This is a genomic window from Nonlabens xiamenensis, from assembly GCF_003865345.1.
Lineage (GTDB): Bacteria > Bacteroidota > Bacteroidia > Flavobacteriales > Flavobacteriaceae > Nonlabens > Nonlabens xiamenensis.
On sequence record NZ_RMVE01000005.1, the window covers coordinates 1 to 230,686 of the forward strand.

Genomic DNA, 230,686 nt, shown 5'->3' on the forward strand with positions numbered 1-230,686 from the left:
TGTGGCTTCACCAATCGCTCCTTCATTATCCACAGCTACCGCACGAAGGGTGTGGGTTCCTGCTGAAAGCGTTTGTAAGGCAGGATCATTCTGACCAGGTGCGTTCCATAAATAGGGAGCTCCATTTTCTTGTCGAATAGAGGTTGTACTTCCATCCAAGTATAGATTGACATTGGAAATGCTGCCATCGCTGTCTGTGGCTGTTACATCGACTGTACCTATATTGTCTCCTTCTGTGAACGTTGCCCCGTCTACTGGGGTAGCAAAACTCACCGTTGGATTCTCATTTTCGCCAATGATAGTGATCGTAATCTCTGCTTCACCAGTCGCTCCTTCGTTATCCACAGCTACCGCACGAAGGGTGTGGGTTCCTGCTGAAAGCGTTTGTAAGGCAGGATCATTCTGACCAGGAGCGTTCCATTCGTAAGGAAATCCATTCTCTTGTCGAATAGAAGTTGCACTTCCATCCAAATATAGATTGACATTGGCGATGTTGCCATCAGGATCAATTGCAGAGACTACTACCGTTCCTATGTTAGCACCTTCGGTAAAAGTTGCTCCTTCTGCTGGGGCTGTGAAACTCACTCTTGGAGGGAGAGTATTTCCGGTTATATTAATATAAAAATCATAACTTGATTCACAGTTGTCTGAAGAAATATCTGTAACCGTATAGGTGCCTATATCAGCTGGCTGCACATTTGTAAATGTTATTTCTCTAGTGTTAGCGGTAAATCCATTCGGACCTGTCCAACTCCAGTTTCCTCCTGAGGAACCATCTACAGTTGACTGAGGGCCAAAACTTACATCATCACCGGCATCTACTGTAATAATACCATTCGTTTGCCAATCGATATTGTTGCTACTTGAATAAGGTACGATAGCGCAAGTTGTAGTTGCTCTGAAATCCCTGACGCGATGGAAGGTAAGCATGTTGGCATCGTGCCAGCGTACTGCTTGTCCTTTTTCATTTTCCCATGCAGTCCTTGAAACAAAAATGATGTCATCTCCTTCAATTTGCATGGAAGGATAGTTAAAACCATGAAAGGCGGGAGCCACTCCATGAAGCACTTCTCTCTCTCGTGTCCATGATTTTAAATCTGTTGAGCTATAAAGGGTAATCCCTGGCCTGCGCCCTTCTCCATCGTAAAAATCAGCTTTACTGGTTAGTGCCCAAAACTTATCAGATACAGGATCATAAATACACGAGTATTTCGAACCGCTCATGGGCAAATTAAACTCGCTTGATTCGAACATCCTTTGCGTAGCAGAAAGACCTACGGCCTTTATAGGCGGACCAGCTTTTGGCATAATCACAGGCCAGCCATCTCTATCTAACAGCATGTCCGGTTCATCTCTCGACTCGACACCATCAGGGTTGGCCGTTGTGGTCCAACTGTTAGGATCCATTAGGTCGTCTGATAAATCAGCAGACACGAAGAACAACGCGGGTGGTTGTGCTGAGAGCCATACTCTTCCCTGAGACTTTTCAACCCGACAGGGGGAATTACGTAAGTAGAAATTTAGGAATACGCGAGAAGACCAGGTGTCACCTCCATCGGTTGATTTGATGATGGCTCCTAAATTATCAGCATCTCCAATAATATAGAGATCACCATTATGTTCAAATGTAGAGGAGTGTCTTACGTCATAACTCCTGACTATTTCCGTCCAGGTTAGTCCTTTATCAGTAGATTTAAACCTACGGTTATTCTGCCCTGCTATATAGTCACCATTTGGCAATATGGTGAGATGAGGATCGACAATAAATCCATCCCTGTTGTAATAAGCCCCGGTTTCACGTATTAAAACACCTTCGGCTAAATCAGAAAGGGGTAACGGATTATCAAAAAATACATGCTGCTTTTCACCAAAAATGATGGTAGGACTATCCCTGTCAAAATAAGGGAAATCTACCCAACCTTCACTAGCATCGTAATCATATGAATAAACATGATAAGTAGTAATTGAAGTAAAAAAATTGGTAGATGTTCTGGTCCAACCCGGTGCGTTCATATTGCTTAAGGGAACAGCAATATAAATCGTAGTAGATTGATCTACACTAAAAGACTCCATATCTGCAGAATTGTGATCGTCATCAATACTGCCATATACAGGAGTAGTTGCATAGTCTTTATCCGTGATCAAAGCTGGGCGCTGACCTACCCACACGTGTGCGTTACCATCACCGCTAAACCTAGGCCACGTTTCCCAATCTTTCTTTATACCTTTTCGATGGATCATCTGTCGGTCGGTACCTCTACCATTAACGTTCCAGATATCAATACCGACGCCCCGGACACGTATGTTGGGCTGTGCAAGGGAGGTGAAGCCCAATAGCAGCATGAATGCTACTAAAAATTTTGTTACATTTTTCATGGGAAAATAATTTTGTAAATGATGAGAATTTAGTTAGTTAATAAATAAAGTTGGGTAATCACCGACTTAAAAGCAGTTGAAGAATCAATTAAGAATTACATACGTAGGGGTTGAGAGTTGTAATGAATTTTTTTTATTCATTTCACTTAGGGGGTATGTTTCAAAATTTACCGTCACGTTGGCCAGAAATACTCAAGTTTTGTCATCAGCCTTGACTTTCTTGTTAGATAAGTAAGTCATACCGCATATTTTTAACTTGTCCACTTCTGGTTTTTTAAGCGGTTAGGGGTATCTGTTCTTTAATAATATAGTTTTTTATTATTAATAATTAAATCTTTTATTGATTTTATTTATAAATGGATTCAGATTTTGATCATGGGCATTCCTCTCAATTGCAATACCTGTTCTGAATATTGATCAAGAGAATCTCCTAGAAAATCACCAGCTTTTGGGTCAGTACTACGCCTTTTTCTGACATACTTTTGACAATGTAAATTCCTGTTTTCAGCGTTTCCCTGGTGTTTATAGACATAGTACCACCAGTATACTTTTCTTGCCATATCAATTGACCACCTATATCCAGGATAGAGATCTCAGCATTGCTTATACCTTTTAGCTCAATGTAGAGCGTATCGGATGTTGGATTGGGGTACATCACCAGTTGGTTCACCAAATCTCCTTTGTTGATGTCAATAACATTGGAAGCCGCTTTAAAACTTGAATCACCAGATGGAATAAGCTCCCAATGTGCGGTTGCATCATTTCCATCAGCTGAATTAATAGCGTTTCCACCAATAGCAGCAATGTAACCGCGACCAGCATCTCTGCACTCCAATTTATATATGTTACCACTAACCCATATAGGCAGCCATTCCCGATTGAGATAGGCATTGCCAAGAAAACGTTCAGCCAGCCACACCAATGGATTACCCGTGGTGGTGGCGGTCTTGATGGGACCACGTTGTGGGTTGGCATTATCCAACATGACATAACCATCAGAAGTTGGAATAAAATTCCATTGATGATCTTCTGAAGTAGAAGGGGCATATAATCCAATAGCTCCATTGTCATCAGACTTCAGCATTTCTCCTGAGGCTAGATTTTGTAGGAAGAATGCACCTGTGGGATTCCCGTTATCAACAGTTATGTCAATTGAGGCCTCAGAGGTTTCACCATCATTATCTGTTGCCACCGCTTTTAGCGTATAGGTTCCGGCCGCAAGATCAGCCAGTAAAGGATCCTGTACATTTTGTCCCCAGTCATAGGTTGCGTAATTTTCCTGACGTACAAGTAAATTATTGATAAATAATTGAACATTGTCAATCGAACCGTTGCTATCGGTCGCATCTACGGTAACAACTAGATCATGTCCTGCGGTAAAAGCGGTTCCATCTATGGGAGTGACAAAATTGACCAGCGGAGCAGTGGTTGATGTCTGATTGTACACCCGATCCAGGACTATATCAGCATAACGCTGCCCTAAGGTCAAGTAACTTTCGCGGCTAAAATGAAGACCATCGCCGTTGTCTGTCAGGCCATCTGACAATACACATGCCGTATTGTCGATAAAGGTTGGAACGGTCGTTATCATCGCATTGAAGTTGGCATGTGATGACTTAAATTGACCGATCTGCCCTGCTACAAAGAGCAAATTAGGATCTCCTAAGTCCTCCCGCAAATTGGCTACTAAACTCTGCAACCGCTCAGGGTATTGTTCTACGCCCAGCGTGCCAGAGTTAGATTCGCCCTGATGCCACAAAATGGCTTTGTATGTTCCCCATTTTTGTGCTTCAAGAGCTCTTACAATGGTTTGGGCATATAGGTCATCTGTTTTATCATTCCAGGAATTTATACTTGAACCGCCTCGTGCGTTGACTACCAATCCGATTTTGTTATTGATCGAAGAAGCAACCTCTTTGGAAAATGAAAATGAAGGGCTTACTCCCTGACCGTTAAATGAAGTGGAACCGATGTTAGTATAGCCGTTGAACGGATTGACTGCATCAATAAAGCCATCATTAGCCAACAAATAAGCATTATCAACAGGAATGAAATCACCCAACGCAGCATTCATATCATCCCTTCCTGCCATATTAGACTGTCCAATACAGAGAAAAAGATCTAGTTGTTCAAAAACTATGCTTTGCGCAATGGGACCTACACCAGGGAAACTGGTATTTAAAGGTATTTCCACCGATTCGTTTGCGGTAACCGTTTTCTGATAAATTGCTAAAGAGGTAGAAGCTCCATCAGAATAATTGAATGCCGTATTAGGCACCAGTGACCAACCAGTTACACCACTTGAAGGACCAATCAGATAAATGGTACCTGAAGCAGAGGGTATGATAAAACCTTGATCTGCCACTTTACCATCACTGGCAAGAAATTCGAATCCAGCGAACTCTGACGGAATGTTTTGTAATACATAGTTTCTGTTGGTAAAAATCTCGGCGCCGTTGGCAAAGTTTCGGTTTTCAAAAGCTCCTTGTGGCGATATCACCGATATGGGCATGGTATCAGCTGCCAGTGTAAGGTAGCTACATAGTAGTAAACAAAGTAAAAGTAAGGGTTTGAAGAAGTGGTTCATAATGAAATAGTTTAAGGGGATTTTTTAATCAAGAGTTATTTTGGTTAATAGGTGCATGGGCCAAGATCAGCTTATCAGGAAATCTGTACGGTTCGTACCTAATCATCACTTACCACCTTTTGCGATGGTAATAAATAATCATTGACATACAGATCCTTTGATAGGACCGATCCGAATGTCAATTGATCAAGACATCCACGAGAACACTCAAGTAATGACATGGCTATCAATAGCCATAGAGTAGAGTAGTAGCCTGGCAATTGACTAAGATGAAAGTGGGCTTGGCGCCGCTCTAAACACGGGTATTTTCCTCTTAGCTAAATTGGTTCGGCGCTTCTGATGCTATTTTGATCAAGTGACTACGACTGTTGTATAGGTCGTTGTATCGGCCAGTTATAGTTAATATGTCAATGCCTACTGCCTATATGTTGAAGTCGCTGGGCAAAAAGAAAGCATGTCGGATAACGGTGGTCTGGCTGTTGAAGATGGTAGTAAATTTTTCATGGGAAAATAATTTTGGAAATGATGATACTTTAATTGATCAGTATTTTTGATTAGACGCAATAAGAGTAAGGCATCAAAATTGACCCTAGGGAGGGCAAGAAATAAACAATCAGTTGTCTAAGCATCAGTGCGCCTACTTTCGCAGGTGTTTTTTAGCTCAAGGGTTTCTTGCTTATTTCAAATTTTTGAGCAGTCCTCAAAACTTTATCTTTCCTGTAAAGATACTTTTTTTAATCAGGAAACAGCTTGCTTTGAGGATTTTAACTATTTTGAATTGGTTTGGGTGTTCAAGAAAAACCCTGCATCACCCATGAAGACTAAAGGTTCACCCTTTCTATTCTAGTTAAAATATTTGGTGATACCTATAAAATGTATTTGGTATTTGAGATTTTCTTTGAAGGATCCTGATTCGAGTATGCTGGACCTCCAGCTTCAGTAAATTCATTATGTAAAGTTCCCAAGGGATCCCATTTTTATTAGTGATACCTCCAGTTTTATAGCCAAAACTCATGATTTTTAAGGATCAATGATATAATTTGCAGAGCCGATAGGGGGTGTTCTTTTGTATCAACTCGCGTTCTCAAATCAATCAACTTGAAAGCAAGTAAAGGATTTCAGCGTATACGAGGCTAGATCTGCTGTTTTGAAATTATTCACTCAGGTTGAGGTTTGTCCGCTTTCGCGAAAGCGTTATCGACTGGAAGATTTCATTTTATCTCAGTCCTTTTGTAATTCAATCACTCGATTATTGCCTATCTGTAGTACCTACTTTATTTTTTGGTTTTGATTTCATTCTCCAAATCGATGATCAAGCTATAATATTCTGATTCTAAGTCTTTACCTCTGGTGATGACCTCACTCATTTTGCTGAGAAGCAATATGTACATGTTCTTTACTTCTTGCGAATTGAAATTCTTATTGTAAGAAGCTTTGTCCTTCTTTTCTTCTTCATTTGTTCGCTCTCTAAGTTGGGCCAACACCTCCGGATGAATGCTGTAATTTTCAATGAAATATTTTTCTAAATGCTCTTTGGTATATTCTGTTACTTCATCTTCAATTTCTTGATAATCTTTAACGGTGTCATAAAGTTTTGATATTCGGATTTTTATAGAGTCGTTTGATATTAATTCTATTTTTCCTGAATTGATCATCGAATTGTAAATTCCCATGGATGGATCGAAGGTATAGTTCTTTACATTCTTTTTGATCAAGGAATCAAGATGCACAAGATTCTGATTTGAAATCGTTCCAAAGAGAAATTCATTCAAGCTATTGTTTCTTGTGATTTGAGCACCAAAAATTTGGTCGAACTCTGCAATGTTTATTCTAATCGACTCGTGTAAACTTTTCAATGTTTTAAGTTCCTCCTTTTTGAGTTGATTGTTTTGATTCCAATTGTTTATCTGTAAAGCAATCAGAATTCCAACTACGACCAACACTATTTCTCCAATAGCATATTTCAAGTATTTTCCAGTTTTGCCTTCTGAGAGTAGATTTTGTCGAAACTTTCTAAAGAATTTGATCATCAGAGGTTGCTTTTTCTAAAGATAAGATTTTAATTGATTGAAGTTCCAAAAATTTGACTGACAACGGTTTCGGTTAGGATATAGCTGCATTTTCGGCCACACAAAGAGCAAATATCCGAATAGAAGATCAGCCTCCCGATAGCTATTGGGATTCAGAAATAGGTGAGGGCTAGTAACTACTTATAGCCACTACATTGCATAGTCTGTTTTGGTTTTCAGTTATTGTCTATTCTTTCCTTTTTCTCCTTAAACTCGTCTAGACAATGGTCTAACAGATTCCCTTTGGCATGAACACATTCACAAAATTCATTTCCAATTGTTTCATATTTTGTCTGATGATACTGTTTCTTGCAGTCAGACATTGAATTTCGCGGCATAATATCAAATCCCTTCTGGGATATTAGAACTGTAACTCCAAAAGTTAGTCCCACCCCAATAAAAAATAGGAAAGGAAACTTATTATTATATTTTTCAGGTTTTTTTACAATACCATAATCAGCTATCTTCTTAAATGGCATTATGTACTTTAATCTATCGTAGTTCCATACAAGTATGTATAAATTTGCTAACACCATTAGTGGTGAGGTGACCAACGAGCCTTCAAATCTCACTGCTAAAGACAGAATACATATATTGACAATTATTGGAAAATAAAGAAGCGCACCTAAGGTTACTGTTCTGGGTATTAATAGTAGAATTGCGGCAAGAATTTGGGCAATCCCGATAAATGGATAGTAGTAACCTGTATGGTGCAAAGCAGTCAAATAGGCTCCCATTGGATGAATTTCGGAAAGACCGCTTGCGAATTTTTCGTCCATAATCTTCACTATTCCCGCAACAACAAAAGCATAAGCTAGAATTACACGACAAAAAATAGAGAAATACCAATACCATCTATTGTGTTTGACTTTTAAATAAAATTGATCAAATTTAGTTAGTCTATTCATGAGTGTCTTTGATAACGGTAACTTTTAAGCTTCTGTGAGATAAAATTACCAGAGTACTGTTGGTCGATCCAAGCAATTTAGCAAAATGAGTTGAATTTCAGAAGAGGTATTTCAGCTGCTATTACGTTTAAAGGTTGTAGTTGTACCTTGTTTTTTGTTTTTATAAAGTTCGATCGCTTTTAAATAATTTAGTCCGCTGCTTTTGGTTTGTTCGTTCAGAAATCCATTCAATTCCGGTTGGTGATCAGCAATCCAACGGACCAGTTCATCCCTATTCTTGACAAATTCCTCGACGTCAAACAAAGTGGAAGTCCTTTTGATATTATTTATTTTGTTTCCCTCAAATTCTAAGACTTCGTCGGTAATTATAGGTCCGCGATGAAGAAAGGAAATACGTTTATCGATTTTTGAAATTTTGGCTTTTACAACTCCATCTTCTTTTTCAATTTTGAGTATGTCGTAAGTGGGTTGAAACACAGCGTCCCATTTTACCCATTCAGCATATTCACTGCCGTTATATTTCTGTTCAAATCCGTCATCAACGGTTGTAAATCTCTTAGTAATTAACTCCTTTGTTTTTGAAGGATTTGAGTTGTTAATTGCCCTATAGTATTTTTTAGCAATTCCCAATTTATCTGCTTCTTTTTCATGTGTTTTGCAGGAGGTAATTCCAATGGTCAATAGAAATAATATCGCTATGGCTTTTTTCATTCGTTTTCCATAGTACATAAGGTGTTTAAGCTTTCGCGAAAGCGAACCAACCAGCTCCTCAACAGTAATCTTTACGTCAGAGTGGCTGATGGTAATTGTAAGTAGGGTAGAGTTAGTAATCAATCAAATTAGATTGAGGTGACTTGTTACTTTTGATAAGATAATTGTTCATTATTTTTTCAGTTGTAATAGTGCCAACAATAATTCCAATAGCTCCAAAAAAACTAATTCCAGTTGAACTACGGATCAAGTTTCCTAAAAAGAAGCCCATTAAAATTCCAAGAATTAAAACTCCATGGTATTTAAACACTTTCTTTTTTGCTGATTTTATTTCTTTGTTATTTTTCTCTTCATATTCTTCCTGTAATCTAACAAACCTTTCAAGATTAGATAAGAATTTTGTAAAGAAAGGTTTCTCTCTGCATTTCTAAATTATTCTTACGACGTTCCTGTAAACTAATGATATTATCGAGTTTTTATGCCTAACCCATGGACTTGGTCATGAATAGTTGTGTGTTTAAGCACCTAATTTGGTAAATAAACAACCCTGGACACAATCCGCCGACCGATAGCTATTGAGGATCCAAAAAAGGCAATGACAGCGTTATTACGTATCAGCTTAATTTTAAACTGGTTTTTATTGAATAGTTCCATTGAAAGTTTTAGATTCACTGTATACTGTAATTCCAAAAAGATTCCATTTCAAAATCCCTGTAGCTGAAAATTCTGCTTTTCCGTTGGGATTCATATTTTTTGTATCAATTGATTTGAATTCCCAAACATAACCGCTCACAAGTCCAGTTAAAAAACTGTCACTTTCAATTGGAATATATTCATTTTCCTCAATAGAATATTTAACAAGCATGTTTATATCAAAAGTCCAATTGTCTTCCAATTTCACTTGTTTTATTTCAGAGTAGTTATTTCTGTTGTAATCTTTAGTTATTGAAATTTGGTTTGAAGTTTCCTCAAAATTAGATGCTGTGATGATTTGACCAGTCCCGATTACCAGTATAACGATAGAAACAATCTTAAACTGGGGTTTGAATATTTTCTTACCTTTTGCAATAAATCCTATAATTAGGTACAAAAAGTAAATTACCATTAAACCGTTTATTATCGACCAGATTAAATGTATCATGATTTTCGTTTTCGAGTTTGTTTATAGCGTCTAGGTTATGGTAGGTTTTGGAACTAAAATTAATGAACTTTCGGTTCAGTGCCAAAACCCGCATTTAATGTAGGTATTTTTGTGCTTTTGGCTTGATATGATTTAGACAGCCATTGCTATAATGTGAGCAAATGGAAGTAGGATCATTTGAGCTAAAATCGCTCCAAGCGCTCTTGCCAAAACCATATAGCTGATAGTGCGTTTAAATTTGCTGTACATAAATTTACCTTCTGCGACTTCATCCGTCAAAAGCTATATTTATTATGCTAGCAGGAGGTTGTCGACTGTCTTCATTAACTATTCCTGCATGCTATTTGCCTGTTTAAATGGCACCGCGACTTGTTTTCCGTATTTGTATTTGCTTAAGAACTTATTTGGTAAAAGTATAATAGGGGAGAGATCTTTGTTATATCTATCGGGATTACAATCGGTATAATAGTCTAAAGGCTTTTCAGGAGTTTTGGCAATCGCTTAATTGATGATATAATGGTTTGGTTATAGGGGGTTTCCCGCAGGGCATACGTTACGCCTGTCGTTTAGCGTTTTTATATTTTCTTTTTTGTCTTACACTGAATATTATTCCAAATATCAATCCAATGAAGCCACCTAGATAGCTGAAATTGTGCATAGAACCAACCAGTATAAAGTTCCCTCGTTCAATCAGGTTGTCGGGTAAAAACCAATTTGGAGGATCTTCCACTAGGAATATTTTTCCATACAGAAGTCCGATTAAACCAGTCAAGAATGCTATTCCTGTTGTCAAGATTATTGATTTTAATGTGGCTTTGAACATTTCTTTTCCATTTCGATGAATTAATCCGATTAACCCGAGGAAAATTCCAATGATCAAACCGACCCACCAAGTCCCCAAAATTCCAACAATTGCAGTTCCGAATCTAGGGTTGTTTAAGATGATTTCAGGAGCTGTTGCCGTTCCAATGTTTTGTCCTAGTCCCCAGTGTTCAAGTCCAAATTGTATGAATTTAAACTTTGTATAATACTCTTCTGATATTGAATATGTTAATTGGTCGTGAGCAATTCCATAAATCCCGCCAAGAATTGGTGCAATTATCAATATTAAAATTAACGCTACTATTTTATTCATTCGTTTTTTTCAATGTCGTGCAACAGGTTTGTATATGATTTCGTTCCGTGTTTCAGCAAATAATTTAGCAAATACAAACTGAATAGAAAATCCGTGTTCCCGATAGCTATCGGGACTAGTAAGTAAGCTAAAGCTATCCATTAATTATATACGGCTTGAGAAAAATCTTTTCTATTTTTTAATTCTTTTCTCTTTTTGCCAAACCTTTGTTCTTCATTTTTGTTATTTAAATTATTCAGAACAAATCTATCAATGTTTATATGATTTGGTTGCGTCGTCCATAAATCATCTCTGTCGAGTATCAATTCAAGTAGTTTTTTACTTTAGTTACTCATCATTCCAAATCAATTTTCTTGAGATTTGAGCATTAAAGACAAATTGTTCTTCCTTTGAAGAAATTGACGTTTTACGCTCTCGTTTAATTTCATTTAGAAATGCGAGATCATCTTTGATTATATATTTGTACGTTAAAACATCAAATAAAACTTTACTTAAATATCTTGACTTCTTACCATTTGTGAAGTGAAGTTTTGTTTTTCTTAAATCATTATAATATATAGTACAGTTAGTAATGAGAAAACTTTCATTGTATTCAATAAACCCTTTTACCTTAAATTTTTTGGAGGTAAACTCGAGTTTTCCATTCTTTTTCTTAAAAACAAATTTCTTTGGTTTATCCAATAGTTTTTTGATTACATCATTGTATATCATTGAATTACCGAAACCTGAATAAAGCAAATTACCTTTGGAATGTAAAATTCCGTTTGAAGATAATATATTCATTGATATCGTATTGTTCTGTGAATGAAAAATTAATGGTTTATGAATTTTACTGATAATTGTATCTTGAACAAAACCAAAATTTTCACTAACGTACTGGGTGTAAACTATATTTAAAATCTCTTGATTATCGCTGACTATGTTCACAGCATGATGATCATTAGTGTTTTCAAGATAAGAGTCTTCATAGAAGTAAAATCTTAGACTATCTAAAACATCTTCAACTGAATAGTTCGAAATTATGATAGTTTTTAGTTGTTCCAACTTTTTTCTAAGTCTAACCTCATATAACTCTTTCTTCTTATCAATTGTTATGTTTTCGGAAATATATCCCGAAGAAAAAATTGTCAAATCGGTAACTTCTTCAGAATTTTTATGTAAGAATTGTCCCGTGTCATCAGTTTTACCGATTACAATTCCTTCATAAATGATGTAAGCATCTTCTATAGGTAGACCCTTATCGTTTGTAACTGATATTACAGTTTGAGCCAAAACACTATGAGAGAACAAAAGCCATAAGGTTACCAACAGTACCCTTAATTGCATTTTCAGCTGTTTACCTCTAATACCATTCGTAATCATCCCCATGATCTTCTTTAAAATTTTTGGCTCTTACTTCTCCAGTGAGTTGAGTGTGATATGTTACAGTAATAATTCCTCTGGGCGATTCTCTCACAAATCCTGGATTAAAGCTCAAGCCTTCTGGGCAACTTCTTTTATATTCAATTGGTTTACTGCCATACACCACCGCCTGATTAAGCAATTGAAACAATTGTTTCGAGTGTGAAGAGCCATGTAATTTCGAGATTACATATTTTTTCATTTTATATTGTTGATGCCACTTTATTCATAAACGACAAGTTAAATTTAAGCTCTTTCGATCAACGAAAAATGCCTTTTAATACTCTATTTTTTTTCAATGGTTTTTCGCTTTCATGTACTCCGTCGCATTTTAAGATATCAGCCCAAATGTCTGATCATAAGCGCAGACATTTATCTCAGATAGGGCATAACGGTTTTGTATAAACGTCAGTTAAGGATTAAAGTTAATGGAATTTCGGTTTAGTACAGACGTTAGAAATTCCGATTGGATTAGGACATCGTAGAATCGGCCGTAATTGCGATTATATATTGTTGAGTGTAGTTTTTATGGACGATAATATACAGTCCTTTCTTTTGGTTCTTTCGTTCCCCATAGTATTTCAACTTCGCTTTCAGTTAAATTTATTAGTCGACCTTGTGCCACTTTGTTGTTAAAATAAATAAATATACTGTCTTTCTTCAATTTGTACGGGACATATCTATTATCGCTATAGCGTACGTAAAAATTTTCCAGGAAAATTACAAATTTAGTTTTGTCAAATCTTGAATGAGTAAGCCATCTTCCTTTTAATCGATTCAAATCAAATTCTTGATTAGTAAATTCTATTTCAGTATTTTTTTTCTGATTGTGATGATTAGTATTATTACTTCCACAAGAATAGCAGAAGAATATTACCATAAAAATTAATAGAGGTTTTTTCAACATAATTTTGTTTTCAAAATACACACAACAGGTTGTATAAGATGAGTGGCGTGTTTAAGCACTTAATGTAGCAAATATAAAAACCAGATTGAAAATCCGCGTCCCGATAGCCATCGGGATTCGTGAGTAGTGGTTACTAGCAATGAACTATACACGGTGTTGGAACTAGTTTTTTATTCGTTAATTTCCTTTACGTCATATACTTCTTTCCCTAAAGTTAAGTAACTAATTCTGTCGAGTTTTCCACTGTCATTATATTCAAACCTTTTGTAGAAAAAATCATTATAAGAATCGTTTTGCCCACTTATTATTTTCAAATCAGGTTCGATTCGGTTATTTATTTTATTTAAGTTCAGAGTATAGTCAAATGTGTACCAATTATTTGTTGAAAAGTGTCCAAATTCATAAATCTTTTTGTCTTTATAATACAATTCAAATAGACGATGTCCGTAATTATTATCTATTCCTTTTAGATTTTTTCCGCTTGCAAAAATTGTCTTTCCGCTATTTTGATTCACAACTTTAAAATCAGAAAGGTTCAGGTTTGAGTCCACTTTTAATTCAAAAGTATTAAAGTCAAAAAGTTTGGAAGAAATACTGGTAGTAATACTATGTTCATCTTTTACTTTTTCCGCGTAATTCTTTAAACCATAGAAACATAAAATTACCGCTATTAGAATTAAAAATAATTTCCGATTTCTATTCAATTTCATTGGGTTTATTAAATTGGTTACACGCTCTCTTATAATCGTCAGTTACGGGTTGATATGCGTTGATTTTCGGTTTGGCACTGACGTTATCAATTCCCAGAGAGCTTGGTTGTAGTCGAATCGGCCGTAATTGCGGTTATACATTGATACATGCTGGCCTTTATTCATTTTTATAGTATTCCTTTTTGATTTTTTTCTGGCGATAATATGCAGCAAATATCAATGATAATGGGAAAACAATATTATCAAAATCCATTTAAAAATGTTTAAAATCAAATTCATTATCCAAGTATTGAACAAATAAAAATCAGATTTACGATTAAGGTTAATCCGATTGTTGCAATCATTGCCTTTTTGGTAATCTTAAATTTATCTCGGATTCCATTTTTACAGTTTAGAAATAAATATCCTCCAAAAAACAATAAAGTTGCTATATAAACCAAAGGGGAAACTGGTGGGGAAAGATTTTCAATTTCAGAAATTCCAGAAGGCTCTCTCCCCAAATTCGCAAAGAAAAGAACTATTGCACTAAGTGCAGAATAGGTCAGAAATATTGATAGCAAAATCCAACCAATTTTGTTTCTTTTCCAATATAGAATTACTGTTATTGGTAATATGATTGTTGGAAAAAAGTATTCTACTATACTTAAATCCCAATCTGAAATTCCTTCGTGAAATATTATTTCGAACATTCCCAACTGTTGGTATAATCTATAAATTGCCAAACAACCAAAAATCAGAGTTGTCAGTCTGATAACTTTTTCGGGTGTTTGAATTCCGTTTTGAATTGGATTTATGGTATCAAGTAGAGTAGAAGCACTTTTTTTTATTCTTTCCTCACACTGTTTTCTTTTCTCAATATCAATTTTTTTAGCATTCTCCTTTTCAGTTATTTCTGATTTAGCTTGATTCAATTCTTGTTCGGAAAGCTGTCGGCTTTCAATTTCAGTTTTTGCTGTCTCTACTGCAATCGGGTTATATTTTTCCGATTCTGCAATAATTTTCAAAAGTTCGATATTTGACAACTTTTGGTATAATTCAGTAAATTCAGTCATTTAGTACGAATGTTTTTCTTGGCTTGCTTGTAACGGTAAAGGCTATACGTCAGTTGCGTTTATTCTCCTTGCCTTCCCAAACATACCCAAACATCAGAAAATTTCTCAGAAATTTTCTGATAAGCGTTGACCGAGCAATTGCGTATAGCTAGAGTTGCCAGTAGTTTTATTCCACTTCGAATGTTTTTCTGAAAGGAATATCGATTTGGCCATCTCTATCATAAAATCTCAATGCACCCTTAACGACATAAGTACCATTTTGCAGATTTGGAAATTCGATATCCGCAAAGGAATAATTACTCTTAAGTTTATATTCAACATTTTTTAGCTGTCCGTTAAATTCAATCGAATTAATGACTACGTGCCTGTTATCATCGATTGATTGACCAAACTCTGAAGTTAAAGTCAATTTAATTCCATCTTGAGTTTTCTGACTAAGAATGCCCTCGACCTCAACTTTATTGAAACCATCAGCCCAAGCTGTTTTTCTAGTTGCGTATTCAAAAGCATAAGCCATCGAGATTACAAGTCGATTTTTCAAAAACCTCAATTTCAAATCAGTCGAAATATCACTTGTTCTAAGTTTATTGGTTATTAGATAATCTTGTCTATTATCAACTAAAAATGGCAATTCTTTATAAAGCTTGGCTGTTCTCGATATTATCTCATCGATACCGCTTGATCCATTTAAAATCGTCTCATCAATCTCCAATATAAGTGTGTCATATATACTGTCAAGTTTATTTAACCTATTCACTTTTCTCGATGGCTGTTCATCAATTAATTGATAATATTCTGCTTTATAATTGTTGAGAATTCTATTATTAAACTCGAAATTTTCATTAAGAAAAGTACTCATTTCATTTTCTTTTTCTGAATTATCGCAAGAAAGTATGATAGTGCTAAAAATAAGAATTATAAATATTTGATTCCGCATAATGATTGTCGTGAAAATTACTGGCAACGTATTTATTTATGATTAGTGGAGTGTTTAACAACCTAATTTAGCAAAAAAAGCTGAATAGAAAATCCGGGTCCCGATAGCTATCGGTATTCGTAAGTAGGCGAGAACTAGCCATATATTTTATACTGTGTTGGCACACGTTATTTTCCTTTCTGTATTTCAATTATTTGATTATATACTTTTCTGACATTTGGTATAAAATCAAGTTGCGGATTGGCCTTCATTCCTGGCCACCAATTCATTCCATTTCCCCAAATCATCATTGGATTTTTTGGTCCGATAGAAATTGTTCCACTTCTGTCATTTTTCTCGCTGTACTCGATCTCAGATAAAGTTCTAATGTTTATTGACTTCACACTTTTAGAAAACACTCCGCTTTTTATGATTATTCTGTCTTCTGTCAATCCATAATAGGTGTTTTCTCTTTGTTTCGCGTCAATTATAAATCTCCCGAATACAAATATCAGCCCTATGATTACAAAAGGAATTCCGAATAAAGCAAAAATTCCAGAACCTTGTGAAGCCATAAACATCCAAAATATGACAAATCCACACCACAATAGACTGAATGGTATTAGGAAAATATCCGCAGTTCTAAATACAATTCCTTTTTTCGGTTGTCCTGTCCAAAGTAATGTTTCATTATTTTCTAAATGCTGTCTTAATTCTGATTGTATTTCTATTATCATTGGTTTTTGCTAATGAGTGGTAACGGTCCAGGTTATGATTTCATTGCGAAGAAAATCCGCTTGGAGTTTCGCTCATCACCAAGCCTTTGCTGGCAAGATAGGAATTTTCGGCAGAAAATTCTGCAACAATGAATCATAGGCCTTGTTACCATTTGTAACGCTCGCACTGACATTCAGGACGTCTTTTTGGGCGCCGCGTGATCTTCACATGAGTTGACAGATTCGCCGGCAACTTCAAAGTCCGCAGATGCATAAACATTGGAGATATGTTGGCTACAAACTTTTAATATTTTGTCTTGGCTCGATTTTTTCGCTAGTGGATTATCGGGTCCACAAATTGCGTTGCAACTGTTTTCCGCTACTCAATCTGCTAAAGAGTTGATTTGGCGAAGAGTGGGAAAGGAGAGAGTACTAAAGGGATCTTTCAAGCTTAAAGTCGGCGTAAAAATCTAAAGATCTGAAGCAATAGGGTTATGGATGGTAACGTCGCATATAAGAAACGTAAGTAATTACGAAGCTCTTAACTGTCAAGTTCCACTGAGCCACTTATGTTTTTACCTCAGTTCTTTGTTGTGCGGTGGTTGTTTTATTTTTTCTTTGCTATTATAATCAAATCAGTTAAAAAAGTTCCATCAGGTTCAGGATAATCTTTTCTTTCTAATTCAGCGATTTCAAATCCGTTTTGAGTTAAGCAATCTGATAAATATTCTTCCTGATGATAATAAATATAAACTCTATCTTGTCCAGAAAAGCTCGTTGTTTCAAATCCAGACTTGTTATAATCATCCTCCATTGTGCTGAAATATAACAATCCATTTCTCGATAAAAGTTCAGAAGAATCAGCTATCAGTTTGGCGCATTCTTCTTTTGATAAATATGGCATACAGAATCCACACATAATGGCGTCAAATTTTCTATCAAGCTTGTCAATATCTTTGCAATTCATCACATTGAATTCTGAATCAGGATTGTTTTTCTTAGCTAATTCAATCATATTTGGAGCCAAGTCAATTCCGAATATTTTGAAATCAGGTCTTTTCAAATTTAAATATTTCGTCACATTTCCAGGCCCAGTTGCAATTTCAAATATCTCGGCATTTTCTTTTTGAATTAAACAGCAAAATTTGTCAAACGTATCATTGTACAAATCCATTTGCATGAATTTGTTTTGATATTGTTCAGCTGCATTATTATATGTATTAATTGTTTCGTTTAATTTTAATTCTGTACTCATATTATTTTACTATAGATTAATTGCTTGCAGGTCGTTTTCATTAATGGGGCGCAACGTGTTTCTGTACAGCGAGTTGAGGAAAATTCGCGAGAATTTTCCGCCGTAACCGAAAGATAGCAAATTGCAATGATTTTCGATTAGGAATTGAGCTGCAATGAACTATACCCGTTATTAACTGCTGGCTTTTATTCTTTTTTTCAGTTCAGATTTGGCTTGGTTCAAATCAATTGACTTTTCCTTTTCAATATTTTGTATTAATAGTTTTCCGTATTGCCACAAAAATTTGTCAATTTCGTAATTAGAGTAGATTTCCAAGTCCAAATCCTTTTTAAATTTTTCAAATGTTGAGTAAAATTCTTTATAATCGGTCGGGTTTTTAAAAGAAATCTTCTCATTATTTTTTTGACCTAAATATCCTTTTAATACAATCCAAATATAACTGTCATAAATAGGTGTTTTAAAGCCACTTAAAAAGTGTACGTATTTTGAGGAAAAAGATAAATTGTTTCGCTCAAAGCTTTTTCCTTTGTCGTTTGTCCAACTTACCTTGGATATTTTATCCACAAAATCCACATATTCAGTTATTTTTTTTGGTTTTAGGCTGGAATTAAAAGTCTTAATAATTTGTTCAACCACAGGATTTATGTTCGTGATTGCCGTGGAATAAATTTTGTTCAATGCTGCTACTTTTATGAGAACATCAAACTTGTTTTTGTCATTGTCAAATGTTTGAAATAATTTTAAAAGAGTTTTGTTCAGTTCATTTCCTTCTTCATTAGCATAATTTTCAAGAATTTCAGAAATAAACGATTCTGTCGGGTTTTGTAAAGTCATTTTTTCAGCTTGCAGGCACCGGTCCAGGCTATGATTTCGTTTCGGTGAAAATCCGCTAGGATTTTCGCTTATCACCGAGCCGTTGCTGGCAAGATAGGAATTTTCGGCAGAAAATTAGGCCGCAATGAATCATAGCCCTTGTTACCATCTGTAACGCCGGCAATGACATTCAGAACGTCATTTGAGCGACGCGTAATCTTCACATGAGTTGACAGATTCGCCGGCAACTTCAAAGTCCGCAGATGCTTTAATACTGTAGTTACATTCGCCAGTAGGGTTTAATTGGTTGATCTGGCTTGTTCTATCCGTGTATTGACTCCTTGGTTCGTGAATGGCGTTGCAAATGTTTTCCGCTACTCAATCTGCTCAAGAGTAGATTTAACGAAGAGTGGGGAAGGAGAGAGTACTTAAGGAATCTTTTAAGCTTGAAACCGGCGTAAAAGTTTAAGGATCTGAAGTAATAGGGTTATGGATGGTAACGGTTTTGTGTATGAAAAGTAGCGTATAAATAAACGCTAACTTTTCGTATTTAGCACGAGCCGATTTTTTTATTTTATGTTTGATTTTCTTTTATAAATATAACCAAATTAAAATTTTGGCGTACTTTTTAAATAAGCAAAAACTCTCGGAAAGCCTATAATAGCTATATTTTATGCACGTTGTTACCTGCTGGCTTTTCTTTCCGCAAACTTGCTAGCGTTGGCAGAAGACATACTTTTTGTCAAGTTTGGGCTTTAGCGCTTGGCTTTTGAGCGACTTGGCAATGTGTATGGCTTTGAGCGTTGGCTTATTCCGATTCTCCGTTTATCGTTTCCATTATTTCTCTAAAACTATTCAGTCCAGATTCTATGTTTTCAATGATTTCATTCGCTAAAATGTCTGGGTCTGGTAGATTATCTAAATCAGTCAAACTTTGGTCTTTTAACCAAAAAATGTCCAAACTTGTTTTGTCTCTCGCAATGATTTCATCATAGTTATATTTTCTCCATCGTCCTTCTTCATTTTCTTCGCTCCAGGTAGCTTTACGCTTATCAATGTTTTGACCATTGTACAAGTCGATAAACTCTTTTAAATGCTCTTGGCGCATTGGGTTTTTCTTTGGGGTATGATGCACATTAGTGCGGTAGTCATAAAACCAAACCTCTTTTGTCCAAGGGTCTTTACTTGCAGGTTTATTGGTGAAAAATAAAACATTTGCTTTTACGCCCTGAGCATAAAATATACCTGTTGGTAACCGTAATATGGTATGTAAGTTAGCAGTTTTCATTAATTGCTTTCTTACTTCCTCGCCAGCTCCGCCTTCAAACAAAACATTATCAGGAAGTACTACTGCGGCTTCTCCATTTATTTTAAGCTGTGTTTTTATATGTTGTAAGAAGTTTAATTGTTTGTTGGAAGTTGTTTCCCAAAAGTCCTGACGATTGTAACTTAAATCTTCTTTTACGATTTCACCTTGCTCATTGGTAAAGGTCATGCTGCTCTTTTTACCAAAAGGAGGATTAGCTAACACGTAATCATAGCGTTCTCCATCATCTGAAATTAAAGCATCATTTGGATTAATAAACGATTCTCCGTCAATTTCTCCAATGTTGTGCAAGTACATATTCATTAAGCACATTCTACGTGTATTGGCAACAATTTCGTTACCATAAAAGGTTTTGTTCTTTAAAAACTCTTTTTCCTCTCTGTCTAATTTGTTGTTATCTACAATCCAATCATAAGCAGCTAAAAAGAAACCTCCAGTACCACAGGCTGGGTCAACAATAGTTTTCATTGGTTGTGGCTGTATACAAGCCACCATTGTTTTTATCAATGCTCTTGGTGTAAAATACTGTCCTGCACCACTTTTGGTATCTTCTGCATTTTTCTCCAGGAGTCCTTCATAGATCTTTCCTTTTATGTCTGCGCCCATCATTGACCAATCTTCTTTATCAATTAGGTTGATGACTTTTAGCAATTTGGCTGGGTCTTGTATTTTATTCTGACTTTTGGTAAAAATTTGACCTAGCGTTCCTTTTTCAGTGCTTAGCGTACGCAGCAATTGGCTATAAAAGGACTCTAATTCTGCACCTCGCTTACTGGATAAGGTCTCCCAATTTGCTATATCTGCATCTGGAACTTCATTTCCTTCTACATCTTTTAGTTTTGGAAAAACTAATCCTTTATTATAAGGTGGTTTATTTAACTCATCTGCCATTTTTAAGAATAGCAAATAGGTAATCTGTTCTAGATAATCTCCATAACCTACACCGTCATCACGTAAAACGTTAGCAAGGTTCCATATTTTAGATATTATTGATGCGTCTGTCATTTATGGTTTATATATTTTAAATTTATTATTCAATGAAATACATTCATTTGAGGCGAAAGTCCAATACTCAAGGTTGGAATCTATGATTTCATTCAATATTTGTAAATATTCTAGATCTCTTTTCTTTGGTTTTGCAGGACCCACGATTATCATTTTTTCAATATTCCAATTGTGTTTATAAAATGAATATTCAAACAATTGTCCTAAAGCTTCTCTCATATTTCCTTTAGCAGTAGTTCTAGTTTTTACCTCAAAAATAGTGTGTTTATTATTCCGAAAAATCATAGCATCAATCAAACCTCCATCTAATCTGGTTTTTTCAATTGACAAGTTCGTATTTAAATCTAATTTCCATTCTTGAATTAAATAATCTCTCAAATAGTCTGTTATCTCAGAGTGAAAATTCACTACATCTTTTGAAGACGCCTTTGTTTCGCGCTTATGACCTTTTGATGTTCTACCTTCTCCAGGAATAAATCCATCATTTATATCTTTTTGCTCATCTGTATCTTTTAATTCTGAATGATTTTCAGTCTTATATGCATTAAATCTGGTGAACTTGAGACCATCCAAATTATTAGCCTCAAAATTATCTTCATATAACAATAAATTTTCAGTTCTAAATCTAACATTTGGTATAAATCCCTCGGTATCAAAATATTTGTAATCAACTCCTATTTCCTTTAATTCATTAATCATTGTCTTTTTCCATCTGTGAAAAAGTGGATGAATTTCTTTTTGAACTAATGAATTATTAGTGATTATTTCTACATCATCTGCTTTAGCAATTAAAAATCTTTTTTTTGATTTGGGTTCAATCGTGAAAAGAGTTAATTCCTTGATGAAATCCTGTGTTTTTTTCATCATATTAATCCCTTGTATAAAACCATACTGATATCCATTTAATTGATATCTTGGGTTAAAGAGCCATTCTTCATGACCATACCCATATTTTTCCTCATGTAGTTTTTTAGGATTGTTTTGATGCTTTTTATCCCAATCGTGGTAAATAGGTTGATGCCACTTATTGGTGTTCCAGGTTAATCTTGCATATCTTTCATCTATTGAAAAGGGTTCTTTAAGTTGAACATGTTTGTAGAGAGGATATAATTTTTCTAATGTATCTACTATTACCTCTATGTCATCCTCATCTATTTCAGAACTTGTTTTATTTATCCATTTACCTATGAATATAAACTTTCCTTCCCTTATCTCACTTCTTCTAATTTGTCTTACGTCAAATGCATCAGTTCTACCCTTTCCTGTGGTAAAAATCCACATCTTATAACCAGAAAAAAAGCTTTTATTATTTTTTACAAAATCATTAAACTTTAGGATTTCAGGGACTCTATCTACAGTAGGATTAGGTGTGTTAATACTTGTTTGCAAAGAGAATGCAAGACCATATCTAAAAATATATTGCTCGCCAAGCAAACCTTCATCACTGATATTAAACTGAAATTCATTGCTGCCTCCAAAATGATATGTATAATGCTCGTCAAATACAAAAGACTTATTATCATTAAATAGTTTATACGCGCTTACGCGTCTATTGTATTTTTTTGCTCTTGTTAATTGGAAATTTCTAATTTCATATTTTTCAGAATTTGCCTTTGTGTTAATTTTTTGAATTACCTCCCTAAACATAGTACATTGGTTATTTTCCCTTTTCTGCTTTTATCTTTTCCAACAAAACACTCGCAGGCTCGTAATCTTTATCTGCTTTACATTTAGCAATTTCTTCTTCGCTTAACAATGTACCCTCAAATGCTTTTTTAAGAATGCTTTGGCGTAGGGTTTGAGCTTTTTCTAAACTATCTGCTAGGTCTTTTTCTACTTTATCACAAACCGATAAACGGCTTTCTATTTCTTGGACGATTTGGTGTTGTTCTTTTAATGATGGAAAGGCAACAGGTGCTTGTCTGATAGTACCCATAGACAAAGATGGTTGTGCCACTGCTTTAACAGCTGACATCATTAAGCTCTTACCAAATGCAGATTGAAGAAATAATTCTAAATATTTTGAGTTCAAATCAAAATAAGGTCTTGCCATTCCAATATTTGGACCTAGAAAGTATCGTTGATTGAAAGGTACCATTGCAACGTTACCTGTTCCTGCTCCAACAAACACAATTAATAATTCACCACCGAAAATTTGGGAACGCTTAAGCATTTTAACGCTTTCGGATTTTACTCTAGAAAAATCAGTTTTCTTAAAACCATTTGTGCCAGCATTTTCTGCTTTTAATACAGGTAAATCACCATCGATATCATAATTTACATAATCAGTATATTCAAAACCTGCTAACTTTGTAACAAAGCATAAACTTCCTATTTGAGTCCAAACCCAAACGCTTGGTATGTCCCATTTTCTTTCGTTATGTCCGTTATTTGGTGCATCTGGGATAGTTAAAGGTCTTGGCTTTTTAGGTTTTTTTCCGACCTCTCCTTGTTCTTTCCAGTTTTTAAGTTCTATTTCCCATTCTTCAATTTGACTATTATAAAAAACCTGTCTTGCAGTTTCGATTTGCTCCAACAATTCATCAGCAGAAGGTAAATTGGTTTGTTTCTCTCTCCATTCTTTAGTTAATTCCCCTTCAAAAGCCTTTTTTAAAACCGCTTGCCTATAAATAACCAATTGGTCTTGTGCTTTTTTAAGGTCGGCAATACCGCTATCTAAACTGCTAAATAATTCTTCTATTTTTTTGACTATTGCTTTTTGTTCTGGTAGAGATACTAAAGGGAAATCTTCTTTTTCAATATGTTGATAGTGTCTTGCATATCCATTATCCTTGATTTTGAATACTAGAACCTCTGTTACATAGGAGAGGTATCTCGGTAATATGCCTTTTTTAGGTTGTAAAACTTTCGTCCCATCTGCTCCAGGTGCAAATGGAAAATTTATAAGCTTTACATTTTTCGTATGGTCTCCAAAAACAACAACTGGTAATTCGCAATCAAGTAGTTTTTCTTTATCATTAGTAAAACCACCAATAGTACTTTGACCTTGGTCAATTACAGGGATTTCGCCATTTTGTAAATACTCTTTCTGTTTTAACTTTTGTTTTGTAGTCGATATTTTAAAAACAGCATCCTTGTAATTTATTTCGCAATCTTCTCTCATTATGCTGCAAGTACTTCATTGAGTTCATTAATTATCGTGTTCATCTCTTTACCAAACAGTTGGTACATTTTCCCTTTGCCGCCTTTTGCATCAAAAGGTGTGTAGTCTAAATCGTCTATTTCTATATGGTAACTGCTCACTACGTGGTCTTTTATCATTCGTAGCCAGTCTAATTGTTCTTTTGTAAAGCGATTGTGTTGTCCTGCGTTTTGCTTAAAAATCCACGTTTTAAAATTGTTTTCAATAGTTTTATCGTAGGCTTTTAATTCGCTGTCTATTCCACAAGCTCTTCTAATTAAAGAAACCAACGCAGTTAATTCGTCTTTAGGTTGTTTGCTTTTTACGTCTTCTAAAGTTGAATATGCATCCCAAACATAATCAGGTGCTAATAATGGTTTTTCTAATTGCAGTGTTGACATCACTTCTTTTATCATTTTAAACGTGATGTCTCTACGGTTATACGGTTGATTGTAAAAAATACTCAAAGCCTTAATTTCGTCTTTGTTGGCTTCTAAATATTCAGTAAAGTCTTTTACAATTTCCGTTGCGTTGTCTACCGATGTGGTTTCCCATTCGCTTTTGGTTACCGTATCTATGTTTATGCTATCAATAATTTGCTCGTGTTGTTTGCGCACGTTGTCCAGATAGTCGTTTAATTCTCCATTGAAAGTTTTACTGGCCTCGAGGATCAATTCTTGTTGCGCTTTCGCGAAAGCGGACTCTTTTAAAGCAGGTGTCACGTCCTGCACAGGAATTTTATCTATCTCAATTTGTGCTTTGGTTTCAATGGCATCTTGGTCGTAAGCAGTAATTAACTCCTTGGTAATTTGTTTTAAGTTTTTACCACCAGAAAATTCCAACAATCTATCCTTTTCTTTTTCGGTGATTTGTTTTTCCAAACGAATGAGTCGGTTGGCCAAAGACAAAAACAAATCCTCGTCTGCAACGCCCATTGTTACTGCTCCCAATAAATCTTTCATTGGTACCGACTTTTTGCGTTCCAGAGGTCTACTATCTGTCTTTTTAGATTTGGTTGCACCCACAGCATCTACAATGACGAAATGCGTTTTGGTTTTTGCGGTTTTAGATACGAGTTGTAAAGAATCACTATTAATCGTTCGTGTACCACGACCTTTCATTTGCTCAAAATAGTTGATGCTTTTTACATCTCGCATAAACAATACAACCTCTAAAGGTTTTACGTCTGTTCCTGTTGCAATCATATCAACGGTAACTGCAATTCGTGGATAATACGAATTTCTAAAACGGTTCAATACCGATTTTGGGTCTTCCTCAATTTTATAAGTTACTTTTTTGCAAAAATCGTTGCCTTCATCAAATTCCTCACGTATGATTTTAATAATATCATCTGCGTGACTATCTGTTTTTGCAAACACTAGTGTTTTTGGCACTTCGTATTCTCCGCTTTCATCAATACGATTGGGATAAATAGTCGTTTTTAAAGCCTTTTTATATTCTCGAATGATGTTTCTAATTTGACTAGGATTGACAACTTTTTTATCTAAATCGTTGCGTTTATATTCGGTATCCTCATCTTCTTGTTGCCAGCGTTTCTTTCGCGTAAGCTTATCTCTTCTATCTACAAACCAACCTGCTTTTATGGTTTCTCCTTTTTGAGAAATTTCTGTTTCTATAGTGTACACATCATACGGCACATTAACACCATCAGTAACCGATTCTTCATAGGTATATTGGCTCACTACATTTTCATTAAAAAAACCAAAGGTTCTTTTATCAGGTGTTGCCGTTAAACCAATTAAAAAGGCATCAAAATAATCTAATACTTGTTTCCATAAATTATAAATGGAACGGTGTGCTTCATCAATGACTATAAAATCAAATTGTTCAATGGGTACTTTTGGGGTGTACTCCACAGGAACAGCCTTATTTTTTGCCATTTTGTTTTGCAACCACGAATTCTCATTTGGATTGTCGAGTTCGGCGCTTTCGTCTAGCTCTTCTCCTTTTAATATAGAGTAGATGCGTTGAATGGTGGAAATACAAACCTGACTATCTGAAGCTATGTAGCTAGAAGACAAGCGCTGTACATTGTATAGTTCTGTAAACTTTCGGTTATCATCGTTGGGTTGAAAGGTCATAAATTCTTGTTCTGCCTGTTCACCCAAGTTTTTGGTGTCCACTAAGAACAAAATACGTTTAGCGTTGGCATGTTTTAGTAAACGGTATACAAAAGTTGCAGCCGTAAAAGTTTTACCAGCACCAGTAGCCATTTGAATTAAGGCTTTTGGTCGGTTCTTTTTGAAAGAATGTTCTAGATTATTAACTGCTACAATTTGAGCAGGACGAAGTCCTGTTTCATCTAGTGCAGGAATTGATAAAAGTCTTTCTCGAAGACTTTTTCCTTTTTTTAACCATTCTGTAATTGTTTCTGGTTTGTGAAAACTAAAAACATTTCTTCCTCTCGGTTTCGGGTCTCGATAATCTGTAAATCTTGTTATGGTTCCTGTGCTATCATAGACGAAAGGCAAAGGGTCGTTATTTAAGTATTTTAATTTAGCATTTGCGTAGTTTGAAGATTGTTCCTCAACGACTGTGAGTCTGTGTCCTTCGTCTTCACGTTTCGCTTCTATAATTCCGACAGGTTTTCGGTCTACAAACAGCACATAATCAGCAGGTCCAACATCAGTTTGATATTCACGTACTGCAACTCCTTTTCCAGCAGATAAGTCAACTTTCTTTTTAGACTGAACTAACCATCCAGCTTCACTTAGCATTTCGTCTATTTTATCACGAGCTATTTGTTCAGGATTTTGGTTAATATTTTTAGTCATTCACTAGTTTAATTTTTATTTTGTTTTTCGGTTGTCAATTTACATTTTTTTTCGGCTAACGGAATGTAGAGCGTTGGCTAAAAATAGCTATTTTGTTTTTTAAGTTTTGGCTTGTGTATCGGCAAAACCAAATGTTCTATTTGTGCTGCTGGCTTTTTTAGCTTGCAGGTAACGGTCTCATATAACCGCCAGTTAGGGTTAATATGCGTTGATTTTCGGTTTAGCAATGAGGTTAGCAATTCCTAGTGGATTCGGAATCAGTCGAATTCGCCGTAATTGCGATTATATATTGTTGTGGTTAATGTTTTTTATTTATTTACTTAATTTTAATATTCTAAATGCTCCTTGAATTACTAAAACAAAAACGATTGTTCCGATAATCAAATCAGGTTTACTTGAACTCAACCAATTTACCAAAAGTCCAGCGATTATAACTCCTACATTAATTATCACATCATTTGAAGTAAAAATCATACTCGCTTTCATATGAGCTTCTTCTTTAGTCTTTGACTTTTGTAAAATATAAAGACAAACTCCATTTGCGATAAGTGCGAAAATCGAAACGATAATCATTGTTGAAAAATCGGGAAGTTTCTCGTCTCCCAAAAATCTCCTTAAAACTTCCACAAATCCAATAATGGCAAGTATTATTTGAAAATATCCAGCAAGTTTGGCAATCCGTTTTTTTCTTGTCAGTGTTCCGCCAACCGCAAGCAAGCTAATTCCGTAAACAAAACTGTCCGCAAGCATATCTAAACTGTCTGCAACTAATCCCATTGATTTTGAGATTATTCCAGTTGTTATTTCGATTAGGAAAAAGGCAAAGTTTATTGCTAATACTGTCCGGAGCAGTTTTTTCTGGTCTGCATTTTCTTTAAATTCAGTTTGGTCGGTTTGTTCAGTCGAGATTTTCTTTCCGCCTAAATTCAGTTCGAGAACGGACTTTTCGACTTGGTCAATTTGTCCGCTGTGAAAAACGGTCAGTTTTCGGTTAGGAATGTCAAAGTCCAGATTCGCAATGCTTGAAATTCCATCCAATTTCATTCGGATTAAATTTTCCTCTGAAGGACAATCCATTTTGGTAATCTCAAATATCGTTTTGTTCATTCAATTTCTTGGGTTTTGGACATTAACCACAACGCCCACCTGTATGTGTTCGTGGCGTTTAGATTGTAATATAGTTTCATTTGACCACAAAGGCAATCCTGCGGATTGACGTACTTCTAAATACCCGCTAGCCCGAACTCATACACCACTTTAGCAGCCATCACATATACAGCGTGTTAGGCATTACTTTTAGATGCTCCAGCAGTTCTGTTTTGCGATTAAATCGGGATAGATAGTTGTGATGCTAGGCTTATCTTCATTAACCAATATTTTTATTAAATCTCCTTTTTTATAATCTCCCAAAATAGAGAAATCGGTCGTTTTACAGTTTGATGTTTGTTTTTTCAGTTCAGTCCATTGATAATGTATTGTTATCGATTGGCCAATATTTGTTATAGGTAGACCTGAATTAGGCACTATTGCCAGTATAGTTGCTGTTTTAACTGTCCCTTCTTTATATAATCTGATTTCCGCTCTAACTTTCTTGATTGCATAAATCAAAAATGGGATTCCGATTGCAGCAAAGACGAAAGGTATAAAGATAAAAATTCCCCATGGGAATTCGAAAGGCTTACTATCGACTATAATAGACTTTCCATTCAGATGTTTTATATCAATGGTATCATTAATTGACCAGTTATTGACCTTATGTGAATCCAGTATTTTAACCTTGTCTTCATAGGTGCTTTTATCAGCATTATATACATAGCTAATAATTGCTGGGTGTTCTCCGTTGATCGTGGTATTGGTGATTATTTCGATATCTGATATGGTTGCTGTCGAGGTAATTCCATTATTCGAAATTGAGTCGTAATCTACTTTAGGGGTATCATTACTTTGGGAAATGAGAATTAATGAAATAGGTATAAAAATGAGCAACGGAAAAAAGGTGAACATTCCTCCAATAAAGATCTGTATTGGATATTTTTTATAAAGGCTTAATTTATTCGAAAATGTTATTTGACGATTTTTCATGTTTAAAAATTATTGTGCCTAACGTTCCAGGCTATGATTTCATTGCAGTGAAAATCCGCTAGGATTTTCGCCTATCACCAAGCCGTTGCTGGCAAGATAGAAATTTTCGGTAGAAAATTCCGCAGCAATGAATCATAGCCCTTGTTACCATCTGTAACGCCCGCCATGATATTCAGGACGTCTTTTTGAGCGTCAGTTAATCATGACATGAGTTGATGACAGATTCGCCGCCAACTTCAAAGTCCGCGGTTTCATATACCCTGGAATAATGTTCGATACTAACTTTTAATGCTATGTCTCGGCTCGTTCCGTTCGCTTGCTGATTACCGTGTCCATAAATAGTGCTGTGACTGTTTTCCGACACTCAATCTGCTCAAGAGATGATTTGGCGAAGAGTGGGGTAGGAGAGAGTACTTCAGGGATCTTTCAAGCTTTAAATCGGAGTAAAAGTTTAAAAAAGCTCTGAAGTAATAGGGTTATGGATGGTAACGGTTTAGGCTATGCGTCTGTTGTGTGTCTCAGTGTCTTCGCTATCCAATTATACCCAAACCGAAGAAAATTCCTCGGGAATTTTCGGATAAGCAATTACCGGGCAATTGCGTATAGCCAATGGTCTACATCGTATTTATTCGATTAGCTTGTATTTGTAATTGTTAAGAACAAATACCTTATCGGTTTCGTTTTCTCTTAAAATATCAGCAGTTATAATCGGCTCTATGAGTACGGAAAGACAAGGTGTTTCTATAGGTTCGCCGCCATAATCAATATTTAACAAATGAACTTGGATATTGCTGTTCGCGTAAGGCTTATATTTAAAAATTGATTTTCCAGAGCCTACTTTATTGGATATTTCTACTTCATAAACTTTACTTGGTTCTTTAATTTTTACTTTTCCATCGAAATCAGTTTCCAACCTTTCAAGCGTTTTTAATTCTGCATCGCGAAGTATTACTTGGGCATCGAATTCCGGAAAATCATCGAAACTATTTATTACTGTGATTTCTGGAATTTCGTTTTGGTTAACACTAGAAATAACTTTGATATTTTTGGTTGCATGGCTAAACGGAAGCTTCAAGCTTTTCCTAAAGTTGAAGACAATCGATGTATCCGTTGCAGAGAAAGTTCCAGCAGATCTGAATGACTCAGCGTTGCTCTCCTCAACATACGTAAATCTTGAATTTTTTAAAATGAACTGTGATTTTCGTTTACCGTCGTCAAACTCATATATTTTCCTACTACAACCTATAAGTAGAAGAGCTGTACATAATAAAATTGCTTTCGTGATTTTGGCCATCTGATGTAGAACGGATTTGTATAAGATTAGTTGCGTGGTTTAAGCACCTAATTTAGCAAATACAAACCGAATAGAAAATCCGCGTCCCGATAGCTATCGGGATTCGTAAGTAAGCTTGCACTAGCCATTAATTTTATACCGTGTCGTGTGGCATTTTTCTTTCAGAATTGGCTTGTATTCATTCAATTCGTGCCATTCTTCAATAATTCTTATTTTTCTAAATCTTTTACTTATTAATAACTTCAAAAAATTATTATCATCCGTTGATTCTATTTTTACCCAAAGAGGAATTTCATTTTTGTGGGTAACTAAACTTTCACAGACGTCATTCAAATTTAATTGGTTTCCAATCACATTTGGTAAGGACTATAATCTCATAATATCATCTGAATTTGTTTTGGATTCTTGTTTTTCAGTTGAGTCATATTCGATAGTATATTCCATTTTCTCAAAATTTTCCATAATGAAGTTTTCTACTTCATTCTCTGATAGAAATTTTTCTAATTGAATTTTTAAGAATTTAGAATTTGTTTTTTGCATTAGACATTTTAGTTTTTCTGATATTCCGATAAAAATGTTTTTAAATCAGTTAATTTATCTGGTTTTAAGCTCATTTCTCGATAAAAATAAACACTTGGATTTTCACTTCCGTCTATCTTAAAATACCAAAACATATATCCTTGGTGCATCATAAAAACAAAGTCATTGTCAGTCAGAAAGTTTTCAGCATTATCTTCTTCTAACAATTCTAAAGCCCATTCTTTTAGCTCATTTTTATTGTGAAATAAGTCAGTTCCAACCATACCTTTTGGAATAGATTTTTGACATTCCAAATAGAATTTTTTATATACCATTGGAAAAGTCAGGTTGAGTTTTTTTTCTATTTCATTCAGGTCTTCCATATTTTTTTTAAATGACACACAACAGTCTTGTATATGAAAAGTAGTGGATTTGACACACTAATATTTCAGTTTGACAATGATCTCTAATTTATTAATCTTCATTCGTTTAAACGACTAAACCGCTATTTTTTATAAACATCTCAAGTTAGCAATGGATTACATTTAAAGATATTAATCATAAAGAATCAGAGCTTAGACTAAGGTTAAGATATATGTAGAAACCGGGATTTCGTCAACATTGACAATCCCTACGCTCTTCTACTCGGAATTCGTTCAGTTCTGTGAGACCTCAATCTCGATTTTAAGTTGTTGAATCTGCAGTAGAGTGGCGCTTTACAATCTTCTTTTGTTAGGAATAAAGATAATCAGATTTATGGTGTAGATATCAGCAGGGATTCTACGATGTATGCACACCATCAGGCGAGTTATACCAGTTTGAAAACAGTGTGGTGGGTTTTAATGCTTTCGCGAAAGCGTTACCTGAAAATGCTATCTGTGTTTTGGAAGCTACAGGGTATTATCATTTACAGCTGGCATATTTTTTAAAGGGCAAGGGCATAGCTGTATCAGTAATTGTGCTAACGAATAATTTTAGTCGTTTTGAACCCTATAAAGAACTTTGCAGTTAACTGGCATCACGCCTATGATACGTGAATCTGGAAGCAGTGTAAAAGGGCGTCCTAGAATCAGTAAAATGGGGAACGCAAAGCTGAGAAATCTTCTGTTTATGTGCAGTTTTAATGCTAGTAAGTTTAACGCACCCTGTAAGGCTTCATATGAACGACTGGTGGCTTATAAAGGCTAGAGTAAGAAACTGGCCCTAATAAGCCGTGTGTAACAAGCTGTTAAAACAGGCATTTTTCATAGTTAAATCTGGATTGCCCTATGATCTTGGTTACAGAGGTGTAATGCATTAATAAAATACTAAAAAGAGATTTTTTTACCTCAGTTCTTTGTTGTGGTTAGTTTATATTCTAAAATGTTTGTTTCTTTTCGATTTCAGGGATTTTTTCATCAATTCTTTTAGCTAACTCAGGAAGCTTGATTGTGGGAACTGCCGGAAACAAGTGGTGCTCAAGATGATAAAACATGCTAAACGTAAGCTTATTTTTCCATCCACTTCTTTGTGTTCTGGCTAGCTCAGGTGTTTCATGCGTGTCATGATGTACTGTCCAAACAGCAAAAAATGCCATCAAAAATTCGCCTACAACCATGACTATGATATGGTAGATGAGCCAATGAATATTAAAATACATTACTGCTGAGATAAACAATGCAATAGAAACAAGTTCTATAACCATGTTTTTTCTATACTTTTTATTTCCGAATTTCCATGTTATCTGGTGAATCTTGAAAATGTGAATTGGACCGTATAAAATTGCTCCAAACCAAGTCATATGAGCTGCCTTTCCTTCTTGGTCTTTTTCAGATAAGCAATATTTATGATGTCTTAGATGATTGAATTTGACCGCATGAATTGAAACAATCATTAGAATACTATTTAAGTAGAGGGATAGCCAAGTCAGGAATTTGTTAGTTCCGAGTGAATTATGAAATCCATTATGTACCTGTCTTAACCCTGTCAGGAAGAAAAAGGCAGAGCAGGGAAGAGCTATCCAATAATATTCGAAATAAGCAAGAATCCAAGAAGACAATGCCCATGGGATTGTCAAATTATTCTCGATGAGCATTTCTCGAATTGTCAAATTCTTCAGGTCTTTCCATTCAACCTTTCTCAAGATTTCTTGATGTGTCATATTTTGAGTTTTTAATTAACCAAAACGGTTTTGTGTATGATTAGTGGCGTGTTTAAGCATTGAATTTAACAAATAAAAACGAATAGAAAATCCGTGAGGATTGTCGTAAGTAGGCGATAACAAAGCCATTAATTATACACAGTGTTGTAACACGTTTTTTTTTACTACTGATTTATATAGTTTTATAATTCCGATTATTATATAGCGTAAAAGCACAAATAATCCTCCATAGAATAAAACAGCAAGTGAATTCCTGTAACTAAAATTTTCTGAATCTGAAAATATGTCAATCATTACAGCTAAATAAATTCCATTTGTAAAACACTTTATTTTTTGACTTTAAAATACTAAAAAGTAGAAATACAAACATTACAAAATATGTAATGTATAAGGTCGAAAATTCGCTGTCGGCAGGAAACATTTTATTCGTTCTTGTCTTTTAAGTATTTCAATAAATTCACAAGATGTTGTTCAGAATGATGTTTCATTAAAAACTCAAATTGGTAAATTCCATCTTTTTCGCTGTTATTCTCAAATCTCCATTGAACCTCAAGTAAGTCTTTTATTATATCCGTCAAATCATCTATTGAATCTTCTGTAACTAAATCCGGCTCTTCATTAATCTTATGACTTTCCCAAGCAGAATGATACCAACCAAAATCTGGAAAATGTTCAGTTACTACACTTCTTATTCCCTCATAATCTACACGTAAGGGTTCTTTATAATCAGTTTCGTCAAATTCCGTTTCTACATTAAGATATTCAGCGTAAATTCCAACTAACAGTCTTTGAATTTCAAGCGTTTTATTTTCGGACACAAGTTTTTCATTTGTCCCGAACTCAATAATTCTGTCTATTAATTCCTTTAATTTACTCAATGTTTCTTGGTTTGGTCAAATGTGTTATAACGTTCAGGCGATGGGTAGTTACGTGGTTTAGCGATTTACTTAGAAAGTACACACCAAACTGAAAATTCGCGTCCCGATAGCTATCGGGATTCAGAATTAGGGATAACAAGCAATTACTTATAGGCATTATTGTGCACTGGCTTTTTCCGTTCAACTTGGTTTTCAGCGTTGGCAAAGACATACGCTTTTGTGATTTTTGGCTTGTGCTGTGGCTTTTGCGAATTGCAAATGTGTATGGCTTTATGAGTTGGCTTCATTCATTTCAGATTTTATCAATTCTCTGGCAAAGTCAATGAATAGTTTATAAGCCTTCGTAAATGAATATTTATCATCAGAATGTTGTATTGCTATGTTTCTTTTTACCATAGTCGAACCAACTAATCTTTTGATGCTTTCGCCATCATTTAATTGCTTGTTCGCTTTTACAACATCTATCCAAGTACTGTTTTTTATGTATTCTACTATCTCGTCAATATGGAAGTCTGAAAAACCTAGTTCATCCATAAAGTTTTTCCCATCCTTGTCTAATTCGTAGCATAGAATCGAGAAGAAGATGCTAATATCACGAGAAGTGTTCTCCTTTGTTTCATCTGAAATCAGATAATAAAATTCTTGCGTGTTTTTAAGTTCAAATCCAAATGATTTGTCAAAAAACTCAACATAGAAATCTTGATTTATCTTTAGAATATCAAAATAAGATTCATCAATTGTGATAAATCTGCCATCCATTAAAGATGTCACTATTTGCTTATGTTTATTCGGATACATTCTCTTTTTTGCTGATTTTTAGTTTGGGAATAACAAATTCACCTTGTTTAGTTTTCAAAGTAATTTTCTCCCTTTTCTTATCTTGTTCAATATCGTATTCTTCTTCAAATATTAGACTTGTTACCATAAAATAGTTGTCAATGTCAAAATCTTTCTTTTCATTTTCAATTGCGTTCTTACACCAGGAGAAGAAATCAGTTACAGGAAGCTTTGAGTTTAATTTGGATTTGTACTCATTTTTATTGAATATCCATTGCTCAATATCGTTGGCTTCTTCTTCAACAAAAACATCTTCTTCATTTTTAAATTGCTCAAAATACTCTTTTGTGTTTTCGTAGATATACTTATTGTATTGATTATCTCTGGATGTACTGAATATTTTTGGTGGCTTTATTCCTTTGTAACAATTCATATTTGTCAGATACAAATGAAACCCTAGTAAATATTCACTTTCTGTTCTAATTCTGTCCAATAATGGCAAAAGCTCATTACTTAAAATTATCGATTGTAGGCTGATGTCCTTAACAACTTGTCTCAATAGATTGTAGAGTTTTTCAAATTGTCTTCTGATACTTTCGTCTGAATAATCAAATCGTTTGTTGTTAGAAAATTGAGAAATTGCAAGAAGTTCGTTATAAATCGATTGCGAGTGATTAATATCCAAAATTGTATTCAAGGGAATAATATAGTAATCAATTAAATATCTGGCGGTTTGAACTTTTTCTTGGTATTCAATCTTTCGGGTATTGGCTTTTAACTCTCTTGATTCATTTAGAAGGCTAATTGTATTGTTAGTTACGGCAGTTCTGAATTTTTTGATTTCATTCGATAAAGCTTCAATTCTGTCCAACAAAATGTTTTTGTCTTGATTGATACCTTCTTTAATATTCAAAAACAAGGTTCTTATAGATTGACCAAATTTGTCAATTTCTTCAGGAAGCAAAGGTTTAAATTGTTGCAGGACAAACTCAAATAAAACAAAATAGGGTTCGTTAATCACAAAGTCATCATTCTGTTCAACGAGTATTTTGTGTTCAAAAAGGTGGGATTCTATATCTCTTCCAAATTCATCAAGTGTTTCAGCCACTTGACTTTTCAAGATGATTTCATTCTTAAGTTGAATGTCAAAGAGTTGCCGTAGCAAGTCAAAATGAGTTGCTAAAAATTGTACTATGCTCTTTGGTTCAGACTTAAACATTGATGAGAGTTTCTTGTTCTAAAAATCTATTAGTTCGTGCAACTTGTTCCCTGATTTTTACGACTGTTGAGTCATCTGATGTCTTAACAGCCTTACTCATTTTAGCTTTGTTTCCTTTTAAAGATGCCGAATGCGTTTTAAAGAGTTCATTGTAATTATTTGGCAGATACAATTCTGCATTTCCGAACACATCTTTGATTCTCAAATATTCGTCAAGCCCGTTAAAGTCATAGTCAACAAAAACCAAAACCTCCTTTGCTTTAATCATTGAAATAGATTCTTTGCCTATTCGTCCGTATTTGTGGACAAATAGAAATTCTTTGCCCAATAATTTTTCCGCATTCAAAAAGGTTTCCAAATTCTCGACAAAACATATTTTATCAGCTATGACAGAAATTGGGATTACAGAAAACAATCCAAAATCACGAGTTTGTTTTTCTAAATCAATTATCTGCTCATTGATTTGATAAGCAGAAAATCCCCTAAACAAAAAAATTGGACTGCTATCAATCTTTGTCGCCTTTGAATTTCTGTATTTCTTGATGTTTCCTGATTTGGTTTTGGATACGTTTTGCTCCGGAAATGATGAGTTTAAGAACTTTTCAAATTCAATTTTTTTGGAAACTTCAACCTTAAACCCTCTGCCAAGCTTTGAAAATTTCAGAATTTCGGCTTGAAGCAAATTTTGAAATGTGTCAGATTGCAAAACACTTTTCGGAATAACTGATTTTGAAATACTTTTATTTAAAAGCAACAATTGATATGTTTTGAAATCGACTTCTTTCATTACGCCTCAACAGGTTTTCTCAAAATAACATTTCCATTTTTTTCACTCACCACTATTTTCCCTTTGCTTCTCCTCACCAAATAGTATTTGTCAAAACCGTCATAAGGATGTAATGGTGCTGCTGAAATGGGGATAAAGTTATGTTCCTTGCAAAAGTTTAAAATCTCTATTCTATTTGCTTCATCAATGGTTCCGATTTCATCAACAAATATTACAATCTTGTTTTCATCATCTTTCACAACGATTTGATTGATGATTGACATAATCAGAACCAAACGTATCATTTTGTCTGTTCCGTCCGATTCGATTTGGTTTTTCAGGTCAACGACTTTGTGCTGTCCTTTTTTATGTAGATGAAGTTTAATGTCAAACAAATCATTGAACGAAATTGTGGTTTGACTATCTAAATATTTGTTGAGCGTATTTAGGTTTTCAGATTGGTCGTCAAAAATCAGTTCAGAAGTTAAATCCCTGATTTGTATGATTTTGTTTAAATCCTTGATGAGTTTGTCATTCTCAATGATTTCTATCTTCAACGTATCAATATCCGATATCTTTATCTTCCGAATTTTAGAATTAAACTGATTGATAATAAAGGAATTAAATTCTTCAAACCTTGAGTATAGCGTGCGACAAGGATTTGCAAATTGGGTAGAAATATTTTTTAATAAGCCATCAATTGCTTTTTGTTTATCGTCTAAAGTAACCAATTCCGAATCAACGTGTTTTATAAAATCGGTTTCGCTAGCAAAAGAAGTTTCTGTTTTAGATTTCAGCTTTTCAAAGAGACTATCCTTTTTATATTTAATGTCTTTCCTTTCCTCAAAGTTTCGTTTAAGGTTTTTATAGATATTGTCCAAAGAATCGGTTGATTGATATTCATTGGGTTTGATTCCGAGTTGTTCAAGTTCCACTTTCCAATTTTGGATTTCCTCAATTCTCTTTTCTTTCTGAAAAATATCTTTGTTTGCTCTGTCAATTGTTTCTGAAAGCTTCCTAATTTCTTCTTCAATTATCTTAATGCCTTTGGCAGATTGCTTTTTTTGTTTAAGTAAACTTTCAAATTCTAATTTTATAGACTCAAGCTCCTTCTCAAGGTTTGGAAGTTGCTTTAGCTTCTCAATTTTATCGTTTACACCCTTTATTTTCTTTTTGATTTCTTCTAAATCCTTTTGATGTTTCTCTAAATCCTTGGCTATAGGAAGTAGCTTATCATTAAAGCTTTTTTCTTTTTTAAATTCCTTGATTTGTTTTTTCAACTCTTCAATGGATTCTATTGGTTTTCCTTTCAAGTCATTTGGTAACTTAATAACTCCGTCAAAGAGTTTCATCAAGTTTTCCGTTCGCTTGATTTTCGTAGAAATGTTTTCAAAGGGCAGACTTGAAATATCAGTTGACAGAATCCTGTTCAGTAATTCCTTGTTATCTTGATTATCTGAAATTTGATGAATCAATTGATTGGAATAGGTGTCAACTTGACTCGTGATTTTTCTGATTTGAGATTCGGCTTTTTCAATCTTGCTTTCAATTGCTTTGCTGTTTAGATTTTGATTTTCAATTTGAGTTAGTTGGCTCTCAATTGTTTTCCTTTCGGCATCTAAATTTTGAAAGGATTGCTCTAAAAACTGTAAACTTTCATAAGACTTGATTTTTTTTACCAATTCATCTTTTTGGTCTATGTCTTTCTGTTTTTGTTCCAACAGGGTTTCTATTTTACCAAATTCTTGGTTTAGTCTGTCTTTTTTTGGATTGAGTGTTTCGTTTAAATGGGTTCTATTTTTATTTCTTTCTGTTTTCATTTTTGAAACAGAAGTTCCCAATTCTGAATAAACCGATGAATATTGATGGTCAAAAGCAAATATCAACTCTGAAAGTATCGTACTTTTTCCTGCATACTGATTGACCAACTCTTTGAAGTCATTAAAGCTACGCTGGATACTTTTGATAACTTTTATATCCCGATTGTGCTTCAATAATGTTTGTATGTCCTTTTGGTTCTTCTTTGAGAAAGAAACGCTTTCGTTTTCTTTATTATCTGCAATTATCAATGACTCTTTTAGCGAGTTGTTGTTTATAAGCTGTGAGTTTATCAGGTACTTGTAGATTTTGGAAAAATTGTTGCTAATTCCCCGTCCGTCTTGGTTTACATTTTGGTTTAGCCAAACAACCGCATTGTTTCGTTTCCCTTTCTGATATACAAAGTTGAAAACTTCCCTACGGTTTGGAAATTTGCTGTGTTCAATTCCATTTGTGGCAAATTCGGAAAGTAATGAATCAAACTTTTTTAGTTTTTGACCGATCGTTGTGTTGGTAAAGTAATGTTCTTCTTTATATTCACTGTCGATTTTATAATAGTCAAGGTTGCCTTCGGCATTTCTTTTGACCAAAATAGAGTAGTAGCGATTTTTGAAAATCTCAAAGACGATAAAACTTGAATTTATAGAAGGAAAATAGTGGTTAAATGTTGTTTTGTCTCCCGTTCTGTTTCCACTGAACGTCATTTCTCGCCCGTCAATTATAAACAAGAAATTAAGTGCGTAAATCAGTGTACTTTTCCCGATATTGTTTGGTCCGACAATTTGAAGCGAATTGCAGTTGTCAAGCTCAACATCAGCTTTCGAGTAAATGTCAGAATTCAGTATTATTAGTCTTTTCAGCATTCAGTTTACATTCAATTTTTGTTCTATCATTCTGTCGAGCGTTGGCTTTTCAGAGCTTAGGTACAACGGTTAGTATATGAAAAGTAGGCGATTTTGACGCACCAATCTTTCGGTTAAGCAAGAGGTTTGATAAAAGACCAAAGTCTTTGTTTCAGTACAGTTTCGCCTATTTTTTATGTACATTGTTATCTGTAGTTATTTCTTAATCACCTTAACAGTTTTCGAAATGCTTTTTCCATTAAAAATTTGAATTAAATACATTCCGCTTTTCAAATTTTCTAAATTTAGTTTTTCCGTTCCATTGTGATTTATTTGATTGTTTTCAAACACCTTATTTCCATTTATGTCTATGATGTTTAGTGATATATTCACTGAATTTTTAGGTGATTTGTATTCAATAGTTAATTCATTTTCAAATGGATTTGGATATGTTTTGGTTATAGCCAATTCTTTCTTTTTTCTATTGTAAACTATAAAACTTCCAATACCTAATAATAATATTCCAAGACCTCCAAAAATTAATTTATTTCTTTCAGAAGATATTCGTTCCTCTTCTTTTACCTTTAAATAAGAAATAGTTTCTTCTGCCAGAGAATAGATAGCAGAATTATTAGAAAATTCAAGTGTGTCATTGACAAATGAAAATCGAATATATCTTTCGTCTTCCAAATAATCTAGATTGTTTGAAGTATAATCAACTTGATATATGGACTTTATTTGTTCCTTAATATTTAGATATATTTCTTTTAGCTTTTTCGGGTCGTTAGTGTAATAGTAAAACCCATCTGTTTTTTTAGATACTTGTTCTAGTAATGTACTGTTGACATTGCCAAGTCCAATTGTGTAAATAGATATCTCTTTTTCATTTGCTAAATCAATGACTTCTTGTGAAGTGTGTTTTGATTCATTGTCTTGTCCGTCTGTAAGAGCCACAATAACAGTTTTACTTGAACCTTTAGAAAGATTCTCAATAGTCAAGAATAATGCGTCATAGAATGAAGTTTTTCCTTCAGGTAAAACGTTTTCCACAAATGATTTAATTCCTGATACATCATTTGTTAAAGGATATATTTTATCAACTGTTGTTGAGAATCCTACAAATGAAATTGAATCGTTAGATGGTTTTGATTCTTCTAAAAAACCGAGAACTCCTTCTTTAGCGTAATCAATTGCCATAACATAATCTTTTGGCATCTCTAAGCCATAAAAATAGTAGTCCTGCATAGTTTCTACATCTTTTGGCATTTGAGCTGGATTGTCAACCATAGAACCTGAATGGTCGAATACTAACCCAATGTTTATTGGCTTATCTTTAGATATGTTCCGCAATCTAAGTACTTCACAATTTTGATAGTTTTCTTTTACTTGTATTTCAGATTTATCTAAAGTCCATAATGGCTTTCCAAATTTATTTTTAGCTTGAAAGACAACAGAAACATTAGGAAATGAATCAGGATAAACCTTAATAATCGATAAATCAAAAATGTTTTCGGACTTAATCTCTGTTTGGATATTTTCAGTTTGACCAAAACAACTAAGTGTGTTGATGAATAAGATTATTATAATTATGTTCCTCATTCTTTTTAATTACGGACAACGGTCCAGGCTATGATTTCGTTGCGATGAAAATCCGCTAGGATTTTCGCTCATCACCAAGCCTTTGCTGGCAAGATAGGAATTTTCGACAGAAAATTCCGCAGCAATGAATCATAGCCCTTTTTACCATCTGTAAAGACCGCAATGACATTAGGGAAGTCTTTTGAACGTCGCGTAATCTTCATATGAGTCGACAGATTCGCTCCCAATTTCAAAGTCCGCAGTTGCATAAACACTGGAGTTATGTTTGCTAGTAACATTTAATTATTTGTCTTGGCTCGTTTTGTTCGCTTGCTGAATAGCGGGTCCACAAATGACGCTTCGACTGGTTTCCGCTATTCAATCTGCTCAAGAGTTAATTTGGCAAAGAGTGGGGTAGGAGAGTGTACTTAAGGTATCTTTCAAGCTTAAAATCGGCATAAAAGTTTAAAGCTATGAATTAATAGGGTTATGGGTTGTAATGGTAAATATAACAAACGTTGCTGTCCCGAAGGGCAACTATATTACGTTATATAGTGTTAGATTGTTTTTTATATTCCTCAATAATTTCATCATTCGAGCGATATGAATTTAGTCCAACTGAGTCAAATTCATCTTTTCCATCGTGTTTATGAATTCCAATTATTTTTAAGGTGTCGTTTATTGAGTTATGCACAACAGTTACTCCTTTCGGTATTTTTGGATTATCTATATTATCATATGAAATAAGCGGACCGATTGTTTTCTTCCCACTTTCCCATACCTCAGAAATCTGACAACCTGATCCTCCAAAATAATCAGTTTCTACATATGCACATCTTCCCTTAAAAGACAATTCTTTTAAAACTTTTCGAGTTTCTTTAGTCAACTCTTCATACGGGTCAAGAGTTTTTTCATAGTAATTTCTTCCGTATTTATTATTGAATGGTATAAAATGATAATTACCTACTAGAATAATATTTGGAAGCTCTCCAGCATATTTAAAGCTTGTTATAATTCCATTTATATTATGAGCCATATTAATTCAATCTAACGTCTCGTATATGGAAGTAGCGCTGAAAATAAGCGATAACTTTTCGATTAAACACAAGCCGATTTTTTTAAATTTTACTATTAATTTTATTTTTCGGAAATCGTCAAAATTAAAAATTTGGCCATTTTCCAAAAATGCCCAAGCCATTGATTCAGCAACGATTTGCGCTATTTTTTATATGTATTGTTACCTGCTGGCTTTTTCCTCAACAGTATTCAATTCCGCTATCATCTTCTTTCCGCAATCTAATAATTTACTAATCAATGTTGAATCCGTTTCAGTTGATAAGACTATGTCCAAATAAGATTTTTTGAACTCCACATTCGGTTCAATTTTAATTTCATAAATAGTATCAGCAAAGGTTACTTTTGCTGGGTCGAAATCATATTTATCCAAAGGGTATTGTTTTTTGTATTTTTCCATTTCAGGAAAATGTTCCAGATAAATGATTTTAGAAAAACCCGATTTATTCAAATACATTTTTTTTCTCGTGTAGCTTAATTCTCCGCTGTAAGTTGCGTCTATAAAAACGAGTTGATTTTCATAATAATAACCACTTAAACTTCCACCACAAGCTGACATATTCGGATACATTTTTTCTGTTAGCATTCCGTTTTGCAAGAGTGAGTCAATTTCGTCATTATTTAAATTTAGATATTCAGCTTTGGATTCCGTTTCGACTATTAAGTTCTCTGTATTTTCAAAATCTCGTTTATTTTCTTCTTTGCAAGAAAGTAATAACATCAAGGTTAGTATTAAAATCGAAATTCTCATTGTTCTTTTTATAGCTTGCTGGTAACTTTCCGTATTAGCGGTCGTTTTAATGTCGCTTAAACATTGTTATGTAGATTTTTCAGTAGTAAACTCTTGTGTAATTTCGCCTTGTTCGTTGAAATGTCTACTCCTAATACATTTGCCGTTAGCATAATAGGCTTCATATTCAATTTTGCCATTTCGATAATACCAAACACTGCTTTTACCGTCAGCGTTCAAACCATTTTTGTAGGTCGTTTTAGAACTTATTTTACCATCAGGATGATACCCTATATAGTCTCCATTAAGATAATCTTTATCCATTAAAAATTCTGATTCTAATCTACCATTAGGGTGCCAGGATTTTAAAATTCTTATTTGTCTGCCATTATCATAATACTGTTTGGATTTCTTGGCACCATTCTCATAAAAAAAAACGATTACGCCATTCGCCTTGTGTAAATCGTAATGTCCCTTGCTTTTCAATTCTCCATTAGGCCAGAATTCCTCGATATACCCATTTTTAATAAACTTTTTAAAAGGGTTATCGACGTCATTATATATTTCTTGAATCAACTCTGTGGAAGTAGCAAGTCCCTTTTCAAATATATGTTCTAATTGCCAGTCAAATAATTTTCCTGAGATAGCGGATGAAAAATTACTTAAACTGAATTCCATACCAATATCATCCAGGGAAATTTGGGTCACCTCTAAGATACGAGGTGAAATCTTCAAGTTCTGGTAGGCTTTCAGTTTGTGATGACCGTCTAGAACATAGTTATTATTATTCTCGAATTCGCAATTATATATTAAGACAATCGGTCTCTTTCCAGAACTAATTAAGGTTTCATAATTTTTTATTGTCTCATGGTCTAGGCTACTTTCTAATTGAGTAAAAATTAGATTATCGTAAGAAACATCATAAAACCCAGAAGTAGTGTAGTCAATTAAATCTCTATGCGCATATCCTTGGTCTTTAACCATTTCTGAAAATGTAATTGTCCAATTTTCCAGTTCTATTTGTTGCCTACTCTTGTCAATAAACAAAGGGGTTATGTACTCGAAATCATTAAACTTTTCTATTTCTCCTTGGTCATGGTTTTCTTGATAAAGATTAAAAATCAAATCGCCTTTAGGGAAAATCCTGCTGAAGAGTTCTAAATCATTTGTGAGTTCAGACCAATCAATTTCATTCCCCAGATTTAACTTTTCTCTCAAAGAGTCTAATAATTTAGATTTTAATTCTTCAGGAGCCTGAATGTGTGCAATATACTTTCCAGCCGAACCTCTGCAGTCATACCATGTTATAATACTGCAACCATTGGAAAATAGGTATTCACCTATCTGAAAAGCCTTGATACAGACTAAGCCTTGGCCATATATATTTCCGAATTTATGTGACGCCTTAAGTTTCATTTATTCTACATAACGATCCAAGCTATAATTCCGTTGCGATGAAAATCCGCTAGGATTATCGCTCATCACCAAGCCGTTGCTGGCAAGATAGGAATTTTCGGTAGAAAATTCCGCAGCAATGAATCATAGCCCTTGGTACCATCTGTAACGCCCGCAATGACATTCAGGATGTCTTTTTGAGCGCCACGTAATTTTCAAATGAGTTGACAGATTCGCTGCCAACTTCAAAGTCCGCAGTTGCATAAACACTGGAGTTATGTTCTCTACTAACTTTTAAATATTTGTTTCGACTCGTTCTGTTCGCTTGCTGATTAACGGGTCCACAAATGACGCTGCGACTGTTTTCCGCTACTCAATCTGCTCAAGAGTTGATTTGGAGAATAGTGGAATAGAAAGGAGTTTGTATTGGATTTTTCAGCCTGAAAATCGGCGTAAAAGTTTGAAGCTCTGAAGTAATAGGGTTATGGATGGTAACGTGTTTGTGTATGATTTCGTTGCGTGTTTCAGCAACTAAATTAGCAAATACAAACCGAATAGAAAATCCGCGTCCCGATAGCTATCGGGATTCGTAAGTAGGCGAGTACTAGCAATGAATTATACAAGGTGTTACCTACTGGCATTTAATTCAGTTCTATGTTTATTGTTTTATTATCAATATCAATTTCAATCCATTCATCTTGAGATTCCAAATCAGGAATGCACTCTGTCAAATCCATTTCCTTAGCATATTTACTCAATGCCTTTTTTCCAAAATTAATTATTGCTCTAAATTCCGTTTGTCCAGTTTTTCCAATCCACGCTTTAGTTTCTATCTTCCGCTTGTCATTTACCTGTTTTTTGGTCAACTGATTTTCAGTTGGAAGCCACGAAATTCCATCGCACCAAAATCCTTTTAGTTCTGGGTCAGTCGATTTTTCCAATTCGTAACAAATTCTGTATTCTAATTTAGTACAGAATTTTTCATTAAAAGGTGATTCCGTTTTTTGTTCCAATTTTTTCATTCAGTTACCTCTTTGACTTGTTTTTCCAAGTCCTCAATTCCGATAAACTTTTTAAAATTCAAATCTTTTCCTAATGATTTTAATTCAGCTGTTAAGTCCATTATTAATTCTAATGGTTCAGCTTCAAATCCAAACAGGTTTTGGTCAAACTGCGTTCCGATTAAAAGTCCGTCATTTGCCATTCCGATACACCAGTTTTCAATAAATTCAGATAGCGAAATTTCAGCCACTTTATATTTTCTCCATTCGTGTTTCGCACAGGATTTAGCTCTTACTTTTTCTGCCCAAAAACATATCATTCCAATCGGATTTCCATTGTCGTCCTCATATTGAGTTGAACTTGATGTTGCAAATCCGTTTTTACTATTTAGTCCGTAAACTATTCCGTTTTCAGAAACTGTTTTTATGAATTTTTGATGTCTATTTTTCAGTGTGATTGAATCTTGGAACATAGTTTTTTCAGCTAGCAGGTAACGGTCTAGTGTAAGAATAGTAGCGGTTTTAAGACCACACACTTTTCAACTTAGACCAAAGTTTGGTTTTATTACTGTTGTTCCTTTTGGCAGAAACTCCGCCATTATTTTTATACGTTGTTGCCATCAGTTTTTCATCATTTTCAGAGTTCAATAATCGGTTAATTTCTCCTTCTTCCCAAGTCCATAAATGACTACTTTTCTCGTCTGCCCAAAAACCTTCAAAATTTGATTCAATTGATTTTTTTGAAAACACTTTCTCGTTTATTGCAATGAAATAGAAGAAATAGTCCCAACTAATTGCAAATAGTATCGATTTGTTCTTATCGTAAATATAATAATCTTTAAAATCAATTTTCTCACAGAAATCGCTCTTGTTGGAACTTGTCAGGTCAATAATTGTCTTGTTTTCATAAAATTCGTCTTCTATAAGAACTTCTTCAATTCCGTTTAGTGTCAATAATTCGAAAATTGAAGATTTACTGAAGAAATCAAATGTACCTTCCGTTGGATGCCAAATATTGTTCTTGTCCGAATATTGGTTTAAAACCTTCGATAGGTCTTGTCTTTCCAATTTCTTTTTATAAGCACCAATTGAAGTCATTAAGGCTTTATTCAGTTCCTTGTAGTCATTCAGTTTCGTGTTTTGAATTACTTCTTTCCAAGTTACTTTCTTTCCGTGTTGGGTTATTTCTTCATCGGTTGGATAACATTCGCTGGATGAAAAAATAGTCATATTTGGGTAGTTCTCAATTTTTTCGAATATCCCATCCTTTTTTCGAGCTTCTTCGAGTGAGATTACTTTTTTAGAACTATTCGCGTCGCAATGTTCTTTGTCAAGTTTGAAAAAAGGCAGAAGTCCAACGTAAACACTATCAAATTCAGAGTAGTGTTTCAACACAGGCGTTTCTTCATATGGATATAGGTTTTTATTTTCTATTTCGCTCATTTTTAAAATGGGTGGCCACGTTCTCGGCTATGAGTAGTTGCGTGGTTTATCACTTAACTTTACAAGTACACACCAAACTGAAAATCCGCGTCCCGATAGCTATCGGGATTCAGAAGTAGGCGAGAACATGCAATTACTTATAGCGATTGTAGTAGCCAGTTATTTTTTTAATTCAATTTTTCCTATTTCAAATGTCTCTGGTAAATTCTGAATATCTTTTTCTGAAATTATATATCCACCACTAAAGCTATCATCAAATTTAATCTTATACTTTTTGATTGAATATGAAAAGCCAAGATCAAAAAGGTCAGCTCCTTCTGGTCTTAGAGTATTTGACGAAGAACTATAATTGCTTAACTCTATTCCTTCAGTCAATTCTTCTTTCAGTTCCGCAAATTCTTTTCCTTCTGGTTTGACTCCACCAATTGTATGGGAATAGCCTCCATTTACATTATCGATTTTGTTTGATTCGTTGCTAATTAACTGTTCAAGAATGAGATATTGTTGACCATCAAATTCTGCTATTCTTAGCCAAAGTCCATTTTCCATTCGTAATTTTGGAAGAACATTTACTTCAATGGTTTCCGTGGTATATTTTTTGCTATTAAATTCGAAATCAAAAGGCCCTATTTCATATTTTTTTGCTTTTTTGAAAATAATTACTCTTTCAAAATCATCTGATTGCAATCCGAAAATTGAGGGTGAGCGAGTAAATTCTATATTTTTTCCTAATTCTTTTTTGAAGTAATCAGTCAAAAAGTCAACGTTAATTGAAAATGTAACACTTTGTCCAACTCTCGGTTCTGGATTATCGATTTCGATTTCCAGTTTTTTTTGCCCAATTGCATTTGAGGAACAAAAGATTAATAGTAATAATGTGATTCTTTTCATATGATTTTATCTAATTGGCTACAACGGCTCGGCTATGATTTCGTTGCGGTGAAAATCCGCTAGGATTTTCGCTCATCACCAAGCCTTTGCTGGCAAGATAGGAATTTTCGGTAGAAAATTCCGCAGCAATGAATCATAGCCCTTGTTACCATCTGTAACGCCCGCAATGACATTCAGGACTCCTTTTTGAGTGCCGCGTAATCTTCACCTGAGTTGACAGATTCGCCGCCAACTTCAAAGTCCGCAGACGCATAAATATTGGAGTTATATTCGCCACTAACTTATAATTGTTTGTCTCGACTCGTTCTGTTCACCTGCTGATTGCCGGGTCCACAAATGGCGCTGCAACTGTGTTCCGCTACTCAACCTGCTCAAAAATTGATTTGACGAAGAGTAGGGTAGGAGAGAGTGCTTAAGAGATGTTTCAAGCTATAATCAGCGTAAAATTTTAAAGCTCTGAAGTAATAGGGTTATGGATGGTAACGGTTTTGTGTATGATTAGTGGCGTGGTTAAGCACCTAATTTAGCAAATAAAAACCGAATAGAAAATCCGCTAGGATTTTCGTTAGTAGGCTCGAACTAGCCATTAATTATACACGGTGTTGTGCCTAGTTTTTCATTTGATAATTTACTTTTATCTCTTTACTTATAAGTTTTCCTTGCGAATCATATATCTTTTGAATCCAATTCTTTTTTCTGTAAATATTTTTTAAGTATTTAATTAGATTTCCATTTTGGTCATAGTATTCCCATTTATACCATCTGTCTAATTTATCATAATGATATTTGATATATGAACCATCTCTTTGATATTCCGAGTTCCAAATTGGCTTTCCGTTTTTAAATTTTCCTTCGAATCTGATTTTCCCATTTTTGAAATAATCTACTTCATAATTATCACAGACGTTTTGGCAATTGTAATATTTTGGTTCAATTTCATTCTTGTACTGAAAGTCATCATTTAGTTTTTCAGAAACGTATTGAATTCTCGGGATAGAGATTGTGTCTTTTACTTTCAAAACGTTTTTGAATTCGACAATTTCTTCAAAACTTCTTTCAATATTACTATCATTTATGGTAACAAATAATTCATACTTACCAGAACTGGGTATTTTGACTTTTAGATTTTCGGAATAATAGGATTCCATTGTTTCTAAATTTTGCAATTCGAATGAAATACTATCTTTACTTATGAGCGATTCACATTGGTTTTCAAAATAGTATTCAACCTCTATTACGTTCTGGGAAATCAGAAAGTTTGAATAAAGTAATATGATTAATAGGTGTTTCATTAAATTAGGCACAACGGTCTCGGCTATGAGTAGTTGCGTGTGCAAGCAACTAACTTACTAAAAATGTAAAGAACCAGAGGAAAATCCGTAGGATTTTCCGAGTAGGCTAGAACTAAGCAATTATTTTTACACGGTGTTGTAAAACGTTTTTTATTCAGGATTTCTGTTTTTCAGCGCTTCCCAACTTATAGTTTTTATTTTTTCAGCTTCCTTTTTAATAGATTCAATTCCGATTTCGCTCAGCCAGATTTCAATTCGCTCGTCAAGGTCTAAAAATTCAGGTATTTTTTCCAAATCTTTAGGATTATCCGAGTAAAGTCCGATTACAGGATATGGTTCTCCAAATGGATTTCCTAAAGGTATGAGTTCGTATTTTATACTTTTCGGAAATTCCGTAAACAATTCAGGTAATTTAATTCGGATAATTTCAAGACACGAAACAATATAATCCATATTCCAATTTAATTCCTCGTAAATTGCTGGTTCTATAATTCCGTAACCTCGTGGTTTTTTTTCTTTCGTATTCAATTTAGTAAATGTTTTACAACGGTAAAGGCTATGCGTCAGTTGCGTGGCATAAGCCTTGTTTTTCCAAATATACCTAAACCATAGAAAATTTCGCAGAAATTTTCGGAGGAGCAAGAACCGAGCAATTGCGTATAGCCCATGTTGTGCAACGTTTTCTTACTTGGTTTCGAACGTCTTTAGCAGATTCTCTAATTCGCAGAGCTTCTTTTTTCCGTAGTCGTTTTTGGAAACAGATAAATTCAAGGTGTAGAACAGATTTTCTGTTGGGTGTTCTGTGGTGACGTATAGCGTTAGCATTGGTATTGAGTCAATTTCTTCATCTACCAAATTCCATACGATTCTATACCATTAATTGAGGTAAGTCCAGATTCTACGACATTGTATTTAGATTCAATTTCCTTTTGTTGTTGTTTATGGTTCTGCCAATCATCTGCCTTAGTCAATTCGATAACCCCAAATAACTTGACACTTTCATTTGAAAATACACCACCGACAATTCCGTCGCCTAATTCATTGTTGTGAGCATATGGTTGCCATTCCTCATTCGGAAATTTGACAGAATACCTCCCAGTATTATCAATTACTTCAATTCCGTCATCAAATTTCAATTTTTTGCATTCACAATTTGCTAAATAGTCAGATTCGACTTTGCAAGCTGAAAAGGCAAGAGCTAAAAGGATGTAATTTAATTTTCGGATGTTCATTTCAAATGTTGCACAACAGTCTAGTATAATAATAGTAGCATCTTTTGAAACGTGAACTTTTCGGTTTGGCACTGACCTTTGTTTCATTTTTATACTATATTTTTGTCACTTAGACCGCTATTATTTTTATACAATGTTAGCAGCTTTTATTTGTTTTCTAATTCAGCCATTAGCTCGTCTAGAATTCCTATAATATTCTTTTGGTCTGCTTTAGAAATTTGCCATAATGGGTCTTCAATCCATTTTAATTTTTTTTGTTTTAAAATTTCATTTTCCGAATATATTTGGATTGCAAACTCTTTATTATTTGGGTCAATCCATATTCCATATTTATAATAAGACCCTTTTACATTTCCGAATCGATTTAAAGCGTACGACTTTTCAATTCCGTATTTTTCTTTCAAAGAGTTTGATTGACTTTTTTTAGAATCAATTTGAGACTTTAAATCTTCACTCTCTTTTTCCATCCTTAACTCGCAAGCCTTTTCAGCTTTTTTTATTAAATCATCATCTAAGTTTACCTGTTCATATGGTAATTTTTTGGAATAAGAGACTACTAATTTCCCAATAGGCTGATTATTAACTAAATCAAAAGAATTGAAAGCATATGTTTCTTCCGATTTTGTTGAAATCAGCAAAAGATATTTCCCAAAATTCGGTTCAGATTTTCTATCCTTAACAATATATACTTTACCTAAGTCATTTTCGGAGAACTCATTTTTGGATAAAATTGAGTTTCCAATTTGTGGTTCCGATTGCTTTTTCCCTTTTGAATCACACCCAAATAAACTCAGTATTCCCATTATTATTAAAATTATATTTCTCATTTTGTCCTAATTGCTGCTAACGGTCTCATATAACCGTCAGTTACGGGTTAATATGCGTTAATTTTCGGTTTAGCACTGACGTTAGCAATTCCGAGTGGATTCGGATGTAGTTAAATCCACCGTAGTTGCGGTTATGCATTGTTGGCAAATCGTTTTTATTTCCATTTTTTATAATTCCGTCATTTAGTAATTTTTAATTTCATTTTTATTCAGTTTCTCTGTTTTGAATTCAGGCCAATTATTGATAAATCTACAATTCTTGTTTTTGACTAAATAATTGCGGTTTTCTAATATAAGAAGCGAATATTGTTGCCATTAAAATTAAAATTGTTACTTCATAAGGTTTTCCTTTGTACATATGAATAAACACTATAAAAGTCATATATAGAGCTAAAAGAGCAGTTCCGATTAGTATAGTCTTATTATACAAGAACAATGCTGTTGATATTAAGAGAAATGTTCCTGTAACAATCATTATAGTGCTATTAGCTACAATTTTGTCCGTTTGATTTGAGTTAAGTATTTTGTCTAAAGCATTTGGGATAAAAAACAATGTTATTATTACAGATGGTAACCAAATTGAAAGTGTTTTTAAAATCTTATTCATTGTCATTTAATTCTAATTGTTTGTTTTCAGTTCGCTTTAAATGTTTGCCAACGTTTCGTGTATGGTGCGTATCCCGAAGGGTATGCATTATACACCTTGTTGTGCTTTCGTTATTTATTTTCGGTTTTTGCCATTAAAGTTTGCATCAATACTGCCGAAGCATTCAGCAATCCACCGCCAATGGGATCCTGTCCCATTACGTTCATAGGAGCTTCTCCAAAATGAAGTCCTTTGGAGGTAAGAAGGTTTAGTCTTACAATTCCTTTTTTAACAGGTTTTGGACGAGCGTTTTCCCAAGGTCCTATGTTTTTCATTACTTCTTCTCCAAGTTCTAAAACTGTCATTAATTCTTTATCAATGGAACTGTCAGGGTGTTCCCAGACAATCCCTGCTCCAGTGAAATTATAATATCTTGCTGATAAGTCCCGATAAGCAGCGAGTAAATCATATTCATTTTTCTTCATTCCCACTTCTACTACAACACCGAAAAGTTGAGTTGGATTTTCTTCAATATGTCCCAATTGCTTTAAGGTGTTGAATGCTTGGGCGTAATGTCTGGATTCCAAACCTTCTTGATTCGTTATTCCCTTTAAAATTTCAATTGCACTCTCTTTTTCATTCGACTCAATTTTTGCTTTCGCTGCTGCGAACGAAGTCCAAGGTTCGTCATTGGTATTATCTCCTGTCCATAGTTCCAATGGCATATCACCAAATAGAGTTTCTCTTATCTCATCATTTGGCGAGGTTTTATTCTTTTTTATCCAGAACATTCAGTTTTGTTTTAATGAAGCACAACGGTCTTGTATATTAAAAGTAGCGGATTTTTAAGCACTAACTTTTCGAATTATAACTGACCATTAATTTATTCATTTTGTTGAGATTAAGCGATTAAACCGTTATTTTTTATATACGTTGTTAGCAAAAGTTATTTTCCCACTTCGTAAATTCCTAAATCATTATTCCACCTTAATTTTTCGTGGTTTTCAGTCCAAAAATCCAACCACCATTTTGAATCTTTCTTTTCGTCAATTTTTTCATCACCGAACAACATACCTAAATATCCGAAAGTATATGTGTCAGGATTGCAATAACTTGCTGACGAGCCTTTTTCTTTTGGCATTTCGTCCAACTTGTAAACGTTCTTTAAGCAATTTTTAGTTATTGCATCTTTTTTCGAATTGTCTTGTAGTGAGATGATTAAAGCTTCAACCGCATTTAGACTGCTGACTTCTGGAATTTTCGCATTAGGATATTCTATTGGATTAAATTCTTGAACATCTTTGTCAGATAAGTAATTAATCCACCTTTCTTGAAGTTTGGTTAGTTCTTCTTCGGTTGAGTTTATGTTTACAAATCCAAAATTCTTATTTGTTAAGTTTTGCAACAGTTGATTTGCTCTTCCACCAACTTTGAATAAGTCATTGGATATAACCAAACCTTTTCCCTCAAAAGTAATATCGCCAGTTATTATTCTATCCCAAATGATTAAGCGACTTGTTCCCTTAAGTTTAGTTTCTTCAATGTTTGTAATTTGTTTTGCAAGTTCAATTAAATACTCTTTGTTTTCTTTATAATTATTGACAGATGCATTTAAAGTCAAAAAAACTGAACTCCAACTATCATCATTTATGTTTTTAGCGAGAAGTTCAGTCGTTGTGAGCTTCTGTGCGTTATCGTACATTTCTCTTGTGTAATTCTCAATATCATGCTGACTCCACGAAGTCAGTAGTTTTTGAGAATATAATTCGTGACCGAATGTGATTAGAATAAGTAATAATATTAATTTCTTCATCGATGTTTTTTCTAATTTTTGCTAACGGTCCAGGCTATGATTTCGGTGCGGTGAAAATCCGCTAGGATTTTCGCTCATCACCAAGCCTTTGCTGGCAAGATAGGAATTTTCGGTAGAAAATTCCGCAGCAATGAATCATAGCCCTTGTTACCATCTGTAACGCCCGCAATGACATTCAGGACTCCTTTTTGAGTGCCGCGTAATCTTCACCTGAGTTGACAGATTCGCCGCCAACTTCAAAGTCCGCAGATGAATAAACACTGGAGTTGTATTCGCTATTAACGTTTATTTGCTTGTCTTGCCTCAATCTGTTCGCTTGCTGAATACCGGGTCCACAAATGGAGTTGCAACTGTTTTCCGCTACTCAATCTGCTCAAGAGTTGAATTGGCGAAGAGTGGGGTGGGAGAGAGTACTTAAGGGATCTTTCAAGCTCAATTCGGCGTAAAAGTTTAAAGCTCTGAAGTACTAGGGTTATGGATGGTAACGGAATTGTGTATGATTTCGTTGAGGGATTCAAGTTACAGATTTTTCAGTTTCGAGTAGTTTTGTTTTTCTATGGGAATTTGAATTCACTTATTCGGCTAGCAATGAATTATACACGGTGTTCTACGCAGTTTTTTGCTTTTTTATTTTATCTCTAATTTTTATCATTAAATCTCTATATTCTTCATTACTCTGTTTATTATGAATTCCGTCGTAAGCATCTAAATCACTTGGTAATTTATTAATGATTGAAGTTTTTTTTGTAATTAAAAACTTGCCCTTAAAAAATCTACTAATTTCTCTGTAGTTTTCATCATAGTCTTTATCCTTATGATAATTTCCGTATTCGTCCACAAAAATTATTTCCTCAAACTCATTAACCTTTTCATTAAAAAGAGGTTCGATTTCCTCACATTCTAGAATAAAGTAGCTGAAGTCTAAATCATTGATAGATTCAAAATGAAGAGCTTTTGGTTTAAGTAGGATATAATTTTCTATAAGTAAAAAGTCATTTTTTATTTTAATGTTGTTAAAATCATTTCCTCCACTTTTGGGATAAAAACAATGATTTAAAGTATCATAAGCCTCGAAAATTATTTTTAGAATATTATAAATATCTTTTAAGTTTTGCCAAGTCGAACTAACTGATATTGAGATTGGAAAAATTCTGTTCAAAGCATCTTCCCATTCGTAAGGATTCCTTTCAAAATAATCTTCGTTACTCGAATACCAGTATCTAAATTGTTTATTAAATTCGGATGCATCTGGTCTTTTTTTTGGGTCATTATCTGTTGATTGAGCTAGAAGTCTATTTAAGAGTACAATGGAGAAATATTCCCAATTTCCAATCGTATGACCTTTGTTAATGTTCATTTTGACAAAATTGTCAATAGAAATGTTGCTGTTTGGAATATACTGTCCATCAAAACCTAGCCATTGTTGAGTGAGCATCATCCAAACTGTCTTTGCGAAAGAATAAATATCTGCTCTTTTAAATTCAGCTACAGATGAAATTCTTTTCATTTCAGGTGCTATTGTCCATCTTGGACCAATAGATTCGTTTAATGCAGAAACTTTCTTCTTTTTAGGGAAATTTGCAAGTCCAAAATCAGAAAAAACCGGACTGTCATTAACAACTAATATATTATCGGGTTTAATATCTCTATGTGTAATGCCTTGTGAATGCAGATATTCTAACGCATCGCATAATTCGAATATAAGTTCAAATATTCTTTCTCTAGTAGCAGTTTTTATATATTCCTTAAAAGGTATGCCTATTGGCATAATATAGTAAGGGAAATCTGTATTACTTATCTTGGTAGGAAAATGATGTTCAACTATTTCAATTATTCCTTTTTTCTTTTTTAAATTATTTAAAACTTCTATTTCACTTTTAAATCTTTCATAATTTTTTTTCCTTTTTATATTTTTCAATACTTTTTTAGCAAAGAAGTTTCCTTTGTCATCTACAACTTTATAAACAATTCCATTTCCACCTTTTCCAAGTGTTTTCTTAATTGTATATTTTTTCTTTTTTGTCAAGATTTTTATTGGTTTTGTCAAATTGCGTAGAACGGCTCGCATAAAAAGCGTTGCTGTCCCGCAGGGCAGCTATGATTTTTTATGCATTGTTGTGTGCAGGCCTTTTTAATTTTTCTTTTGTCTTATCGATATATTCCGTTATCAAATGTGTGTCTTTGTCAAGTTCATATGCCTTTTCAAAATGCTCTAATGCTTTTGCAAAGTCTCCTTTGTCATAATGGTAAATACCAAGGTTTCTGTAAGCGTATGAGTTTTTGTCGTCTAAGTCCATTGAGGTTTTAATGTCTCTTAGCCCTTCATCCACTTGGCCCAATTTGATTTTTGCAAGTCCTCTGTTGTTAAAGGAGTACGCAAATTTTGGCTCGATTTGAATTGCTTTGTTGAAGTCGGCTATGGCTTGATCATATAGCTCAAGTAAGTTATAAGTGTAGCCTCTGTTATTCAAAGCATACTTGTTTTTTGGATTTACATCGAGTGATTTTTGGTAGTCATGCATTCCATCATAATAACTTCCAAGTTGGGATTTTATCAGGCCGGAATTTGCGTAGTCGTCCGAATTTAGGTTGCAATATTTCTCAAACTCTTCGTGAAGAGTCAGGGCAGTCTTATAGTCTTTGAATTGTAAATAGGCAGAGATTGCAAGTCGGTAAACCATGTCGTTTCTTAGTCCATTGTCAATGATGTTGTGAAATGCCTTGGCAGCGATTTCATACTCTTGCTTGTTGTAGTGGTCAGCCCCAACAGTGTATTTAGAATCTAAGGTCTTGTACTTAAAAAGCTGTCTTAGCTGCTGTCCGTCATTGTGCACAATTGAACCGTCAAAGAGTTCGATAGGCTCGTCTCTTGGTACAATGTTTATGAAAAAGTCAAAGGCAGAGGAACCAAGAAGCACAACACTAATTAGCTTAATACTACCATGGAAGTCCCCCGCAAAGGCAGTGTAGCAGCCTACTGCTCCAAGAAACAGAGAAGTAACTGGGCCAAAAACAGTAATAAATATCTGTCGGTTTATGGTCACCTCTTTGCTGTGCGGAATACAAAGACCAAGTTTCCAAAGGAATGGATTGTACTTGAAGAAAAACTCAAGGCGACCAATTCTAAATGTCAAACTGTGTTTGGGATCACCATAGGAACCGATATATAAAGTCACCTTGTCTTTAGTCAATAAAAGAGCAGGTATGCCATGTCCCAATTCATGAAATATAACAGTGAATGGTCGTGTTATAACTACCAGCAAAATGAGGGTCAAAAGTATTAAAGGTACTGTCATCTGTTATTTTTCGGCTTGCTCACAACGTTTAGTATATGGCAAGTAGGGTAGTAGAAAGCGATGAACTTTCAAGTTTGCACTGAGCCACATTTTTATATTTTGTTTTTAACTTATTCATTTTAAAAGCCAAATTAAAAATTTGGCGGTGTTCGTAAATAGCACTGAACTTTCGTAAACCACTAATCGCCCTATTTGCTATATACCTTGTTACCCACTATTTTTATCTATAACATTCAAGTTTTATCCTTTCTTCATTAACATCAAGTGAGAATTGGCCTATCCGATTTAATAATTCGATTACGTCATTCAAATTTTGTTCCTTTAGAACGTTTTTATCAACCGTTTTTGGAAAGATCAGATACTCTATTTCTCTATAGGTTATATGTGCACTTCCTTCATATAACCCTGTAGCGTAATAGTCTGAACCATAAGAATCTCTCTTATCTAAAAACAGCTCACATATCTTATCATTTTGAACGTTTTTATATTCAATCTTTTTAATTGTTTCAAGATTATCAATTATTGCCTTGATAAGACGAACCCATTTTGAGTTTGACATTAGATGCTCCGAAAAGTGAGCAATAGATTTTTCAATCTCTCGCTTGATTCGTTCGTCACACCTTTTTGTTTTTTTTGTAATCATTTTAATTGTGGGTAACGGTCCAGGCTATGATTTCGTTGCGGTGAAAATCCGCTAGGATTTTCGCTCATCACCAAGCCGTTGCTGGCAAGATAGGAATTTTCGGCAGAAAATTCCATAGCAATGAATCATAGCCCTTGTTACCATCTGTAACGCCCGCAATGACATTCAGGACGTCTTTTGAGCGCCGCGTAATCTTCACATGAGTTGACAGATTCGCTGCCAACTTCAAAGTCCGCAGATGCATAAACACTGGAGTTGTATTCGCTATTAACGTTTAATTGTTTGTCTTGGCTCGTTTTGTTCGCTTGCTGATTAGCGGGTCCACAAATGGCGCTGCAACTGTTTTCCGCTACTCAATCTGCTCAAAAGTTGATTTGGAGAATAATGGAATAGAAAGGAGTTTGTATTGGATTTTTTAGCCTGAAAATCGGCGTAAAAGTTTAAAGCTCTGAAGTACTAGGGTTATGGATGGTAACGGTGAGTATAACAAGCGTAGCCTGCCGATAGGCGGCTATGATTTGTTATACAGTGTTGTAGTGTCGTTATTCATTCTTTTATTAAATAATCAGCCATCCTTTCATTTTCACCAAGATTTTCTCGTTGATAATAATATACTGTATCGGTATTAAATTCGATTTCCTTCGCAGCAATATAGATATCATTCTTGTAGTCCTCAGTCCTGATAATAAAAATTTGATATCCTTGTTCAATTTCAAATTTGAGGTTTAATTCTCTATTTAACTCGGGGTTGGGAATTTCAATTACAGGTTTGTTGGTATCTGAGTGCCATCCTTCAAAAAAAGTTGATGCGAAAAATATGTCTGTAAATATTATTTCAAGTTTATGATAGTAAGTCAAATCAATACTTCCTGAAATGATGAGTTTTCTGCCATCATACCTCCATAAATGAAAATCGAACCAATCATTTTTACGGATGTATTCGTCAATCTGCTTTACTATGGATTTATTTTTATCGTTCATCTTTTCTTAATGCACTACAACGGTATAGTATAACCGTCAGTTACGGGATTTAACTGACTGTTTTTCGGATTAACACTGGCGTTAGCAATTCGGAGTGGATTCGCATACAGTCGAATCCGCCGTAATTGCGGTTATACATTGTTAGCAAACGTTTTTTATTTGATCGCAACAACTCTAATTCTCTTATAATCCGCAAACCACTTTCCGTCAATTAGACACTTGTCCTTTGTTTTTTCCTGTACTTCGTCTTTTATTTCTTCTTTGTGATTTTCTGTAACTCCAATAAAAAAACTTTCGGCGAACATAGAAATCCAATCTTTTATTCCGGAATTTTCATCGGCAAGTTTAGTAGGTCTGTCATAATGTTCGGCAAAAAGAACTCTAAATCCAGCTGATTCGAGTTCAGTCGAATATTCTCCAATTGTCGGAAAATACCATAGGTCTAATTCGGATTGCTTTCCATAACCTCTCATCTTCAATGAGCTTCTCAGTTCATTGACTATTGTTTGTACGTTTCCTTTTCCTCCAAACTCAAGAACAATTTTTCCATTTGAATTCAAATTTTCGTACATACATTTTATTGCACCTTTGAAGTCCTTTACCCAATGTAATGTTGCATTTGAAAAAATCGAATCAAATTTTTCGTTAAATCTGAAATTACTGGCATCCGCAACTTGAAACTCAATGTTAGGAAACTTTGATTTAGCATCCATAATCATTTCGGCAGATTTGTCAATTCCAATAGTCTTTTTAGCAAATTTATTTATTTTAGAAGTCAATTGTCCAGACCCACAACCTAAATCCAAAATTCTTTGATTCTCTTTTGGGTCAAGCAGTTTTATTAAACCCTCTCCGTATTGATAAACAAAAGAATGTTTTTCATTATAAAGTTCAGGTTTCCATTTCGTTGTAGTATCGTTCATTTCGTTTCTCTAATGTTTGCTAACGGTTTGTGTAAGCGTCAGTAACGGGAAAGTACGCGAGTACTTTCCGCTGACGCACCTAATTTAGCAAAACGAGTTGAACTTCCGATTAGGAAATTCAGCCGTTATTGCGCTTACAAGTTGTTGTACGCTGGCTTTTATTTATTCAGGTCCAATTGAGTTCAGCAATTTGAATTCCAATTGTCCGTTATTATTTAATTCGTATTTATAAATTCCTCTACCTTGAACGTGTCCATCGTCAAAGTCGGCTATTAACCATTGACTACTAAAAGCTGGATATTTCCAAAATGCATTGTTCCTCCTAAAACTGCTTTTAAAGGTATCAGTTCAGTTTTTTCTCGAAGACTCTGTTCAATAAATTCCACAGGATTTGGAATTCCACTATCAATTAGTTTTTCTCCGTCATATTCTGCATCAAACCAATAATTTGATTTCGGTTTTTTTTTAGCTAATATTTTGGTTAGGGAATCATTTTTCATTTTTAAGTTTTCAACTTCGGCAAGTAGGTTTTCAGTGCGATTAATTTCCGTACAACTTAAAATGTATAGTGATGTTAGAATTATTAAGGTCAGTTTTTTCATTTTTTCAGCTTGCGTACAACGTGTTTGTGTATGGCTCGTTGCGGAAAATCAGCTATGATTTTCCGCCGTAACCGAAAGATAGCAAATTGCAATGAATTCCGATTAAGGAATTCAGCCGCAATGAGCTATACACGGTGTTATCATACGTTTTTATTCAGTTTTTTATTCAGTCAGATTTTCATTCCGCACGACAATTGTGTTTCCCCAAATGTCTCCCAATCTTTGATTTTTATCTGTGTTTTTTATCGTTACTATTCCAATTAGTCCAAAAAAGAACATATCTATTGGGTCAAGCAGATGTCTTTTAAAAGATTCGCCAAAAGTCAATTTTCGGTTAGTTCCTTTTTTAGGAATTGCTTTCAGTCCTGCGAGTGAATTTCCGAGTGTTGCTCCGAGTCCGATTTCAAGTCCAACAGTCATAATTCCCCAAAAGATTATTGGCACAAGTGCTGGCAATCCATTTACAGAATATTCACCTTCCGCATTTGGTTCTCCAAATGCGTAGATATAAATGAAAAAGAAGACATAAATTATTAGATAATCTATGAATCCAGCTAAAATTCTTTTTCCAATATTCGGTTCAGTTTTTAATTCAGTGAATTCGTTAAATTCGCTCATAGTCAGTTTCGGTCAAAATGTATGGTAACGGTTAGTATAAGAGCAGTAGCGGATTAAAATACACTTGCTTCCAGATACAAGATACTGAATTAAATACAAAAAACGGTTAGAGTTTGCACCCGAACCGCTATTGCTTTTATACATTGTTGGTGGTAGTATTTATTCTTTATTCCACCTTAAACTGTACCAAATGATGAACAGCATGGCAATTGTTTCAATTGATGCAAAGAATATGTAGGACAAAGGACTCTTTCCGCCACTCATTACTATTGAGGGGACAATAACCCAAAGGATAGAAACAGGAGCAGCGATAAAATTTAAAATTCGGTTACATTTTCTATTCAGAATTCTTGAAAGTAGAATCATTGCAATTGACACCTCCATTAAAAAAGCAAAAAGCAATACTGTTTTGCCTGAAATATTATTACCCACATATTCAATCTCTTGTAAGTATCCAGGCTTCAAGGTGTTTAGTATATCTGCATAAATCATATTCATCAATACAAAAACCCAAAGTGTAGATAATACTACCTTTTCATTGATGATTAAATCTTTCACGATAACTCAGTTTTTACTTCTTCTTTCCACTTAAAGCTTGTTGTGACGATAGATATTAATGCTAAAATCTCTATTGTGAGATGTAAATAATCGTCCATATCTGTTGGAGGGGAGGTTAGTAGAATTAGAGGCATGATGCTACCTGCTATCATATTGATTTTTCTATTTACACGTCGCTTAGTGAATAGAGAAACCAATAACATGCTGATTGGGATGTTAACAACCAAAGCTCCAAATAGCATAATTGCTTCTGTAACTTCCATTCCATTGTAATAACCCGTTAACAGCATTTCAAGGTGCGATTTTAAAGTCATTTGATGAATGTCTCTAAAAATTATATTGAAAAGGATGAAAAGCCATAGGGCGAAAAGTTTCAATCTTTCATTTTTCCAACTGAGCGTGATTTGTTCCATAATCTGAATTTTGAATTGTTTATGAAACAAAATTCTTGAAATATCATGCGAGACTCTTGATGTGGATAGTCAATTACTTGACTAAAAAGTTCAACCTATACTGGGATGGTGAAACACCGTATTGTTTTTTAAAAGAGCGACTTAGGTGTTCTGGAGACTCAAATCCACAAGTATAACCGATATCGCTTATTGAGTCGTCACTTGTTTTCAGTAGCTCTGATACTTTTTTCAATTTCAGTTCGAGTCGATACTTGGCAGGAGAAGTATTGAATATGTTCTTAAATTTTCTTTGAAAAGTAGAAATAGAACAATTAGTAGCCATTGCAAGATTTTCAATGGAGTCCGTATTCTCTATATGAGCCTCTACTAATTCTTTGAATGAAAATTTCCTTTCTGAGAATAGACTTTTTATAATATTTCTAACATAGTTCGAGTTATCAGTTTGAAGTAGAAAAAGTATGATCTCCTTTAGTTTAATTTTTAGTATTGACTCGGTAATTGCTTCTTTATTTTCAAAGAATTTAATAATTGTATCAAAGTAATACTTGACCATTTCGGAAGCGGCAGATTGAACGACAAATTGAGTTACTGGTTTTTCCAATTCCTGCCACAGTTCTGGTTTTTCCCCTTCAAAAACTCTATTCAAAACATCTCTGTTGAAATGAACAACAATTGAATTTATATTACCATTTGGTTGATTTGAGAGCATACCTCCTAACGTAAGTCCGCATAAAGAGACAATGGTGTGATTCGTTTTTGCAATTATTTTTTCTGATTCAGAAAATACTTGTTCATCTCCTTCAATGATATAAGCCACACAGGCATCTGAAGGTAAATCCAAATTTTCTTCAGAAGGTGTTTCCAAATTCACAATGGTGAACAATGGATAATCAAATAGTGATATGCTTTCTTTTCTGTGTATCATGTTATATTACCACCAACGTTTAGTATATGGCAAGTAGGGCAGTAGAAAGCGATAAACTTTCAACTTGGCACTGAGCCGAAGCGTTGTATTTTGTTTTTAATTTATTCATTCTTAAAAGCCAAATCTACGATTTGGCGATGTTTGTAAATAGCACGGTACTTTCATAAACCACTGAACGCCCTATTTGCTATATACCGTGTTGGCAGTAGGTTTTCAATTTTTTATCCATTACAACAATATTTCTACTTTCAATTTGAAGTCTTTCAATTTTCATCCACCCAAGTCTTTCATAAAGTCTTTCTGCTGTGTCTGTGTATAAATGAAGTTGTTCAAGTCCTAAATCTCGTGAATGGTTTTGAATGAAATCACAGATTAGTGCTCCGTATCCTTTTTTCCTTTGCTCTGGAATTGTATAAATTAGTGCTAACCAATTCTTGTAAATTTTAAATCTGGGTTGTTTATCAAGTAATCCTACGTGATTATAAATTCCGCCTGTGGTAATTGGCAACCCGTTAAGTGTCATTAAAGCTTGAAATTGGGATTTATCATTCGTGATTTTCTTGAGCTTCTCTATTGTTTTGGATACCGGTATTTTCCATTCATCCAAGTACCATTTAGCAATTAGTTCAAAATGTTCTGTATCGTTCGGTTTAAGTATGTCAAATTTTGTTTCCGACATTTCTGATTCTTATTTGGTTTTTAACTTACTGCCAACGGTTTCGTATAACCGTCAGTTACGGGTTAAATTAGCGAATATTTTCGGTTTGGCACAGACTTTAGCAATTCCGAGTGGATTCGGACGTAGTCGAATCCGCCGTAATTGCGGTTATACATTGTTAGCAATAGTTATTTCATACAATATAATACTCTTTAGCTATTTTCTTTCTTATTGATTTAAAAAATTTCGACTCCAATTCCAACTTGCTCAATTCCGTTTCTGTTAGTAACTTTTTGAATGTTTGCTTTTCATTAAATTTAGGATACAATTCTCCGCAATAATCAAATGATTTTACAAATAACTTTATTCCTTTTTTTATATCATCATAATTCTCTAAATCAAAGTCTTGATAAAAATCTCCGACAACATTTTCAATGAATAATTCTCCAGTACTACCATTGATGATCTTATAAAATTCATCTTTTGATTTAGTTAAGAATAGTAATAGTTTTTGTCCTTTTTCAGCTGGTATAATTCTTTTGTCACAAGTCCATTCAGGAAACATTAAAACTGTTATTATTTTTTCAGATTTATTTTTCAGAAAGTCAGTAACCTTGAATTCATAAAATTCACCATTAACACTAATTATTTCTCCCTCAACAACCAAATCAGCACTTCCAATAATAATTTCATAAGGCAAAAATCTTTTTTTAGCCTCAGTTTTTGAAAAAATGCTCAATGTCAAAAGTAATGTAATGAGTGTTTTCATAATTATTGCTAACGGTCCAGGCTATGATTTCGTTGCGGTGAAAATCCGCTAGGATTTTCGCTCATCACCAAGCTCTTGCTGGCAAGATAGGAATTTTCGGTAGAAAATTCCGCAGCAATGAATCATAGCCCTTGTTACCATCTGTAACGCCCGCAATTACATTCAGAACGTCTTTTTGAGCGCCGGGTAATCTTCACATGAGTTGACAGATTCGCCGCCAACTTCAAAGTCTGCAGATGAATAAACACTGGAGTTGTATTCGCTATTAACGTTTATTTGTTTGTCTTGCCTCAATCTGTTCACTTGCTGATTAACGGGTCCACAAATGGCCCTGCAATTGTTTTCCGCTATTCAACCTGCTCAAGAGTTGATTTGGAGAATAGCGGAATAGAAAGGAGTTTGTATCGGATTTTTCAGCCTGAAAATCGGTGTAAAAGTTTAAAGCTCTGAAGTAATAGGGTTATGGATGGTAACGGTCTCGGCTATGATTACGTTGCGTGAAAATCCGCTAGAATTATCGCTCATCACCAAGCCGTTGCTGGCAAGATAGGAATTTTCGGTAGAAAATTCTGCAGCAATGAATCATAGCCCTTGTTACTATCTGTAACGCCCGCAATGACATTCAGGACTCCTTTTTGAGTGCCGCGTAATCTTCACATGAGTTGACAGATTCGCTGCCAACTTCAAAGTCCGCAGATGAATAAACACTGGAGTTGTATTCGCTATTAATTTTCAATTTTTTGTCTAGACTCGTTTTGTTCGCTTGCTGATTAACGAGTCCACAAATGGCGCTGCAACTGTTTTCCGCTATTCAACCTGCTCAAAAGTTGATTTGGAGAATAGTGGAATAGAAAGGAGTTTGTATTGGATTTTTCAGCCTGAAAATCGGTGTAAAAGTTTGAAGCTCTGAAGTAATAGGGGTATGGATGGTAACTGTCTCGTATAAGAATAGTAGCGGATTTAAATTCACTTACTTTTCGGATATATACAGACCTCTTTTGTTATTACTTCATTTCGTTTTAGCAATTAAACCGCTATTATTTTTATACAATGTTAGCACCAGTTTTTATTTTATCCATCCTTTCAGAGAGTTGATAAATTTATCCTGCTGGTCAATGAAAACATTATGTGAGCAATTTTTAAAATATTTCAAATTATTATTTCCAATAATCGACTTTAAATCAGTTACTTGTTTTTCAGAAAACAACCCATCATCCTGTCCGTAAAGTGCGTAAACTTTGATTTCATCCCGTTTTAATTCTTTCAAATTATCATTTAGGTCAAGTGTTGTATAGTTTTCATTTTTCCAAAAACCTTGAGGTGCTTGATAAGTCATTTGTGTTGAGTATTTTACCAATAGAGTATCTGTTTTGAATTTGGCGTAAATCTCAGTTGCTTTTTCGGAAATATTTTTTGGTGTATAAAATCCATTTTGCATTGCGTGCATAAAACTGTAAGAGCTATATTCAATAGAACTTGTATCCATTTTTTCAAGCATTGAAATATAATTCAGATTGATACTGTCATTTTTAGATTTGTAAATATCTTTTGAGGTTGATATTATAGTCTTGTATGTTTCCTGTAAAGAAATTGGGGCTCCTACAAGAATTATAGACTGGATTTTATCAGGGTACTTCTCTGCAAATAACGTGGCAACTACACCACCGAAACTATGTCCGATTAAACTCGATTTTGAAATTTCGTATTTTTGATAAACTGCATTTAAGTCTTCAAAAGTTTCATCAAAAGTGAATTTTGCATTAGGGTCTTTACTACGTCCCTCTCCACGTCTGTCATAAACAATTACATAAAAACCACTGTCTGCAAGTAGTTTTGCCGTGGTCGCTTCAAAATTCACACAGTTATAACCAGGACCACCATGAAGAAATATTATAGCTTTGTCTTGTGGATTTCCATAGGCTTTCGAATAGATATCTTGAGCGTTTACATAACAAATGCTTAATACTGTAAAAATTGTACTAATTAATATTTTCATTTCAGTTTGTTTTCAATTGGTGCTAACGGTTTTATGTATGGCTCGTTGCGGGAAATCAGCTATGATTTTCCGCAGTAACCGAAAAATAGCAAATTGCAATGAATTCCGATTGGGAATTCAGCCGTAATGAGCTATACACGGTGTTGTGCATAGTGTTCTTTATTCAGCTTTAATTTCATACGGTTCTTCTGGAAATCCGAACAATATTGCTTTATGCTCATCTATTTCCTTAATTCCGACTAGTTTTTCTCGTTCATCGTTGTCAAAAATTGATGCAAAGTAAGTTCCATGTAAATTTTCCAAAACAAATTTGCGTCCACTTCTTTTCATTCTCTTGTTTATTTCTTGGATAACTGTACTGTCCAATATTTCGTTGAATTTTAAAAGTATTTTTTCATTATTCCACTCTGCTTTGAATTCTAGCGTTTCAATCTTTTCAGGTTTAAGTTCCGTTTTGGTAGGTTCAATTCTTTCATAGTCAGTTGCAAATTCAGTATCCTCTGTTTTAGATTCAGTTTCGCTCAACACAGTATGAGTTTTTCCTATTCTAAATATTCTTAAACGATTGTCATTTATAAACTCATATTTAGATTCAGAAAGTTCTTCATTCCATCCAATTCGGACTTTTGATAATTCATTTCCGCTTTTTAATTCAAGTTCGTAATGGATGATTTGGTCGTTACTAAATTCAATAAATTCAGGTCGGCAGTAGTCGGCTCCTGTTTTAATTTTTAACCAAGTTCCATTCAGGTTTTTCATTGATTTCTGCGGTTTTGGGACATTATGCACAACGTTTTAGCTATGAGCGGTAGCGTCCCGTAGGGCGCTATTGCTTATAGGTTTTGTTGGCTACCGTTTTTTATTTAAACAGCTGGATTTGATTTTGTACTGACCATGTTTCTAAATTCTTGTATAAATCTGTCGCTTTAAAATCATCATAATCAAAAGCAAGTGTTAAACTATCTTCTACAGCATTATGGTCATATAGCATATTGTTTTTACTACCTAATACTTTTTTCATTAATATGAATAGCACATTACTTAAATCATGTCCGTTTACTAATTGAGACACATCATAATCGTCCTTTTTTATATCTAATAATCTTTGATTTATAACCTCTTTACTTTCTGTTTTTACTTTACGGTTTATAGAATAGTTGAATACTGTTTCGATTAACTTTTCATCTCCTAAGTATTCCAACGTTTTGTCAGAAATGAAATTTTTATACTTTAATTGATTTCCTTCAGGGTTCTTAGGTTTGAAAACTAGACCAAGGTCATAGGTCTTACTAGCTAATTTAAGATACCCAATTTCAGTTCCTAGCTCTAACAGTTTTTCTCTAATCGTTTTACCGTTTTTTTTCTCGAATGATTCAATTTTCGCTTTTGAACAAAAGACTCTGACAACGGACTCTAAAGCTTTTGTTTTAATTACCATTATTTCAATATCATGATCATCTGTTAGGAATAGACCGTCCAGTTCTATTAAATCACCTGTAATTTTTCGGAAGTCAGAATCAATTACTCCAATTTTTCTATCAAATCCTCTTTCTTCCAAAAGTTCCAAAACATTTTGAACCCTTTGATTTCCAAAAGCTTCTTTTATCGCAATGTTTTTATCATCTACAAACTTTCCGTACAAATTGGAATCTTTTGGACCTTCCACAATAAGGTAATAACCATTGAATGAAGTATTAAGCATAATGGCATTGGCAATCCTTTCTACAGTTATGTGCTCAACCATTATTCTAGACCTTTTAATTCAACTTTCAAATCCCAATTGTTTGCAATTATATCAGGAGAGTGAGTTGCAATAAGAACTTCAAGATTATTTAATTCTGCTATTTCTTTTAGGTCTTCAATGAAACAGTTCTGCCATGAAATGTGAAGAGAAACTTCCGGTTCATCAATTAGGATAAAAGAGTTAGGTGAGGATTTGAATAATAACTCATAAAAAAGAACTAGTTCATTCTGTTCTCCCGAAGAAAGCTTGGTTACAGGTATTTTTTGGAATTCACCATGAGCATCTTTTATAATTGTTGACCTAAAAACAAAACCTGATTCTTTTTCAACATAGAATCTCTTGTGCTTAAAGCGTTTATTTATTATTTCAAGTAGTAAGCCTATTTTACGGGCAATTGTATCGAATATCTCAATTTTTTTAAAGCTGTCTTCAACGTATAGCATTAGCACATCTTTAATAACTTCTTGAGGGTTTTCAATCTCTAATAAATTCGAATCTTTTTCAATTTCTATTAAGCCTACAGCATCTAGTGTCTCTCTTTTTTTCTCAAGTCTTGCTAATTCGGTATTTAGTACTTTATCCGAAACATTTGAAGAAGTCTTCAGTCGTTCGATTAACCTATTTGGGTACGTTCGGTCTAATTTTGAAGACAATTCGGTCGATTCAGTTAAGGAAGATTTTATTATTCTGCTTAACTGACTAGAGTACTTTTCAACGGTTTTTTCATGCGATTTTTCTTCCCTGTCTTGGAGAGAAATTAATCTTTGAGTTTCAATTAAGCTTACATTAATTTGATCATGTTTATCTGTGAACCATTTTGGTTTCTCTTTGTCATCTAGGCGCACGCCAAAAGGCAAATAATCTCCAAATCGGTATACTAATTCGTCAGCATGGAAAATTTCACCTGTCCTTCTGTCTTCCCACATTCTGGGGCCTACCATTCGAATGTGTGGTATATGTCTTGAAATCCTTCTAGCAAGAGAGATTAAATCATCAGGTTGGTAGTTTAACAACCTATAAGGTTTGTAGGAAGAGCCATTTTTATTAATCTGTTTAAGACTAATGATTGGAAAATCATCTTTTTGTTCTTCTTTGTTTAACTCCCATTTGACACCGTCAGTGAATTCAAGAATTAATTTTTCAAACGCTATTGAGTTAAAGTAGAAGTATTTACCTGTAAATAGCGCTTCAACCATTTCAAGAACAATAGTTTTACCTAATCCATTTTCCCCAATAATTATTGTTATTCCACCTTTCTTGTTAATTGGAATGTCATGGTCAAATACTCCAAAAAGTTTTCTTACGCTTATTTTTTTAATTTTCATTATTCTCGTTTTTCAAATGGTAGCCAACGTGTTTGTATAAGATTAGTGGCGTGTTTAAGCACCTAATTTAGCAAATAAAGACCGAATAGAAGATCCGCGAGGATTTTCGTAGGTAGGCGAGAACTAGCCATTAATTTTATACGGTTTTGTGTGTAGTTATTTTTCCATTATTAAACTTTGTTCAGATTCCAATTCCATAAAACTTATTTCTCCACCTAAATAATAGGAAGGTAAATTCCCTTTAATTCCCAACCTGTAAATTCCGATTCCCGAAAGTCGTTTTTCCTCACGTCCGTCAGGAATTAATCTAAATCGCGAAAAGTATGGTTTTTCTGATTTCACGTATTTGCTTTGTATTCTAAAACATTCAATCATCAAATTTTTTCCTGAAAAATGACCGTCTTTATTTTCCAGCAAAGTTGATTTCTTATTTGATAATTGTTGGCTAGTCGGAAATATTGCAACTTTTGGAATTTCGAGACCTTTTAATTCTTGTTGGTCTATATTCGCTGAATTAAGAAACTCTTTAAATTCGGATTCGTTTTCGAAGGATTTATTTGTCCAAAATAGGCCAGAAAAACAATTTAACCTCAAAGGTAAATTCGGTTTATGTATTTCGGTTTCCTTTTCTGTAAAGGCTAAATGCTTAATAAATTCAGAATTATTCTCGAAATATTCTTTTGGCGTTCTATAATAACTTAATGTTCGATTTTTAGCATAAACCAATGTATCATCCTCCATAACTGTTTGATAAAATACTTCTTTACTATCAAACATCATTATTCGAATCCGATTGTTTGTGAAGTGAAATAAGTCTCCAATTTTCATAGTCTTCTGTCGGTTTCGTTTTAATTACACACAACGGTTTGGCTATGGTTTCGTTGCGTGAAAATCCGCGAGGATTTTCCGCCGTAAACCGAAGATAGCAAAATTGCGAGGACTTTCCGAGAGGAAAGTCAGAAGCAATGAACTATAGCCGGTGTTGTAAAACGTTTTTATTCAGTAACTCTTTTTCAATGCTTGTCCGAAATCCAATATAAGTTATTTCGGCGATTTTTATTTTTTCATTTCCAATCCATTCAGCATCTTCACTCATTAATTTCAATTCCGCTTCGTTTTTCGTAAGACTTTTAATTTGTCCGACAAAGTATGAATCATTGTCATTTTCTGTAAATATTGCAATCAACTCTTCGTTTTTTAATACCGTCAAACATTCGAACATATTATTCATTTTTTCGAGTGGTAGTTTTCCAATAAATTCCGAGATGTTATTATTCTTTATTTCGTTTAATTCTTCCTCGTCCCATTCTCGATATTTTTCAATTACAAAATTTCGGATAATTGCGTAACCATCAAACTCTTTTGTTTCCTCATTAAAACAGACAAATAGAAAGATATTTTCATTTGATTTCAAGCAAATTCCAGAATAAACTTCGTCTATATTTGGTGCTAAATCAACGTGAATTGGAATTCTACTTTTGATAGTTTCTTTCATTTTCTCAAATGTTTTACAACGGCTCGGCTATGATTTCGTTGCGATGAAAATCCGCTAGGATTTTCGCTCATTACTAAGCCTTTGCTGGCAAGATAGGAATTTTCGGTAGAAAATTCCGCAGCAATGAATCATAGCCCTTGTTACCATCTGTAACGCCCGCAATGACATTCAGGACTCCTTTTTGAGTGCTGCGTAATCTTCACATGAGTTGACACATTCGCTGCCAACTTCAAAGTTCGCAGATGCATAAACACTGCCCTTATGTTAGCTACTAACTTTCAATTTTTTGTCTAGGCTCGTTTTGTTCGCTTGCTGATTAACGGGTCTACAAATGGAGCTGCAACTGTTTTCCGCTATTCAACCTGCTCAAGAGTTGATTTGGAGATTAGTGGAATAGAAAGGAGTTTGTATTGGATTTTTCAGCCTGAAAATCGGCGTAAAAGTTTAAAGCTCTGAAGTAATAGGGTTATGGATGGTAACGGTCTTGTATATGGCTCGTAGCGTGCAAATTAGAAATTATTTTCGGATGAAGCACTAGCCAGATTTTTTAATTTTATTATTATCTTTTTTTCTCAATAAGCCAAATTAAAAAATTTGGCGGACTTGCAAATATGCCATAACTTCGTTTTATAAAATGTCTAGCTATGAGCTATATACGTTGTTCTACACCGTTTTTTATTCGAACATATTCTTATTCTCAGTCCAATATTTCGCTATAAAATCATATTTTCCTTTCCAATATCCTTGTTCTCTTTTTATATACTTCAATAGTTTTTCGTCGTCTCCATTTACTTTGTAGATGTAGATTCCGTTTGTATCATTTTCTAAACAACCGAAACCGTTTATTTTTCCTAACAAGGTAATATTTGTTTCAGTTAATTCATATAATTCGCTTCCCCAATCATTGTCAGCACATCCACTTGCGTGATAGGTATAATAAAGATTAGATTCTCCGATTTTTTTCGCGTTAGGATAGTTATAAAAAGATTCTACTTTGATAAAAATTTCCTTGTCTTTATCATAAATTAATAAATCTTGATGACCAGGTGAATTTGTCGCATAATTCATAACTACATCTATATATCCATCTTCATTAAAATCGTTAAACTCGAAATCAAATGGGTTTTCTTCTTGACTAAACACTACTTCTTCTTTCGAATTCTTGATTGTAAATATTCCCGGACGCTTTATACAAGCTTCGTATTCAATTCCATTTATTAATTTCTTTTTACAATCGAAGTAAAATTGTTCTTCGACATCAATTTCAGTTTGTTCCACCAGACTTTTTTTTGGTTCATTTTTTACTTCTTTGCAAGAATTGAACGAAATCAGAATAAATATAAATGCTATGACGTATGTTTGTTTCAAATGGTGTAGAACAATTTTATATGCGTACAAGTTACTATATTTCTCTTTTGTGCAAACTAGTCCAATGGATATTTTATTTCCTTGAATCTATGGGTAGCCACATGCGTGTAGATTTCTGTGGTTTTACTTGAGCTATGACCTAGGAGTACCTGTATCTGTCTTAGGTCCACACCAGACTCGAGCAAGTGAGTCGCAAAACTATGTCTTAAAACATGTGGGTTCTTCAACATTGGCACCCTAGTTGATTGGGCTTCTTACTATCCTAAATGCGTCACTTGACGAAAAACTGGCCTTAAATCCATGCTTTTCTCGCCAAGGCCGATCAAAAAAGAAGGATTATAATTAAGTTTAACCAAATTTTAAGATATGAAAAAATCTTTACCTATTTTACTGATCATTTGTTGGCTCTTCAGCGCTTGTGGTGTGAAAAATACCCAGCGAGCTATTGACGATGGTAATTATGATCAAGCCATCAATCGCGCTATTGACAATTTAAGAGGCAACAAAACCACCAAACGTAAACGAGATTATGTATTGCTGTTACAACACGCTTATCTCAAAGCCGTAGAGGAAGACGAACGTCAACTGGACCGCAGTCGCGCAGATACTAATCCCAACGTCTTGCAAGCCAGATACGATTTATTGGTGAACCTGCGGGATAGGCAAGATCGCATCAGGCCGTTATTGCCACTGACAGATGTGAAAAATGGTAAAAAGCTCTCCTTTCCCATGAAAGATTATACCCGAGAGCTGTTGGGCGCCAGAAATCAATTGTCCAATCACTATGTGAACCAAGCCAGGCTGCAACTTCCTACTGCCGATAAATTTGCCGCCAGGGAGATCCACCAGGATTTGAAATATGTGGATCAGATCAATCCAGGATATCAAGATGTAAATAGTTTGATGGAAGAGGCGCAACGTATAGGAACTACGTTTATCAAGGCGCGTATCAGTAACCATTCTGGACAGGTTATCCCGCAGGAATTGGAGCAATTCATGCTCAATTTTTCTGACTACGGACTGAATGATCCCTGGAAACAATTCTACACCGATTCTCTTCCTGGTATTTCTCCGGATTATTTATTGGACCTGGACTTTACAGATATCGCCCTGAGCCCTGAACGTTTCAGCGAACGCGAAATTTACAAGGAAAAGAATATTGTAGTCGGTAAAGAAAACCTTAAGGATAAGAATGGCAATGTGGTCAAGGACAGTTTGGGCAACCCCATCAAGGTGGATAAAACTAAATTGGTTCGTGCCAGAATTTATGAAAATATACAAACCAAAGAAGCCCAAGTGACGGCTTCAGTCAATATGTGGAATACGCAAACCAACCAGGTATTGGAACGTTTTCCCTTACAAAACCTATTTGTATTTGAACATATTTACGGTACGATAGAAGGGGATCGTCGGGCGATTGACGATGGCTATATTCGGACATTTGGTCCTGCAGCCGTCCCGTATCCTACAGACGATCAAATGATTTACGACTGTGCCGAAGAACTCAAAGCAGACCTCAAACGTATTCTCAACCGATTAAAGGTGTAGCGGTTGGATTTCCCTTGATGGAATTTTAACCCCATCATGGTGATCATATGTTGTTTTTTTCGGTGTACGCTTTCGCGAAAGCGAACATACGGACAATTTCACCAAACGAAAAAAAGCCTTTTTCAATTAAGAAAGAGGCTTTTCTGTCGTGCAGTTTTTACACCGCTATTTTGGTACTCTATACTTAATTACTAGTGCCGCATTGACCAATTCTTCTCCAGCCAGTCGGTTCTCTCTCCCAAAGGTAGCCAAAGTAGGTTACTCGATCACCTACATTGTATCTGCGTCGCTGGTATTCAGCCACACCATCACAAATGTCTACTGGGTCAGGCACTGTTATCGTATCATCGATAGGCGGGTAAGCTACATTGGTTCCCGCCACATCAAGCGCAGTCAATTCTCCTTGTGAACCGGCTACTGGCTGTCCGTTATCATTTCTCACCATGGTTGGTCCATTTCCATTGCCAAAAGTGTTGGACGTATACATCATGATGGATTCATAATCCAGGGTAGAAGTCAGCGGTATGGAGCCACTTGACACCTCGTACTGACCCAACGCGTTACTCAAAATATTTTGGGGAAGAATCGTGATATAATTATCGCGATCCGCTCGATTCTGTTCGTGGGTATAACCCAGTGTGTGACCTATTTCGTGAGTAATTACACTTGCACTGGAATTGGAACCTAATTCGATGGTACCGATAAATCCGTTAAAATTAACTACACCCAAGTAGGCTGAACCACAATTACAGGTAGCCCCATTGGATATAATACGCACGTAGTCACCTTCATTGGTGCGCTCTTTAAACCTGATATCAGTCTTGCTGCTCCACTCATCCATGGCAGCTTGTATATTGTCTAATAAGTTTTGGGAAAAATTACTTTCAATGGAATAAACAATCGTATTGTTGTTCCATTTCCTGATACGATCAGCTTGATTTAGCTTAGCGAAATCAGTATCTGGTGCATCATACGGGCTGATAACAGCATCCAGCGGAAGAAATTGATTTTCGGTGATGCGCATGTCGCCCAATTGATAAATTCCGCCTCCCAAATCTTCTACCTCCAGGATGGTACCGTTGAAGTTTTTGGAAACAAAATTCTTTTCTGGGAGTTCAGGGGACTCTACCAGTTCGTCGTTGTCACAAGACCAGAAAGCCACTAGGGCAATCAAGGCCAGCCATTTTTTTGTGTTGTACATGTTTGTTTGTTTAAGAGTTGTTTATATAACGTTGTAGGAAAAACCTTTATTTTGTTTTTTAACACAGGAAGTGAAAAAATCTTTCTTTTACCATATGATTACTTAATTTTAGCAAAATTCATTGATTTTATGGCCGATTACACCGCTCATTTTTGCGGATTTTCAGCCGCTTTTCTTTTGAATTGGGCGTTGATTTTGAGAAGAAGCCCTGTTTTTAGCGCAATTTTTGTAGGAAAGCATCTAGAATTCACATTCATCAGAAAATATGATCATTCATTAGGAATGACTTATGTTGTTTCTCGCGGTGATTGATCTATGGATCGTCACTAGTATATTTAGGATAATAATCACCTAGCATTAGATTTACAGGTGTTGAAATTTTTGTCAATGCGTCTTTCTTTATGTGTAAAGCCATCGTATTCAGGGCTATTTTTGGTAAATTGCAGACAAGCAAAAAACTTATGCAGAGCGACCTCCACCATCTCAGAAAATCCTATGACAAGGATGCTTTATTGGAAGAAAACCTGGATGATGATCCATACGTTCTATTTGATCACTGGTTCGAGATGGCCAAAAATCATCCAGATATTGAAGAGGCCAATGCCATGGGACTAGCCACACTGGGTGCCGACGGATTTCCAAAAAACCGAATTGTGCTATTGAAAGCCATTGATGAGAAAGAATTCTTGTTTTATACCAATTACACCTCTGAAAAAGGGGAGGCGATTCAACAACACCCCAAAGTAAGTCTTCACTTTTTCTGGCCAGCACTGGAAAGGCAGGTGACCATCAAAGGAAAGGTCACTCAATTATCCAAAGAAAAGTCGGCTGCTTACTTCCATTCCAGACCTAGAGGTAGCCAGATTGGCGCCTGGTCCAGTGAGCAGAGCAGCGAGATCGTTTCCAGACAGGCTTTGGAAGAACGACTTACTTATTATGAGCAAAAATTTGAAGGCCAGGAAATACCTCTGCCGGATTTCTGGGGCGGTTACGGAGTCCAGCCTGTAAGTTTTGAATTTTGGCAAGGGCGCCCCAATCGCATGCATGACCGGATCCTTTATGAACAAGAGCAAGGAGGCTGGAAATTTAAAAGACTACAACCTTAATGAAAAGACTTATTGTAATACGACATGGTAAATCCTCCTGGGAACTGGATGTGCGTGATCACGATCGGGTGCTGGCGCAGCGAGGCATCGACGACGGACATCTCATTGGTGAGCACTTATCAACCATGGGATTGGTGCCCGATTTGATTTGGTCGAGCACGGCAGCCAGGGCGCTGCAAACCGCTACACTGGTGACTGAATATTTGGACTATCAACTGAGTAAGCTGAGATTGAACAGGTCCTTGTACACTTTTGATGCCCATAGTCTGGCTTCTGTGGTACGCAGTTGTGATGATGATGTGAACACCTTAATGATTTTCTCCCACAACCATGGAATTACAGAGATGGTGAACGCCATGGGCTCTGAACGCTTTGACAATGTACCTACTACTGGCGTGGTTGTACTGGAGTTTTCGGTAGATCAATGGTCGGCGGTTGAACGCGGCACCACTCAATTCCATGTATTTCCTAAAGAAATTAGATGACAAACAAATATTACAACAGGGAACTCAGCTGGCTGAAGTTCAATGCCCGTGTATTACAGGAAGCCAGCGATAAAAGCGTTCCTCTGATTGAACGCCTCAGGTTTTTGGGGATTTTTTCCAACAACCTGGACGAATTTTTTAAAGTTCGCTACGCTACGATCCAGCGTATTCAACGGGCAGGGAAGAATGCTACTAAATCCCTGGGCGGTGTAAGTGCCGAGGAGTTGATGGAAGAAATCAACAATGAGGTGATCAAGGATCAGGCACTGAGTTTCCAGGTCCTGGCCGAACTAGAAGAGGAGCTCAAGGAAAAGCAAATCATGATTGTGGACGAGACTGAGGTTCTAAAGGAACACGAGGCATTCATCCGCAATTATTTCAATGAAAAGATCAGTCCGGCCCTGGCCACCATAATGATTGACAAAGAGGCAGAATTCCCTCACCTGCGGGACGGATATGGCTATCTGGCGGTGCGCATGTTGATGAAAGATGGGAGTGTAAATTATGCCTTGATAGAAAAACCAAAATACCTCAACAGATTTGTCGTACTTCCACAACCTGAAAATGACGACAAGCAATACATCATATTGATTGATGATTTGATCAGGCATCGGATGCATTACATTTTCAATATTTTTGATTATCAGAGCATTGAAGTTCATATGATCAAGGTAACGCTGGATGCCGAACTGGATATGGAACTGGACCTGAAGAAGAGCTTGTTGGAGAAAATACGACGCAGTGTTCACGACCGCAAGGATGGTGATCCGGTGCGTTTTGTTTATGACAAGGATATTCATCCAGAAACTTTATCCTTTATCATGGAAAAGTTACAAATCGATTACACGGATTCCGTTATTCCAGGTGGTCGTTATCATAACCGCCGAGACTATTTAAAATTCCCCAGCCTGGGCAGACAAGATTTGATGTATGAAAAGCAAGTACCTCTACCCATAAAAGAAGTGGAGATACGTGGGTCGTTGATTCAAAAGATTGCGCAGAAAGATATTCTTCAATATACGCCTTACCACACCTTTGCCAATACCATCAAATTTATGCGTGAGGCCGCACTGGATCCAGCCGTACGCACCATCAAGATCACGATTTACCGGCTGGCTGAAATATCCCAAATCGCAGCTTCTCTGATCAATGCGGTCAAAAATGGAAAGGAAGTTACCGTTTCCATTGAGCTGCAGGCCAGATTTGACGAACAAGCCAATATCAATTACGCCGAACTGATGCAGGAAGAAGGCGTGAACATGATCTTTGGGGTCACTGGGCTTAAAGTGCATTGTAAGGCCTGTTGTATCACTAGGGAAGAGGATGGTAAGATTGCCAGATACGGCTTTATCTCTACCGGAAACTTTAACGAGTCCACCGCAGGGATTTATACAGACTACACCTTATTTACGGCCAATAAAAAGATCCTCAAGGAAGTTGAACGCGTGTTTGAATTTTTTGAGGTAAATTATAAGCAACACCGCTACAAGCATTTGTTGGTTTCTCCACATTATTTGCGCAGGGACCTTGAAAAGCTAGTGAGACGAGAGATCGCTTTCGCGAAAGCGGGCAAAAAAGCACACATCAGAGTAAAGATCAACTCCATTTCTGACTTTAAAATGATTGATCTGTTCTATGAGGCTTCTAATGCTGGGGTCAATATAGAATTGATTGTTAGAGGGATTTGTTGTCTTGTCCCTGGCGTACCTGGTATGAGTGAAAATATTACAGTGCGCAGTGTGGTAGATCGTTACCTCGAGCACCCCAGGGTTTACTATTTCCATAACAACGGAGAACGTGATCTTTATATCTCCAGTGCTGATTTTATGACACGTAATTTGGATCAAAGGGTGGAAATAGCTTGTCCCATCTATGATGAAGATGTCAAAAATGAGATTTTAGAGACCTTGGATATTTGCTGGAGAGATAATGTTAAAGCCCGAATCATTTGCGAGCACCAATTGAACAAATATTACAGAGATGAGCACCCGCCGCTGCGTTCTCAATATGCCACTTACGAATATTATCAAAATAAATAGCTGATTGATGTCCTTCAATATTACTAAATACGCCGCTATAGATATAGGTTCCAACGCCATAAGACTACTTATTGCCACGGCCACCCTGTTCAAGGATGAGCCACCGGTATTTAAAAAAATTAGCCTGGTGCGGGTTCCTATACGATTGGGACAGGATGTATTTACCAAAAAGAAAATATCTAAAACCAATATCAACCGTATGTTAAGCAGTATGCAATCCTATCAGTTATTGATGGATGTGCATAAAGTAAAAAAATACAAAGCTTATGCGACCAGTGCGATGCGGGAAGCACAAAATGGGCATGAGGTGGCCGCAGAGATTTTGGAAAAGACAGGTATCAAAATCGAAATTATAGACGGAAGTCACGAAGCCGCCATTATCGCCATGACCGACTTACATGCCATTATTGAGGAGGGTAAAACTTATCTTTATGTGGACGTGGGAGGTGGAAGTACGGAATTCACTCTTTTTTCGGACGGGAAAGAAAAGGCGTCAAAATCCTTTAAGATTGGAACAGTAAGGCTGCTGAACGACATGGTGGATAAAGATTTGTGGGATGAAGCTCAATCCTGGATTGAAGCAGTATGCGAGCCCTATGAAAAAGTAGAACTTATCGGAAGTGGTGGAAACATCAACAATATCTTTAAGAATAGCGGTAAGTCGATTGGTAAGCCGTTGAGTTATTTCTACCTGGCCAGTTATTACGAAAAGCTACAAAGCTACAGCTATGAGGAACGCATATATAAATTAGGGTTGAACCATGATCGCGCAGATGTGATTATTCCGGCCTGTAGAATCTATTTGCGGGCAATGAAGTGGAGTAGGGCCAAGAATATTTACGTTCCCAAAATCGGTTTGACAGATGGTATCATTAAATCGATTTTTAACGCCGATCAACGATAAGTTCTCATTCTATTTTAAATTGAGGGATTTAAGTCTGCCTTATTATTAACTTTGATATACTTAAATCCCCAGTCATGAAAAAAGTATTACTTTATACCTTTGCGCTTATTTGTTCTACCGCCGTTTGGGCACAACGATCTGGAGGAGTGGATTACGGATTTAGATTGGGTCTCAATTACTCTAATTTAAGCGTTGATGGAGATGAGGATTTAGATGGAAGGTTTGGTTTGCATGCTAATTTCCTGGCTGAAATTTCTTTGAGTGATTCCTTCTCTTTACAACCTGAAATTGGTGTTTCTGCATTGGGTGTGAATGAAAACGCCATCGCTCTGGAGAATGGGGATCGGGTAGACTTAAAAACCAATTGGCTTCAAGTAACTGTCCTCGCCAATATCGATTTGAGCAATAAGTTATACGTATTGGTGGGACCGCAGGCTGGTGTGAATGTCACTGAAAACGATAACAACGACTATTACAATTACGATTTTCTGGGCGTTGCCGGATTAGGGTATATGTTTGACGAGAATTGGTCCATTGACTTGAGGTATGGATTTGGATTATCCAACATATTTGATCGAGACTTTGGAGAGGACAACGATGCCAGCAATCGTTATTTTCAAGCTGGAATTTCTTATAGACTATAATCCGTATAATTCCTTTAGGTCGGTAACTGGATCCGGTTGGGTTTTAGAAGTCTAAATCAAAGGTACGTCTTAACAAGTCGACGGCTGGATTTTTTTCTACCAGTTTACTGTATTTGTCCTGATCGGTATAGACATATTTTTTGGTGACCGTCTGGTCTACCAGGATGTCAAATTCAATGCTGTAGTTACGCAACTCTCTTTTGATGTATTCCATCACCTGACCCTGTGATTGTTCCAGAGTCACCTTCATGGATTCATTAGGGAATTTTAGACATAACTTACGACCTTTTAACTGAGGTTGATCCGCATTCAGTATACTTGCTAGAATTAATTCGCCACGCGCTTTCAGGTGTTCGATATATTGTTGCCACACCTCATGCAGTCTTTCTTGGGTAAAATCTTCTTCTGGTAGTTTATCCTGATGTAGTTGTTGATCTTGTCGCAGGGCAACATGATTCTTTTGTACTTCTATACCTTGAATAGAAAGACCACTTACCTTGCGTCGGCTTTTTTGAAGCAATGCCTTTCTGGCTTCTTCCAGGGATTTATTGGGTGTAGTGGAAGGGGTTTCGGTTGCTGTATCTTCACCAGGCATCGTTGCAACTTGTTGATCTTTTGAAGGTTGTGTAGGTTTTGGCTTTGTTGCTGATGGTTCAGCTTTTATCTGTTCAGGGGTTGAAGCGACCGGTGTATTGACTTGGTTATCGTTATCAGCTACTGTCGGTTTTGTTTCAGTTGAAATCGTTGTGTCCTGAGGGTAGGAGGTTATAGATTGATCTTTGAAATAGGTAGCCGGAAGAATCTGCTTTAGGTCATTTTTTTTTTCTCCATCAAGGTTGATGGAGGCCAGTTGCATTAAGGTCAGTTCAACCAGCAGTCTTTGGTTTCTGCTGGCGCGGTAATTGAAATCGGCATCGTTGGCAATTTCAATGCCTTTTCTCAAAAAAGCCAGGTCCACTTTTTTTGATTGTTCGAGGTATTTGGCTTTGGTTTGTTCGCCGAGTTCGAGCAGGGGAATAGTACGCTCATCTTTACAGACCATCAAGTCCCTGAAGTGCGATGCCAGCCCACTGATGAAGTGTTGGCCATCAAAACCTTTGGACATGATCTCATTATAGTCCACCAATAATTGGGGAATATTGTTTTCTAAGAGTAATTCTGTCACTTGAAAATAAGTTTCCCGATCCAGGACATTTAAATTTTCAGTAACGGCTTGAACGTTCAGATGTTTACCTGAAAAGCTCACCACACGGTCAAAAATAGACAAGGAGTCCCTCAGGGCGCCATCTGCCTTTTGAGCTATGATTTGTAATGCTTCCTCTTCGGCTTCAATGCCTTCTTTGGAGGCGATACGCTTAAGATGTTCACGCATATCGCTAACGGTGATACGTTTAAAGTCAAATATCTGACAACGGGAAAGTATGGTAGGTATGATCTTATGCTTTTCTGTAGTTGCCAGGATAAAAATGGCATGTGCAGGTGGTTCTTCCAGGGTCTTTAAAAAAGCATTAAAGGCTGCGTTGGAAAGCATATGCACCTCGTCAATGATATAGACCTTATACGTTCCGACCTGTGGAGGAATACGCACCTGATCGACAATACTTCTGATCTGATCGACACCATTATTAGAAGCCGCATCCAGCTCAAAAATATTAAAGGCAAAATCCTCATCAGGGTCATGGTGACCACTTTCCTGGTTGATTTTCTTGGCCAGGATTCGGGCACAAGTCGTTTTTCCAACTCCTCTAGGACCTGTAAATAGTAAAGCCTGGGCCAAGTGATTGTTTTGAATAGCGTTCTCCAGGGTTTTGGTAATGGCACCCTGGCCCACAACATCCTCAAAGCTCTCTGGGCGATATTTTCTGGCCGATACTATAAATGGTTCCATGGTTCAAAGATAAGCTTGTCGGGGCATTGGAGTCTAAAAACAGAGCTTTTGATTTATACAAATTATCAACAGAATATAATGTAGCTTTGCGCAGAGCAGGCCGCCTTATCGATCCTCTGTAAGGAGGGTAGGAAAGTCCGGACACCATAGGATGACATAGCGGTTAACGGCCGCCATTTCGATTTTTATCGGAATAGGACCAGTGCAACAGAAAGAATGTACAGATCATGCTGTAGTGAAATCAGGTAAACTCTATGTGGTGCAATGTCGCGTATATCAGAGCTTGAGTGCGATCCGCGCGATTCTGAAGGGTAGACAGCTAGAGGTTCCGGGTAACCGTAACCCCAGATAAATGATAAGGGTTCATCTTTTTCCTTTGGGAAGCAGCGAACACAGAATCCGGCTTATAGGCCTGCTTTTTTATGGTATAGCTTTCATTCTTTTGACGATTTCTTGTACCTCTTGGATATCGTTAGATCCAAAAAATTGTACTCGGCCGCCTTCGATAGCTTGTTGAGCCATTGGAGCGCTAATGACCTTGCCATCAATGACTAAAAATAAAGGCTCTCTTGCACGCGAGGCCTCTAGGGTAGCTTGATACAATCGCTTTGCGCCTTCAGGATATAATACAATATCGATGACAGGTCGCCCTTGAGCCATCTCTATTTCAATAAACTTATAGTCCATAGGTACAGTTACAGGTCGATAGGCGACAGCATAAACTTTATCACTTCCTGGATCCATATAACTCAATGAGGTTGTAGTCTCACTGACTGGATAGATGCCATCTAAGAATCTGTCACTAGATACATTAAAGGCCTCAGATTGTTGGAGGTTTTTACCGCCCAGTGACAAAGGTTTTTTGGTCAACTGCTGGCAGTTGCCCAGCGACAAACAGGTGATTATGGCTATGGCAAACCAAGATATCTTTACCCGATATGTCTGCATTTTACTCCTCTTCTTCTGGGCCGTTGAAAAAACTAAATACCGTTCCGCCATACCTTCTGGAATTATCTAAATGAGGGTGCTCTTCCATATTCGTATGTTTGGAGTGCTCCATGATAAATATACCACCCGGCGCCAATAATTCAGCCTCCATCACCAGATCAGCCAATTGATGAAATTCTGCCTGCTCGAGTCCGTAAGGCGGATCTGCAAAAATCAAATCATAGGTTCCGCGATGTTTGGTTAAAAAACTGAATACATCTGCCTTAATGGTATCGATCGGAAATTCTAGGGTTTCGGCAGTTTTTTTAATGAAAGATATGCAAGGATAATGTTGATCTACGGCGGTGATCGCTGCTGCACCTCTGCTGGCAAATTCATAAGACATATTTCCGCTGCCGGCAAAAAGTTCTAAGACCTTGGTCCCAGGAATATGAATTTGGTGCCTGAGAATGTTGAATAAGGCCTCTTTGGCCATATCGGTTGTAGGGCGCACAGGAAGGTTTTTTGGTGCCATGATTCTACGACCTTTATGAGTGCCAGAAATTATACGCATAGGAATTGATTTTTGTAGGTTGGATAATCCTGCTGGTATTCTACGTGTCTGACATACGTGTACAGTAGGTCGTAGAGTTCCTGATCGTGGTTTTCTGAAATAATCCGCAGTTTAAAGGTTTCAGGGTCTGCCTCACAATGATGAGTGGTGTACATGGTATAATACAAGATATCTTCTATAGCTTCAAAAGGGAATAGGTTGTGGGCGTGCAACTTTCCGTTTTTAAAGATGCTGAGATAAAAATCTGACACCATCACTTCGAGGCTCACGTCGAAATGCAAACTCTTGGCGTCCTGACTGCGCAACTCGAGAAGCCTGCTGCCGTAATGATAATAGTCAAAACTACCGTAGCGCTCAAAGAAATAATTATTGATATTGGCATAGGCGATATAGACGGTATGGATGTTTAACTCACCAGATAGTTCGTCAGTGCTGATGTGGTCTGTTTCGAGGATACGAGCGTTATACTTTAAATAATCCACGGCCTGCTTCTCATTGAAGATTTCGCCAGGAACACAGGTAAAAATATTATGGTGGTAGAATAGGGTCGCTTTCGCGAAAGCGTAATCCAAAAACTCTTGCTGTTGGTAAATTTCCTCGATGCGTTTTAAAAGCTCAATCGGATTAGCCGGATGCTTGAATCGCTCGTGATAAGCATCCAATATTTGCCCATCCTGATAGGCATAAAAAGAAAGTCCATCCTGATGAATCAAGACGGACAGTTTCTTTAATATGGGTGTATCCTTAGTTTTCGGCATATTGTCTGGGCCAATTCCCGCTGGTGGTTACCTCATCAAGGCTACCTACCACAATGGCATCTCCATCAATGGCTTCTACACTGCGTATCTCCAACTCATCTTTCAGCAGTCGTTCTGGTTGGTCCCATAAGATATCTTTCTTCATGGCACGTGCTCTGAAGATGGGGATACGGTTGTCCTTGTCGATATAAACATCTGTTTTGAGCTCAATGCTTCCTGGAGCTCCTTCAAACGGGTATTCCAATAGTTGAGCGATTTTCACGTCGGTAAACAAAGAATCTTTAACCGATCTAAAGCCCAAGGTATCTATCAAAGTAATTTCTTTCTTATATCCGTTGGGATCATCAGGACTCAATCTAAACTTGATGTTACGCTCTCGATCGATTACTGTACTGTCTCGCTTCTGGGTTAATGCAAATTCGGCAGTGTCTACAAATTTGGCTAACGCATCAATATTGTCTGAATAAGTTCCAGTGATGGTCTTATAAGCATTTTGTGCCTCACGCAGATGGATCAATTGCCCGATGACCTGCTTATATCGCTCTTCCTTTACAGCTTCAAATTTAACTGGCTCTTCTATAGTCTTGTATAGCTTATATCCAAAAAATCCGCTGATTCCTAAAAGAATGATGATCACTATCGGGTGCAGCTTTTTTGGTATTTTGTTGATAAAGATCGCAAGCAATACCAGTACGATAAGGCCTAAAACGACAGATATAATTAAATTTGACATGAATTATTTGGTTTATGCTTTATTTCAAAGCTAACAAATCTACAATATTTTTTAAATCGCCCTAGTTTCCAGTTTAAAATTTGGGTTAAGTTTATCCCTAGTTGTCCACAATCCTACATGAATTCAGAAGATTTCTACAAAAATTTGCTTACCGAGTTCCCTTTCCGACCCACGCAGGAACAGGATAGAGCCCTGGAAGCACTGTCTGATTTTGTGCTGGATCAAGAAAAGGATCGTGTTTTTTTACTCAAAGGTTATGCTGGAACCGGAAAGACGACGATCATCAGTAGCCTGGTAAAGAGCATCTGGAAAGTGAGACAACATACGGTGCTGCTTGCACCCACCGGAAGGGCCGCCAAAGTGATCAGTAACTATTCCAATAAGCCTGCTGCCACAATCCATAGGGAAATCTATTATCCTAAATCTCAAGGCAACAATGTGCAATTCACCCTCAAGCAAAATAAGCACCGCAAAGCTATCTTCGTGGTAGATGAGTCTTCCATGATTCCTGATGTAGCTGCAGAAAACAAGATGTTTGGTGGAAACGGATCTTTGTTGGACGACTTGATAGAATACGTTTATAGTGGGGTGCAGTGCAAACTCCTGATCATTGGAGATACCGCGCAGTTACCACCAGTCCGACTAGAAGTTTCTCCAGCGTTGGAAGCTCAAGTCCTGGAGCAACGTTACCTGAAGTCCGTTACCGAAATCGAGCTTGACGAGGTAAAAAGACAAAGTGAAGGTTCAGGAATATTATTCAATGCCACACAAATCAGGAACCATATACTTAACGAAGAATTCGATTTTAAATTTGATGTGCAGGAGTTCACGGATATCAATCGGCTGATCGACGGTTACGAAATTATGGATGCGATACAGAGTGCCTATGATTTTCACGGTCATGAAGAAACCGCCATTATTGTGAGATCTAACAAAAGAGCCAATCTCTACAACCAGCAAATTCGCTCCAGAATTCTATTTAATGAGAATGAATTATCGGCTGGAGACTTCTTGATGGTGGTCAAAAATAACTACCATTGGTTACAACCCAACAGTGATGCAGGTTTTATTGCCAATGGAGATATTATTGAAGTGCTTGAGATCTTTTCCATCAAACACATCTACGGTTTCCAATTTGCCGAGGTGAAGGTGCGTATGGTAGACTATCCCAAAATGAAAGATTTTGAAACCGTTCTACTCTTGGATACCTTAAGTTCAGAAAGTCCATCCTTGACCTATGAAGAGAACAATAAACTCTATCAAGAGGTACGTATGGACTATCTAAAACTGCCGAAATATAAACAGTACAAGGAAATTAAGGAAAATCCGTTCTTTAATGCGTTGCAGGTTAAATTTAGTTATGCCATGACCTGTCATAAATCTCAGGGTGGGCAATGGGAAAATGTGATTGTCGAACAACCCTATCTTCCTGACGGGCCCAACAAAGGTTATTTGCGATGGTTATATACGGCAGTTACGCGCGCCAAAACAAATTTGTATCTTATTGGTTTTAAAAATGATCACTTTATAGAGTAGGCGTATGGAAATCTTTTTAAGTATATGTTTGGGAATCGGGCTTTCGGCAAGTGCCGGTTTCCGTGTTTTTATTCCGCTATTGTTGCTCAGTTTTGCGGGATATATGGGATGGATTCCGCTGGCTGAGGATTGGCAATGGGCAGGAAGTCTTACCGCTATCATCGTATTAGGAGTGGCTGCCGTTGTTGAAGTATTAGCTTATTATATTCCGTATGTGGACAATTTACTGGACACGATTTCTATTCCCTTGGCAACCGTCGCAGGTACTGCCGTCATGGTAAGTGTAATAGGGGATATGGACCCAGTCTACTCTTGGACGTTGGCTATTATTGCCGGTGGAGGTACTGCAGCTGCTGTATCTACCACAACTACGGCTGCGCGTGCGGCAAGTACCACCTTTACTGGTGGTTTAGGCAATCCAGTAGTGAGTACTGTGGAGGCTGGGGTGAGTAGCTTTTTATCCGTGCTGTCGATGGTGTTGCCCTTTGTGGCGGTATTGGTTGTATTTTTCCTTTTGGTAGGTATGCGTAAGTTGTACAAAAGGTTTTTTAAGAAAAAGAGACCAGAAGGAATGCCATCAGACCAACACCTATCTCGTTGAAAAACAAATATTTTAATTGATTTAAAAGTCCCAAATGATCTTCATCATCTTGCGATTATTCTTTAATAAACACCTGGGATAATTGTTGGGTATTACTGGAAAGTTGCAAGACATAACTTCCTGAAGCCAATCTGGATATATCAATATGATCTGAACCCACAGCGATTTGACTAATGACTTGACCATTCAAATCGATCACCTTTATTTGGTAGGACGAAAGGTCCTCCATGTTGATGTAAAGCTTGTGATCGGCTGGATTGGGATAAAGGAGAAATTCTGTGCCTGCGGCAACTTCAGTATTGCCCAGAGTGGAACAGGAAACAATGTTCCATGACGGGCAAAATTCGTAGGCATCCGTTGAAGCTGCCGTGTTGGGGGTCTTGATCCAAGGGCTTGAGGGGTTTCTTACATTGTCAAAAACATGTATTTCATTGGATACCGCACCTCTTGAGGTCGCCGTTGGAATACTGGTTTGGGTTCCCAATTCAAAGGTGTTGCCAAAAAACGAATTGCGATAACCGGTTTTATACGTATAGCTGCTGGACATACGATTGTTGAAATCGATCATGCTCGCAATGTTGGTGTTGCCATTGACTTGAAAAGTGTTGAAGTATATAAAGGTGTAGATACCTTTGATGTCCATAAAGGAATCTGAAAAATTTGCTCCAGTAATGCCAGTCCCATCCATGATGCAATTCTTGACTACATTATACTCGGTGCCTTCCTTGATATCAAAATGTTCTGCCCTGATATTGGGACCCATGATGCAGTTGTCAATAGTATTGTAATTACAATCTGGATTGTAGGTGCTGTGTTGGGATCGATCCGACCCAATATAAATTCCTTCTCCAAAACCAGCTGAATTCACTCCAGTATTACTGATACTACAGGAAATGATGGTATTGTGACTCGAACCACTTCTGATATGTATGCCTTCCTCGCCTATGTCCTGAACATCGATATTGGTCAAAGTGCAATAATTGGCCGTATCCAACATGATACCTTTATCTCCTTGTTCTATACGCAAATCCCTGATGTCCCAATAATCTCCAGTAATGCTCAGAATAGCACCATCATAGATGTCGTTATCCGGGCACTGCAATAGTGGTCTGTTGGTGCTGCTGGAACCTCGCAGAATGATAGGTTGGGTCGGCGTTCCACTTCTGTCTGAGGTAAATCTTACAAATTTTCCTATCGCGTCCATTACTTTACCGCTGGGTTCATAGGTTCCTGGCATGATGATGATTTCATCTCCCGGATTGGCTATACCCATCGCATTTCTAAGTTCGCTGGTCGTGCTGCAATTGTATATGGTGTAGGCATAGGACCAACTGGTCGGAATGCAGAACCATAAAAAGATCATCAATAGGCGGATCCTTAAGAGACAAAACTGGTTTTTGGTGGTTGCCATCTGGTTTTTTTTATGTCAATTGTTTAATAATCAGTAGCTAATATAGGCACCAAAAGTATTTTTATCGTTGATTGTGTTAATTTTATCAATTATGTTGTTTTTAATCGATAATTCTTTGAGATTGTTCATGATAAATTGCTGACGGGATCGTTTTTTGATCCTTTGATCTTAGGATTGGAAAGGAACGAGGCATTGTCTATTTTCGCTTTCGCGAAAGCGGCAACTGAGCCAGACCAATAATGATTTAAAACATGCTCGTAAGGCTCGGAAGGAATTTTTATCTTTAACTCAGCGGTGGCAACCACTTTTTCCATGGAGTAGCATTCAAGGAAAGCAAACACCAGATGAGGCCGAGACATAACTGTTATCGGACAATTAAAATATATATGAAGAAAATCGCAGTTATTCCAGCCAGGTACCAGGCCAGTAGATTTCCAGCAAAACTCATGCAGGATTTATGTGGTCAGTCTGTTATCGTTAGGACTTACCAGGCTACATTACAAACGGGTTTGTTTGATGAAGTGGTGGTCGCTACGGATTCTGACATCATTTATAAAGAAGTCAAAAACAACGGTGGTACAGTGATTAAATCCAAACGTGAACACCATTGTGGAAGTGACCGTATTGCCGAGGCCGTTGAAAATTCTGATGCAGATATAGTGGTCAACGTACAAGGAGATGAACCCTTTACCAATAAAGAAGATTTAGAAAAGTTGATTGGGGTATTTGAGCGGGACGAGCAAAAGGAAATCTCTCTGGCCTCCCTTATGCATGTCATGGCCAAAAGAGAAGACATTGAAAATCCTAACAATGTTAAAGTGGTGACGGATATGCAAAATAACGCGATTTATTTTTCCAGATCAGTCATACCTTTTCCCAGGGATTTAAAGATTCTACAGCCTGTATATAAGCATATAGGGATATATGCATTTCGCAAAGAGGCTTTACTCGATTTTTATACGCAATCGCCTACACCACTTGAACAATCTGAGAAAATTGAATGTATCAGATATTTGGAACACGGCAAGAAAATCAAAATGATTTTGACCGATCACACGAGCGTAGGTATAGATACTCCGGCCGATCTTGAATCGGCCAGGTCTACATGGAAGGAAAGGTATTCAGCTACTTAAATGCTGATTCCCACGGGAAGCATTTCCTTGTATTTGATCCGGTTCTTACGTACAAAACCAGCGATCTTTGGATGTGTAGGTACAACCTTTAATTCCTTTTCGTTTTTGATATTATCAAAAACTGCAGTTAAAAATTCGTTTTTAAAATCTACATCCTCTTCCAGTTGTTCAGGGATGATCAGTTTGGTAAGAAAAATTTTTCTTTCCTGTTGTGCGTATTCGACTTTAGCAAGAAAGTCTCCTTTACGACATTCGTACTGACGTAAAAAACTATTGTCAGTAACTTCAGTGCTTGTTGTGGTGTCCATATACATTCTTTTAACTCGGGACGCCTTAGTATGGCGTTCACTAATTTATAAGCCTTAACTTTGGTCGATTAGTGAAGAGTAAAAATTTCATTGTGATTGGTTCAAAGATACTCCAAAAATGATGTTAAGTTACCTTTTTAAATGTTAAAGACTTAATTAGTAGTATATTCATACAAAATGAAACATGTTTATATGATGCCCGGTATGGCGGCCTCCCCACTTATTTTTGAACATCTTTCGCTTCCTGAAGACCAATTTAACATTCATCTGCTTGAATGGTTGATCCCTTATAAAAATGAGTCCATATCCTCTTACGCCAGTCGACTGCTAGAGGAGGTTAAGTTTGAGAATCCTGTGTTAATTGGTGTGTCTTTTGGCGGAATTATAGTGCAAGAGATGGCCAAGCAAATTTCTGTGGATAAGCTCATCATCATTTCCAGTATCAAAAGTACGACAGAGTTCCCCAGGCGCATGAAGTTCGCCAGGCGCACGGGTATCCACAAATGTTTGCCTACCAGACTTGTGGAACGTATGGAGTTGTTGAATAAATACAATTTTGGTATAGCTGCCAAAAAAATAAAACTCTATAATAAATACCTTTCTGTCAATGACCGCCGCTATTTGGATTGGGCCTTAGAAAAAGTTGTCAATTGGCAACAAGACAAACCTTTACCAGGAACTATTCACATACACGGCGATAGTGATCCGGTATTTCCCATCAAATACATTGAGGATTGTACCACCATTGAAGGGGGGACTCATGTGATGATCATTAACCGATTCAGATGGTTCAATGAACATTTACCTGCTATAATTAATTCGTAAAAATCTGTAAACCTTAACGATTTATAACCTATTCACTTGCGTATACTTTAATATCTTTAGGTCAAAATTCCAGGATTATGAAAAAGATTTTGATGGGTGCCGTCATCGCCCTAGTAGCATTGGGAATAATGGGTGCTATCACGCAGCAGCAAAATGATGAAATTGAGTCTGCACAGGAAACTTCAGATACGCCGACCGATAAAGTGGTGGGAGACTATAATGTCTATAGCATCAGCCTTCCCGAAAGTATGGAATTTGCTGGAGAAGCAGTTCCACTAGAAAATCCAGACATCAGGGAAAGAGCCGACCGCGAATTCTTGGTCAATACCTACTGGCAATCCAATGGAATTCTATTGATCAAACGAGCACAAAAATATTTTCCCATCATTGAGCCCATCCTCAAAGAAAAAGGTGTTCCAGAAGATTTCAAGTACCTGGCGGTTATTGAAAGCGGTTTACAAAACGTAACCTCGCCTGCAGGTGCCAAGGGTTTTTGGCAAATCATGCCAGCGACCGGTAAGGAATTAGGTCTTGAAGTGAATGACAATGTTGATGAACGCTACCACCTTGAAATGGCTACCAGAGCAGCGGCTGATTATCTCAAAGAAAGCAAAGAGAGATTTGGTAGCTGGACACTGGCGGCTGCAGCTTATAATGCAGGAAACGCAGGAATAGATCGTCAGTTGGAAGCCCAGGGAGTAGATGATTACTATGATCTCTTGTTAGGACAAGAAACCGGTAGATATATGTTCCGTATTCTGGCTTTGAAGGAAATATTAGGGCAACCAGAGAAATTTGGCTTTAACGTTGACCCTGCCCATGCCTATCAGTTGGTTCCCACCAAGAAAATTGACGTGGATTATGAAATTGAAGATTTAGCCGCTTTCGCGAAAGCGAACAATATCAACTACAAAATTCTAAAAATACATAATCCCTGGTTGCGAGAACCCAAACTCAACAATTCATCCAGAAAGTTGTACCACATTGAGATCCCTAAAGAGGGATACTACAATTAATCACCTGCTGAATGCTGTCTTGGCTCACCCGTAATTGGTTTCTTTCTGCCCTGATCATTAATTATATCGTGGCACTAAGTGCAGCTTTCTTTCTCCTGCGCAGTAACCAAAATCCGCGTAAAACGCTATCCTCATTATTATTTTTGGTGGCCTTTCCATTTGTGGGTTTGGCCATCTACTATTTTTTTGGATTGGAATACCGCAAGTCTAAAATATTTAAAAGAAAAGACCTTGCCGCTCATAATTTGATCCAGGAATGGTCAGAACGACTGAAAATCAGTTCGGAAAAATTAAATGAATACGAACAAACCTTCCTGGAGGATCGACTCAAGGTTGCCAGGCTATTGCATCGCAACCAGGCTTCATCACTCACCTTGCGGAATGATCTTGAGCTCTTGATCAACGGTGAAGTGGCTTTTGAACGAATATTTCAAGATATTGATAGGGCTAAAGACCACATCCATCTGGAGTATTTTATCTTTAATGATGACCGCATCGGCAATGCTTTTATCGACAAGTTGGTGTCTGCACGTGAAAGAGGCGTAGAGGTAAAGTTGATCTATGACTCGGTAGGAAGTTCGTTGTCCGGTAAAGCCAAAAAGCGTATGAGAGAGGCTGGGATCGAGTATTACTCCTTCATGCCGGTAATCTTTTCCAACTTTACACGTAAGGCCAATTATCGCAATCATAGAAAAATCTGTATCATCGATGGACATATCGGATTTTTAGGCGGAGTGAACGTCAGTGATGACTATGTGAATAGGGAAGACGATCCGCCTTCTAAAACCTACTGGAGGGATACCCATTTGCGCATTGAAGGACACGCCGTCAAAACCATGCAAGCCCAATGGTTGCTTAATTATTACTTTGTAAGTGATCACGTTGGGGAAGACACAGATTTAGAGATTCCAGAAGACTATTTTCCAGAGATCGATGAGCATCCTAATAAACCTGTACAGATCGCTGCTAGTGGTCCAGATACTGATTGGGCCAACATCATGGAAGCTATTTTTATGGCGATCACCAGTGCAGAAAGCTGTGTACGTATTACCACGCCCTACTTTATTCCCAATGAGGCCATTCTTACCGCCTTAAAAAGCGCCGCAAGGTCAGGGATAGAAGTCCAGATTTTGGTACCTAGAATAGGGGATAGCTGGGCGGCCAGATATGCCTCGCGGTCCTATTTCAGAGAAATTTTGGAAAGTGGAATTCAGGTTTTTTGGTACAATAAGGGAATGGTTCATGCCAAATCCATGGTGGTAGATGATAAGTTTGCTACCATAGGAACCTCTAATATGGACTACCGTAGTTTTGACATCAATTTTGAGATCAATGCCTTGATTTTTGACCAGGGAATGGCCGTTGAATTAAATGAACAATTCAACAAAGATCTTGAGGATTGTACCGAAGTTCAACTAGATTTATGGGAAAAACGGGACGATTTGAACAAATTCAAAGAGTCTTTTTGTAGATTGTGGGCTCCATTACTCTAACCATGAAACCTAAAAAGATGACTTTGACGACTGTATTACTGTTATTACTGATCGGCCTACTGGCTGGTGTATTGAGCGGAAGCGTAGGCGTAGGAGGAGGAGTGATCATGGTCCCATTGGCCATTTGGTTTTTGGGATATTCCCAGCATCAAGCACAAGGAATGAGTCTGGCTGTACTTGCCGTTCCTGTCACATTCCTGGCTGCTTATACGTATCACAAAAACGGTCATACGCTGGATTGGCGATATGCCTTGATCATTGCCATCGCTTTTGTAGTGGGGGGATACTTCGGATCAAAGATTGCGGTAAACATCAACCAACAAATGCTGAAAAAGGTTTTTGGAATCATTTTGATCATAGTAGCGATTAAAATGATATTTTTTTCAGGTGCCAAAGCCTGAGTTAAGAAATTTATAACAGCCTGAATCTGGTAAATATCCGAATTTTACCATATCAATATTTTAAATCAACAATCCTAATTATGAAAAAATTTTTAATGGCCTTGAGCTTAATACTTGTAGCAACAGGAGTTGACGCTCAGATTAAGGCACCGCAACCTAGTCCTAGTGCTAAGGTAATGCAAACCGTAGGTCTTACCGATGTTACGCTTGAATATTCACGACCTGCCATGAGAGGTAGAGATATTTTTGGCGGACTCGTACCTTTTGATAAAGTATGGCGTACTGGAGCCAATGCCAACTCCACCATTAGTTTCTCTGATGACGTACAATTCAATGGTGTCAATGTACCCGCAGGTACTTATGCAGTTTACACCATTCCTGGTAAAAAAGAATGGGAAGTGATGTTGTATAGCGCTACAGACAATTGGGGTACACCAGAAAAATGGAATGATGCAATGGTAGTCGCTTCCGCGAAAGTGGAGCCTGTAAAGCTAAAAAATAAGGTGGAAAGTTGGACCATGGGTATCAACGAACTTGAAATGGACGGAGCGCACTTGCAGATGATGTGGGACGATACGATGGTAGCGGTACCTTTTAGTGTACCTACTGCCGCCAAAACACAAGCCAGTATTGAGCAAGTAATGAGTGGACCCAGCGCTAATGATTACTATAGTGCAGCCACATTTTACTTAGATACCAAACAGGACTTAAAAAAAGCCCATGATTGGATCTCTATGGCAGTAGAAATGCGCCCAGAAGCCTTCTGGATGTACCGTAAAAAATCTTTGATTGAAGCAGAGATGGGTAAAAAGTCTGACGCCATTGCCAGCGCTAAAAAGTCATTGGAATTGGCCCAGAAAGCGGGTAATGCCGACTATGTCAAATTGAACATGGACAGTCTAAAAGAATGGGGTGCTAAGATGTAAGTCTCACTTCTTCTTTATGAAGAGACCGTCTAGAAAGCCGATCAACATTCAGCTGCTTCTGAGCTCGTCGAATAAGTTTTGGAAAGCAATTTCAAAAACTTCTACAGGCTCAATCTGAATGAAGAAATCTGCTTTTTAGACGGTTTATTTTTGCACTCAGCAAGACCAAGTCTCAATATAGTTAATACTTTACTGGAACTTCAGCTTTCGCGAAATCTGAATACACAAGCCGAGGCTATGATACCCCACGCATTTTTTAGAACGGGTGATCAGGAAGAAAGACTTTTTTCCAAACGGTCAAAAGCAGAACCCCAGCCATTATAAAAGCCCATTTCCTTTTGTTGCTGGCAGTAGTCTGCCGTTGCATGGATAACGCTAAAGCTAAATTTGGTTTGCTTTCCTAAATCCTCAAATAATACGTGCAATTCGACCCCTTCAGTCATAGGTTTGAAATCAGCGGTCGTCACTATTTTTTTCATTTCAATGATTTCCTGATAGACCCCAGCGGAAATAAATTCGCTTCCATCAGGCATGGGCATGGCATATTTCCAGCTTCCACCTTCCTTAAATTCGTGTTGGAGCACTTTGACCTCCATACCTGGCGGTGCCCACCACTTCACAATTTGTTCTGGTGTAGTCCAGGCATTCCATACCAATTTTACAGGCGCATCAAAGATCTTTTCAATGGTCAGTGTTCTGTCGGTCATCGCTTTCATAATATTTGGTTTGTAATTGATGAATGTAATTTTCAAAGGAATCTATGCGCTTTTCCCAGAGCTTGTTATATTGCTTAATCCAGAGAAAGGCTGGGATCAGCTCTTGAGCCTGGATCATACACAAACGCTCCCTACCTGACGGCTGAAACGTTACAAGGCCACATTCGTTTAGAATTTTTAAATGCTTGGATATAGCTGGCCTGCTGATCTCAAACTGCTCAGCCACCTGATTAACCGTCAGGGCTTCTTCAGAAAGCAATTCGATGATATCACGTCTAATCGGATCGGCGATTGCCTGAAAAACGTCTCTTCTCATTTTATATGTAATCGATCGGTTACAAATATATATGTAACATTTCGGTTACGCAAATTTTCATGATAACTAATTCTCTTTTCCTTAGGATAATCTCAAGGCGAACTCGTCTTGGCTTGGGCTACATGGTGTACACGAACCATTTGATCAGGATCTGCATCGATGCACTTCATAAATGTGGCTGCGATAGGAGCAAACTCAGCCGAGGTCGGATGCAACTCGTTATACCAACCTTTTTCGGGATCCACACTGCCGCGACAGTCGATGTGGTGAACGTTGGGATAACAGTTGGTCAAAGAGATCAGCATCTCATTAAATTTTTCAATCATATAATAGATCAGCGCGCGTTGCTCCAATTCATCCTTGTACGCCTGCATTTCAATCGGTCGCTTTAACCAACCACCGTTGTTAAAGAGAATATTAGTGATAGGTTTAAAGATTTTAAGCGGATTCCAACCGAATCCTTTTTTAGAACTAGGGATGGCATGATCGTATCCCTGCGTGATGATCTTTAGGTTCGGATGCTCATAATTCCTATTGATGTGCTGGATCAGGTAGTGGTATTGCAGCGAAATGACTTCCAGTAACAATTCAAATTCTTTGGTAAAACTAGCGCTACCAAATGCCATTTTCCCGGCGTAAGTCGTCAAATCCGCCTCTATAGGTCGTCGTTGATGTAGGAGTTTGGCGATGCGATTGTCTCCTACAATATCGTTACCACCGCCACTGATCAATATAATATCTGGCTTATGCAGGGTTACTGTGCCTAGAAAATCATTTTCAGGACTCACTATTTGTGCGATCCAATCTCCTCCAAAGGCCTCGCTGCGAACAGCGTAATCATCACGCTTGACCAGATAGTCGGTGATCTCTTTAATAAATATTGGGTATTCGTACCAGGAATCGCCCTCTACCAGTAATTTTTTAGAATAGTTACCTCTTTTGATTTGGCGGGTGTACTTTCTATTTTTGATTTTGTTGCTGTAGCGATTCAACCTGCCTAGAATACCTGAAAATGCACTAGAAGCATTAAGTGCCTTGGGTGGCTTGTCCAGCAGTGCACAGTACAACAAATAGGCGTCATCCAGATCCACTTCGTGGTGGGCCACCATGTCCCGTTGCTGTTCGGCATTGGGATGAGTAGATTCCAGTCGATCCTTAAGTTGTTCGCTGCTGAGCTTCATCTAAGCTTATTTTAATTGAACCAATAAAAAAGTTGTCTTGAGAGGATCAGTACGGCCAATAGTCCGCCTAAAATTATTCCAGCGACCTGGTATTTTCCTTTGATACTGATTCCTAATACTATGGGAATAGCTATCGCCATGAGCACGAAGAAGCCTTCAGAAATTCTAAACAGAGGATGCTCCCACCATTGATCCAACGTGCTTTGTAAAATAAGACTTACTAATTTTTCAAATAGCCAAAAAGCAATGATAAATAGGATAAATCCATCTCGCCAATCCGATTGCTTTTTTTGCGTATCTGAGTAAACCTTGTTTTCAAATTGCATATCTCGATGTAGAGGGGATAATTCCTGATCTATAGCTGTTGACTCGACAGATCGGCTTCTTGCTTTGAACAATCGCGCAATCTCCTCAACCTTTTTGGCCATCAACCAATGGTGATCATGCTCAAGTCTTACTTTATAGTCGCCTCTGATGCGTTTAGCATACAATTCTTCTGGTGTAAAGGGACCAAACTCCCTAAATCCATCATGGTAGTAGTATTTGTTCATGTTTCAGCCTTTTATACTGGTAAATCTAATTTCTGTGGTTGATTAACACCACCAAGGATTAATGCAAGCCCAACGGTAAGTAATGCCCCCAGCGGATTCAACCAAAGGAAGGGGAGTATTTCTATACCATTTGCAAGTTGATCTACCGTATAACAAGCGATCACCACTGCTTCAGAGATCAATGCAGCCACAAAAATGGCCTGGCCTTTTACCTTTTTAAAATAAAATGCCACCAGAAATATACCCAGGATAGTTCCATAAAACAAGGAACCAATGATATTCACCAATTGGATCAGGTTATCAAACAAGGAGACGATGCTGGCAAACCCGATTGCCAAAAGTCCCCAACCCAAGGTAAACCAGCGACTCATACGCACATAGTGCTCATCAGATTTTTCCTCCTGACTGAAGCGTTTATAAATGTCGACTGTAGTCGTGGAGGATAAGGCATTGAGCTCAGAGGCTGTCGAACTCATTGCTGCGCTGAGGATGACGGCCAACAATAAACCAATCAAACCCTTGGGCAGATGGTGTAAGATAAAATGAATAAATACAAAATCCTTATCGTTGGTTTCAATATCAGGATCGGCTTGATTAATCAATTGTCTGGCGGCCTCACGGTTATTTTCTTCCTCAGCTCTGAGTCGGCTTAATTGAAGTACCAGAGGGGATTGATTAGCCCCAGGTTGATCCATGACTTCGGCATAGGCGCGTTGGGCCTCTTGTTTTTCCTTCAGGATTTTTTGGTGGGATGCCTGGAGTTCTTGGTATTCCTCTGCATAACTGCTCTCCATTACCGCTGTTTCTGCAGCAGGATTAAAGTTAAGTGGAGTGCTGTTGAATTGATAAAACACAAAAACCATGACACCTACCAACAGAATGAAAAATTGCATAGGCACTTTAAGCAGACCATTAAACAATAATCCGATGCGCATCTGTGAAACGGATTTACCCGACAAATAGCGCTGCACCTGGGATTGGTCTGTCCCAAAATAGCTGAGCATCAAAAAACTCGCACCAAAGAGTGCGCTCCATACGTTATAGCGATCATCCAGTGAAAAATCAAAATCCAGGACTTGCATTTTATCAGCATCCCCTGCCATGCTTAAGGCATTGTCAAAACTCACATTATCCGGTAGCTGGGTAACGATCAATACAAAGGCAGTGACCATTCCTGCCATGATGATAATCATTTGCTGCTTTTGGGTGACATTGACCGCTTTGGTACCACCTGATACCGTATAAATGATCACCAGCAAACCAATGATGATGTTCAGGTACTTTAATTCCCAGTCCAACACTGCACTCAGAATGATGGCAGGTGCATAAATAGTAATTCCGGCAGCGAGGCCACGTTGGATCAAGAATAAGATAGAAGCGAGTGACCTGGTCTTGAGGTCAAATCTCTTTTCCAGGAACTCATAGGCCGTATAAACTTTAAGCTTGTGGTAAATGGGAATAAAGGTCACGCAGATGATCACTACCGCAATGGGCAAACCAAAGTAGAATTGTACAAATTCCATCCCATCTGTATAGGCCTGACCTGGAGTACTTAAAAAAGTGATCGCGCTGGCCTGGGTCGCCATTACCGATAGACCTACCGTCCACCATCTGGCGTCACCACCTTTAAGGTATTGTTCGCTGGTTTGTTTCCCTCTGGTTTTATAGACACCATAGGCGACGATAAACGTCAGCGTACTGACTAAAATGAACCAATCAATCCATTCCATAAGCCAGTCCTATCAGGTAAAAAATAATTCCAAAAACCAGATTGGCCAAGAGGACCAATACGTACCAACGGCGCCAGCGTCTAGAGTTTGCTTTTTCCATTCTCGGTATTGATGGGTTGATTTTGTATTCCTACACTCAACATATTGGCCAATAGCCTGTAAGCTCCAGATACGCCAGCAGGCAGTTCTCTGAACAGGCTCAGCCCTGTGTAGATGACATGTCCTTTTCCATAAGGCGCTACAATCAAACTTCCTTTGGTCATTTCTTCACCTTTGTCCTTCATACCTAATAATGGTGTAAAGGCAGGATCCCAATCCGTAGGGAAGTAGAGACCTCTTTCCTGTACCCAACCTTCAAAATCTTCCTGGCTGATTTTATTGGGTGTGTTAAGGATAGGGTGATCCGGTGCCAAGATAGAAACAGGTGCATTTTCATCAGTAACCCGCTTTCGCGAAAGCGTAATGGACAGAGGTCCTAGCAAGTCCTGATCAAACCTACGACTGGTATTGTATTGCATCAGTAATGTCCCTCCCTGGTTCACAAAAGCCTCCAATCTATCCTGTAATGCCGCCATGTCTTCTTCAGCCACGTTGAACGCCCGTATGCCGGTAACCACTACATCGTATTTAGACAAATCGGCTGGAACTTCACTGGGCTCAAATTTAAATACCTTACTGCCGATGGCTTCAATCGCCTGGGCCACTTCATCACCGGCGCCATTGATATACGCCACGGTTTCGGCCTTGTTGATCAGGCCAGGTTTCACTACTTGAGCACTGTTATTCCGTACCAATTGTTGGTCGGGAATATGATCGTAATCTATACTTATAACTTCTTGGCTGAAGCTTTTGTCGCCTATTTTGACCAAACCGCTAATTACACCCCTCGAGGCTTCATTTGGAGCGGTTAACTCGAATTGAAAACTGCGCTCAACGCCAGGTGCCAGCGCTTCAAAATTTTGAAGGTCTGGACTGACATTCCAAGTTGCTGGATGACATAGTTCAACCGTTCCAGCCGCGACCTGCGCATAGGCTTTCACTTTGACCTGAATGGTCTTGGTAGGGTTGTTGGAAAAGACAAAAACTGGTTCAGCGATGGAAACTCCAACGGGAGGCACAATATGCAAGGGTTCGTTTACCTCTCCACGCACAGGATCAGTACGTTTGTGGATGAGGGCCACCGTTTTGTCAATCTGCTGGTCCATGATTTGGATTCGGATGGGTACCTGGATTTCAGCAGGAAGTTCAGGTTGACCAATATGGGTCGGGTCCAACACAGCATACATGCCCAGACTACCTTTCTCCTTCAGATAATACGGACTGGAAGGAAGGATGGCTGTGGGTGTTTTAATGCTCAATTCGACATTTGTACTCTGATTATTTTGGATAGTTAAGCTAGTGGTTTCTGGTGTGACATAATCAGTGGACATGATCCTGATCTTTAAAGGTACCTGAGAACGGTTGGTAAGTTCGAGGACAGCGGTTGACTCAGCACCCTGAACCAATTGGGGTTGAGGTATGGAAGCTTCCATATAGAGTCCTGTGATATCCAGTATCAGTTCCTCCAGGTCTTTGAGTTTGATCTCTTTCCAGTAGTGAGGTGGTAGGGATTTAAGGCGTTTTCTCAATTCCAATAAAGCTTCTAAACTGGCAGCAGGGTCTTTGAAATCATAGGCTGCCAAAATGCGGTCCAGATAGGCTTGGATGCCTTCGGCCTTTGGAACCCGACTCCAGGTGGTATTGATGCCTGAAAATAGATCCGTTTTATCGTTGGGGAATGATCCTTCTAAGAATTCCAGATATTCGATTTGTGAACCACGTGATCCGATACTTCCGAATCCCTGCGATTTGTGCTGGCTTCGGCTTAAAGCGGCTATTTCTCCATTGGATAAACCTTTGTGGGTATAATAACTGCCGGCATCTATCTCGAGTAAGTTGGTTTTGTCCGCTTTCGCGAAAGCTTCCCTACCACCATAGAACCACCAACTTGTATTAAAAAATACACGTGATGGCTGCCATGGTTCCAAGGTTTCCAATTGATCCTTATAGGCATCCGTTTTCCCAGCCAATTGAAAAGCCTTCATGGATAACATCGCGCTTGTAGTGTGGTGCCCATGGGTGCTGCCTGGTGTGCGATGGTCAAACCTGTTGATTACCACATCGGGTTTAAAACGACGAATGATGCGTACCACATCAGCGGTGACCTCTTCCTCATTCCAGATGTCCAAAGTTTCATCCGGATGCTTGGAATATCCAAAATCATTGGCTCTTGTAAAGAATTGTTGGCCATTATCAATATTTCTAGCTTCCAACAATTCTTGGGTTCGGATCATACCTAATTGTTCGCGTAGCTGCGGGCCGATGAGATTTTGCCCACCATCTCCACGGGTAAGAGAGAGGTAAGCGGTTCGAGCCATGCGATCATTGGCCAGATAGCTGATCAATCTGGTGTTTTCATCATCGGGATGAGCAGCCAGATACAAAGCCGAGCCTAAGAAACCGAGCTGCTTGATTCGGTGGTGTATGTCTGAGGGCTGAGTAGGGGTAGGGGTGAGCCTATTCTCTTGGGCAAAGCACATCGCTAGATGGCCAAATAAAAACGCCCAACATGCAAAATATTTTGTAATCATGCCGTGAATATAAAATTTTCAATGCTTACTCTGGCAGTGCGCTTGGTCTATTTTACAACCAATAGGAGAAGTTGAACAAGCGCATGCCGAATCTTTATGACTAATAATTAAGGCATTACCTGCTGTAGGCGCTGCCAGATCTGATCGTGAAAAAGAACTGGAACCAAGTCATTGGATGCACTTTCTCCCATACGCACCACCACCATATTTTGGCTGGGGATAACGTCAATAATCTGCCCGTTTTTGCCCAAGGCACTGAACATATCAGCTGGAGCGGCTGGTGTTACTGAGCTGGGTACCGATACCGTAGCGCCAGGAAAAATCACACTCTCCTTACCATTGAGCCACCATAAATAACCGTAGGAGGGATTGAGGTTTTGGGAGCTAACCACAGCTTCTTGCATAAAATTATTGTCAATCACCATATGGCCATTCCAGTTTCCTTGATGTAGGGCAAGTAATCCAAATCTAGCGGCATCCCTGGCTGTACTGACAAACAAGCGGTTGCTCAAGGCAGTAGAAAGCCATTGCCCGCTCATGCCGATCCTATCGCCGATCCGAGATTGTGTAAAGGTATTGACATCTACACCCGTAGCTGATTCCAGTACATCATGTAATAATAAGTAGGGCGCATTGTGGTAGTACCATTGCGTATCTGGATCATTGCGATAACTGAGGCAAGAAGGGTCGGTACAGTCTAAATTGGTCACTTCAAATTCCAGCCCGGTACTCATACTTAGCTGATGTTTGATTTGAATTTGTTCCTCTAAAGCCGCAGGCATACTCGTCCATCCAGATCCCAAATAATCGGCGGTCGGATCATTTAAGGATAGCTGGCCCTCTTGTTGAGCTATGCCTATCAGGCTGGCAGCCAAAGATTTTCCTGCACTGGCCCAATACCATTGGTTATCTACACCAAATGGCTGTCCTTGGAGATCCATGTTCCAGTATTCTTCTACAACGATCTTTCCATCCACCAACACAATAAATGCCCGGGTTCCATTTTGTTCTAGAAATGTCTTGAGATCCTCCAATTCATTGTTGTTCCAACCCAAAGATGCGGGCGTTGTTTGTTCCCAAGCTGAATTATCTAAGGGTGGAAAATAGGTAGAATTGGGAGGTGAGGTATCCTCATCATCGGTCGAACAGGCCGCCAGAAAAAATAACAGGCAAATAGGAAGAAAGCGCATATAGGAAAATTTGGTCAATATAGCTTTTAGATCTTTAAAAATGCAAAAAGTTTAATACTGGTATTTATTACCGATTAAACACTTCCCTGAATTTTATAAGTAATCTGTCAATGAGTCGGAGATCCTGAGTGATGATATTGGCTGTGGTCATGGATTCCTGATGAAGAGGGATGATCTTATCGTAATTTATTTTTATTGAATCATAACCATTAGAGTTATAATAATTAATCTTCCATCTAACATCTATTGTGAATTTGAAGATGAATACCATCACCATCTTCGTTATACCGTATATTATTTTCGTGTGAGGATGGAGATAAAAAAAGCCTGGAAGTCTAATTTCCAGGCTTTCATTGGCTATTCAAATATTACTAATTACTGAATAGGGATGTTGCGATAGCGTGAGCTAGCAAGCAAGTAAATTCCGTAGAGTGCTAGTCCAGCGGCTATGATGCCTAAGAGCACCAAACCACCTTGTTCCTGTAAAAAAGAAAATGCTTTTTTGGTTCCGCCAGCCATGGCAGCATTGGATTGATAAGCTGCCTTAGCAAAAAGAAATGCTAGGATCCCAAAAACAATTCCTCGTGCGGTAAATCCAACTTTTCCTGCCTTAGTGAGAAAGGATTGTGCTTTTTGATCCAACTCAGCATTTTGAATACGTTTTTTATATTTTCCAGAGTATGCCCGGTATAATTCATAAATACCTTTTCCTGCTAAAGCTAGTGCAATGGCATACACTACATAAACACCCCAAGATTGATCTAACAAGGCAGACAACCAATTACTGCTTCCGGAGCCTCCATCAGAACTGCCCAATAATATCTCAATCGCGGTATAAGCCAATACGGCATACGACATAGCACTTAAAAAGTACCCCAATCTCTTTACGGCTGACTTCTCTGAGCTATCTGTGTTACCTTCTGGGTCATTAAAGGCCAAATAAAGTCGCCAAAATACATACCCTAAAATCCCGATGGTAAGCAATCCCAAAAGTATCTGCCCAAAACTTTGCTTTGCGATATAAGTAAGAACACCATCGCTTCCCGTAATATTTTGTCGGGAATTAAATGCAGCATACGCGGTAATTCCACCTATGAATAAATAGATAACCCCTTTGGTAGCAATTCCGGTACGGGCAAATTTTTCTTTTTTGGATGACATAATGTTTTTTGTTTTAAGATACATACTAAATCCTGGTAGGAAGAACTGTTTATCAAAAGCTTATTCATTTTTTAAGCAAACATTGTCATATCTAAGGCCAACTGTTAAAAATATAAAGTGTTTCTGTTGATTTTTGGTATTGAGATTAATTTTCCTCTTTGGCGTTATTCTCTACGTTCTCTATCAAATTTTACTGCAGGTTGACAGAACTTCAAAATAATCTTGATCCATGCTTTAAACGGATTTCTGCGTTCAGGAATAAGTCTGCCCACATCGGGCTTAAAAGTTTGTTGGCATTGATGTGGTTCCGCTATCGATTTCGTAATTTTGCACCACTTAAAATGTAGAAGAAATAATGCAGGACCAAACACCTTATCAACCCAAGCATAAAGTTCGAATAGTTACCGCCGCCAGTTTATTTGACGGGCATGATGCCGCGATCAATATCATGAGACGTATCATTCAGTCTACGGGTTGCGAAGTCATCCACTTGGGACACGATCGCAGTGTAGAGGAAGTGGTCAATACGGCTATCCAAGAAGATGCCAATGGAATTGCCATGACTTCTTACCAGGGCGGTCATACGGAGTATTTTAAATACATGTATGACCTCTTGCAGGAAAAAGGTGCGGGCCATATTAAAATCTTCGGTGGTGGAGGTGGTGTAATTCTTCCCTCAGAAATTAAGGAATTGATGGATTATGGGATCACCCGTATTTACAGTCCTGATGACGGTCGTGAGATGGGGTTACAAGGCATGATCAATGACCTGGTCCAACAATGTGATCAGGAAGTACCCGCTTTCGCGAAAGCGCAACTCAACGGCGAACTCCTAGAAAATCATGTGCCTACCATCGCTAGACTGATTTCCCTGGCTGAAAACAGACATGAGGACTTTGAAAAACATTTTGCTGAGGCCGATAAAACCGAGCATCAAGCACCTGTATTGGGCATCACAGGTACAGGTGGTGCGGGAAAATCTTCATTGGTGGACGAACTTATTCGTCGTTTCCTGATCGATTTCCCTGATAAAAATATTGGCGTTATCTCTGTGGATCCTTCTAAGCGCAAAACAGGTGGTGCTTTGCTGGGTGACCGTATACGTATGAATGCAATCAACAACTCAAGGGTTTACATGCGATCGCTGGCAACCAGACAATCTAACCTGGCCTTGTCCAAGCACGTGCAGGAAGCGGTGGATGTACTCAAGGCAGCAGATTATGATTTGATCATTCTGGAGACCAGTGGTATTGGACAAAGTGATACAGAAATACTGGAGCACAGCGATGTGTCGCTATATGTGATGACACCAGAATTTGGCGCTGCTACACAATTGGAAAAAATCGATATGCTTGATTTTGCCAATGTAGTAGCCATCAATAAATTTGATAAAAGGGGAGCACTGGACGCCTTGAGGGATGTCAAAAAACAATACCAGCGCAACCACAACCTTTGGGAGGCAGATCCTGAAAGCCTTCCCGTATACGGCACCATCGCCAGCCAGTTCAATGATCCTGGTATGAATGCGCTTTACACGGTCCTAATGCAGGAAATAACAGATAAAACTGGTGTTGATCTCTCTGCCAGAAACGCATTGAATACTTCACAAAGTGAAAAGATATTTGTCATTCCGCCATCCAGGACCCGTTACTTGAGTGAGATTGCTGAAAACAATCGTGCTTATGACGCTTCCGCGAAAGCGCAATCCGAAACTGCTCAGAAACTCTACGGGATTTTTAAGTCTATTGAAACCATAGTACAAGAGCATGCTACTACAACTCAATCCGAGCTAAGCTTATCAAAAACAGGGTTGGATACAGATCAAATTACCGCCTATTTTGACCAGCTACCTTCTACCGAAGAGGCAGAAACAGACCGTAAATTGGTCGAGTTACTGCTGGATAAATTTGATAAGGTCAAGATGGATCTGGACCCTTATAATTGGGAAGTCATTACGGGATGGGAGGAAAAAGTCAATAAATATAAACAACCTGTTTATGAATTTCAGGTGCGTGACAAAGTCATCAAGATCGATACCCACACCGAGAGTCTTTCACACCAACAAATACCAAAGGTGGCGCTGCCTAAATACAAGGCTTGGGGAGATATTTTGAATTGGTGTTTGCAAGAAAACGTACCAGGAGAATTTCCCTACACCGCAGGCTTATACCCATTTAAACGCCAAGGCGAGGACCCTACGCGTATGTTTGCCGGAGAGGGTGGCCCGGAAAGGACCAATAAACGTTTCCACTATGTTAGCTTAGGGATGCCGGCCAAGAGGTTGAGTACGGCTTTTGACAGCGTGACCCTCTATGGGAATGACCCAGGTTTGCGACCTGATATCTACGGAAAAATCGGGAATGCAGGTGTAAGTATCTGTTGTTTGGACGATGCCAAAAAGCTCTATTCAGGATTTGATCTTTCTCACCCGGCAACGTCGGTATCCATGACGATCAATGGACCTGCCCCAATGTTGTTAGGCTTTTTTATGAATGCAGCGATCGATCAGAATTGTGAGCGTTATATCAAAGAACACGGATTGACTTCCAAGGTAGAGGAGAAGCTTAAGGAGATTTATGATGACCAGGGATTGGAACGTCCATTTTACCTCAATGCTGATGGTCAGAAAGTGTATTCCCAACATGGTACTGTGGACAGTAATTTACTGCCTGAAGGTAATGACGGACTTGGGCTTTTACTGTTAGGGTTAACCGGTGACCAGATTTTGGATGCAGGCACCTATCAACGCATTAAGAATGAAACCTTAAGCCAAGTTCGAGGAACCGTTCAGGCTGACATTCTCAAAGAAGACCAGGCCCAAAACACCTGTATTTTCAGTACGGAGTTTGCGCTGAGGTTGATGGGAGATGTCCAGGAATATTTTATTCAACAAAAGGTGCGCAACTTTTATAGTGTCTCCATTTCTGGATATCATATCGCTGAAGCTGGAGCCAATCCGATCACGCAGTTGGCGTTCACATTGGCCAATGGTTTTACATACGTCGAATACTATCTGAGTCGTGGTATGGACATTAACTTGTTTGGTCCTAACCTGAGTTTCTTTTTCTCTAATGGAATTGATCCAGAATATGCTGTGATAGGACGGGTAGCCAGAAAGATATGGTCCAAGGCGCTGAGAAATAAATACGGTGCCAACCCACGGGCGCAAATGCTCAAGTACCATATACAAACCAGTGGTCGATCCCTGCACGCACAGGAAATAGACTTTAATGACATCCGTACAACCCTTCAGGCGTTGTATGCGATTTATGACAACTGTAACTCGCTTCATACCAATGCCTACGATGAAGCCATTACTACACCGACAGAAGAAAGTGTACGTCGTGCTATGGCGATCCAATTGATCATTAACAAGGAGTTAGGTTTGGCTAAGAATGAGAATCCAATCCAAGGTTCTTTTATCATTGAAGAACTCACGGATTTGGTAGAGCAAGCTGTGTTAGAAGAATTTGATCGAATTACTGAACGCGGTGGTGTGTTGGGAGCCATGGAAACCATGTACCAGCGCAGTAAGATACAGGAGGAGTCCATGCACTACGAGATGTTGAAACACACGGGAGAATTCCCGATTATTGGAGTGAATACCTTCTTGAGTTCTAAAGGGAGTCCAACAGTCCTTCCAGCTGAGGTGATACGTGCGACAGAAGCTGAAAAGCAAACACAGATCCAAACAAAGAAAAATGTTCATCAAGCTTTCGCGGAAAGCAGTGCTGAAAAAATTCGCGATATTCAAAAATCGGCGGTAGAGCAGGAAAATATGTTTGAGCAGTTGATGGAAGCCACCAAGGTTTGCACACTAGGACAGATCACTGAAGCCCTGTTTGAAGTTGGAGGTCAATATAGACGTAATATGTAATAGAGAATCGCGAGCTTGTCTAGTGTGTGAATCGCTTTCTGCAACGCGCCAGCGTTGGCGGATCTATTTTTTTGCTTTAAAAAAAGGTAGATGAGCATCAAGATGATGCCAGTTGTATGATCAGCTTTTTTACTGTCTAGTCATTTTTTCTTCAAGCCGCTGGATAGATCCCATTGAAGCGTAGTATTCATTCGTTGTTCAATATTAAATAAAGGTTATGTTTAGTAGGGTGGTTAAGCCGAATCCGATTGATTGAAGTATATTGCCTAAAATCCAACCCAATGAAAACCAAAGGCATAATAATGATGGCTCTGTGCTTTTACGTCAGTACAGTTTTAGCACAAAATGAATATAATACATGGTATTTCGGTGAAAATGCGGTCATCGATTTTAATTCAGGGTCACCTGTCTCTCTTGCTTCAAGTCAAATGCAAAGTTTGGAATCCTGTGGTTCCATTAGTGACGAGCTCGGTAATCTGAAATTTTATACGGACGGGAGAACCCTTTGGAACAGAAACGGACAGGTCACGCCCAGTGGGACTAACCTAAATGGGAATACTTCTGCGGCACAACTATTGTTATTACAAGACCCTACCACGCCTTATTTATATTATCTTTTTACAAGCACTTCACAAAATGGATTGAGCTATTCAGTCATAGACGAAAGATTAGATAACGGCAATGGCGATATAATCTTTGGGCGTAAAAATGTTCCGATCAACTCTAATATAAGAACTGAAAAAGTTCATGGTTTCATTTCAAATGGGAATACATGGATTGTGACTATGGCCAATGGTATTTTTTATGCCTACCCTGTGAATTCAGGGATAGTTTTTCCTACACTAGGTACTGTCTCAGATTTGTCTAGTACTGTTATCGGTACTATTACTGATTTCAGAGGTAGCCTAAAAATTTCACCCGATGGAAATAAGGTAGGTATTACCTCGATAGGGAGTAACCAAGGTGCCTTTGTGCTGGATTTTGATTCGACCACTGGTCAAGTTTCTAATCCTATACAATTGACCAACCCGTTTAATGGATATACTCGCAATTATGGTGTCGAATTTTCACCAAATTCAAGATTTCTATATATAGATAGCGGTATTCAAGACACAGCAAACGGATGTGGAACATTAAATACTAAGAAGATTTTGCAGTACGACTTGAACGGTACTGGGAATTGGTTTGATAATCCTGTGGATATCAGTGGTGACTTGCCGGCTATGGCCAGAGGCGCGCTACAATTAGCGCCAGACGGTAAGATTTATGTCGCCAAAAGCTGTCAACCTTCATTAGGAGTTATTGAAAACCCCAATGCAGCTGGAATTGCCGCATCTTATAATAACAACGCTGTAAACTTAGTTGGAAACGCAATATGTCGGGAAGGATTACCTAATAACATATACAGAGGCCTATTGACCACCAACAACAGAATTACAGGTACTGTTCAATTGGATCTTAATGCAGACGGTTGTCAAACAACAGATCCGATATTTCCTCATTTAAGAATAAATGCCCAATCCAATCTAGGTGATTATACTCAATCGTCTAATCAATCAGGTATTTATATGATCAACGTGGCAAATGATAATTATTTAGTGGAACCACAATTTGAGATTCCTGGGTATTGGAATGTTAGTCCCACCAGCGCAAGTGTGGATTTTTCAACACAAACAAGTCCGGTACAAGTGAATTTTTGCATGACGCCTAATGGTGTTTTCGAGGATCTGGAGGTATTAATTACTCCCATCAATCAACCCAGACCAGGTTTTACCGCTGATTATAAAATTGTGGTGAAGAATAAGGGAAATCAATTGGCTGATGGGAACCTCACGGTTAACTTTCAAGAAGATTTTATGAGTTTGACAAGCTCCATGCCGACGGCCAACAATTCACCCAGCAATGAGCTCAACTGGTCATTTACAGGATTGGAGCCTTTAGCAGAAGAAGAATATTATTTTTCCATGCAACTGAATACCCCTACCCAGACCAACTTTCCTTTAAATGCTGGTGATATTTTAAATTTCACAGCCGACCTAACTGGTAGCGGTTCAGATCAAACTCCAGCAAATAATAGTATGCTTTTGAAGCAAAACGTTGTCAATAGCTATGATCCCAACGATAAAATTTGTCTGCAAGGTAGTCAGATAGAGCCTGGAATGGTAGGAGAATACGTTCATTACATGATACGATTCGAAAATTTAGGCACAGCTAGCGCTGTTAACGTAATGGTGAGGGATGTGATCGACCTGAACAAATTTGATCTTTCTACCCTTGTACCGCTGGGAGGGAGCCATGAGCATAGTGTTAGAATCCGGGACACCAACCTGGTCGAATTTATCCACGAAAACATCAATTTAGGCTTTAGCAATGCAGATAATGATGGCTATGTCTTGTTTAAAATTAAAACGCTACCTTCTTTAATTGAAGGAGATATTTTTGAAAATTCTGCCAGCATTTATTTTGATTATAATTTCCCTATAGACACAAACATCCATCGGGTAGATGTGATGCGTACAGCGAGCCTACTTGATTTATCAAATATTGATCTACAACTATATCCCAATCCAGCACAAGATCGTGTGTTTATCCAATCAGATCAAATCATCTCTCATGTTGAGCTACACGATTCAAAAGGGCGTAAAATATTTATCCAAAAAGCATCCATTCAAAGCAATCAAGCCCTTCTTGATGTAAATGCTTACGCTCCGGGTATTTATTTTGTCAGTATTGATACAGCTAAAGGCAGCAAAACCATTAAAATGATCAAAAATTAGTGGTATAGCGCTTTCGGGGAAGCGATAATTTTTCCATGGCAAAAGCCATTTAGCACGAGTGTAAAAAGCTGTACACCTCCTTTTGGAATTCAGAAAATAGTCATCAAAGTCAACTTACAGCTGCAAGTATAGAGTTGACTTGATCACTCTATTGAACGAGTATGTATCTTACATGAACGATTATACGATTTCTGCAAAAGCATGACTTTTTTTTGTATTTGGGTAGCTTTTTAGGTTTACAAAACTGATAAATGTTTACTTTTATCATTCCCTCCATTTTTTGACAAGTCCATTTAATCAGCATCCCTAACTCTGTTTACCGTGACCATTATTTCTTTGTTAAAAACTCTTCATGGTAGGAATTTTTCAAGATTATTTTCTTGCATCATTCTTGGTCTGTTTGGTTTTCATTTGTATGCCAACGCTCCAACTCCAGACGCATGTGAATTAAAAATTGTGCATGAGTCATCTTCACTTCAGATGGGGACCACTCCCTTTATCACTACCTGGAAGACGGACAATCCAGGAGCGAGCAACAACAACCAGATTGAAATTCCCACCGCACCTGCTGCATACGCTTACACCGTAGATTGGGGTGACGGAACACCACCTACCACGCATTTTGGCAATGCTTTGCATACATATGCCGCACCAGGAACCTATACGGTGAGTATCACTGGATTATTCCCCAGAATACAAATGTCCAGAAGTATGGATAAAGAAAAACTTATCAGTATTGATCAATGGGGCAACAATCCCTGGACCAATATGCGAGGAGCCTTTACCAACTGTACTAATTTGGTGTATAACGCTACCGACCTCCCGGATTTATCCAACGTTCTTGAAACAGCTTTAATGTTTTCAGGCATTCAGGGTTTCAACACCTCCATTGCAGGATGGGATACGAGTAACGTGGAAGACATGGAATTCATGTTCAGCAATATCGCCTCCTTTAATGAAGATTTAAGTGCCTGGAATGTCTCCAATGTAGATAATATGCGCGCGATGTTTCAGGGAGCCAGTGCCTTCAATCAAAATATTGGGAATTGGGATGTTTCTCAAGTCCTTAACATGTCTAATATGTTTGACTCTGTTGCCGCTTTCAATCAAGATATCGGTGCTTGGAATACTGGCAATGTGGTGCAATTCCAGCGTATGTTTGCTTCGGCCGCTTCATTTAATCAAGATATCGGCAATTGGGATACCAGTAGCGCCACTCAAATGAATTCCATGTTCGACGGCGCAAGCAGCTTTAACCAAGATTTGGACGCATGGGTGCTGGACAATGTTACCAATCTCGGACTTATGTTTTCGGCAGCCACTGCCTTTAACGGGAGGATCGGAAATTGGAATACAAGCCTGGTACAGGACATGAGCGGGATGTTTCAAGATGCCCCCAACTTTAATCGATCTATAGGTAATTGGGACACGGGAAACGTGACCGATTTTACTTTTATGTTCAATAGAGCATCTGCTTTTAACCAGGATATTGGGGGTTGGAATACGTCCAACGCTACTGATATGTTAGGAATGTTTAACAATGCTGTAGCCTTTAACCAAGACATCGGCCGTTGGGATGTGGGGAATGTAACCACGATGAACACCATGTTTAGGCTAGCCACCTCTTTTGATCAGGACCTTGGTGGCTGGAATGTTTCCAATGTGACAGAAATGAACGGTATGTTTGGAGGTGTAACACTTTCTGTCTTCAACTACGACTCCATCTTAATCAATTGGAACATGCTGAGCTTGCAGCCTAATGTCACTTTTAGCGGCGGATTGAGCCAATATTGTCAAGGAGGATCTGCTAGGGACAATATGATGCTAAACGATGGATGGAGTATAAGCGATAGAGGTTCGCTGGCACCCATGCTCACCCCAATGAATGATATTACGACATGTGATTCCTATACATTGCCAACGCTAGGAACCAATAACAATTATTATACAGGTCCAGGCGGGAGCGGCACACTGCTCAACGCAGGAGACCTGATTACTAATTCGCAAACCTTATATATCTATGCTGTCAACGGAATAGCTCCTAGTACATGCAGCGATGAGACTTCTTTTGATATTACTATTCTCAACGCCACAGCTGATGACTTGGCCGATGTGACTGCCTGCAATGAGTACATTTTACCTGCTTTAAATGCCAATAACAATTATTTTACAGGGCCAGGAGGAACCGGGACAGGCTTGTCTCCAGGTGATATAATTAACTCCGATCAGACCATTTATACCTATGTTGAGCTCAGTAATGCAGGTGTCACTTGTACTGACGAGCAATCATTTGTGGTAAGTATTCAAAACCCGATAGCTGATGTACTGCCAGATGTCACTGATTGTGATTCATTTGTACTTCCTGCCTTAAGTGCCAATAGTAATTATTTTACGGGTCCCAATGCTTCAGGTACGCCACTAAGTAGCGGTTCTGTGATCAATACTACCCAAACCATTTATATCAGAAGTGAAGTGGGTGTATCTCCTGACATTTGTGCAGATGAAAGCGCATTTACCATCACCATTTTAAATGCGGTAGCCGATAATCTCACCGACGTGGTGAGCTGCAGAGCATACACATTACCAGCCTTAAGCACCAATAATAATTATTATACCGGTCCAGGGGGTAGTGGTACTACACTAGCGCCTGGAGATGTAATCACTGCCGACCAAACCATCTACATCTACATCGAACAATCAAATGCCGGTGTTGCATGTACAGATGAACAATCGTTTTTGATAAGCATTGAAGATCCAGTGGCCGATGTGCTCCCTGACGTGACCGAATGCGGTTCATTTGTTTTACCAAGTCTCAGTGCCAATAACGATTACTACACAGGCCCAGATGCTACCGGGACGCGTCTCAATGCAGGAGATGTCATTGATAGCTCTCAGGATCTCTACATTTATACGGCATCCAGAAATACGACAACCACATGCTTTGATCAAAGTGTTTTCAGCATCAGTATTTTTGATTTGCCATTGGTTCCAATGCTTGAGGATGTGGAAGAGTGTCAGGAATTTTTACTTTCAGGACTGAGCAATGGTAATTATTTTACCCAATCCAACGGGCAGGGGCAGCAACTCATACCAGGCGATATTATCAGCACGACACAAACTGTATTTATCTATGCCAACAATGGCCAATGTGATAATGAGCGCTCGTTTACGATTAGGATTGACCCAGGGATTTGTGATACAAGTTTGGCCAACTTAAAATTCCCTACCTATTTTTCACCGAATCAAGATGGATACCATGACCATTGGTTGATCAGCACGCTTAATGGTGATCCAGTGACAGGTGAAGTAGCTATTTTTGACCGTTACGGGAAATTGTTAGCTCGGTATAGGGTAGCTGAAACTTTGGGGTGGGACGGCACTTTTAATGGTAATCCCTTGCCTTCTTCAGACTATTGGTATCGTTATGAAGATAAAGTAAACAATCAAGTGGCCACGGGACATTTTTCTTTGATCCGCTAGCATATAAACAAGATTCTTATTGCAGTGGCTGCGCTTTCGCGAAAGCGATACCTCTCTATTATTCACCGTTTAGCCAAAGGATTTATTCATTTTGCCCAAATGCATATGCTTGACCCATATGACACTTTGCCAGACTAGGGGATAAGACCAGCCATAGGAATCTAGCGCAAAGCTTTTCGTTAGTTGTATATACATTAATTAGCAAATGTTAATGTAAATTTAACAACTGCCCTCGGGTTTTGGCTCGTATGTTGTTAAACATAAGTGAAGAAATTACCACATGAGATTTAAGTTATTCTACCTATTAGTCATTTTGATGAGTTTTACTGCTGTTGCTCAAATTGGAGTCAACACGGATGATCCTGCTTCCTCTTCCATCTTGGATATCAGTGCTGAGAATAAGGGAGTTCTTTTTCCGCGCATGGATTTAGGAGACTTGGCTACTGCCGCTCCCGTCAATAATCCAGCGATCGGACTTCTGGTTTGGAATACTGATGCAGCCAGCGGTGGCGCAAACCAAGGTTTTTATTATTGGAACAACGCTTGGGTTTCTTTAAGAGAGAATAGGGGCGCTAACACTGGAAGCACAGTCCAACCCAGTTACGGACAATTGACTTTAAATGCAGATTTAACTACCAACCTGCAGCAATATACATTTACGAGTATCGATGCTCCTTCCTCTGGTTTTGCCTCTGCTGATCTCTTGTTGAATGATGGCAATCAATTTTCCTTCCGTCCGACCATTTCTGGTGTCTATCGGGTAAGTTTTACTATCACTTACAAAAAGTCAGGGAACAATGGCGCAGAAAACATCCAATTTTACATATTTAAGAACAATAATGCTATTTCTGATGCCAAGGTCACGGTACCTTTGACTAAGGTGACCAATTCTGTCAGCTTTTCAAAGTTCATCAAACTGGATGCCTACCAATATTATGGCTTGGGAATATCTGCCAGCAACCAGTCTCCTCTAAATTTACCCATTACGATATTAAGCAATCAGACCCAAATCAATATTGAGCGGGTAGAATAATTCGCCTATTATTTTGTCATCTTGGCCCAACTTGTTTCTTAACAGAAATTTACCTACTCAAATGGTACTTTGTGCTGGATGTTTCGTCAATTTGTATCAGTGGGTGAAAAAATTCCTACTTACGAATTTTGACCGATAATAACAAGCAAGCTTCAAAACGAAAACCTCGATATCGATGGCTCCGCAGAATCGCAAAAGTGATGTTGGGCCTTTTGGTTTTTCTGGTACTTCTGGTATTGTTTATACGCAGTCCCTGGGGACAGGGAATTATTGTCGATGAATTGGTATCCTATGTGAAGGACAAAACAGGAACCGAGATTGAAATAGATCGACTTTTTGTCACTTTTGATGGTAACGTTCAACTGGAAGGCCTTTATTTAGAAGACCTGGCCGGTGATACTTTGGTCTACTCAAAACGCCTGGAAGCCAGCATACCATTTAAGACCTTGCTTTCTACAGGAGAAATTGATCTTCAGGAAATTGACTGGGAAGGTTTGACCGCACGTGTGCATCGTAAAGACAGTATCCAAGGTTTTAATTATCAATTTCTAGTAGATGCCTTTGCGACTGCACCGGATACCACAAATCAGGAGCCTTTTCAATTATCACTCGGAACAGTCCAATTGACGGATTTTGACGTGTCTTTTAGGGATGAGGTACAAGACCTTTATGCAGATGCCGTGTTTTCCAGTTTCACCCTCGAGATGAATGAGTTGGATCTCAATCAAATGATCATTGATATAGATGAGGTATCACTAAGTAATGCGGTGATCAATTATGAAAAGGATACGGTGACCGCTTTCGCGAAAGCGGAACCAGATCCCACTCCTGAGACGGATACCAGCATAGCCGAAGCCATTACCGACCAGGCTGACGACTCACCGCTTCCATTGATACGCGTGGGGAATATGTCTTTGGATGAGGTACGACTCAATTATAATTCTGAACCTGACCAGATTGTCGTGAATACCAATTTGCAACAATTGCGCATGTCTATGCCTAAGGCAGATTTGCAAAACAATATCATAGAGGCAACCTACCTGCATCTCAATAATTCCTACGTAGGCATTACTATGGAAATGCCTACTGCTACCGATACCGCAGATGACTCATCCGCTCCTGTGTTTGAGTGGCCAGATATGCAAGTGAATCTGGGCGAACTTCTATTTGAAAACAATTCATTTGACTACAGTGTCAATGGTGCACAACCTATAAAAGGCTACTTCAACCCTGAGGCGATAAGTTTGACTGGTCTTAATGTGATGGCCACCGATTACGTGATGGAAAACCAATCCATGCGGGTAGAACTGGCTCAATTACAAGGAGAGGAAATATCAGGTATTCGAGTTCGCCAGTTTTCTACAGATGCCCTATTTACTGACGATCAATTACGTTTAAATCAACTCAAGGCGCAGATCAATAACAGTAGTTTGCGTGGTAATATTCAAATATCTTATCAAGGGGTGAACCAGCTCATAGAAAATCCACAATCCATAGGGATTTCCACTACTATTCCGCAATTTAAGATTCAGCTCAATGATCTATTTGTTTTCCAACCTTCATTAAAAGAAAATCAATATCTCAACACTTTGAGTTCGCAACCCCTTCAAGGAAATTTAATCGCTTCTGGAAGTACCGAACGCTTAGGGGTAAATCAATTTGAATTGACCTGGGGCCAAGGTACCAAAATCACAGCCATCGGAGAATTAAGGGCACTGACAGATGTTGATCAACTGGGCTTTGACCTTCCCAATATTGAAATGACATCTACCAGGTCGGATATCGTGAATTTTGTGGATGAAGACCAATTGAGTATCGAACTCCCCCAAGAATTTAGGCTGGTGGGAAGTGTAGAAGGAAAGTTGGATGACCTCACAGGTAAAGCGCGACTTAACACCACTCAAGGAGATATCGGTATTCAGGGCACGTTTAAAAATCAGGAGCAGATCGCCTTTAATACTACTGTAACCACCTCTCAAGTTGACCTAGGGCAATTGTTACAGAACCCCTCTTTGGGTGTTATTGACGCTGAGATTGAGGCAAGTGGTTCAGGAAGTTCCATCAGTGATTTAGATGCGCAGATTGACGGTGTAGTCAATCAATTTTCCTATAATGGTTATGAAATAAAGGAACTACCTATTGAAGCCCAATTCAATAATGGCAATGGACAGCTTTCTTCCCGATATAAAGACGACAATCTTGATGCAGCACTGGAGGCAAAGATCCGATTGGACAGCATTAATACTTACGCAGATGCCCAGCTGGATGTAAAGGGTGTCAATCTTCAAGCATTTGGTATCAGTTCCAGGAACATACGAGCTGCAGGAGATTTGAATTTGATTTTCCAAGGCAATACTGATCGATATAATGTTACAGCTGAGGTTAAAGATGGGATAAGTGTCTATGATAATCAGTCTTATTTATTGGGCGACGTAGATATCAAGGCCTATGTACAACCTGATTCAACATCAGTAGACCTGCGCAACAAGATGCTGGATTTGGACTTGAGATCAAACATTGAACCTGTTCAGCTGGCCAGCGCATTGCAACGACATGTCAATAGTTATCTATCAGATAAAGCGAGAAGGGACAGTACACGGTCGGTGCGCATGAAGATCCATGGTAACTTGCGTCCGGCACCGATCTTGAGGGATGTCATACTCCCCAATCTGGTCTCTTTGGACACGATGAGACTGGCAGTTGATTTTGATGAAAAACAAAGAAAACTGAATGCGGATATTATTGCCCCATACATCAAGTACGGCGAGAGCGAACTGGACAGTCTGGTGATACGCTCAAGATCGGATGAGGAAAGTTTGAGGTTTGATATAGGCTTTAAACATCTGCTGGCCGGGCCACTGGATGTCAAACAGACCCAACTCGATGGCAAAGTGGCAGAAAACCAACTCTTTTTGGATTTTAATTCCTATGATGATGGTGAACGCTTAATTCATTTTGGAAGTACGTTGTCCAGACGCAGCAGAACAGCTTCAGGTGAGCAAGTCGGTCTCGACAATCCAGCGCCTATTGAAGACTTGATTTTTAAACTTTCTGTGGACGATCTGATTTTGAATAAAAAGGTATGGACCGTCCCAGAAAGTAATGAAATGGCCTATGGAGAAGACCGTATCCTATTCCGGGATTTTATCTTGAGCCATAAAGATCAGTCGGTTGAACTGCGCACCGATTTACCGAATGTACCCAAGGATCATCTCGCGCTATTACTGAACGATTTCAAATTACAGGCCTTGCTCAGTTATTTTAACCCAGATGAAAAATTGGCTACTGGAACTGTCAATGGCGAATTTATTCTTGAAGGAGTGATGGATAAATTAGGTTTTGAAGCAGATGTTCAAATCAATGACCTACATGTGATGCAAGTGCCATTGGGTAAGCTGAATCTCGACGCCAATTTATTGAACAACGATAAGTACAACATGAATCTCAAACTTCAAGGTGAAAATACAGACCTTAGTTTGGCGGGTACCTATCAAGCAGATGAAGTAGCTGCCCAACTTGATCTAGATTTAGACATTGAGAAATTAGGCATGGAGACCATTGCCGGACTTTCACAGGACTTTTTGAAGGAAGGCGCTGGGTATGTATCAGGGCATTTGGATGTCACGGGTACTAGTCTCGAACCTCAATATGATGGATCGTTAAAATTCAACCAGGCAGAAATAAATGTGGCCATGCTTGATACTTCCTTTAAAATGGAAGACGAGGAAATTAAAGTTAATAATGAGGCAATATTGTTTGACGGTTTTGATATCTCAGATGTTAATAACAATCAGTTTAGCGTAACTGGTGAAGTTGGAACCAAGAGCTACCTCAATCCTACCTTTGACCTCCAGGTGAGGGCAGAGGATTTTATGGCGCTGGATTCTTCAGAAGAAGATAATGATTTGTATTACGGTAAGGCCGTCTTTGATGCAGAAGCCAAGATCACAGGCGACTTAAATATACCTGTGATTGATTTAACCCTAAAGGTGGAAGACGACACGGACTTTACTTATGTGATACCAACTACGCAACTGGATGTCGTCCAAAGAGATGGAATTGTTCAATTTGTAAATAAGGAGAACCCTGATGACATTCTTACCCAAACCGAGGAAGAGTCGGCTACGCTCGCTGGTTTTGATGTCACAGCGGCCCTTTCGATCGGAGAGGAAGCCAAAATCAATATCATTGTAGATCCAAAAACTGGCGATCAACTCCAGGTTTCTGGAACAGGCGATTTAAGGTATAAAATGTACCCTAACGGTAGGATGACCCTGACTGGGAGATATGAAATCAGCGATGGATTCTATGAGTTGAGTCTATATGAAGTGGTTTCCAGACGTTTTGATTTGGCCAAAGGAGGAAGTGTTACCTGGTCTGGAGATCCCTTTGATGCCAATCTTGATGTACGCGCTATATATACCGTGGAGACCAGTGCAAGCGCATTGATGGCAGCCCAAACTAGTGGTGCCGATGTTTCAGTTAAGAATAAATTTAGACAAGAATTACCCTTTTTGGTTTATCTGAATGTAGATGGCCAACTGATGCAGCCTGAAATTAGTTTCAAATTAGATCTTCCTGAAGATGAGCAGGGAGCTATTGGCGGTCAGGTTTACGGTAGGATTCAGCAATTGAATAATCAGGACCAGGAATTAAATAAGCAGGTTTTTTCCCTGTTGGTGCTCAACAGGTTTTACCCCACCAGCGGTGCAGATGGCAGTAATGGTGGTACCGCTACCATTGCCCGGGACAATCTTAACCAAGCTTTGAGTGATCAGTTGAATCAATTTGGCGGCCAATTATTTGGCAATACGGGGGTTGACCTCAATTTTGGTCTGGACAGTTATACAGATTATCAAGGGAGTAGCCCACAAAACCGTACCCAATTGGATGTCACTGCCAGTAAAAAACTATTGGACGATAGGTTGATTGTAAGTGTAGGTAATGAGGTAGATTTGGAGGGGAGCGCACCCGAAGGACAACAAACACCTATTATCGGAAATGTGAGCCTGGAATATCTCTTGACCCCCAAAGGTCAATGGCGATTAAAAGGTTTTAGACGCAATCAATATGATAATGTAATTGACGGTCAATTGATCGTGAGTGGGATTTCTGTGATTTTCACCAAAGAGTTCAACGAATTTGCCAATCTATTTAAAAAAACCGTAGCCGATGATAAAGCAAAATCCCGATAAATCAGATGATGACGATAAAGCAAATTACCCACATGATTTTTTAAGCCAGTTCCCCGCATGAATAGCACACCATCCTTTTTCAAATCTTCGATTCTGTCCATTTTTTGCTGCACCATTGTAATGCTGTGGGTGTCTTCTTGTGCAGTAAAGAAATATATTCCAGAGGATGAATTGCTATATACAGGAGCTGAATTAACGGTAGAAGTGGACAGCGCAGCTACGGTGAAACAAGTGAGCGAACTCAAAGCAGAATTGGAGAATGTGCTGGCACCAGAGCCAAATGCTAAATTTTTGGGTATGCGACCAGGATTACATTACTGGTACAGGGTCAACAAGGACAGCGCGGGATTTATTGCCAGGTTCCTGAACAGAAAAATAGGTGAGGAACCAGTTTACCTATCTGATGTTGAGCAGGAGGGAACCAGGGATCTGCTGCGCAATAGGCTGGAGAATAGAGGCTTTTTCTTTAGTAATATATCTTCCAGCATAGAACGGGATTCGGCCGCGAGAACTGGTAGTGCTTCTTATCAAGTGATTGTTCCTACTCCTTATACGCTTAAAACTTATCAGGTGGAAAAAGACTCTATTCCATTCTATGACGTATTGCGGACCTTTACTAGGGATTCACCCATTAAAGTAGGTTCTAGATTTGACTTAAGTGCTATGAAACTAGAGCGCAATAGGATCGATCAGGAACTCAAGGAACGTGGTTATTACAACTTTAATGACGGATTTCTGATATTTCAGGCAGATACCAACAGATACGACAATCGTAAATTTGATTTGTTCCTCAAGCTCAAGAAAGATGTGCCTAGTAAATCTGTCAGGCCTTATCGCATCAGAGAGGTGAATGTTTATCCATATAATGTTGTGGATGCTGATAGCACGTTGAAAGACACCACCGAATTTGCTGGGAAGAATTATATTCAAGAAAAACTGTTCTTTAAACCCAAGCGACTAGATCCCTTCATATTGATCGAACCCGGAGATTTGTATAAGCCCAGCGTTTCCAAGTCTACCAGTAGAAGGTTAGGAGCAATAGGGGCTTATAAATTTGTCAACATCGAATATACTGAGGTAGATGCCCTGGCGACAGATAGTTTGGGATATCTGGATGCCAATATTTATCTCTCACCTTTGAACAAAAGAGCGATTAGGGCAGAATTGCAAGGAGTGACCAAATCCAATGACTTTGCCGGACCGAATTTGGGCGTGACTTTCACCAATAGAAATTTATTCAAAGGGGGAGAGGTGTTAAATATCAATGCCAAAGCCGCCTATGAAGTACAAATCACCAGCAACAGCGAGGCTGGACTCACCAGTACCGAATTTGGCCTCGGAGGAGACCTGATCTTTCCCAGAATGTTATTTCCTTATCAGTTTGATAAAGACTACTTTGAGTACAGTATTCCGAAGACCAAAGCTAGTCTGGCGGCAGATATACTCACTCGTAGCAAACTTTACAGCCTACTGACATTTTCAGGAAGCTTTGGTTATATCTGGCAAGCCAATAAATATGTGACTCATGAATTGAACCCAGTGTCGATTAATTATGTCAATTTATTAAATGAATCAGCTGAATTTGAGTCCATCCTGGCGGATAACCCTTTTCTACAAGCCAGCTTTGAGCAGCAATTTATTTCTGGACTGACCTATTCGTTTACTTATAATGGCATGATAAGAAATAACAAAAAACACCTTTTCTTTGTCAATAGTACGCTGGATGTAGCAGGGAACTCGATCAGCCTTTTGTCCAGTGAAAATGACCAAGGAAAAAACGAATTTTTTGGTCTTGAGTATGCCCAATACGCAAAAGCTGATGTAGATTTTAGGTACCATTATAGATTGACCAACGAATCTCGCATTGCCAGCCGACTTTTTGCAGGTTATGGCTTGCCTTACGGTAATAGTGATGTTTTGCCATTCAGCAAGCAATATTTTTCTGGTGGAGCTTATAGCGTACGCGCATTCAGAACCAGATCCCTAGGGCCGGGAACCTACCGTCCTGATGATAGTGATGACCGCTCATTCTTTGATCAGTCAGGTAATTTAAGGCTTGAAGCCAATCTAGAATACAGATTCCCGGTGTTTAATTACGTCAAAGGTGCCGTATTTGCCGATGCAGGTAACGTCTGGACCACCAATGAGGAAGGGCTTCCGGGTGGGGAGTTTAGTGGTAATTTTATCAACGAATTAGGTATCGGGGCTGGTGTCGGTTTGCGTGTAGATATTCAGGGTTTTGTGATCCGATTTGATTTGGCCGCCCCCTGGCATGATCCCACGCGGCCACCGGGAGAACGATGGGAGTTTAGGGCAGATGAACCGGTTTTTAACTTTGCCATTGGCTATCCCTTCTGATTTTTGATAATTGATGTCGCTTTCGCGAAAGCGAAATTACTTATATTGCCACCCAAATATTTCTATGATGGAGCAATCAGCCAACTACAACACAGAACACCGCCCCAGAAGAGGTAGAGAACCATTTACGCCATACCAAGATAATGAGGTGAGCATGATGGGCATGGTTAAGCAATGTTTTCAAAAATATGTTCAATTCAGCGGTAGAGGACGTCGCTCAGAGTATTGGTACTTTAGGTTGTTTCATTTGATGATCGGTCTTCCCTTGTATTTAATGATATCGATCATGGGTTCAGTGCATCAATCTAGTGAATGGGCCGTTCTTCCTTTTGTCATCTATGTATTATTTCAATTGGTTATGTTTTTACCCGGTCTTGCCGCGTTGTCCAGAAGGCTGCATGATACTGGTAAGTCAGGATGGTATTTTTTGCTTATTTTGATTCCAATCATTGGTGCCATAATATTGCTTATTTTTCTGGCTAGCGATAGTCAAGAAGGACCTAATAAATGGGGACCAAATCCCAAAGGTGTGGGAAATCGGGAATTTGATCCAGAGGCGTTTGCCCATTCTTTGGATTAAAAGCATCATTCCATGCCGTTGAGTGCTGAATATTGACCTTTTTCTTCAGGTAGTGATAAGATGATTTTATGTCTGTTCATCGGTATTCTATCACAAAGTATTCTTAAGTATTGATAGACAGTACTTAAACTTAACCCAATCATGAGGTAGCAATAGGAGATAAGCTTAGCTTTATCAAAAAAACTTATGAATTGGAGAGTTACGTTTCAGGTGGTTGGGTTAGTGGCGGCACTGCTGAGCCTATTTCCTTTGTTGGCAGTAGATTTTTGGTGGATCAGAATTTTTGATTTCCCCCATTTATTATTGACGGGTTTTACATTGTTGGCCATCCTTATTTATTTTTTCACTTTTAAGCCACGCTGGATCAATGATTATTTTTATATCAGCGTGTTGATAGGTTGTTTTATTTTTCAATGTTCTAAAATCATTGATTATACGCCATTTGTTGATGTTGAGGTAAATGAGTCGACCGCTGATGTATCCAAAGAGGATCAACTCACTGTCTATACCGCCAATGTTCTTCAAAAAAATGATGAGGGTAAGGAGCTGTTTAAGGAAATAAAGGATAAACGTCCTGATGTGATCGTATTCACTGAAACCAACAAGGAATGGACCCAGAGATTGCGTGATGAAATTGGCTCAATTTATCCATATAAAGTGGAGCAGCCACAAGAAAACACCTACGGAATGCTGGTGTATTCCCAACTTGAATTGGTTGATCCCGAAGTAAGATTTCAAGTTGATCCTGAAATTCCATCAATACACACTAAGGTTAGAATGAACAATGGCTCGCAGTTTAGACTATTTGCCATCCATCCTACACCGCCCATGCCACAGCACAATCCTATGAGTACAGATAGAGATCAGGAATTAATGAAAACAGCCATTGAAAGTCACCAATCCGAACTACCAGTGATAGTCATGGGTGATTTTAATGATGTATCCTGGTCAGACAGCACTCAACTGACTAAGATCATAGGAGGTTTATTGGACCTGCGCATCGGTCGAGGCTTTTATAATACCTATCACGCAAATTACCCTATATTTCGCTGGCCGCTTGACCATATTTTGGTTTCTGAAGAATGGCGTTATGTAAATGCTGATACCGGAGAATCCAACGGAAGCGATCATTTTCCCACTTTTGCTACACTGTCTTTTGAACCAGAGCGAGCTGAAGAGCAAAAACCTGCCCCTCCAAGTGAAGCAGATTGGAAAAATGCCAAAGATCAATTGGATAAAAATGCGTTAAATAGTTTTTCTGATTTACCAGATGCCCTGGATGGGATGATATCGGATTGAAATAGGAGGTCTACCAACTGATTTCAAGGAAGTTTAAGTAGTTCATTAAGCAGATTTTTAGTAGAGCGTAAGAAAGATGGCTGACCCGAATTTGGGTAAAGCATGGTTTTTTATCTCCATTCTATCTGTGTTTAATTAGCTTTTCTTTTGTCCGTTTCAAGGATGGAATATTCAAAATTATCAGACCATCCAGATTTTAGAGGTAATACTTGTCTTAAACGTCCTTCTTTTATCATTCCAGCTTTTTCAAGTACCCTGATAGAACCCATATTTCCAACCGCACATCCTGCCTCTATGCGGTGTAATTTGAGATCATCAAACCCAAAATTAATGACCGCTACTAACGACTCAGTAGCAAAACCCTGTTTCCAATAGTCCGCATGTATTTTGTACCATACTTCTGCTCGTCTGTACTTTTCTTTGCCCAGTTTTAATCCAAATAGTCCGATGAAATCTCCGCTTTTATTCTCAATGGCAAAGGTGTAATTCTTTAGGTTGACCAACTTATTTTCGGCAATCCAAGGTTCAATGATACGTTTAGTTTCTTCGATATTTTTAGGAATACCAAGTGTATTGAATTCATCTGTTGCAGGTAAAGCATGTAGTTGATGAATCGAATTTAAATCCGACCAGTCAATTAATCTCAACTTTAGTCGCTCAGTTGTTATTTCTATTCCTTTCATTTATCAATGATGTATCAGGTTTGGGAAAGATACCATGTCAAATTTAAAAGTTGGTTTTGATCCTTGTTTTGGAGCACATCAAATGATATATGCGCTGTACTGCGGAAGAATCTGAATCTTTCGGATAATATTGTAATGCCTATCTATATTCTTAAAAATCTATGTTCGACAAATCTTGAACTGTGGCAAATATATTGGAGTTAGCTAGTCGGTAAATACCTGGCTCATGGTCAATCAACTTTTCTTAATCGTGACAATTGATAGTTGAAGTTAGAAATTTCTATATCATCAATGTCCTATTTATAAAGAAGCCACACTTAGTTTAACTATTCCATTCTTCCAGATCTTCCATCCATACTTTTTGGCCGGTCTTTTTTTGAATGATGCGCATGTGATGGGCTTCTTCTGGGCTTACTAAACTGATAGCAACACCTGTCCGATCAGCGCGCCCAGTACGACCGATGCGGTGGATGTAGTCTTTGGGTGAGCGCGGGAGTTCGTAGTTGATCACATAAGGCATAAATTCGATATCAATACCACGCGCCAATAGATCGGTGGTGACCAAGCATTGTACACCGGTCACAGCGCCTTGTTTGAAGTCGGCCAGGTTATTGTTTCTGATGCTTTGGCTTTTTTTACCGTGGATGGCTTTAGATTTGATCCCGTTGGTATTTAATTTATCATTGACATGTTCAACTTGATAAGTAGAGGAGCAAAAAATCATCACTTGTTGCATATCCATTTTATGGATCAAATGGCGTAGTAAGACGCCTTTTTTCTCCGATACCACCCGATAGCCCAGCTGTTTGATCTGGGAGAGATCGGCTTTGGGTGTCTTGATTTCAATCACCGCCGGATCGCTGAGTAGTAGTCCGCTGATTTGTTCCACTTGGGGATTCAGCGTGGCCGAAAAAAGCAGATTCTGTCGTTGCTGGGGCAAAGCATTTAAAATATAATCTACCTCGTCCCTAAAACCCATCGACAACATCTTGTCGGCTTCGTCCATTACCAATACACGACATGCAGCAAGGGATACGGCATTGGAATCCATTAGATCGATCAGCCGCCCAGGAGTCGCCACCAAAATATCCACCTTGTTCATGTTCATCATTTGCACGTTCACGCTGACGCCGCCATAAACGGCCATGGTAATCAGTGGGCGATCCATTTGTTTAGCCAGATCAATAATGACTTGTCCCACTTGTTCGGCCAACTCGCGGGTAGGTACGAGTACGAGTCCGCTGATTTGCCGATTCTTGGAGACAATGTCTTTTAAGCCTTGCAATAAGGGCAGGGCATAAGCCAACGTCTTTCCCGAACCCGTAGGTGCGATCCCCATGAGGTCCCTGCCTTTTAACACCTCTGGAATGGCTTGTTGTTGTATGGGTGTAGGTTGAGCGTGACCTTGTTGTTGTAAATATTGCAGTAGGGGAGCAGGGAGGTCCCAATCATTAAAAGACATAGTGCACATTTTATACAAAGGTAGATTTTAAAGCAGCAAATGGATTGTCGCAAAGCCTGTATATTTAGGCCATGAAGCTCCCCGTTACCTATTACCAGCAAGATGATGTGGTCGCCCTGGCCCGTGACCTGATCGGTAAAAAGATCGTCTCCATGGTCAATGATCGCCTTACCAGTGGCATTATCACTGAGACCGAGGCCTATCGTGGTCATGGTGATAAAGCATGTCATGCACACCTGGGTCGTTTTACCGACCGCACCAAAGTCATGTATGAACCAGGAGGCGTGGCTTATGTGTACCTGTGCTATGGCATCCACCATTTGTTTAATATCATCACCAATTCTAGGGATCAGGCCGATGCCATTTTAATCCGCGCTGTTGAACCTTTGGAAGGTATAGAGACCATGCTGGAACGACGCGGGAAGTCCCAATTGGACAAAACACTTACCTCAGGTCCGGGAAATTTTAGCAAAGCTTTTGGGCTGGATCGCTCCCATTACGGTGAGGAACTCACGGGTGAAACCATTTGGTTAGAAGAAGTGGAAGGTACCCGCTTTCGCGAAAGCGATATCACCACCAGCAAACGCATAGGGATTGACTATGCCGAAGATGATAAACATCTCCCATGGCGATTCTATCTCAACACTTCCAAGTATGTGAGTAAGCCTTAGACCATGGCTATTGATCAACACCCCTTTCAGGTGGGCAGTAATAATTGTCAAGGGTTGATTTGACTAAGATTTAAGCCGATTCCTCTGGGGTTTGCATTTTTTCTACCATTTTGAGAATCACTTTTTTGGGAGTAAGTGGTAGACTGGCAAGCATAGCTTTTTGGCCAAAACTCAATCCAGCTTTGATATCCATTTTACCTTTCAGCATGGCATCGTATCCGGTTTGGGCGACTTCAGTGGCACTGGCGGTTTGTTCAAACAATGAGGTCTTGTCCATCCCAGAAGTGTTACCAAAATCAGTAGCAGTGGCGCCTGGCATTAAATTGGTCACGGTGACCGCTGTGTCTGATAATTCCTGTGAAATAGCGTTACTCAAAGAACGCACAAAAGCTTTGGTAGCAAAATATACTGCTTGCATGGGGCCTGGCATCAAACTGGCTGTCGAAGAAACATTTAAAATCCTACCCGAATTCCTGGCCACAAATTCTGGCAGAAATAGTCGGCTCAAATGAGTCAGCGCCATAACGTTGAGCAATATCATTTGCTGATCCTGCTCCCAGGGCCGCTCATGAAATTTGCCTATACCGCCAAAACCTGCATTGTTGATCAGGTAGTCAACACGCAAATCTTCATTTTGAACCTGGTTATAAATATCTTGAGTAGCGCCTGGATCCGTCAGGTCTTTTATTATAACCTTAACCTGGACGCCATATTCATCTTGCAATTCTTGCTGAAGCTGAAGGAGTTCGTTTTCACTCCTGGCGATGATGATCAGGTCACCTCCCTGAGAAGCGTGTATTTTGGCGAGCTCTTTCCCAATACCTGAGCTAGCACCCGTTATCAATGCCGTCTTTTTCATAAATTTTATTTGTTTGTTGACCAGAAGATAGGTCTGTAGCTGATTGTAAAGCATTGACTTGTCAATACTTTAACAGGTTTTAGTCGATGGGGCTGAGCCGCGCGAGGTATTCGTGATGATCACCTTCCATCAGGATCTCCATGTCAAATCCGCCGGCCACAGCATAGGATTCCAACAGCTCTGCATGTAGATATAGCCAGTCAAAACTCGGAGATGTCATGCCGCGATATTTCCACTGAAAATCGACGGCGCCATAGTAGGTTTGGGAAGAAGGAACCCATAAACCACCATCATCCTCATCCTCAAACAGGAATTTTAAATCAGAGCTATCGATCAAAATCTGACCACCAGGTGCCAACAATTGTTTTAGATGACTCAACCCCCAAGTGACCCGATCCAGGCTACCAAAAATTCCGGTGCCATTCATCAATAAAAGCAAGCTGTCGTAGGTGCCTTTGTGCTCCCAGATACTTTCTTGGTAGACCTGCGTTGTATATTTTAACCGGTCTTTCAGGACCCTACAGGCCCCAGGACTTTGATCCAGCGCATTCACTTCCAGCTGGCGTTGTTCCAAGACCAAACTGTGACAACCCGATCCCGCACCGATGTCCAAAACCTTTTTGCGACAGGCGTCCAGTGCAATCTTTTCCAAAGCAGGCATATCTTCCCAAGTTCTGAACAAATAGGGTAGTGGCAATACATCATCCTCCATGATACTGCTGAGCACTTGGAGGTCTTCAGTATAATTACCTTGATGATAATCGCTTAAAGCGCTACCGTAAACGTCTGAGGGATTCACTTTTTTTTGGCAAAGCTAGGCGATTTCTGGAAACTGCAGGCTTTAGTTGGTGCAGGATCAAACTATTCGTTTTTTAGTAAATTAAGGAAATCGGATCGCTTGGACCTGGCTACAGGCACCGCTATATCACCATTAATCACTACATAACCGTCATTGAGATACCTGGAAATATGGGACATATTGATGATGTAGGATTTATGCACATGATAAAAATCCTTGTGGTCCAAGAGTTTTTTAAAATGACCTATGCTGTTACTGCTCAATATGGCTTTGCGGTGGGTGAAATGGATTTTGGTGTAGCCATCGACACCTTCGCAATGGGTGATGTTTTTTACCTTGACAAATTCCAGACCGTCGGTGGAAGGAATTACCAGTTTTTTTTTCTGAAATTTCTGAATGCCCAAATTTTCTATAAGCTGTTTGTTTTTCTTTAAGGCATTTTTGTCTTCAATATTTCTTTTGGCGTGCTCGATGGCTTCTACTAGATCTTCATTGTCAATAGGTTTAACCAGATAGCCAATCGCACAATGTTTGATGGCGTCCAGGGCATATTGGTCAAAGGCGGTAGCAAATATGATCTCAAAATCAGGATGAGAAAATTGCTCCAGCAATTCAAACCCGCTCATTCCAGGCATGGCGATATCAATAAAGACCAAGTCCGGTCGTTTTTCACTGATGATTTCAAATGCATTTTTAGGATCTTCGATAGTGGCAATCACCTCCAGAGCAGGACATAAGCGTTCAATTTTGTTTTGGAGGATGGCGATGGCTTTGGGCTCGTCATCGATGATGATAGTGCTTATCTTCATGGTATTAGGTTTTTGAAGGTGATACAAACACGGGTTCCCTGTCCCTCATTGAGATCGGCGCGGTCTGAAATATCATAGGAAATCTCCCAATCCCTGCTCTCATTAAGGATCTCCAAACGTTCAGAAATAACTGCGCTGCTGTGTGCTTTGGTTTGTCCTTGTTGTTCTTGAGAAAGTTGTTTTGACTGGTTCAGCCCGATGCCGTCATCGGTGATAATGACTTTGAATTCATCTTCGCCCAATGATTCGAAACGTACTTCAATACGACCCACTCCTTGTTTATGAAAAATACCGTGGTTAACCGCATTCTCCAAAATCGGTTGCAAGATCATAGTTGGAATCATGAGCTCATCTGTAGCCAAATCGTCATCCATATAGATGTCGTACTGCAATTGGTCTTCAAACCTGAGTTTCTCTATCTGTAAGTAGTTGTTGATAAAGAAAATTTCATCCTCTAGACTTAGGGATTTACTGCGTGAGTATTCAAAAAACTGACGCATAAGTTTAGAGAATTTGGTCAGATAATCTTCAGATACTTCTACTTCATTACGCTGGATATAATACTGAATGGCGTTGAGACTGTTATGTACAAAATGCGGATTCATCTGGCTGCGCAATGCGTTAAGTTCTGCATCAAACTGTCTTTGTTGAGCAGCCATTTTTTCTTCCATCTTCTCACGCATCAATTGGTTTTTCCGGTTGCTGAAAGTGACAAATAAGGAAATCATCCCGATCGTAATGAGCAAGGAAAAAGCGATAACGCCGATTAAGACAGAGTAATCATTCATAAACAGGTTTCTTCAAACAAAAGGCATAAATAAAACAGCCGTACATCATCAAATTAAAAAAGATCAAGACACCACTGACCTGCCAGGTCAATCTACTCAAGTTAGGCAGGAACAAAACATAAGGCATGGCATTAATATGAAACACAAAAAAACCAATGGCTATCCAAAATGGTCGATGCGCCTTAAAGCGTTGTATAGCATCTTTGCGCAGCAATTGGTTAAAAAAAATAAAGACTGTGACCGTAATGGTCAAGGCCGCTGCTATTACCAAGGCCGGAAGCTCATAAGTATATACATCCAGACGAGATAGGCCGATGAAATAACTGGCGGTCATCAGCATTGCACTAGATATACCCAACCATTTTAATTCCAGGTACAAGTAAAACCAATAGATAGCAAAAAACATCGCTCCCAGGGTATAAATATCAATCACAGCTGACGGGTTGACGCCTAATCCCCAGACCACGTACTGGCTGAGGATTTCCATAAGAATCGTAAAACTGAGGAAAGGAAGAAAAATCCATTCCCTGGTATGCCTGATATGTTTCCAGCGATACAGTACTAGCCCAAAGGCCAATAAGATCAAAGCATAAATGATAGCGATGGAAACATAATAATATACGTATTTATCCATCTTACCGCTCTATGTTAAGGATAGTTCAACTCACTAGGCGGCATACCAGAATTTCCCATGTTCAGTCCGTCGGCATCGGGCAGATTGGGTTCAGTTACCACATTGTTTTCCTGTACCAATTGGCCAGCGCCTGCAAATCTACCAGTTCCATAAAAGAATACAGTAGATCTGGGTGTACCGTTCTGAATCCCACTTGCGCCAAAATATACACGCATACCCAAATGGTCATAATTATTATCCCGACCGTATTGTTCTACATAATTGATGTAATTTTTCAAATCCTCAAGATCAAACCAAACTTCGCGATGATCCTGATAAACCCTTCCATCTCTGGCCACTAAGGAATCCTGGTAGATAAAACGCTTGTAATTTTCTTCCAATTGGTTGGCGCGTTGGGCATTGATTTTTCCTGGCGTGGACTGCCAGGCTGCTTCAATTTCACCTGCCGTGGGACCGCAATGCTCTGCACAGGAAGATAGCGTTAAGACCAAAATAAAGGCCGTAAAAAGGTAATTGATTGTTGTTTTCATAATATAGAATTGTTGGTTACGGGTTAAAATTACGATTTTAAGGTCTTAAAATTCTATCTCTTCGGCTATGATACGTATAACGTCTTGTCTACCTAGAGATGCGATTGCACTTTGTATGCTTGGTGCCAATTGCTCGTGCCGCTGAAATTGTTGCAACAATGACTCTATAAAGGCGGTAAATTCCATTCCAGGCTGGTGGCGTATCATACCGGCTTCCCGGGCAGGAACCAGAATTTGCTTGATCATGGATCTTACGCTCTCTATTTTGGCTTCCAGTTCACGGTATCTGTCAGTCAATAATTGCTGGACAGGCTGGACCGTTGCCAGTGCTGCCAGGCGTTTTCTTTTAGATCGGCTACCAGATTTTTTTGCCATTTCCTGCTGGCCATCGATAATGCTTGCGCGAAATCCGGCCAATTCTGCCGATTCAGCATACCCATATTGCCTCAACTGATCTTCCATGTGTCTAAGCCATTCGATCCACTGGTCGCTGGTCGCATGATCCCTACGCTGAAATCCATCCACGAACCCAGATATTTTATCTAATTCGCGACCTATTTCTTTGGCAGGAGTGAGGACTGATTTTCTCATGACTATTCAGGTAGTAATCGGTTGTGGACCTGACCATCAGGATCGCTGGAACTGTGCCATTCCATCCCGTCTTCAAAGAGTTTCATTTTGATGCGTATGATACTCTCGTTGGGAATTTCTCTCAATTGGCCTGCCTCCACGATCACCCTCGCATTTTCCAGCTTATTGGTGATGGTTTTGCCAGTGACCTGGGATTTAAGATTGTTACGCAGCAGGCTTTTATAGGCCATGACAGGTTGATCTTGGTCGGTGGAAGCTATACGGTCCATCTCTATGGCTTTGGAAAATAGGCTTCCTGCTGCGTCTTCATATTTTTTAAAAGCCTCTTCCTTGGGAACATTGGCCTTGAGGTCGGTTTCCAGGGTTTGGGATAATTGTGCAATTTTTGAATTGAGATAACTGCTGGTTTTTCGTGAAAACGAACTTACCCTTGCAGCATCTTTCATCAAAGCGTAGCTGGAGGTGTTGAAGGATTTATTGTCAATGGGTTGGTAATCCGGCTGGTGTTGCTGCTGGTCAAAACCATCGATGGCCACGGGAATATCCAATTCTATATCCTGGGCACGAAATCGAGGCACCGGAAAGTTTTTCAGTAAATCATCTCCCGCATAAACCTGCGCGATTCTGGCAGACTCCACGTCTGCCATGACTCGCGCCTGGTTCACACTTGAGATCAAGGTTCCTAGATATTCTTGTAGTGGGACCATGGCTCAAAATTTAGTTTCCGGTGGGTTGGGCCACAATGGCACCCTCCAAAATGTTCAACAATTTTTCCATTCCTTCTGGAATCTCGTCTTGGGTAACTTTGATTTTAACGCCCATGTGGAAGGTTTTGTCTACCTTACTTCCCTGACGGGTATTTCTTTGGTAAGACACATTGGTCTTCAGGTTGACCGTGTTGACGTTTTTATTGAAATTTAAGCTACCCGCAAAGGAATAGTTCTTATTGGTGTTCTGATTGCTCATGGACGCACTGGTACCAAATTTGAACTGGGTTCCTACGCGATTGTACTCCATGCTAGTGATCTTGGCATTGAAATCAATGTTTCCTTCGTCTACCCTTATAAACGGAATAGGCATCATGGTCAGGATAGGTACTTCGAGTTTCATTTCCTCAAAAACGGCAGGTACAGCATCGATATCCTCTGTAGTCAGATCAAAAGTGGCACCCGTCCCGGTTCCTCCTGTTCCTGCTACGCCATTGGCTTCAGTAACGTTACTTGTTCCATCACCACTAAACGAAATGGCATTGATGATTCCTGTTGCGGTGACACCAGTCACATTGACGGTGATACCATCTACGATCAAGGTATCACCGACCTCATATCCAGTACCACCAGAATTAATGGTCAGATCATCCAGCTGATCATTGACCGCAGGTTGGTATGGCTGGACCAGCTTTGGGTATTTAAAGCTTACATAAATAGGTTCACCAGGAGTAATCTCACCGGTGGCTTCATCTTCGGTGTCTGGCGTGAATCCTACACTTTTAACAAAATCCACAGTGGCTAGTGCCGCCTTGGATTGTGCGTCTACAATGGCTCCTAACGGACCTCCAATCAAGGATGAAAAATCCAGGTCTGAAAGTTCTTGGCCTGGGTCGTAATTTGATGGACTTGTTGGCATAATACATATTTTTTATGGTTCCCTACTCGTTTGAACAGGCTTTTCGGGTATCGCCTGATACTGATATGAATACCAGTGTTGAGATGAGGAGAATAGACAAGGAATATAAAATTCCGTATCCATAAGCAAAAGTGGGACTCCCAACATCGCTGTACAAGCCGCATTCCTTCAATGGTCACTTTCAATCCATCATCGGGATAAATGACCTGAGTTTCGGAAAAGGCAGAATCAGTAAGCCTCTGAAATAGATAAGGAGATACTCAAAAAAAGGAAAAGCCGCACGATTTCTCGACACGGCTCCTTCCCCTAAATCTTCTTTCCCCTTTGTTTCAATGAACACTGCAAATATGCATCAGTAGTTGAGTTGGCCAAACACCCAATACGTGAACGGTATCTTTCAAGGCAGGAACGGTATGGCTCGTCTCAGGACGCTGTCAGCTTGTCAGATGTATTGGATTGGTATAAGGCTTGAGTAGATCGGTGCAGACGGTATCGCTTTCGCGACAGCGTACCCGATCAACATTAAATAAAACTTATATAACATATGTCACAACAAGGAACCATTAATGTAGCGGTAGAAAATATCTTCCCGCTCATCAAAAAGTTTTTATACAGCGACCACGAAATATTTTTGAGGGAATTGGTATCTAATGCAACGGATGCCACGCTGAAGCTAAAACACCTCGCCCGTATTGGTGAGGCCAGTGTCGAGTTGGGTGATCAGCAGATCGAGATCAAGATCGATAAGGACGCCAAAACCCTGAGCATCATCGACCAGGGAATTGGGATGACTGAAGAGGAAGTACAGAAGTATATCAACGAGGTAGCCTTTTCTGGTGCCGAGGAATTTTTGGAAAAGTACAAGGACACGGCCAAGGACAGCGGAATTATAGGTCACTTTGGACTCGGGTTCTATTCTGCCTTTATGGTAGCAGACAAGGTAGAGATCATCACCAAGTCGTATAAGGATGAACCTGCCGTACACTGGACTTGTGACGGCTCACCTAATTATACCATCGAGCCAGCGGATAAAGAGCAGTTTGGAACTGAAATTATCTTGCATATCGCAGAGGATGAAACTGAATTTTTGGAAGAGTCCCGTGTACGCGAACTCTTGACCAAGTACAACAAGTTCATGCCGGTGCCCATTAAGTTTGGTACCAAAACTGAAACCTTAGAGAAACCAGAAGATGCCAAAGAGGAGGATCCAGCACCTACTCAAGAGGTAGATAACATCATCAATAATCCAGATCCGGCTTGGACCAAACAACCGGCCGACCTGGAAGACGAAGATTATAAAAAATTCTATAGGGAACTATACCCTATGCAATTTGAGGAGCCTTTGTTCCACATCCACTTGAATGTGGATTATCCATTCAATCTGACCGGAATTTTATATTTCCCAAAGATGACCCAAGACCTCAATGTACAAAAGGACCGTATCCAATTGTACCAGAACCAAGTATTTGTTACCGACAATGTAGAAGGTATCGTCCCTGAATTCCTAACCATGTTGCGCGGTGTGATTGATTCGCCAGATATTCCGCTGAATGTATCAAGATCGTACTTGCAAGCCGATGGAGCGGTAAAAAAGATTTCCAGTTATATCACCCGTAAGGTAGCCGATAAGTTGAAGAGTTTATTCAATGAGGACCGTGAAGCTTTTGCCAATAAGTGGGATGATATCAAGATCGTCATCGAATACGGTATGCTTAGCGAAGAAAAGTTTTTTGAAAAGGCAGATAAATTTGCTTTGTATCCGACAGTGAGTGGTGATTATTTGTTGTGGGACGAACTGATTGAAAAGATCAAGCCAGCCCAAACAGATAAAGATGATAAAACGGTCATTTTGTATGCGTCTAATAAAGATGCTCAACACGCCTATATTGATGCGGCTCAGAAAAAGGGATACGAAGTATTACTACTAGATTCTCCAATCGTGTCACATTTGATGCAAAAATTAGAAACCAGTAAGGAGAAAATCAGCTTTGTACGAGTGGATGCTGATCATGTAGATAATCTGATCAAAAAGGATGAGGAGCAATTGTCTAAGTTGACTGATGAAGAAAAGGAAGAACTGCAGAAAACCGTAACCGAAACGCTAGAGGACAGCAACTATACGGTGCAAGTAGAACCTATGAGCTCTGATGCCGCACCTTTCATTATCACACAGCCTGAATTCATGAGACGTATGAAAGAAATGCAAGCGACTGGCGGTGGCGGAATGATGATGGGGCAGATGCCAGATATGTATAACCTGGTGGTGAATGGAAATCACGAATTGGTACAGCAAATTTTCAATGAAAAAGATGCAGAGAAACAAAAAGCCTTGATCCATCAGGCGGTAGATCTAGCTAAATTGTCTCAGGGATTATTGAAAGGTGAAAAGCTCACTGCTTTTGTGAACCGCAGTTATGAGATGATCAAATAAGCTTACTATTTTTAGAAGTCTAGACAGGCGGTGGAGTTGATCCATCGCCTGTTTTTGTTATATATCCATTAGCGGGCCGGCGTTAACATCAACCTTTGGCGACCAGCCGCCATTGTAGATGGATTGACTTGAATAAAAACAGCTTTGAGGGCTAATTATACCATTAAATTGTAAATCAAATTTGCCCTTAGTCCTTGCTTATTGTACTGCAGATCAATTCAGTTATTTGAATCATCTAGTAGAAGAAAATAACGCTGTGTTTTAATTCTCAAGATCAGTACTTTCAAAGGCGCCAGCGTCTGGAGTGTTGCCTCGCATCGTACCTTCTATATCCGTGGCAGTGGCCGTAACTGGATCGGCCAGACCGTTTGCTCCACTCGAATTATCTATACGCAGTAAAAAGGACCTGGGATCTTCAAATGCTGGATCAGTATTCAACACTGTGTTATCAAACAAACTAGTATTTGAAAAATCGTAAAGCGGATTACCTTCAAAATCGTTGCTAAAATCGTTAAATCTCAATAAGGTGTTCTCCAGTTTATAATTGAATGCTGTACCAGAGGCTTCTAGCAGTCCAAGCTCTAGATTTCGATTGCCATATATAATACAGTTCCTGAACAAGGCTTGGCTTAATGGCTCAGTCAGGTCGGTGTTGGGAATCGTGTTGGAAAGAAATAAAGTCGGATCCTGGCGCAAACTGGAACTCCAATAGTTGGTAATGGTACAGTTGTTAAACAAATAACTTCCTCCCAATCTTGCCACAATCGTAGATTGTCCAGCATTGTGAAAGATGGAGTTAGAGGCAGAGATATCAGCAGTAGAGGCAATGATGGCCGAGTTGGCACTGTTGAGGATTTGGCTATTCCTGATTTGAAGGGTTGCGCCATTAGAAGCAGGATTGGAGCTATCCATTAAAATACCCACGCTGGCATTTTTAATGGTCACGTTGTCCAGCTCATGGTCACGGCTTCCGGCAGTCAGCCAGATGCCAAACCATTGCCCAGCCACATCTGCATATTCTGGCTCTAGACGATCTCCTTCTAATATGACCTGATTCTCCATTGATTCAGTCATAGAAAGTGATCCATTAATTTTTAAACTTCCTTCATTGGCCACAATAATACCACTGCGGTTGTGAAAATAAAGTCTAGCTCCTGGATCAATTGTTAGTGTTTGATTGGGGCTTACTGCGGCAAAACCGTAAATAACATATGGCTTTTCATTGGTAAAATTGAGCTCATTATTATCTAGGAAAAATCCTGAAAGGCAAATTTCCTCACCATCTTCTGTGGTACCCAGTAGAATACATTCAGTGACTCCCTGCGCATCTCTTTCAGGAAAAAGGAAAATAGCATCCTGGATCAGGGTCACCAATTCTACCTGTTGCAGGTTGGCACCCGAATCAAATTCAATACGATCTTCATATAAAAACTGATTGTCATTGGTAAAATCGGTGATGTCCACGGTGGTTTCAACAAACACATACATGGAATCTTTGGCGAGCAATTCGACGTTTTCAAATATCTGCCCGGGTACACCATCTACAGCTAGTCGGTATCTTGAATTGGCGCCCTGAGCTAATGCTACCCTGGGAATAATGATATCTTCGTTGCTGCGATTATAAACTTTAAAAGTACGCGTGCTACTGCCTATACTGGAAAACACCGTATCTAAATATACCGTATCCTGAGAAAATTCCAGATTTCCAGAGCTCTCAGTAAATTCGAAGTCGTTCCGGCAGGAGGATATCAAAACCAACACCGTCAGACCACAGAGACATAGCAAAATTTGTTTCATGCAATTTCAAATATATTTCTCAATTCGCGGGAGATTCCCATTGGCTTTCCCTTTTTATCCACCGCACACCAATCGGCCGTGGTCTGGGCCAATACCACACCGGTATCTGCCTGTTTGATGACTACAAAACGCTCATAACGCACGTTTGTTGCCCTACCTACCTGGGTTTGAACTAGAATCTTGTCTCCCAAAACAGCAGATTTCTTGTATTCAATGCAATGTTTGAGCATGACCCAGTCACATGTTTCCCTTAGGTGTTTTGGCGCTCGCTGCAGCCAGTGTTGTTCTGCAATATCATTAGCCCACTTTACATATACCACATTGTTGACATGATTCATGTCATCTATTTCGCCAGGTTCCACCATTCTGGTCTGTTCAAATATGGGAGAAGAGGGATCCAACATCAGCGTAAGATTTCGATTTCAAACATTTTTGACCAGCGCTTACCCGTCACAAAAAGTCTGTTGTTCATCTTATCGTAGGCTATACCGTTCAACACATTGTCATCGCCGCTGAATTCAGGAACTTGTTTGACCAAAGAATTGAGATTAATGGCAGCTTCTACCGCACCAGAGGATGGGTCAATAATAAAAATCAGGTTTTCCTGATAAACATTGGCATAGATCTTACCGTCGATCCATTCCAATTCGTTGATCTTTTTATAAATCTGTTGGTTGTCCACCACTTCAATATATCCCAATTCTCTAAAGGTCACTGGGTCAATTTTCCATATTTTGGAAGTTCCATCACTTTTATATAGATACTGCCCATCGTTGGTCAGTCCCCAACCTTCCTTACTTTCATTATAAGCAAAATCGCCTATCGGATTCAGTTCCAAATCATAGATATAAGCCATTCGGCTTTTCCAGGTAAGTTGATAAACTTTGTTGTCCAAGATGGTAAGTCCTTCGGCAAACTGGCTGAGTGGTAGCTCCACTTTCTTCAAGGTTTCTCCGGTTTCTACATCGGTAATTCGCACATCAGATTCTTTGAATTGTCCAGTGCTCTCGTAGAGTTTGTCCTCGTGGAATTCCAATCCCTGTGTATAACTTTCAGTAGGATGTGGATACGTATTAATAATCCGGTAGTTGTAGATTTTTGGCTTGATGTTGGAAAGCCTTTTGATGGAAGCTGATACAGTAGTGCTCATTCCGTCTTTATAGACTTTGGCTTTAAAAGTCAGTTTTCCCAGCGGTTGATTCGTTAGCTTTCGCGAAAGCGACACCCCACTCGCTCCATCAATTCGAGCCGCATTTTGTGTCCAAACCACGCTATCCACACCCATGGATGACTCATCGGTCAAAGATAATTCTACGGAATCCGTATCTGACCAGCTGGACTTTGGGTTATTGATTTCCAATGCATAATTATCCTTGAACCGATCAATTTCGGTTTTACAGGCTGACAATGAGAGGGCTGCAAGAACCAATGAAAGGCTATATCTCCAATTCATAAAGCTTGTTTTTCAAAGCCGAAAGATAGTTATAAAAATGCTCGCCAAAAACCTTTGGAGAACTTAAACAAGACACTATATTTGCACCGGGCAAGTCCTACACAACCAGCTCCTGCTGAACTCCTCCAGGGCGGGAACGCAGCAAAGGTAAGCGGTCGTAGCGGTGTGATGTAGGTAGCTTGCCTTTTTTTATGCCCTTTACTCAAATTTAAGTATCTGATATTTAGTTATTTATGAAAAAGGTAGTTCTGGTTACCGGTGGTTCTTCTGGTATTGGTAAATCTATTGCAATGTATTTACAGGAAAAATCTTATGTCGTTTATGGTACCAGCAGGACCCCCTCGCGTTATCCTGACAGTCCTTTTCCTTTATTAGAGATGGACGTTCAGAATGAAACTTCCATCGCCCGCGCGGTGAACGAATTGATTTCGGCAGAGTCGCAAATTGATATTTTAATCAACAATGCCGGCGTTGGGATCACGGGACCTATGGAGGAAACACCCATCAGCGAGGTGATGAAAGCCATGGACACTAACTTTTACGGACCGCTCAGGGTATTACAGGCTGTCCTGCCACATATGCGTTCTCAAGCAGCTGGACGCATAATCAACATTACCAGTATCGCAGGTTATATGGGTTTACCCTATCGCGGTATTTACAGTGCTAGTAAAGGCGCACTAGAGATTGCCACGGAAGCCTACCGGATGGAATGCGCCCATTTGGGGATTCATTTTAGTAATGTTGCTCCGGGTGATTTTGCCACTAATATTGCAGCAGGCCGATTCCATGCGCCTATCGTAGAGGGAAGTGATTATGAAAAAGGCTACGCACATACTTTACAATTGATCGATGAGCATGTAGACGATGGGAATGATCCCATTGAGGTAGCTCAAAAAATCCATCAAATTCTTCAGGAGAAAAATCCTGGAATTCATTATAAAGTGGGTAGTTTTTTACAGAAATTCTCAATCGTTCTTAAGAAAATCCTTCCCGAGAAGCAGTACGAGAAGATGCTGAAAAAACATTACGGCATTTAAAGTCCTTGCCTAACTGTTATTCTGAGCTTTTGCTTTTAAACGGCTCTAACAACTGATGGCCAAAACTTTCTGGGTAGTCTTCGTCACCGGGAAATCCTAATTCCAAGTCTGGATCGTGATAGGGTAGGTGAGCTGTTCCAAAGAGGTAATCCCAAAGGCTCAAGGACAATCCGTAATTTACTCCATATTTCTGACCTTGAGGTAGTTTTCTGGCGTGATGCCACAAATGCATTTTAGGATTGTTGAACACGTACTTTAAGGGCCCGTAGTCCCAGTTGAGGTTGGCATGGTTTAAATGTCCAATCAGCACGGCGATCATATGTACTACAATAAACTGCTGAATACCAAAGCCGATCATGGCCAAGGGAAGATACTGCAAACTTTTATAGATCAAGGTTTCCATAAAATGAAATCGAAACTGCGCAGCAAAGCCCATTTCCTTAACGCTGTGGTGCACCTTATGGAATTCCCATAACCAAGACACGCGATGTAGCAATCGGTGGATATTCCATTGAATAAAGTCGGCGATAACAAACATAGTTAACAATTGAAGCCATATGGGCCATTGATCCACTTGTACGGCAACAATATTTTCAATTCCTATACTAGCCAGTCCATCATTAAATAATTCTACTACCACATCTGACAAGGCATTATAACCTACCAATGAAAACAGAAAAAAATTAAAAAACAGGTAAAACAGATCCAGCCAGAAGTCTTTTCGGATGACCCTTTGTTGTTTGCGCCAGGGCAAGACAATCTCTAATAGAAATACCAGGAAACTCAAGCCTATTAACCAATAAAAATAGTTGGTCCATGAAGGATCGATCAGTTCATTCCACAGATACCGGGCATAGCCGACAAAAGAATCTTTAAAAATTTGGAAATATTTCTCCATGAGCATATGGTCGTTTACGAGGGTACAAAATTACCACTCTTGGACAGGTTTTACTACAACGTTGTATTTGTTTTCATTGTGGTTTGTGTTGACTGTTTTTTTGTAACACTTATTTTTAGGGCTATCTAAGCGTGTATTATGAAAAGATTATTTGTGCTACTAATGGCTTGTACCTTGACTTTGGCTTGTAAAGAACAAGAAAAAAATGCCAATGATATTTCTGGGGAACAAGCTTCTAATCAAGCCAATGCAGATACCTTTGATTGGGGATCAGCCAACTTATATTTTTTGTTAACCGACAGGTTTTTTAATGGCGACCCTACTAATGACCAATTGATTAAAAGAGATCTGCCTACGGGAACTTTGAGAGGTTTTCAAGGTGGGGACTTTGCTGGGATCAGCCAAAAACTCGATGAAGGATATTTTGAAAAACTTGGTGTCAATGCAATTTGGATTACACCAATTTGGGAGCAGATCCATGGCGGTGTAGATGAAGGAACTGGCTATTCTTATGGTTTTCACGGGTATTGGGCCAAGGATTGGACGACTACAGAACCCAGCTATGGAACCATTGAAGAATATCAAGAAATGGTAGATAAAGCCCATGCCCAGGGAATCCGAGTGTTGATGGATGTAGTGCTGAACCATACCGGTCCAGTTACGGATCAAGACCCGCAATGGCCTGAGGAATGGGTGCGTACTGGACCAGTTTGCACGTATCAAGATCAATCAACAGCAGTTACCTGCACACTGACAAATAATCTACCGGATATACGAACGGAAAGTTCTGAACCTGTTGATTTACCACCGTCTTTAGCGGCAAAATGGAAGAAAGAGGGGAGGTACGAGAAGGAATTGAGCGAATTGGATGCATTTTTTGAACAAAGCGGATTGGCACGTACACCAGTCAATTACATCATCAAATGGATCACTGATTACGCCCGTGAAACTGGCGTGGATGGATTCCGAGTGGATACGGTCAAGCATGTGGAAGAAGAAGTCTGGGCGACCTTGAACGAACAAGCAAGATTGGCTTACCAAGAGTGGAGAGATAACAATCCGAACAAGGTTTATCACAACGATGAGTTTTTTATTGTGGGAGAATTGTACAACTATGAAGTTGCCAATGGACGCGAATTTGGTTTTTCAGACGGGCCAGTAGATTACTTTGATTACGGTTATGACGCCATGATTAACTTTGGCTTTAAGCGGGAGGCAACGATGCCTTACGAACAACTTTTTGCCACCTACGACAAGTACCGAGATAGCCTACAAGCTGCTTCAGAAGATCAGCAAATCTACTTCATGAACTATATTAGTTCGCACGACGACGGTCAACCCTTTGACCCCAATCGTGAAAAGACCTATGAATCGGCTACTAAACTCTTGCTTTCACCAGGAATGGCGCAAATCTACTATGGAGATGAGACAGGAAGATCGCTTGTGGTCCCTAATGCAGTAGGAGACGCCACGTTGAGATCGGTAATGGAATGGCCAGTACAGAATACTCAACTATTGTCACACTGGCAGAAACTAGGGCAATTCAGAAAAGCACATCCAGCGGTAGGCGCAGGAGATCATTTTGCCCTGAATCACGACGGAGAAGGTACCATTGCCGCAAGATTCTATGAGAAGGATGGTGTGCGGGACGATGTGATCATTGGTGCCGGATTACCTGAAGGAATGATTAGTATTGATGTGCGTAAGGTATTTCCAAACGCTAAAACGCTTTATAACGCTTACACCCATCAAGAACTGGCTGTAGAAAATGGATATATAAAGACTTCATCCGAAAATGGGGTGGTTTTATTGGAAGTTCCACGAGCTAATATCGAAGGTTGAGTCAAATAATCACTGTCATTATTGATGACTATTTATAACGCGTTCTGAAATTTAGGCTTAGCTTGAGTTGACAACAATTGCTGCCTTTAAATTATTATAGCTGTTCTCAACAATTACTTGCCCGGATGCTTCATGAAAATTGATTTGAGAGACAAAGCTTACCTTTAGGTTTTTCAACAACAATCCATGAAGAAAATTTTATATCTCCTGTTTTTGATCTTACTGGTAAGTTGCGGACAAGAGCACCAGTCCAAAGAATTACAAATTCATCAGGGCCAACCCACAGATTCAATTCCCACTCCGGTTTTGACGCTGGAGCAAGGCAACAAGCTAGCTGCATTGCCTTTGCATTGTCTGGAAACTGAATACCCCAACAAAATGGGACACGTGACGGCTTCACCGACAGACCAAAAGCGACCTAGCGAGCAACACCCTGTTTTTTATGGTTGTTTTGATTGGCACAGCGCTGTACACGGCTATTGGAGTGCGGTAAGCCTGCTAAAATCTTTTCCAGAATTAGAATCAAGAGCAGCGCTTAGATCTATCATCGATAAACATTTGACCCCAGAAAATATTGAAGTAGAGATAGCTTATTTCCATACGAAGCAAAACACCACTTTTGAGCGTACCTATGGTTGGGCCTGGTTGTTAAAATTACAACAGGAACTGGATACCTGGGATGATCCACAAGCCCATCAATGGTCGGGAAATCTACAACCGCTCACCGATCTAATTATTCAACGATATAGTGAATACCTACCTAAATTGCAATATGCCATTCGCGTGGGAGAACATTCCAATACCGCTTTTGGGATGGTGTTTGCTTGGGATTATGCCCAACACAAGCAACTGAATGATTTTCAAGCTGTCTTAAAACAAAAAGCACTGGAGTTTTATAGAGAAGATCAGGATTGCCCGATTTCCTGGGAGCCCAGTGGTTATGATTTTTTGTCTCCCTGTCTTGAAGAAGTTGATTTGATGCGTCGCCTGTTGCCTGAGAGCGAGTTCCATAACTGGTTGGTTAAATTTTTACCAGGTATTCAGGATGGTCGGCTTGATATAGAGATCGGAAAAATCGCCGATCGAACAGACGGAAAGCTAGTGCATCTAGATGGACTGAACCTCAGTCGTGCCTGGGTTTTGTACGGTCTTGCTGCGCAATATCCGAAATATTCATCACTGATGGACCAGGCAGATCTTCATCTTTCACATACGCTACCCAATCTGGTAGCCGATGATTATGCGGGTGGACACTGGCTAGGCAGTTTTGCGATATATGCCTTGCAAAATGCAAAGAATGCTCAGGAAAATATTTAAAAATATTGGACCAGCCACACTGGTAACTGCCGCGTTTGTTGGTCCTGGAACCATCACTGTCTGTACGCTTGCTGGGGCTCAATTCGGCTACAGTCTGTTATGGGCGATGCTGCTTTCTATCATCGCTACCATCATATTACAGGAAATGGCAGCCAGACTAGGATTGGTAACACAAAAAGGGCTACCAGAACTTATGAATAGTTCGGTGCCTTCTAAATTTTTACGTTTTATACTGATGGGATTGGTACTACTCGCTATTGCTGTGGGAAATGCGGCCTATGAAGCCGGTAATATCAGTGGTGGTAGTTTGGGATTAGAAGCTATATTTGGTAAGCAATGGTGTTTTCCTACGTTGGTAGGTTTGATGGCTTTTATTCTACTGTGGACTGGCAGTTATAAAATCCTAGAACGTGTACTGATGGGACTGGTAGTATTGATGGGAGTTTCTTTTATCGCCACTGCTATTGCGATTGGTCCAGAATTAGGTCCATTGATCCAAGGTTTATTGATCCCAAAAATTCAGTCCGCTAATTTCGTTACTGTTGTGGCCTTGGTAGGAACGACTGTGGTTCCCTATAATTTATTTCTACATGCTGCTTTGGTAAAAGAAAAGTGGAACAACACCTCTGATCTTAGGGCGGTGCGCATGGATACGATTATCAGTGTGGTTCTCGGCGGACTTGTGTCCATGGCTGTGATCGTTGCCGCTAGCGCCTTACAGGGAAGCAGTTTAGAAAATGCGGTAGACCTGGCCAGTGCGTTGGAACCTGTTTATGGAACTTGGGCCACTTATGTGTTCTCGATTGGCATTTTGGCCGCTGGCATTACTAGTGCGATCACTGCCCCCTTGGCTGCGGCTTATGTAGTAAAAGGTTTTGCAGGTTGGAATGGAGGCCTCAAAGATTTTAGGTTTAAAGCCGTCTGGATAATTATCCTGGTACTTGGTGTGGTGTTTTCAAGTCTGGGTTGGAAGCCTATCAAAGTTATACAACTTGCCCAGGTTGCCAATGGTCTTCTTTTGCCCATTATTGCACTGATCTTGGTTTGGTTGGTCAATCTCAAACTACTCGGACGATATAGAAACAATATTTGGCTTAACCTAGCGGCTATTGTTACTGTTGGTATAGCGTTGGCTTTGGGTATTAAAACATTGATCAAGGTGTTTCAAGGATGAGATGGAATATTGACATCAACTGCGATTTAGGGGAAGGCCTGGAAAATGAGTCCCAGATAATGCCTTACATCAGCTCGTGTAATATCGCTTGCGGCGGTCATGCTGGTGATACAACCAGTATCCATAGATGTTTGAAACTAGCTAAGCAACATTCCGTAAAAGTTGGGGTCCATCCTTCTTTTGAGGATCGAGCGCATTTTGGTAGGCGTATGCTAGAGATATCAGAATCCCGCTTTCGCGAAAGCGTCACACAACAAATCCATCTTTTTTTACAAGAAGTCAATGTGCTGGAAATGGATTTTCACCACATTAAAATGCACGGAGCACTTTACCATGCTACGGCAAATCAAACTCATTATGCCAATTGGTTGGTACGCCTGATGAAGGATCAATTTCATGATATACCGCTCTATTTACCACCCGGATCCCTGTTGGAACAATTATGTTTGAATGAGGGAATTGCCTATTTTAAGGAAGGTTTTGCCGACAGAGCTTATCAAGGTGCTAGATCGCTGGTTTCCAGAGGTGAGAATGGCGCTGTTTTAAGTGATGCTCAAGCAGTTATTAACCAAATTAGCTCTATGGTGATTGATCAACAAGTTCAATTACATTCAGGGAACAAAATAGATCTTGAGGTAGATACAATATGTTTACACGGCGATCATTTAGAAACAGTCAACCAGTTACCCTATATCATGGAGGAGTTACAAAAAAGAGATATTTATCTTGACAAAGCCTGAAGCCACATATCACCGGTATAGCAATTGCTCTATATTGATGCAATGGAGTCTTGGATCTGGTGATATTCTTCCCTGGAGATTGATGATGGAACAAGAAGTAGTCAGGCAAGTGGATCTCAAACCTATCATCAATCATGGGGCGGTTTCCCTGTTGTTCTATTGGCCTGTAGAAATTTGCCTCAACCAAATGATCGGGCAGTTGCAGCAGATTTATCTCCAGATGTCATCACCCTTATCGTTGAATCCGCGAACTTGGGAATTCCCAGTGTGGTACGATATTGAGCATCCAGATTTTCAAACCGTTTTGTCGCATACAAAGTGGTCAGCCGAGGAATTGATAAAAGCACACTGCCAAAGGTTTTACCGGGTAGAATTTTTAGGGTTTTTGCCAGGCTTCCCTTATTTGTCAGGATTAGACCCCAAGTTGTCGCTTTCGCGAAAGCGAACACCCGAACGATCTATAGCACCAGGAACCGTTGCTATTGCCAACAACTACTGTGGTATCTACCCCAATGAAAGTCCGGCGGGTTGGTATGCTTTAGGACGTTGCCCGGTCAAACTCTTTGAACCCGACGATTCATCTCCCATGGTATTGTCGACAGGAGATCAATTGATTTTTAAGCCTGTGTCTGCATCAACTTACTCACAATTAAAACAGCAAAGGGTTGACCCGAATAGCTTTATAAAACAGGCGGATGAAAAGTGAGATGAAAGTATTGGAAGCTGGGTTCTATTCCAGTATACAGGATTTGGGGCGCGAAAACTACAGATATGGTGGAGTTCCCCATGCTGGTGCGATGGATCAACAGGCTATGAGACAAGCCAATGCCTTGTTGGGGAATAGGGAAGGAGATGCTGTACTGGAAATGACGCTCAAAGGTGGTCGCTTTCTTTTTTCGCATCCGACCTGGATCTCGGTAGTGGGAGCTAAGACTGTGGTTCGATTGAATAAGCAGGTGATTGATACGCTTCAGCCCATCCAGATCTCGGAAGCTGACTTGTTGGAGATAGATAATTTGAAGAACGGCAATTTTATTTATTTGGCTATCGCTGGCGGTTTTCAAACGGCTGAAGTGCTGGGGAGTAGATCATTCTATCTAGGAATCACCGATGACGCCCAACTAACGGATGGTCAATCGCTCCAGTACAGAGGCAATACTCCTCATGAAATTCATCCAACTACCCAATACCGTGAACCCCATCAAGGTCAAAGTTTGACTTGTTACGCCGGACCAGAGTTTCAGCTCTTGGATCGTAAACTGCAGATCAAATTATTGGGTCAGGGATTTAAGCTCGGTAGGTCCTGGAACAGAATGGCTTTTCAACTTCAAGAAAAACTACACAATGAGCTAGAGGCCATACCCAGTGGTCCGGTACTTCCAGGAACGGTCCAACTTACACCAGATGGGCAATTGATCATTCTGATGCGGGATGCCCAGACGACTGGTGGTTATCCCAGAGTTTTACAACTGACTGACAAAGCGATTGATCAATTGAGTCAGACCACTCAGGGGCAAACCATACAATTTGTTATTCAATCCATCTGATCAAGTTTATACATCATTAGGATGTGAAAAGTATACGAAATGAATGATCATAGGTTCTGTTTTTATGGTCTATCAGCTAGCTCACAATATTGTGATTAAGTTAAACTAAATCTAATCTTGAAGTATTTGGGTTGGGCTGTCTTTATTTTGTGAGGAATGAAAGCCAACGTACAAAAATTCAAGTGGAGCCACCTTCCTTCCTTGTTGTGGAAAAGTGCCAAGCAATGGAACCAAGACGATGTCTGGCAGCTCAGTGCTAGTGTGGCTTACTATGCCATACTTGCGCTGCCAGGACTTTTGGTCATTATCATTAGCGTAGTAGGTGCGGTCTGGGATACGGAAATAGCTACCGGTAGACTTACATCAGAGTTGGCTTCCTTGATCGGTTATGATGCTGCCGAGGATATCAACAACATCATGAAAGCCGCCCGTAGCGATGAAGATGGCTGGATCGCTAACATTATTGGTATCGCTACTTTACTATTTGGTGCGACCGGTGTTTTTTACCAACTCCAATTAGCACTCAACCAAATCTGGAAGCTCAAGATCAATCCCAAAACTCCTTGGTGGAAAATACTGACTGATAGAGCCAAAAGTTTTGGTTTTATTCTGGTGCTTGGTTTTCTAATCCTTATCAGTTTTCTACTATCTGCATTGATCGGTATACTTCAGGATTATATCACAGAAAACTTTGCTGAATACCTGGGAAGAATAGCTCTGTTTATCAACTTTGTACTTTCCTTAGGCATTATAAGCCTGCTCTTTGGTTTAATGTTTAGGTATTTACCAGATGCCTTGGTCAAATGGAAGCTTATCTGGCCAGGGGCTATTCTGACGGCAACCCTATTTGAAACCGGTAAATTTTTACTGGAATTTTATTTTACCAATTCATCACCTGCCAGTGCTTATGGTGCGGCAGGCCTTGTGGTGTTATTGCTATTATGGGTATCTTATTCTTGTCTGATTTTATTCTTTGGCGCCGAGTTTATCAAGACCTACGTGGACCGCTATGGCAATGGCATCAAACCCAGTTCAAAAGCGGTGAAATTCAAGGAAGAATTGATCGTTGTAGAAAAAGGCAAGGATGTCCAGCAGAGAGACATCACCGATATCGAAAAAAAAGATGAGCACTCCCTACAATCTCAACAAAAAACTTAATCTCCTGTTCTCTGTCATATCCTAAATTCCGGTTAATTGGTCTTTTATTAGGAGAATTCTCTCAGATGCTCAAGTATTTTTAAAATAAAAAAATGAGCAAGAAAGATCTTACAGAATCAGAGGCTTTAGAGCAATACCTGGAATTGGCCAGAGACATTAATACGGCTATGATGCTCACAGGACTCGGGCAAGAGCCTGTTCCTGCAATTCCTATGAGCCCAAAAGAAATCAAAGATGATGGGCGTGTCTTTTTTATCAGTAAATCTACCAGTGAGCATAATCAAAACTTGGAAAAAAGTTCTGCCACTCAACTTATTTTCGCTGATGTATCCTCTAAGCAATTTCTGAGCGTTTATGGTCGCACCCAAATCTCAACTGATGCAGGTTTGATTGATAAGTATTACGGAAACTTAGACAATAACTGGTTTGATGGAAAGGATGATCCAACCATCACGGTGTTGGAATTCAAACCTGAAGACGGACATTACTGGGATACGAAAACCAATGCCCTGGTAACTTTAGCTAAACTCAGTTACACCGCAGTTAGTGGTAATCCTACCAATATCGGAGAATCGGGAGACCTCAATTTATAAAAACCAAATGAACATGAATATTTTTGAAGCCTTAAGAGAAGACCACGAAATCCAAAGAGACTTAATTGATAAATTGGTCAATACCTCTGGTAAAACTGATTTGCGGAAAAATATGTTTGAAAAACTTAAACATGAACTCGCGATACATGCCGATGCAGAAGAGCGGCATTTTTATATTCCATTAATTGATGCTGATCTTACTCAGGAAAAAGCCAGACATAGTATTGCTGAACATCATGAAATGGACGAACTGGTAGAAAAGCTAGAGGAAACCGATATGGACAGCAGCGCATGGTTGACCTATATGAAACAGCTGGCCGAAAAGGTAGAACACCACCTGGACGAAGAAGAACAAGAAGTATTTCAATTGGCCGGGAAAGCCCTGACTGAAAAAGAAAAAACTGAATTGGCCCAAACCTACCAAAAGGAAATTAAGGAACATAGATAGCTGAATTGCATTTATCTATTTGAAGACCTTGTCAGCATGAATACTAAATTCAATGTTGGACAAGGTCTATTTTTGTTTTTACTCATTCTCATTCAACGCTCTAATTCAAGCGATTGTTTCGGGAATCGTATCGATCACTTGCCCAGTACCATATTTGTTGAGATAGGATCTAATGATCTGGTTGGTATGATAGGTAGCTTGTTTGCGATCCAAATGGGTTTCAAAATCCTCAAGGCCTTCAAGACCCTCAGCTGAATCTACAAATCCATAACCTTGGTACTCACCAGCCTTTATGAGTACAAAACAAAGTTCGTCCTCGGATCGACCCGGCTGCTGTATCACGTAATTGGGATTTTGATTCTGGAGTGAAGCAATGGCCTGTTGTGCTCTTATATTGTAAAGAGACACCAGTTCTTCCTCCCGGCAGACCCCTTTACAACTTTTGATTTTGTAGTGGCCAGTGCAATCAGCGGGCGTTTTAAAACTACAATACCTGGGGCAGAGTTGAAAATCCAGGCATAGTTGCTCCAATTGCTCTACTGCATGCGCCCGATCAAAGTGGGTGACCATGGTACAATCATAAGATTTGACCAAACCAACAGCAAATTGTATGAGTCCGCGCTGGTTTTTGTAATGCAGAATTTGGTAGGCTCTTCTGGGCTTTTTTTGAGCGGCGTTGAATTTAGGATAATAATGCCTGATCAGATCAGCCTCTTGTAATAAAGCTACGAGTTCGCTTCCGGTAGGAATATGCTCGATATGATAAATTTCCTGGCACATGAGATAGGCTTTACTTGATTTGGAGTAAAAATGGGACAACACTCTTTTTCTCAAATTGATTGCCTTACCTACATAAATAACCTTATGGCTTTTATTTTTAAAAAGATAAACACCCGGTGCATCCGGTAGATCGTTAAATTGTCTGCGATCCAAATGGGGAGGAAAGGTTCCTTCTTTATTCGTCCCCTTAAGGAATTGGGCAAAAGTTTTTCCATCAGCATCCAGACCTAGAAGTTTTTGAAATAAGATGACGGTAGCGTCTGTATCTCCTTCGGCGCGGTGGCGATTTTCCAAACCAATCCCTAAGCCATTGCACAACCTCCCCAGGCTATACGAAGGCATTCCGGGTATTAGCTTTCGCGAAAGCCTTACCGTACAGAGCTTTTTACGCCTAAAGTCCCTGTTCAATCTTTTGAATTCATTGCGCAGAATATTATAGTCAAAGTTGACATTATGGGCCACAAAAATACAATCTCGGGTCATGCGTTCGATCTCGTCAGCCACTTCAGAAAAAAGCGGTGCGCTCGCAACCATCTCATTATCAATACCCGTTAGTCGGGTGATAAAGTCTGGGATCAGAACTTCAGGATCGATAAGGCTGGTGAATTTTTCTTCAATTTGATCGCCCAGCATTCGCACCACGCATATTTCAGTAATACGGTTACCGCTCAACTTGTTCCCTGTGGTTTCAATATCTACCACGCAATAATATTCCTCCTGTAGCTCCAATGAATCAAATGTGTTTTTGGAAATGTTCCAAAATTATGGAATAATTCCTAATATTTGTTTCACATCAAGGAATAAATTTAATTAAAGTTTGATTTTTAACAGAATCATGTTTTAATTGCAAGGGTCAGCAAAATTCCTATGAATCATCCAACCAACATCTATTTATTGGGCATACTTATGCTCTTTTTGCAGAATTGCAGTGAGCATGATGTGAACTCATCAGATGTCGGCCAAACGAAAGCTGACATGGAGTCTTCTACGACAGATACATCCATTGCCCTTTCAGCAAAGAAAGACAGTATAAAGTGGATGCTGAGAAATTTTAATAGGTGTGAATCAATCGCCCCTTCAAATTGTACCAAACAGTTCAGCGACCTGTTTGGTATTTACCTTAATAAAGGTCAATATGGAGATGCTCTATCGCTCGTCCTGTCTTTTGAGGCAAAGAATTTAAATGATACTTTGGACCAACGCAAATGGTCTTTATATAGCAAAATTGCTTTATATAATCAAATGGGTAACTTCCAGGAGTCATTGAAATTCAATGATTCTCTTCAAGTTTTGAGCAAACATTTTGAAAATGAAGGAATTCTAATTTATGCCATGAGAAATCGGGCCATGCTTTATCAAAAGCTAGGGAATCCAGAAAAATCTTATCGTATTTTAGATAGTTTATTATATTCTAATGAGAGATTGGATGATTTTCAAAAGACTCAATTAATCAATGATTTGGGCATGTATGCTTTTTATATAGGCAATTACAATATGGCTATCAATCATTACCGTACAAGTTTTGAATTGTCTAAAGGACGAGCCGACCGCGCAGAATTTAAGGGATTGTATCATGCCAATTCTGCCGAGGCGTATATCGAACTTAAAGATTACACTGCCGCTACTCGTCACTTGGATTCGTTTTATTCTTTGGACCAAAGCCTTATTCCTTATCCCCTAAGAAAGAGCGTGTTCAAATACGAATTGAGATTGGCCAAAGCAGAAGATTGGGGGAATGAACGTACTGAACAATTACTAGACAAGTTATCTAAGGATCAACAACAATTTTATGAAGATCGATACAAAAAAGAGTTGGATGCTCTAAGTTTGGAAAAGGAAAAAACACAAAAGCTCTTCATTGAAAAGCAAGAAGTCATAGTTAACAGATTGGAACAGCGGAACAGATTTTTCCTTTTAGGAGGAATTTTGATTCTATTAATTGTTGGTATCTTTTTTAACAATTACAGGCAGAGAAAAGAACACCAAGTGGATGTGTTACTCAATCAACAACGATTGCTAAGAACGCAGATGAACCCTCATTTTATTTTTAATACATTAAGTAGCCTACATCATTTGATTGAAACAAATAGTGGGCAAGCCTCTAAGTATGTACTTCGCTTTTCTCGTCTATTGAGAAGGGTCTTACAAAACTCTATGAACAATGAGGTTTTATTATCAGATGAGTTGAGTGTGATTAAAGATTATCTCAATCTACAACAATTAAGATTCCCCCATCGATTTAAATACAGCTTATTTGTCGACGAAAGAATTGAAACTGAGATGGTATCAATACCTCCTATGCTCATTCAGCCTTTTGTGGAGAATGCATTGGAACATGGATTCGGTCAGATAAGTCATGTAGGTCATGTACAGATTGCGGTGAAAATGGATCACAACCAGCCAGAACGATTTATCACTTGTATAATAACCGATGATGGAAGTGGATTGAGAACCCATAGTAAAAAAGGCTTTAAATCCACTTCAATTCAATTGATTTCAGATTTTTTAAAAAAAAGAACAGGTCAGGAGGTAAAAATCATAAATAAAGACCCAGATTGCGGGACTGGCGTTATCGTAGAACTTAAAATTCCAATCACCTAAACATATGTCCTTAAAACTTGTAAGTATTGATGATGAAAAATATATTCGGGATACTTTAATACACCAAGTGCAAAGTTTGTTTCCCGGAGTAGTGGAGGTTGCCGGTCAGGCCGAAAGTGTTGAAACAGGTAAGCAACTTATAATTGAGGTAAATCCTGATATTGTGTTGTTGGATATTGAATTGGGAGACGGTAGCGCCTTTGATCTACTGAACGCTCTCCCTAATACAATGTTTGAATTGATTTTTGTGACTGGGTATGATCAGCACGCGATTGAGGCCATCAGGTTGGGAGCTCTTGATTACATTCTGAAGCCTATTGATCCTGAGGAATTGCAAAATGCCATGGATCAGGCGATTATTAATGCCAGGGGCAAGCGTCAAGATATTCAGAAAATCTTAGGGGTGGCACAAAATTTTTATGCCAAAAGAAAAAAGCAAAACATTGTCCTTAAGACGCTAGAAGGTACTCATATACTGGAGATAAATAAGATTATGTATTGTAGTAGCGAGGGAAATTATACCACTTTTTACCTTGAAGATGAAACAAGTATCATGATTTCTAAACCACTAAAGTTTGCGGTGGAGCTTTTGCCTGAGGCGTATTTTGTGCGATGCCAACAATCCTATTTGGTCAATGTTCATTACGTCGGTAAACTGGTCAACGCTGGTTCACTTATTTTAAAAAATGGCACAGAGATTCCGGTATCGGGAGCGAGAAAAGAACAAGTATTTCAATCTATACTAAATAAAATGAATTGAGATCCATGGAATTTGCAACCAGCTCCAAGTTATTTGAATTAGCTCAAGGGAGCATAAGAATACCTCCTATCTTTACTAAAAACCTACCTTATGAAATTATTTTTTTCAATTACAATTTGTTTGCTTTTTCTACAATGTACAACCGAAGATTATCTTGCAGAATCTCCAACTAATGATGTCAACGTTGACATTTCTGCTAAAACATTATCACCTATTTCTTATGAAATAGATGAGCATCAGGCTATTTTACATCGTAATTCATTTGTAGTAGGAGAGATCATGCGGTTGTCTTTTGCCGATAGGCAATATATATTGAGTCAGCTTGATCCATTGACGCGTACTTGTTCAATGAATCAGCTCTTCAGCAATACTGATTTTTTACAGAACTACTATCATATTGTTCAGTTTGGTCAAATGGATTTTAGTCTTTGCACCAACCCAGACGCTAGGCTTTGGCCACCGGAAGATCCTTTAGAACCTTTTGATAGACCTAGTGATATCATTAATTTTCCCAGTAGTGACACTTATGCGTTTAAATCGAGCGTAGAGAGTTATCACACAGAAATCTATATACCCGTGGATTATTCAAATGGTGATATCTTGACTGTTGGACACCCTTTGGTAGATCAGCTGTCTCATCAAGGTTTGGCTGTTTATGATCCCCCTGTCGAGCTTCAAAATGGACTACAAGATTGTATAAAATGGTCTCAAAGCACAAGTATTGGAAATCAAAATTTAGCCGATGGTGACCCATTTGTACTTTCAAGGCCAAAATCCAGTGAGACGTATAGGTTTCCCTACATCAGCTTTGATATTGAAGATTTTCTACAACCTCTATACTCCCCTGGAAATCCATCTGGACCTGGGTTAAGTAGCGCCCAACCTTAAATATATTACCTAAATTTAAAAACCGCTCCTTCCATTACCGAGCGGTTTTTTTATGGGTTTTCCCAAAATAAAAGGAGCTTTAAAAGTTCAAGTATTCAGCTGCCAAGAAAGAAACAGACCTGGCTGAATTGGTAATTTGAATTCAAGATTCAGAAATATGAAGTGAACAAGGCTTGATATGAATCGGCCCTGAATTGATCAACCCAGATCCATAGTTTTGGGTTGTAATTCACAATTACCGCGGTATCTGAAAAGCGAATGAGTAGGATAATTAAAATTTTATATCATGAAAAAAATGTTGAAACCATTAATTCTAATAGTAAGTATTGGGTTATTCTTTGCTTGTTCGACCGAAGAAAGCGCAGAGTTTCCAGATGTTGGTCCTGATTTTCAGAAAAACGATCCTTTTATTGGAGATGAAGACCAAACTCCACAAAGCACTTATATACGAGCAGACTTATCACCGATCGTTCTAGGACCACAGGATGGTAGTTGTTCAGCTGGACAAGTTAATTCCGAAGATCACGAATTAAGAGTGCTTAGAGGAGCTCTTAGTTCTGGTTCAGGTAATAACCCAGCATTGAGGGTGACTGTACGCATCAGTGATGGAAATAACTATGAGCAATACATCAGAATTATACCAGAAGATCAATTGGATACTCGTGTCACACTTACACAAGGTATAGCTAACCTAGGGGAGTTATCCACTGGGAGTCTAAACGATGGATTTGTGAACGTTTCTGTACAGAGTATTTTACCTGTTGAAAACGGTACTGATGTATCCAATTATTATAAACACAGTGATACAGCTGGTAACTTAGGTTGCCAATAATTACTTACTTTGCCAACCACCAAGAATAAACCCTCCCACCGTGGAGGGTTTTTTTATTGGTGCTTCATTGAGTCATTCACCCTCTATATCTCCTTTTTATGACCATCTTTCTCAAAACGAATGTAAAGCACCGATAGAACTATAGTTAAATCGATGATGATTTAGTAAATAATATCACTTGATGTATTTAGATATAGTAAGGCTATATAAATGTGAACTTGTTTACCTTCGATAACAATTTTCATATGTCTTGACCGTTTTAATTTTAACTACTACAACTCAATCTACTACAGCCTACTTTATCCTTGGCCCAATCTGGCCTTTTGGCATACCATTGATCATATTGAGGTTGCTCTTCGTAAGGTCTCTTCAGCATGTCATATACTTCTCTTAATACGCTATAGTCTCCTTGTTCAGCCGCATCAATGACCATTTGGGCTATATAGTTGCGCAGTATGTATTTAGGATTGGTGGCATTCATTTGCTGTGTTCTCGCTTTCGCGAAAGCAACAGACGTCAAGCTACTTTTATCATTATCATGCTTGGTTCTCTTTCCGTAGTCTTCCAACCAACTCAACCACTGATTTTTAATCTTTTTTGTCATCTGGGCCAACTCGTAAAAAGACATCGAAATTACTTTAAAGGCGTCCTCAGGGGAATGGTCAATTTCTACTTTGCTCAATTCCCGGTAAAAGAGCGTCATGTCGGTTTCATGTTCGTGTAACAAATTCTCCAGCCTTTGAATAAGCTCTATATCTGATGCATTTGCTTTTTGCCAGCCCAGCTTTTCTGCCATTCCGCTGAGGTATTGTTGCTGATACCTGGTTTTGTAACTGTTCAATATACCTTGTAAAGCTTTGCTGTCCTCAATTAGAGGAAACAAGGCATTGGCGAGCTGGAGCAAGTTCCATAATCCAATTTCTGGCTGTGCGCCGTAACGATAACGCTTGTGTTGATTGTCAGTCGTATTAGGTGTCCAGCTGTGATCATAGGGGTCCAAAAACCCAAAAGGGCCGTAGTCTATGGTCAATCCTAAAATGGACATGTTGTCCGTATTCATCACGCCATGTACAAAACCTACCCGTTGCCAGTGCATGATCATTTTTAATGTACGATCAGTGACCTCTTGAAAGAACTCCAGATAGGCCTCTTTTCCGCTACCAGTAATGTCTGGGTAGAATGTACTTATGGTGTAATCGGTGAGCTTTTTAAGCAATTCATGGTCACCTTGAGCAGCAAACCATTCAAAATGCCCGAAACGTATAAAACTAGGCGCCACCCGACATACAATAGCTCCAGGTTCATACGCGGCATTCCCATCGTACATCACATCCCTTAAAACTTGTTCGCCAGAAAGTGCTAATGATAGCGATCGGGTAGTGGGGATGCCTAAATGATGCATGGCTTCACTGCACAGATGTTCGCGTATACTGGATCTCAAGACTGCTAGCCCATCGCCGCGTCTGGAATAGGGTGTAGGTCCGGCGCCTTTAAGTTGAAAAGCCCAGCGCTGGCCGTTGATTATGCTTTCAAACAAATTAATGGCCCGGCCATCTCCTAACTGCCCTGCCCAATGACCAAATTGATGTCCTGCATAACCCATAGCATAAGGAGTGCTACCTTTGACCAATTCCTGACCGGTAAATACTGCTTCAAAGGTGGAATCATTGATGTCCTCCTCTTTGAATCCCAGTTCGTAGGCCAGATCCGACACATGAATTATAGCGGAGTTGGGAAATTTCAGCGGTTGGGCGAGAGAATAAGCTGCTCCCTGGACCTGACGTATAAAGTTTTTTTCCTCCGCATCCTGGGGTAAGGCTGTCGTAAAACTAGGTTGATGGCTCAATGGCTTCATGTTACAAACTTAGACAATCCATTCCTCCAGCCCAGCTAAATAAAGCCCAAATCTAAACGATCTTATAACGCAGGATGAGTTGATTGTATGGTGGAAATGATGAGTCAGCATAATATCGCTTTCGCGAAAGCGACATGACCCGCATGAACGATTTCCAGGTCGTCCTAGACCATGTACTGGGCATGAAGTGTCCCTTTCACAGGAGGGTGGAAAAATGATTTTCTTTCACGACCTTTGTGATTCAAAATGCCGATATGAATCTTATCCTAGCCGATTTCCAATCTCATCAACGACTTTTACCATTTACCTATACCCGACCAGCCGCCGAAATCAGATGCGGGATACGCACCTTTACCGAAAAATGGGGAAAGGCACTGGATACTCAACCCAGTTTTCTGACTGAGGATTACCTGCAGGAGAAGTATCCGCTGGTGGAAACCGAAGACAATAGCGTGGTGGCAGCGACCGTATTTCCTACGGAAGCCATTGTAAAGGCGATCAAGGCATTGAAACCAGAACAAAAACTGATGGCAGCCGACCGGCTGATTGCCTATAGATCGGCCAACGTTCATACGCCGACCATCGAACTCGAGCAGGTTTTGTTGATGGATGAAGTAGAAGCCATAGACCATACCTGGGATATTTTTTCCAAAAATGGCAAGGCGCTTCAGGCGGATTTTGATCAAATTACTCAGGGGAGGAAAAGTGCTCCTATCCCTGAAGGTGTGCAATACCTCTCACCCGAAAATATATTTATTGAAGAAGGAGCGCGTATCCAATTTGCGACCTTAAATGCCAGTACAGGCCCAATTTATATTGGTAAAAATGCTGAAGTCATGGAAGGCTCGATCATCCGCGGTGGCTTTGCCTTGTGCGATCACTCTGCCACCAAACTAGGAACAAAGGTCTACGGCCCCACAACGGTAGGTCCACACTCCAAAATAGGCGGCGAAGTCAATAATTCGGTCATCTTCGGATATTCCAATAAGGGACATGAAGGATTTCTGGGAAATTCGGTCTTGGGCGAATGGTGTAATATAGGTGCCGATTCCAATACGAGTAACCTTAAAAACAACTACGCCGAAGTCAAACTCTGGAATTATGAAACCGGCCGTTTCGCCAAGACAGGCTTACAATTCTGTGGACTCATGATGGGCGATCATTCTAAATGTGGGATCAATACAATGTTCAATACAGGAACCGTGGTCGGCGTGAGTGCCAATATATACGGTGCCGGCTACCCGCGCAATTTTATCCCTTCCTTCAATTGGGGAGGTCCCCAGGGCAACATGACTTATAAAACGCAAAAGGCTTATGAAGTGGCCGATGTGGTCATGCAAAGAAGAGGTCTGACCCTGCATCAGACGGACATCAGAATATTGGATCGGGTTTTTGAAGATACCTCAGTGTTCAGAAAAGACAAGTAAGTGTAAATAAATGCTGGAATCATTATTTTATTAATTATATATTATTCCCTAAATCATCCAGGTCTAAGTGTTTTTCATGGAGCGGTTTCTACGCTATTTTCTAATTTCCGTTCCTAGAAAGATATCTATTTATCGCGTGTAATTCTTCACTAAATTAATTTTAACACATTGAAACAAGCGAATTACAGTAGTATTTTTAAAATTTAAATAGTCGATGATTAAAATTAATAGTTGGAATGTTTAAAAAATTCTATATTTGACATGTGATTAGTTTTAATAATTGATTGCAATTCCTTCCCTTAAATTGAGATAGATGAGTGATGATCTATCTCTTCTCCTAAATCATTTTTATTGTATTGCGTTGCTAGGTATTTCACGTTGTTTACGCTACGTGTGAGCTGTGGTAGCAAAAGCCGAGGTCTGGATTGATTCGTTTCAGTCTGATTGTATTTGTCTTCATAAAACTCCTTCCCCTAGAGTTGAAAGTGGCCAACCCATGTGGGTTTGCTTATTTGTTCTGAAAAATCAGAATGTCAAAACTTTAAAGGAGTATATATGCCCGACCCGATCAAATTCAATCCTGCATTGATCAAGCTACACCAGCCTATCAAAATGCATGTTGCAGAGACCAAACCAGTCGTCCTACAAGCCAGCACGCTCAAGTTTCAGCAGCCACTGATTAAAGCCGACATGATGCCGATGCTTAACAAGCTGCATCTTTTCAAAGGCAAACCAGTGCTTGCTAGCTCCCTCAAGGTGCCTTATCTCACCCATGGGAAAGCTACCGAAGATGTGTTGTATAAAATCAATCAACCCCACCAACAGGAGTATCTTCCAGCTTACGAAATCGGCACCGAGCCCGTCCAGGGCAAAAGCCAATTTAAAATTTCTCTACAAGAAAATCCAACCGGTGATGGTGGTCGCCTTCATCTGGTACTGCACGCTAAGGTTCCTGATTCTCTACAGGGCAAAACGGGTAAAGCAAAACCTATGCAGCATGGGATGAAAATGTATTTATCTTTCAATGCTTCTGGGGTCCAGAAGCAAATTCATTTTACCCAAGGTACCAAGACTGCCATTGGTTATGAAGCCCAAGCATCCGTCAGTACACTCAACGAATTCAATCAGCTTTATGCTGCTATTTCTGATGGGAGCTACCAATGTAAGCTTCATATCGACCGCAGCTTTAAGATCGGAATTCCCCAACCCATTGAGCAGCCGTCACCGCTTAAAAAGCCAGCCCTGCAACCCGAAGTGCGTTTTCTCAAGCGAGATACTATCCAAAACGCCAAAGGTAAATTCCTCAGGTACCACATCGGATTGACCAATTGGAAAGAGTACCCGGAATTCATGTTCAGACCTGGTCGCTTAATGATAGCCGGTAGACAAAAGCCCAACTTGAAATTGGTGATTACGGATGGAAAGAAAGTCCTTAAAAAGCAAACGATTACAAGTTCCAGGCAACTGGCCAGACTACACTTTGCTGTCAATGCAAAACAGCCGGTAACTCATTGTCAGGTCGAACTCAGAGACCTGAAATCCAAGAAAATTTTCAAATCTGAACTTACAGCGTTGAGAGCAAGCCAACTGACTGAACAGGCCCAGCCTCAAAAAACCTATACGATTCAATCCAAGGTCTTTTCACAGCATCTTGATTTTCACTTTCCAGACAATCTGCACACGTACATTTACGGTAAGACCAGAAATGTGGACAGTCTTCCTAATGGTTTTCAACCCTTCAGGCTTCACTGGGCAAAAGATGGTAAATCTTATCCCTACCTGCAAGAACAGATCAATCCCAAAAGTTTTTTCTACCTACCTGATTTCTTTAGCCTTTCGAGGAAACAAGTAGCTGGTTTTCCGCCTCATCTTCAAGTGCGATTTGAAGGCAATAACGTATCAGATCTCAAAGCTCATTTAAGTTTTGAGGCGGTATCAGAAACCAATACCGCGAGACTGTTGGACGCTTTGCCCAAACTCAGTGAGGAATCTGGCATACCCCAAGATCAGATCAATTTTATCCCCTTGAGCATCAATGCCGATCAGCTCAAACTCTTGTTGTCCTACCCGGGCTCTAACGGTATTCAGGAAAGGTTTGAGGCCACCACATATCTGGACAAGATCACGGATAGCCTTCCACCAATGGATTTAGACAATTTTCAGCTATTATTAGAAAACCTGACCAGTAGCACGACTGGTTCCAGCTTGCTACAGGGCCAACTTGAGATCCACATCCCTAACCTTACCATAGAACCTGTTCCATTGGCACTGGATTGCAGATATGTAGAGGATGATATGTTCGCTTTCGCGAAAGTAAACCGCGCTAGTTTCAAAGTTGAAATTACCAATACAACCGATCAATTACTCAGTGCAGATGCTGCGAGGATCAGCCTAAGTGGACACACGGCTTCTTTCCAAGATTTGGATTTTCCTTTTTCACTCCGCCCGAATGCTTCTCATCTGGTTCATATTCAATGTGAAAACTCATTTACTGATGAAACAAATCCCGTTTTAGAATTGGAATGGCTGGGCATGCGCTCTCAAGGTATAGATGGTCTGTTTTCTGATACGGATCTGGAATTTTCACCTAAGGAATTACTCACCCAGCAGACGCCATCATTAGAGATTACCAATTTGATCGAGAGCAGTGTTTCCTTTAATGGGATCAATGCGAGCTTGAGAAATACAGGGCAACCTATAAAGCTAAACACCTCAAATCTTGATTTTCCTATGGAGCTGGCTGCTGGATCTAGTTTCTATCTGGACCTGCCCAAGGGAATGACAGAGGTCGATGATTTGCAATTGAACTTTGACCAAATGACCGCCATACCAGATAAAAACACGCTTTATGACCTGATGGTGGATACCACGGTGAACAACGTTTTTGAGACTGCCGTACCCATACGTTCTTTTATTCCTTTTGGTCCTACGGATATCATCAAGTTCATGGAAGTCGAATTTAAATCAAGCGAAAGCTCGCGACTCTTAGGCTCTGTAGTGTTTACCAAATCAGATGACCTGAGCCAAGGCTTTGCAGAAAAGGAAATGTCGATGCAGTTGCCGATCAAGGATTTTGTACTCAACCTGTCGTCAGGAGGAAGCTATTTGTATCGCATCCGTACAGTCATACAAGAAACTGGTACCAAATCGGTTCAGCTCATTACAGACTGGAGACCACACAGCGGCAGCCTGGAAATAACGGATGACTTACTACCTGCAACAAATCAGGACATATGATAGCCCTGGATTTAACATATATGCTGGAAACAGAGTGGTATTGGGCCTTTCCTGCAGCTGGGAAGCAGAATCAGGTGATCGTGATTTCCAAATTTTTGGAATATCAACCTGGGATCATGCAGGCCAAAAGCTTCAGCCTTGAAACCATCAGAGGTATTACTCCGTTTAGCGCTCCCAAACCTTATACCATGTTGGAATTTCAGTTGGGACCTCAATCACCAACTTTACAACAATTACAGGCAGTTAGGGATCGATGGCCTCATGCCGAGCTAATCGCGCAGTCTTTTGACAAAGGGCATCTAAGTGTTCGTATACAAACTGATTTAGAACAGACGAAGATTTCTGGCGAATTGCCCAGAATGGACTTGACCAAATTGCCTTTGCACCATTGGCGATATCGACAGAAAATTGGTATGGATCAGGCGCAATTAATGATTCGGGCGCTGAAGGAAGGTGTATTGTTAATTAAAATGGCAGGAGCGTTTGACGTTCAGGGCGTATTACCCAAATTGCCTGTTACCTGGACATTTGACCCTGTTGAAATTATTCATCACCTTGAAGACCTCCGCAAATCAACAGAAGGCTTTGAATCGCAAGAGATCACGAGACTTGTGCAAAGGGAGGAACTTCCTTTGCAAACTGAAATGATGGGGGAGGTAGATCCTATCGTCCTGGCCGATGCTCTGACCCATTACCTCCTCACTCACTATGCCGTTCCGGTTCCTCTTGGAAAACAACCTGCTGGCGCCTTGCTAGAATGGAAAGATAACTTGACGGATATCGGCCAGCAAACAATAGATTTAAGACACAACCATCCGGTAAGACGCCTGTTTTATCTCAGCCTTCAAATGCTGGAAGAAATTAAAAAGGAATTAAATCTTCATGGCATTGAGCAATTGGTAACCACCACCATTGTTGACCCTATTCCAACTGGTTTCCAGCGATTGGAAATCAATCATCCCTTCTATAGCATCCCCAAATCTGTACTTCAAATCGGAGTTAAACTAACCGCAGCACCGGTATTGCCCTGGAGACCACAAGCAATTACAGAAACGCTAATCTTTGAGCGCAAAAATCAGCACGTTTATGCCGTTCTCAAATTTTCGGCCAGCGAGGACCTGGCCTATGAGCTGGAACCTTTTGTGATTCTAAAAACCAAGAATACTAGTCAACGTCTTACAGGTACCAAAAGAAGTCTTACCAGCAAAGAGGTTCATCTGGACATCACTGATTTTCCGTTCGAATCCATCAACATTTCTTGTGCTCCATCACTTTTTGAGCTAGGGGATGTAAATCTGTCTCTGGCAAATCAGCAAGAAACAATCATTGAATCCATAGGTCTGGATCAGGAGGAACCTTATCTGAGTTTGGGATACTTACCACAAGATCAGGAAAAATACTATTTACAGGTGCATATAACCAATACCACCACCGGCTTAGAGGCTACAACCGAGCTTGATGGCAGTGCAGATAGGCACTTGACTTTGGCCGACTTTCCCGCTTATGGGTTTCAGAAGCTGGATATTCATTTGGATTTCATGGATACTAAAACTCCAGTTGTTCTAGAACTTGTCTCCACGGGAAAACCAAAAAGTCAGGAACATATTACAACCCTTGTCTTTACTCCAGAAAAATCACGGCAGCAATGGGAGTGGTTTTCGGATCGTATCGACCAGGCCGGTTATCAATATCGACGGCTAGGCGCCCATACTCAACTTTCGCGACCGGAGGGAAGCAACACTACTGACTGGTCCGAACCCCTGGACTACACCCAGCATCATTTGACCCTAACCGTATAATCACAGAACTATGAAAACACTACAACACAAAAGTCTGAGGTATTTCCTGGCACCAATGAGTAAGGAAATCTATTACTACTATCCAGCGCATCCTTCTCCACAAAAAGATGGTCAAGGACATCCCATGCTGAGTTTGATGGGGGCCGGAAATATCTACTTTCTCCAGGTAAGTTCTACCTGGCAGGCGACCGAGGAAGAACTCCAGGAACTCACAGAATTATTAATTGAGAAAGAACTCATTGAAAATTCGCAACAGCTACAACCTGCTCCGCTTAAAGATATTCAGGCCAGGTTATGTGCTTACCCTGATTTTCAGACAACCTATTCCACTTCTTCTACCAGCGGACATTACCCTTATGCGGCTGTTTTTAACCTCACATTGTCCGAAGAAGAGCAACAACAGGTCGTTCCGGCATTTGAAGGACAACAGGAAAAATTGGCGGTGCAATATGTCGCCAGCATCGAGTGGATATATAATGTTGAAGCCCGATTGGAAGGTCTATTTAAACTTTCGCAGTTCGCTGTCGCGGAAGAAGACACGGAGTCTGCTCTACGAGCCTATATAGAAAAAGCCATTGAGGATGGTCAACTTCAAATACATATTCAATTGGAGAAACCAACCCACCAACTTCTAGAAAGTATTAAAACTAAATTACTTGATGCTGCGGTGGAGCAAGGGCTAAGATGGCTTAATGATCCAAATTCCGGTGATCCTCATATGGAAATAAGCCTAGAGAAGGGTATCCCACATCCAATAGATATAAGCGCGACTGCAGACATTGGTGCATGGGTGCGCGAATCGTCCAGCAATCACTTAAAAATAATGAATCAATAACCAATTAAAACCTAGAATTATGATTTACATGAATAACGTACGCGTCATAGAAAACGTCGTCGTCTATGGAGATGACAAAAAAATGAACGTTTTCTATCCCATTCCCGAGCAACCCAGATTCCGCTTGGACGACGAGGGTAAACCAATTTTTAAATTCCTTAAATACAAAATGCCCATCGATAGGGGAGATGGTAAAAAAGGGGGTGGATTTGCCGTGTTTGACGTAGAATTTACGATTCCAGATGACAAGATGGAGCGCATCAAGGAAAAACTGCAAGAAGAAGTCAATGCCAAAGCACAGAAAAGAAATATCAATCCAGTACCAGAGGTAAAGATTGCCACCATCAGATACACCGAAGGAACATCAAGATTGATGATCAGTGATGAGAACTCGGTATTGGTGGAGCGCATCATTGATGCAGGTAAGCCTTCTTTGTTTGGTAAAAATATAGCGACATTCAGTATGGAGCTGTCAGAACACGGCGCTACTTTCTTTGAACAAGCATTGCAAGGAGAGGGAGGTTTTGTTAGTGTGATGTATGAACTTTACTACGGTGCTAAATTACCTCCCTTACGTGTGACCGCTCGATTCAACGCGAGCTCATTTTACCAGTTTATCCAGGAAATTGATATCTCAGAGCGTGTTTGTGCCGAGGATGACTACCGTGAGACTTTGAATGAGATCATGGTAAAATCAGAATCCAGTAGGATCGATATAGACCCAGGGTCTGCAGATATTGATCCCAAGGTGATCGAGCAGGTGCGTACTTGGGCCCAGGGTGCATTGGATAAAGCGACCGAACGTTTGATGATCCAAGAGATGCAAATGGAAGATCCGGCCGAGGCCCGTAAATATTACCAAGAGCATGATATTGAAGACGTCCGAAAAGAAGTCACCAAAAGAGCCATCTCCAGTTACAAGCTCGATTATAGAGAGGAGACCTATGTCAACGTGAATATCAACCCGCAGGGTACGATGCCCAATATTACCACACTTAAGGATAAGAGTGGTGCGCCGATCAAATGGGAAGATTATGCGCAAGAGATTGACCTACAAGATAAGTTTTTTAAGCAAATCAATGCCAGAGTTAGGGTGAATGCACCCTTTGACGAAATGCCTATCCATAGTGTTGAAGTTAAGCTATCCTACAAAGGAGAGCCTATGGATGTGTTGGGAAGTGATGTAAATGGAGAGTACCAATTCTCCAGTGCAGAAGATACAGCCGAGTTTGCCACATTTATTCAGGACGATGACTTCCACTATGATTATAGTTACCAAGTCAATTACAAAGGATCTGCGCAAACATTTCAATCGGAGGTAATGTCTACAGACGAATCTGTCCTGACAATCAATGTAGATGAGATGGGGATCATCTTTGTTGAGGTACTTCCGGGTGATTTGGATTTTGAACAGATCAAACAGGCCCAGATTTTAATGGAATATGAGGCCAATGGTGTGGATAAAGTGGCGGATCAGTTCATCATGACTGCAGAACAACAACAGCACAAATTTGAGCATATCATCTTTAAAAAACGTACCGAACCTTACCGTTATAAGGTGGTATACAAAATGACAGATGGTAAAGAATTTACATCAGACTGGCAGGAAGGAGAGTCCAGTAGACTCTACATCAACGATCCTTTTAGTCAGACCAAAACTGTAGGTTTCAGATCGTTTGGGGATTTGGAAAACGATATCGCCAATATTTTTATTGATGCCACCTATGCAGACGAGGACAACGATTACCGAACCACCCAAACTATCGCGTTGTCTAAAGCTATTCCATTCTTTGATTGGACATTTCCGCAGATCAACAGCGCTGTGAATACCATTTCCTATAAAGGTCATATTGTAAGACACGATGGAACCAACGAGGATATCGCCGAGGTAGTTACTGAAGATTCAACCATCTTGGTGGGTGCCAAAAAAGACGATGTCTTTGAAATCAAAGTGAATCCGGGATTACTGGATATGGGAGGTACGGTAAAAATGGCCAACGTACAGTTGGAGTACAAGGATGAGGCCAATGATATTCTGGAAAAGGAAGACTTCACCTTCACCGCACAAAAGGCTGATGAAGTGGTTTGGAACGTGGATATCAAGGATAAAAACCTCAAGCAATATACTTGGAAAGCCACTTTCTTTATGACAGACAAAAGCAGGATCACCACTGATCCACAAACCACAGACGAACTCACCCTGTTCATCGATTTACCTTCAAATAGTTAATCATGTTATATCTAGAACCACCATTTCACATTATTGATGGCGTATCAATATTTCGTGATCACGAGGACAAGGAGCAGTATTACTATATGCCCATGGAGCCACAACTTACGCTCAGAAAACAAGAGGAAAGTGATGTGGGCATACCACAGATTCAATTGATCAAATACAGAGGAAACGCTGGGAGCGGTGGTTTCCTGAATTTTGATGTTCATTTGGGCCTGGATGGCGACAAGGTGGAGGAAATAGCCTCCACCATTCAAAGCAAGGATGGATTGGATAACAAGCCCAGGTTGGCTCCAGTACCTCTACTGGATGGATCTGTCAAATTGATGATGTTGGGTAAACAAACCGATGTGTCGGAAGATGGAACCGTGACTACCTCTGGTGGAGACGGTGAAGGTCCCAAATTCGTCACCAATATGGCCCATTATGCTAAACCCTCACTCTATGGAAATAACCAAGCGGCCTTTTCCGTACAGTTGGATGAGAGCGGGGTCGTAGCCGTGGAAGAATCTATCAAGGGACATATGGCACCCATCGGCATCGTTTATTCTCTGGAATATATGGCATTGCGGGATGGCTATAAGGTCAAAGCAACCGCTGACTGGAATAGGGTGCAAAAGCACCTGGAAGAATCATTCACGATTGATACGCCTGTATTTACATCCTCTATTGATACTGTAGTAGATGAACTCATCGAAGAACAAATCATCGACCTTCAGATTGATAAGCTATTCATTTCAGGAGATGATACCAGCGCTATGGAAGGTCGTATGGATATGGCGGTGAATGCTGTCAAAAGTATGGTGTTGGAGAATTTCTTTGAGCCGTCTTTAGATCCAGCGGAACGCGAACATGAAGAAGATTGGGTGGACGATGCAGTGCGTGTTGCAATGATGTTTGCCACCCACGGCGCTTCAGAAGCTAAATTGTTTTCTTATAAAAAGATAGATGTTACCAGAATTGACAAAAAGAAGCTAGATATCAGTATGTCTGAGCGTAGCGCAGTCATTAGAGGGATTTATCCGCAGGGACATTTGCAAGGGTTATTCAGCGTTTTGCAGGAACCAGATGTGGACTTAAGTCAGTTCATCATTCCGGTAGAACTGGACAGTGACTGGTTCAAGAAGCGCACGATCAATGTCATCGCTAGAACCGATTTTGATTCAGAAAACGTCGAATCCATCAACGTTAGATTAGCATACGGAGAAGATCATAAAAACGTGCTTCTGGAAAAAGGCAAGGATAAGGAAACAGTGGAGTGGTCTAGTTTGATCGTCGACGGGAAATTTGTGGATGAGGTCAAAGTAAGCTACCAGATCCATTTTAAAAGTGTGGACGGGAATGAACACCCACATACCTTGAAGTCGGAAGAATTTATTCGCACTACTGAAAACGTAGAAATCAGACCCAGGGACTTGTTTGGGCAAGCACCTATCGCTATCACAGCATTGAATTTCCCCTGGGAAACTTATTCGCATGTTGAGGTGACTACTGCCTACGTTGACGAACAAAACCAGATTGATCAGGAGGAGAGCTTTTTACTGGATAAAGAAAATGCCAGTGCAATTTGGAAATTATTTATTCTGGATCCGAGCCACAAAAAGTTTTCCTATAAGCTGCATTATAGAGCTGTTGATCACCAAGATGTGGAGACCGGATGGATAGAAACAGATGAGGAGCGCATCACCATCAGGGATCCTTTCCCCACCAAGCGCAAAATCAATTTTGTGGCGGCGATCGACTGGGAAACCATGCTCAATGTCTTTGTTGATGTAGTTTATGAAGACCTGGAAAACGATATCAGGGAATCCAAAAGCATTTCTTTCTCGCCAGACCGCAAAGATCCAAAAGAAGTCGTTCTTCAAGAGTTTGTGGATCCACAAAAACGCATCATTAGCTATAAGGTCACGTTGCTCTCCAATACTGGCGATATCACTGAAATCCCAGATTGCCAAACGCTTGCAGATCGTGTTTTTATCACTCCGCAGATGAAAGGGCATAAAATCTTGACGATTGATCCCAGCGGAATTGACTTTGACAAAAAGAAAATCAATAAGCTAGAGGTATCTCTTAGGTATGAGGATACGGAAGCTGGGTTGTCTTTTAAAGAGTCTTACGATTTCGCTTCCGCGGAAGACAGGCCTCGTCACTTTGAATACGATTTTGCCGGCGCTCCAACAGCTGGACCAGAAATGCAAATGCGTATTCGCCACAGCAACGGTATGCAACGTATGACAGATTGGGAGGTCATCACCGAGGATCCTCTCAAGTTAGAAATCGATTAACCATCATTAAAACAAAACATTATGTTAGAAATAGGAAGTAAAACATTTACTTGTGACGGTGTCACTGTATTTGCAGATCATGCAGATCCGGACCAGTTCTGGGCGTTACCTGCACCAGTTCAGATCGCCAGACGTGATCAGGATAATAAAGCCAAACTCACTTTCATCAAGTATGGAAATGTATCAGATGATCAAGTCAAGGGAGGCGGATTCCTGATGCTGGAAACCAATTTAAGGTTAGACAAAAACGTGGAGCGTAAAATCATGTCAAAAATCACCTCCATGGCAAAAGGAACACCAAAATTAGCCATCGTACCTTTTGACGAGGGGACGGTAGAGTGTATCGCCTTGGATCTACAAGGAGGCGGAGGTACTGAGGCCCAACTTTCCAGCGATGGAACTTTTCAAGCGGTAGAGCGTATTTTGGGAGGAACCGTTCCATCGCTCCATGGCGACAACTCGGCTGCCTTCAGTCTTAAATTAAGCAAAGAGGGAGCTGAAATCGTGGAAGGTGCTTTTAAGCAACGCGGAAATCCTGTAGGTGTGCTTTATAATCTTAAGTATTCAGGATTGAGACCTGCATTGGATGTAGAAATCAAAGCCAGTAAGAAAAAGATTTACAATCACTTTAGTGCAGGTCTGGATGCCCAAGTCTATTGGGTCCGTGCAGGAATTGAAGCTGGTTTTGAAAAAATGGTGGAAGACCAGGTTATCGAGATCAAGGTTATCAATTATTCTACAGAAGAAGATCGGGCCGAAAAGGAAAAATGGGCACTGGACTTTTTTAAGGAAAAAATGCTCCCGGAATTTTTTAAATCCTCACTTACCCCAGGAACCTTGGCGGGAGGTATGGCAACTCCAGAGAGTTTACAATCGGTTGCGACACAGGCGGCAAGATTAAGACCACCTCAAGCTGCCACTAGAGATGCGCAGGCAGCCGACGAGGCCGAAGATGATGATTCACCAGCACCTACCCCCAGTGCTCCAAATCGCCCCAGGCCTGATGAAAATACAGGGTCTGAAACAGAAGAGGGTAGTGTAGGAAGTCCACCGGCAGTGGCCAATGCCGTAGCAGGTGCGATCGCATCAGCCACGTCCATGCCGCCACAAACTGCCGCCGCAGCACCTAGCCCTCCTGCAGGAGCGGTGAATACACCTCATCCAGGAGCTGCAGCAGCGGCCGCACCTGCCTTGGTTTCTTTTAAACTGAAGATGCTGAAGCAAGTAGAGGAAAAAACCATGACTTTTAAGTACACTCGTTCTGAAGCCGTTCAGCGCACCTATGCACCTCAAGGTTTTTTAGGCTTGCTTTCCCAGGATCTTAAAGAAGATGGTTACTTCATCAATATTGATACGGATAGCGAATTCTTTAGCGAATTCAGGGTGATTGTAGAAGCAAAATTTGATCGACAAAAAATCGGTTTGGACTCTGCCCATGTAGGACTAAAGTATGGTAATGAAGAAGATAGTTTCAGGAAAACCAAAGACTTTGTTTTTGATCAAACTGAGCAAGAGAAAGTAGATTGGTTGGTGAAAAAAGCCGAAGGAGTTGACCATTATCAGTATTCTGTGCAATATCATTTTGATCCTGATTCAGATTGGCACGGCGAGCAAATGAGTTATGATTTTGAAAATAAGTCTACCGAAGATAGAACTTTACTCATACACCCTTTTGATAAATTACTCTTTTTGGAGGTCGAACTTTCGGCTGTAGATGTGGATTGGGATGAAATTAAGGAGGCGAGGATCCAACTGCATTATAAGACAGGTTCTGGTTGGGAAAACAAAGAGACCTTTTTCTTTCGCGAAAGCGATAATGAGAAAAAACATTGGAAAATTCGCAGCTCTGATATGGAACAGAAAAGTTATACCTATCAGGTGACTTATTTGTTGAAAGACGGAAGCGAAAGACAAATGGAGCAGCAAACTTCTGAGGCGAGTGCCGTGTCTATTCCAAATTTGTTTAAAACCATTAACATCGATTTTATTCCATTATTTGGACCAGATGAGGTGCGAAATGTATTTATAGACATTGAATACGAAGATGAAGAAAACGATCTTGTGGTTAAAGAAAGGGTCAAAATGGACGGGAAGGCTCCAGCAGATTTGACTTTTGAACTTAATATTCTTGACGATGCCAAGGGGACCTACAGGTATCGTACCACCATTGTTGGAAAGGACAATAGTCTTCAACGAGCAGACTTTATTGAAACAAAGGAGACGCTCAATGCAATTAGTTTAACTTAAAAATTACAGACATGGCAAAGCATGCAATTGTCATCGGAATCGATGACTACTCTATACAATCAAGCCATCCGCGCAATGCGGGACTTACATGGCCCAACTTACAATACTGTGGGGCAGATGCCGACGCAATATTTACAGTACTCACCACAAAATTCGGTTTCCCTAGGGAAAATATTATCCTGCTCAAAGACAACATGGCCTCCAGAAGAAATATCCTGAGTGCCATTACACAGGTGTTTCACAATGCCGATGTGGGAGACACAGTATTCCTATCTTATTCAGGACACGGCGGACTTTTACCTGCTTCTACGGATCCGGCTGAAACTCGATTTTTTCAATCCATAATTCCGTATGATGGAGATTGGATTTATGATTATCGCTTGCATCAAGCTGCACTCAGCGCTGGTTTTGATGCCAATGCAATCAACTTTACCTGTTTCATCGATTCCTGCCATTCCGGCGGAATGCATCCCAATGTATCCACGGATCAAGCCATTCAGCGCTCGGTTCCTTTCACCAGGGAAGTAGCAGATCTACTTCAACACATCAGGGAGGTTTGGCCCTTTGGTATTTGTTTACCAGATGGATCTGACGAACTTTTCCCTAATGTAAGCGATCCGGTGATTGAGGGAGATGTATTGGTGGATCTGGATGAAGACCCGAACAAAACCTTGGTAGCAGCTGCTCAGGCAACCTTGATCTCGGCTTGTAAATACCATGAGGTCGCTTTTGAATTAAGGAGTAAGAGACACGGAGCATTGACTCAGGCATTTATAGATGCAACCAGGGGTGATGTGAGTCAGCTCACCTATGACTCATTGATCCAGGAACTCGTACAACGGGTAGATCAGCTACTCACTGCCGAAGGAGTGCTTGACAACGCAAGCTATCCAGATCAAACGCCCAGCCTGAGAGGTCAACAAGGACGTATGGAGCAAATCTTCCTGGAAGGACACAATACATCAATACCAACTTAAAACCAGTTATTATGGCAACTAAAAGATCATTGACCGTTGGAATCAACAATTACAGCGTCTTTCAACCCAACGGCAGCGCGAACCTTTCCTGGTGCGCCAGCGACGCAAGAAAAATGAAACGACTATTAAGAGACAGTTTTGGCTTTACTGAGCAATATCACCTGGCTGATCTTAATGCTTCCAGGAATAATATTCTGGATACCTTGAGACATCTGATTCGGGTATCAGAAGCAGGGGATACCATCTGTTTTTACTTCTCTGGTCATGGAGCTAGGGTTCGTACAGACTTGAGTCGAGCAGACTGTGACAGTTATTACGAATGCCTCATTCCTGCCTCTGGTGGATATCTCACCGATAGAGACCTGACTGATATAGCGGATGATCTGTATCCCGACGCTGTCAATTTTACTGTCATCACTGACGCGTGTCATTCAGGCGGTATGCACAGTTCGGATGCCGATTTAAAATGTCGTACGCCAAGATTCACTAGAGGATTATTGGATGAGATTGTAGAATTCCTACAAACCTTGATACCCTTTGGTATTTGCGCTACCGACCACAGCGATTTACAAAATAATGTGGCCAATGTAAGCCAAAGCGAAGGGGTGATCGATCTGGATCCGGATCCCAACAAAACTTTGGTGGCGAGTTGTAAGTCTACCTTGATATCGGCCTGTCATTTCAATGAACTCTCATGGGAATCAGGAAGTATTAGGCAAGGATTATTTACCAAGGCTATCATGGAAACCATTACCCAATCCAATCCGGATACGGATTATCATGCGTTTATCCAGGCTTTGCAATCCAACGTGTCACAACGCATCAATAGTCTGATCAGAAACTCCAATCGCCCCAATGTGACCCAGACACCCCAATTGTTTGGACAGCGCAACCGGATGTCTGAACGTCTGCTAGAAGGTTGGATTGAAACACCTTTATTTCAATAATAACAGAGCATTGATCACTAAAAAAATCCGCTGGCGGTATATCTGCCAGCGGATTTTATATTATGTTTCAAATTTAATTGACCCTATTGTACCTTTCTACACAGGGCTCAATACAAAAGTATGAGAGTTCCAGCACATCACCGTCCAAGGTATAGTTAGCTTGGCAATTATTGATTTCTATACTCGTCGCAGCGGTGTTATATGTTCCTGTAGTGGTAGCCTGGGTGATACTACCAAAACAGAAGCCCTGGTTGCAATTGACAAGGTTTTGGGAGGTGAATTGAAGGGTTTTACCACTGGCGGGCTCAAAATTCCCGCTTCCATTCCCAGGATCAACGTAAATCGCAGTCAATTCCCACATGCCTTCTATGCCTTCATTGGATGAAGCAGCATCATCGTCTGACTGACAGGCTAAAAGTGTAATTCCTAAAAGAATAAGTGCTAAAAGTTTTTTCATGATGGTGTTTATCACATAGATGTTTTACTGACCATAAGGTTGCGTGGCAGGCACTACAACTGAGTAAAGAATATCAAGTATATTTAGGCATCAAACAGAACAAATGATTCTACAACATATATTTTCCGCTTTGATATTGATGGGCCTTACTGGAATTAATTCATTATCCTATGCTGCACCTATAGTTATAAGACCGACCGATTCGATAACCATTCAGCAAAAATTTGAAGGTTTTTTTGATTTTACCTATCAGACCGATGAGGGAAAGATTTTGTTGGAAGTCAAGGATTTGGAGTCTGACTTTTTGTATGTGCATTCTTTGACGACTGGCTTGGGATCTAATGATATCGGCCTAGACCGTGGTCAGTTGGGTGATGGTGTAGTGGTACGTTGGGTCAGAGCTGGAAATAAACTTTTACTGGTTCAGCCTAACCAGAAGTATAGAGCCAATTCTAACAACCTCAGCGAAAAAAAATCAGTAGAGCAAGCTTTTGCGAGATCTGTCCTGTATGGTTTTGAAATAAAATCCTCCAACAAAGACGTTTACACTATAGATTTAACTCCGTTTTTACTGGAAGATACACATCAAATAGCAAAGAGGTTGAAAGACAAAAAACAAGGCGTTTATAAATTAGAAAAGAGTCGAAGTGCCTTGTGGATGGAACGTACCAAGAGCTTTCCTAAAAACACGGAATTTGAAGCCTTGCTGACATTTAAAGGTACACCGACAGGAGGTGAAATTCGCAGCGTTGCACCAGACGCAGGAAGCGTCAGTGTGATTCAGCACCACAGTTTTGTCAAGCTTCCCGAGTCAGGTTATCAACCCAGAACTTTTGATCCACGTAGCGGATCGTTTTATACCAGCTATTATGATTATAGCGCTGACTTGGGTACACCAATTCAGAAACGTTTTATCACTAGGCACAGATTGGTCAAGAAACATCCTGAGCGACCTATGAGCGAACCTGTAGAGCCAATTATTTATTACTTGGATCCCGGAACACCTGAGCCAGTACGATCTGCTCTGTTGGAAGGAGCCAGCTGGTGGAACCAGGCTTTTGAGTCCGCCGGTTTTATTGATGCATTTCAAGTAAAAATCCTACCTGATGACGCTGATCCTATGGATTTACGTTACAATCTGATACAATGGGTTCATCGCAGTACCAGGGGTTGGAGTTATGGCGGTAGCATCACGGATCCCAGAACTGGAGAAATCTTAAAAGGCCATGTTAGTTTAGGAAGTTTAAGAATTCGCCAAGATTATATCATCGCTCAGGGCTTGGTCAAAGATCCATTTGCTGAGGGTGAAAACGCTCCTAAAGAAATATTAGATATGGCGCTTGCCAGAATCAGGCAATTAAGTGCTCATGAAGTTGGTCATACTTTGGGCTTTGCCCACAATTTTGCTGCAAGCGCCAATGGTCGTGCAAGCGTGATGGATTATCCGCACCCAAAATATAAGATTGAGCAACGCCAAGTGCTGTTGGATGATGCCTACGACATAGGAATAGGAGCATGGGACAAGCTGGCGGTCCAATACGCGTACGGAATTCCTCCCGCAGGAATAGAAGAATCTGACTATCTGAAAGCAGTCCTCAAAAAGGCCGAAGAAAAAGGTCTGGATTTTATTACCGACGCAGATGCCCGTTCTGCCGGAGGAGCGCATGCTACTGCTCATTTATGGGACAATTCTGTCAATCCAGTAGAAGAACTCCAGCATATGCTCGAAGTAAGAAAATTGGCCATGGAAAATTTTTCCTTGCACCAAATTCCCAATGGAAAGCCATTGAGCGAACTAGAGGATATTTTTGTTCCCCTGTACTATGCGCACCGGTATCAAACGGAAGCTGCCGTGAAATGGATAGGAGGACTGCGATATTCTTACGCCGATAAAGGGGAGCCCGCTTTTACTTATCTCGACAAAACAGAACAGCAAAAAGCCTTACAAGCGATTTTAGAAACCCTTGATCCAAAGGTCTTGCGGATGCCTAAGCATGTGGTTGATATGTTCCCTCCTAGGGCTTATGGCTACCCTCGCAGCAGGGAAAGTTTTAAATCGCGAACAGGTGTGGCATTTGACCCCATCAATGCGGCTGCCACCAGTGCTGATATGACGTTGAAATTGCTATTACATCCGCAACGACTGAATCGTCTGGCGCAAATCGGAGTATATGAAAGTCAAAGAGATTTTATAAAACTAGAGATCGTACTCGATCAACTTTCAAGGAAGGTATTTGAAAATAAGCCTAAGGATGCTTACGGTGCTTTGATACACGAACAAATTCAGGACATCACTTTGCATCATTTGATTCAGGTTTCCAGAAGCGACAAGAACACCATCCAGGTCAAAGCCACCGCCATGCAAGAGCTGGAAGAACTTAAAAAAAGAAAGTCTGGATCTAAAGACGTTTTTGACAAGGCTTTGGTCAAACAGTTGACTTTCTATGAAAAAAATCCGGAAGCTTTTCAGCCAATTGAACTACCAGACTTACCAGATGGAAGTCCGATCGGCTGTTACCAGAATTTTTAAGATTACATCTCTGGATAAATTAAATGTTGGGGCCTTTATACAGATGCGTCGCATATCTATAAGACATACCGGCATGCTTGAGCGAACAATTGAGCTTGCAAACTAAAAATCTAATTCCCATTGCCTATTGAAGTTGAGCGTTATCTGGGAAATGTGATAACCATCCACTCATGTCGGATATGATTGTTTAAACATCAAAGATAAAATATAGATCCTGGCACTCGCTTTGTTAAAACAAGCATTGCTGGCCGTGATTCAATGAGATCTTTTCCAGGCGGAGTAATTTTTCCTTGGCACGTAATCCGCCGGCATAACCGGTAAGTGCTCCGTTGGATCCCAAAATCCTGTGACAGGGAATGATAATGGAAAGTCGGTTGGCTCCATTGGCAGCTGCTACCGCCCTGATCGCTTTTTCGTTATGTAGCTTTCGCGAAAGCGCAGCATAACTACACCAAGTTCCATATTGTACCTGCTGTAGCGCCCGCCAAACTTGTTGCTGAAACTCAGTCCCGACCAAATGCAATGGCAGGTTGAATTCGGTCAGGCGACCTTGAAAATAAGCTTCGAATTGATGAATTGCTTCTTGATGTAATGGATGAATCTGCTCTATGTATTTGCTATGGAGAAGTTGCTGAAGACTGCGATCCTGAGCCTCCCGTTGTTTCCTATATTTCCAATCGGCCATACACAAACGCTCCTTATAAACACCCAGCAGCAAGACTCCTAGCGGAGAATCATACGTATGGATCAGAATATCACTCATAGCGCAAGGCTTCGATCGGATCCAGTTTGGCAGCTTTGATGGCGGGAAGTACACCTGAAACCAGGGTTATTAGAATTGATATGATCATTGCCCAGCTAATCGCATACCAGGGGATTTCAAATCCAATTTCAAAAATCCTGGAAACAATCCATCCAATCAGCATCCCGAATAGTATGCCTACAAAACAGCCGTATTGACTGATAAGGAATGTCTCGATAAAGAATTGCCAGGAAATAGTACTTCGTTTAGCGCCTAGTGCTTTTCTTACACCTATTTCCCTGGTACGTTCTGTCACAGAGACCAACATAATATTCATCAATGCGATCGAAGAACCAAAAATAGTGATGATGCTAATGACAAAGGCGGCTACATTTAAGGCGCCTTTGGCGGCCAGGAATTGAGCCATCAATTGATCGCTTTGAACAATGCCAAAATTATCTTTTTCAACCGGTTTGAGGCCTCTGATATTACGCATCAACAGCATGGCTTCATCTTTGGCATTGGCCATGAAATTTTCATCAAAAACTTTTACACTCAAATCATAATTGATACCGGGTTGGGTGTAAATGCGTCGAGCCATTCCTATAGGTATCAATACCCGGAGATCAACATTGTTGCCAAAGGTGGAACCCTTTTCCTTTAGCACACCTATCACATCAAATTTATTTCCTCGGATATTCAAGGTTTGTCCCAAGGCATTCATACCAGGAAAAAGATCCTCTTTCATATCGCTACCGATGACGCATACTTGGGAATTATTTTTAATATCCAGGGCAGAAAACATACGACCGCTACCAAGTTTTAATCCAGCGTTCTCGGCATAATTTTCATCAACACCAGCGATGATCACTTTAGGTTTGGTTTTACGGTCACCACTTTTGACCTCCTGACTACTCGTCGCCTGAAAAGAAACTCCTACCTGACTGGCTGGAGCATCAAAAGCTTCTTTAAATTCCTGAACTTGACGGTAAGTAATGATAGGGTGGGCCTTAGGACGTTCTCCGCTACCTCGACTCTGAAAATTAAAGGCATAGCGTTGGATATAAAATGTATTGGTTCCTATACCTGAAAAACCATTTCCTAAGGTGGAGGAGAGTGCATTGACCGAACTAAGGATTCCGACTAAGGCCGTGATTCCTATGGCTATAATGATCACAGTAAGGATGGTGCGCAGTAGTTGTCCCTTGATACTTTGTTGCGCAATATTGATGTTTTGGCGAAATAATCCCAGCATACCCATAAGACTTATTAGCAGGTGAAAAGTTACAGGATCTGGATCTTAATTCTGGCTTAAATGAGCGGATTTTATGCCCCATACTTTTTAGAGACTGTATATTTGCAGCCTTAATACAGCTTTATGGCCCAGAAACCCTCCATTCCCAAAGGTACCAGAGACTTTAGTCCGTTGGAAGTACAACGACGTCGATATATCATGTCCATTATTCAAACGCATTTTGAAAACTACGGCTTCATGCCCATTGAAACCCCCAGTTTTGAGAATTCTGACACATTGATGGGTAAATATGGTGAAGAAGGTGACCGACTGATCTTTAAAATACTGAACAGTGGAGATTACTTAAAGAAGACCAGGGAGGAAGACCTGACTCAAGGCAATGAAGCTGCGCTGACACCAAAGATTTCAGAAAAAGCCTTACGGTATGACCTAACTGTACCATTTGCCCGTTATGTGGTGCAGCACCAGAATGATATTGCCTTTCCTTTTAAGCGATACCAAATTCAAAATGTTTGGAGGGCTGATCGTCCACAAAAAGGTAGGTTCAGGGAGTTTACACAATGCGATGCCGATGTTGTGGGAAGCAACTCATTGTTGCAGGAAGTCGAACTCATCCAACTTTATGACGCGGTTTTTACCAGTCTGCAGTTAGACGGTTGTACGATCAAGATTAACAACCGTAAAATTTTGGCGGGAATCGCTGAGGTGATTGGGGCTGAAGATAAACTGATTGATTTTACGGTCGCTCTGGATAAACTTGATAAAATCGGCAAGGAAAAAGTCCAACAGGAAATGTTGGATAAAGGTATTGCGGGGGAAGCTATTGAAAAATTAGATCCTGTATTCACACTCAGCGGAGGATACGCGGAAAAAATGAAGAGTATCAAATCTCTATTGAACGATTCTGCCGTGGGGATGAGAGGAATCGAAGAATTGGAATTCATCAACGATTTTATTCAACGCATACCACTGAAGACCGCTCAATTGGATCTAGATATTACGTTGGCCAGAGGATTAAATTATTACACGGGTTGCATCTTTGAGGTAGCAGCTCCAGAAGGTATTTCCATGGGAAGCATCGGTGGTGGAGGTCGTTATGATGACCTGACTGGTATTTTTGGTATGAAGGATATGAGTGGTGTAGGTATCAGTTTTGGTTTGGATCGTATTTATTTAGTGCTGGAACAGTTAAATCTTTTCCCTCCGTCAGTAAGAGCAGGGGTAGAGGCCTTGTTTGTTAATTTTGGCGCTAATGAAGCAGCCTATTGTGCAGGATGGGTGTCTCGCTTTCGCGAAAGCGGCATCAAATCCGAGCTTTACCCAGATGCAGCCAAAATGAAAAAGCAAATGACTTATGCCGACCGCAATGAGATTCCTTATGTGATTATTGCGGGAGAAAACGAGATTAACGCTGGAAAATTAACCTTGAAACATATGGCTACTGGTGAAGAGGAAAAACTTGATCCTCAGGATATCATCCAACGCTTGAGCAATTAAGGAAAAGAATGATTATAAAAAAAGCCTTTGAATAATTTCAAAGGCTTTTTTATGGATGTAAACTTTATTTTATTGGATAATCACCTTACGGGATTGTGGACCAAAATTAGTGTCCATGGTTACAATGTAACTTCCGCTGGCTATTCCCTCGGTGGATACAGCGATCACACCTTGTTGATCAGATACATCCCAGGTAATCACTTGTTGCCCTAGCATATTGGTCAGGGACATCGTTTCAATTACCAGGTCCTGGGCTCTTCTTACATTCAAGCTGTTCTCACCGCTTGGTGTAAAGACAACCAAGTCCCCTTCGGCAAGTACCACATCGCTGTTACTTAGGGTAGATGGTGTTTCAAATACGATAGAGAATCTGTCGTCGTAAATACCGCTATTTAGAACTGGACTCACGTAATCACCATTCATCAAGTCAGTATACGTGTTGTCTACCGCATCTTTAAGGAAAAATTTCTGATTCGGATCTACGTTTTTAATTCCATCCAATTTAATGGTAATTGATCCTGAGCTTAAAACTTTTACACTTAATGGTAATTCCATAGTACTGCTAAGTCCTGGTATACCTTGGATCACCGCTTTTTCATTTCCAATGATAAAGGCCATATCATCCATTTGCTCATCATTTCTCCTACCATCAAAACCTCTATCATAACCCATAGTGGCGTTAGGGTCTAATGTAAGTAGTAATTGTCTGTGGATCACATTGGGTCCATCAAATCCAATTCTGAATTTGGTTCTCGGATCGGTTATGGTATTGTAATCTCCATAAGGATCAGCCAAGGCCCCGCTGCCTGGAGCAGCTACAAAAATACTACCACCAGAAGCTTCTGTTACAAATTGTCTCTGATCATTGCGGAATCTGATGTTCCCATCATTAGTTCCAGTGACAAAGAACCCTTGTGCTACGGGCACAAATCGTTCAGGCACTTTGGTAGCGATACCTCCTTGATTGATATCAGGGTGGGAAGTACCTAAGGTAGCATTACCAACTCCACCAGAGTAATTGTACATGGCATAACCACCTTGATAATTTCTATAGACATGCGTATTACCGCCCCAGTGTTCCCAGAAATAAAGGGTACCATCCAGCTCTGGGTTGTCAGCGATAAATTCGTGAGCATCCAAAGCACTAGGGTAAGGGTTCCCTATCAAGTAGTCATTTCCAGTATTAATAGGAAGGTTGATATCGCCATTGTTGGGTTTACCCTGGAAAACATAGTTTTGTTCACCAGTTATATCAGTTCCTTTCATTGTCCATCCTTCACCTGGTTGCAAGGCACCATTTTGGCCTACATATTCCCAGTTTGAATAAGTTCCACTGGTTAGGTTACCATATTTATAGATCCATCTGGTTGATATGGAAGCCGCTGTGCTTGCATTTCCTGGAGCACCGTTGTATTGATTGTATGCTGTCCAGTTAATATCGCGTGGGTTATCGACTAAAGTCCCGTCCTTAAATACTTGATTCAATGTGAATCCATTATTAGTATTGGGATCTGTAATCAAACTCACAGGAGAGGACCAATAATTGTAGTCAAATGTTACCCCAGTACCTTGCTGATCTCTTTCCAAGACTCCAGTGGTGGTAGTCGCCAAGTCACTGTCAGTCGTCTGTACCAATTGAGATTCCCCAATCAAATCTATTTTACTTTGTAGGTCCAGTAAGTGAGTAACTGTCAGACCGTGATCATTATCAACGGTAAGCTGATCGGTATCAACAAATAAGCCCAATACGGTAGCATCTGTATGATCAATCGTAACCGCGTGATCTGTGGCTACAATATTCCAGTCGATACTATGTACAGTTCCATTGATTACACGTGTACTCGCAGGCGTGTGTAATCTGGATCCGTTGGCCCAGCTCGCTGTATCCTCCCAATCACCATCGGCGGCAGATCTATAGGGAAGCGGGGCAGTTTGGCTTCTCAGCTCAAAATAATTTTCATTCCCCATTCTACCATGTCCTTGGTTGACCGATTGGTCATTGAGTGAAGTACCCAAGAAGCTGTTCATGCTATAATAAGCTTTCAAGGACGAGTAGGGGATCCCTGCGATCTCGTTTTTGGTTATACTACTAGGAATCACCGAACCAGCCAAAAAGTCTGATTCATCGCGTAATTCTTGGTTCATCACGTAACGCAATTGGTTTGCGGTTAGCGCAATCCCCCACATTCTTATCTCGTCGATTTCACCTTTAAAATGATCATAAGTAGTCTCGTCAGCGTCTATACGTGCTCCGATTCCCAAAAGGTTTCCATCAGGATCTGGTGCTTCCAGTGTTGCTTCAATGTCTAGCACACCATCAATATAGATCCGTGCTATGGCACCGTCGTAAGAGAACCCGATATGTCTCCAAGTTCCATCATTCAGGGCTGTATTAGAAATTAATTCTTGAGGCGTGGTCGCATTCCATCGCAAGGCAATGTGATTGTCAGTCATTAGAGATAATTGGAAACCGGTACCATTTTCTCTTTTAGCTACAATCGTACGTTCCGTGTTCGTAGCGTTGTTTCCTTCACTTATGATCCATGCACTACAAGAGAAAGTACTTCCTAATCCTGGTGGATTATCCACTGTGATATGGTCATCCACACCGTCAAACACTACACTGCGGTCTTCAAATGTAACTTCGGTGATTCCTAATGTAAAATATTTAGTTCCATCAAAGTCATACTTAGTACGCTGATATATACCATCTTCAACAAAGAATCTAGTTTCTAAACCAGTAGTGAAGTTAGCATCATCAGCCACCAATAGCACGTAGGCTCTATTGGCTGTAAGAGCAGGAAGTCCGGCGAAATCTGCGGTCTCAACCCTCATTTCAGTGGTAGGTACATCTGTAGTGGTCACCTCATTAGCTTTCCATTTGCGGTTCATTACCGTAATGTTTGTTGTCACCGCATCAGTTACTCCTATATCGTGACTGATGATTGTTCCAGAAGCATTGGTATCTTGACCATTGTGTCCCCAGAAAAGGAAGTCTTGATCATTTTCAAAAGTCTGGCTATTCTGCGTACCCAAATCTTCAACTCGATTCAGTCCTAGGGCTACAATACTTGTAGAGTTTTCACTTTTGGATTGTTTTTGGAATAATTCAGATTTGTCATCCCTTCCGATGGCAGCAACATCATAATTAAATGAGGTGTTGTTTGAATAATCCCAAATCACTGCATCATCAGCATTGAGGTAATCCCAGTCGGCTGCATGATCATCTGCGGTACTGGTGGGGTTGTGCAGGGAAACCCCATTTTTAATGGCTAGATAAGAATAGATTCTTTGCTGCACAAGTTCACTTTTGCGATCTCTGTAACTGAATACCTCAGTGATCTCACCATTCAAGTGGGTTTCAAAAGGCAAGCCATTGAGTTGGTAACGACCTGCAGCTAGATAATACGGGCGGTTAGTGTATCCGTGGAAATCAAGTGTTTGTCTGCTGACTTGAGTTACTCCCGTTTGGTTATCAATCTTTCTACCATTGAGATAGATCTCAGTAGAGTTATTGGCAGGGTTGTTTTTGACATTAACAATATGAACATCATCAAAAGTTCGCGTTGTATTAGAAAACGATCGACCATAACTTCCATCAGTAGGGTCATTTTCTGAAACGGTACCAACACTATGCGCCAATACTTCGTCATCAAAACGTACGGATACTGGTCCCCAACCCAATCCAGAAGGATCTTTCGCGGGATTGATGGGGGCAGACTTAGCACCAATCAACATGGTTTCACCAGCTAGCGAATTGGTCATATCTATAGTACTGCGTACAACGATCCAATAATCATTTGAATTGAATCCTCCTTTTCCACGCATGTGTTGTTGCTGTGAACGATCAAAAGCTACAGTTGGATTAAAGTTAATATTATTGGTTACGTTATTGGCATATTTGGGAGCATTGGCAGCTGCCTCAAAAGCATCATTATCAAAGGCTAGGTCTTCCCAAGTAGTCAGTGTAGTACCGTCTGTGGAAGGAATATCTGTGGAACGCAACCACAGTGTTAGCTGATCATTTACATCAGCTGGTCCATCCGGAGCAAACTGCTCAACAGTACGTCGTCCAGTAATAATGATGTTGTCAAACAAGGCTCCATCGTCTCTTGTGCCGTCTCCGTCACTGGCAAAACTTACTCTAAATCTTACGGCTGGATTGTTTTCAAGTACGGCAGGAAGTGCATGTGATGCTTCTTCAAATCTGCTCAAACTCGAGCCAAGATTGGAATTATCTCCAGTCCAAGCATCGGCGTTATTGGCAAAACCATCCACATCACCGCTGTTATACCAGTTCGTTCCTGAAGTATCACTACCTAAAACATTCCATGTAGTTCCATTGTTTGCACTGTATTCTACACGCATACCATCATCGGTATCATTGGTGTTAGTTCTAAAGTCAATATATAAGTTAAGATCTGAATAGCCTACGGTAGAAATAGTAGGGCCAGTCACGCTAGCACTTCTTCCTGCTGGATAGTTGTTCCAATTGTCAGTGTACCAGTAATTTCCTTCACCAGGCTCATTGGCTACCGTACCTACACTCCATCTAAATCCACCATTGGTACTGGAATTCCAACCTGCAGCACCATCGTCGAAGTTTTCATAGAAAATAGTAGAAACTGGACTAGCTGAAGTAGCTTGAATATCAAAATTGTAGTTCGCTTCATCTGCATCATCAGATACTATGGTAACAGTGGCATTACTCGTACCCAATGTGGCTCTAGAGAATACTATAGTAAAGTTTTCAGAACCACCGGAAGCAATCGTTGTAGCAGGAGCACTGGAAACACTAAAGTCACCAGCATTGGCTCCAGTAATTTGTATCACCGGGCTACCTGTCAAGGTAAGTGCGCCACTACCTGTGTTTTGAATAGAAAAAGTTTGGGAAAGGGAATTGTTCCCATCAACGGTCCCAAAGTCTGTGTTGTCATTAGTGTCGGGTGTATTGTCGCCATCCACGATACCATTTCCATTCCCTATAATGTTGATCTCAGGTCCTGTGGCACCACAGCCACCACCATTGACGTTGAAAAAAAAGTCAGTTCCAGACTGTGAGCCATTAATTCTGGCATTGAGCACTGTGGCTCCGCCGGCAGTAATGGTCATGTCTCCGCCACCATCCCAACCATCATTGGCACGGTCGTAGAGTCGCACTCGATAATTATTACCGTTGGGAAGACATCCTAGATTAATATTAGTGTAGTAAGATACTGATGAACCTGTGTAACATTCGGCTGGATTACAGTAGCGTCCAATCTCAGTACCACTAGGGTCGTACATAATGATATAGTTTTCTCCCGAATAGGCAGGCCAATCAATCTCCATATTGACTTGGCTGCTCTGGGCATTAGCCATTGCCGAAACGAAGAAGGCGAAGGCCAAAGAAAAAAAACTGTACTTAGGGAAATGAGTAAAATTTTTCATGCGTTATGGAATTAGGGTTCCTATCGCACGAATCTACGGGTCGTTCATCGTTAAAATCTAATTTTGAACTATAAAATCGCTAAACAGCATAATTAAAGTGCACTTTATCGATAAATCCAGCAATTATTTACTCCATAAACGGCATTTAAATTTGCCTTTAAACGATTTAATTAACTTATGGTAAAATTATGAATTAGCATTTGTGTATTTATTAGCTTACTATGGATATCCAAGACGAACCTCTTATCTTTACCTCACGGATCAATATTCATGAAAAAGAACAAGGTCACCCTCAAGCAGCTCGCCGAAGAATTGGAGTTATCGGTTTCTACCATCTCAAAGGCCCTGAATAAAAGCAACGAAATTAGTGAAGAGACTACCCAACGTGTGGCCGAAACAGCCCAAAAGATGGGATATAAAAGTCCTTCTACTTCTGGGATCCAGCAAACCATTTCGGTATTAATTCCTGATATAAAAAACGACTTTTTTGCCATGGTACTTAACGGTTTGGGAAACGAGGCAAGGTCACAGGGGTTCAAGCTGGTTACAGCCATTACCCATGAGTCGCTGGAGGAAGAGATAGACTATATACGTGCCCTAGACACAGACGCAATTGATGGATTTATCATTGCAGTGGCGCGAGAAACTCAAGAAAGCGAATCTTACGATCACTTTGAAAAACTTATCGCTTCTGGTAAACCTGTGGTCATGTTTGATCGGGTAGTAGACCACCTTGAATGTGACAAGATTGTCAATGATGATTATTTGTCTGGAAGCCGGGTGGTTGAAAGTCTCCTGGAAAGTGGCGATCGACATATTTGTATGGCAAGTACCATTAGCTCACTCAGCGTTGGCCGTTTGAGAGAGGAAGGAATCCGCAAGCAACTCTCCAAACATCAGGATGTGATCTTTAATTATATCACGGAGGTAGAAGAAGAACGTTTTCTCCAACGCATGGAAGATGCCTTAAAATATGATGGGATTCAATCGGTGATTGCGCTAGACCAGCTGGCAGGTGTCCATACGTTGAACAAAGCTCAGGAGCTTGGAATCAAAGTCCCTGAAGAACTACAGATCATCTGTTATTCCAATGGAGCACTAGCCAGATACGCCTTTCCAAAAATGACAGTCGTCGATCAACATGCCGAAGAGTTGGGTAAAAAAGCTTTTATACGCATGCATAACCTGATTAAGAATAAAGACGAGGTCAAGGTCACCAGAGTACATACTTTAAAATCTACATTGGTTAAAAGAGGAACAACACGTCAATAAGTCGATATATTATATGAGCAATAAAAATATTGACTGTCCAAGGCTTCTAAAACCATAAGGGTTAAATGAATGGAGTTGGACTTTCTTAAATCGGGATCCAACATCAAAAAATTGACTGTTACGAGCGCAGTCTTTAAAGCATCGGTTATCACCGACCTATAGATCAAAGTTATTTTCTGACAAGTACAGGGAAACTAATCTTTTCTTTCGCTTAAAGCGAAAAAAAACTCCCCTACAAAAAAAGTAGAGGAGTCTTGTAGCGTGGGGCGGGCACGATCCGCCGACCTCAGCATTATGAGTGCTGCGCTCTAACCAGCTGAGCTACCACGCCATTATGACCTACGTCATTGCTGTTTTAAGCGGCTGCAAATATAAGTTTATTTATCTTTTTAAACCAAACAACACTCTTGTTAATTTTTGGGCAAATTCACTTTTACTGTAAAAGTTTATGTTCTATATTGCCAGCAAACACAAACCAATGCAAGAACCAATCAAATTTGACCTAGAGTTTCCCATCCAGGCTTCTCCCTCCTTATTATATCAGCATATTGCCACTCCCTCTGGAATGTCTGAATGGTTTGCAGACAATGTTAACAGTAGGGGAGAGTATTTTAGATTTATTTGGGACGGACAAGAAGAAAAAGCCAAAATTGTAAAGCGTATAGGTGAGGAAAGAGCCCGTTTCCAATGGGATTATGATGAGGATACCAAAAAGTACTTTGAATTGAGAATTCAAGTGGATGAGATCACCAAAGACGTATCTTTAATGATTACAGATTTTGGCGATGATGAAGACGAGGTAGACGAACAAAAAATGTTTTGGGAGAACCAAATTAGCACCTTAAAAAAAGTACTGGGATCCCGATAAGTATATCAATAACACTAAATTTGCAGCCCTGGATTTTCAGGGCTTTTTTTATATCAAACGATGATCATATTAAATAAGGAACTCGTATCCACCGATGAAGCAGTCATCCCGTTTAATAATCGGGGTACTTATTATGGAGATGGCATTTTTGAGACCTTAAGATGTTATCAAAATGAAGTGATGTTTTTAGAGGAGCATTATTTCAGGTTAATGTCGGGCATGCGTATCCTGCGCATGGAAATTCCTTCATTCTTCACCCCAGAATATTTTGCCGAACAAACCCAGCGACTATTGGATGTGCATCAATTGAAAGATCACGCTAGACTGCGTATTAGTGTATGGCGTGTAGCAGAGGGGTTTTATACGCCGACCAACCAGAGCGTAGGATTTTCCATGCAGGTGAGTACGCTGGAAGGTCCATACACCAACGACCGACCCAAACTGATCGAGTTGTTCAAGGACCACTATATCTATGCCCAATTGTTGAGTTCGATCAAGTCTACCAACAAAGCTGTAAATATACTGGCTGGGATATATGCATCAGAGAACGACTATGATGATATGTTGTTGATGAATGAAAAAAAGATGATTGTTGAGGCGATTTCAGGGAATCTGTTTCTTGTTAAAGATAAAGTGATCAAAACACCGCCTATACAGGATGGGTGTTTGGATGGTATCATGCGGGAAAAGGTGATCAACCAAATTAAAAAGATGCTCAATTACGAAGTGGTGGAAGAAACCATCACACCATTTGAGTTACAAAGAGCAGACGAACTTTTCACCACCAATGTCATTCAGGGAATCCAAAGCGTAGGTCAATATCGCAAGAAGGAATACAACAAAGAAACAGCAGATGAGCTACTGTCACTGATCAATGATGGTCTATTTAAGTAATCAATTATAAGAAGGGTTTTCTGGAGCATTCGACCAGAGTTCATAGGCTCCACCCAGTGTTTTCATATTCCGCTTCCAGATATCGTGCATGTTATCCGATAACAATTCCTTGCTATCTGTATTTTTAGCTACGACCCAAGAATTTCCATCCAACTCAGTCTCCAGTTGACTGCGTTCCCAACCTGAATAACCTAAAAAGAATTTAATTTCATTCCCGGTGATTGTGCCACAATTGATCAAGGCACTCACCACATTAAAATCTCCTCCCCAATAAATACCATCTTCTATCAAATGAGAATTTGGTATCAAATGCGGGATGTTGTGTAAGAAATAAAGATTATCCATTTCTACCGGGCCACCCTGGTAAACCTCCAATTTAAGTGAGATCTCAGGAATTAGTTGGTCCAGCGTACAATCAAGAGGTTTATTAAGGATAAAACCTACTACACCTTCAGTATTAAACTCTGTAAGGAGTATGACGGATCTAGAAAAAGAATCATCACCGATGATGGAAGGTTCGGATATCAGAAGCTTCCCTTTTTCTGGTAAGACTTGTTTCATAAGCATCTAATATTATTTAAACATACTCAATTTTTTTTGAAACAAGCGATTTCTTAAAATATTAACATTTGAGACACCAATGAACGGTAAAAAACAACTCAAAAAAGAAGCTCCATTTCAGTCATCTGAAATGGAGCTTAATCCTTTGATAAACTAAAATACCTAGTTTACTGCTTTTTGAAGGTCGCTACCAGCTTTGAATTTTACTACTTTCTTAGCAGCAATTTTGATAGTTTTTCCTGTTTGAGGATTTCTTCCTTCACGAGCGGCTCTTTTGGAAACGGAAAAAGATCCAAATCCTACTAGAGACACACGGTCACCTTTTTTAAGAGACTTCTCAACATTTCCTAAGAAAGACTCTAATGCTTTTTTTGCAGCTGCCTTGGAGATGCCAGCGTGCTCTGCCATTCCTTCGATTAAATCTGTTTTGTTCATAATAGTGTTTAAATTAATGTTGGTTAAACTAAAACGTTTGACAAATTTATACGGATTATGCGATCATGCAAGTAATACTGCGGAAAACTCGGTAGAATGTTCATAAAACCGACGGATTGTTGATAACTTAGTGTAAATCATGGAGGTTTTTATCTACCCCACGTCAAATCTGGCCTCAGCGTTAATTGAGTAACCATTAAGCAAATCTTTTACCGACATACGTTTTTTATTCGGTAATTGTATTTCTTCAATTTCTATCAGGTTTGTGGCGCAAGCCACCATTATTTTACGATCCTCGACAACTATGCTTCCGGGAGACATGGCGTGTTTTTTTTCAACCACTTTGGTTTTATGAATCTTTACTTGTGTCCTCTCCCCATTAATTAAACAGGCCTTGGCGACAGGATAAGGATATAACCCCCTTACCATCGCATCAACTTCTCGTGCCGTAAGACTGAAATCTAATGTAGTATTGGTAGGGTTGAGCTTAGGTGCGGGTTGAAGATTTTGATGTTCCTGTTGTGATATGGTTTCTACTTGCCCGTCTGCAATAGCATCGACGGTTTCCAAACTTAGTTTTGCTCCCAGTTCCATCAGTTTTTTATACAAACTCCCTACATTTTCATCTTTTTCTATGGGTATTTCCCGCTGCTGGATGATCGCCCCTGTATCTATCTTTTCATCGATAAAAAATGTGGTGACTCCTGTTTTAGATTCTCCGTTAATAATAGCCCAGTTAATAGGAGCCGCACCTCGGTACTGTGGCAGTAAGCTAGCATGAAGATTGAAAGTTCCCATTGGAGGTAAGGACCAAACGATTTTAGGAAGCATTCTAAAAGCTACGATCACCTGTAAGTCCGCACCAAAAGTCTTTAGCTCTGCCACAAAATCTTCAGATTTTAGATTGGTGGGTTGAAGGACTGGTATTTCATTTTGCACGGCGTATTGTTTGACATCGCTTTCATGTATGCGACGTCCCCTTCCAGCAGGTTTGTCAGGCGCTGTAATCACCACAACTACTTCATGGCGGGAGTGATGTAGTTCCTGTAACACGCCGGTGGCAAATTCAGGTGTGCCAAAAAAAGCGATCTTCAAACTCTTACTCATATTACTTGGTATTTATTCTCTGTGGTTATTCGGATTAGTCTTTGTTCAAGCAAACTTCTGATCATCGGCACCAAGTCCTGTATATCTACCTCCAACTCGTTGCTGATGGATTGCAGACTTTTGGATTCTTTTTGTAACAAATGTAAGACCTTATCATGCATTAGGCGAGTCGTTCCCTTAGACTTTTTGCATACAGAACATCGGCCACAGTCTTGCCTGATCGATTCGCCAAAGTAAGCCAATAACAATCGGTTAATACACTGCTTTTCCTGTGTTAATATTCCAATCAGCTGTTGTAGCTTATCCATCTTAAGTTGGTTTTGCTGTTTCAATATTCCAGCAAACCTATTGATGGTACGATCATCATCCCTGGGTTCCAGATAGGTGATTTGAGTGTCACAGTCCAGAATCTGTGCATCGATGAGTTCGTGACGTTCCAGTAACCTCAAGGCGTCAATCACCTCTTCTTCCTTGCATTTACTGCGTGCCGCCACCAGCGCTGTGTTGACTTCAATACTTTGATGTCGACTGGAACCATAGGTGCGCAATACGGATTGTACGATGGCGTGTTCCAATGGCCGTGTTTGGGTGAAATCAGTTATGCGGTTTCCGCTTTCGCGAAAGCTTACCACTGATCTGCGGCGATAGCTTTGGGATAAACTAATAATGCTATAACGGTCCAAGGCAAGAAGAGCATTATAACACTGTAAACCGTTAAACCCATAAGTCCCACAAAATTCAGAGAATGACAAGGGATAAGTTTGCTGGCCGCCCTCTCCCAGCGCAATGTTGAGATAATTGGACAACTTGCGGTAAACCTTCTTCAAATCATCTACCGTTGGCTGACTTTTGACAAACTGGTTGTAGGCGTGTTCAAGGTCATTGACATTGTAGATCAACCTGGCGACGCTGTTTTGGCCGTCTCTTCCTGCACGACCGGTTTCCTGATAATAACTCTCTACACTATCCGGCAATTGCAAATGCACCACGCTGCGCACATTGGATTTGTCAATACCCATTCCAAAAGCATTGGTAGCTACCATGATCTCTGGCGTACCCTTCATCCAACCATTAGAGGCTTTTTCCCTTTGCGTCGCAGTCAAGCCACCGTGATAATAGGTAGCAGACAACTGATGCTCCTGCAACAACCGAGCAAACTCTATGGCGTTCTTTCGGCTGCGCACATAACTGATACTTGGTCCTGGATATTTATGGTAAAAATCAATCAAAGCCTGACTTTTGCTCGACGTTTTTTTAATTTGATAGGCAATGTTAGGGCGTTCAAAACTGGATTTAAACACTTTTGGGTCCTTCATCTCCAATACTTGTACTAGGTCCTCTTGAACTTTAGGAGTAGCTGTAGCCGTTAGCGCCAGCATAGGAACTGTAGGATGTAGTTCTCTGAGGAAGTTCAATTGGCGATAGGCGGGTCTGAAATCATGTCCCCATTCACTGATACAATGTGCCTCGTCTATGGCAATCAGGTTGACATTCATTTTCAGTAAACGTTCCTTTACAAGATCTTGCTGTAATCGCTCTGGACTCAAGTACAAAAAGTCATAGTTGCCATATATGCAATTGTCTAGCGCATCGTCCAAATCTTTGGAAGACATGCCTCCCACGATCCCTATGGCTTTGATATTTCTGTTTTTTAATTGCTCTACCTGATCTTTGATCAGAGCGATAAGGGGTGAAACGACGATGCAAATACCTGGCAACTGAATACCTGGAATTTGATAACAAATGGATTTACCACCCCCTGTGGGAAGCAAGGCGAGAGTATCCCGGCCTTCGAGGAGACTTTGAATAATTTCGGCCTGGTTCGGGCGGAAATTATCATAGCCGAAAAAACGGCGTAGAATATTTAGGGAATGAGATATCAATAATCTAATTGCTCTTTTATAAACGTCAGGCGTTGTTCCACATTGGTTTTAGGTACTGTTATAGGCTTATATCCTAAATCAGTATAATAGCGCACTAGTATATCGCCCAATTCTACCGCTTGTTCGCAATCCTCGTAGCGTTCGGCATCGCTCTGATATATTTCTTCCCAGGGAGGAAGAAAAAATACCTGGTCGTATGTGTACAGCATACAGGCATTTACATATTCCTGCGGTATGTCGTCTCCCGTAAACAAATGATAGGCGGGTACGTCTGGAATCCCACGATCATAAAAATTCAATCCAGGTACAGGGTTCTTAAATTGCTCAATACGTCCGGCCAGCAATTCATTGCTGAAAGCCATAGGATCTTCCAAAAACAATTGCTGTATTCCTTTTTCCTGCGCTCGTGCCGTGACCTCACGGGATATCTCGTGGTGCACGTGATGGCCAGCAGACTCTATGGCCTTTAACAAAGTGGTTTTGCCTGAACCAGGGCCACCCATGATCAATATTCTTTGTATCTTTTTCATACGATCACAAAATAACTAATTATAGACATAGTGGACACCATAGACATGGATTATATTTGTAATCTAAGAAGAGTATGGACAATAATAAATCAGACGAGTTTTACCAGCGGTTGAAAGCCCAATTATCAGATACAACCCTGTGGCCTTCTAAATATCTATATAAGTTTATCGTACCTAGTGAAGGTAAGAAGATTAAGGCGATTGAGGATATATTTGATAATACGGGTGCAGTGATCAAGACCAAGGAATCTAGTAAAGGCACCTACACCAGCGTTTCTATTTTGGTCAATATGAAAAATCCTGACGCTGTGATTGCCAAATACAAAGAGGTAAGTAAAATTGAGGGCGTAATTTCGCTTTAAGCACCACTATGTCTAGGAATTTACGTACTTTGCACTACTTCAATAAAGTAATAAGAATTCATTTTGATATCATCCTTAGAGTATAATACTGAGCGCAACACGCTCAACATCCCTGAATACGGCAGGCATATCCAAAAATTGGTAGAGCATTGTAAAACACTGGAAACCAAAGAAGAACGCAATAAAATGGCTCATGCAATTGTCGGAGTCATGGGTAATCTTAATCCGCACCTGAGGGATGTGGCCGATTTCCAGCACAAACTTTGGGATCAATTGTTTATCATCGCCGACTTTGATCTGGATGTAGATTCTCCCTTTCCAAAACCAGATCGAGAGGAACTTCAGGCCAGACCGCCCAAAATGGCTTACCCGCAAAAGCAGCCCAGGTACCGTTTCTATGGAAATAATATCCAGAGCATGATTAATGTGGCCTTAGGGTGGGAAAAAGGTGAAAAACGTGAGGCATTGACTTTTATCATTGCCAATCATATGAAGAAATCCTTCCTCAATTGGAATAAGGATTCTGTGGACGATGCGGTGATCTTTAGACACTTGCATGAAATGAGTGATGGCCAGATCAACCTTGCTGCCAAGGACGAAGATTTGTTGGAATCAAAAGCTCTGATTTATCGCAATACCAACACTAATAGATCCAAAAAACGTCATACTGGCAAAAAGAACAATCGCAACAATAACAATAGGAGAAGACGTAATTAAATCCAATCTTATAAAATAAAAAAGCCTTTCTTGTCTCAAGAAAGGCTTTTGTTTTTAGGAGAAGGTAGTTCTAAATAGCTTTACGAGTATCTTCTGTATTCATGCGCCAAGCGTCTAGCATCCAACTTGTAGTTTCCAGCTCGCGTATGTAGGCACCGATTAGATCAATAGTTCCTTCGTCTTCACACTCGCCAGCAGCCTCCACAACTTTGGACATCTGGGACAGAATATGTCCGTGATCTTCCAACAGGTGATTTACCATTTCTACATCACTCAATTCGGACTTGGTTTCCTTGATATTGGAAATCTTTAAATAATCGCTGTAGTTAGAAGTAGGTTGGTACCGTAAAGTGAGAATACGCTCTGCAATTTCGTCAATTTTTAACACGGCGTCATCGTACATTTCCTCAAATTTCTCGTGTAGATCAAAAAAGGAACGTCCGACAATATTCCAATGGTAATTGCGTAGTTTCTGATAATAAAGGTGATAATCTGCCAGTAGCACGTTCAGTTCTTTACTGGTCTTTTTGGCTTTGTCTAAATCAAAGTTGAGGTAATTCATTTACTTCTTCGTTTTTTTATTCTTTTCTTCTTGTTTATCGTTTAAAGTATCAGAGGTCAGATCAAAATCCTTGTTTTTGGTATCTCTATCTCCGAATTCGCCCAAAGGCTTATTGCTTTCTGATCTTTTGAATTTGCGTTCCATCATCTTTTTTGTTAAAGATAGTTTGAGAAAGGGCTAAGCTTGACAATTTTGCGTTAAAAGCTGTTTTTATATTCTTAAATCAGTAGAGAATGTTCAAGTATCCTTCATAAAGAGTGTCATCAAGCATCTTTGACTACAAAAAACCTTTCCCATTTTCCAGGAGCCCATTGCAACCAAACCATACTGGCAAAACCTCGTTCAAGTCCTTGGTAGACTCGTTCTTGTGTTTCATGATGTGTGAGCTCTTCGTGCAAGGCATAGGGTTTCATTTTCCAAGCATGCTTATGGGGTAAATAGTAGGCTTGTGAACTTGGCGCTTTCGCGAAAGCGGAGTATGACATATAATAACCAGAAATTGCATTTTTATTGATCAATGGAAAGGACACATTCCAAAGTTGTCTAGGAATAAATACGTGACCTAAAAAACATACGCTTTGCTTGATGTTGGAAACATTCAGTCCGTATTTAGTTTCTAGCAATTTTGTTGTAATAGGATGATACAACAGGGGCAATTGGTGCTCCTTAAGGCGATCCATTTTGCGCAATAAATGGTCCCTGCCATTGGGTCCTAAGTAATTTGATAACTCGCTGCGTACTGGGTCTGAATCTCCTGGCTGTACAGTGGAATCATAGCTGTAGAATTTGTACACCAATTCTACGTGATAAACTTGTCCGCTGGATTTCTCACGTAGGATAAAATCCAACTCTCCCAAGGTCGTTTTATTCTTGAACACCTGAAGGTTGGCCACCAATAATTCAAAATTATCTGATTGCTCCACACAGAATTTAAAATAATATTCTGCTCGCTTACCAAGAACCGTCCCTTGCGGAATGTTGGGTAATTCAAGGGCAGCCGACTCATCCAGGCTCGCAAAGCTAAAATTAGATAATGGAAATTGGCGCAGGTCCATGAGCTTGCCTTGCCACAGCGGAGCCGTTCGATAGAATGCTTTAAAGCGCTCAAAGCTATTACTCATTGTAGCAATTTAGTGCATTTGAATCAAATGGTCTGCTCCTTGAGGTATGCTGTACATGCCGGCCCCAGATTAAACAAAAGATCTAGTCCGCATAGGCCTTGCATAAACCCGTGTTTTTCCTGAAACACTTGAATGTATGGATCGATTTCAGACAAGGGTTTGGCTTTGGCATCCACCAATCGTTCCGCTAGAACGTCTTTCTGAAACACGACTGTAAAATGATGATCTTTAGCAATTCCCATTTGATCTAGAAGAAAATTATGGGTCTTGATATTCCAATCAAATAACAGCGGAGGTATCTCTGAAAAGAGCTGTTTCAATTCCTTTTCATAGTATTCAAAAAACGGACTGCTTCTGTAGGCGCTGGTGATGCTTTTCAAATGATTGCTGGACCAATTTTGAGATTGATCGATCTGAATAGTGTTGTAAGGTACAGAATGTCCTTTACCTTGATGAATAACAGGAATATTCAGGGCCAGTCTGCCGTTGGCTGCTGCAATATAGCATCGGTTCCTATGCGTTTGTTTGACATAGCTACCATGGCGTTCCAACAATAAATGAGAAGAATGATATACTCTCACCAGGCTTTGAACATCCGTAAAATAGGTGGGATGAAGTTTCAATCCTGACTGCTGGTCATTGTTCACAACCTAAGACTTCTTTTGATTGGATTTACGATTCTTTAAAATCTTGCGGACTACAAAATATCCGATTAACAAGATCAAAAAGTAGATCAAGTAGGAGGTAGGCTTACCATCAGAATTGATGGTGGTAAACATACGGTCAAATCTAAAACCTGAAGGGAAAGACTTACGTGTATCGTAACTCATCCAAACAAATACAGGTTTTCCAACAACGTGTGTGGCTGGTACATATCCCCAAAACCTGCTGTCCAGACTATTATCTCTGTTGTCTCCCATCAACCAGTAATAATCCTGTTTAAAAGTGTATTGATTGAGTGGAGTCCCGTTGAGTAGCACCTGATTACCAGATAGCGTGACTTCATTGAAAATCCCCATTTCATAGCCTTCATAAACTTCAATAATTCGCTCAAAATAAGATATGTTCTTATAATCAATATTTACCGTCATTCCTTCTGCTGGAATGAGGAATGGGTCGCGATCATCATTGTTGTTGGTATATCTACCGTCATAGGGAAATACAAAAGGAACTGAAATCATGCTTCCCATATCGGATGCGTCTGTAAGTTCAGCTCTATATGGGGTGCCTAATTCCTGATCTTGTACGTTAACGTTAAGTACATGTCCGGTAGCTTTAAGTTTCTCAATGGCTTCTTCGGTAGCCGCTTTGACGATCAATACATTTTTGCCATTATCCCTGCGTTGTCCTTGCTGATAACCATCGGTAATATCATAAGTAAAAATCAAGTCCTCGTCAGAAAACTGGTAACCATCGGTTTCAATCTCATAAGTACGCTGTATACGTGCACTTCCAGGTAATTTCAGCGGGTTTCCATTGATAAAAACTTTACCATTTTTCATGGACATGGTATCACCGGCAATAGCCACACAACGCTTGACGTAGTTAGATTTTTTGTCGATAGGCTTATAGAAATATTTTCGCTGCTTAGGAGGATATTGGTCAATCGTATCCACTGGCCAATTAAACACCACAATATCACCTCGCTCAATATCGGTAAAACCAGGAAGTCTTGTATAAGGCAATTGAGGTCTGGCCAGATAACTCTTTACACCCAAGATTGGAATGGTATCGTGTACCATGGGAGCTGCTATGGGGGTCATGGGTAATCTGGCTCCATAATGGAACTTACTTACAAAAAGGAAATCACCAGTTAGCAACGTCTTTTCCAACGATGAAGTTGGAATAATAAAAGGCTGCATTACATAGGTATGAACAATGGTTGCAGCAACTACGGCAAATAAAATGGAACTGGTCCATTCGCCAGCGGTTGTCCTGGGTTGTAAGCTGCGTTCTTCAATGTGGTTCAGCGGTTGGGTGTAGTTGATATAATAAATGTACAATCCCAATGTAAGCACCACCAAGGCCGTGTCTTTGGCAGAATTGTAGCCAAAAGCCCTGATAGTTTCCACCCATACTACAATAAACATGATGAGATTAACTACTGGTAGAAACAGGAGTATGGTCCAATACCAGGGCCTGTTGATGATCTTCATCAAAATGACCGCGTTCAGTACTGGTACAAAAGCCTGCCATGCCTTAAATCCAGCAGCTGCATACATTTTCCAAGTCCCTAAACCGTGTATGACCTGTAATAGGATAAAAAATATCAACCAACTCGTCCAACTCATTATTTTCTTCTATAGCTGAAGGATCAGGAGGCCTATAGCCCCAATACGTCCTTCATGGTGTACATTCCTTTTTTATTATTAATCCATTCAGCGGCAATGACGGCTCCCATCGCAAAACCTTCTCTGGTGTACGCTTCATGTGTAATGTGTATGCTGTCTATTCCGCTTTTGTAGGTGACTGTATGGGTTCCTTTGACATCATCTTCTCTAATGGCTTCAATGGGAACAGAGTCTGGCTTTTGCTGGGTACCTAAGTGCCAGCTTTTATTGCCAGCAAAATTATGTAAGCCCTCAAACAAGCTTAAAGCGGTACCACTGGGGGCATCTTTTTTCTGGGTATGGTGAATTTCTTGTAAACTCACTTCGTATTGTTCTTCAAATTTTGACATCACTTCAGCCAATTGCCGGTTCAATTCAAAAAACAGGTTAACACCTAGTGAAAAGTTGGAAGCGTGAACCAGTGCACTCTTGTGTTGTTGTACTAACTCTTCAATTTCTTCCAGAGAATCATTCCATCCAGTGGTTCCGCAAACCACGGGTATCTGTAGTGGTATAAGATGTTTAAGGTTGTTAATGACACTATCTGGGCTTGTGAACTCAATGATCACATCAGCCTTGCTAATATCTTCCATGGAGTCGTTACGTCCTACTTTGGTAACCACAGTGTGTCCTCTTTCTAAGGCCACATTTTCGATCGCCTTTCCCATTTTCCCATAACCCAACAGTGCAATTTTCATACTAAAATTTATAAGTAAGGTTAAAACCATAGGCTTGTCCCAAGGTAAGGTTATTGTAATCCATGTACGGATTGAGGCTCAAGTTTCTGTCCACGCTGAATTGGCTCAGGTGACCATCCACATTGGCATCGATGATCTGTACGGCGTATAGTACTGCCGTAAAGAGTATACTCAATTCCTTATTGCGTTGGGATCGACGTTGTGCCCTTTCTAATCCTTGTGTTGTGATAATAGGACTGCCGTCCGGATTAGAGAATTCGTCGTCTGTACCGCCAGCGAGGCGAATTTTAAAGGCATCTCGGATGCGGTTGTATTCCTTGTCGTTGATGGTATAAATGTAAATCGGAATACCTACCGCAGCAACAGCCAGTGGGGCCTTCCAGTATTTTTTGTTATAGATCTGCCCTAATCCAGGTACGACGGCACTGTAAAAAGCGGCCTTTGATGGCCGGTTGGCATCATAGTCCACTACTGTATCCTGAGCAACCAACAATTCATCAAAATTAGGTGCTGGATCAGAAGGCGTAGTTTGGCCAGAAACATTAGCCACTCCCCACAAAAAAAATGCTATGTACAACAGCTTATCCCGCATGGATCAATTTGATGATACGCTCAAAATCGGCCTTTGAGGCATAAGAAATCGTAATCTTTCCCTTGCCGCTACTTGACATGGTCGTTGCCACCTTTGTGTCCAGATAGTCGTTCAATTTCTCAGTTGATGAAACCACCTGATCCGGAAGAGATTTCTTTTTGCTGGTCTGCTTTCGCGAAAGCGAACCATTTTTTAACTCCTTTACCATTTGCTCTGTGGCTCTCACCGAAAGACCATCGCTCAGAATTTTTTGGTAAACATCCAATTGTTGGTCCAGATTCTCCAAATTAATCAAGGCACGTCCATGTCCCATACTGATAAAGCCGTCACGCATACCTGTCTGAATGATGGGGTCCAACTTCAGTAAACGCAGGTAATTGGCGATCGCACTACGGGACTTACCCACACGCTCACTCATTTGTTCTTGAGTGAGGTCTATTTCCTCAATCAGTCGCTGATAGGATAAGGCAATCTCGATCGGATCCAGATCTTGGCGTTGTATATTCTCCACCAAAGCCATTTCCAAAGATTCCTGATCGTTGGCTATACGCACATAGGCGGGAATGGTTTCCAGCCCCAACAATTTTGAGGCGCGACAACGGCGTTCTCCAGAAACCAACTCATATTTTCCAAAACCTTTCTTGCGAACAGTGATAGGTTGAATAACACCTAGTTCTCTAATAGAGGAGGCCAGTTCCCTTAATTGTTCTTCATTAAAACTGGTACGTGGTTGATGGGGGTTCATGTCAATATCCACCAGAGCAAGGTCGACTACATTACCCACAATTTTATCTGCGTTCTTGTCTTTGGCAGAATTAATATCGTTGCTGGGATCCTTCAACAAGGCCGAAAGGCCGCGTCCCAGTGCTTGTTTTTTTGTTGCTTTGGCCATAATACTTAGGCGTTTTTCTGGATCAGCTCGTTTGCCAAGCTCAAATAATTTTCAGATCCCTTGCTAGCGGCGTCATAGTTAATTATACTCTCTCCATAGGAAGGCGCCTCACTCAAACGCACATTACGTTGAATGATTGTTTTAAAAGTCAGTCCTTCAAAATGCTGATTGACCTCTTCTACTACCTGATTAGAAAGTCGGAGCCTGCTATCATACATAGTCAATAGCAATCCTTCTATATCCAAATCAGGGTTATGGATTTTTTGAACACTCTTGATCGTATTCAGCAGTTTGCCCAGTCCTTCCAGTGCAAAATATTCACATTGTATAGGAATCAAAACAGAATCACTTGCCGTCAAAGCGTTTAATGTCAATAAGCCCAGTGAAGGGGCACAGTCGATAATGACATAATCGTATTGTTCTTTGATGGTTCCCAGGGCCTTTTTCAACATATACTCCCTGTTTTCCATATCCACGAGTTCTATTTCAATGGCCACCAGATCAATATGAGCAGGTATAATATCCACATTAGGGGAGTCGGTTTCAATGACCAATTCCTCTGCGCCGACACTATGTTCCAGCAATTGATAAGTACCCTGTTCTACTGTTTCAACATCATGGCCCAATCCTGAAGTAGCATTGGCTTGAGGGTCGGCGTCGATCAATAGAACCTTTTTCTCTAGCACACCAAGGGAAGCAGCTAGGTTGACCGCGGTAGTAGTCTTACCCACACCGCCTTTTTGATTAGCTATGGCTATAATTTTACCCATAAATAGATGATCGATTTAAGCTGCTAAAGTAATTATTTTAGCTGGTAATTGAATGCTATTCATCCAATAGCTTGCCAACAATTGTGAATATAGACTGTCTATTGGGTGGTATTCCTTTGATTCTTAGTCTTAGATACACATGAGCATTGACCATCCATTCATCTGGAATGATGAAACCTGTGTATATTGTTTGCATGAAACAAATATTGATCATTGGTCATCAATGGCCTGAACCTCAAAGTACGGCTGCTGGTACTCGCATACTACAATTATTGCAACTGTTGGATCCCATGAATAATACAATTCATTTTGCGACTGCGGCGGTAAGTAATGAGTATTCTGCAAAGCTTGCTGATATGGGGATTACAGAAAAGCAAATCAAACTCAATGATGACAGTTTTGATGAGTATATTAAAATGCTCCAGCCAGATGTGGTGATTTTTGATCGTTTCGTAACGGAAGAGCACTACGGATGGCGTGTGGTTCAGACTTGCCCAAATGCAATCACGATATTGGATACGGAAGACCTGCATTTTTTGAGGGAAGCCAGAAGGACAGCCTTGGCCAAACAGATAAATTGGTCTGATACCCTCTTATTTACCGATTTGGCTCAAAGAGAAATTACATCCATATTAAGGTGTGATTACAGTTTGATTATTTCTGAAATGGAAATGGAGCTGTTGCAAAACATATTTGAAATATCGGAGGAAAAACTGGTCTATATCCCATTTCTAATTGATACTAGCAGTGATATTTTTGATCGGGAATTGCGAACTTATGAGGATAGAAAGCATTTTATGATGATTGGCAATGAGATGCATGCGCCCAATCGAGATGCTGTTATTTATACCAAAAATGTCATCTGGCCGCTGATCAGACGGCAGTTGCCTCAGGCAGAATTACATGTTTACGGTAGTTATCAAAGTCAAAAGACGCAACAATTTCACAATCCCAAAACGGGTTTTTTGATCAAAGGACGCGCAGAGGAAGCAATAAACACCATGTCAAATTATAGACTGCTATTGGCACCTTTGCGATTTGGAGCTGGATTGAAGGGGAAGATTTTTGACGCTTTACAAGCCGGTACTCCAGTCGCGATGACTGCTATCGCTGCCGAGGCAATGTTCGACAAAAGCGTTTATGGCTTCGTGGAAGAAGATCCCGAAGCCTTTGTTGATCAAGCCGTAAAATTATACCAATATGAGAATGATTGGTACAACATACATACGACCAACCATAACATACTCCGAGAGCGATTTGAGATCAGTTCGTTCAAGCCTCAACTGCTAGCTGTGATCAAGGCTAAAAAAAAGCTTGCGACCCCACCTACGAATCTGTCCACGTTCAAGGAAAAGATGTTGGTGGATAGCTCTAGAGCCAGCTTTAAATATATGAGTCGCTGGATTACATTGAAGAATCAGTGAAGTTTAAAATGCCCGTGTAAGATTTGGATTTCAGAAGGCTAAACTCATTTCGTTCTAAAAATCAGAATTTTCATCCTGAGGTGTCCTGTGCACTTCATCGATAATGGGTTTTAAAAACTTATGAATTGACTTTCCCTAATTAAAAACTTTACCATAGTTAAATCAAAACCCTTGATATTGCTGTGTTGCTCGATAAATTACAATGGTAGAAACAACCCAAAATCGATCAAATACCATGATTTTTAAAAAATTAAAAAAATGTTAATTAACAATCCCTATTGAAAATCAGCGGTTTATACTATGCGTGCATAGTATTATTATTCCATGCATAGCAAATCTCTTGGATCAATTAAGGTGTACTTGTATTCTTGTGACACTCATTTATAAGATTTTACACATGACTATAAATTTACACTTGAACCGTTTTTCAATTTTCTTCTTGGCCTGTATGACAGGTATAATTTCGTTTGCTCAGGTTACCATCTATAATGCAAATTTTTCTAATACCGCAGGTGACAACGCATGGACAACTTCTCACACCCGAGGATCAAATTGGTTGATAGGTCAAACTGCTTATCATACTGGTAATAGCAGTGGTGATTATTTATTTACATCTAAGTCTAGTGGAAGATATCAGCGTAACACGCTCTCGGCAGTTATAAGTCCTACCATTGATCTTACAGGATATGAGCGTATGACTTTTTCCATCGATTTGGATCATGAAATTCGCAATGCATATGATGGCTTTAATATTGCATTTTCCAATGACAATGGAGTTACCTGGTATACATTAGGTAAACAGAATGATGAGGCTACAAATTGGTATAATACAGGCCAATTGACAGGTACAACGGCCATGGGTTTCGGGAATTGGTCGTATGATAGAAATTGGTACACCGCCAGTATTGATTTGCCCTCTCAGGGATTTGATGATAGATCAGGTATTCGATTCAAGGTTGAATTTTATTCAAATGATTCTAACACCAATGATGTAGGAGTAGCTTTTGATAATGTGGTTATTACTGGATACCCTAAGGTAACTAAAGTTTATCCTGACTGTGGTTTAGGTATTGGTCAAAATCTCGAACTCTGGTTAAATACACGTACACTCACCGGATTGAGCGATGGAGATCCTATTGATATGTGGGCTAATATTTCTTCCATCGGAAACCCAACAATTGATACTGGAGCCACCAGTGCCATAGCTAGCGGTACTGATCGTCCTATCTATTATGACAATCCTACAAACAATGTAAACTTTAATCCTGTGGTTTCATTTGATGGTACAAAATCTATGTTTGGAAAGTCTGGATTTTATAACCGAGACATTTTTATCGTAATCAATCCTACCTTAACCATTAGCGCATCTAGGCCAACTGAAGATGTATTTTTGGGTGATGACTATACGACTGTCGCTGGATCGCAGGATGTGACTGGAATATCCATTAATGATACTTCCGCGAGATACGGTCCATATCCTGATATCGCTGCTTATAATCAAGGTTCTCAGACTGCCTATGGTCGTGCCATCATACATCCAACACTGGTATATGATCGACCTGTTATTTTCAATGCAAGATTGAATGCAGCAGGTGATGGTATGGATTTGTACCTGGATGGTGTTGACCTTGGACTTACCTTAGATCCTAGCTTGATGCAGGAAGCTAATGCTTCTACCTTTACTGATATTCTCAATTCGAGATACTGGTTGGGGAGATCAGAATATTTTGGTTCTAGTTTTACTGGAGATATCATGGAGATCATGTCCTTTTCTGAGCGTAAATCAAATGCTGATCGCACACGTTTAGAATCTTATCTTGCCGTAAAATACGGGATTACCCTTGGATTGTTCCCAGTACCTGCCTTAAGTCTACCTCACGTACCGGGTACGTATTATGATTCTGATGCCAATCCACTTTGGAATGCTGTAACGGATAACGGATTTACTTATAATGTAGCTGGAATTGGTTACGATGACTGTTCATTATTGAACCAGAAACAAGCCAAAAGCGTTGATCCGTTCACATTTATTACAGTAGGATTAGGTGATATTTATGATACCAATAGTGCCAACCCCAACAGCTTTCAAGACAGTGGTGACTTCCTGATGTGGGGTAGTACGTTATCTACCTTGACCGCCTTACCAAATCCATTAGAGGTCACTTTAGGTCCAAGTCTAGTGACCACCTTTACTGAGGTTACTGAACGTACCTGGAAATTCAAAGAAATTTCTCAAGTAGGTAACGATATTCCAGAAGTTAAACTTTCTGTTTCTACTGCTGGGTTGAGTTCGCTACCAGCCTTGGTCGGTAACGATGCCTATGTGATGATCGTGGCTGACGATGAAAACTTTACCACGGGAATTGAAACCGTATTTTTAAAAACTGTTGGTACCAATCAAGAGGCTTATTTTGATTTTGATGGGACTAAATTTGTCAAGTTTGGTGTAGCCCATGAAGTCATTGCCTCAAAAGATATTGATTTTGATGGGACTAATGATTATGTCGCTATTAATGACGAAATCGAATTTGCTGGAGACTATTCTGTTTCTGCATGGATCAATATTGAAGGCAATAACAGCACAAATACCAACAGAACCATTGTAAGTAATCGCGGAGGTGCCAACGATGGTTTCCAATTCTATATTGACGCTACCAATAATGTAGTGATGCAACACAATAACACGGATGCATTGATTAGTAATACTTCATTATCTAACGATGTGTGGCGTTATGTCACTTTTACTTATGATGCTTCTTCTGGCGAGGGGGCAATGTATATAGATGGCGTTCTGGACCGAACCAGCACTATGCCTAATCCCATACTCAACGACGAGAGCTTCTGTATTGGTTCCAGATTTGTTGATAAAACCAATATTACGGACAACTTCCGTGGTCATCTGGATGAGATCCGACTCTTTAATACTGTGCTTACGGTACCTCAAATCCGATTCATGATGAATCAGGAATTGAACAAGGTGGGAGTCTCAGGTATTGCAGGAGCAGTGATCCCGCAATCCGTTACAAAAAACGATATTTCTGCATTAGATTGGACCAATCTGGAAGCTTATTTTAATATGAATACCTATATAGGTACGCATTTGAATGACGCTTCAGGAAATGGCCACCGTGGTAGTTTGATCCAGCCGGATAACTTTAATATTCAAGAGCAGACAGCACCACTGCCTTATGTAAGTCAAGCCGATGGCGATTGGAATACTGCTGGTGCATGGAAAGATGGTACTCAAATGTTTGTTCCAGGTTCAGTTAGAAATATTAACGGCACCAATTATGATATTGACTGGAATATTGCTGTAATCGAAGATGAAGTTATCGTCGATGACAAAAATCATACTTTGTTAGGTCTAGAAGTTGTAAATGGAGCCTTGCTGAATGTAGGCGGAGACATAGGAATCACCGTGACTCATAGCTTGCACCTGGATGGAACCATAGATTTGAAGGGAGAAAGCCAATTGGTGCAGAATGAAGACAGTGACCTTATTTCTTCTACTACTGGAAATATTGAAGTTGACCAACAGGGAACTTCAGATTTATATAACTATAATTATTGGTCATCACCCGTAAGCATAGTCAGTAATTCAACCAATAATAATGGTTTCAGTGTTCGCGAGGTTCTTAAAGATGGAACAGATGTAGATAATGTCAGGGATCTTAACTTTACGGCCTATGGCGTGTATAATGGAGCTCCAGGAAATGCATCAAACGCAGCTACAGTATCTAGCCGATGGATCTATACCTATGGTAACCTGCTCAGTGGAAGTTATGCCAACTGGGAATATTCAGGTCCTGATGGTTTCCATTCACCCGCAGAAGGATGGACGATGAAGGGTACAGGCGCCAGTACAACAGAACAGAATTATACCTTTGTTGGTAAGCCAAACAATGGAGATATTTCGTTACCGATTGATGATGGTAATGACTACCTCACCGGTAACCCTTATCCAAGTGCACTGGACATTCACCAATTTATCAGTGATAATCCAGACCTTGATGGAACACTATATTTCTGGGAACATTGGGGTGGTAACTCACACGTCTATCGTGAGTATCAGGGAGGCTATGCTACTTATAACCTGTCTGGAGGTTTGGGTAACGCTACCATCGGAACTTCTCACCCAGATGTCAATCAAGGCGGTATTGCTACCAAAGTACCAGGTCGATATGTGCCTGTAGGTCAAGGATTCTTTGTTGTCGGAATCTATGATGGTGGAAGTATTAACTTCAACAATTCTCAACGAATCTTTGAAAAAGAATCTGGCGGTCAGAGTTTATTTGTCAGAGCACCAGGAAGTACTGGGCAGGTGAGTGCTTATGATTTGATCAACACACCTCAGGACCCACGTAGGAAAATCCGATTAGGCTTTGATTCGCCTAGTGTGATTCACAGACAACTACTAGTAACTGAAGATATTGCAGCTACCACTGGTGTGGACAGAGGATATGATGCCTTATTGTTGGATGAGAACAGGGATGACATGTCTTGGGATATCAGTGGAGAGAAATATGCTATACAAGGAATCGACCAGATCGATGCCTACACTGAGCTACCACTTATTATCAAAATGGGCAGCAACGGCAGCTTTGATATCAAATTGGATGGCTTGTCCAATGTGGATAACACACAGAAAATCTTTTTGAAAGATGCTGTCTTGAACACTTATACCGATTTAATGCAGGGAACTTATACTAGTCCGCAATTGACGCCAGGAAGATATCAAGGTAGGTTCTCCATCGTATTTGATAACCCTTCTACCTTGGGAACTGGAGATGAGTTGATTGACGAAAATAGTCTCATCGTATTTACTCCGGCAGATACAGACGAAATACGCATCAGAACTACGAATGAAGTTCGCATCGAACAAGTAAGTCTGTACAATATGCTGGGCCAACTGGTACAGTCGTGGGATGTAACAGAGCAGGCAGGTACCATCATTGTGGATGCCTATGGCGTCGCTTCTGGAAACTACATTGTCATAATGCAGGCCGGATCCGATACCTACACCCGTAAGATCATTATGGATTAAATAAAATTGATCCAAAACCTTTAAAACCACTGTCAGTAACGACAGTGGTTTTTTTGTCGCCAGATATGATGCAGATGCTTAAGGCTGCACTTACCAAATCTTAATGGATGACTATAAAAAAGCCCAATGGACTTAACCATTGGGTTTATATATTCAGTTTCGGCATTACAACTAAGCAGGCATTGCGATTTCCAATTCTACTTCTTTTTGACCTCTCAGGATATCTTTCATAGTTTCTCTTTCTCTGATCAGGTGTGCTTCTCCCTGGTACCAGAGCACTTCTGCCGGACGATACCTGGAGTTGTAATTACTGGCCATCGAAAAGCAATAAGCTCCTGCGTTGGAAAAAGCTAGAATGTCACCTTCTGTAATCTCGGCAATTTGACGGTTGTTAGCAAAGGTGTCCGTCTCACAGATATAACCTACTACGCTGTAAAAACGCTTTCTCCCTTCGGAGTTGGAAATATTTTCAATACCGTGATAGGAACCATATAACATTGGTCTGATCAAATGATTAAACCCAGAATCAACTCCGGCAAAGACCGTAGAAGTGGTTTGCTTCACCACATTAACTTGAGCAAGGAAGTAACCCGCCTCGCTCACCAAGAACTTACCAGGCTCAAAAGCCATAGTGATATCTCTCCCGTAATCTTTGCAGAACTTGTTGAATCGATCGCTTAACTGATCTCCCAGATCTTCAATGTCTGTAGCCACATCTCCTTCTTTGTAGGCAACCTTAAATCCGCTACCGAAGTCTATAAATTCCAGATCCTTGAACTTGGCCGCGGTTTCAAATAGGATCTCCGTAGCATACAGAAATACCCCAATGTCCAAGATATCACTCCCAGTATGCATATGCACACCATTGACCCGCATTCCTGTATTCTCCACAATACGTAAAATGTGGGGAATCTGGTGAATGGAAATACCAAATTTACTATCGATATGGCCTACAGAAATGTTAGCATTTCCACCAGCCATCACATGCGGATTGATACGCACGCAGACCGGTATTTCAGGATGCTTGGATCCAAATTGTTCTAAAATAGAGAGATTATCAATATTGATTTGAACACCTTTGGTAGCTACTTTTTCAATTTCCTCCAAAGACACACCATTGGGTGTAAAGATGATCTTTTTGGGATCTACTCCCGCAGCCAGACCCAATTCAACCTCCTGTAGACTCACGGTATCGAGTCCAGCGCCTAGCTGTTTAAACAGTTTCAAGATGGACAGGTTGGAAAGTGCTTTTACAGCATAATGGATGCGCAGGTTTTTCGCTTTCGCGAAAGCGGATACCAGACGTTCATACTGCGACACAATGGTCTCTCCATTGTAGACATAGACCGGACTACCGTGTTCCTGGGCTATGTTCAATAAATCTTGATTGTTCATGATTAAAAATTAAGCCTACAAAAGTAGTAGAGCACAGGGAAGAAATGTGAATAAAATGATAAAATTTTAGGCTACAACTATTTTGGGTAGGAATAAAGGATGTTTAATGGTGTTCAGCCGTGGTCATGAATTGTCTAAAACCAAGACAATCCATGGAAATCAACTTCTCTTTACTTATTTTTGCTGTACTTAAATTGAACTTAAAGAACATTTATGAACCTTCACGAATATCAAGGAAAAGAAATACTTGCGAGTTACGGTGTAACGGTACAACGAGGTAAAATAGCAACCACTCCTGAAGAGGCGGTTGAAGCGGCCAAAGCCCTGACCGAAGAAACAGGTACAGGATGGCATGTGATCAAAGCACAGGTACACGCCGGTGGCCGTGGTAAAGGAGGCGGTGTGAAACTTGCCAAAAACCTTGACGATGTGAAGTCCATTTCCAATGACATTATAGGGATGCAACTGGTAACTCCTCAAACAAGCGCAGAAGGTAAAAAAGTACATCAAGTACTGGTAGCCGAAGACGTATATGAGCCAGGAGAAGTAGAAACGGAAGAATTCTATATGTCTGTTCTATTGGATAGAGCCCAAGGTAAAAACATGATCATGTATTCCACTGAAGGTGGGATGGATATTGAAACCGTGGCTGAAGAAACGCCACACTTGATCTTTACCGAGACCATCGATCCAGCACACGGCCTCCAGGCATTTCAAGCCAGACGTATTGCCTTTAATTTAGGCTTGAGCGGAAAGGCTTTTAAGGAAATGACCAAATTTGTAAACGCGCTGTACAATGCTTACCTAGGATCTGATTCGGCTTTATTTGAAATTAATCCAGTATTGAAAGCCAGTGATGAGCGCATTATTGCCGTAGATTGTAAGATTACTTTGGATGAAAATGCCTTGTTCCGTCACAAAGACCTGGCTGAGCTGAGAGATACACGTGAAGAAAATCCAACTGAGGTAGAAGCCAAAGCTGTAGGGCTGAACTACGTGGATCTCGATGGTAACGTAGGTTGTATGGTAAACGGTGCTGGTTTGGCCATGGCCACCATGGATTTGATCAAACAAGCAGGTGGTGAGCCAGCCAACTTCCTGGATGTAGGAGGGACAGCCGATGCCAAACGTGTAGAAGAAGCTTTCCGCATTATTTTAAAAGATGAGGCCGTAGAAGCTATTCTTGTGAATATCTTCGGCGGAATCGTACGTTGTGACCGTGTAGCCCAAGGGATTGTAGATGCCTACAAAAACATGGGTGATGCCATCAAAGTGCCTATTATCGTTAGACTTCAAGGAACCAATGCTGAAATCGCCAAGGAACTGATCGACAACTCAGGTCTAGATGTGCAAAGTGCAGTTGAATTCCAAGAGGCCGCTGATAAAGTACAAGCGGTACTCGCTTAATCTTTATTCAATATTTAATTATAAAAAGATCCCCTGGCCAGACCTGGGGATTTTTTTTACCCTTAATTGAAATACAAGCCCGATGAAATATCTTTTTTTGATGAGTGTCCTGCTCTGTGCAATGCCTCTCAACGCCCAGCAACTAACTGGCCCGGAACTTCTGGAGCAGGCAATCGCATATCACGATCCGAATGGAAGTTGGCCAACATTCATCGCTAACTTTGAAGTGACCATGACCAGTCCGGGTCGTTCAGATCGAGTGAGCCAGCTGGACATTAATCTACCAGGAGAGTCCTTTGAATTAATTGCTGTCAGAGACAGTCTGTTAACCGAATATAGAATTTCCCCCAACGATGCCTCTGTAGTCAAAATCAATTTAAAAAGCCCGGATTCAAGTATCCAAATCACCGATCAAGATCGTAAACGCATTTTCCTTATGCGAGATTATTATACTTATCTCTATGGTTTACCGATGAAACTGAAGGATCCCGGAACCCAAATCACTGAGAAGGTTGTCAGAAGGAGCTTTAAAGGAAAAAGCTATGACGTATTGGAGGTTTCGTATGAAAAGGAAGTCGGTTCAGATCTTTGGTATTTTTATTTTGATCCTAAGTCCCATCGTATGGAAATTTATCAGTTTTTTAAACGAGACCAAGATGGCCAACCCATTCCAGATTCTGGGGAATATATCCTGTTGTCAGAGGAAAGTAAGATCGGCGGTATCAATATGCCGAAAATCAGAAAGTGGTACTACAATAAGAATGATGCCTTTTTGGGAACTGATTCCATCACCAGAGAATAGGTGATAATTTCTTAACCTTCATGTAAGCAACCTTTGGTGGAATTTGCATCTACTAAAAAACTTACCTAATGATCAGATTTACTTTATTGCTTCTAATGATTTTAATTTGCTCTTGTGAAGCGCGACTGGAGGATGATATCAGAGCAAGTTTCAGCACGCGACTGTTAGATATTAATGGCGACCCAGTCCAAGGAGCGCAAGTTACTGCAGCCAACTACAATTACGTTAGAACAATATCTGGAAGTAGGCTTCACAAATTCAGTATTGATGATGATTTTATTTTAGGTGAAGGTATCACCGACGACAATGGAGAGGTTTCTTTTTTGATGCTGGTGGATGGTGGTTGTTACATCAATTTTACTGAATCTGATCGCCTGAACAACCTATTTATTCCCAGAAGCCAACTAGAAAACAATCTCGCAGTTCAGATTCCTGAAATCAGACTCAAACAACTTGCCAATGTACAGGTAGAATTTGTCAATACCTCTGGAACTAACCAGATTTTTACCACAGATTTTAAGTTGGAATCTGTTTATTGTAATCGCGTATATATCGATGGAGAGGTTATTACAGATCCAGGTTGTGAAGAGCCTTTAAATCGATCTAATTTTTTCAATCAAAGTACCGATGATGGCTTATTCGAATTTGAAGTCCTATTTCCATCAGTTATTGAAGTGAGCTATACCAGTCCTAGTGGAGTCGAAATGACCCAGAGTTTTGCTGTTACCCAAACCAACCAACGTTATGAAATTCAATATTAGATACCTATTGTTTCTTCTGACAATGGGTTGGGCAGTCATTAGCAACGCCCAAGTAAAGGATTCCATTGATGTTGCAGACGAACCATTCAGGCTTGTAGCTTTCGATATATATCTTCAACGAGGATTTCCCACTGGAGATAATTTTGTGGGTAATGGTTTTGAACCAGGTATTGGATTTGGAAGCCGCATTCAGTTTTATGTGTATAAAGATATATATGTTGGTGGTGCGTTGACGCAAGACTATTTTGATGTAAAAAACCCCGCGGCAACTGGACTTTTTGACCGCACGACAAAATTCAACGCCTATCTGTATGCTGGATATGATTATAAGCTGAATGATATATGGCGTGTTCAAGCGGACCTGGGCTATGGTTATAGCCAAAATAAAAATAGGCTCGATTCAGGCAATGGAGGAGGGAAGTTCAGGGATGCTGGAAACGTACTGCGATTGACAACAAATCTGGAATACGAGTTTACCGAAGGCGTTTCTGTAGTGCTTACCCCCAGTTATGAAAAAGTCTTTTATGACATCAGAGTGCCACAAGCCCGAGAGCAACAGTTCGCTTCAGGTGATTACCTCAATATCGGACTAGGGGTCAGGTTCAACTGGTATGATTTCAATAACCGGGAGATTAAAGCCGTTGATAAGAGTCTAGAAGAGCTCCAGTCCATGGATGAGGATGAAATGACGATCAAGGAAAAAAGAGCCTTATTTTTCCTGGAGAAAAAAGAACGTCGCCGTCAACGCCGTGAAGCCAGACGAGGAGGCTGACATCCATCCAAATGTATTCCTATTGGATTTTCAAACTTCGATGCTTGATATCCAAGTTGGAGCCAAAAAGGGCTTATTCCTGTAATAAGGTCAGGATATCTATGGCAGCCTGGCTGATTTTGGTTCCCGGACCGAACACAGCTGCAACTCCTGCATCGAATAGAAATTCGTAATCCTTTCTGGGAATCACACCACCAACGATGATCATGATATCTTCACGACCGTATTTTTTGAGTTCTTCCATGACTTGTGGTACCAGTGTTTTGTGACCTGCCGCCAGCGAGGAGACGCCGAGTACGTGCACATCATTTTCAACTGCTTGCTTGGCGGCCTCGGCTGGGGTTTGAAACAGCGGACCAATGTCCACATCAAAACCAACATCAGCATATCCAGTAGCCACCACTTTAGCGCCGCGATCATGACCGTCTTGGCCCATTTTGGCGATCATAATACGTGGTCTTCTTCCTTCCATTTCGGCAAAATCATGTGCCATTTGTTGCGCTTTCGCGAAAGCGGAATCATTCATCATTTCCTTTTTATATACACCTTGGACACTTTTGACCTCTGCGCGATAACGCCCATAGACTTCTTCCAACGCAGAAGAGATCTCGCCTAATGTAGCTCTTTCCTGTGCGGCAATTACCGCCTTTTCCAGTAAATTTCCTTCCTTGGTGCGGGCACATTCTGTCAAGGCCCTAAGGGCATTTTCAACAGCAGAATTGTTGCGTTTAGCTTTGATTTGTTCCAGCCGCTCAATTTGCTCACGACGCACACTGGCATTATCTACTTCCAGGGTGTCAATCAGGTCTTCATCTGGGCTAGGGTATTTATTTACACCCACGATCACGTCTATACCAGAGTCAATTCGTGCCTGTTTTTTGGCAGCGGCTTCTTCAATACGCATCTTGGGTATTCCAGCCTCGATAGCTTTGGTCATTCCTCCTAGTTCTTCCACTTCCTGGATCAATTCCCAAGCCTTATGTGCAATCTGATCAGTAAGAGATTCTACATAATAGGAACCAGCCCAAGGGTCAACAGTTTTAGTGATACCAGTTTCTTCCTGTAAGAATAATTGCGTGTTTCTAGCAATGCGCGCGCTGAAGTCTGTAGGAAGTGCGATGGCCTCATCCAAGGCATTGGTATGTAAAGATTGCGTCCCACCAAAAGCAGCAGCTGCCGCCTCAATACAGGTACGGGCCACATTGTTGAAGGGGTCTTGTTCTGTCAGTGACCATCCACTGGTTTGACAATGTGTTCTTAAGGCCAGCGATTTTGCGTTTTTTGGGTTGAATTGCTTGATCAGTTTGGCCCAGAGCATCCTGGCGGCCCGCATTTTGGCAATCTCCATGAAGTGGTTCATACCTATGGCCCAGAAAAAGGACAATCTTGGAGCAAAACTGTCAATGTCCATTCCTGCTTCAAGCCCCTTGCGTACATATTCAAGTCCATCAGCCAAGGTGTAGGCCAATTCGATATCGCTGGTGGCTCCCGCCTCGTACATGTGATAACCTGAAATAGAAATACTGTTGAATTTGGGCATGGACTTACTCGTGTATTCAAAAATATCTGAGATGATCTGCATGCTAGGGGTGGGCGGGTAGATGTAAGTATTGCGCACCATAAACTCCTTGAGGATATCGTTTTGTATGGTTCCACTTAATTGTTGTGGATTTACGCCCTGTTCCATGGCTGCAACGATATAAAAAGCCATGATGGGCAACACAGCACCGTTCATGGTCATAGATACCGACATCTGATCCAAGGGAATGGAATCAAACAAGATCTTCATGTCTTCAACGCTATCGATGGCTACACCAGCCTTTCCGACATCGCCTATTACACGCTCGTGATCTGAATCATATCCTCTGTGGGTGGCCAAGTCAAAAGCTACTGACAGTCCTTTTTGTCCCGCTGCCAGATTCCTGCGGTAAAAAGCATTGGATTCGGTCGCACTGGAAAAACCAGCATATTGTCTTACTGTCCACGGGCGGCGCACGTACATGGTAGAGTAAGGTCCACGTAGGTTTGGTGCTATACCGGCAGCAAAATCAAGGTGTTCTAATCCCGATATATCTTCTTGGGTATATACTTTTTTGATCTTGATCCCTTCAGAAGTCTCAAAACTTTCAGCCGCAGATGTTTGTTTCCCAAAATCATAATCTGCCTTGATATTGGATATATCCTTTCTACTCATGACGATAGTTCTTTTATGGTATCCTTTTCCAGAGATTCAGTGATCCTATGGGGAACGATGGGTTCAATCAATGTCTTACGCGGTTCTATTTTTTTAAATGGAAGAATTTCGTAGTTGGCTTGCAAGGGCAGGTCTGGATTGGGATACTTATTAGCGCCCACCAGTATTTTTTTTCCATCTTTAAAGTCGGCTAGCTCCTGTTGGGCACTTTCCTTGATTTTTCTTTGGATGGTACCTTCAAAAAGTGACTGTACAATTCCGCCAGCTTTTTCTATGTTTTTAAAGATCTCTAACGCTTGTTCTACCAATTGCTGAGTGATGCGTTCAATGTAATAGGCGCCTTGTGCAGCATTTCCTATTTCGTTGAGATAGGCTTCATCTTTTAAAATGCACAATTGATTGCGGGCGATACGGTCCCCAAATTCATTTTCTTTATTGAAAAAACTATCGTAAGGTAGATTGCAAATTGTGTCGGCTCCTCCCAGGATGGCGCTCATGCATTCTGTTGTCGTGCGCAACATATTGACGTTGTAGTCAAACAAACTTTTGTTGCGTAGGCTAGGGGTGGCGGTGATATAACATTGTAGGTCCAGACCGTACAGATTTCCAAGGGATTTGGTGAGAACGCGATAGGCTCTGTATTTAGCGATTTCAAAAAAGTAGTGGTGGCCAATTCTTGTATCGATGTTGATGCGTTTGTTCGCTTTCGCGAAAGCGGGAAGTGCACCTTCCTGATCCAGATGGTTCAAGTATTCATTCAGTTGAGCGGTAAAATAAGACAGCTCCTGCGTGATATTTGCACCAGCTTGCTGATAAGTGCTGGTATTGATAGTGATGTTAGAAAAATATCCCTGATAATTACCCAGAAAGTTTCTCCATAACTGATGATCCTGATCCTTATTGGTAAACCAGTTCCCGTCTGTGACCAGCTGATGGATGATATCTATATGTACATAGGCTTTTGGGCAGATATCATGGATCTTATTGAAGTAATCCAGGTCCAAAAAGTGTGGGTGTATTTGGATACCTACTTCGGGCAAACCTTTCAATAACTCTGACGGATCAATGTTTTTGTGGGGTATTTCTAAGATGACGCCTTCTGCACCACGTTCCAGTACATCCAAGGCCTTTTTACGCGCTGCGTGGGCATTACCCGCATATATACGTTGTGAAATGTACCAATCCTGAGTTTGGGTTGCACTGAATGGTATGTTGGTCACTGGTGTAGACTCCCGGTGATAGAAAGGCTTGATATGAATGTTTTCGCGGGTAGCGGTGATCAGGTTATTGTAGTCTGCACCTTTCAGGTCGTATTGGATTTTTTGTTTCCATGCTGCGGCTGATACCGGCTCAAAATCTGAAAATAAATTATCAGTCATTTTCCTCATTTTTAACGGAATCTGGATGTTGGATGATGTAAACTTCTTCGTTTTCGCGTTTCATTAAATAGCGTTCGCGCGCAAATTTTTCCAAACCCAAACTATCATTAAGTCTAGCGATACGTGCGCTGTCCCTGGCGATGCCCCGCATATAAAACTCGGCATTTTGTTCACTTTCCCTCAATTGTTGATCGATGTCGCGTTGGGTAGTAAGCCAGGCATTGGCATCTAGAAATAAGATCCAGACCGCAAAAAGCACCAGGATAATGACATATTTGTTCAGGGCATATTTCCAAAAAGGATGTGTCCTCAATCGTTTGATTCCCATAAATCGAAATTTAAACAATTATGACAACCTCTGATCTATAATTCCTCTTAAGATTTTAACACCTACAGTGTTGAATCGGTTAGTAGGGATAATTACATCTGCATAAGCCTTGGTAGGTTCGATAAATTGCTGATGCATTGGTTTTAGGGTAGTTTGATAACGTTCAAGTACTTCGTTCAAATCTCTGCCACGATCAGCAATATCTCTCTTCAAACGACGTATAAGCCGTTCATCACTATCACAGTCTATATATACCTTAATGTCAAACAGATTCCTAATGCGAGGCATGGTCAAGATTAATATTCCCTCTACGATCACCACCTTGCTGGGAGCAGTTTTAATGGTTTCTCCAGTGCGGTTATGTTCTTTAAAACTATACACTGGTTGGTCGATGGCATTCCCTTTCTTTAATTCCAGCAAGTGTTGTTCGAGCAAATCAAAATCAATACTCTCTGGGTGGTCAAAGTTGATTTTTGTACGTTCTTCATAAGTAAGATCGCTGGTATCTTTGTAGTAGGAATCCTGGGAAATGACGTTGACTTCATGGTCAGGGTACTCGTGTACCATTTGTTCGACTACGGTAGTTTTGCCACTTCCGGTACCTCCTGCAATGCCCAATATCAACATATCAATCTAATTGTTTTTGCAAAAATACGGTTTTGGGTCGGTATTCACATGGGAGGTAAGCTAACTAATCAACGTCTTTTTCTGCTTATATTTTATAGAAAACTTGGCCAGCGGATGATGTAATTAGTATCATTTAAAGCCTAATTTTACACAAAAAGCATATGTCTGTACAAATTGAAGCCAGCTGGAAAGAGATATTAAGAGAGGAATTTAGTCAAGAGTATTTTGATCAGTTGATTGATTTTATAAAGTATGAATATGCCAATGGCACCTGTTACCCGCCTGGTAAGAAAATCTTTGCGGCCTTTGATCGCACCCCTTTTGAGCAGGTCAAAGTAGTCATCATCGGGCAGGATCCTTATCATGGACCTGGACAGGCCAATGGGTTATGCTTTTCTGTTGCTGATGGAATTCCACATCCCCCTTCATTGGTCAACATATTTAAGGAGATAAGCAAGGACCTATCCCAGCCTTATCCTCAATCCGGCAACCTGGAACGTTGGGCCGATCAAGGTGTACTCTTGCTGAATACCGTGCTTACCGTAAGGGGAGGTTTGGCAGGAAGTCATCAAAAGAAAGGTTGGGAGCGATTTACGGATGCCGTGATCAAGAAGATTTCTGACGAACGCAGTAAAGTCGTGTTTATGTTATGGGGTGGATTTGCCAAAGGGAAGTCAAAATTAATAGATTCCAAGCGCCACTTCATTTTGGAATCGGGTCATCCATCGCCCTTAAGTGCTAATCGAGGGTATTGGTTTGGAAATCAACATTTTTCCCGTGCCAACAGATATTTGCAAGAAAATGGAATGCAACCCATAGCGTGGTAGGCACTGCCTTTGATGGCCGCTATAAAACTTATTATTTCCTTAGGAAGCCTTCTACAATACTTAAATTATATTGCAATTAAATATTGTCAGAAAATTATGAAATTCTTTTTTCGATTTGTTTCAGTTTATTTTTAATCGGCATATGTAGTTGTCAGGAGTCCAAAGAACAGGTGCCTGCAGTTGTTTTAGCCAATTTCCAGAAAAAGTATCCAGGAGAAAATGATCCAGATTTCAAACAGGATGATCACGGGTACTGGGAGGCCCATTTCAAAATTGATGGAGAGCGCTATCGGGCAGATTACAATGCTGATGGAAGTTGGGTAGAGACCGAGAACGATATCAAGTATAAAAATTTACCCAAAGCTATTCAACTAGCCATTGAACGCGAATTTCCCGACAGAGAAATTTCAGAAGTAGAGCATGTGATGAGCGCATCTAAAGGCGAATTTTATGACGTGGAATTCAAACAAAAAGGGAAAAACATGGATGTGGAGTACCGCGCCGATGGTTCCAAAGTTTAAGACCATTCAATCACTGGTAAACTCACCTTGAACTCTGTCCATTTGCCTAATTCAGAGCTGACAGAGATTTTCCCATTCATATGTTCTAATAGTCTTGCCACAGTAGCCAATCCAATACCTGTACCTTGTTTGCCGTGCTTGTCGTGCTCAGAAGCGACATAAAACAGTTTAAACACCTGATCAATCTTATCGGGCGCAATGCCTTGTCCATTATCTTTAACAGATATTTCGTAATGTGTATCTGTCTGCTCCAAACTGATCTGTATCAAGGTTTTTTCTTTGTCAGAATACTTAATTGCGTTTGTGACCAGATTTACCATGACCTGTTGTAAGGCTATTTCATTGGTAATAATGGAAGTTTCCTGAGTAGGTCGATAGATTACTTGGATCTGATCCTCCAACACTGTCATAGCTATGACATCTTCAATTAAGTCGATATAACTTACTTCATCATATTCTTCCGTGACCATTTCGTCACTTCTATAGAACATCAGCATTCCGTCAATATAGCGATTCAGGCTGGCTGAACTCTGTTTTAAATGGGAAAGGTATCCCTTGCCTTTCTCGCTTAGCCCGCTTTCTGTATCATTCAATAAATCGGCCACCATCATGATATTGGAAAGTGGGGCTTTCAGGTCGTGAGTAACAATTCCAGCAAAAACCTTTAGCTCTTGATTTCTCTCATGCAACTGTCGTTGTGTTTTCAGCAGGACCATGTTCTGGTAGCGTTGTTCAAAAAGTTGCATCACTTGTTTGGCCATTGCCTTTAGTGAATCTATCTGATTGTCGTTGAGGGTTCTGGGCTCATGGTCATAGACACATAATGTACCTAATTTATAGCCATTTTGATCAACCAAAGGAACACCAGCATAAAAAATGGTAGCAAAGTCTTCAATCAGCGGATTGTCCTTAAAACGCTCGTCCTCTCGAGCATCCTCTACAATAACGATGTCTTCTTCACTGGCAATCGTGTGCCCGCAAAAAGAAATATCTCTGGGAGACTCCCTTAAATCTCTGGTACCGTGACCAGATTTAATAAAGTTCCTTTCACGGTCCATGAGGGTAATCAGTGCAATAGGAGCATTGCAGATAGAAGCCACGATAGACGTAATGTTGTCGTAACTTTCTTCAGGCATGGTATCCAGTAAATCGTATTTCTGGACCGCCTCAAGGCGTTTAGATTCATTCTGTGGAACAGGTGCAGGAATCATAGGAGAATTTCTGAAACAAATAAAGTTCAAAATCCAGGGCATGAACGAATTATTTTGTCATTTTTAACATTACTGGAATAGGTTACCGAGAACCTTTAAAAAATAGAATCACTCCTTGATAATTGTTAAAAGATTGAGTGATGCCTTATACTCATCGATTTTTTAATTAATATTATCATTAATTACGCTAAAATCAATCAATATGGGAGTTCTAGAGATTCTTGAAATCATCATTAAACTTTTTATTGCCGGAAGTATTGTCAACGTTTGGGTTTTCAACAAGGACGATGTCTCGCGCTGGCGTGGAGGAAACGCCGATACCCTGGAGGACGAATTTGGTCTTTATGGCCTTTCAAAGACCACCATGTATATTGTGGGTACAATCAAGGTGTTACTGGCAGCATTGCTGATTATGTCGATTCTTCTTCCCATCGTAGAATGGCCGGCAGCTATAGGTATGGGGATTATGATGCTGGGAGCGATCTATATGCATATCAGTGTTGGAGATGACTTTATCAAATCTGCACCTGCAGGATTGTTTCTTATTCTTTGTTTTGTGATTATTGCGATACCCAGCCCAGCTGATATCGTAGACGTGTTATTATGATGATCACCTACGGACGTCATATCTTGCTTCTCAAATCTCTCTATTTGTAAGGTGAACCATTGAACTTTCAGTAGTTTTGCAGCTTAAAATCGGGTTGTAATGAAGAAGGATGCTCACTTATTGACATTGGATAAAGAAGAAATGCGCAGCTATGGCTATAAAGTCATTGATGCCATTGTAGAGCATTTTGACCAACAGGACACTAAAAGTCCAGTAGCTCTTGCCAGTCGAAAAGAAATGGATGCCTTATTTCAAGAAGAGATTCCCCTTCTTCCCACGGCACCAGATGAAGTATTACGCAAAGTTGTGCAAGACGTCTTACCACATTCCAATATTGTCTCTCACCCCAAATCCTATTCTTTTGTGCCTGGTCCCAGTAATTATATAAGTGTAATGGCTGATACGCTTGCTACCGGGTACAATATCTTTTCTGGCGGTTGGGCTGCCTCACCAGCTGCAGCCGAACTGGAGATCGTAACGATGAACTGGTTACTGAAGCTTTTTGGTTTTCCCAAGAAAAAAGGAGGTGGTATTTTTACTAGTGGTGGTTCAATGGCTAACCTCACCGCATTGGTTACAGCCAGAAGAATTAAATGTGGGGCCGACTTCTCCAAAGCCGTTATTTATATGTCGGATCAGGCTCATTCATCCAATGTAAAAGCCATTAGGGTGATTGGTTTTAAAAAAGAGCAAATCAGGATTATCCCTACCGACGGCGAATTCAAAATTGCGATCAATAAATTACAAAATGCTATCGCTAGGGATCGGCTTTCTGGGCTTCAGCCATTTTGTATCATCGCTTCAGCAGGTACCACCAACACAGGAACTGTTGATCCATTAAATGACATCAGTGAGATTTGTAGGGCAGAGGATCTTTGGTTTCATATTGACGGAGCCTACGGCGGTGCTGCTATTCTTTCAAAAAAAGGTAAGAAACAACTCAAGGGCATCAATAAAGCTGATTCCCTTACTATTGACCCCCACAAATGGTTATACCAACCCTATGAAATGGGGTGCTTATTGGTGCGCAATCACAAATGGCTCCGTGATACTTTTGTAGAGCGACCCGAATATCTGCGTGACATAGAAGGCAATACTTCTGAAATTAATTTTTACGATCATGGTATCCAATTAACTAGAAGATTTAGAGCTTTAAAATTCTACATGTCTATAAAGACTTTTGGTTTGGACGCTTTCGCGAAAGCGGTGACTTATAACATCAAAATCGCTGAAGACCTGGAAGCTCATCTTCGTGGTAGTTCAATGTGGGAAGTGGTTTCCCCAGCTACTTTGGCAGTCATCAATTTCAGGTGTAATCCCATCGATAAGGACTATAACGAAGACCAATTGGATCAACTTAATCAAGAGGTTTCTAGAAGAGTCATAGCATCCAAGGAAGCGTTACTGGTTACTACAGTGTTGATGAAGCAGGTAGTTTTACGCATGTGTTTGATTAATCCGCGCACCACCTTCAATCACGTCGAGGAAACCTTAAGCAGCTGTGAATATCACGCCCGCCAAATCATTGAGGAAGGATTTTAGGCCTTCTCGATAAGTTGGGGTAACTGCACGACAATTGTGGTCCCAGAGGCTTTACTCGTGATAAATGATATGCTACCACCGTGCAATTCTGCAATCATTTTTGCAATATAAGTACCTAGTCCTGTTCCTTGTTCCTTACCAGAACTGGTGTATTTTTCAAAAAAAGTATCTTGTATATCTACAGGAATCATTCCTTGGTTATGGACTTTGACTTCTAATCGGTTTTTAGAAGATTCTAAATAAATATCCACGGTCTCTTTTTCAGGAGAGGCTTCAATGGCGTTACTCAATAGGTTTTGGAAAAGATGTTGGATATAGAACTCATCTCCTTTAAACAAAATTTCATGATCGGTAGGATCAATCTGCTGACCATCGATATGCACATTGATATCTACCTGGCGCAAATTGATAAGATCTTTCAAATCACCTGTTTCATTCACAATGATGCTGACGAGATCAAATTCAGAAATTTTAGGCTGGTACTCACCGCGTTCCATTTTGGCATAGTCTTTAGCGCTGCTGAGGAGTCTTAACGTATCATTCCCAATATTCTTGAGCATATTTACCCACTTCAATTGATCAGGTGATAACTTTGTTTCCTTAAGGATTTCTGCAATGGAAACCATGGAACTGATACGGTTACGCATATCGTGTTCAGCCAACCTGTTTGCAATATCCTGGGTTTTGATCTTGTTTTCTAGAATTTCAATGGTTGTTGCCAGTCGCTTGATGGTTTCTTCCATTTCTTGGGCCTTGACCACCAAGGTCATTTTGCGACGCTCGTCCTGATCTTTGTCGTAGAGGTATGCCGCATTGGTAATAATCTCAAAGAATTCACCCTGCTTGCTTTTAACCGTCCACTTGCCCTTGAGCTCATATTTGTTATCCAAAAACTCATCATGAAGTCTAGTCAATTCCTGCTGGCTCGCTGCCGGAACTACGGTCGTAAAGCTTTTTCCAATTAGCTCATTTCTTGTATAACCATAAATATCACAGTAAGTCGCATTGACATCAGTAAAAATGCCATTTTCATTAGTGACGCAAATGCCCAGTGGCATGTGTTCAAATACCTGATAAGATAATTCCTGATGGTTCTCAAAGGTACTTTTAATGATCTTTAGATCTTCTTCTGTTTTTTGCTGCTTTTGTGGATCCATTCAAATATATCGTTGGGTGCAGGACGCAAATCTTATATTGTTGGAGTAATTCCAATTCTTGCAGATTGTCAAACGTATTCGAAAGAATGTCTGTAAGTCAAAGGTCTGGCTGCCTTACAAAGATAATATCTGGCGCTATTTCAGTTGCCTTTCAAAATGTTAATGTGAGTAATCAACTAGGTTAGCCTGTGAAAAAGCTATGATTGAAGGCCAAATTTAATCAGTACCAAGAGAACTATAAAGCTAATAAAGCCCAGCAGAATCCAAACAACACCTTTATAATTGCGTTGATGCAATTTTTTGTCCTTCCTGTACATCAAGGCGACAATAACCACAAAAGCAATAAAAAAGATAAGGGCAAAACCAATTTGACCTTCGGTGAACATGGGATCCTTAATTAATGCTATTGCCATCCTACTGTAGTATTTTTACAAAATTACAAACCACAGATTTAAATCATCGACTTATGAAAAAACAAATCAAGGCTGTACACGATTTCCACACTGCATTCGGCTTGGGAATAGAAGATCGTCCCAAAGCAGATATCACAGACCGTCGTATCAAACTCAGGTATGAGTTGATGAAAGAGGAAAATGAAGAATACCTTGAGGCTGCTCAAAATGATGACTTAGTAGAAGTCGCAGACGCATTGGGAGATATGCTGTACATTCTTTGTGGAACGATTATCGAACACGGAATGACTGATGTGATAGAAGATGTTTTTGATGAAATCCAACGCTCAAACATGTCTAAGTTAGGAGCAGATGGACTTCCTATTTACAGAGAGGACGGCAAAGTACTCAAGGGGCCACATTACTTTAAGCCCAATTTTAAAGCGATTCTAGAAGATCAGTAGGTTGATTCTAATATCACAGCTCACTTCAAGTTGTATCAAAGAAAAAGCGGGCCCATTACAGGAGCCCGCTTTTTTATTAAAATGTTTGAACCTTATCGCTTCAAGGCAAAATGCCCCCTGAAACTTCTTCCATCAGCTAGCTCTACCATGTACCAGTAATCACTGGAAGGCATCGGGTTGCCATTATAGGTTCCATCCCATCCGGCACCAGTAGGACTTATCTGCTTCAGTAACTTTCCATGTCGGTCAAAAATATAGATATTGGCATCTGGTATGGTTTCTACCGCAATAACCTGCCAGGTGTCATGGTAACCATCTTGGTTGGGTGTAAAATACGGCGGGCCACCTATTATCACAGCATCCATCGATACCGTTCCACATCCATTTTTATCTTTTACATAAACGGTGTAAAATCCAGGGACAAGATCTGAGAATCTAGGGCTGTCTTGATATACAAAATCATCCAATGAAAATTCATAATCCCCACTACCAGTAACGATTGCGGTAAGCGAATTCGTATTAACCTCAAATTGTCCAACATCGATACGTTCTATAACCGCTACATCGGATTCCAACACCCGTATTGTAGCTGTGGTATCACATCCATTGGCATTGGTAACAGTTACTGTATAATCTCCACCAGATGCAACTTCAATTGTCTGTGTCATATCACCAGTAGACCACAAGTAAGAAGTATAACCAGGGCCTGCATCCAGGGTTTCGGGAACACCTGCGCATATGGTAATTGGACCTTGATCTGCAATGGTAGGTCTCTCAAATACCTCGATCACGAATGAGGAGACATCAAAACAGTCCTCATTTGCCACGTTTTCTACACGCGCAAAAATGGTTTCAGTTCTAGAAGTATTAGTATATAATGAACCTAACGCCGCTGTATCGTTTTCCGCATTAGTACGGGTGGCATGATAACTAACTCTAAACTCTGAAGGATTCAATCCATTTAATATATCACTATCTTGAACACTGAAATCAAACTCTTCGAATCCGTCATTGCTGGTATCATCACAACCCACAATGTCGCTAGCTGTTCCTGCGGTAGGCTGCTCACTCACAATCAACTGAAATGAAGTAAAATCAGCGCAAATAGGGTTAGCTACGGCCTCAATACGCACATATATTACTTCTGGTGTTGCATTGCTGCTTGGGTACATTGTCGGCAAATCCATAAGTCCGTCATTAGCGTCAGCCTGTGATAAGTGATACGTAATCTCAAAATCAGCTGCATTTTGACCAGATAGTACCTGCGAATCAGCCATGCTCAAATCAAATAATTCTGAGCCATCATTGCCTGGATCATCACAAGTGATCATATCAGCAACTGGATTGGCGGTAGGAGTAGGGCTAATGATAAAATTAAAACTTGTAGTCGTAAAGCAACTCTCGTTATCTGCATTGTCAATACGTGCAAAGATCTCAGGTGTTGAAGAGGTTACCGTATAAGGACTAGACAAGGTTCCAGTATTCATTTCAGCATCATTTAGAGTCGGGTGATAAGACACATTAAATGCTGGATTGGTTTGTCCATTCAAAATAGTGGCGTCAAATTGGGAAAGATCTACATCTTCACTTCCGTCATTGGATGGATCGTCACAAACAATTATATCAGCTTGTGTTCCTGCCAAAGGCAAAGGATCCACAAACAACTGAAACATTTCAGTTTTATAACATGAAGTTTCTGCGTTGTTCTCAATTCTTACATATATCGTTTCTCCAGAACTGGTGTAAGTAGTTGGAAGTGGAGTAGCCCCACCTGTACTTCCCAGATCAGCATCTGCTTGAGACGTGAAATATTCAATATTAAAATCAGCTGCACTTTGCATACCTAGCACCTCTGGATCTTTTGTAGAAAGATCAAAGTCGGCAAAACCATCATTGCTAAGGTCATCACATAAACGATACTCGGTTACTGGATTTGCGACTGCCTGCTCAAACAATTCAATCACTACTGGAGCAGTATTGGCACAAGTCATGTTGTCAGAATTGTCTACACGAGCATAAATTGTGTTGGTTCCCAGACTCACGGTGTACGGAGAACTCAGGTCAGCAGTACCACTAGTGGCGTCTGCTTGTGTACTGTGGTATGTAACAACAAAGAGCGGGTTGGTTTGTCCATTCAGTACTGCAGCATCAAATTGGCTGAGGTCGATGTCTTCCACACCGTCGTTGGTATCATCATCACATAAAATTAGGTTGACGGGCGAACTAGCCAAGGGCAAAGGATCCACAAACAACTGAAACATTTCAGTTTTATAACATGAAGTTTCTGCGTTGTTCTCAATTCTTACGTATATCGTTTCTCCAGAACTGGTGTATGTAGTTGCAAGTGGAGTAGCCCCACCTGTACTTCCCAGATCAGCATCTGCTTGAGACGTGAAATATTCAATACTAAAATCAGCTGCACTTTGCATACCTAGCACCTCTGGATCTTTAGTAGAAAGATCAAAGTCGGCAACACCATCATTGCTCAGGTCATCACACAAACGATACTCGGTCACTGGATTTGCAATTGCCTGTTCAAACAATTCAATTACTACTGGAGCAGTACTGGCACAAGTCATGTTGTCAGAATTGTCTACACGAGCGTAAATTGTGTTGGTTCCCAGACTCACGGTGTAAGGCGAACTCAGGTCAGCAGTACCACTGGTGGCATCTGCTTGTGTACTGTGGTAAGTAACAACAAAAAGCGGATTGGTTTGTCCATTCAGTACTGCAGCATCAAATTGGCTGAGGTCGATGTCTTCCACACCGTCGTTGGTATCATTATCGCATAAAATTAGGTTGACGGGCGAACTAGCTAAAGGAAGGTCATCTACAATCAGGTCAAAAGATGTTGTGTCATAACAATCAGGGTTGAGGACATTTTCAATCCTCACGTACATTGTTTGTCCTCCGCTACTGTACATCATATTTACTGGGGTTGCTCCACCAACAGAACCTTGATCCGCCTCAGGTTGACTCGTAAAATATTCGATATTAAAGTCTGCTGGATTTTGACTCATCCCCAGAACTTCTGTGTTTCTAGAAGCTAAATCAAATACTTCAGAATTGTTATTAGATATATCATCACAAAGTCTATAGGTCATGACTGTATTCGCTACAGGTAATACATCCAGGCGAAGTTCAAAATCCGTGGTGTCGTAACAATCATTGCTGTCGGTGTTCTCTCCATTATCTATGCGCGCATAGATTCTAGTCGTGCCGGCGAGTGTATACGGCGAGGATTGGGCATTTGTATCAGCATCTGCTTCGGCCTGCGATAGGTGGTAGGTGATTTGATAATTTGTGTTTGTTTGGGCACCCAATACGGCGGTATCAAATTGGCTCAAGTCAATATCTTCAGTACCATCATTGCCGCTGTCACAAATAGCTTCGTCCATCACTGGATTGGCAGTTGGCGTATCGTAGATAAACAAGTCAACCTCAGTTGTAGACACACAACCACTCGGGCTATTATCTTCCAGTCTAATAAATACCCGCTCATTGTTTGGAGTTGAATTGGTATAGGAGTTAGGTGTAGCGATTTCGTCCATTCCCATCCCATTTGATGCACCCGCGGCGGTAGTGTGATAAGTAATAGTATAACCCATTGGGGAAAGGCCATTCAATACCTGACCATCCAATGCTGTTAAGTCAAAAGTGGAAAAACCATCATTATCATCATCACACATGATAACATCGTTTGGTCTGGTTGCTCCACTTCCACTGGAAACATTGACTACAAAACTTGTAGTATCAAAACACATCGAAGATTCTGCGTTGGCAGCGTTGGTTATTCTTACATATACCGTTGTGGCTCCAAGTGGAAAATCATAAGGCAAAGTTATCGCGCTGGCGCCGTTGATAGCTTGGGCTTGGGATAAATGATAAGTAACTTGAAAGTTAGGGTCCGTTTGTCCTCCCAAAACTTGAGGAGTTTCAACCAAGCTTAGGTCTCTACTTTCAACACCGTCACCGTTCGTGTCACAAAGAAATACATCGCTTACAGGATTGGCAATCGGGTTGGCATATATCGTGATATCATCGCTTACCCCAAAACGGAATCCGCCATTTCTTATCGTAAGGGATACAGTGTAGACCCCTGGACCGGGAAAGGTATGAGTTGGATTGAATTGGTTACTGCTGGTACCATCACCAAAATTCCATGACACGATAGAAGTGCTACAAAAACGATTACTGGCAGAACTAAATTCAACCTCTGTTCCGTCACAATATTCAGTCTGGTCGATCGATCCATTGGCTCCTCCCGAGGCGGCAGAAGGGAATGATCTAAAGGTCGGTTCAAAAAAGGAAGTAATAAATGGAGGGAGACCTTCCCGGCAGTTGTTGTTCAGAGCCAATCCATCATCCACATAATTAGCGGCGGCTCCAATTCTGTCAGGATCATTAATGACTCCCAACCAAGGTTGACAGGTTCTGGCGTGATAAATTTTTCCATCAACTCCTAGCTGTAAGGCTCCTCTACCTGAATTTGCGCCAGTTGCATCGATTACAAATGGATTATTGTTCCATCCGGCACCACTACCAATATTGTATTGTAAAATCTTACGAGTGTTAGATGTACCACAACTATTTCCAGTATCCGTGCTGTTTGCATTTAAGTACAGCAATTCAGAATTTTGTGAAAATTCCACACCGTAAAATCGGTTTTCTCCTGTTGGTGTAGTCAATTCGATCGGATTGGAAACTATACCCGTGGCATTATCAAAGTCTGCAATCCATGCTGTATTTGCATTCCCTACGGATGTATTGGCGATTTTTGAACCATCTGGTGATAAGCGCAAATAACCCCTATTATCGGCTAGTGATCCGGTCACTGGAAGGCTTGAATTAACGCCTAAGGATGGAAAAATAGTACCACCTACCGCTGGGTAGGCTGAATAAGTCGCGTTATCAAAAGTAACAATCCAATAGAAACTTCCATCAGCGTTCAGTGCAGCCGTAATTTTTTCTTGAGAACGGGCTTGAATCAAAGCATTTTTTCGATTGGCCACAACTTCACCCAATCCACCATTACCATTCATGTCTACTACACTGTAACGCAATCCGTCTGGTCCTCTGGCATTATCAATAGTGATCACAAAATATCGATCGGATATCCCTAAATCAGGTATGATGATAGCAGATTGAGCACTAGAAGAATCACCCAACAATCCCGTACCGTTCATCATAATGGCCCCATTTCTATCCCAAACAGTACTACCATCAGAATAGAATTGTAGGTTACCACATTCGTCCGAAATAGAACTACAGCCCTCTATGGTATCCAAACTCCCTGATGGTGCTGGCAATGGGCTTCCGGAATTAAAATCTACGCTAGCAGTATTTCCAAAGAACCACCAAGCTGCTTCCAATTGAGCGCTCCCCAACAATGGAATAAACAAGACAAATAGGAGGCAAATTTTTTTCATAGCAAATTAAGTTTTGGTGGGCTTAAAATAAGCTATTTTGAGCAATTCTTTAATTCTCCCTAATTATTCGATGAACTGGTTGATTCATCAGATAATGAAAGAAATTGGTTCACATTTATTTAAGATTTACCCCTGAATGATGAAAATGGCTGGTCGCTTGTGAAAATCTTCTCTGATCATTTTCCATTGACTTACCGTTAAGGTTTTGATGAATTCGCTGGGTAGGCTGATATCACAAGCTACACATAGTTGCGTACCACTATTCAATGTAGAGACCAATTCGTCCAGCAATTTGTTATTTCTATAAGGCGTTTCGATAAATGCCTGCGATTGACCAGTTTGCCTAGAGTGGGCTTCTAACTCCCTTATTTTTGATCGACGTCCAGCTTTATCGATGGGGAGATAACCATTAAACGCAAAATTTTGACCGTTTAAACCACTGGACATCATCGCCATTAAGATCGAACTTGGACCTACGAGTGGTTGCACCCTAATGTTTTTTTGATGGGCAATACCCACAATTTCTGCACCGGGATCGGCAATCCCAGGAACGCCTGCCTCGCTCATCAATCCCATATCTTTGCCTTCCAAACATGGGTCCAAAAAACCTGGTATTTCTGCTACCTGAGTGAATTTATTGATACTGGAAAAATGCAGAGAAGGCTGAGATTTTCCCGGATTGATGCTTTTAATAAATCTGCGGGCTGTTTTTTCATTTTCCACAATATAATGATCTACCATCTCCACAACTTTGCGCACGCTCAGCGGAAGTACCTCAAGCGGGTTCACTTCGCCAAGAGTGACAGGTATAAGAAAGAGACGACCATAAGATTTTATGTCCATAACATTCAATTCTATTAATGGATCGAGATACAAGGTGCAAGTCCAATCATGAGGCTTACGACACTTCCTTCACCTCATCCAGATCGATAATTTGACCTACTTTTCTATGCCTCAACCAACCATCCACGATATGCCGGTGGTCTCGACTGGGTTTCAATCGGGTTATAATTTTATCAAGCATTTCCAGATCAGTCGTTTGTATGCGCAGCTCTGTAAACCCATATCCTGCAACGATACCATCCTTAATCCAGACTACACTGCGTTCTCCAGTTTCCCGTCCCTTGTCTATCAATAACTTGTTTTTGCCATTTAAACTATAATCATCGATGAGATTCTGAACTTTTTGATTGTAATGCTGAGCCTCCTCTTTTTGGAGACACGCACCTTCACAGTTCGCTTTCGCGAAAGCGGAACAACCATCATCTACTTTTTCTAAATTTAGCTTTTGAAGACATAA

Annotated in this window: 196 protein-coding genes, 1 tRNA gene, 2 other RNA genes and 2 pseudogenes (1 of these 201 cut by a window edge); 69 read left to right on the forward strand and 132 right to left on the reverse strand. The window is 39.7% G+C overall.

Features of this window, described 5'->3' with window-relative positions; all coding sequences use genetic code 11:
• From EGM47_RS12745 to EGM47_RS12865, 26 genes are all read right to left on the reverse strand, one after another.
• A partial coding sequence (locus tag EGM47_RS12745) for an Ig-like domain-containing protein (protein ID WP_124981221.1) occupies window positions 1-2,376 on the reverse strand: 2,376 nt, incomplete at its 3' end.
• Window positions 2,377-2,806: 430 nt separating this feature from the next.
• Window positions 2,807-4,963: a sialate O-acetylesterase gene (locus EGM47_RS12750; RefSeq protein ID WP_124981222.1), complete on the reverse strand. Its 2,157-nt coding sequence runs from the start codon at window positions 4,961-4,963 to the stop codon at window positions 2,807-2,809.
• Window positions 4,964-6,237: 1,274 nt separating this feature from the next.
• Window positions 6,238-6,993 carry a DUF6090 family protein gene (locus EGM47_RS12755; RefSeq protein WP_124981223.1) on the reverse strand — a complete coding sequence of 252 codons (756 nt, stop codon included), beginning with the start codon at window positions 6,991-6,993 and terminating at the stop codon, window positions 6,238-6,240.
• 215 nt (window positions 6,994-7,208) lie between these two features.
• On the reverse strand, window positions 7,209-7,940 hold the full coding sequence (locus EGM47_RS12760) for a DoxX family protein (RefSeq protein WP_124981224.1): 732 nt from the start codon (window positions 7,938-7,940) through the stop codon (window positions 7,209-7,211).
• Between the two features lie 111 nt (window positions 7,941-8,051).
• The gene (locus EGM47_RS12765; protein WP_124981225.1) at window positions 8,052-8,774 is read right to left on the reverse strand and encodes a hypothetical protein; all 723 of its coding nucleotides are present in this window, start codon (window positions 8,772-8,774) and stop codon (window positions 8,052-8,054) included.
• Between the two features lie 514 nt (window positions 8,775-9,288).
• The gene (locus EGM47_RS12770) at window positions 9,289-9,792 is read right to left on the reverse strand and encodes a hypothetical protein (RefSeq protein WP_124981226.1); all 504 of its coding nucleotides are present in this window, start codon (window positions 9,790-9,792) and stop codon (window positions 9,289-9,291) included.
• Window positions 9,793-9,924: 132 nt separating this feature from the next.
• Window positions 9,925-10,071 carry a lipid II flippase family protein gene (locus tag EGM47_RS16650; protein WP_124981227.1) on the reverse strand — a complete coding sequence of 49 codons (147 nt, stop codon included), beginning with the start codon at window positions 10,069-10,071 and terminating at the stop codon, window positions 9,925-9,927.
• Between the two features lie 274 nt (window positions 10,072-10,345).
• Entirely contained in the window at window positions 10,346-10,927 is a 582-nt protein-coding gene (locus tag EGM47_RS12780; RefSeq protein ID WP_124981228.1) for a hypothetical protein, read from the reverse strand.
• A 327-nt stretch (window positions 10,928-11,254) separates the two neighbouring features.
• A complete protein-coding gene (locus EGM47_RS12785; RefSeq protein WP_164510891.1) occupies window positions 11,255-12,295 on the reverse strand; it encodes a hypothetical protein in 1,041 nt (346 codons plus the stop codon).
• On the reverse strand, window positions 12,270-12,530 hold the full coding sequence (locus EGM47_RS12790; RefSeq protein WP_124981230.1) for a hypothetical protein: 261 nt from the start codon (window positions 12,528-12,530) through the stop codon (window positions 12,270-12,272). The genes EGM47_RS12785 and EGM47_RS12790 overlap by 26 nt, the downstream gene beginning before the upstream one ends.
• 324 nt (window positions 12,531-12,854) lie before the next feature.
• Window positions 12,855-13,235 (reverse strand): hypothetical protein, encoded by a 381-nt coding sequence (locus tag EGM47_RS12795; RefSeq protein ID WP_164510892.1) that lies wholly within the window; start codon window positions 13,233-13,235, stop codon window positions 12,855-12,857.
• A 170-nt stretch (window positions 13,236-13,405) separates the two neighbouring features.
• The gene (locus EGM47_RS12800) at window positions 13,406-13,945 is read right to left on the reverse strand and encodes a hypothetical protein (RefSeq protein ID WP_124981232.1); all 540 of its coding nucleotides are present in this window, start codon (window positions 13,943-13,945) and stop codon (window positions 13,406-13,408) included.
• Window positions 13,946-14,223: 278 nt separating this feature from the next.
• The gene (locus tag EGM47_RS12805; protein WP_124981233.1) at window positions 14,224-14,997 is read right to left on the reverse strand and encodes a hypothetical protein; all 774 of its coding nucleotides are present in this window, start codon (window positions 14,995-14,997) and stop codon (window positions 14,224-14,226) included.
• A gap of 166 nt (window positions 14,998-15,163) precedes the next feature.
• Window positions 15,164-15,856 carry a hypothetical protein gene (locus EGM47_RS12810; protein WP_206052176.1) on the reverse strand — a complete coding sequence of 231 codons (693 nt, stop codon included), beginning with the start codon at window positions 15,854-15,856 and terminating at the stop codon, window positions 15,164-15,166.
• A 245-nt stretch (window positions 15,857-16,101) separates the two neighbouring features.
• Window positions 16,102-16,650 carry a PH domain-containing protein gene (locus tag EGM47_RS12815; protein ID WP_124981235.1) on the reverse strand — a complete coding sequence of 183 codons (549 nt, stop codon included), beginning with the start codon at window positions 16,648-16,650 and terminating at the stop codon, window positions 16,102-16,104.
• Window positions 16,651-17,236: 586 nt separating this feature from the next.
• Window positions 17,237-17,884, reverse strand: a complete 648-nt coding sequence (locus EGM47_RS12820; protein ID WP_124981236.1) for a class I SAM-dependent DNA methyltransferase — start codon at window positions 17,882-17,884, stop codon at window positions 17,237-17,239.
• 171 nt (window positions 17,885-18,055) lie between these two features.
• On the reverse strand, window positions 18,056-18,718 hold the full coding sequence (locus tag EGM47_RS12825; protein WP_124981237.1) for a hypothetical protein: 663 nt from the start codon (window positions 18,716-18,718) through the stop codon (window positions 18,056-18,058).
• Window positions 18,719-19,505: 787 nt separating this feature from the next.
• Window positions 19,506-21,029, reverse strand: coding sequence for a class I SAM-dependent DNA methyltransferase (locus tag EGM47_RS12830; RefSeq protein WP_124981238.1), 1,524 nt, complete (start codon window positions 21,027-21,029; stop codon window positions 19,506-19,508).
• A complete protein-coding gene (locus EGM47_RS12835; RefSeq protein ID WP_124981239.1) occupies window positions 21,030-22,676 on the reverse strand; it encodes a hypothetical protein in 1,647 nt (548 codons plus the stop codon).
• A gap of 10 nt (window positions 22,677-22,686) precedes the next feature.
• Window positions 22,687-24,153: a restriction endonuclease subunit S gene (locus tag EGM47_RS12840; RefSeq protein ID WP_124981240.1), complete on the reverse strand. Its 1,467-nt coding sequence runs from the start codon at window positions 24,151-24,153 to the stop codon at window positions 22,687-22,689.
• A complete protein-coding gene (locus EGM47_RS12845; protein WP_124981241.1) occupies window positions 24,153-26,966 on the reverse strand; it encodes a type I restriction endonuclease subunit R in 2,814 nt (937 codons plus the stop codon). Before EGM47_RS12845 ends, EGM47_RS12840 begins: the two co-directional genes overlap by 1 nt.
• A gap of 312 nt (window positions 26,967-27,278) precedes the next feature.
• Complete coding sequence (locus EGM47_RS12850) at window positions 27,279-28,073, reverse strand: cation transporter (RefSeq protein WP_124981242.1); 795 nt, start codon at window positions 28,071-28,073, stop codon at window positions 27,279-27,281.
• A gap of 189 nt (window positions 28,074-28,262) precedes the next feature.
• Window positions 28,263-29,048 carry a hypothetical protein gene (locus tag EGM47_RS12855; RefSeq protein ID WP_124981243.1) on the reverse strand — a complete coding sequence of 262 codons (786 nt, stop codon included), beginning with the start codon at window positions 29,046-29,048 and terminating at the stop codon, window positions 28,263-28,265.
• A gap of 625 nt (window positions 29,049-29,673) precedes the next feature.
• Window positions 29,674-30,342 carry a hypothetical protein gene (locus EGM47_RS12860; protein WP_124981244.1) on the reverse strand — a complete coding sequence of 223 codons (669 nt, stop codon included), beginning with the start codon at window positions 30,340-30,342 and terminating at the stop codon, window positions 29,674-29,676.
• Window positions 30,343-30,708: 366 nt separating this feature from the next.
• Complete coding sequence (locus EGM47_RS16345) at window positions 30,709-30,882, reverse strand: hypothetical protein (RefSeq protein WP_164510893.1); 174 nt, start codon at window positions 30,880-30,882, stop codon at window positions 30,709-30,711.
• Between the two features lie 8 nt (window positions 30,883-30,890).
• Window positions 30,891-31,244, reverse strand: a complete 354-nt coding sequence (locus EGM47_RS12865) for an SMI1/KNR4 family protein (RefSeq protein ID WP_124981245.1) — start codon at window positions 31,242-31,244, stop codon at window positions 30,891-30,893.
• A gap of 566 nt (window positions 31,245-31,810) precedes the next feature.
• On the opposite strand from EGM47_RS12865, the pseudogene EGM47_RS16675 reads away from it, so the two are divergent.
• A pseudogene (locus tag EGM47_RS16675) lies at window positions 31,811-32,161 on the forward strand (transposase); the annotation flags it as partial.
• 57 nt (window positions 32,162-32,218) lie between these two features.
• Here EGM47_RS16675 and EGM47_RS12875 read toward each other — a convergent pair.
• The 41 genes and pseudogenes from EGM47_RS12875 to EGM47_RS13080 all read right to left on the reverse strand — a co-directional run.
• Window positions 32,219-33,001: a fatty acid desaturase family protein gene (locus EGM47_RS12875; protein WP_124981246.1), complete on the reverse strand. Its 783-nt coding sequence runs from the start codon at window positions 32,999-33,001 to the stop codon at window positions 32,219-32,221.
• A gap of 422 nt (window positions 33,002-33,423) precedes the next feature.
• Complete coding sequence (locus EGM47_RS12880) at window positions 33,424-33,879, reverse strand: DUF5063 domain-containing protein (protein ID WP_124981247.1); 456 nt, start codon at window positions 33,877-33,879, stop codon at window positions 33,424-33,426.
• Window positions 33,880-34,149: 270 nt separating this feature from the next.
• Entirely contained in the window at window positions 34,150-34,677 is a 528-nt protein-coding gene (locus tag EGM47_RS12885) for a condensin complex protein MksE (protein WP_394341799.1), read from the reverse strand.
• The gene (locus EGM47_RS12890; RefSeq protein ID WP_124981249.1) at window positions 34,664-35,875 is read right to left on the reverse strand and encodes a hypothetical protein; all 1,212 of its coding nucleotides are present in this window, start codon (window positions 35,873-35,875) and stop codon (window positions 34,664-34,666) included. The genes EGM47_RS12885 and EGM47_RS12890 overlap by 14 nt, the downstream gene beginning before the upstream one ends.
• Window positions 35,868-36,662 (reverse strand): hypothetical protein, encoded by a 795-nt coding sequence (locus EGM47_RS12895; RefSeq protein WP_124981250.1) that lies wholly within the window; start codon window positions 36,660-36,662, stop codon window positions 35,868-35,870. The genes EGM47_RS12890 and EGM47_RS12895 overlap by 8 nt, the downstream gene beginning before the upstream one ends.
• A complete protein-coding gene (locus EGM47_RS12900; RefSeq protein ID WP_124981251.1) occupies window positions 36,662-39,322 on the reverse strand; it encodes an ATP-binding protein in 2,661 nt (886 codons plus the stop codon). The genes EGM47_RS12895 and EGM47_RS12900 overlap by 1 nt, the downstream gene beginning before the upstream one ends.
• 195 nt (window positions 39,323-39,517) lie before the next feature.
• Entirely contained in the window at window positions 39,518-40,900 is a 1,383-nt protein-coding gene (locus tag EGM47_RS12905; RefSeq protein ID WP_124981252.1) for a VWA domain-containing protein, read from the reverse strand.
• Window positions 40,901-41,426: 526 nt separating this feature from the next.
• Window positions 41,427-41,915 (reverse strand): hypothetical protein, encoded by a 489-nt coding sequence (locus EGM47_RS12910; protein ID WP_124981253.1) that lies wholly within the window; start codon window positions 41,913-41,915, stop codon window positions 41,427-41,429.
• 201 nt (window positions 41,916-42,116) lie between these two features.
• Entirely contained in the window at window positions 42,117-42,704 is a 588-nt protein-coding gene (locus EGM47_RS12915) for a hypothetical protein (protein WP_124981254.1), read from the reverse strand.
• A 66-nt stretch (window positions 42,705-42,770) separates the two neighbouring features.
• Window positions 42,771-44,099 (reverse strand): toxin-antitoxin system YwqK family antitoxin, encoded by a 1,329-nt coding sequence (locus tag EGM47_RS12920; RefSeq protein WP_124981255.1) that lies wholly within the window; start codon window positions 44,097-44,099, stop codon window positions 42,771-42,773.
• 620 nt (window positions 44,100-44,719) lie between these two features.
• Window positions 44,720-45,100, reverse strand: coding sequence for a hypothetical protein (locus EGM47_RS12925; protein ID WP_124981256.1), 381 nt, complete (start codon window positions 45,098-45,100; stop codon window positions 44,720-44,722).
• On the reverse strand, window positions 45,097-45,552 hold the full coding sequence (locus tag EGM47_RS12930) for a DUF2750 domain-containing protein (RefSeq protein WP_124981257.1): 456 nt from the start codon (window positions 45,550-45,552) through the stop codon (window positions 45,097-45,099). Before EGM47_RS12930 ends, EGM47_RS12925 begins: the two co-directional genes overlap by 4 nt.
• Window positions 45,553-45,601: 49 nt before the next feature.
• On the reverse strand, window positions 45,602-46,522 hold the full coding sequence (locus EGM47_RS12935) for a DUF2711 family protein (RefSeq protein WP_124981258.1): 921 nt from the start codon (window positions 46,520-46,522) through the stop codon (window positions 45,602-45,604).
• Between the two features lie 159 nt (window positions 46,523-46,681).
• Window positions 46,682-47,413 carry a hypothetical protein gene (locus tag EGM47_RS12940; protein WP_124981259.1) on the reverse strand — a complete coding sequence of 244 codons (732 nt, stop codon included), beginning with the start codon at window positions 47,411-47,413 and terminating at the stop codon, window positions 46,682-46,684.
• A gap of 608 nt (window positions 47,414-48,021) precedes the next feature.
• A complete protein-coding gene (locus EGM47_RS12945) occupies window positions 48,022-48,705 on the reverse strand; it encodes a hypothetical protein (protein ID WP_124981260.1) in 684 nt (227 codons plus the stop codon).
• A gap of 150 nt (window positions 48,706-48,855) precedes the next feature.
• Complete coding sequence (locus EGM47_RS12950; protein WP_124981261.1) at window positions 48,856-49,233, reverse strand: hypothetical protein; 378 nt, start codon at window positions 49,231-49,233, stop codon at window positions 48,856-48,858.
• 320 nt (window positions 49,234-49,553) lie between these two features.
• On the reverse strand, window positions 49,554-49,841 hold the full coding sequence (locus EGM47_RS16350; protein ID WP_164510894.1) for a hypothetical protein: 288 nt from the start codon (window positions 49,839-49,841) through the stop codon (window positions 49,554-49,556).
• 242 nt (window positions 49,842-50,083) lie between these two features.
• Window positions 50,084-50,764: a hypothetical protein gene (locus tag EGM47_RS12960; RefSeq protein ID WP_124981263.1), complete on the reverse strand. Its 681-nt coding sequence runs from the start codon at window positions 50,762-50,764 to the stop codon at window positions 50,084-50,086.
• Between the two features lie 250 nt (window positions 50,765-51,014).
• Window positions 51,015-51,371 carry a hypothetical protein gene (locus EGM47_RS12965; protein ID WP_124981264.1) on the reverse strand — a complete coding sequence of 119 codons (357 nt, stop codon included), beginning with the start codon at window positions 51,369-51,371 and terminating at the stop codon, window positions 51,015-51,017.
• A 110-nt stretch (window positions 51,372-51,481) separates the two neighbouring features.
• Entirely contained in the window at window positions 51,482-52,141 is a 660-nt protein-coding gene (locus EGM47_RS12970) for a hypothetical protein (RefSeq protein ID WP_124981265.1), read from the reverse strand.
• 155 nt (window positions 52,142-52,296) lie between these two features.
• The gene (locus tag EGM47_RS12975; protein WP_240642458.1) at window positions 52,297-53,163 is read right to left on the reverse strand and encodes a hypothetical protein; all 867 of its coding nucleotides are present in this window, start codon (window positions 53,161-53,163) and stop codon (window positions 52,297-52,299) included.
• A 607-nt stretch (window positions 53,164-53,770) separates the two neighbouring features.
• A complete protein-coding gene (locus EGM47_RS12980; protein ID WP_164510895.1) occupies window positions 53,771-55,189 on the reverse strand; it encodes a protein kinase domain-containing protein in 1,419 nt (472 codons plus the stop codon).
• Between the two features lie 79 nt (window positions 55,190-55,268).
• Complete coding sequence (locus tag EGM47_RS12985; RefSeq protein ID WP_124981267.1) at window positions 55,269-56,459, reverse strand: tetratricopeptide repeat protein; 1,191 nt, start codon at window positions 56,457-56,459, stop codon at window positions 55,269-55,271.
• Window positions 56,460-56,679: 220 nt separating this feature from the next.
• Window positions 56,680-57,102 carry a hypothetical protein gene (locus EGM47_RS12990; protein WP_124981268.1) on the reverse strand — a complete coding sequence of 141 codons (423 nt, stop codon included), beginning with the start codon at window positions 57,100-57,102 and terminating at the stop codon, window positions 56,680-56,682.
• A gap of 546 nt (window positions 57,103-57,648) precedes the next feature.
• Window positions 57,649-58,083, reverse strand: coding sequence for a hypothetical protein (locus EGM47_RS12995; RefSeq protein ID WP_124981269.1), 435 nt, complete (start codon window positions 58,081-58,083; stop codon window positions 57,649-57,651).
• 155 nt (window positions 58,084-58,238) lie between these two features.
• Entirely contained in the window at window positions 58,239-59,006 is a 768-nt protein-coding gene (locus tag EGM47_RS13000) for a class I SAM-dependent methyltransferase (protein WP_124981270.1), read from the reverse strand.
• Window positions 59,007-59,278: 272 nt separating this feature from the next.
• Window positions 59,279-59,608, reverse strand: a complete 330-nt coding sequence (locus EGM47_RS13005) for a hypothetical protein (protein ID WP_124981271.1) — start codon at window positions 59,606-59,608, stop codon at window positions 59,279-59,281.
• Between the two features lie 162 nt (window positions 59,609-59,770).
• Window positions 59,771-60,226, reverse strand: a complete 456-nt coding sequence (locus EGM47_RS13010; RefSeq protein WP_124981272.1) for an RDD family protein — start codon at window positions 60,224-60,226, stop codon at window positions 59,771-59,773.
• Window positions 60,227-60,385: 159 nt separating this feature from the next.
• On the reverse strand, window positions 60,386-60,784 hold the full coding sequence (locus EGM47_RS13015; RefSeq protein ID WP_124981273.1) for a DUF6326 family protein: 399 nt from the start codon (window positions 60,782-60,784) through the stop codon (window positions 60,386-60,388).
• Window positions 60,781-61,197 (reverse strand): DUF6326 family protein, encoded by a 417-nt coding sequence (locus tag EGM47_RS13020; RefSeq protein ID WP_124981274.1) that lies wholly within the window; start codon window positions 61,195-61,197, stop codon window positions 60,781-60,783. The genes EGM47_RS13015 and EGM47_RS13020 overlap by 4 nt, the downstream gene beginning before the upstream one ends.
• 73 nt (window positions 61,198-61,270) lie before the next feature.
• Window positions 61,271-62,122 (reverse strand): helix-turn-helix domain-containing protein, encoded by an 852-nt coding sequence (locus EGM47_RS13025; protein ID WP_124981275.1) that lies wholly within the window; start codon window positions 62,120-62,122, stop codon window positions 61,271-61,273.
• A gap of 187 nt (window positions 62,123-62,309) precedes the next feature.
• Window positions 62,310-62,801, reverse strand: coding sequence for a GNAT family N-acetyltransferase (locus EGM47_RS13030; protein WP_124981276.1), 492 nt, complete (start codon window positions 62,799-62,801; stop codon window positions 62,310-62,312).
• A 172-nt stretch (window positions 62,802-62,973) separates the two neighbouring features.
• Window positions 62,974-63,549 (reverse strand): hypothetical protein, encoded by a 576-nt coding sequence (locus tag EGM47_RS13035; RefSeq protein ID WP_124981277.1) that lies wholly within the window; start codon window positions 63,547-63,549, stop codon window positions 62,974-62,976.
• Between the two features lie 1,066 nt (window positions 63,550-64,615).
• Window positions 64,616-65,545: an alpha/beta hydrolase gene (locus EGM47_RS13040; RefSeq protein WP_124981278.1), complete on the reverse strand. Its 930-nt coding sequence runs from the start codon at window positions 65,543-65,545 to the stop codon at window positions 64,616-64,618.
• 159 nt (window positions 65,546-65,704) lie between these two features.
• Complete coding sequence (locus EGM47_RS13045) at window positions 65,705-66,304, reverse strand: hypothetical protein (protein ID WP_124981279.1); 600 nt, start codon at window positions 66,302-66,304, stop codon at window positions 65,705-65,707.
• Between the two features lie 100 nt (window positions 66,305-66,404).
• Window positions 66,405-67,289 (reverse strand): DUF4435 domain-containing protein, encoded by an 885-nt coding sequence (locus tag EGM47_RS13050; RefSeq protein WP_124981280.1) that lies wholly within the window; start codon window positions 67,287-67,289, stop codon window positions 66,405-66,407.
• Entirely contained in the window at window positions 67,289-68,614 is a 1,326-nt protein-coding gene (locus EGM47_RS13055) for an AAA family ATPase (RefSeq protein WP_124981281.1), read from the reverse strand. The genes EGM47_RS13050 and EGM47_RS13055 overlap by 1 nt, the downstream gene beginning before the upstream one ends.
• Window positions 68,615-68,770: 156 nt before the next feature.
• Window positions 68,771-69,442: a hypothetical protein gene (locus EGM47_RS13060; protein WP_124981282.1), complete on the reverse strand. Its 672-nt coding sequence runs from the start codon at window positions 69,440-69,442 to the stop codon at window positions 68,771-68,773.
• A gap of 142 nt (window positions 69,443-69,584) precedes the next feature.
• Window positions 69,585-70,109: a hypothetical protein gene (locus EGM47_RS13070; protein ID WP_124981283.1), complete on the reverse strand. Its 525-nt coding sequence runs from the start codon at window positions 70,107-70,109 to the stop codon at window positions 69,585-69,587.
• A gap of 675 nt (window positions 70,110-70,784) precedes the next feature.
• Entirely contained in the window at window positions 70,785-71,387 is a 603-nt protein-coding gene (locus EGM47_RS13075) for a hypothetical protein (protein ID WP_124981284.1), read from the reverse strand.
• A gap of 146 nt (window positions 71,388-71,533) precedes the next feature.
• Window positions 71,534-71,695: pseudogene (locus EGM47_RS13080) on the reverse strand (tyrosine-type recombinase/integrase); the annotation flags it as partial.
• A 148-nt stretch (window positions 71,696-71,843) separates the two neighbouring features.
• Between EGM47_RS13080 and EGM47_RS13085 the strand changes: the two are divergent.
• Entirely contained in the window at window positions 71,844-73,025 is a 1,182-nt protein-coding gene (locus EGM47_RS13085; RefSeq protein ID WP_124981285.1) for a hypothetical protein, read from the forward strand.
• A 184-nt stretch (window positions 73,026-73,209) separates the two neighbouring features.
• On the opposite strand, the gene EGM47_RS13090 is transcribed toward EGM47_RS13085, so the two are convergent.
• The gene (locus EGM47_RS13090; protein ID WP_124981286.1) at window positions 73,210-74,226 is read right to left on the reverse strand and encodes a M12 family metallopeptidase; all 1,017 of its coding nucleotides are present in this window, start codon (window positions 74,224-74,226) and stop codon (window positions 73,210-73,212) included.
• 51 nt (window positions 74,227-74,277) lie between these two features.
• Here EGM47_RS13090 and EGM47_RS13095 point away from each other — a divergent pair, with 51 nt between their 5' ends.
• The 6 genes from EGM47_RS13095 to EGM47_RS13120 all read left to right on the forward strand — a co-directional run bounded on the left by EGM47_RS13095 (window position 74,278) and on the right by EGM47_RS13120 (window position 79,404).
• Window positions 74,278-74,538, forward strand: a complete 261-nt coding sequence (locus tag EGM47_RS13095) for a hypothetical protein (protein WP_124981287.1) — start codon at window positions 74,278-74,280, stop codon at window positions 74,536-74,538.
• 149 nt (window positions 74,539-74,687) lie between these two features.
• Window positions 74,688-75,332, forward strand: a complete 645-nt coding sequence (gene pdxH, locus EGM47_RS13100; RefSeq protein WP_124981288.1) for a pyridoxamine 5'-phosphate oxidase — start codon at window positions 74,688-74,690, stop codon at window positions 75,330-75,332.
• A complete protein-coding gene (locus EGM47_RS13105; RefSeq protein WP_124981289.1) occupies window positions 75,332-75,817 on the forward strand; it encodes a SixA phosphatase family protein in 486 nt (161 codons plus the stop codon). Before pdxH ends, EGM47_RS13105 begins: the two co-directional genes overlap by 1 nt.
• A complete protein-coding gene (ppk1, locus tag EGM47_RS13110; protein WP_124981290.1) occupies window positions 75,814-77,856 on the forward strand; it encodes a polyphosphate kinase 1 in 2,043 nt (680 codons plus the stop codon). The genes EGM47_RS13105 and ppk1 overlap by 4 nt, the downstream gene beginning before the upstream one ends.
• 7 nt (window positions 77,857-77,863) lie before the next feature.
• On the forward strand, window positions 77,864-78,760 hold the full coding sequence (locus EGM47_RS13115) for a Ppx/GppA phosphatase family protein (RefSeq protein ID WP_124981291.1): 897 nt from the start codon (window positions 77,864-77,866) through the stop codon (window positions 78,758-78,760).
• 74 nt (window positions 78,761-78,834) lie between these two features.
• On the forward strand, window positions 78,835-79,404 hold the full coding sequence (locus EGM47_RS13120; protein ID WP_124981292.1) for a porin family protein: 570 nt from the start codon (window positions 78,835-78,837) through the stop codon (window positions 79,402-79,404).
• Window positions 79,405-79,447: 43 nt separating this feature from the next.
• Here EGM47_RS13120 and dnaX read toward each other — a convergent pair whose 3' ends face one another.
• Window positions 79,448-81,292, reverse strand: a complete 1,845-nt coding sequence (gene dnaX / locus EGM47_RS13125; protein WP_124981293.1) for a DNA polymerase III subunit gamma/tau — start codon at window positions 81,290-81,292, stop codon at window positions 79,448-79,450.
• Between the two features lie 92 nt (window positions 81,293-81,384).
• On the opposite strand from dnaX, the gene rnpB reads away from it, so the two are divergent.
• Window positions 81,385-81,715, forward strand: an RNA gene (gene rnpB / locus EGM47_RS13130) — RNase P RNA component class A.
• Here the strand turns inward: rnpB and EGM47_RS13135 are convergent.
• The 4 genes from EGM47_RS13135 to EGM47_RS13150 are packed head-to-tail and all read right to left on the reverse strand — an operon-like array spanning window position 81,713 to window position 84,284.
• Window positions 81,713-82,186 carry a SecDF P1 head subdomain-containing protein gene (locus tag EGM47_RS13135; protein ID WP_164510896.1) on the reverse strand — a complete coding sequence of 158 codons (474 nt, stop codon included), beginning with the start codon at window positions 82,184-82,186 and terminating at the stop codon, window positions 81,713-81,715. The genes rnpB and EGM47_RS13135 overlap by 3 nt on opposite strands.
• 55 nt (window positions 82,187-82,241) lie before the next feature.
• A complete protein-coding gene (rsmD, locus tag EGM47_RS13140) occupies window positions 82,242-82,793 on the reverse strand; it encodes a 16S rRNA (guanine(966)-N(2))-methyltransferase RsmD (RefSeq protein ID WP_124981295.1) in 552 nt (183 codons plus the stop codon).
• Window positions 82,784-83,551: a DUF3822 family protein gene (locus tag EGM47_RS13145; protein ID WP_124981296.1), complete on the reverse strand. Its 768-nt coding sequence runs from the start codon at window positions 83,549-83,551 to the stop codon at window positions 82,784-82,786. Before EGM47_RS13145 ends, rsmD begins: the two co-directional genes overlap by 10 nt.
• Window positions 83,538-84,284 (reverse strand): hypothetical protein, encoded by a 747-nt coding sequence (locus EGM47_RS13150; RefSeq protein ID WP_240642459.1) that lies wholly within the window; start codon window positions 84,282-84,284, stop codon window positions 83,538-83,540. The genes EGM47_RS13145 and EGM47_RS13150 overlap by 14 nt, the downstream gene beginning before the upstream one ends.
• Before the next feature lie 117 nt (window positions 84,285-84,401).
• Here EGM47_RS13150 and EGM47_RS13155 point away from each other — a divergent pair, with 117 nt between their 5' ends.
• Entirely contained in the window at window positions 84,402-85,820 is a 1,419-nt protein-coding gene (locus EGM47_RS13155; RefSeq protein ID WP_124981297.1) for an ATP-dependent DNA helicase, read from the forward strand.
• Window positions 85,821-85,824: 4 nt separating this feature from the next.
• The gene (locus tag EGM47_RS13160) at window positions 85,825-86,421 is read left to right on the forward strand and encodes a DUF4126 domain-containing protein (protein WP_124981298.1); all 597 of its coding nucleotides are present in this window, start codon (window positions 85,825-85,827) and stop codon (window positions 86,419-86,421) included.
• Between the two features lie 55 nt (window positions 86,422-86,476).
• On the opposite strand, the gene EGM47_RS13165 is transcribed toward EGM47_RS13160, so the two are convergent.
• Window positions 86,477-87,832 (reverse strand): T9SS type A sorting domain-containing protein, encoded by a 1,356-nt coding sequence (locus EGM47_RS13165; protein WP_124981299.1) that lies wholly within the window; start codon window positions 87,830-87,832, stop codon window positions 86,477-86,479.
• 125 nt (window positions 87,833-87,957) lie between these two features.
• Window positions 87,958-88,146 carry a hypothetical protein gene (locus tag EGM47_RS13170; RefSeq protein WP_124981300.1) on the reverse strand — a complete coding sequence of 63 codons (189 nt, stop codon included), beginning with the start codon at window positions 88,144-88,146 and terminating at the stop codon, window positions 87,958-87,960.
• A 72-nt stretch (window positions 88,147-88,218) separates the two neighbouring features.
• On the opposite strand from EGM47_RS13170, the gene kdsB reads away from it, so the two are divergent.
• The gene (kdsB, locus tag EGM47_RS13175) at window positions 88,219-88,965 is read left to right on the forward strand and encodes a 3-deoxy-manno-octulosonate cytidylyltransferase (protein WP_124981301.1); all 747 of its coding nucleotides are present in this window, start codon (window positions 88,219-88,221) and stop codon (window positions 88,963-88,965) included.
• On the opposite strand, the gene EGM47_RS13180 is transcribed toward kdsB, so the two are convergent.
• The gene (locus EGM47_RS13180) at window positions 88,962-89,273 is read right to left on the reverse strand and encodes a GNAT family protein (protein WP_124981302.1); all 312 of its coding nucleotides are present in this window, start codon (window positions 89,271-89,273) and stop codon (window positions 88,962-88,964) included. The genes kdsB and EGM47_RS13180 overlap by 4 nt on opposite strands.
• Before the next feature lie 177 nt (window positions 89,274-89,450).
• Here EGM47_RS13180 and EGM47_RS13185 point away from each other — a divergent pair, with 177 nt between their 5' ends.
• The 5 genes from EGM47_RS13185 to EGM47_RS13205 all read left to right on the forward strand — a co-directional run bounded on the left by EGM47_RS13185 (window position 89,451) and on the right by EGM47_RS13205 (window position 93,934).
• A complete protein-coding gene (locus EGM47_RS13185; protein WP_124981303.1) occupies window positions 89,451-90,098 on the forward strand; it encodes an alpha/beta hydrolase family protein in 648 nt (215 codons plus the stop codon).
• 77 nt (window positions 90,099-90,175) lie between these two features.
• Window positions 90,176-91,114 carry a lytic transglycosylase domain-containing protein gene (locus tag EGM47_RS13190; RefSeq protein WP_124981304.1) on the forward strand — a complete coding sequence of 313 codons (939 nt, stop codon included), beginning with the start codon at window positions 90,176-90,178 and terminating at the stop codon, window positions 91,112-91,114.
• Between the two features lie 11 nt (window positions 91,115-91,125).
• Window positions 91,126-92,607 (forward strand): cardiolipin synthase, encoded by a 1,482-nt coding sequence (cls, locus tag EGM47_RS13195; RefSeq protein WP_124981305.1) that lies wholly within the window; start codon window positions 91,126-91,128, stop codon window positions 92,605-92,607.
• Window positions 92,608-92,624: 17 nt separating this feature from the next.
• Window positions 92,625-93,008 (forward strand): sulfite exporter TauE/SafE family protein, encoded by a 384-nt coding sequence (locus EGM47_RS13200; protein WP_124981306.1) that lies wholly within the window; start codon window positions 92,625-92,627, stop codon window positions 93,006-93,008.
• 80 nt (window positions 93,009-93,088) lie between these two features.
• Window positions 93,089-93,934, forward strand: coding sequence for a DUF2911 domain-containing protein (locus EGM47_RS13205; protein WP_124981307.1), 846 nt, complete (start codon window positions 93,089-93,091; stop codon window positions 93,932-93,934).
• A gap of 269 nt (window positions 93,935-94,203) precedes the next feature.
• Here the strand turns inward: EGM47_RS13205 and EGM47_RS13210 are convergent, their stop codons facing one another.
• From EGM47_RS13210 to EGM47_RS13245, 8 genes are all read right to left on the reverse strand, one after another.
• A complete protein-coding gene (locus EGM47_RS13210) occupies window positions 94,204-94,650 on the reverse strand; it encodes an SRPBCC family protein (RefSeq protein WP_124981308.1) in 447 nt (148 codons plus the stop codon).
• Entirely contained in the window at window positions 94,616-94,966 is a 351-nt protein-coding gene (locus EGM47_RS13215; protein ID WP_124981309.1) for an ArsR/SmtB family transcription factor, read from the reverse strand. The genes EGM47_RS13210 and EGM47_RS13215 overlap by 35 nt, the downstream gene beginning before the upstream one ends.
• Before the next feature lie 92 nt (window positions 94,967-95,058).
• Window positions 95,059-96,147, reverse strand: coding sequence for a hypothetical protein (locus EGM47_RS13220; protein ID WP_124981310.1), 1,089 nt, complete (start codon window positions 96,145-96,147; stop codon window positions 95,059-95,061).
• 11 nt (window positions 96,148-96,158) lie between these two features.
• Window positions 96,159-96,698, reverse strand: coding sequence for a hypothetical protein (locus tag EGM47_RS13225; RefSeq protein WP_124981311.1), 540 nt, complete (start codon window positions 96,696-96,698; stop codon window positions 96,159-96,161).
• A gap of 11 nt (window positions 96,699-96,709) precedes the next feature.
• Window positions 96,710-98,428: a sodium:solute symporter gene (locus tag EGM47_RS13230; RefSeq protein WP_124981312.1), complete on the reverse strand. Its 1,719-nt coding sequence runs from the start codon at window positions 98,426-98,428 to the stop codon at window positions 96,710-96,712.
• Window positions 98,429-98,508: 80 nt separating this feature from the next.
• Window positions 98,509-101,058 carry a PIG-L family deacetylase gene (locus EGM47_RS13235; RefSeq protein WP_206052177.1) on the reverse strand — a complete coding sequence of 850 codons (2,550 nt, stop codon included), beginning with the start codon at window positions 101,056-101,058 and terminating at the stop codon, window positions 98,509-98,511.
• 107 nt (window positions 101,059-101,165) lie between these two features.
• On the reverse strand, window positions 101,166-102,248 hold the full coding sequence (locus EGM47_RS13240) for a serine hydrolase domain-containing protein (protein ID WP_124981313.1): 1,083 nt from the start codon (window positions 102,246-102,248) through the stop codon (window positions 101,166-101,168).
• A gap of 375 nt (window positions 102,249-102,623) precedes the next feature.
• Window positions 102,624-103,409, reverse strand: a complete 786-nt coding sequence (locus EGM47_RS13245) for a DUF1206 domain-containing protein (RefSeq protein WP_164510897.1) — start codon at window positions 103,407-103,409, stop codon at window positions 102,624-102,626.
• 355 nt (window positions 103,410-103,764) lie between these two features.
• Here EGM47_RS13245 and EGM47_RS13250 point away from each other — a divergent pair, with 355 nt between their 5' ends.
• The 8 genes from EGM47_RS13250 to EGM47_RS13285 all read left to right on the forward strand — a co-directional run bounded on the left by EGM47_RS13250 (window position 103,765) and on the right by EGM47_RS13285 (window position 124,008).
• Window positions 103,765-107,286, forward strand: a complete 3,522-nt coding sequence (locus EGM47_RS13250; protein WP_124981315.1) for a methylmalonyl-CoA mutase family protein — start codon at window positions 103,765-103,767, stop codon at window positions 107,284-107,286.
• Window positions 107,287-107,567: 281 nt separating this feature from the next.
• The gene (locus EGM47_RS13255) at window positions 107,568-110,063 is read left to right on the forward strand and encodes a T9SS type A sorting domain-containing protein (protein ID WP_124981316.1); all 2,496 of its coding nucleotides are present in this window, start codon (window positions 107,568-107,570) and stop codon (window positions 110,061-110,063) included.
• 321 nt (window positions 110,064-110,384) lie between these two features.
• Window positions 110,385-113,543, forward strand: a complete 3,159-nt coding sequence (locus EGM47_RS13260) for a BspA family leucine-rich repeat surface protein (RefSeq protein WP_124981317.1) — start codon at window positions 110,385-110,387, stop codon at window positions 113,541-113,543.
• 280 nt (window positions 113,544-113,823) lie between these two features.
• A complete protein-coding gene (locus EGM47_RS13265; protein ID WP_124981318.1) occupies window positions 113,824-114,576 on the forward strand; it encodes a hypothetical protein in 753 nt (250 codons plus the stop codon).
• Window positions 114,577-114,776: 200 nt separating this feature from the next.
• Window positions 114,777-119,771 (forward strand): translocation/assembly module TamB domain-containing protein, encoded by a 4,995-nt coding sequence (locus EGM47_RS13270; RefSeq protein ID WP_124981319.1) that lies wholly within the window; start codon window positions 114,777-114,779, stop codon window positions 119,769-119,771.
• A 57-nt stretch (window positions 119,772-119,828) separates the two neighbouring features.
• Window positions 119,829-122,129: a translocation and assembly module lipoprotein TamL gene (tamL, locus tag EGM47_RS13275; protein WP_124981320.1), complete on the forward strand. Its 2,301-nt coding sequence runs from the start codon at window positions 119,829-119,831 to the stop codon at window positions 122,127-122,129.
• Window positions 122,130-122,193: 64 nt separating this feature from the next.
• Window positions 122,194-122,709, forward strand: coding sequence for a DUF805 domain-containing protein (locus EGM47_RS13280; RefSeq protein WP_240642463.1), 516 nt, complete (start codon window positions 122,194-122,196; stop codon window positions 122,707-122,709).
• A 186-nt stretch (window positions 122,710-122,895) separates the two neighbouring features.
• Window positions 122,896-124,008, forward strand: coding sequence for an endonuclease/exonuclease/phosphatase family protein (locus tag EGM47_RS13285; protein ID WP_124981321.1), 1,113 nt, complete (start codon window positions 122,896-122,898; stop codon window positions 124,006-124,008).
• Window positions 124,009-124,139: 131 nt separating this feature from the next.
• Here the strand turns inward: EGM47_RS13285 and EGM47_RS13290 are convergent, their stop codons facing one another.
• Window positions 124,140-124,691, reverse strand: coding sequence for a GNAT family N-acetyltransferase (locus EGM47_RS13290; RefSeq protein WP_124981322.1), 552 nt, complete (start codon window positions 124,689-124,691; stop codon window positions 124,140-124,142).
• A gap of 322 nt (window positions 124,692-125,013) precedes the next feature.
• On the reverse strand, window positions 125,014-126,153 hold the full coding sequence (locus tag EGM47_RS13295; RefSeq protein WP_124981323.1) for a DEAD/DEAH box helicase: 1,140 nt from the start codon (window positions 126,151-126,153) through the stop codon (window positions 125,014-125,016).
• A 71-nt stretch (window positions 126,154-126,224) separates the two neighbouring features.
• On the opposite strand from EGM47_RS13295, the gene EGM47_RS13300 reads away from it, so the two are divergent.
• Window positions 126,225-126,824: a DNA-3-methyladenine glycosylase gene (locus tag EGM47_RS13300; protein ID WP_124981324.1), complete on the forward strand. Its 600-nt coding sequence runs from the start codon at window positions 126,225-126,227 to the stop codon at window positions 126,822-126,824.
• 70 nt (window positions 126,825-126,894) lie between these two features.
• On the opposite strand, the gene EGM47_RS13305 is transcribed toward EGM47_RS13300, so the two are convergent.
• The 9 genes from EGM47_RS13305 to EGM47_RS13345 form a co-directional block, all read right to left on the reverse strand.
• The gene (locus tag EGM47_RS13305) at window positions 126,895-127,683 is read right to left on the reverse strand and encodes an SDR family NAD(P)-dependent oxidoreductase (protein WP_124981325.1); all 789 of its coding nucleotides are present in this window, start codon (window positions 127,681-127,683) and stop codon (window positions 126,895-126,897) included.
• Window positions 127,684-127,762: 79 nt separating this feature from the next.
• Window positions 127,763-128,482, reverse strand: a complete 720-nt coding sequence (locus tag EGM47_RS13310; RefSeq protein WP_240642465.1) for a methyltransferase domain-containing protein — start codon at window positions 128,480-128,482, stop codon at window positions 127,763-127,765.
• Between the two features lie 62 nt (window positions 128,483-128,544).
• Entirely contained in the window at window positions 128,545-129,291 is a 747-nt protein-coding gene (locus tag EGM47_RS13315; protein ID WP_124981326.1) for a LytR/AlgR family response regulator transcription factor, read from the reverse strand.
• The gene (locus EGM47_RS13320) at window positions 129,288-130,079 is read right to left on the reverse strand and encodes a sensor histidine kinase (RefSeq protein ID WP_124981327.1); all 792 of its coding nucleotides are present in this window, start codon (window positions 130,077-130,079) and stop codon (window positions 129,288-129,290) included. The genes EGM47_RS13315 and EGM47_RS13320 overlap by 4 nt, the downstream gene beginning before the upstream one ends.
• Window positions 130,072-130,713, reverse strand: coding sequence for a hypothetical protein (locus tag EGM47_RS13325; protein WP_124981328.1), 642 nt, complete (start codon window positions 130,711-130,713; stop codon window positions 130,072-130,074). The genes EGM47_RS13320 and EGM47_RS13325 overlap by 8 nt, the downstream gene beginning before the upstream one ends.
• A 14-nt stretch (window positions 130,714-130,727) precedes the next feature.
• Window positions 130,728-131,243, reverse strand: a complete 516-nt coding sequence (locus EGM47_RS13330) for a hypothetical protein (protein ID WP_124981329.1) — start codon at window positions 131,241-131,243, stop codon at window positions 130,728-130,730.
• A 45-nt stretch (window positions 131,244-131,288) separates the two neighbouring features.
• Window positions 131,289-131,834 carry a hypothetical protein gene (locus EGM47_RS13335; RefSeq protein WP_124981330.1) on the reverse strand — a complete coding sequence of 182 codons (546 nt, stop codon included), beginning with the start codon at window positions 131,832-131,834 and terminating at the stop codon, window positions 131,289-131,291.
• A 2-nt stretch (window positions 131,835-131,836) separates the two neighbouring features.
• Window positions 131,837-132,541, reverse strand: a complete 705-nt coding sequence (locus EGM47_RS13340; RefSeq protein ID WP_124981331.1) for a hypothetical protein — start codon at window positions 132,539-132,541, stop codon at window positions 131,837-131,839.
• Between the two features lie 10 nt (window positions 132,542-132,551).
• Window positions 132,552-133,460 (reverse strand): DUF2589 domain-containing protein, encoded by a 909-nt coding sequence (locus EGM47_RS13345; RefSeq protein WP_124981332.1) that lies wholly within the window; start codon window positions 133,458-133,460, stop codon window positions 132,552-132,554.
• A 544-nt stretch (window positions 133,461-134,004) separates the two neighbouring features.
• Between EGM47_RS13345 and htpG the strand changes: the two genes are divergently transcribed.
• Window positions 134,005-135,891 carry a molecular chaperone HtpG gene (htpG, locus tag EGM47_RS13350; protein WP_124981333.1) on the forward strand — a complete coding sequence of 629 codons (1,887 nt, stop codon included), beginning with the start codon at window positions 134,005-134,007 and terminating at the stop codon, window positions 135,889-135,891.
• 261 nt (window positions 135,892-136,152) lie between these two features.
• On the opposite strand, the gene EGM47_RS13355 is transcribed toward htpG, so the two are convergent.
• Genes EGM47_RS13355 through EGM47_RS13365 form a run of 3 tightly spaced genes read right to left on the reverse strand, consistent with a single transcriptional unit; the run spans window position 136,153 to window position 139,141 of the window.
• On the reverse strand, window positions 136,153-137,688 hold the full coding sequence (locus EGM47_RS13355) for a right-handed parallel beta-helix repeat-containing protein (protein ID WP_124981334.1): 1,536 nt from the start codon (window positions 137,686-137,688) through the stop codon (window positions 136,153-136,155).
• Window positions 137,685-138,092: an acyl-CoA thioesterase gene (locus EGM47_RS13360; RefSeq protein WP_124981335.1), complete on the reverse strand. Its 408-nt coding sequence runs from the start codon at window positions 138,090-138,092 to the stop codon at window positions 137,685-137,687. The genes EGM47_RS13355 and EGM47_RS13360 overlap by 4 nt, the downstream gene beginning before the upstream one ends.
• Entirely contained in the window at window positions 138,092-139,141 is a 1,050-nt protein-coding gene (locus tag EGM47_RS13365; protein WP_124981336.1) for a glutaminyl-peptide cyclotransferase, read from the reverse strand. Before EGM47_RS13365 ends, EGM47_RS13360 begins: the two co-directional genes overlap by 1 nt.
• Before the next feature lie 88 nt (window positions 139,142-139,229).
• Here EGM47_RS13365 and ffs point away from each other — a divergent pair.
• Both ffs and EGM47_RS13375 read left to right on the forward strand, forming a co-directional pair.
• Window positions 139,230-139,329, forward strand: an RNA gene (gene ffs / locus EGM47_RS13370) — signal recognition particle sRNA small type.
• A 45-nt stretch (window positions 139,330-139,374) separates the two neighbouring features.
• A complete protein-coding gene (locus tag EGM47_RS13375; RefSeq protein ID WP_124981337.1) occupies window positions 139,375-140,178 on the forward strand; it encodes an SDR family oxidoreductase in 804 nt (267 codons plus the stop codon).
• A gap of 16 nt (window positions 140,179-140,194) precedes the next feature.
• Here the strand turns inward: EGM47_RS13375 and EGM47_RS13380 are convergent, their stop codons facing one another.
• Complete coding sequence (locus EGM47_RS13380; protein WP_124981338.1) at window positions 140,195-141,076, reverse strand: sterol desaturase family protein; 882 nt, start codon at window positions 141,074-141,076, stop codon at window positions 140,195-140,197.
• Between the two features lie 138 nt (window positions 141,077-141,214).
• On the opposite strand from EGM47_RS13380, the gene EGM47_RS13385 reads away from it, so the two are divergent.
• The 9 genes from EGM47_RS13385 to EGM47_RS13425 all read left to right on the forward strand — a co-directional run bounded on the left by EGM47_RS13385 (window position 141,215) and on the right by EGM47_RS13425 (window position 149,895).
• Entirely contained in the window at window positions 141,215-142,918 is a 1,704-nt protein-coding gene (locus tag EGM47_RS13385; RefSeq protein ID WP_124981339.1) for an alpha-amylase family glycosyl hydrolase, read from the forward strand.
• Between the two features lie 186 nt (window positions 142,919-143,104).
• Window positions 143,105-144,235, forward strand: coding sequence for a DUF2891 domain-containing protein (locus EGM47_RS13390; RefSeq protein ID WP_124981340.1), 1,131 nt, complete (start codon window positions 143,105-143,107; stop codon window positions 144,233-144,235).
• Window positions 144,216-145,409, forward strand: coding sequence for an Nramp family divalent metal transporter (locus tag EGM47_RS13395; protein WP_124981341.1), 1,194 nt, complete (start codon window positions 144,216-144,218; stop codon window positions 145,407-145,409). Before EGM47_RS13390 ends, EGM47_RS13395 begins: the two co-directional genes overlap by 20 nt.
• Entirely contained in the window at window positions 145,406-146,149 is a 744-nt protein-coding gene (locus tag EGM47_RS13400; protein WP_124981342.1) for a LamB/YcsF family protein, read from the forward strand. The genes EGM47_RS13395 and EGM47_RS13400 overlap by 4 nt, the downstream gene beginning before the upstream one ends.
• Window positions 146,150-146,186: 37 nt before the next feature.
• Complete coding sequence (locus tag EGM47_RS13405; protein WP_124981343.1) at window positions 146,187-146,855, forward strand: 5-oxoprolinase subunit B family protein; 669 nt, start codon at window positions 146,187-146,189, stop codon at window positions 146,853-146,855.
• Window positions 146,845-147,696 (forward strand): 5-oxoprolinase subunit C family protein, encoded by an 852-nt coding sequence (locus tag EGM47_RS13410; protein WP_124981344.1) that lies wholly within the window; start codon window positions 146,845-146,847, stop codon window positions 147,694-147,696. Before EGM47_RS13405 ends, EGM47_RS13410 begins: the two co-directional genes overlap by 11 nt.
• A gap of 156 nt (window positions 147,697-147,852) precedes the next feature.
• Window positions 147,853-148,854, forward strand: a complete 1,002-nt coding sequence (locus tag EGM47_RS13415) for a YihY/virulence factor BrkB family protein (protein ID WP_124981345.1) — start codon at window positions 147,853-147,855, stop codon at window positions 148,852-148,854.
• A gap of 92 nt (window positions 148,855-148,946) precedes the next feature.
• Complete coding sequence (locus tag EGM47_RS13420) at window positions 148,947-149,447, forward strand: pyridoxamine 5'-phosphate oxidase family protein (protein ID WP_124981346.1); 501 nt, start codon at window positions 148,947-148,949, stop codon at window positions 149,445-149,447.
• A gap of 13 nt (window positions 149,448-149,460) precedes the next feature.
• Window positions 149,461-149,895: a hemerythrin domain-containing protein gene (locus EGM47_RS13425; RefSeq protein WP_124981347.1), complete on the forward strand. Its 435-nt coding sequence runs from the start codon at window positions 149,461-149,463 to the stop codon at window positions 149,893-149,895.
• Between the two features lie 105 nt (window positions 149,896-150,000).
• On the opposite strand, the gene EGM47_RS13430 is transcribed toward EGM47_RS13425, so the two are convergent.
• Window positions 150,001-151,404, reverse strand: coding sequence for an exonuclease domain-containing protein (locus EGM47_RS13430; RefSeq protein WP_240642469.1), 1,404 nt, complete (start codon window positions 151,402-151,404; stop codon window positions 150,001-150,003).
• 138 nt (window positions 151,405-151,542) lie between these two features.
• Between EGM47_RS13430 and EGM47_RS13435 the strand changes: the two genes are divergently transcribed.
• The 4 genes from EGM47_RS13435 (at window position 151,543) to EGM47_RS13450 (ending at window position 155,756) form a co-directional block, all read left to right on the forward strand.
• Window positions 151,543-153,276: a tetratricopeptide repeat-containing sensor histidine kinase gene (locus tag EGM47_RS13435; RefSeq protein ID WP_124981348.1), complete on the forward strand. Its 1,734-nt coding sequence runs from the start codon at window positions 151,543-151,545 to the stop codon at window positions 153,274-153,276.
• A gap of 4 nt (window positions 153,277-153,280) precedes the next feature.
• The gene (locus tag EGM47_RS13440) at window positions 153,281-154,036 is read left to right on the forward strand and encodes a LytR/AlgR family response regulator transcription factor (RefSeq protein ID WP_124981349.1); all 756 of its coding nucleotides are present in this window, start codon (window positions 153,281-153,283) and stop codon (window positions 154,034-154,036) included.
• Between the two features lie 90 nt (window positions 154,037-154,126).
• Window positions 154,127-154,924 (forward strand): hypothetical protein, encoded by a 798-nt coding sequence (locus tag EGM47_RS13445; RefSeq protein WP_124981350.1) that lies wholly within the window; start codon window positions 154,127-154,129, stop codon window positions 154,922-154,924.
• Between the two features lie 286 nt (window positions 154,925-155,210).
• Complete coding sequence (locus EGM47_RS13450; protein WP_124981351.1) at window positions 155,211-155,756, forward strand: hypothetical protein; 546 nt, start codon at window positions 155,211-155,213, stop codon at window positions 155,754-155,756.
• A 265-nt stretch (window positions 155,757-156,021) separates the two neighbouring features.
• Here the strand turns inward: EGM47_RS13450 and EGM47_RS13455 are convergent, their stop codons facing one another.
• Window positions 156,022-157,611 (reverse strand): protein adenylyltransferase SelO, encoded by a 1,590-nt coding sequence (locus tag EGM47_RS13455; protein WP_124981352.1) that lies wholly within the window; start codon window positions 157,609-157,611, stop codon window positions 156,022-156,024.
• A 254-nt stretch (window positions 157,612-157,865) separates the two neighbouring features.
• Here EGM47_RS13455 and EGM47_RS13460 point away from each other — a divergent pair, with 254 nt between their 5' ends.
• From EGM47_RS13460 to EGM47_RS13500, 9 genes are all read left to right on the forward strand, one after another.
• Window positions 157,866-159,038, forward strand: coding sequence for a GlmU family protein (locus EGM47_RS13460; RefSeq protein ID WP_124981353.1), 1,173 nt, complete (start codon window positions 157,866-157,868; stop codon window positions 159,036-159,038).
• A 555-nt stretch (window positions 159,039-159,593) separates the two neighbouring features.
• On the forward strand, window positions 159,594-162,275 hold the full coding sequence (locus EGM47_RS13465) for a hypothetical protein (protein ID WP_124981354.1): 2,682 nt from the start codon (window positions 159,594-159,596) through the stop codon (window positions 162,273-162,275).
• On the forward strand, window positions 162,272-164,074 hold the full coding sequence (locus EGM47_RS13470) for a hypothetical protein (protein WP_124981355.1): 1,803 nt from the start codon (window positions 162,272-162,274) through the stop codon (window positions 164,072-164,074). The genes EGM47_RS13465 and EGM47_RS13470 overlap by 4 nt, the downstream gene beginning before the upstream one ends.
• Window positions 164,075-164,084: 10 nt before the next feature.
• Complete coding sequence (locus tag EGM47_RS13475; protein WP_124981356.1) at window positions 164,085-164,909, forward strand: hypothetical protein; 825 nt, start codon at window positions 164,085-164,087, stop codon at window positions 164,907-164,909.
• A 19-nt stretch (window positions 164,910-164,928) separates the two neighbouring features.
• Window positions 164,929-167,139 carry a hypothetical protein gene (locus tag EGM47_RS13480; RefSeq protein ID WP_124981357.1) on the forward strand — a complete coding sequence of 737 codons (2,211 nt, stop codon included), beginning with the start codon at window positions 164,929-164,931 and terminating at the stop codon, window positions 167,137-167,139.
• Window positions 167,140-167,141: 2 nt separating this feature from the next.
• Complete coding sequence (locus EGM47_RS13485; RefSeq protein WP_124981358.1) at window positions 167,142-169,427, forward strand: hypothetical protein; 2,286 nt, start codon at window positions 167,142-167,144, stop codon at window positions 169,425-169,427.
• Window positions 169,428-169,448: 21 nt separating this feature from the next.
• Window positions 169,449-171,674 carry a hypothetical protein gene (locus EGM47_RS13490; protein ID WP_124981359.1) on the forward strand — a complete coding sequence of 742 codons (2,226 nt, stop codon included), beginning with the start codon at window positions 169,449-169,451 and terminating at the stop codon, window positions 171,672-171,674.
• Between the two features lie 11 nt (window positions 171,675-171,685).
• Window positions 171,686-172,651, forward strand: coding sequence for a caspase family protein (locus EGM47_RS13495; RefSeq protein WP_124981360.1), 966 nt, complete (start codon window positions 171,686-171,688; stop codon window positions 172,649-172,651).
• A gap of 11 nt (window positions 172,652-172,662) precedes the next feature.
• Window positions 172,663-173,598, forward strand: coding sequence for a caspase family protein (locus EGM47_RS13500; protein ID WP_124981361.1), 936 nt, complete (start codon window positions 172,663-172,665; stop codon window positions 173,596-173,598).
• Between the two features lie 73 nt (window positions 173,599-173,671).
• Here the strand turns inward: EGM47_RS13500 and EGM47_RS13505 are convergent, their stop codons facing one another.
• The gene (locus EGM47_RS13505; protein ID WP_124981362.1) at window positions 173,672-174,055 is read right to left on the reverse strand and encodes a hypothetical protein; all 384 of its coding nucleotides are present in this window, start codon (window positions 174,053-174,055) and stop codon (window positions 173,672-173,674) included.
• Window positions 174,056-174,158: 103 nt separating this feature from the next.
• Here EGM47_RS13505 and EGM47_RS13510 point away from each other — a divergent pair, with 103 nt between their 5' ends.
• Complete coding sequence (locus EGM47_RS13510; protein WP_206052178.1) at window positions 174,159-176,585, forward strand: zinc-dependent metalloprotease; 2,427 nt, start codon at window positions 174,159-174,161, stop codon at window positions 176,583-176,585.
• A 229-nt stretch (window positions 176,586-176,814) separates the two neighbouring features.
• On the opposite strand, the gene EGM47_RS13515 is transcribed toward EGM47_RS13510, so the two are convergent.
• Window positions 176,815-177,348, reverse strand: a complete 534-nt coding sequence (locus EGM47_RS13515; protein ID WP_124981363.1) for a methylated-DNA--[protein]-cysteine S-methyltransferase — start codon at window positions 177,346-177,348, stop codon at window positions 176,815-176,817.
• Window positions 177,341-178,582, reverse strand: a complete 1,242-nt coding sequence (locus tag EGM47_RS13520) for an ABC transporter permease (RefSeq protein ID WP_124981364.1) — start codon at window positions 178,580-178,582, stop codon at window positions 177,341-177,343. Before EGM47_RS13520 ends, EGM47_RS13515 begins: the two co-directional genes overlap by 8 nt.
• A gap of 123 nt (window positions 178,583-178,705) precedes the next feature.
• Here EGM47_RS13520 and hisS point away from each other — a divergent pair, with 123 nt between their 5' ends.
• Entirely contained in the window at window positions 178,706-180,079 is a 1,374-nt protein-coding gene (hisS, locus tag EGM47_RS13525) for a histidine--tRNA ligase (protein WP_124981365.1), read from the forward strand.
• Between the two features lie 69 nt (window positions 180,080-180,148).
• On the opposite strand, the gene EGM47_RS13530 is transcribed toward hisS, so the two are convergent.
• Window positions 180,149-185,509 carry a LamG-like jellyroll fold domain-containing protein gene (locus EGM47_RS13530; protein WP_124981366.1) on the reverse strand — a complete coding sequence of 1,787 codons (5,361 nt, stop codon included), beginning with the start codon at window positions 185,507-185,509 and terminating at the stop codon, window positions 180,149-180,151.
• Window positions 185,510-185,779: 270 nt separating this feature from the next.
• On the opposite strand from EGM47_RS13530, the gene EGM47_RS13535 reads away from it, so the two are divergent.
• The gene (locus EGM47_RS13535; protein WP_124981367.1) at window positions 185,780-186,781 is read left to right on the forward strand and encodes a LacI family DNA-binding transcriptional regulator; all 1,002 of its coding nucleotides are present in this window, start codon (window positions 185,780-185,782) and stop codon (window positions 186,779-186,781) included.
• 257 nt (window positions 186,782-187,038) lie between these two features.
• Here the strand turns inward: EGM47_RS13535 and EGM47_RS13540 are convergent.
• A tRNA-Met gene (locus EGM47_RS13540) sits at window positions 187,039-187,112 on the reverse strand.
• Window positions 187,113-187,259: 147 nt separating this feature from the next.
• Here EGM47_RS13540 and EGM47_RS13545 point away from each other — a divergent pair.
• The gene (locus tag EGM47_RS13545; RefSeq protein WP_124981368.1) at window positions 187,260-187,649 is read left to right on the forward strand and encodes an START-like domain-containing protein; all 390 of its coding nucleotides are present in this window, start codon (window positions 187,260-187,262) and stop codon (window positions 187,647-187,649) included.
• Between the two features lie 60 nt (window positions 187,650-187,709).
• A complete protein-coding gene (locus EGM47_RS13550; protein WP_124981369.1) occupies window positions 187,710-188,543 on the forward strand; it encodes an aminotransferase class IV in 834 nt (277 codons plus the stop codon).
• On the opposite strand, the gene EGM47_RS13555 is transcribed toward EGM47_RS13550, so the two are convergent.
• The 5 genes from EGM47_RS13555 to EGM47_RS13575 form a co-directional block, all read right to left on the reverse strand.
• On the reverse strand, window positions 188,544-189,104 hold the full coding sequence (locus EGM47_RS13555; protein ID WP_124981370.1) for a YqgE/AlgH family protein: 561 nt from the start codon (window positions 189,102-189,104) through the stop codon (window positions 188,544-188,546). It abuts the gene before it with no gap.
• A gap of 162 nt (window positions 189,105-189,266) precedes the next feature.
• Window positions 189,267-189,539 (reverse strand): HU family DNA-binding protein, encoded by a 273-nt coding sequence (locus tag EGM47_RS13560; protein WP_124981371.1) that lies wholly within the window; start codon window positions 189,537-189,539, stop codon window positions 189,267-189,269.
• Between the two features lie 153 nt (window positions 189,540-189,692).
• Window positions 189,693-190,646, reverse strand: coding sequence for a methionyl-tRNA formyltransferase (gene fmt / locus EGM47_RS13565; RefSeq protein WP_124981372.1), 954 nt, complete (start codon window positions 190,644-190,646; stop codon window positions 189,693-189,695).
• Window positions 190,643-192,529, reverse strand: coding sequence for a RecQ family ATP-dependent DNA helicase (locus EGM47_RS13570; protein WP_124981373.1), 1,887 nt, complete (start codon window positions 192,527-192,529; stop codon window positions 190,643-190,645). Before EGM47_RS13570 ends, fmt begins: the two co-directional genes overlap by 4 nt.
• Window positions 192,526-193,059, reverse strand: a complete 534-nt coding sequence (locus tag EGM47_RS13575) for an AAA family ATPase (protein WP_124981374.1) — start codon at window positions 193,057-193,059, stop codon at window positions 192,526-192,528. The genes EGM47_RS13570 and EGM47_RS13575 overlap by 4 nt, the downstream gene beginning before the upstream one ends.
• 74 nt (window positions 193,060-193,133) lie before the next feature.
• Here EGM47_RS13575 and EGM47_RS13580 point away from each other — a divergent pair, with 74 nt between their 5' ends.
• Together EGM47_RS13580 and EGM47_RS13585 are read left to right on the forward strand one after the other, a co-directional pair.
• Window positions 193,134-193,421, forward strand: coding sequence for a DUF493 family protein (locus tag EGM47_RS13580; protein WP_124981375.1), 288 nt, complete (start codon window positions 193,134-193,136; stop codon window positions 193,419-193,421).
• 63 nt (window positions 193,422-193,484) lie between these two features.
• Complete coding sequence (locus EGM47_RS13585) at window positions 193,485-194,138, forward strand: DUF4290 domain-containing protein (RefSeq protein WP_124981376.1); 654 nt, start codon at window positions 193,485-193,487, stop codon at window positions 194,136-194,138.
• Window positions 194,139-194,208: 70 nt separating this feature from the next.
• Here EGM47_RS13585 and EGM47_RS13590 read toward each other — a convergent pair whose 3' ends face one another.
• The 10 genes from EGM47_RS13590 to EGM47_RS16360 all read right to left on the reverse strand — a co-directional run bounded on the left by EGM47_RS13590 (window position 194,209) and on the right by EGM47_RS16360 (window position 201,299).
• Window positions 194,209-194,700: a Dps family protein gene (locus EGM47_RS13590; protein WP_124981377.1), complete on the reverse strand. Its 492-nt coding sequence runs from the start codon at window positions 194,698-194,700 to the stop codon at window positions 194,209-194,211.
• Window positions 194,701-194,847 carry a hypothetical protein gene (locus tag EGM47_RS16355; protein ID WP_164510898.1) on the reverse strand — a complete coding sequence of 49 codons (147 nt, stop codon included), beginning with the start codon at window positions 194,845-194,847 and terminating at the stop codon, window positions 194,701-194,703.
• A 116-nt stretch (window positions 194,848-194,963) separates the two neighbouring features.
• Window positions 194,964-195,821 carry a DUF1853 family protein gene (locus tag EGM47_RS13595; RefSeq protein WP_124981378.1) on the reverse strand — a complete coding sequence of 286 codons (858 nt, stop codon included), beginning with the start codon at window positions 195,819-195,821 and terminating at the stop codon, window positions 194,964-194,966.
• Between the two features lie 23 nt (window positions 195,822-195,844).
• On the reverse strand, window positions 195,845-196,468 hold the full coding sequence (locus EGM47_RS13600) for a WbqC family protein (RefSeq protein WP_240642471.1): 624 nt from the start codon (window positions 196,466-196,468) through the stop codon (window positions 195,845-195,847).
• A gap of 3 nt (window positions 196,469-196,471) precedes the next feature.
• A complete protein-coding gene (lepB, locus tag EGM47_RS13605; RefSeq protein WP_124981379.1) occupies window positions 196,472-198,112 on the reverse strand; it encodes a signal peptidase I in 1,641 nt (546 codons plus the stop codon).
• Between the two features lie 32 nt (window positions 198,113-198,144).
• Window positions 198,145-198,849 carry a 4-hydroxy-tetrahydrodipicolinate reductase gene (gene dapB, locus EGM47_RS13610; RefSeq protein ID WP_124981380.1) on the reverse strand — a complete coding sequence of 235 codons (705 nt, stop codon included), beginning with the start codon at window positions 198,847-198,849 and terminating at the stop codon, window positions 198,145-198,147.
• A gap of 1 nt (window position 198,850) precedes the next feature.
• Window positions 198,851-199,441: a DUF5683 domain-containing protein gene (locus EGM47_RS13615; RefSeq protein ID WP_240642479.1), complete on the reverse strand. Its 591-nt coding sequence runs from the start codon at window positions 199,439-199,441 to the stop codon at window positions 198,851-198,853.
• Window positions 199,431-200,333, reverse strand: coding sequence for a ParB/RepB/Spo0J family partition protein (locus EGM47_RS13620; protein WP_124981381.1), 903 nt, complete (start codon window positions 200,331-200,333; stop codon window positions 199,431-199,433). Before EGM47_RS13620 ends, EGM47_RS13615 begins: the two co-directional genes overlap by 11 nt.
• A 5-nt stretch (window positions 200,334-200,338) precedes the next feature.
• On the reverse strand, window positions 200,339-201,103 hold the full coding sequence (locus tag EGM47_RS13625; protein ID WP_124981382.1) for a ParA family protein: 765 nt from the start codon (window positions 201,101-201,103) through the stop codon (window positions 200,339-200,341).
• 55 nt (window positions 201,104-201,158) lie between these two features.
• Window positions 201,159-201,299: a hypothetical protein gene (locus EGM47_RS16360; protein ID WP_164510899.1), complete on the reverse strand. Its 141-nt coding sequence runs from the start codon at window positions 201,297-201,299 to the stop codon at window positions 201,159-201,161.
• Between EGM47_RS16360 and EGM47_RS13630 the strand changes: the two genes are divergently transcribed.
• Window positions 201,298-202,527, forward strand: a complete 1,230-nt coding sequence (locus EGM47_RS13630; RefSeq protein WP_164510900.1) for a glycosyltransferase — start codon at window positions 201,298-201,300, stop codon at window positions 202,525-202,527. The genes EGM47_RS16360 and EGM47_RS13630 overlap by 2 nt on opposite strands.
• A gap of 397 nt (window positions 202,528-202,924) precedes the next feature.
• Window positions 202,925-207,571 carry a LamG-like jellyroll fold domain-containing protein gene (locus EGM47_RS13635; RefSeq protein ID WP_124981384.1) on the forward strand — a complete coding sequence of 1,549 codons (4,647 nt, stop codon included), beginning with the start codon at window positions 202,925-202,927 and terminating at the stop codon, window positions 207,569-207,571.
• 171 nt (window positions 207,572-207,742) lie between these two features.
• Here the strand turns inward: EGM47_RS13635 and lysA are convergent, their stop codons facing one another.
• Window positions 207,743-208,966, reverse strand: coding sequence for a diaminopimelate decarboxylase (gene lysA / locus EGM47_RS13640; RefSeq protein ID WP_124981385.1), 1,224 nt, complete (start codon window positions 208,964-208,966; stop codon window positions 207,743-207,745).
• A gap of 213 nt (window positions 208,967-209,179) precedes the next feature.
• Between lysA and sucC the strand changes: the two genes are divergently transcribed.
• The 4 genes from sucC to EGM47_RS13660 all read left to right on the forward strand — a co-directional run bounded on the left by sucC (window position 209,180) and on the right by EGM47_RS13660 (window position 212,708).
• Entirely contained in the window at window positions 209,180-210,373 is a 1,194-nt protein-coding gene (sucC, locus tag EGM47_RS13645; protein ID WP_124981386.1) for an ADP-forming succinate--CoA ligase subunit beta, read from the forward strand.
• 82 nt (window positions 210,374-210,455) lie between these two features.
• Window positions 210,456-211,175, forward strand: a complete 720-nt coding sequence (locus tag EGM47_RS13650) for a DUF6503 family protein (protein ID WP_124981387.1) — start codon at window positions 210,456-210,458, stop codon at window positions 211,173-211,175.
• A 68-nt stretch (window positions 211,176-211,243) separates the two neighbouring features.
• A complete protein-coding gene (locus tag EGM47_RS13655; RefSeq protein ID WP_124981388.1) occupies window positions 211,244-211,936 on the forward strand; it encodes a hypothetical protein in 693 nt (230 codons plus the stop codon).
• Window positions 211,920-212,708: an autotransporter domain-containing protein gene (locus EGM47_RS13660; RefSeq protein WP_124981389.1), complete on the forward strand. Its 789-nt coding sequence runs from the start codon at window positions 211,920-211,922 to the stop codon at window positions 212,706-212,708. The genes EGM47_RS13655 and EGM47_RS13660 overlap by 17 nt, the downstream gene beginning before the upstream one ends.
• Window positions 212,709-212,781: 73 nt before the next feature.
• Here the strand turns inward: EGM47_RS13660 and scpA are convergent, their stop codons facing one another.
• Genes scpA through udk form a run of 4 tightly spaced genes read right to left on the reverse strand, consistent with a single transcriptional unit; the run spans window position 212,782 to window position 217,236 of the window.
• Window positions 212,782-214,902 (reverse strand): methylmalonyl-CoA mutase, encoded by a 2,121-nt coding sequence (scpA, locus tag EGM47_RS13665; RefSeq protein WP_124981390.1) that lies wholly within the window; start codon window positions 214,900-214,902, stop codon window positions 212,782-212,784.
• Window positions 214,899-216,281 (reverse strand): methylmalonyl-CoA mutase subunit beta, encoded by a 1,383-nt coding sequence (locus EGM47_RS13670; RefSeq protein ID WP_124981391.1) that lies wholly within the window; start codon window positions 216,279-216,281, stop codon window positions 214,899-214,901. The genes scpA and EGM47_RS13670 overlap by 4 nt, the downstream gene beginning before the upstream one ends.
• On the reverse strand, window positions 216,274-216,609 hold the full coding sequence (locus EGM47_RS13675; protein WP_124981392.1) for an FtsB family cell division protein: 336 nt from the start codon (window positions 216,607-216,609) through the stop codon (window positions 216,274-216,276). The genes EGM47_RS13670 and EGM47_RS13675 overlap by 8 nt, the downstream gene beginning before the upstream one ends.
• Before the next feature lie 18 nt (window positions 216,610-216,627).
• Window positions 216,628-217,236, reverse strand: a complete 609-nt coding sequence (udk, locus tag EGM47_RS13680) for a uridine kinase (protein ID WP_124981393.1) — start codon at window positions 217,234-217,236, stop codon at window positions 216,628-216,630.
• A 161-nt stretch (window positions 217,237-217,397) separates the two neighbouring features.
• Here udk and ung point away from each other — a divergent pair, with 161 nt between their 5' ends.
• Both ung and EGM47_RS13690 read left to right on the forward strand, forming a co-directional pair.
• A complete protein-coding gene (ung, locus tag EGM47_RS13685; RefSeq protein ID WP_124981394.1) occupies window positions 217,398-218,063 on the forward strand; it encodes a uracil-DNA glycosylase in 666 nt (221 codons plus the stop codon).
• Between the two features lie 83 nt (window positions 218,064-218,146).
• Complete coding sequence (locus tag EGM47_RS13690) at window positions 218,147-218,584, forward strand: PepSY-like domain-containing protein (RefSeq protein ID WP_240642481.1); 438 nt, start codon at window positions 218,147-218,149, stop codon at window positions 218,582-218,584.
• Here the strand turns inward: EGM47_RS13690 and EGM47_RS13695 are convergent.
• Window positions 218,581-219,837, reverse strand: coding sequence for a GAF domain-containing sensor histidine kinase (locus EGM47_RS13695; protein WP_240642482.1), 1,257 nt, complete (start codon window positions 219,835-219,837; stop codon window positions 218,581-218,583). The two genes, EGM47_RS13690 and EGM47_RS13695, sit on opposite strands and share 4 nt — an antisense overlap.
• A 160-nt stretch (window positions 219,838-219,997) precedes the next feature.
• On the opposite strand from EGM47_RS13695, the gene EGM47_RS13700 reads away from it, so the two are divergent.
• Window positions 219,998-220,402, forward strand: a complete 405-nt coding sequence (locus tag EGM47_RS13700) for a DoxX family protein (protein ID WP_124981395.1) — start codon at window positions 219,998-220,000, stop codon at window positions 220,400-220,402.
• A 99-nt stretch (window positions 220,403-220,501) separates the two neighbouring features.
• Window positions 220,502-221,944: a pyridoxal phosphate-dependent decarboxylase family protein gene (locus EGM47_RS13705; protein ID WP_124981396.1), complete on the forward strand. Its 1,443-nt coding sequence runs from the start codon at window positions 220,502-220,504 to the stop codon at window positions 221,942-221,944.
• On the opposite strand, the gene EGM47_RS13710 is transcribed toward EGM47_RS13705, so the two are convergent.
• Window positions 221,941-223,101: a PAS domain-containing sensor histidine kinase gene (locus tag EGM47_RS13710; RefSeq protein ID WP_124981397.1), complete on the reverse strand. Its 1,161-nt coding sequence runs from the start codon at window positions 223,099-223,101 to the stop codon at window positions 221,941-221,943. The two genes, EGM47_RS13705 and EGM47_RS13710, sit on opposite strands and share 4 nt — an antisense overlap.
• Before the next feature lie 197 nt (window positions 223,102-223,298).
• A complete protein-coding gene (locus EGM47_RS13715) occupies window positions 223,299-223,514 on the reverse strand; it encodes a hypothetical protein (protein ID WP_317126903.1) in 216 nt (71 codons plus the stop codon).
• Between the two features lie 53 nt (window positions 223,515-223,567).
• Between EGM47_RS13715 and EGM47_RS13720 the strand changes: the two genes are divergently transcribed.
• Window positions 223,568-223,957: a pyrophosphohydrolase domain-containing protein gene (locus EGM47_RS13720; protein WP_124981398.1), complete on the forward strand. Its 390-nt coding sequence runs from the start codon at window positions 223,568-223,570 to the stop codon at window positions 223,955-223,957.
• A 92-nt stretch (window positions 223,958-224,049) separates the two neighbouring features.
• Here EGM47_RS13720 and EGM47_RS13725 read toward each other — a convergent pair whose 3' ends face one another.
• The 3 genes from EGM47_RS13725 to EGM47_RS13735 form a co-directional block, all read right to left on the reverse strand.
• The gene (locus EGM47_RS13725; RefSeq protein WP_124981399.1) at window positions 224,050-229,386 is read right to left on the reverse strand and encodes a T9SS type B sorting domain-containing protein; all 5,337 of its coding nucleotides are present in this window, start codon (window positions 229,384-229,386) and stop codon (window positions 224,050-224,052) included.
• A gap of 126 nt (window positions 229,387-229,512) precedes the next feature.
• Window positions 229,513-230,229 carry an SAM-dependent methyltransferase gene (locus EGM47_RS13730; protein WP_124981400.1) on the reverse strand — a complete coding sequence of 239 codons (717 nt, stop codon included), beginning with the start codon at window positions 230,227-230,229 and terminating at the stop codon, window positions 229,513-229,515.
• A 55-nt stretch (window positions 230,230-230,284) separates the two neighbouring features.
• Window positions 230,285-230,686, reverse strand: the final stretch of a protein-coding gene (locus tag EGM47_RS13735; protein WP_124981401.1) for an exonuclease domain-containing protein. The gene runs 981 nt beyond the window's last position; the window shows 402 of its 1,383 coding nt (coding positions 982-1,383); its start codon lies beyond the right edge, outside the window; it ends in the stop codon at window positions 230,285-230,287.

Coding starts and splice junctions, on each gene's coding strand:
- EGM47_RS12820 (WP_124981236.1), bottom strand. CDS start 17,884: ATGAGTACAGAATTAAAATTAAACGAAACAATTAATACATATAATAAT.
- EGM47_RS12920 (WP_124981255.1), bottom strand. CDS start 44,099: ATGAAACTTAAGGCGTCACATAAATTCGGAAATATATATGGCCAAGGC.
- EGM47_RS13255 (WP_124981316.1), top strand. CDS start 107,568: ATGAAAACCAAAGGCATAATAATGATGGCTCTGTGCTTTTACGTCAGT.
- EGM47_RS12900 (WP_124981251.1), bottom strand. CDS start 39,322: ATGCTGAAAAGACTAATAATACTGAATTCTGACATTTACTCGAAAGCT.
- EGM47_RS13070 (WP_124981283.1), bottom strand. CDS start 70,109: ATGAAAGAAACTATCAAAAGTAGAATTCCAATTCACGTTGATTTAGCA.
- EGM47_RS13715 (WP_317126903.1), bottom strand. CDS start 223,514: ATGGCAATAGCATTAATTAAGGATCCCATGTTCACCGAAGGTCAAATT.
- EGM47_RS13180 (WP_124981302.1), bottom strand. CDS start 89,273: ATGGACACCACAACAAGCACTGAAGTTACTGACAATAGTTTTTTACGT.
- dnaX (WP_124981293.1), bottom strand. CDS start 81,292: ATGGAACCATTTATAGTATCGGCCAGAAAATATCGCCCAGAGAGCTTT.
- EGM47_RS13155 (WP_124981297.1), top strand. CDS start 84,402: ATGAATTCAGAAGATTTCTACAAAAATTTGCTTACCGAGTTCCCTTTC.
- EGM47_RS12755 (WP_124981223.1), bottom strand. CDS start 6,993: ATGATCAAATTCTTTAGAAAGTTTCGACAAAATCTACTCTCAGAAGGC.
- EGM47_RS12840 (WP_124981240.1), bottom strand. CDS start 24,153: ATGAGAGAAGATTGCGAAATAAATTACAAGGATGCTGTTTTTAAAATA.
- EGM47_RS13555 (WP_124981370.1), bottom strand. CDS start 189,104: ATGAAACAAGTCTTACCAGAAAAAGGGAAGCTTCTGATATCCGAACCT.
- scpA (WP_124981390.1), bottom strand. CDS start 214,902: ATGAGTAGAAAGGATATATCCAATATCAAGGCAGATTATGATTTTGGG.
- EGM47_RS13580 (WP_124981375.1), top strand. CDS start 193,134: ATGGACAATAATAAATCAGACGAGTTTTACCAGCGGTTGAAAGCCCAA.
- EGM47_RS12930 (WP_124981257.1), bottom strand. CDS start 45,552: ATGTTCCAAGATTCAATCACACTGAAAAATAGACATCAAAAATTCATA.
- EGM47_RS12995 (WP_124981269.1), bottom strand. CDS start 58,083: ATGAACGATAAAAATAAATCCATAGTAAAGCAGATTGACGAATACATC.
- EGM47_RS13295 (WP_124981323.1), bottom strand. CDS start 126,153: ATGTCTTTTAATGATTGGGACCTCCCTGCTCCCCTACTGCAATATTTA.
- EGM47_RS12825 (WP_124981237.1), bottom strand. CDS start 18,718: ATGACTTTACAAAACCCGACAGAATCGTTTATTTCTGAAATTCTTGAA.
- EGM47_RS13190 (WP_124981304.1), top strand. CDS start 90,176: ATGAAAAAGATTTTGATGGGTGCCGTCATCGCCCTAGTAGCATTGGGA.
- EGM47_RS13435 (WP_124981348.1), top strand. CDS start 151,543: ATGAATCATCCAACCAACATCTATTTATTGGGCATACTTATGCTCTTT.
- EGM47_RS13695 (WP_240642482.1), bottom strand. CDS start 219,837: ATGCCCTGGATTTTGAACTTTATTTGTTTCAGAAATTCTCCTATGATT.
- EGM47_RS13115 (WP_124981291.1), top strand. CDS start 77,864: ATGTCCTTCAATATTACTAAATACGCCGCTATAGATATAGGTTCCAAC.
- EGM47_RS12810 (WP_206052176.1), bottom strand. CDS start 15,856: ATGAGTACTTTTCTTAATGAAAATTTCGAGTTTAATAATAGAATTCTC.
- EGM47_RS12815 (WP_124981235.1), bottom strand. CDS start 16,650: ATGATAATAGAAATACAATCAGAATTAAGACAGCATTTAGAAAATAAT.
- EGM47_RS12855 (WP_124981243.1), bottom strand. CDS start 29,048: ATGAAAAATCGTCAAATAACATTTTCGAATAAATTAAGCCTTTATAAA.
- EGM47_RS13050 (WP_124981280.1), bottom strand. CDS start 67,289: ATGGTTGAGCACATAACTGTAGAAAGGATTGCCAATGCCATTATGCTT.
- EGM47_RS13425 (WP_124981347.1), top strand. CDS start 149,461: ATGAATATTTTTGAAGCCTTAAGAGAAGACCACGAAATCCAAAGAGAC.
- EGM47_RS13495 (WP_124981360.1), top strand. CDS start 171,686: ATGGCAAAGCATGCAATTGTCATCGGAATCGATGACTACTCTATACAA.
- EGM47_RS13365 (WP_124981336.1), bottom strand. CDS start 139,141: ATGAATTGGAGATATAGCCTTTCATTGGTTCTTGCAGCCCTCTCATTG.
- EGM47_RS12895 (WP_124981250.1), bottom strand. CDS start 36,662: ATGAAAGAAGTCGATTTCAAAACATATCAATTGTTGCTTTTAAATAAA.
- EGM47_RS13355 (WP_124981334.1), bottom strand. CDS start 137,688: ATGAAACAAATTTTGCTATGTCTCTGTGGTCTGACGGTGTTGGTTTTG.
- hisS (WP_124981365.1), top strand. CDS start 178,706: ATGGCCCAGAAACCCTCCATTCCCAAAGGTACCAGAGACTTTAGTCCG.
- EGM47_RS13265 (WP_124981318.1), top strand. CDS start 113,824: ATGAGATTTAAGTTATTCTACCTATTAGTCATTTTGATGAGTTTTACT.
- EGM47_RS12905 (WP_124981252.1), bottom strand. CDS start 40,900: ATGAGGAACATAATTATAATAATCTTATTCATCAACACACTTAGTTGT.
- EGM47_RS13165 (WP_124981299.1), bottom strand. CDS start 87,832: ATGGCAACCACCAAAAACCAGTTTTGTCTCTTAAGGATCCGCCTATTG.
- EGM47_RS13395 (WP_124981341.1), top strand. CDS start 144,216: ATGCTCAGGAAAATATTTAAAAATATTGGACCAGCCACACTGGTAACT.
- pdxH (WP_124981288.1), top strand. CDS start 74,688: ATGCAGAGCGACCTCCACCATCTCAGAAAATCCTATGACAAGGATGCT.
- EGM47_RS13655 (WP_124981388.1), top strand. CDS start 211,244: ATGATCAGATTTACTTTATTGCTTCTAATGATTTTAATTTGCTCTTGT.
- cls (WP_124981305.1), top strand. CDS start 91,126: ATGCTGTCTTGGCTCACCCGTAATTGGTTTCTTTCTGCCCTGATCATT.
- EGM47_RS13400 (WP_124981342.1), top strand. CDS start 145,406: ATGAGATGGAATATTGACATCAACTGCGATTTAGGGGAAGGCCTGGAA.
- EGM47_RS13005 (WP_124981271.1), bottom strand. CDS start 59,608: ATGAAAAAACTGACCTTAATAATTCTAACATCACTATACATTTTAAGT.
- EGM47_RS13380 (WP_124981338.1), bottom strand. CDS start 141,076: ATGGAGAAATATTTCCAAATTTTTAAAGATTCTTTTGTCGGCTATGCC.
- fmt (WP_124981372.1), bottom strand. CDS start 190,646: ATGAGTAAGAGTTTGAAGATCGCTTTTTTTGGCACACCTGAATTTGCC.
- EGM47_RS13000 (WP_124981270.1), bottom strand. CDS start 59,006: ATGAACGATACTACAACGAAATGGAAACCTGAACTTTATAATGAAAAA.
- EGM47_RS12795 (WP_164510892.1), bottom strand. CDS start 13,235: ATGTTGAAAAAACCTCTATTAATTTTTATGGTAATATTCTTCTGCTAT.
- sucC (WP_124981386.1), top strand. CDS start 209,180: ATGAACCTTCACGAATATCAAGGAAAAGAAATACTTGCGAGTTACGGT.
- EGM47_RS13390 (WP_124981340.1), top strand. CDS start 143,105: ATGAAGAAAATTTTATATCTCCTGTTTTTGATCTTACTGGTAAGTTGC.
- EGM47_RS13410 (WP_124981344.1), top strand. CDS start 146,845: ATGAAAAGTGAGATGAAAGTATTGGAAGCTGGGTTCTATTCCAGTATA.
- EGM47_RS13730 (WP_124981400.1), bottom strand. CDS start 230,229: ATGGACATAAAATCTTATGGTCGTCTCTTTCTTATACCTGTCACTCTT.
- EGM47_RS13105 (WP_124981289.1), top strand. CDS start 75,332: ATGAAAAGACTTATTGTAATACGACATGGTAAATCCTCCTGGGAACTG.
- EGM47_RS13210 (WP_124981308.1), bottom strand. CDS start 94,650: ATGAAAGCGATGACCGACAGAACACTGACCATTGAAAAGATCTTTGAT.
- EGM47_RS12875 (WP_124981246.1), bottom strand. CDS start 33,001: ATGACACATCAAGAAATCTTGAGAAAGGTTGAATGGAAAGACCTGAAG.
- EGM47_RS13120 (WP_124981292.1), top strand. CDS start 78,835: ATGAAAAAAGTATTACTTTATACCTTTGCGCTTATTTGTTCTACCGCC.
- EGM47_RS13300 (WP_124981324.1), top strand. CDS start 126,225: ATGAAGCTCCCCGTTACCTATTACCAGCAAGATGATGTGGTCGCCCTG.
- EGM47_RS13290 (WP_124981322.1), bottom strand. CDS start 124,691: ATGAAAGGAATAGAAATAACAACTGAGCGACTAAAGTTGAGATTAATT.
- EGM47_RS13450 (WP_124981351.1), top strand. CDS start 155,211: ATGAAAAAAATGTTGAAACCATTAATTCTAATAGTAAGTATTGGGTTA.
- EGM47_RS12985 (WP_124981267.1), bottom strand. CDS start 56,459: ATGACAGTACCTTTAATACTTTTGACCCTCATTTTGCTGGTAGTTATA.
- udk (WP_124981393.1), bottom strand. CDS start 217,236: ATGTTGATATTGGGCATTGCAGGAGGTACCGGAAGTGGCAAAACTACC.
- EGM47_RS13385 (WP_124981339.1), top strand. CDS start 141,215: ATGAAAAGATTATTTGTGCTACTAATGGCTTGTACCTTGACTTTGGCT.
- EGM47_RS13560 (WP_124981371.1), bottom strand. CDS start 189,539: ATGAACAAAACAGATTTAATCGAAGGAATGGCAGAGCACGCTGGCATC.
- kdsB (WP_124981301.1), top strand. CDS start 88,219: ATGAAGAAAATCGCAGTTATTCCAGCCAGGTACCAGGCCAGTAGATTT.
- EGM47_RS13455 (WP_124981352.1), bottom strand. CDS start 157,611: ATGAAGCCATTGAGCCATCAACCTAGTTTTACGACAGCCTTACCCCAG.
- EGM47_RS12805 (WP_124981233.1), bottom strand. CDS start 14,997: ATGACTGAATTTACTGAATTATACCAAAAGTTGTCAAATATCGAACTT.
- EGM47_RS13460 (WP_124981353.1), top strand. CDS start 157,866: ATGAATCTTATCCTAGCCGATTTCCAATCTCATCAACGACTTTTACCA.
- EGM47_RS13090 (WP_124981286.1), bottom strand. CDS start 74,226: ATGTACAACACAAAAAAATGGCTGGCCTTGATTGCCCTAGTGGCTTTC.
- EGM47_RS13415 (WP_124981345.1), top strand. CDS start 147,853: ATGAAAGCCAACGTACAAAAATTCAAGTGGAGCCACCTTCCTTCCTTG.
- EGM47_RS13710 (WP_124981397.1), bottom strand. CDS start 223,101: ATGGATCCACAAAAGCAGCAAAAAACAGAAGAAGATCTAAAGATCATT.
- EGM47_RS13480 (WP_124981357.1), top strand. CDS start 164,929: ATGATTTACATGAATAACGTACGCGTCATAGAAAACGTCGTCGTCTAT.
- EGM47_RS13550 (WP_124981369.1), top strand. CDS start 187,710: ATGATCATATTAAATAAGGAACTCGTATCCACCGATGAAGCAGTCATC.
- EGM47_RS13505 (WP_124981362.1), bottom strand. CDS start 174,055: ATGAAAAAACTTTTAGCACTTATTCTTTTAGGAATTACACTTTTAGCC.
- EGM47_RS13705 (WP_124981396.1), top strand. CDS start 220,502: ATGAAGAAGGATGCTCACTTATTGACATTGGATAAAGAAGAAATGCGC.
- EGM47_RS12835 (WP_124981239.1), bottom strand. CDS start 22,676: ATGTTTAGGGAGGTAATTCAAAAAATTAACACAAAGGCAAATTCTGAA.
- EGM47_RS12910 (WP_124981253.1), bottom strand. CDS start 41,915: ATGGCTCATAATATAAATGGAATTATAACAAGCTTTAAATATGCTGGA.
- EGM47_RS13045 (WP_124981279.1), bottom strand. CDS start 66,304: ATGAAAAACCTGAATGGAACTTGGTTAAAAATTAAAACAGGAGCCGAC.
- EGM47_RS13465 (WP_124981354.1), top strand. CDS start 159,594: ATGCCCGACCCGATCAAATTCAATCCTGCATTGATCAAGCTACACCAG.
- EGM47_RS12885 (WP_394341799.1), bottom strand. CDS start 34,677: ATGTATCCGAATAAACATAAGCAAATAGTGACATCTTTAATGGATGGC.
- EGM47_RS13445 (WP_124981350.1), top strand. CDS start 154,127: ATGAAATTATTTTTTTCAATTACAATTTGTTTGCTTTTTCTACAATGT.
- EGM47_RS13530 (WP_124981366.1), bottom strand. CDS start 185,509: ATGAAAAATTTTACTCATTTCCCTAAGTACAGTTTTTTTTCTTTGGCC.
- EGM47_RS13725 (WP_124981399.1), bottom strand. CDS start 229,386: ATGAAAAAAATTTGCCTCCTATTTGTCTTGTTTATTCCATTGTTGGGG.
- EGM47_RS12945 (WP_124981260.1), bottom strand. CDS start 48,705: ATGAAACACCTATTAATCATATTACTTTATTCAAACTTTCTGATTTCC.
- EGM47_RS13420 (WP_124981346.1), top strand. CDS start 148,947: ATGAGCAAGAAAGATCTTACAGAATCAGAGGCTTTAGAGCAATACCTG.
- EGM47_RS13510 (WP_206052178.1), top strand. CDS start 174,159: ATGATTCTACAACATATATTTTCCGCTTTGATATTGATGGGCCTTACT.
- lysA (WP_124981385.1), bottom strand. CDS start 208,966: ATGAACAATCAAGATTTATTGAACATAGCCCAGGAACACGGTAGTCCG.
- EGM47_RS12990 (WP_124981268.1), bottom strand. CDS start 57,102: ATGATTACAAAAAAAACAAAAAGGTGTGACGAACGAATCAAGCGAGAG.
- EGM47_RS13670 (WP_124981391.1), bottom strand. CDS start 216,281: ATGACTGATAATTTATTTTCAGATTTTGAGCCGGTATCAGCCGCAGCA.
- EGM47_RS12770 (WP_124981226.1), bottom strand. CDS start 9,792: ATGATACATTTAATCTGGTCGATAATAAACGGTTTAATGGTAATTTAC.
- EGM47_RS13030 (WP_124981276.1), bottom strand. CDS start 62,801: ATGTCGGAAACAAAATTTGACATACTTAAACCGAACGATACAGAACAT.
- EGM47_RS13575 (WP_124981374.1), bottom strand. CDS start 193,059: ATGAAAAAGATACAAAGAATATTGATCATGGGTGGCCCTGGTTCAGGC.
- EGM47_RS13595 (WP_124981378.1), bottom strand. CDS start 195,821: ATGAGTAATAGCTTTGAGCGCTTTAAAGCATTCTATCGAACGGCTCCG.
- EGM47_RS13325 (WP_124981328.1), bottom strand. CDS start 130,713: ATGGATAAATACGTATATTATTATGTTTCCATCGCTATCATTTATGCT.
- EGM47_RS13235 (WP_206052177.1), bottom strand. CDS start 101,058: ATGATTACAAAATATTTTGCATGTTGGGCGTTTTTATTTGGCCATCTA.
- EGM47_RS12935 (WP_124981258.1), bottom strand. CDS start 46,522: ATGAGCGAAATAGAAAATAAAAACCTATATCCATATGAAGAAACGCCT.
- EGM47_RS13650 (WP_124981387.1), top strand. CDS start 210,456: ATGAAATATCTTTTTTTGATGAGTGTCCTGCTCTGTGCAATGCCTCTC.
- EGM47_RS12915 (WP_124981254.1), bottom strand. CDS start 42,704: ATGAGAATTTCGATTTTAATACTAACCTTGATGTTATTACTTTCTTGC.
- EGM47_RS13660 (WP_124981389.1), top strand. CDS start 211,920: ATGAAATTCAATATTAGATACCTATTGTTTCTTCTGACAATGGGTTGG.
- EGM47_RS13160 (WP_124981298.1), top strand. CDS start 85,825: ATGGAAATCTTTTTAAGTATATGTTTGGGAATCGGGCTTTCGGCAAGT.
- EGM47_RS12790 (WP_124981230.1), bottom strand. CDS start 12,530: ATGAAAAAATATGTAATCTCGAAATTACATGGCTCTTCACACTCGAAA.
- EGM47_RS13625 (WP_124981382.1), bottom strand. CDS start 201,103: ATGGGTAAAATTATAGCCATAGCTAATCAAAAAGGCGGTGTGGGTAAG.
- EGM47_RS13515 (WP_124981363.1), bottom strand. CDS start 177,348: ATGAGTGATATTCTGATCCATACGTATGATTCTCCGCTAGGAGTCTTG.
- EGM47_RS13490 (WP_124981359.1), top strand. CDS start 169,449: ATGTTAGAAATAGGAAGTAAAACATTTACTTGTGACGGTGTCACTGTA.
- EGM47_RS13375 (WP_124981337.1), top strand. CDS start 139,375: ATGAAAAAGGTAGTTCTGGTTACCGGTGGTTCTTCTGGTATTGGTAAA.
- EGM47_RS12750 (WP_124981222.1), bottom strand. CDS start 4,963: ATGAACCACTTCTTCAAACCCTTACTTTTACTTTGTTTACTACTATGT.
- EGM47_RS13340 (WP_124981331.1), bottom strand. CDS start 132,541: ATGGTCCCACTACAAGAATATCTAGGAACCTTGATCTCAAGTGTGAAC.
- EGM47_RS13270 (WP_124981319.1), top strand. CDS start 114,777: ATGTTGGGCCTTTTGGTTTTTCTGGTACTTCTGGTATTGTTTATACGC.
- EGM47_RS12780 (WP_124981228.1), bottom strand. CDS start 10,927: ATGAATAAAATAGTAGCGTTAATTTTAATATTGATAATTGCACCAATT.
- EGM47_RS13205 (WP_124981307.1), top strand. CDS start 93,089: ATGAAAAAATTTTTAATGGCCTTGAGCTTAATACTTGTAGCAACAGGA.
- EGM47_RS16345 (WP_164510893.1), bottom strand. CDS start 30,882: ATGCAAAAAACAAATTCTAAATTCTTAAAAATTCAATTAGAAAAATTT.
- EGM47_RS13545 (WP_124981368.1), top strand. CDS start 187,260: ATGCAAGAACCAATCAAATTTGACCTAGAGTTTCCCATCCAGGCTTCT.
- EGM47_RS13085 (WP_124981285.1), top strand. CDS start 71,844: ATGAAAAAATCTTTACCTATTTTACTGATCATTTGTTGGCTCTTCAGC.
- EGM47_RS12865 (WP_124981245.1), bottom strand. CDS start 31,244: ATGGAAGACCTGAATGAAATAGAAAAAAAACTCAACCTGACTTTTCCA.
- EGM47_RS13285 (WP_124981321.1), top strand. CDS start 122,896: ATGAATTGGAGAGTTACGTTTCAGGTGGTTGGGTTAGTGGCGGCACTG.
- EGM47_RS12925 (WP_124981256.1), bottom strand. CDS start 45,100: ATGAAAAAATTGGAACAAAAAACGGAATCACCTTTTAATGAAAAATTC.
- EGM47_RS12860 (WP_124981244.1), bottom strand. CDS start 30,342: ATGGCCAAAATCACGAAAGCAATTTTATTATGTACAGCTCTTCTACTT.
- dapB (WP_124981380.1), bottom strand. CDS start 198,849: ATGAAAATTGCACTGTTGGGTTATGGGAAAATGGGAAAGGCGATCGAA.
- EGM47_RS13360 (WP_124981335.1), bottom strand. CDS start 138,092: ATGTTGGATCCCTCTTCTCCCATATTTGAACAGACCAGAATGGTGGAA.
- EGM47_RS12785 (WP_164510891.1), bottom strand. CDS start 12,295: ATGGGGATGATTACGAATGGTATTAGAGGTAAACAGCTGAAAATGCAA.
- EGM47_RS13145 (WP_124981296.1), bottom strand. CDS start 83,551: ATGCCGAAAACTAAGGATACACCCATATTAAAGAAACTGTCCGTCTTG.
- EGM47_RS13250 (WP_124981315.1), top strand. CDS start 103,765: ATGCAGGACCAAACACCTTATCAACCCAAGCATAAAGTTCGAATAGTT.
- EGM47_RS13405 (WP_124981343.1), top strand. CDS start 146,187: ATGCAATGGAGTCTTGGATCTGGTGATATTCTTCCCTGGAGATTGATG.
- EGM47_RS13185 (WP_124981303.1), top strand. CDS start 89,451: ATGAAACATGTTTATATGATGCCCGGTATGGCGGCCTCCCCACTTATT.
- EGM47_RS13170 (WP_124981300.1), bottom strand. CDS start 88,146: ATGGAAAAAGTGGTTGCCACCGCTGAGTTAAAGATAAAAATTCCTTCC.
- rsmD (WP_124981295.1), bottom strand. CDS start 82,793: ATGCGTATAATTTCTGGCACTCATAAAGGTCGTAGAATCATGGCACCA.
- lepB (WP_124981379.1), bottom strand. CDS start 198,112: ATGAGTTGGACGAGTTGGTTGATATTTTTTATCCTATTACAGGTCATA.
- EGM47_RS13025 (WP_124981275.1), bottom strand. CDS start 62,122: ATGATACACAGAAAAGAAAGCATATCACTATTTGATTATCCATTGTTC.
- EGM47_RS13500 (WP_124981361.1), top strand. CDS start 172,663: ATGGCAACTAAAAGATCATTGACCGTTGGAATCAACAATTACAGCGTC.
- EGM47_RS13700 (WP_124981395.1), top strand. CDS start 219,998: ATGGGAGTTCTAGAGATTCTTGAAATCATCATTAAACTTTTTATTGCC.
- EGM47_RS12970 (WP_124981265.1), bottom strand. CDS start 52,141: ATGTTCTGGATAAAAAAGAATAAAACCTCGCCAAATGATGAGATAAGA.
- EGM47_RS13055 (WP_124981281.1), bottom strand. CDS start 68,614: ATGAAAATTAAAAAAATAAGCGTAAGAAAACTTTTTGGAGTATTTGAC.
- EGM47_RS13230 (WP_124981312.1), bottom strand. CDS start 98,428: ATGGAATGGATTGATTGGTTCATTTTAGTCAGTACGCTGACGTTTATC.
- EGM47_RS13305 (WP_124981325.1), bottom strand. CDS start 127,683: ATGAAAAAGACGGCATTGATAACGGGTGCTAGCTCAGGTATTGGGAAA.
- EGM47_RS12890 (WP_124981249.1), bottom strand. CDS start 35,875: ATGTTTAAGTCTGAACCAAAGAGCATAGTACAATTTTTAGCAACTCAT.
- EGM47_RS13615 (WP_240642479.1), bottom strand. CDS start 199,441: ATGCGGGATAAGCTGTTGTACATAGCATTTTTTTTGTGGGGAGTGGCT.
- EGM47_RS13475 (WP_124981356.1), top strand. CDS start 164,085: ATGAAAACACTACAACACAAAAGTCTGAGGTATTTCCTGGCACCAATG.
- EGM47_RS13535 (WP_124981367.1), top strand. CDS start 185,780: ATGAAAAAGAACAAGGTCACCCTCAAGCAGCTCGCCGAAGAATTGGAG.
- EGM47_RS12800 (WP_124981232.1), bottom strand. CDS start 13,945: ATGAAATTGAATAGAAATCGGAAATTATTTTTAATTCTAATAGCGGTA.
- EGM47_RS13200 (WP_124981306.1), top strand. CDS start 92,625: ATGACTTTGACGACTGTATTACTGTTATTACTGATCGGCCTACTGGCT.
- EGM47_RS16360 (WP_164510899.1), bottom strand. CDS start 201,299: ATGCAAACAATATACACAGGTTTCATCATTCCAGATGAATGGATGGTC.
- EGM47_RS16355 (WP_164510898.1), bottom strand. CDS start 194,847: ATGATGGAACGCAAATTCAAAAGATCAGAAAGCAATAAGCCTTTGGGC.
- EGM47_RS12960 (WP_124981263.1), bottom strand. CDS start 50,764: ATGAGAAATATAATTTTAATAATAATGGGAATACTGAGTTTATTTGGG.
- EGM47_RS13345 (WP_124981332.1), bottom strand. CDS start 133,460: ATGCCAACAAGTCCATCAAATTACGACCCAGGCCAAGAACTTTCAGAC.
- EGM47_RS12850 (WP_124981242.1), bottom strand. CDS start 28,073: ATGAACAAAACGATATTTGAGATTACCAAAATGGATTGTCCTTCAGAG.
- EGM47_RS13215 (WP_124981309.1), bottom strand. CDS start 94,966: ATGAGAAGAGACGTTTTTCAGGCAATCGCCGATCCGATTAGACGTGAT.
- EGM47_RS13720 (WP_124981398.1), top strand. CDS start 223,568: ATGAAAAAACAAATCAAGGCTGTACACGATTTCCACACTGCATTCGGC.
- EGM47_RS12760 (WP_124981224.1), bottom strand. CDS start 7,940: ATGAATAGACTAACTAAATTTGATCAATTTTATTTAAAAGTCAAACAC.
- EGM47_RS13040 (WP_124981278.1), bottom strand. CDS start 65,545: ATGAAAATATTAATTAGTACAATTTTTACAGTATTAAGCATTTGTTAT.
- EGM47_RS12940 (WP_124981259.1), bottom strand. CDS start 47,413: ATGAAAAGAATCACATTATTACTATTAATCTTTTGTTCCTCAAATGCA.
- EGM47_RS13010 (WP_124981272.1), bottom strand. CDS start 60,226: ATGAGCGAATTTAACGAATTCACTGAATTAAAAACTGAACCGAATATT.
- ppk1 (WP_124981290.1), top strand. CDS start 75,814: ATGACAAACAAATATTACAACAGGGAACTCAGCTGGCTGAAGTTCAAT.
- EGM47_RS12975 (WP_240642458.1), bottom strand. CDS start 53,163: ATGAAGAAATTAATATTATTACTTATTCTAATCACATTCGGTCACGAA.
- EGM47_RS13440 (WP_124981349.1), top strand. CDS start 153,281: ATGTCCTTAAAACTTGTAAGTATTGATGATGAAAAATATATTCGGGAT.
- EGM47_RS13240 (WP_124981313.1), bottom strand. CDS start 102,248: ATGCGCTTTCTTCCTATTTGCCTGTTATTTTTTCTGGCGGCCTGTTCG.
- EGM47_RS13225 (WP_124981311.1), bottom strand. CDS start 96,698: ATGAACAAATACTACTACCATGATGGATTTAGGGAGTTTGGTCCCTTT.
- EGM47_RS13485 (WP_124981358.1), top strand. CDS start 167,142: ATGTTATATCTAGAACCACCATTTCACATTATTGATGGCGTATCAATA.
- EGM47_RS13315 (WP_124981326.1), bottom strand. CDS start 129,291: ATGAAGATAAGCACTATCATCATCGATGACGAGCCCAAAGCCATCGCC.
- tamL (WP_124981320.1), top strand. CDS start 119,829: ATGAATAGCACACCATCCTTTTTCAAATCTTCGATTCTGTCCATTTTT.
- EGM47_RS12965 (WP_124981264.1), bottom strand. CDS start 51,371: ATGAATAAGATTTTAAAAACACTTTCAATTTGGTTACCATCTGTAATA.
- EGM47_RS13035 (WP_124981277.1), bottom strand. CDS start 63,549: ATGAAAACACTCATTACATTACTTTTGACATTGAGCATTTTTTCAAAA.
- EGM47_RS12845 (WP_124981241.1), bottom strand. CDS start 26,966: ATGACTAAAAATATTAACCAAAATCCTGAACAAATAGCTCGTGATAAA.
- EGM47_RS13245 (WP_164510897.1), bottom strand. CDS start 103,409: ATGTCATCCAAAAAAGAAAAATTTGCCCGTACCGGAATTGCTACCAAA.
- htpG (WP_124981333.1), top strand. CDS start 134,005: ATGTCACAACAAGGAACCATTAATGTAGCGGTAGAAAATATCTTCCCG.
- EGM47_RS13220 (WP_124981310.1), bottom strand. CDS start 96,147: ATGAAGCTCAGCAGCGAACAACTTAAGGATCGACTGGAATCTACTCAT.
- EGM47_RS13520 (WP_124981364.1), bottom strand. CDS start 178,582: ATGCTGGGATTATTTCGCCAAAACATCAATATTGCGCAACAAAGTATC.
- EGM47_RS13630 (WP_164510900.1), top strand. CDS start 201,298: ATGAAACAAATATTGATCATTGGTCATCAATGGCCTGAACCTCAAAGT.
- EGM47_RS13150 (WP_240642459.1), bottom strand. CDS start 84,284: ATGTCAAATTTAATTATATCTGTCGTTTTAGGCCTTATCGTACTGGTA.
- EGM47_RS13675 (WP_124981392.1), bottom strand. CDS start 216,609: ATGGGAATCAAACGATTGAGGACACATCCTTTTTGGAAATATGCCCTG.
- EGM47_RS13020 (WP_124981274.1), bottom strand. CDS start 61,197: ATGGAACAAATCACGCTCAGTTGGAAAAATGAAAGATTGAAACTTTTC.
- EGM47_RS12830 (WP_124981238.1), bottom strand. CDS start 21,029: ATGACAGACGCATCAATAATATCTAAAATATGGAACCTTGCTAACGTT.
- ung (WP_124981394.1), top strand. CDS start 217,398: ATGTCTGTACAAATTGAAGCCAGCTGGAAAGAGATATTAAGAGAGGAA.
- EGM47_RS13470 (WP_124981355.1), top strand. CDS start 162,272: ATGATAGCCCTGGATTTAACATATATGCTGGAAACAGAGTGGTATTGG.
- EGM47_RS13330 (WP_124981329.1), bottom strand. CDS start 131,243: ATGAAAACAACAATCAATTACCTTTTTACGGCCTTTATTTTGGTCTTA.
- EGM47_RS13320 (WP_124981327.1), bottom strand. CDS start 130,079: ATGAATGATTACTCTGTCTTAATCGGCGTTATCGCTTTTTCCTTGCTC.
- EGM47_RS13060 (WP_124981282.1), bottom strand. CDS start 69,442: ATGAAAATTGGAGACTTATTTCACTTCACAAACAATCGGATTCGAATA.
- EGM47_RS13335 (WP_124981330.1), bottom strand. CDS start 131,834: ATGAGAAAATCAGTCCTCACTCCTGCCAAAGAAATAGGTCGCGAATTA.
- EGM47_RS13620 (WP_124981381.1), bottom strand. CDS start 200,333: ATGGCCAAAGCAACAAAAAAACAAGCACTGGGACGCGGCCTTTCGGCC.
- EGM47_RS13280 (WP_240642463.1), top strand. CDS start 122,194: ATGATGGAGCAATCAGCCAACTACAACACAGAACACCGCCCCAGAAGA.
- EGM47_RS13590 (WP_124981377.1), bottom strand. CDS start 194,700: ATGAATTACCTCAACTTTGATTTAGACAAAGCCAAAAAGACCAGTAAA.
- EGM47_RS13635 (WP_124981384.1), top strand. CDS start 202,925: ATGACTATAAATTTACACTTGAACCGTTTTTCAATTTTCTTCTTGGCC.